The 169,430-nt window shown below is 69.7% G+C and carries 150 protein-coding genes and 4 pseudogenes; 78 read left to right on the top strand and 76 right to left on the bottom strand.

Going from position 1 to position 169,430, the window contains the following annotated elements:
• The coding region (locus ACFWYW_RS30655) for a hypothetical protein (protein WP_379641117.1) at positions 1-576 on the top strand (576 nt) is incomplete at its 5' end.
• Between the two features lie 518 nt (positions 577-1,094).
• On the opposite strand, the gene ACFWYW_RS30650 is transcribed toward ACFWYW_RS30655, so the two are convergent.
• Positions 1,095-2,354 carry a hypothetical protein gene (locus ACFWYW_RS30650; protein ID WP_379618944.1) on the bottom strand — a complete coding sequence of 420 codons (1,260 nt, stop codon included), beginning with the start codon at positions 2,352-2,354 and terminating at the stop codon, positions 1,095-1,097.
• A gap of 94 nt (positions 2,355-2,448) precedes the next feature.
• On the bottom strand, positions 2,449-3,621 hold the full coding sequence (locus tag ACFWYW_RS30645) for a hypothetical protein (protein WP_379618946.1): 1,173 nt from the start codon (positions 3,619-3,621) through the stop codon (positions 2,449-2,451).
• Between the two features lie 352 nt (positions 3,622-3,973).
• Here ACFWYW_RS30645 and ACFWYW_RS30640 point away from each other — a divergent pair, with 352 nt between their 5' ends.
• Together ACFWYW_RS30640 and ACFWYW_RS30635 are read left to right on the top strand one after the other, a co-directional pair.
• The gene (locus tag ACFWYW_RS30640; RefSeq protein WP_379618948.1) at positions 3,974-5,992 is read left to right on the top strand and encodes an ATP-binding protein; all 2,019 of its coding nucleotides are present in this window, start codon (positions 3,974-3,976) and stop codon (positions 5,990-5,992) included.
• Between the two features lie 190 nt (positions 5,993-6,182).
• On the top strand, positions 6,183-7,601 hold the full coding sequence (locus ACFWYW_RS30635; protein WP_379618950.1) for a protein kinase: 1,419 nt from the start codon (positions 6,183-6,185) through the stop codon (positions 7,599-7,601).
• A 1,250-nt stretch (positions 7,602-8,851) separates the two neighbouring features.
• On the opposite strand, the pseudogene ACFWYW_RS30630 reads toward ACFWYW_RS30635, so the two are convergent.
• Positions 8,852-9,205 (bottom strand): annotated as a pseudogene (locus ACFWYW_RS30630) (transposase); the annotation flags it as partial.
• Between the two features lie 105 nt (positions 9,206-9,310).
• Between ACFWYW_RS30630 and ACFWYW_RS30625 the strand changes: the two are divergent.
• Together ACFWYW_RS30625 and ACFWYW_RS30620 are read left to right on the top strand one after the other, a co-directional pair.
• Positions 9,311-10,198 carry an IS3 family transposase gene (locus ACFWYW_RS30625; protein ID WP_379618952.1) on the top strand — a complete coding sequence of 296 codons (888 nt, stop codon included), beginning with the start codon at positions 9,311-9,313 and terminating at the stop codon, positions 10,196-10,198.
• 286 nt (positions 10,199-10,484) lie between these two features.
• Positions 10,485-11,015, top strand: coding sequence for a hypothetical protein (locus ACFWYW_RS30620; protein WP_379618954.1), 531 nt, complete (start codon positions 10,485-10,487; stop codon positions 11,013-11,015).
• A gap of 609 nt (positions 11,016-11,624) precedes the next feature.
• Here the strand turns inward: ACFWYW_RS30620 and ACFWYW_RS30615 are convergent.
• From ACFWYW_RS30615 to ACFWYW_RS30580, 8 genes and pseudogenes are all read right to left on the bottom strand, one after another.
• Positions 11,625-18,212 carry an RHS repeat-associated core domain-containing protein gene (locus tag ACFWYW_RS30615; protein WP_379618956.1) on the bottom strand — a complete coding sequence of 2,196 codons (6,588 nt, stop codon included), beginning with the start codon at positions 18,210-18,212 and terminating at the stop codon, positions 11,625-11,627.
• Positions 18,213-18,735: 523 nt separating this feature from the next.
• Positions 18,736-18,969, bottom strand: a pseudogene (locus ACFWYW_RS30610) (transposase); the annotation flags it as partial.
• A gap of 16 nt (positions 18,970-18,985) precedes the next feature.
• Positions 18,986-19,462 (bottom strand): transposase, encoded by a 477-nt coding sequence (locus tag ACFWYW_RS30605; RefSeq protein ID WP_379618958.1) that lies wholly within the window; start codon positions 19,460-19,462, stop codon positions 18,986-18,988.
• Between the two features lie 53 nt (positions 19,463-19,515).
• Complete coding sequence (locus ACFWYW_RS30600; RefSeq protein WP_379618960.1) at positions 19,516-19,644, bottom strand: hypothetical protein; 129 nt, start codon at positions 19,642-19,644, stop codon at positions 19,516-19,518.
• A gap of 43 nt (positions 19,645-19,687) precedes the next feature.
• Positions 19,688-19,993 (bottom strand): annotated as a pseudogene (locus ACFWYW_RS30595) (ISAzo13 family transposase); the annotation flags it as partial.
• A 49-nt stretch (positions 19,994-20,042) separates the two neighbouring features.
• Positions 20,043-20,576: pseudogene (locus ACFWYW_RS30590) on the bottom strand (transposase); the annotation flags it as partial.
• A gap of 93 nt (positions 20,577-20,669) precedes the next feature.
• The gene (locus tag ACFWYW_RS30585) at positions 20,670-20,906 is read right to left on the bottom strand and encodes a hypothetical protein (protein WP_379618962.1); all 237 of its coding nucleotides are present in this window, start codon (positions 20,904-20,906) and stop codon (positions 20,670-20,672) included.
• A gap of 220 nt (positions 20,907-21,126) precedes the next feature.
• A complete protein-coding gene (locus tag ACFWYW_RS30580) occupies positions 21,127-21,831 on the bottom strand; it encodes a TetR family transcriptional regulator (protein ID WP_379618964.1) in 705 nt (234 codons plus the stop codon).
• A 309-nt stretch (positions 21,832-22,140) separates the two neighbouring features.
• Here ACFWYW_RS30580 and ACFWYW_RS30575 point away from each other — a divergent pair, with 309 nt between their 5' ends.
• On the top strand, positions 22,141-23,457 hold the full coding sequence (locus ACFWYW_RS30575) for a hypothetical protein (RefSeq protein WP_379618966.1): 1,317 nt from the start codon (positions 22,141-22,143) through the stop codon (positions 23,455-23,457).
• A gap of 226 nt (positions 23,458-23,683) precedes the next feature.
• On the opposite strand, the gene ACFWYW_RS30570 is transcribed toward ACFWYW_RS30575, so the two are convergent.
• Entirely contained in the window at positions 23,684-24,190 is a 507-nt protein-coding gene (locus ACFWYW_RS30570) for a hypothetical protein (RefSeq protein WP_379618968.1), read from the bottom strand.
• 159 nt (positions 24,191-24,349) lie between these two features.
• Between ACFWYW_RS30570 and ACFWYW_RS30565 the strand changes: the two genes are divergently transcribed.
• The gene (locus ACFWYW_RS30565) at positions 24,350-24,724 is read left to right on the top strand and encodes a LuxR C-terminal-related transcriptional regulator (protein WP_379618970.1); all 375 of its coding nucleotides are present in this window, start codon (positions 24,350-24,352) and stop codon (positions 24,722-24,724) included.
• Positions 24,725-24,785: 61 nt separating this feature from the next.
• Here the strand turns inward: ACFWYW_RS30565 and ACFWYW_RS30560 are convergent, their stop codons facing one another.
• Together ACFWYW_RS30560 and ACFWYW_RS30555 are read right to left on the bottom strand one after the other, a co-directional pair.
• Entirely contained in the window at positions 24,786-25,649 is an 864-nt protein-coding gene (locus ACFWYW_RS30560; protein ID WP_379618972.1) for a hypothetical protein, read from the bottom strand.
• Between the two features lie 49 nt (positions 25,650-25,698).
• Positions 25,699-26,142, bottom strand: coding sequence for a peptidase inhibitor family I36 protein (locus ACFWYW_RS30555; RefSeq protein ID WP_379618974.1), 444 nt, complete (start codon positions 26,140-26,142; stop codon positions 25,699-25,701).
• 659 nt (positions 26,143-26,801) lie between these two features.
• Here ACFWYW_RS30555 and ACFWYW_RS30550 point away from each other — a divergent pair.
• Together ACFWYW_RS30550 and ACFWYW_RS30545 are read left to right on the top strand one after the other, a co-directional pair.
• A complete protein-coding gene (locus ACFWYW_RS30550) occupies positions 26,802-27,734 on the top strand; it encodes a teichoic acid biosynthesis protein C (protein WP_379618975.1) in 933 nt (310 codons plus the stop codon).
• A gap of 70 nt (positions 27,735-27,804) precedes the next feature.
• Entirely contained in the window at positions 27,805-28,806 is a 1,002-nt protein-coding gene (locus ACFWYW_RS30545; protein WP_379618977.1) for a hypothetical protein, read from the top strand.
• Here the strand turns inward: ACFWYW_RS30545 and ACFWYW_RS30540 are convergent.
• Both ACFWYW_RS30540 and ACFWYW_RS30535 read right to left on the bottom strand, forming a co-directional pair.
• Positions 28,697-29,116, bottom strand: coding sequence for a tautomerase family protein (locus ACFWYW_RS30540; protein WP_379618979.1), 420 nt, complete (start codon positions 29,114-29,116; stop codon positions 28,697-28,699). The two genes, ACFWYW_RS30545 and ACFWYW_RS30540, sit on opposite strands and share 110 nt — an antisense overlap.
• Positions 29,117-29,331: 215 nt before the next feature.
• Complete coding sequence (locus ACFWYW_RS30535; protein ID WP_379618981.1) at positions 29,332-30,309, bottom strand: SDR family NAD(P)-dependent oxidoreductase; 978 nt, start codon at positions 30,307-30,309, stop codon at positions 29,332-29,334.
• A 329-nt stretch (positions 30,310-30,638) separates the two neighbouring features.
• Here ACFWYW_RS30535 and ACFWYW_RS30530 point away from each other — a divergent pair, with 329 nt between their 5' ends.
• On the top strand, positions 30,639-31,775 hold the full coding sequence (locus tag ACFWYW_RS30530) for a sensor histidine kinase (RefSeq protein WP_379618983.1): 1,137 nt from the start codon (positions 30,639-30,641) through the stop codon (positions 31,773-31,775).
• The gene (locus tag ACFWYW_RS30525) at positions 31,772-32,422 is read left to right on the top strand and encodes a response regulator transcription factor (protein WP_184969691.1); all 651 of its coding nucleotides are present in this window, start codon (positions 31,772-31,774) and stop codon (positions 32,420-32,422) included. Before ACFWYW_RS30530 ends, ACFWYW_RS30525 begins: the two co-directional genes overlap by 4 nt.
• Here ACFWYW_RS30525 and ACFWYW_RS30520 read toward each other — a convergent pair.
• Positions 32,419-33,024, bottom strand: a complete 606-nt coding sequence (locus tag ACFWYW_RS30520; RefSeq protein ID WP_379618986.1) for a DUF2306 domain-containing protein — start codon at positions 33,022-33,024, stop codon at positions 32,419-32,421. The two genes, ACFWYW_RS30525 and ACFWYW_RS30520, sit on opposite strands and share 4 nt — an antisense overlap.
• A 135-nt stretch (positions 33,025-33,159) precedes the next feature.
• Between ACFWYW_RS30520 and ACFWYW_RS30515 the strand changes: the two genes are divergently transcribed.
• Positions 33,160-34,146 carry an NAD(P)-dependent alcohol dehydrogenase gene (locus tag ACFWYW_RS30515; RefSeq protein WP_379618988.1) on the top strand — a complete coding sequence of 329 codons (987 nt, stop codon included), beginning with the start codon at positions 33,160-33,162 and terminating at the stop codon, positions 34,144-34,146.
• A gap of 360 nt (positions 34,147-34,506) precedes the next feature.
• Here ACFWYW_RS30515 and ACFWYW_RS30510 read toward each other — a convergent pair whose 3' ends face one another.
• The 6 genes from ACFWYW_RS30510 to ACFWYW_RS30485 all read right to left on the bottom strand — a co-directional run bounded on the left by ACFWYW_RS30510 (position 34,507) and on the right by ACFWYW_RS30485 (position 40,028).
• A complete protein-coding gene (locus ACFWYW_RS30510) occupies positions 34,507-35,250 on the bottom strand; it encodes a hypothetical protein (protein WP_379618990.1) in 744 nt (247 codons plus the stop codon).
• A 443-nt stretch (positions 35,251-35,693) separates the two neighbouring features.
• Positions 35,694-36,329 carry a response regulator gene (locus ACFWYW_RS30505; RefSeq protein ID WP_379618992.1) on the bottom strand — a complete coding sequence of 212 codons (636 nt, stop codon included), beginning with the start codon at positions 36,327-36,329 and terminating at the stop codon, positions 35,694-35,696.
• Complete coding sequence (locus ACFWYW_RS30500; RefSeq protein WP_379618994.1) at positions 36,326-37,552, bottom strand: sensor histidine kinase; 1,227 nt, start codon at positions 37,550-37,552, stop codon at positions 36,326-36,328. Before ACFWYW_RS30500 ends, ACFWYW_RS30505 begins: the two co-directional genes overlap by 4 nt.
• 13 nt (positions 37,553-37,565) lie before the next feature.
• Complete coding sequence (locus ACFWYW_RS30495; RefSeq protein ID WP_379618996.1) at positions 37,566-38,303, bottom strand: ABC transporter permease; 738 nt, start codon at positions 38,301-38,303, stop codon at positions 37,566-37,568.
• Positions 38,304-38,315: 12 nt separating this feature from the next.
• The gene (locus ACFWYW_RS30490) at positions 38,316-39,224 is read right to left on the bottom strand and encodes an ABC transporter ATP-binding protein (protein WP_379618998.1); all 909 of its coding nucleotides are present in this window, start codon (positions 39,222-39,224) and stop codon (positions 38,316-38,318) included.
• A gap of 126 nt (positions 39,225-39,350) precedes the next feature.
• Positions 39,351-40,028, bottom strand: coding sequence for a chorismate mutase (locus ACFWYW_RS30485; protein WP_379619000.1), 678 nt, complete (start codon positions 40,026-40,028; stop codon positions 39,351-39,353).
• 310 nt (positions 40,029-40,338) lie between these two features.
• Between ACFWYW_RS30485 and ACFWYW_RS30480 the strand changes: the two genes are divergently transcribed.
• Positions 40,339-40,569, top strand: coding sequence for a hypothetical protein (locus tag ACFWYW_RS30480; RefSeq protein ID WP_379619003.1), 231 nt, complete (start codon positions 40,339-40,341; stop codon positions 40,567-40,569).
• 134 nt (positions 40,570-40,703) lie between these two features.
• Here ACFWYW_RS30480 and ACFWYW_RS30475 read toward each other — a convergent pair whose 3' ends face one another.
• Positions 40,704-43,199 carry a PASTA domain-containing protein gene (locus tag ACFWYW_RS30475; protein WP_379619005.1) on the bottom strand — a complete coding sequence of 832 codons (2,496 nt, stop codon included), beginning with the start codon at positions 43,197-43,199 and terminating at the stop codon, positions 40,704-40,706.
• A 118-nt stretch (positions 43,200-43,317) separates the two neighbouring features.
• Here ACFWYW_RS30475 and ACFWYW_RS30470 point away from each other — a divergent pair, with 118 nt between their 5' ends.
• The 11 genes from ACFWYW_RS30470 to ACFWYW_RS30420 all read left to right on the top strand — a co-directional run bounded on the left by ACFWYW_RS30470 (position 43,318) and on the right by ACFWYW_RS30420 (position 56,963).
• Positions 43,318-43,995: a hypothetical protein gene (locus tag ACFWYW_RS30470; RefSeq protein WP_379619007.1), complete on the top strand. Its 678-nt coding sequence runs from the start codon at positions 43,318-43,320 to the stop codon at positions 43,993-43,995.
• 79 nt (positions 43,996-44,074) lie between these two features.
• Positions 44,075-44,338 carry a WXG100 family type VII secretion target gene (locus ACFWYW_RS30465; RefSeq protein ID WP_379619009.1) on the top strand — a complete coding sequence of 88 codons (264 nt, stop codon included), beginning with the start codon at positions 44,075-44,077 and terminating at the stop codon, positions 44,336-44,338.
• A 23-nt stretch (positions 44,339-44,361) separates the two neighbouring features.
• Positions 44,362-48,603: an FtsK/SpoIIIE domain-containing protein gene (locus tag ACFWYW_RS30460; protein ID WP_379619011.1), complete on the top strand. Its 4,242-nt coding sequence runs from the start codon at positions 44,362-44,364 to the stop codon at positions 48,601-48,603.
• A 122-nt stretch (positions 48,604-48,725) separates the two neighbouring features.
• Positions 48,726-50,120 carry a serine/threonine-protein kinase gene (locus tag ACFWYW_RS30455; RefSeq protein ID WP_379619013.1) on the top strand — a complete coding sequence of 465 codons (1,395 nt, stop codon included), beginning with the start codon at positions 48,726-48,728 and terminating at the stop codon, positions 50,118-50,120.
• A 15-nt stretch (positions 50,121-50,135) separates the two neighbouring features.
• Entirely contained in the window at positions 50,136-51,113 is a 978-nt protein-coding gene (locus ACFWYW_RS30450; RefSeq protein ID WP_379619015.1) for an AAA family ATPase, read from the top strand.
• Positions 51,110-52,261 (top strand): DUF58 domain-containing protein, encoded by a 1,152-nt coding sequence (locus ACFWYW_RS30445; protein ID WP_379619017.1) that lies wholly within the window; start codon positions 51,110-51,112, stop codon positions 52,259-52,261. The genes ACFWYW_RS30450 and ACFWYW_RS30445 overlap by 4 nt, the downstream gene beginning before the upstream one ends.
• Positions 52,258-54,429 (top strand): transglutaminaseTgpA domain-containing protein, encoded by a 2,172-nt coding sequence (locus ACFWYW_RS30440; protein ID WP_379619019.1) that lies wholly within the window; start codon positions 52,258-52,260, stop codon positions 54,427-54,429. The genes ACFWYW_RS30445 and ACFWYW_RS30440 overlap by 4 nt, the downstream gene beginning before the upstream one ends.
• Before the next feature lie 9 nt (positions 54,430-54,438).
• Positions 54,439-54,690, top strand: coding sequence for a hypothetical protein (locus ACFWYW_RS30435; RefSeq protein ID WP_379619021.1), 252 nt, complete (start codon positions 54,439-54,441; stop codon positions 54,688-54,690).
• Positions 54,691-54,694: 4 nt separating this feature from the next.
• Positions 54,695-55,990, top strand: coding sequence for a hypothetical protein (locus tag ACFWYW_RS30430; RefSeq protein WP_379619023.1), 1,296 nt, complete (start codon positions 54,695-54,697; stop codon positions 55,988-55,990).
• Positions 55,987-56,433 (top strand): hypothetical protein, encoded by a 447-nt coding sequence (locus ACFWYW_RS30425; RefSeq protein WP_379619025.1) that lies wholly within the window; start codon positions 55,987-55,989, stop codon positions 56,431-56,433. Before ACFWYW_RS30430 ends, ACFWYW_RS30425 begins: the two co-directional genes overlap by 4 nt.
• A gap of 89 nt (positions 56,434-56,522) precedes the next feature.
• Positions 56,523-56,963 carry a hypothetical protein gene (locus ACFWYW_RS30420; RefSeq protein ID WP_379619027.1) on the top strand — a complete coding sequence of 147 codons (441 nt, stop codon included), beginning with the start codon at positions 56,523-56,525 and terminating at the stop codon, positions 56,961-56,963.
• Between the two features lie 528 nt (positions 56,964-57,491).
• Here ACFWYW_RS30420 and ACFWYW_RS30415 read toward each other — a convergent pair.
• Complete coding sequence (locus tag ACFWYW_RS30415; RefSeq protein WP_379619029.1) at positions 57,492-58,841, bottom strand: PucR family transcriptional regulator; 1,350 nt, start codon at positions 58,839-58,841, stop codon at positions 57,492-57,494.
• A gap of 88 nt (positions 58,842-58,929) precedes the next feature.
• Between ACFWYW_RS30415 and ACFWYW_RS30410 the strand changes: the two genes are divergently transcribed.
• The 7 genes from ACFWYW_RS30410 to ACFWYW_RS30380 all read left to right on the top strand — a co-directional run bounded on the left by ACFWYW_RS30410 (position 58,930) and on the right by ACFWYW_RS30380 (position 66,391).
• Positions 58,930-59,964: a DUF917 domain-containing protein gene (locus ACFWYW_RS30410; RefSeq protein ID WP_379619031.1), complete on the top strand. Its 1,035-nt coding sequence runs from the start codon at positions 58,930-58,932 to the stop codon at positions 59,962-59,964.
• On the top strand, positions 59,961-61,259 hold the full coding sequence (locus tag ACFWYW_RS30405) for a hydantoinase/oxoprolinase N-terminal domain-containing protein (RefSeq protein WP_379619033.1): 1,299 nt from the start codon (positions 59,961-59,963) through the stop codon (positions 61,257-61,259). The genes ACFWYW_RS30410 and ACFWYW_RS30405 overlap by 4 nt, the downstream gene beginning before the upstream one ends.
• Before the next feature lie 27 nt (positions 61,260-61,286).
• Positions 61,287-62,597, top strand: a complete 1,311-nt coding sequence (locus ACFWYW_RS30400) for a purine-cytosine permease family protein (protein WP_379619035.1) — start codon at positions 61,287-61,289, stop codon at positions 62,595-62,597.
• A 20-nt stretch (positions 62,598-62,617) separates the two neighbouring features.
• Complete coding sequence (locus tag ACFWYW_RS30395; RefSeq protein ID WP_379619037.1) at positions 62,618-64,135, top strand: hydantoinase/oxoprolinase N-terminal domain-containing protein; 1,518 nt, start codon at positions 62,618-62,620, stop codon at positions 64,133-64,135.
• Positions 64,128-65,189: a DUF917 domain-containing protein gene (locus ACFWYW_RS30390; RefSeq protein ID WP_379619039.1), complete on the top strand. Its 1,062-nt coding sequence runs from the start codon at positions 64,128-64,130 to the stop codon at positions 65,187-65,189. The genes ACFWYW_RS30395 and ACFWYW_RS30390 overlap by 8 nt, the downstream gene beginning before the upstream one ends.
• A gap of 81 nt (positions 65,190-65,270) precedes the next feature.
• Positions 65,271-66,062: an ArsR/SmtB family transcription factor gene (locus ACFWYW_RS30385; RefSeq protein ID WP_379619041.1), complete on the top strand. Its 792-nt coding sequence runs from the start codon at positions 65,271-65,273 to the stop codon at positions 66,060-66,062.
• A gap of 116 nt (positions 66,063-66,178) precedes the next feature.
• Entirely contained in the window at positions 66,179-66,391 is a 213-nt protein-coding gene (locus ACFWYW_RS30380) for a CsbD family protein (protein ID WP_379619043.1), read from the top strand.
• Positions 66,392-66,444: 53 nt separating this feature from the next.
• Here ACFWYW_RS30380 and ACFWYW_RS30375 read toward each other — a convergent pair whose 3' ends face one another.
• The 3 genes from ACFWYW_RS30375 to ACFWYW_RS30365 all read right to left on the bottom strand — a co-directional run bounded on the left by ACFWYW_RS30375 (position 66,445) and on the right by ACFWYW_RS30365 (position 68,043).
• Entirely contained in the window at positions 66,445-66,867 is a 423-nt protein-coding gene (locus tag ACFWYW_RS30375) for a PPOX class F420-dependent oxidoreductase (protein ID WP_379619045.1), read from the bottom strand.
• Positions 66,848-67,390, bottom strand: coding sequence for a pyridoxamine 5'-phosphate oxidase family protein (locus tag ACFWYW_RS30370; RefSeq protein ID WP_379619047.1), 543 nt, complete (start codon positions 67,388-67,390; stop codon positions 66,848-66,850). Before ACFWYW_RS30370 ends, ACFWYW_RS30375 begins: the two co-directional genes overlap by 20 nt.
• A gap of 80 nt (positions 67,391-67,470) precedes the next feature.
• Positions 67,471-68,043 (bottom strand): TetR/AcrR family transcriptional regulator, encoded by a 573-nt coding sequence (locus tag ACFWYW_RS30365; RefSeq protein ID WP_379619049.1) that lies wholly within the window; start codon positions 68,041-68,043, stop codon positions 67,471-67,473.
• A 95-nt stretch (positions 68,044-68,138) separates the two neighbouring features.
• On the opposite strand from ACFWYW_RS30365, the gene ACFWYW_RS30360 reads away from it, so the two are divergent.
• From ACFWYW_RS30360 to ACFWYW_RS30340, 5 genes are all read left to right on the top strand, one after another.
• Positions 68,139-68,516 carry a DUF4267 domain-containing protein gene (locus tag ACFWYW_RS30360; RefSeq protein WP_379619051.1) on the top strand — a complete coding sequence of 126 codons (378 nt, stop codon included), beginning with the start codon at positions 68,139-68,141 and terminating at the stop codon, positions 68,514-68,516.
• Positions 68,517-68,675: 159 nt separating this feature from the next.
• Positions 68,676-69,389 (top strand): alpha/beta fold hydrolase, encoded by a 714-nt coding sequence (locus ACFWYW_RS30355; RefSeq protein WP_379619053.1) that lies wholly within the window; start codon positions 68,676-68,678, stop codon positions 69,387-69,389.
• A 28-nt stretch (positions 69,390-69,417) separates the two neighbouring features.
• Positions 69,418-70,332: an endonuclease/exonuclease/phosphatase family protein gene (locus ACFWYW_RS30350; RefSeq protein ID WP_379619056.1), complete on the top strand. Its 915-nt coding sequence runs from the start codon at positions 69,418-69,420 to the stop codon at positions 70,330-70,332.
• A 71-nt stretch (positions 70,333-70,403) separates the two neighbouring features.
• Positions 70,404-73,193 (top strand): tetratricopeptide repeat protein, encoded by a 2,790-nt coding sequence (locus ACFWYW_RS30345; protein WP_379619058.1) that lies wholly within the window; start codon positions 70,404-70,406, stop codon positions 73,191-73,193.
• Positions 73,194-73,314: 121 nt separating this feature from the next.
• The gene (locus ACFWYW_RS30340) at positions 73,315-74,133 is read left to right on the top strand and encodes a S1 family peptidase (protein WP_379619060.1); all 819 of its coding nucleotides are present in this window, start codon (positions 73,315-73,317) and stop codon (positions 74,131-74,133) included.
• A 4-nt stretch (positions 74,134-74,137) separates the two neighbouring features.
• Here the strand turns inward: ACFWYW_RS30340 and ACFWYW_RS30335 are convergent, their stop codons facing one another.
• On the bottom strand, positions 74,138-75,025 hold the full coding sequence (locus ACFWYW_RS30335) for an SDR family oxidoreductase (protein ID WP_379619062.1): 888 nt from the start codon (positions 75,023-75,025) through the stop codon (positions 74,138-74,140).
• An 85-nt stretch (positions 75,026-75,110) separates the two neighbouring features.
• Here ACFWYW_RS30335 and ACFWYW_RS30330 point away from each other — a divergent pair, with 85 nt between their 5' ends.
• The 3 genes from ACFWYW_RS30330 to ACFWYW_RS30320 are packed head-to-tail and all read left to right on the top strand — an operon-like array spanning position 75,111 to position 76,853.
• Positions 75,111-75,884, top strand: a complete 774-nt coding sequence (locus ACFWYW_RS30330; RefSeq protein ID WP_379619064.1) for a TetR/AcrR family transcriptional regulator — start codon at positions 75,111-75,113, stop codon at positions 75,882-75,884.
• 49 nt (positions 75,885-75,933) lie between these two features.
• Entirely contained in the window at positions 75,934-76,302 is a 369-nt protein-coding gene (locus tag ACFWYW_RS30325) for a hypothetical protein (protein WP_379619066.1), read from the top strand.
• Positions 76,303-76,313: 11 nt separating this feature from the next.
• Positions 76,314-76,853 carry an NBR1-Ig-like domain-containing protein gene (locus tag ACFWYW_RS30320; protein ID WP_379619068.1) on the top strand — a complete coding sequence of 180 codons (540 nt, stop codon included), beginning with the start codon at positions 76,314-76,316 and terminating at the stop codon, positions 76,851-76,853.
• 42 nt (positions 76,854-76,895) lie between these two features.
• On the opposite strand, the gene ACFWYW_RS30315 is transcribed toward ACFWYW_RS30320, so the two are convergent.
• The 5 genes from ACFWYW_RS30315 to ACFWYW_RS30295 all read right to left on the bottom strand — a co-directional run bounded on the left by ACFWYW_RS30315 (position 76,896) and on the right by ACFWYW_RS30295 (position 82,675).
• Positions 76,896-78,746 (bottom strand): peptidase inhibitor family I36 protein, encoded by a 1,851-nt coding sequence (locus tag ACFWYW_RS30315; protein WP_379619070.1) that lies wholly within the window; start codon positions 78,744-78,746, stop codon positions 76,896-76,898.
• Positions 78,747-78,847: 101 nt separating this feature from the next.
• A complete protein-coding gene (locus ACFWYW_RS30310) occupies positions 78,848-79,639 on the bottom strand; it encodes a peptidoglycan-binding protein (RefSeq protein WP_379619072.1) in 792 nt (263 codons plus the stop codon).
• Positions 79,640-79,868: 229 nt separating this feature from the next.
• Positions 79,869-80,783, bottom strand: coding sequence for a hypothetical protein (locus ACFWYW_RS30305; protein WP_379619074.1), 915 nt, complete (start codon positions 80,781-80,783; stop codon positions 79,869-79,871).
• A gap of 59 nt (positions 80,784-80,842) precedes the next feature.
• Positions 80,843-82,285, bottom strand: coding sequence for an FAD-binding oxidoreductase (locus ACFWYW_RS30300; protein WP_379619076.1), 1,443 nt, complete (start codon positions 82,283-82,285; stop codon positions 80,843-80,845).
• A 9-nt stretch (positions 82,286-82,294) separates the two neighbouring features.
• On the bottom strand, positions 82,295-82,675 hold the full coding sequence (locus ACFWYW_RS30295; RefSeq protein ID WP_379619078.1) for a hypothetical protein: 381 nt from the start codon (positions 82,673-82,675) through the stop codon (positions 82,295-82,297).
• A 243-nt stretch (positions 82,676-82,918) separates the two neighbouring features.
• Between ACFWYW_RS30295 and ACFWYW_RS30290 the strand changes: the two genes are divergently transcribed.
• Positions 82,919-83,731 carry a DUF4344 domain-containing metallopeptidase gene (locus ACFWYW_RS30290; RefSeq protein WP_379619080.1) on the top strand — a complete coding sequence of 271 codons (813 nt, stop codon included), beginning with the start codon at positions 82,919-82,921 and terminating at the stop codon, positions 83,729-83,731.
• Here the strand turns inward: ACFWYW_RS30290 and ACFWYW_RS30285 are convergent.
• Entirely contained in the window at positions 83,721-85,541 is a 1,821-nt protein-coding gene (locus tag ACFWYW_RS30285) for a BTAD domain-containing putative transcriptional regulator (RefSeq protein ID WP_379641115.1), read from the bottom strand. The genes ACFWYW_RS30290 and ACFWYW_RS30285 overlap by 11 nt on opposite strands.
• Before the next feature lie 85 nt (positions 85,542-85,626).
• Complete coding sequence (locus ACFWYW_RS30280; RefSeq protein WP_379619084.1) at positions 85,627-86,196, bottom strand: ArsR/SmtB family transcription factor; 570 nt, start codon at positions 86,194-86,196, stop codon at positions 85,627-85,629.
• Between the two features lie 99 nt (positions 86,197-86,295).
• On the opposite strand from ACFWYW_RS30280, the gene ACFWYW_RS30275 reads away from it, so the two are divergent.
• Together ACFWYW_RS30275 and ACFWYW_RS30270 are read left to right on the top strand one after the other, a co-directional pair.
• A complete protein-coding gene (locus tag ACFWYW_RS30275; protein ID WP_379619086.1) occupies positions 86,296-88,578 on the top strand; it encodes a M20/M25/M40 family metallo-hydrolase in 2,283 nt (760 codons plus the stop codon).
• 129 nt (positions 88,579-88,707) lie between these two features.
• Positions 88,708-89,112 carry a hypothetical protein gene (locus tag ACFWYW_RS30270; protein ID WP_379619088.1) on the top strand — a complete coding sequence of 135 codons (405 nt, stop codon included), beginning with the start codon at positions 88,708-88,710 and terminating at the stop codon, positions 89,110-89,112.
• Positions 89,113-89,196: 84 nt separating this feature from the next.
• Here ACFWYW_RS30270 and ACFWYW_RS30265 read toward each other — a convergent pair whose 3' ends face one another.
• Genes ACFWYW_RS30265 through ACFWYW_RS30255 form a run of 3 tightly spaced genes read right to left on the bottom strand, consistent with a single transcriptional unit; the run spans position 89,197 to position 92,118 of the window.
• Entirely contained in the window at positions 89,197-90,408 is a 1,212-nt protein-coding gene (locus ACFWYW_RS30265) for an acyltransferase family protein (protein ID WP_379619090.1), read from the bottom strand.
• Between the two features lie 26 nt (positions 90,409-90,434).
• Positions 90,435-90,686: a hypothetical protein gene (locus ACFWYW_RS30260; protein ID WP_379619092.1), complete on the bottom strand. Its 252-nt coding sequence runs from the start codon at positions 90,684-90,686 to the stop codon at positions 90,435-90,437.
• Complete coding sequence (locus ACFWYW_RS30255; protein WP_379619094.1) at positions 90,661-92,118, bottom strand: DUF1349 domain-containing protein; 1,458 nt, start codon at positions 92,116-92,118, stop codon at positions 90,661-90,663. Before ACFWYW_RS30255 ends, ACFWYW_RS30260 begins: the two co-directional genes overlap by 26 nt.
• Before the next feature lie 87 nt (positions 92,119-92,205).
• Between ACFWYW_RS30255 and ACFWYW_RS30250 the strand changes: the two genes are divergently transcribed.
• The gene (locus ACFWYW_RS30250) at positions 92,206-93,306 is read left to right on the top strand and encodes a sensor histidine kinase (protein ID WP_379619096.1); all 1,101 of its coding nucleotides are present in this window, start codon (positions 92,206-92,208) and stop codon (positions 93,304-93,306) included.
• Complete coding sequence (locus ACFWYW_RS30245) at positions 93,303-93,977, top strand: response regulator transcription factor (RefSeq protein ID WP_379619098.1); 675 nt, start codon at positions 93,303-93,305, stop codon at positions 93,975-93,977. The genes ACFWYW_RS30250 and ACFWYW_RS30245 overlap by 4 nt, the downstream gene beginning before the upstream one ends.
• Here the strand turns inward: ACFWYW_RS30245 and ACFWYW_RS30240 are convergent.
• Positions 93,962-97,102 (bottom strand): S8 family serine peptidase, encoded by a 3,141-nt coding sequence (locus ACFWYW_RS30240; protein ID WP_379619100.1) that lies wholly within the window; start codon positions 97,100-97,102, stop codon positions 93,962-93,964. The genes ACFWYW_RS30245 and ACFWYW_RS30240 overlap by 16 nt on opposite strands.
• A gap of 181 nt (positions 97,103-97,283) precedes the next feature.
• Between ACFWYW_RS30240 and ACFWYW_RS30235 the strand changes: the two genes are divergently transcribed.
• Positions 97,284-98,897, top strand: a complete 1,614-nt coding sequence (locus ACFWYW_RS30235; protein WP_379619102.1) for an FAD-dependent oxidoreductase — start codon at positions 97,284-97,286, stop codon at positions 98,895-98,897.
• Between the two features lie 24 nt (positions 98,898-98,921).
• Positions 98,922-100,142 (top strand): cytochrome P450, encoded by a 1,221-nt coding sequence (locus tag ACFWYW_RS30230; RefSeq protein ID WP_379619104.1) that lies wholly within the window; start codon positions 98,922-98,924, stop codon positions 100,140-100,142.
• A 66-nt stretch (positions 100,143-100,208) separates the two neighbouring features.
• On the opposite strand, the gene ACFWYW_RS30225 is transcribed toward ACFWYW_RS30230, so the two are convergent.
• The 7 genes from ACFWYW_RS30225 to ACFWYW_RS30195 form a co-directional block, all read right to left on the bottom strand.
• Positions 100,209-100,631: a cupin domain-containing protein gene (locus ACFWYW_RS30225; protein WP_379619106.1), complete on the bottom strand. Its 423-nt coding sequence runs from the start codon at positions 100,629-100,631 to the stop codon at positions 100,209-100,211.
• Positions 100,632-100,642: 11 nt separating this feature from the next.
• On the bottom strand, positions 100,643-101,389 hold the full coding sequence (locus ACFWYW_RS30220; RefSeq protein WP_379619108.1) for an SDR family oxidoreductase: 747 nt from the start codon (positions 101,387-101,389) through the stop codon (positions 100,643-100,645).
• Between the two features lie 108 nt (positions 101,390-101,497).
• On the bottom strand, positions 101,498-102,721 hold the full coding sequence (locus ACFWYW_RS30215) for an NAD(P)/FAD-dependent oxidoreductase (RefSeq protein ID WP_379619110.1): 1,224 nt from the start codon (positions 102,719-102,721) through the stop codon (positions 101,498-101,500).
• Between the two features lie 74 nt (positions 102,722-102,795).
• A complete protein-coding gene (locus ACFWYW_RS30210) occupies positions 102,796-103,095 on the bottom strand; it encodes an SHOCT domain-containing protein (protein ID WP_379619112.1) in 300 nt (99 codons plus the stop codon).
• Positions 103,092-103,535 (bottom strand): DUF6325 family protein, encoded by a 444-nt coding sequence (locus ACFWYW_RS30205; protein ID WP_379619114.1) that lies wholly within the window; start codon positions 103,533-103,535, stop codon positions 103,092-103,094. The genes ACFWYW_RS30210 and ACFWYW_RS30205 overlap by 4 nt, the downstream gene beginning before the upstream one ends.
• 97 nt (positions 103,536-103,632) lie before the next feature.
• Positions 103,633-105,933 carry a hypothetical protein gene (locus tag ACFWYW_RS30200; RefSeq protein WP_379619116.1) on the bottom strand — a complete coding sequence of 767 codons (2,301 nt, stop codon included), beginning with the start codon at positions 105,931-105,933 and terminating at the stop codon, positions 103,633-103,635.
• Between the two features lie 68 nt (positions 105,934-106,001).
• Positions 106,002-106,391, bottom strand: a complete 390-nt coding sequence (locus ACFWYW_RS30195; RefSeq protein ID WP_379619118.1) for a TIGR03618 family F420-dependent PPOX class oxidoreductase — start codon at positions 106,389-106,391, stop codon at positions 106,002-106,004.
• 83 nt (positions 106,392-106,474) lie between these two features.
• On the opposite strand from ACFWYW_RS30195, the gene ACFWYW_RS30190 reads away from it, so the two are divergent.
• Complete coding sequence (locus ACFWYW_RS30190) at positions 106,475-106,927, top strand: winged helix-turn-helix transcriptional regulator (protein ID WP_379619120.1); 453 nt, start codon at positions 106,475-106,477, stop codon at positions 106,925-106,927.
• Positions 106,928-106,981: 54 nt separating this feature from the next.
• Entirely contained in the window at positions 106,982-107,326 is a 345-nt protein-coding gene (locus ACFWYW_RS30185) for a VOC family protein (RefSeq protein ID WP_379619122.1), read from the top strand.
• Between the two features lie 4 nt (positions 107,327-107,330).
• On the opposite strand, the gene ACFWYW_RS30180 is transcribed toward ACFWYW_RS30185, so the two are convergent.
• Together ACFWYW_RS30180 and ACFWYW_RS30175 are read right to left on the bottom strand one after the other, a co-directional pair.
• The gene (locus ACFWYW_RS30180) at positions 107,331-109,676 is read right to left on the bottom strand and encodes an FtsX-like permease family protein (protein ID WP_379619160.1); all 2,346 of its coding nucleotides are present in this window, start codon (positions 109,674-109,676) and stop codon (positions 107,331-107,333) included.
• Positions 109,673-110,407 carry an ABC transporter ATP-binding protein gene (locus tag ACFWYW_RS30175; protein WP_379619124.1) on the bottom strand — a complete coding sequence of 245 codons (735 nt, stop codon included), beginning with the start codon at positions 110,405-110,407 and terminating at the stop codon, positions 109,673-109,675. The genes ACFWYW_RS30180 and ACFWYW_RS30175 overlap by 4 nt, the downstream gene beginning before the upstream one ends.
• Before the next feature lie 98 nt (positions 110,408-110,505).
• Here ACFWYW_RS30175 and ACFWYW_RS30170 point away from each other — a divergent pair, with 98 nt between their 5' ends.
• Positions 110,506-111,114, top strand: a complete 609-nt coding sequence (locus tag ACFWYW_RS30170; RefSeq protein ID WP_379619126.1) for a DNA-binding response regulator — start codon at positions 110,506-110,508, stop codon at positions 111,112-111,114.
• On the opposite strand, the gene ACFWYW_RS30165 is transcribed toward ACFWYW_RS30170, so the two are convergent.
• From ACFWYW_RS30165 to ACFWYW_RS30150, 4 genes are all read right to left on the bottom strand, one after another.
• Positions 111,001-113,061 (bottom strand): histidine kinase, encoded by a 2,061-nt coding sequence (locus tag ACFWYW_RS30165; protein WP_379619128.1) that lies wholly within the window; start codon positions 113,059-113,061, stop codon positions 111,001-111,003. The two genes, ACFWYW_RS30170 and ACFWYW_RS30165, sit on opposite strands and share 114 nt — an antisense overlap.
• A gap of 83 nt (positions 113,062-113,144) precedes the next feature.
• The gene (locus tag ACFWYW_RS30160; RefSeq protein WP_379619130.1) at positions 113,145-113,357 is read right to left on the bottom strand and encodes a hypothetical protein; all 213 of its coding nucleotides are present in this window, start codon (positions 113,355-113,357) and stop codon (positions 113,145-113,147) included.
• Entirely contained in the window at positions 113,354-113,683 is a 330-nt protein-coding gene (locus ACFWYW_RS30155) for an alpha/beta fold hydrolase (RefSeq protein ID WP_379619132.1), read from the bottom strand. The genes ACFWYW_RS30160 and ACFWYW_RS30155 overlap by 4 nt, the downstream gene beginning before the upstream one ends.
• The gene (locus ACFWYW_RS30150) at positions 113,658-114,146 is read right to left on the bottom strand and encodes a hypothetical protein (RefSeq protein WP_379619134.1); all 489 of its coding nucleotides are present in this window, start codon (positions 114,144-114,146) and stop codon (positions 113,658-113,660) included. The genes ACFWYW_RS30155 and ACFWYW_RS30150 overlap by 26 nt, the downstream gene beginning before the upstream one ends.
• A gap of 139 nt (positions 114,147-114,285) precedes the next feature.
• On the opposite strand from ACFWYW_RS30150, the gene ACFWYW_RS30145 reads away from it, so the two are divergent.
• Complete coding sequence (locus tag ACFWYW_RS30145; RefSeq protein ID WP_379619136.1) at positions 114,286-115,821, top strand: long-chain fatty acid--CoA ligase; 1,536 nt, start codon at positions 114,286-114,288, stop codon at positions 115,819-115,821.
• A gap of 37 nt (positions 115,822-115,858) precedes the next feature.
• Here ACFWYW_RS30145 and ACFWYW_RS30140 read toward each other — a convergent pair whose 3' ends face one another.
• Complete coding sequence (locus tag ACFWYW_RS30140) at positions 115,859-116,650, bottom strand: helix-turn-helix transcriptional regulator (RefSeq protein ID WP_379619138.1); 792 nt, start codon at positions 116,648-116,650, stop codon at positions 115,859-115,861.
• 289 nt (positions 116,651-116,939) lie between these two features.
• Between ACFWYW_RS30140 and ACFWYW_RS30135 the strand changes: the two genes are divergently transcribed.
• From ACFWYW_RS30135 to ACFWYW_RS30125, 3 genes are all read left to right on the top strand, one after another.
• Entirely contained in the window at positions 116,940-117,509 is a 570-nt protein-coding gene (locus tag ACFWYW_RS30135) for an RNA polymerase sigma factor (protein WP_379619140.1), read from the top strand.
• Between the two features lie 2 nt (positions 117,510-117,511).
• Positions 117,512-118,120 (top strand): hypothetical protein, encoded by a 609-nt coding sequence (locus ACFWYW_RS30130; protein WP_379619142.1) that lies wholly within the window; start codon positions 117,512-117,514, stop codon positions 118,118-118,120.
• Positions 118,121-118,247: 127 nt separating this feature from the next.
• Complete coding sequence (locus ACFWYW_RS30125) at positions 118,248-120,533, top strand: FdhF/YdeP family oxidoreductase (RefSeq protein WP_379619144.1); 2,286 nt, start codon at positions 118,248-118,250, stop codon at positions 120,531-120,533.
• Between the two features lie 2 nt (positions 120,534-120,535).
• Here the strand turns inward: ACFWYW_RS30125 and ACFWYW_RS30120 are convergent, their stop codons facing one another.
• The 6 genes from ACFWYW_RS30120 to ACFWYW_RS30095 form a co-directional block, all read right to left on the bottom strand.
• Positions 120,536-121,387 (bottom strand): alpha/beta fold hydrolase, encoded by an 852-nt coding sequence (locus ACFWYW_RS30120; RefSeq protein ID WP_379619146.1) that lies wholly within the window; start codon positions 121,385-121,387, stop codon positions 120,536-120,538.
• Entirely contained in the window at positions 121,380-122,558 is a 1,179-nt protein-coding gene (locus ACFWYW_RS30115; protein WP_379619148.1) for an MFS transporter, read from the bottom strand. The genes ACFWYW_RS30120 and ACFWYW_RS30115 overlap by 8 nt, the downstream gene beginning before the upstream one ends.
• The gene (locus ACFWYW_RS30110; protein WP_379619150.1) at positions 122,555-124,366 is read right to left on the bottom strand and encodes a penicillin acylase family protein; all 1,812 of its coding nucleotides are present in this window, start codon (positions 124,364-124,366) and stop codon (positions 122,555-122,557) included. The genes ACFWYW_RS30115 and ACFWYW_RS30110 overlap by 4 nt, the downstream gene beginning before the upstream one ends.
• 80 nt (positions 124,367-124,446) lie before the next feature.
• On the bottom strand, positions 124,447-124,962 hold the full coding sequence (locus tag ACFWYW_RS30105; protein ID WP_379619152.1) for a DUF1707 domain-containing protein: 516 nt from the start codon (positions 124,960-124,962) through the stop codon (positions 124,447-124,449).
• A 6-nt stretch (positions 124,963-124,968) separates the two neighbouring features.
• The gene (locus tag ACFWYW_RS30100; RefSeq protein ID WP_379619154.1) at positions 124,969-125,787 is read right to left on the bottom strand and encodes an ABC transporter permease; all 819 of its coding nucleotides are present in this window, start codon (positions 125,785-125,787) and stop codon (positions 124,969-124,971) included.
• Complete coding sequence (locus ACFWYW_RS30095; protein WP_379619156.1) at positions 125,784-126,725, bottom strand: ATP-binding cassette domain-containing protein; 942 nt, start codon at positions 126,723-126,725, stop codon at positions 125,784-125,786. The genes ACFWYW_RS30100 and ACFWYW_RS30095 overlap by 4 nt, the downstream gene beginning before the upstream one ends.
• Positions 126,726-126,813: 88 nt before the next feature.
• On the opposite strand from ACFWYW_RS30095, the gene ACFWYW_RS30090 reads away from it, so the two are divergent.
• On the top strand, positions 126,814-127,536 hold the full coding sequence (locus ACFWYW_RS30090) for a TetR/AcrR family transcriptional regulator (protein ID WP_379619158.1): 723 nt from the start codon (positions 126,814-126,816) through the stop codon (positions 127,534-127,536).
• A 47-nt stretch (positions 127,537-127,583) separates the two neighbouring features.
• Here ACFWYW_RS30090 and ACFWYW_RS30085 read toward each other — a convergent pair whose 3' ends face one another.
• Entirely contained in the window at positions 127,584-130,004 is a 2,421-nt protein-coding gene (locus ACFWYW_RS30085) for a M4 family metallopeptidase (RefSeq protein ID WP_379614334.1), read from the bottom strand.
• A 443-nt stretch (positions 130,005-130,447) separates the two neighbouring features.
• Between ACFWYW_RS30085 and ACFWYW_RS30080 the strand changes: the two genes are divergently transcribed.
• Both ACFWYW_RS30080 and ACFWYW_RS30075 read left to right on the top strand, forming a co-directional pair.
• On the top strand, positions 130,448-131,599 hold the full coding sequence (locus tag ACFWYW_RS30080; protein WP_379614332.1) for a GDSL-type esterase/lipase family protein: 1,152 nt from the start codon (positions 130,448-130,450) through the stop codon (positions 131,597-131,599).
• 99 nt (positions 131,600-131,698) lie between these two features.
• Complete coding sequence (locus tag ACFWYW_RS30075; protein WP_379614330.1) at positions 131,699-132,112, top strand: VOC family protein; 414 nt, start codon at positions 131,699-131,701, stop codon at positions 132,110-132,112.
• 198 nt (positions 132,113-132,310) lie between these two features.
• Here ACFWYW_RS30075 and ACFWYW_RS30070 read toward each other — a convergent pair whose 3' ends face one another.
• Positions 132,311-132,628 (bottom strand): STAS domain-containing protein, encoded by a 318-nt coding sequence (locus tag ACFWYW_RS30070; RefSeq protein WP_379614328.1) that lies wholly within the window; start codon positions 132,626-132,628, stop codon positions 132,311-132,313.
• A gap of 310 nt (positions 132,629-132,938) precedes the next feature.
• Between ACFWYW_RS30070 and ACFWYW_RS30065 the strand changes: the two genes are divergently transcribed.
• Positions 132,939-133,436 carry an ATP-binding protein gene (locus ACFWYW_RS30065; protein ID WP_379614346.1) on the top strand — a complete coding sequence of 166 codons (498 nt, stop codon included), beginning with the start codon at positions 132,939-132,941 and terminating at the stop codon, positions 133,434-133,436.
• Positions 133,437-133,500: 64 nt separating this feature from the next.
• Positions 133,501-133,734 (top strand): hypothetical protein, encoded by a 234-nt coding sequence (locus ACFWYW_RS30060; protein ID WP_379614326.1) that lies wholly within the window; start codon positions 133,501-133,503, stop codon positions 133,732-133,734.
• A gap of 12 nt (positions 133,735-133,746) precedes the next feature.
• Here ACFWYW_RS30060 and ACFWYW_RS30055 read toward each other — a convergent pair whose 3' ends face one another.
• The 3 genes from ACFWYW_RS30055 to ACFWYW_RS30045 form a co-directional block, all read right to left on the bottom strand.
• Entirely contained in the window at positions 133,747-134,058 is a 312-nt protein-coding gene (locus ACFWYW_RS30055; RefSeq protein WP_379614324.1) for an STAS domain-containing protein, read from the bottom strand.
• 33 nt (positions 134,059-134,091) lie between these two features.
• Positions 134,092-134,532 (bottom strand): DUF5994 family protein, encoded by a 441-nt coding sequence (locus tag ACFWYW_RS30050; RefSeq protein ID WP_379614322.1) that lies wholly within the window; start codon positions 134,530-134,532, stop codon positions 134,092-134,094.
• A 112-nt stretch (positions 134,533-134,644) separates the two neighbouring features.
• Positions 134,645-135,217 carry a TetR/AcrR family transcriptional regulator gene (locus ACFWYW_RS30045; protein WP_379614320.1) on the bottom strand — a complete coding sequence of 191 codons (573 nt, stop codon included), beginning with the start codon at positions 135,215-135,217 and terminating at the stop codon, positions 134,645-134,647.
• A 49-nt stretch (positions 135,218-135,266) separates the two neighbouring features.
• On the opposite strand from ACFWYW_RS30045, the gene ACFWYW_RS30040 reads away from it, so the two are divergent.
• Together ACFWYW_RS30040 and ACFWYW_RS30035 are read left to right on the top strand one after the other, a co-directional pair.
• Complete coding sequence (locus ACFWYW_RS30040; protein ID WP_379614318.1) at positions 135,267-136,010, top strand: SDR family oxidoreductase; 744 nt, start codon at positions 135,267-135,269, stop codon at positions 136,008-136,010.
• 79 nt (positions 136,011-136,089) lie between these two features.
• On the top strand, positions 136,090-136,437 hold the full coding sequence (locus ACFWYW_RS30035; RefSeq protein WP_379614316.1) for a VOC family protein: 348 nt from the start codon (positions 136,090-136,092) through the stop codon (positions 136,435-136,437).
• Here the strand turns inward: ACFWYW_RS30035 and ACFWYW_RS30030 are convergent.
• A complete protein-coding gene (locus tag ACFWYW_RS30030; RefSeq protein WP_379614314.1) occupies positions 136,428-136,895 on the bottom strand; it encodes a hypothetical protein in 468 nt (155 codons plus the stop codon). The two genes, ACFWYW_RS30035 and ACFWYW_RS30030, sit on opposite strands and share 10 nt — an antisense overlap.
• A gap of 150 nt (positions 136,896-137,045) precedes the next feature.
• Between ACFWYW_RS30030 and ACFWYW_RS30025 the strand changes: the two genes are divergently transcribed.
• On the top strand, positions 137,046-137,642 hold the full coding sequence (locus tag ACFWYW_RS30025) for a hypothetical protein (protein ID WP_379614312.1): 597 nt from the start codon (positions 137,046-137,048) through the stop codon (positions 137,640-137,642).
• Positions 137,643-137,647: 5 nt separating this feature from the next.
• On the opposite strand, the gene ACFWYW_RS30020 is transcribed toward ACFWYW_RS30025, so the two are convergent.
• Positions 137,648-138,196 carry a TetR-like C-terminal domain-containing protein gene (locus ACFWYW_RS30020; protein ID WP_379614310.1) on the bottom strand — a complete coding sequence of 183 codons (549 nt, stop codon included), beginning with the start codon at positions 138,194-138,196 and terminating at the stop codon, positions 137,648-137,650.
• Positions 138,197-138,222: 26 nt separating this feature from the next.
• On the opposite strand from ACFWYW_RS30020, the gene ACFWYW_RS30015 reads away from it, so the two are divergent.
• On the top strand, positions 138,223-139,311 hold the full coding sequence (locus ACFWYW_RS30015) for an FAD-dependent oxidoreductase (protein ID WP_379614308.1): 1,089 nt from the start codon (positions 138,223-138,225) through the stop codon (positions 139,309-139,311).
• Positions 139,312-139,398: 87 nt separating this feature from the next.
• Here the strand turns inward: ACFWYW_RS30015 and ACFWYW_RS30010 are convergent, their stop codons facing one another.
• Complete coding sequence (locus tag ACFWYW_RS30010) at positions 139,399-139,839, bottom strand: carboxymuconolactone decarboxylase family protein (RefSeq protein WP_379614306.1); 441 nt, start codon at positions 139,837-139,839, stop codon at positions 139,399-139,401.
• 97 nt (positions 139,840-139,936) lie between these two features.
• Here ACFWYW_RS30010 and ACFWYW_RS30005 point away from each other — a divergent pair, with 97 nt between their 5' ends.
• From ACFWYW_RS30005 to ACFWYW_RS29995, 3 genes are all read left to right on the top strand, one after another.
• Positions 139,937-142,711: a tetratricopeptide repeat protein gene (locus tag ACFWYW_RS30005; protein WP_379614304.1), complete on the top strand. Its 2,775-nt coding sequence runs from the start codon at positions 139,937-139,939 to the stop codon at positions 142,709-142,711.
• A gap of 100 nt (positions 142,712-142,811) precedes the next feature.
• Positions 142,812-143,993 carry a serine hydrolase domain-containing protein gene (locus tag ACFWYW_RS30000; RefSeq protein WP_379614302.1) on the top strand — a complete coding sequence of 394 codons (1,182 nt, stop codon included), beginning with the start codon at positions 142,812-142,814 and terminating at the stop codon, positions 143,991-143,993.
• Complete coding sequence (locus ACFWYW_RS29995) at positions 143,990-145,678, top strand: CocE/NonD family hydrolase (RefSeq protein ID WP_379614300.1); 1,689 nt, start codon at positions 143,990-143,992, stop codon at positions 145,676-145,678. Before ACFWYW_RS30000 ends, ACFWYW_RS29995 begins: the two co-directional genes overlap by 4 nt.
• Here the strand turns inward: ACFWYW_RS29995 and ACFWYW_RS29990 are convergent.
• The 3 genes from ACFWYW_RS29990 to ACFWYW_RS29980 all read right to left on the bottom strand — a co-directional run bounded on the left by ACFWYW_RS29990 (position 145,652) and on the right by ACFWYW_RS29980 (position 149,969).
• Positions 145,652-147,727, bottom strand: coding sequence for a 3-hydroxyacyl-CoA dehydrogenase NAD-binding domain-containing protein (locus ACFWYW_RS29990; protein WP_379614298.1), 2,076 nt, complete (start codon positions 147,725-147,727; stop codon positions 145,652-145,654). The genes ACFWYW_RS29995 and ACFWYW_RS29990 overlap by 27 nt on opposite strands.
• Positions 147,727-148,926 (bottom strand): acetyl-CoA C-acetyltransferase, encoded by a 1,200-nt coding sequence (locus tag ACFWYW_RS29985; RefSeq protein ID WP_379614296.1) that lies wholly within the window; start codon positions 148,924-148,926, stop codon positions 147,727-147,729. The genes ACFWYW_RS29990 and ACFWYW_RS29985 overlap by 1 nt, the downstream gene beginning before the upstream one ends.
• Positions 148,927-149,006: 80 nt before the next feature.
• A complete protein-coding gene (locus ACFWYW_RS29980) occupies positions 149,007-149,969 on the bottom strand; it encodes an AraC family transcriptional regulator (RefSeq protein ID WP_379614294.1) in 963 nt (320 codons plus the stop codon).
• 29 nt (positions 149,970-149,998) lie between these two features.
• Here ACFWYW_RS29980 and ACFWYW_RS29975 point away from each other — a divergent pair, with 29 nt between their 5' ends.
• Genes ACFWYW_RS29975 through ACFWYW_RS29955 form a run of 5 tightly spaced genes read left to right on the top strand, consistent with a single transcriptional unit; the run spans position 149,999 to position 156,180 of the window.
• Positions 149,999-150,973, top strand: a complete 975-nt coding sequence (locus tag ACFWYW_RS29975; protein ID WP_379614292.1) for an amidohydrolase family protein — start codon at positions 149,999-150,001, stop codon at positions 150,971-150,973.
• Between the two features lie 35 nt (positions 150,974-151,008).
• Positions 151,009-152,424, top strand: coding sequence for an OB-fold domain-containing protein (locus ACFWYW_RS29970; RefSeq protein WP_379614290.1), 1,416 nt, complete (start codon positions 151,009-151,011; stop codon positions 152,422-152,424).
• Positions 152,424-153,611: an acetyl-CoA acetyltransferase gene (locus ACFWYW_RS29965; protein WP_379614288.1), complete on the top strand. Its 1,188-nt coding sequence runs from the start codon at positions 152,424-152,426 to the stop codon at positions 153,609-153,611. Before ACFWYW_RS29970 ends, ACFWYW_RS29965 begins: the two co-directional genes overlap by 1 nt.
• A complete protein-coding gene (locus ACFWYW_RS29960; protein ID WP_379614286.1) occupies positions 153,608-154,567 on the top strand; it encodes an amidohydrolase family protein in 960 nt (319 codons plus the stop codon). The genes ACFWYW_RS29965 and ACFWYW_RS29960 overlap by 4 nt, the downstream gene beginning before the upstream one ends.
• On the top strand, positions 154,564-156,180 hold the full coding sequence (locus tag ACFWYW_RS29955; protein WP_379614284.1) for an AMP-binding protein: 1,617 nt from the start codon (positions 154,564-154,566) through the stop codon (positions 156,178-156,180). Before ACFWYW_RS29960 ends, ACFWYW_RS29955 begins: the two co-directional genes overlap by 4 nt.
• Here the strand turns inward: ACFWYW_RS29955 and ACFWYW_RS29950 are convergent.
• On the bottom strand, positions 156,161-156,490 hold the full coding sequence (locus tag ACFWYW_RS29950; RefSeq protein ID WP_379614282.1) for a cupin domain-containing protein: 330 nt from the start codon (positions 156,488-156,490) through the stop codon (positions 156,161-156,163). The two genes, ACFWYW_RS29955 and ACFWYW_RS29950, sit on opposite strands and share 20 nt — an antisense overlap.
• A 9-nt stretch (positions 156,491-156,499) precedes the next feature.
• Entirely contained in the window at positions 156,500-157,828 is a 1,329-nt protein-coding gene (locus ACFWYW_RS29945; protein ID WP_379614280.1) for a flavin monoamine oxidase family protein, read from the bottom strand.
• Between the two features lie 124 nt (positions 157,829-157,952).
• On the opposite strand from ACFWYW_RS29945, the gene ACFWYW_RS29940 reads away from it, so the two are divergent.
• The 3 genes from ACFWYW_RS29940 to ACFWYW_RS29930 are packed head-to-tail and all read left to right on the top strand — an operon-like array spanning position 157,953 to position 161,168.
• Positions 157,953-159,554, top strand: coding sequence for an AMP-binding protein (locus ACFWYW_RS29940; protein ID WP_379614278.1), 1,602 nt, complete (start codon positions 157,953-157,955; stop codon positions 159,552-159,554).
• A gap of 22 nt (positions 159,555-159,576) precedes the next feature.
• Complete coding sequence (locus tag ACFWYW_RS29935) at positions 159,577-160,428, top strand: SDR family NAD(P)-dependent oxidoreductase (RefSeq protein ID WP_379614276.1); 852 nt, start codon at positions 159,577-159,579, stop codon at positions 160,426-160,428.
• Positions 160,425-161,168, top strand: a complete 744-nt coding sequence (locus ACFWYW_RS29930) for an SDR family NAD(P)-dependent oxidoreductase (protein WP_379614273.1) — start codon at positions 160,425-160,427, stop codon at positions 161,166-161,168. Before ACFWYW_RS29935 ends, ACFWYW_RS29930 begins: the two co-directional genes overlap by 4 nt.
• Here ACFWYW_RS29930 and ACFWYW_RS29925 read toward each other — a convergent pair.
• Positions 161,165-161,791 (bottom strand): TetR/AcrR family transcriptional regulator, encoded by a 627-nt coding sequence (locus ACFWYW_RS29925; RefSeq protein WP_379614271.1) that lies wholly within the window; start codon positions 161,789-161,791, stop codon positions 161,165-161,167. The two genes, ACFWYW_RS29930 and ACFWYW_RS29925, sit on opposite strands and share 4 nt — an antisense overlap.
• A 69-nt stretch (positions 161,792-161,860) precedes the next feature.
• Here ACFWYW_RS29925 and ACFWYW_RS29920 point away from each other — a divergent pair, with 69 nt between their 5' ends.
• A complete protein-coding gene (locus ACFWYW_RS29920; protein WP_379614269.1) occupies positions 161,861-163,222 on the top strand; it encodes an MFS transporter in 1,362 nt (453 codons plus the stop codon).
• On the opposite strand, the gene ACFWYW_RS29915 is transcribed toward ACFWYW_RS29920, so the two are convergent.
• Positions 163,215-164,168 carry a hypothetical protein gene (locus ACFWYW_RS29915; RefSeq protein ID WP_379614267.1) on the bottom strand — a complete coding sequence of 318 codons (954 nt, stop codon included), beginning with the start codon at positions 164,166-164,168 and terminating at the stop codon, positions 163,215-163,217. The two genes, ACFWYW_RS29920 and ACFWYW_RS29915, sit on opposite strands and share 8 nt — an antisense overlap.
• A 225-nt stretch (positions 164,169-164,393) precedes the next feature.
• Between ACFWYW_RS29915 and ACFWYW_RS29910 the strand changes: the two genes are divergently transcribed.
• Complete coding sequence (locus ACFWYW_RS29910) at positions 164,394-165,128, top strand: MarR family transcriptional regulator (RefSeq protein ID WP_379614265.1); 735 nt, start codon at positions 164,394-164,396, stop codon at positions 165,126-165,128.
• 568 nt (positions 165,129-165,696) lie between these two features.
• Here ACFWYW_RS29910 and ACFWYW_RS29905 read toward each other — a convergent pair.
• Complete coding sequence (locus tag ACFWYW_RS29905; RefSeq protein ID WP_379614263.1) at positions 165,697-165,930, bottom strand: hypothetical protein; 234 nt, start codon at positions 165,928-165,930, stop codon at positions 165,697-165,699.
• A gap of 97 nt (positions 165,931-166,027) precedes the next feature.
• On the opposite strand from ACFWYW_RS29905, the gene ACFWYW_RS29900 reads away from it, so the two are divergent.
• The 3 genes from ACFWYW_RS29900 (at position 166,028) to ACFWYW_RS29890 (ending at position 169,226) form a co-directional block, all read left to right on the top strand.
• Positions 166,028-167,449 (top strand): GEVED domain-containing protein, encoded by a 1,422-nt coding sequence (locus ACFWYW_RS29900; RefSeq protein WP_379614261.1) that lies wholly within the window; start codon positions 166,028-166,030, stop codon positions 167,447-167,449.
• A 101-nt stretch (positions 167,450-167,550) separates the two neighbouring features.
• Positions 167,551-168,699, top strand: a complete 1,149-nt coding sequence (locus ACFWYW_RS29895) for a S8 family serine peptidase (protein WP_379614259.1) — start codon at positions 167,551-167,553, stop codon at positions 168,697-168,699.
• A 257-nt stretch (positions 168,700-168,956) separates the two neighbouring features.
• Complete coding sequence (locus tag ACFWYW_RS29890; RefSeq protein ID WP_379614257.1) at positions 168,957-169,226, top strand: hypothetical protein; 270 nt, start codon at positions 168,957-168,959, stop codon at positions 169,224-169,226.
• Positions 169,227-169,430 lie beyond the last annotated feature (204 nt).

Raw genomic sequence — 169,430 nt, 5'->3', positions numbered from 1 at the left:
CATCCAGATAGACATAGAGTGCGATCAGAAGGGCGTCTAAGTCTGTCTTCACACACCGACCATGGACGCCCTTCGTCATGCCCGCAGCCGATCACGGAATTTCACATCAGCGATCTAGCCTTCACCAAGGAGTGGGGGCGCCGATCCGGAGTGAACCCGATCTGGTACATCGACATCACTCCTGGGCACGATTGGTTGACTGTCCCCATCCAGCGGCTCGTCCAGAACGCCCTCGCCGCACCCGCCCAACCGTTCACACAGCCACATGGTGACCTGCCTGACATCCTTCGTCTCACGCCCTTCATGGAACAGATGGGAAGCGGAGTTCGATCTAGCGACGGCGTGGTCTACCGCAAGGACTTCTCCTGGGAACGAGAATGGCGCCACTGCGGCGATCTTGCGTTCACACTCAGCGACGTGACGGCCATCTTCGCGCCGGAGGCTGATCATGATCAGTTCGCTGCGGATATACATGCAATCCACACTGGCGACCAGCCGATTCCATCGCTCCTCGATCCGAACTGGAGCCTCGAAAGAATGATCATCGCGCTCGCTCGTCCCAGCAGGCGAGACTGACGGCGATTTTTTTGCCAGACTGCCCAGTGGGGCCAATGCCACAAGGCGGCGCCGCATTGGGTGGCCCACACCATGGCCATCCATTCTTTGTGCGGGCGAAGCGCTAGATGTGCGTCTTGGACAATTGCGTGTCTGTGCTCGGAGATTCACCAGTGTCGTTCTTCCGGCGTGAGCGCCTCGTGCCCTGACCGGCCTGATTTCTTCTGCTTGGTGCTTCATCAGGGACGGGAACGTGGCGGCTTACGATGACGACATCAGTGGTGTTCGGAAGCCTACTCATGGATCTTCGCGTGATGCCATGTTTCTACACGGATAATGTTCTACGGGAATGTCACGTCGCTGCGACAGGAAGCCCGTTCCCGGTGAGAACGCTCTCAGAAGTGTGGTCACAATGCTTGGAGTTGAAGCCCCATCGATGTTTAACCGCACGTCGTGCACGATCGACCCTGCTTGCCACTGCTCCTATCCAATAAGCCCCTGAACAGGCCGCATCATGGAGGGCTACAACCCTTACTGGGCTACATGGGCGGCTGGGTGGCCAAGGGCATTGTCTGAATCTCAAAGTCAATGGGGCAGGTGGGGTTACCGCTATCAGCAGCCCGATGATCATCCAGTGATGTAACCATCCAACCACGGGATATCTCTGACCTGGGCAAGAAAGTGCTTATTAGTGCCACCTGGGCGTGTTCAGCCATGTCTTGTAGACGATCTATCGCACAATCCACCATCCCCGGGGTAAGGTGCCGGCCTACCCCTTCGTCAACGAGAAGCAAAGTGGGCTCGACACGCGCATGGTGTCGGGCATGAAAACCAACCACTTCCCACAAAATCGCACTCTGCATTGATGCACTAAAGCCGTGAAAGTTTGACCGATCTATGCGCCCATCTACTTCCACCGTCCAATCGACTTGCGCACCTGAAATCCGCACCTCCCTAACAAGATTGCTCGACTCGGCGAGCATAATCAGGGTGGCCTTCATCGCGGATACGCTGAGGTCGAGCATCTGGGCAAGAGAGACGAGATTAGTAGGTTTTACACTGACTTGATCGTCATCAAGTAGTATCGTCTTGTAGGGGCGGGCGACATATGGAACCAATTGTCCATCAAGAACATGGGTTACATTGCCTGAACGGCCTGTGGTGGAGACATCGTGGGCATACGGGTCAAACCATCGAACCTCGATGTCCACATCACGACTGCGAGAGAGTTTTGCCACATGGTCGGAATCCGCCACGCTGGCGAGAAGACGCGCCAGAACAGACTTACCGCTGGCATTCGGCCCCGTGATGATATTTCGCATGGCAAGATCAAACTTTTTCCCCGCCAAAGCTCCCGGCGCAGAGTTTACCGATATGGATTCAACCAAGCCATATCGGTCTCGTGCGCTCCCATTTACCTCGGCGCTTTTCCTGGCTTCATGTAGCCGCTTCCATCCTTTGAGTTCTGCAGCCGAATAGGCGCGACCTTTATCGGAGTCGATTTCCTTGCCGTGGGAGTAGCAGCACCAGATACCGTTCTCAGGTTCACGCCGCTCAGTAGTCGAAAGACCGCCAGTTCCGCGCGGACCATCAGGCGAGGCGGCATATATATGGGCAGCCATGCCAGTGTTCGCGACTTGCGTTCTACCTGGCCCAGGACCCACCGTCAATCGCCCGCAATTCAACACTGAACACTGATACCCGGCCCGTTCCGCGATGACCTTCCGAGTTGCCGCCGAGAACTCAGCGCGCTGCCCCATTTTCCCAGCACCCCGTTTCGCCTGCTCGGTGAATTCCATAGTACCGGTGGCAGCGTTGCATCAGAGGGCTTGCAGCAAGAAGCTGGCTACTCCGCCAGCCCGCCTGTAGAGCCTCTAGATCTAGCAACCCAGCTCATGGGTTCAGCCAGCCTCTACGGCGAAGAACGAAGGAGCGCTGACGGCAAAATGATGAGCAGTAGCGTCGCCGCCTGTGGGCTCCGACCTGCTCTGGAAGCGGTTGTGCGCAGACCTCGCAGCATCCGTCCGGGAGGGGGGCGACAAGACCATCCAGCAGGCGATTAACCCCCTCCGCCTGTTCCGGAAGCGGCTCGTCGTCGGCCCGGCATCCTTCGTACTTCAGCAATCGGGCGAACACGTCACGAAGTTCGCCCAGGTCGCGACGCCTCGCGCCCAGCAGCGCGAGATAGTCCTCCAGCGGCCAGGTGATCAATGTGCCGGCCCTGGACAGATAGATGCCGACCGCGTCGATCCGGTAGCGGTCGGAGTAGTCCATCAGTGTGTAGCCGAGCAGTTGATACACGGTGGGCAGCGGGAAGTTGTGGACCCGGCGGGTGCTCTTGATGTCCACCAGCGTCCCTTCGATGATCAGGTCAGCGTCGGCTGCAAGATCTGAGCTGCCGTCGAAGGTGCTGCCTGAGGCGCACGCTTCCGGCTGGGAGGCGAGGCGGAGTCGCTCCAAGGCACTGTTCTGCGCAGCATGCAGCTGCGCGAGAAGGTCATCAACCAGATGACGATGCGGGACTGCCAGAAGCCGGTCGAAGGTGAAGGTGGCCGGCGCCGTGACGGCGGCCTTGACGAGCGGGGTATCGGGGAAGGCGAAGGGGTTGCGGTAATTGAGGGCGTACCACGCGGCGGCTATCAGCATGCGCGCCAGATCCTCTTCCTCGTCCTCCGCGCGAAGCATGGGCTGGTTCCGGTCGTCCAACTGCATTCGCGTCACGGTGTCAGTCAGGCGCTGAATGAGCTGCTCACCAACCTCCGCAAGAACACCGGCGAGATTGTCCCGTCCCCGCACGCCAGCAGCGGCACGGCAGTTGTCCCAGCCCAGAAACGTGGCAGCGTCCAGAGACGGTACGCAGGTGAAGGACAGTCGCAGTCGCTGATCTATGGCGGTACCGACCGTCCCCGCCTCGAAGCCGACACCATCTCCGGGGAGAATCAGCGGCCCAGCGGGAAGCTGCCCCCGATAGGTCTGCCGGAGACGCCGAACCCCGGCGGTCAGCTCGCGGTCGAGAAACAGCCGTAGTGGAGTCCGCGGGGACACCAGCCCATGTGTGAGGCTCATGCGCGCGACGATAGAACCCGCCACTGACAATCTGTCCCCATCGAACTACAGAACGCAACCGTGTGCGGTGCCAAACCGGTATCACGAGCCTGACCTGTGGCTTGGCGTCGTCTATGCAGCTTGGCGGTACTCGTTGATGAGACCGCCAATGGTATGTCGTCGCTGTATTCGAGCGGTGAGATCGACAACCTCGGCTGGATGCGTGGGTGGCCGTAGCGACAGCGCCTGGTGCGGCCGATGCTCCGAAGCAACACCGGGTTGTGTGGCCTAGACGCTGCTTGTCCTCGTTCATGGCCATTCAGTGCGGGCTGTCTCGCCCCAATCCGGCACCCAATCGTGCAAGACTCAACGGGTGGAGCAACTGATCGTCAGCGTCGAGCAGGACCACCTTGAGAGATTGGTGAAATCTCCTATTATCGGGGTGGCTGAACTCGTATGGAACGGTCTCGACGCAGACGCGTCCACGGTGGCCGTGGAGTTGACCACCAACACACTGGGCGGCATCGAGAGCGTCACGATCACCGACGACGGTACGGGAATCACGCTTCATCAAGTGCAAAAGTACTTCAGCCACCTCGGCGGATCGTGGAAGAAGCTCGCAACGCAGACCGACGGCGGACGACTTCTCCACGGGCGTAACGGCCAAGGCCGCTGGACGGCCTACGGCATTGGCGAACAGGTCCAGTGGATGACCGTTGCTGACGACATCCAAGGTCAGCGCAACTACATCGAGATCACTGGCCGCCGTAGCGCGCTCAGGGAGTTTCAGGTCGGTTCACCCATACCGGTGACCGACAGCAGCACCGGCACGCGGGTGCTGATCACCAATCTCACCGAAGCAGCCCAGAAGACCCTGCTGCGGGACTCGACCGTCGACGAGCTGACAACGGTCCTCGCCCTCTACCTCAAGCAGTACCCCGTCAAGGTCCTTTGGCAAGGAAACCCCCTCGATCCAGCCCGGCTGCAGTCCAGTCTCCACCAGGCCGAGTTGGACGTCGCCGGCCTGACCGGGATCACCCTGACCGTGATCGAGTGGAGACAGCCCGTCAAGCGAGCCATGCATCTCTGCGACACGTCAGGGACATCTCTCTTTCAGCTCCCACCGGGTATCCAGGCCCCAGGCTTCGAGTTCACCGCGTACATCACTTGGAAGGGGTTCCGGGACTCAATTGCCGATCTTGCGCTTGCCGAGCTCGGGCAAGAGCCCCTCGCCTCCATAGTCGATGCCGCCAAGGACGAGCTGAAGCGACACTTCAAGGAGCGCGCGGACGAACGCGGCAGCATCCTGTTGAAGTCTTGGAAAGACGAGCACAGCTATCCGTTCAAGGATGAGCCTCGAACGATCATCGAGCGCGCCGAGCGGAACCTCTTCGACCTTGTCGCGGTGGCCGCTGCGCCAGCTGTGGAAACAGCCGATACTCGATACCGCAAACTCTCACTCAGGCTCTTGCGCGAAGCCCTGGAGAAGAGCCCAAGGTCTGTCCATGACGTCCTCCGCGAGGTTTTGGACCTTCCCCCTGAGCGGCTTACCGAGCTTACCCAGCTGATAGAGCGCACCTCGCTCAGCGCCATCATCACCGCCGCCCGACGCATCACCGACCGATTGGACTTCCTCACCGGGCTGGAAGAGATCGTCTTCGACAGAGAGCTGAAGAAGCACTTCCTGGAGCGTAGCCAGCTCCACCGAATCCTGGCTGCGGAGACATGGGTCTTCCGGGAGGAGTACGCCCTCACCGCGGACGACGTGACGCTGAAGACAGCACTGCGCGACCACATTCAGTTGTTGGGCCGAGACGAGCTAACGCCCGCCGAGGTAGACGCCGCCGAAGTGCTGGATGAAGACGGGCGCAAGGTAGTTGTTGACATGATGCTGAGCCGTGTCGTCGAGCAACGGCGCAACCACCGCGAACACATCGTGATCGAGCTGAAGCGCCCGAATGTCCATGTCGGTATGGACCAGTTCTCGCAGATCCAAAACTACGCCACCGCCGTCACCATGGATTCCCGATTCGCGCGTATTGACTGCAGGTGGGAGTTCTGGATTGTCGGAGACATGCTGAAACCAGCCGTCGAGAAGATGGCGAACCAGAAGGGACGTGACCCAGGCATCGTCGTCGAAGGGGAAAGCTTCGTGGTTCGTGCTGTGACATGGGCCGAAGTGATCCAGGACGCACGTCACCGACTCGCATTCGTTCGCCAGGCACTCGACTATCAAAGCACCAACGACACCGGCATCCAGTACTTGCAGCGGGCTCATAGTCAACATCTTCCTGATTTGATCGTCTCTCCCGCCGTACCAGCTCCGCGTGCTGAGGTCAGTAACGAGCTATCCAATGAATCGATGACCGATGGTCCGCCTCTTGAGCGATGACCTCGCGCTACCCTCGCCGTCGGCGAAGCTCCATAGACACGTCTTGAACTTTGAAGAAGGTTGTTCGAACCCTCTGTAAGATGCCTTGCTTCCGACTTTGATCATGTGTGCGGCTGCACAGACGTAGTCAGGTAGGCCAAAGACCGTGGTGTCCGTCTCAGAGGCGCACCGATTGATGCACACTAGTCGAGTGGATGTCTTCGTCGGTGAGAGCGGAACGCAATGGGCCTACGATCAGGGAGCCCGAATCGGAGATCTCGGCGGCTTCGGCGAGGTCTACCGTGGTCAAAGCCCTGATGGGATGCCTATTGCGGTGAAACATGTTCCCTTGCGCAGAGGTCACCCCGCGGAAAGGCGGCGCCGCGAGCGAGAGGTTGAGATTGCTCAGGTTCTCGCAACCACCTCAACCGCTCATGTGATGCGCGCCCTTGACGTAGGGCACGTCAATGATGATCTATTCCTGGTGATGCCGCTGGCAGATCGATCGTTGGCTGGCGCGTTGGAGTCCGGTGACCTCGGTGAAGCGGCACGAGTTGACACCTTGCGCCAGATCGCGCAAGGTCTTGTCGAGTTGGCAGAAATCTCGGTGCTACATCGTGACCTCAAGCCAGCAAACGTCCTCCAGGTTGCAGACCACTGGCAGTTGGCTGACTTCGGTATCGCGCGCAATCTCGAAGAGCCCACCGGCACCTACACCTTCCTCGGCGCTGGAACCATGCCCTACATGGCTCCAGAGCTTTGGCGAGGCCAGCCCGCAACTGTTAAGACCGACCTGTACGCCCTGGGCGTCATCGCTTACGAACTCCTGGCCGGGACACGTCCATTTACGGGGGAAGACGAAGCGACACTCCGACACCAACACCTGCAGATGGCACCACCTCCACTGGAGGTGCAGCCGGCTCTCGGACGGCTGACGCTACGCCTGCTTGCGAAGAATCCAAGCGAGCGGCCCCAGGATGCTCGCGCTGTAGTGGAGGCGCTCGACGCAGCTTCCACGCGGCTCACGCCAGGGCAGCAGCGGCTCAGCCAGGCTGCTCTTAAAGCGCAAGAAGATCGTTCCCTCATGGAAGCGCGTCAGGCTGCTGACGCCCTCAGGCGAGCATCCGAGCAGGACCAGGCGAGCCAGGCAATAAATGACCTTGCACATATCCTTGAGGAAACTGCGGACATTGTGAAGGAGGCGCTTCCCGAAGCCACCCTGGAGAAGGCGTCTGGCGTGCCCCGTTGGGAACTCCTCTGGGCGAGCCATCGTCTCACGATTGACGTTTGGCCCCAGGGGAGGTGGGACGGTCATCTCCGCAGTGGCGACCACGACCCACTCGTCGAAGGCGGAGCCATCTTTTCGGGGATCCTCATTCTGGGGAACATTGTATGCGAGGTGTACGAAAACCGACTAATCTGGCATCTATTGCGCTTTGAAGAATGGCCAAATCTCCGTAGCTACGATTACGGTCCACGAGACCGTCCACACGGCTTCCGTCGCCAGGACTTTGAACAGCAAAGGGGCCTTATGCTCCAAACTGGGACGCAGGTGTGGACTCTCCAGAAAACCAAACTCACACCCGACGCAGTGATGGACCTTTTCAAGGAAGCTATCGAGCTGAAATGATCGTCTGGCACAATCTGTCCCCTCGCACCGGGAATCCTGCGGACGAACGCGAACCCTGCTGCGTGTACCGCTTCAAAACTCGTACACAGGGTTTGAGCTGTGGTGTCACCCGTTGGCTCAGCCACCTGCCTGGAGATAGTGCACAGGCTTGCGCCCGCAAGACGAGAGGGATCCCCACTCATGACTCTGGATCGCCGCGGCAGCCTCTACCACTCCCAATGGGCCATCACGCCATACAGTAAGATGCTTGCAGGACCTCAGCGACTCGACGCAACACCATTGCCTTAGGGCAAGAACAGGCAACGACGTCAAGTGCAGCCGGCCAGCCGAGAGACGGTCCACCTGAACCATGCGCGTCGAAAGGTCAAGTGTGCGTTATGGTGCACCGGACCGCACGATGAGTGCTCGTCGCGTGCTCTTCGGCCCGCGATACGCCCCGCCACCGGACGGCATTGTTGGACATTTTGAAACCGACAATTATCGCCTGAGCGATACGATTTGGTACTCAGGAACAATTCCAGGCATTGAATCTGTCGTCTTTTAATCCGTAGGTTCCGGGTTCGAGCCCCGGGCGCCCTACCACTCTACACCCCATCTGACCTGGGGTTTCTCGATTCTCAGCTTGTCTCTGAGAGGCGAGAATGGTCGAGTCGGTGCTCGCATAGTGCTCTTCGGCACGCGTCCGGCATGCGGGCGAACCTACGGTTGGCATGTGTGCGCGCCCCCGGACCCCGCAGGTCAAGCCAGACCCGCCAGCAGCGCAAGGGCCGGGCATGACAGAAGGGGTCAGGGGCGACCCATGTCCAACCTGATCACAGACCCGCCCAAGCACCCGTAAAACCGCTTTCGGCCAGGCGGAGCATCGTCGTCGCAGTTGCCCCGCTCTGCACCCATCTGTTCCCTCGCGCGCCAGCGAGCGCGCAGAACGAGGTGAGGCACGCCGGTCACGCAGACAGGCCTTGCGAGCCGCCTCGAAACTTGGCAGGTCAAGCCAGACCCGACAGAAGGGCAAGGGAAGGGCATTGCAGAAGAGGTAACGGGCTGCTCGTGCACGGCTTGATCGCAGGCCCGTCCAAGCACCGGCAAAGCTGCTTCGGGTGAGGTGGTGCAGCTTTCATAGTGGCTGCCGTTCTGAGCTCCTCTGCGGAACGGATCTGCGCATGATCGTTCGCTTTACTCTTGTGGGATGTACCGTCTTGGCCCTGCTCGCCACTCCGGCGGCGGCTGCCGCCCCTGGCTCGGGCTGGAGCAGCGAGCCAGGACTTGAACGCCTGCTTTGAGCGGCCCTCGACCATGTCCAGCAGCCGAGCGGGTCCGGTGCCGTCACGGATGCCGGTCAGGTCGATGATCACGGTGACGTACTTGTCGCCGCGGCGGGTGTGGCGCCACACGTGCTCGTCGACCCCAATCGCGGCCACGCCGTAGAACCGGGTGGCGTCGTTGATCAGCACCCGCTTGCCTTCGGCCAGGACAGCGTCGTTGGCGGTGTTCCACGCGACCCCGAGTCCTTCGGCGACCCTCGCGAAGGTCAGGTGCTGACACACGATCGCCTCGAGTGCCAACCGCAGCCCGCGACGCGACAGCTTCGCTCGCGGCTCAGCCGCGAGTCCCCGGAGGCACGCGCGAGCTGCACCGATCCTCGTGCTGCTGCGTTCGCGCGGCGGCGAATGGTCCTGACATAGTACGGTTGCGGCCATGGTCCCCCCAGAATGGTTGTCGCCGCCTGTGCGCTGATGTTCTGCTTCGCAGGGCTCGCCGCACTTTCCGCTGCGACCAGCGCACGAGCGGTAGCCGACGCCTCGCTACTGGAAGAGATCAAGAAGATACGAGCCGATCACGAGTTCGCCGACACCTACGGCTCACCGAGGGTCCATCTGGAGTTGCGACGGCGCGGGATCTGCGTCTCACGCAAGCGGGTCGAGCGGCTCATGCGAGCGGCCGGGCTGCAGGGCGCATTCATGCGCAAGGGCTTCAAGACCGGCTCAACCCGGCAAGATCCACGCCATCAGGCCGCGCCCGACCTGGTTGGCCGGAACTTCTCCGCGCCAGCACCGAACCGGCTGTGGGTGGCGGACCTGACCAGGATCCTCACCGGCGAAGGCGTGCTGTGGCTGGCCTCGGCCCGCGATGCCTTCGCCAACCGGGTCGTCGGCTGGAAGACCTCCGACCGGGCCGACACCGAGCTGGTGCTCGGCGCGCTGGAGTTCGCCTTGTGGAGCCGCGACGTGCGCGCAGGACAGCTCATCCATCACTCCGACAAGGGATGTCAATATACGGCGATTCGCTTCACCCAGCGCCTGGCCGACGCCGGCATCGCTCCCTCCACCGGCAGCGTCGGCGACAGCTTCGACAACGCCCTCGCCGAGAACCTCTGGTCCACGATCAAGGTCGAGCTGGTCTACCGCGACACCTGGGCCACCCGCGAGGAAGCCGACACAGCCCTGTTCCGCTATATCGATGGGTGGTACAAACCCCGCCGCATCCAAAAGGGCCTGGGCGGGCTCTCCCCGGACGAGTTCGAAGCCGCCTGGTACGCCCAGCAACACGAGCTACCCGACACCGTCAGCGGCCACACCGAGCTGACTCAAACCAGATAGGAATCACTCCGGGAAACCGGGGGAACCTCACGCAAGACCCAGCACCCCGTCAAGCGCTGGCGGCCCAAGATTCACGAACCGAAGATCTAGCCAGACTTGTCCAGGATGTATTGAGACTGTCGTCCATGTGATGCAACAAAACTGTCAAGGAGCTCCTGAGACCGCACACCACACCTCCTGGCGCAAACGCCTCCAACTCGACGAGCCCCTGCCAGGCTTCCGGCAGTAAGGCGAAGCGCTGCGGTTCTTCGGGATCGACGACCGCCCACCCTGCTCCTGCTCGGACGTGGTCGCCGCCGCCGTTCGCCGCCTCCTCCAAACCCGGCCGACAGCGCCGCTCGCCGTCGTCCGCTACCACCACCAGGCAACCACGGCGCAGAAGGAAGCCGGGCAGGGCCGCCCCAGCCCTGCCGCGACCGTGCTGCAGCCCGTCAGCTTCTACCTTGCGGACGCGCCGGACGCCGCGGCGTATGAGGAACTGCGTCGAGGCTGCGAGACAGCGATGCGCAGGCTGATCGCCGAAGTGGAGAAAGAGGTTGAGACGACAGTCCCAAAACGCGATCCCGAGACCGGGGAGACGCGGTCACCTGCACGGCTCACCAGCCTGCGGAAGGTATCGGTCCGGCTGATGCTCGCCGCCCGGGGCCTCCCAGGCCGGCCCATCCACATCACCGGCGGTGTGATAGCCCGTATGGGCATCGACGCCGCCTCCCGTCGCAAGGTCGACAACGTGATCCTCGACGGTGTCGAGTACGCCCAGGCCGTTCACGAGCAGCCCCACCGCGCCCGCCGGGACATGCACGACCTCACCCGCTAGGGCGGTCTGGCGTTGGATCAGGATGCGTTCGGCTTTCCACCGGACTTGCTGGGCGACAGCCCAGCGAGAAGGTCCTGCACCTCTTTCCGCTTACAGCCTCACGGAGCTGACGACCTCATGTTGACCACACATGTCACACCCATGGGGTAGCTCGCGAGGCGCTACCGATCGCAGTCTCCGGCTGCGGGTCGAATCCGGCCGGCTCAAGGATGAAGTTCCATTTACCGCTGGCTCCGCGAGTCAACGTACCTTGCGATGATCACGGACGAGCCTCGCCCGCCGCCTCGAGCGGCAAGGAACTCATCCAGTAGCGTGAACAGGGTTGATACCATGTGGGAATTGGATGGATCGTCGGTTTCTCTATGTTGCTCACTGTTAGTAGATGATAGTCGAGCGGCGTTTGATACGAGAACCGGCCATGCGGGGCCCGCCTCGCAGGCAAGTCTTGTTGCGAGCCACTCGGGAAATCCGATCAGCAAGCCCCATTCATTCCCCGCGTCGCATCCGTTTATGAAGGCTACGGCTTGTTGATAAGACCCATCCAATCCGTAGCTGTTTGGGCGTTTGTGGATATCGACAAACAGTTCTCTGTAATTCACGCATGCTCGCTTAGTCCAGCGGGTCGAATTTCAGGACATCGCCGTATTGCCACCGACCTCGGTATTCGTCTACGGGTTCTCCATGACGGCCGGTCCATGCATCATAGACCCTGCCGTTCTTGACTACCACGTCATGGTGACCCCACCCTGTGTCACGGCCTCGATACTTGCCCAGAAAGGGTGCTCCATCTGAGTCGGTAATCCTGTGCCTAGTCCCGCCGATCTTTCTTTGGATGTTCTTGGCGACATCCTCACAGCCGCTACTGTCGCAGATCTTATCGGGATCCGCAGGCTTCCAGTCTGGGCCGAGATCCCCACAGTCGCGCCCAGGCCCAGCGTTGTGGACGAGGACCGGAGTCTCGCCCGCCAGTACATAGTACGTATGGACGCCGGCGACTGTCAGGTTGTGGACGCGCTGTGTGGCCGTCCACTTCTTGATCGCTTGAACCTGGACGTAAGTGCCGACGGAGGTGCGGAGCCATGTTCCGCTCTGCAGGTCGCCCGCGTGCACCCATTCACGCAGTGTCGGTATCCAGAACGGATGGTTTTCTGTAGTCGTGATCGCGGTGGAGCTGGCCCCATTCTCGTCGACCGTATTCACGATGATCTGGACGAGGTTCTTCGCTCCCTGGCTGGATAGTGGCGCCGTCACGGCTCGGGGTGTGGTCTGTCCGGTTTTCGGGTCTGTGGCCAGGACCTTGTCGCCCGCCTTCACTTGCTCGATCGGTTTCGCTGTGCCGTCGGCCATGAGGACCTGGGTGCCTGGGATGAAACTGCAAGGCTTCGACTTGCCCCGCAAACGGATCTTCCCGAATTTGTAGCCTACGGAGACGGAGCCGAACCTGTCGTCGCCTTTGATTGTGTCGAGCGTGTGCCGCCACGCCTCTGTGTCTTCTTTCCTGATGTGTGCATCACGATTGAAGTATTTGGACCGGTCTTGCTCGCGCTTGATCCAGGCGTCACGCTCCTTCTTGGTCTTCTTATCTTGCTTCTTTACGGCTTTCTTATGCTTCTTCTCCAGCGCGATTTCATATTTCTTCTTTTTCTGGCCGCTGGGCTTGTGGGTCTTGGAGAAGGTCTTGTCGGATTCTCGGGTTCCGGTGTCGACGCGTCTGCCGTCGGGGTCGGATTGGTCGATGGGGTTGTTGGCGGCGTAGGAGTAGGGGTTGGCCCATTCGGGGGTGCGGAGGTCGAGTTCGGGGTCGGTGGAGATGAATTTGGCGATGGTGGGGTCGTAGTAGCGGGCGCCGAGGTAGACGAGGTCGGTGGCGGCGTCTTCGGTTTTGCCGAGGAAGCCGAGGTCGGTGAAGGGCAGGTCGTCGGTGCCGCGGCGTTTGCCGAAGGGTTGGTAGCGTTCGCGGCTGACGGCGTTGGTGGTGTCGTTGACGGCGAGTTGGGTGCTGCCGTGCTGGCCGGTCAGCAGCCAGGTCAGGCCACCGGGCTCGCGCATGGCGATCTTGGAGCCGTCGGAGGTGGTGTAGTAGCGCTTGCCGTTCACCTGGCCTGCGGCGAGGCGGAGTTCCATGGAGCCGAGGTAGAGGGTGGTGCTGCCGTCGGGGTCGCGGCGCAGGAGGCGTTCGCCGGCGGCGTCGTAGATCATGCCGGTGCTCTGGCCGTCGACGGTGGCTTGGGCGAGTTGGCCGAGTTCGTTCCAGTCGAAGGTGGCTTGTTTGCCGGCGACGGTGCGGGCGGCGAGTTGGCCGGCGTTGTCGTAGGCGTAGGTGTCGGTGCCGCCGGGGCGGGTGATGGAGGTGACGGCGTTGGGGCGGACGGCGGTGGGGCCGGAGGCGGGGTAGGTGTAGGTGGCGGTTTGCCCGGCGTCGGTGAGGGTGGTGATGTTGCCGACCGGGTCGTAGGTGTAGGCCTGGCTGTAGGGGTCGGGGCCGAGGGCGTCGCCGGTGCCGGTGCAGGTGGCGGCGGTGGTGGTGTAGGCGGTCTTCAGGCGGCGCAGGCCGTCGTAGGTGAAGCATTCGGCCTGCGGCGTGGGGTTGGTGGCGGCGTCCAGGATGCGGGTGATGTTGCCGGCGATGTTGTAGCCGTAGCGGTCGTCCTGGATGGTGTCGGGGCTGGTGGTGTCGGCTTTGGTCTGGGTGTGGACGCGGGAGAGCCAGTCGGTGATCGGGTCGCGTTCGAGGGTGCGCTTGAGTTTGCCGCCGGCGCCGTGGCTGCGCGAGGCGAGTTTGCCGGTGAGGGTGAAGGCGGTGGCGTGGACGTAGGTTCCGGCGGGTGAGGTGAGGTCTTTGGCGAAGCCGAGATCGGTGTAGCCGTAGGTCAGCTTCTCCTCCGGCAGCCCGCCGGCGGCGGGCAGCGTCTGTTCGCGCAGGTTCCCGGCGGCGTCGTAGAGCGAGGTGACGGTGTAGTCGCGGCCGAGAGCGCCCTCGCTGACCGGGATGGAGACCTTGGAGCCGGTGACCTGGTAGTCGTGGTCGTAGGCGGTGATGGCCTGGGTGTAGGGCTGGCCGCCGGTGATGCGGGTGGAGGTGGCGGGCTGTCCCTTGGCGACGGTGTCGTAGGTCCATTCGGCGAGCTTGGTGCCCGTGACAGGTTCGCCTGACCATTGGGTGCGGCGGCGGCCCAGGTCGTCGTAGGTGTAGGAGATCTTCTGGCCCTTGCCGTTGATGCTCGAAAGCATCCGCCCGGCCGGGTCGTAGCCGTAGCTGGAGGTGCCGGCGTCGGGGTCGGTGGCGGCGGTGCGCCGGTCCTGCCAGTCGAAGGTGAAGGTTCGGACGTTGCCCTTGGCGTCCGTCATCTTGGTCAGGTTGCCGGCCAGGTCGTAGCCGTAGCCGGTGTCGTGGTGAGTCGTCGTGTCGGCCCACTCTTCGACCATGACGGGCTGGCCGTCGATGTCGGACACGGTGGCGGTCTTGCCGCCGAAGGGCGGGGTGACCTCGGTGCGCTCCGCCCCGGGATAACTGGTGGTGGTGCGGCGCAGTTCGGTGGCCAGGTTGTAGGCGATCGAGGCGACTTCGCGTTCCTGGTCGTCATAGACGGTCTTGGTCCACTGCGGCAGCGTGGTGAGCGCCGGGTTGACCAGGCCACTACCGGGGGCGCCGGTGTTGTGGGCGGGCTCGGAGACCGCGGCTTCCAGCCCCCGCGCGTCGTAGACGGAGGCGATCACGATCCGCCCGCCCTGGGGGGAGGCGGTCTGGGTTTCGCGGGTGCGGCCGAACCCGTCGTCGTAGCTGACGGTCGAGGTGTAGGTGCTGCCGGTCAGCAACTCCCGGACGGTGGTCTTGGCCGGGCCGGTGGGCTGGCCGAACCCGTTCCAGGGGATGTCGTAGGCGGCGGTGGCGCTGGCGGGGCCGTTGCTGGGCTGGCCTGGTTTCCACAAGGCGGTGGTACGGCCCAGCGCGTCGTACCCGACCTCGGTGATCTTGTTGTTGGGGTCGGTGACCGAGACCGGCTCACCCAGCCGGTGCGACAGCTTGGCGACGCTCTGGTAGCCGAGCGGATCGGTGGTGGTGATGCCGTCCTTGGGCCAGCCCACCGCCGGCGTGTAGGCGGTGGTCGTGGTCTTGTTCAGGGCGTCGGTCGAGGTCAGCGGCCGGCCGTACGCATCGAAAGTGGCCTTGACCGTCGAGAGCGCGGACGCGCTGGAGTGGGTGCGGACCTCGGTCGGGTTGCCGTCACTGGGCTTGTTCGTGGCCGGGTCGCTGCCCGCGTCGTACAGGGTGATCTGTTTGCCGAACAGGGCGCCGGTCGTGCAGTCGTCGCCCGCGCGTTCCTCGACGACGGATGGGAGGCTGACCAGGTATTGGCCGGGGTCGGTGTTGCGGGCGTAGCTGGTGGTGGTGCAGGTGTTGTCGGTGGTGAGGCCGTCTTGGCCGTAGTCGTTGACCTTGACCGGCTGGCCGTCGGCGTTGAAGGCGGTGCGCAGGTCGCTGTAGCGCCAGGCGCCGGTGGAGATTTTGTCCCGGGAGCGTTCACGGGTGCGTAACACCTGGGCGGGATCCTTGGTGCCGGGCCCGTTGCCGGCGTTCTGGAAGGCGTACTCGTACCGGGTCGCGTCGACTTCCGTGTAGGCGCGCGGGTTGAGCGCGGTCATCGTCCACGACTGTTCCTGCAGTACCTCGCCCTGCAGCAGCGGCGCGTCGGTGATCGTGGCGCCGTCGAACGTGGTGACCTGGCCGCCGGTGCCGCGTAAGAACGTGCGCGAGGTGACGGTGTAGCCGGACGGGTCGTCCCCGGATCCTTGCAGGGTGCGGACCTGGCCGTAGCCGCGCCAATCCGTCGCGGGCGGCGCCTGGTCGGGCTGGGCGAACTGCACCGGGTCGGTCCAGTTCGGGCTGCCCACGAACTCGTAGGCGTTGACCACGTCCGGCGAGCCGCCGACCATGTCCCGCTCGACGACCTTGGTGGCGAGTTGCTTGAACAAGCGGGTCCACGCCTCATAGCCGGAGCCGGGATCGCTGCCCATGTCCACCTGGTAGCAATCACCGATCTTGTCGGTCAGGTAGCTGGAGCCGTCGCGGCCCTTGCCGCCGCCACACGGGTCGTTTTGCGCGTAGGTGACCTCGACCCGGCCGCCCATCCCGTTGGCGATGCCGGCGACGCGTGGCACCATCCGCCACGACACCTGACTGGGCCAGTCGGAGTTGGAGACGTAATCCATCTTCCCGGCCAGCATCACCGCGTCGAAGTCCAGCGGCGGCAACGTCACCTGCGGGTCGGCTGCCAGCCCGGTCTGCTGCACGGTGTCCAGCCACATCACCGAGTCATACGCAGGCCCCGAATCGGTGCGCTGATACATCCACGTGTGGGTGAAATCCAGCCGATCCACCGGATCCCACACCCCGGACGTCGGGTTGACCGACTCCGTCGCCACCGAGGTCAGCTTGCGGGTGGAGTAGAACGCGAGCGCGCCGTTCGTACAGCCGACCGCCTGCGCGCACAGCAGATCCGTGGGCACGTCGTCCCCACCGCGCGCCGCGGTGACCAAACTCGTGCGGGCCGTCGGCGTACTGCCCGCGACCTGCGTGTTGTGCCCCCACGCCACCGTGTCCAGGAACCCGCCGCGGTCATACGGCAGCACCTTGTACGTCTCATGCGTACACGACGGCAGACAGAAATAGTTCGTCTCCCGCAGATAGGAGTAGTCGATCACGTTCTCGTTGCGATCGACCTCCTGATCCAGGTTCCACCGCCACACCCCGGTACACGTCGGCGGGATCATGTCATTCAGATAGCGGTCGTAGCACGGCTCGCCGGACTCGTTGCCCACGTAGGGCACCTGCCACTGCGCGTCGCGGGTGGAGCCGAACCGCCACACCTGCCCGTCCTGCGTGGTGATCTTCCAGTACGGCTGGCCGTCCGCACCCCCGGCCACCTGCTCGATCCGCCAGCCCAGGTCCGGCACCGTCCGCCACAACCCGGAGGTGCGGTCCTTGACGATCTGAGCCGACCGGCCCCCAGCCGACAGCACCAGCTCCGACTGCGACCTGTCCGTGGTGCCCGGCTCGTTGTCGGTCTCGTCCGGCGACTCCCAGCACAACGCCTTCCCGCCGATACCCCGCTCCTCGGCGGTCCAGATCAGCGCCGCGGTGTTCGGGTCATAGAAGTTGTCCACGATGCAGCGCCGGTAGCGCCGCTCGATGAACCCCGCGCTCAGATCCCAGCCCACCCCCACCACGCCGGACTGGTTGTTGGTCCACCTGCCCTGCCCATCCACCGACGAGGCGTCATACTGCAACGACAGATCCGGCCCGTCCCCGGCCACCGACGGCGGCTCCGGCAACGGCACGTCATAATCGAACCCGCCCCCCGATGTGCCCGCCTGCCACGTCCCGGACGGCTTCAGATCGGTCGCACCCCACGTCCCGTCCGGCCCGGTCATCCCCGGCACGAGCACGTACACCGACCCCGCCGCCAACTGCGCCGCCAGCACCGCATCCGCGCTCCGCGCGGCACCGGTCTTGTCCTTGCTTCCGGCCTTCGGCGGCTTGACCGCCGCCGCAGCCACACCACTTGGCGCCGCCTCGACCTCCGCCACCAACGTCCCCGTTGTGACGTCGTTGACCGAGGACACCACCGCCGGCCGCATCACACACCAGCGCGGACGAGGAACCTGCACCGCACACGCCGGCAACCTCACCACCTGCAGACGGCCGGCAAAGTTCCCGCCATAAGCGTCCCGGAAGCCCGCATAGGAGAACTCCGCCCGCACCTTGCCCGGCACGGAACCGCCATCGGCCCGCACCAGCGTCGCCGCGACCCCCACGCCGCCCAGCGCCCGCACCATCTCCGCGCTCAGCGTCTCCACCGTGATCTTGTCCGGCCCGCCACGCCCGGCCGGCCCCACCCGGACCGGCAACTCGCCGACCGCGGCCAGCTTCCCCACCGCCAGCAGGCTCACCTGCGCGCGTCCCGGCTTCGGCCACACCGGATCCTTCGGCTTCACCCACCGCGCCGAACCCTCAGCCCCCTTGACCGCCTGCTTCACCGGCACCGCCCGCGCATCCACGGACTTCTCCGGATCCAGCCCCGCCGCCGCGGCCCGCTGAACCAGCACCTCCGGCACACCGATGCCCGAGACCACCAGCATCCCGACCAGACCGACGATCAGCAGCGCGAGCCACATCTGGGCATGCCGAACCCGCATCCGAACCTCCGCCAAGGCACGCTGACGCAAACCCCCACAGCAATAGGGCCGACGCGTCATAAAGCTGACATAAGAACGATCAATCGGAATGTCCGCGACAATCCCGAACCCGTCAACGACCGAGAACGCGGCTTTCCCCATACACAGAGTCAAATGTCAGGAGATGACAATTCTCATGATCGCTGGTCAATCAACGATTTACCGTCGTAGCGAGAGGCTCCCTGGGAGAGCAGTGTGATTTGCATCACATGCTAAATAGAGCTATACAAAGGCGGCGCGCCCGCAAGGAACAGCTACCCGAGGCAGGGATTGCACCTGCCGGAACACCGAGGTAAGGAACGCCCGAGCGGGCCATCGGATCAGCAACCGCAACGGGGTGAAAGCGAGTGTAAGGGTGAGGCAGACCACGCGAAGCAGCACGACCGATCATCAAGCCGCACCTGGTGGAGTCTCGTAGGCGGACGGGGTGACGTCCACGGTTGTGGTGTATGAATCGATCTTCGCGTGATCCTGTTTCTGCAGGTTAAGCGGTAAGTGTCTGCGGGAGCTGGTTGGGAGCGGGTGTGTCGCTCGTGATCACCCGCATGCGGGCCTTGGCCAGCACGTCCAGGCCCATGTAGCGGCGGGCTTCGGTCCATTCGTCGGTCTGCTCGGCCAGGACCGCGCCGACCAGGCGGATGATTGATGCGCGGTTGGGGAAGATGCCGACCACGTCGGTGCGGCGGCGGATCTCCTTGTTCAGCCGCTCCTGCGGGTTGATGCCCCTATGGATGTCAAGTCTCGGACCTGGGCGCGCGTGAGTTGGTGATGAGATGGTGGACTTCGTGCGCGATGTAGCGCTTCAGGCAGCGGATGACCTCGCGGCGGGTCTTTCCGCCGCCGGTGCGTTTGCGCAGGTAGTCCTGAGTGCGTGGGTCCCAGCGAAGGCGGCTGAGCGTGATCCGGTAGAGGGCCGCGTTGGCTTGGCAGTCACCGCCACGGTTTAGCCGTCGCCGGCTGGAATTTCCGGATGACGATTCCAGCGGACTCACTCCGCAAAGAGCAGCGAAGGATGCTTCGCTGGCGAGCCTGTCTGGGTTGTCACCTGCAGCGATGAGGAGAACAGCAGCACTGTGAGGGCCAATGCCGGGCTGCTGGAGGAGAACAGGGGCTGCGGCCTCAACAGCTGTCGTGATGCGCTTGGACAGCTCGTTGATCTCTCTGGTCAGGTACTGGATCCGCTCGGCCAGGAGCTTGAGCGTGTAGAGCATGGCGTGCGTGAGATCGGTGGCCGCTGCGAGATCCAGTGCAGCGCACGCGGTAATCACCGTGGGACAGACAGTCCTGCGAGACGATCACGCAAGGCGGGATCAGCAGAGACCAGCAATGCTTTGAGCTGGTTGATCGACTGAGTGCGCGCCTTGATGGCGGAATCCTTGGCGACTTTGAACATTCTCAGCATCTCGACCGGACCATCAGCGCTCTTCGGAAGAGCAGTCGACCAGCGCCAACAACGCCGGCAGTAACAACGGATCCAGCTGCTCAGCGCTCTTACGGCCCCCACCCACCCGCCGAGCTTTCCCGCCAGGCAGCGGATCCTGACCGTCTTCCAACTCGAACACGCCTTTGCGGACGGTCGACTCGCTGACCCCAGCGATCCCGGCGACTGCCCGAACCCCGCCATGCCCGAGCAGCCTGGCCTCAGCCGCCAGCAACAGCCGACGCTGCCGCTCGTTCAGATGCGGCAGCAACACCTCGAACCTCAACCTCAGCTGCTCACGAACCTCGGCAGGCACGGCCATATCACCGCATCAAACCGGAAACCGATAAGCACCGTGTTATTTCCTTACAACTCCAATGGGTGCGGCAGCGTTGCCAGGCCGCGCCCGGCAAACTCGCGCCAATCGCCTCGACGAGCCCGCGGTGCGCGTCGGAGATCACCAGCTGCACTCCGGACAAGCCCCGGGCCACCAGGCCGCGCAGGAACGCCAGCCAGCCCGCGCCGTCCTCGGCCGAGGTAACCTCCAGGCCGATGATCTCCCGCTGCCCGTTGGCGTTGACGGCGGTGGCCACCAGAGCATGCACGTTGACGGTGCGACCACCCTCGCGCACCTCCTGCGTCAGCGCATCCAGCCAGACGAAGGTGTACGGCCCGGCGTCCAGCGCCCGGGTGCGGAAGGCTTCGACCTGCTCATCCAAAGTCTTGGCCATCTGAGAGACCTGACTCTTGGAGATGTGCTTGACGCCGAGCTGCTCGACCAGCTTGTCCACCCGGCGCGTCGAGACCCCCAGCAGATACGAGGTGGCCACCACACTGACCAGCGCCTGCTCGGCCCGCCGCCGGCGCTCCAGCAGCCAGTCCGGATAGTAGGAACCGGACCGCAGCGCCGAGCGCTTCGCGGCCCTTCGGGTGCTTCGCATTGGCGCCCCCACCCCACACGCTCGCGTCTCAGCCGGTACCGTCCACAAGAAGATGCCTCAGGCGGGGGCCTCAGGCTTCAGGATGATCGCGGTGAGCTGCCTGAGGGCCGTAGGTGGGGGGTGAACCTGGCTCCGCCCATCCGCGTTGAGCTGCCGTTCCAAGACCGTGACCTGATGACGCAGCGCAAGAATCTCGACGTCCTTGTCACGATCACTCATTGGCAATAGCCGTAGCGTTGCGAAGGCGTTCGTGACGGTCAGATAGGGCAGACGAAGAGCACGAACGATCATCATGCCGCACCGGTGCTCCTCCACAGACGAGTGAGGAGCGCCTACACACCCCGGGGCTTCGCAAGGCCATGACCTGGCCGGACGGGATTTTCGGCAGGCGCACACTCGGTCGCGGTGGACGTGCCGGAGCTGTGCAATTGCAGGATTCTGCGCCACGCGGCCCGTGTCGCCCTGTGAAGTCCGCCTGCGCGGGACTCTTCTCAAAAACTAATTCTCAAAATAGTTAGATTTCGAGACGGCGATAGACGGTGGCGCGGGAGACGCCGAAGCGGGCCGCTATCTCCTCGACGGCGCGACCGTCGGCGTACAGGGAACGCGCCTGCTCCAGCTGCTCCTGGGTCAGCGCGGCGGGGCGCCCGCCGTTCCGTCCCCGGGCGCGGCCGCGCCGCCTGGGCGGGCCCGGTTCGGCGAGGAGTGCCCGAGCTCCGTCGAGGATGAGGCCGCGCAGCCGCTCGGCGGGTTCGTCGCGGAAGAGCACCACGGGGTCGGCCAGCCCGGCGACCACCTGGGAGGCGCGCACCCGCTGTGCCAGGTCGCTCCCGGGACCGGCCACCAGCTCGTTGGCCAGGGCGATCGCGGCGCGAAAGCGCTCGGCCACCGGAGCCTGCACCAGCAGTGTCATGTCCTTGACCAGCATGGTGAGCGTGCTGCGGTGCCGCAGGTGGACGTCGACGTAGCCCTCGATCGCCCGCCACCGCACCTCGTCCGTGCCGCCGCCCCCCGACTCGGCCTCGGCCAGCACCTGCTCCAGCTCGTCCAGCAGCGGCAGCGTGACGTGGCGAAGGATCTCGTCCTTGGAGTCGAAGTGGTAGTAGAGGGCGGCCTTGGTGATGCCGACCCGGTCGGCGATGGCCTGCATGGAGGTGGCGCGGTAGCCGCGGGCGGCGAACAGATCGCTGGCGGCGTCCAGGATCCGCTGAGATGTCATGAACCTCACCTACCCTCGGTCAGTTTGTTCGCTATATTGCTAACCAGCAGTAAGTCTAGTGCCCTGGAGATGATCCGCATGCGGGCCACAGTTGGATCGAAAAGGAACACATGAGTGAGCAATCGGGTCCGGCCCCGCGCATCCTGACCACGTGGGAACTGGAACAACTCCTGGGGGAGCAGCAGTTCGGCGTGCTCGCCACTGTCAAGCGCGACGGCCCCAACGCGTTCGCCCTGATGGGCCTCAGACAGCTGTACTTCCTCCTCGGCGGCCTCGTGGAGAATCACCTACGGCCTGGCCGTCATCGGCGTGCAACTCGTGCTGCACGCGTTGCACGAGAACGAGCTGCCGTTCATCAACGGCGGCGAACACGTCACCTGGGTTCCTGAAGGTCAACGACTGGATATCGCCGGCCGTCATCGTCACCGTCCTCGCCGTCACCACGGTGGCCAGCCTGCTCAAGTCCAGACGCGACACCCGCCAGCCCGCCGACCAACCGAGCGACTGACCTCGGGCATGGTGAACGCAGGTCCGATCCGCATGCACCACGAAATCGGGTTCGATCACTCGTCTGAGGTGTCGAGGCCGAAGCCGGTTTCTGGAAGAAAGGAAACAACACGCACGATGTTCACCACCTCTCGGCTGACCGATGACCAGTTACATCACGTGATTCACCAGATGTCAGCGATCGACGTGGGGGAATGGCAACCTGCCGACATCGATCGCGTGCTCACCGAACAAGGGTGGCAGCGGCGTGCCGAAGGCGCAGGATCACGAATCCTGTTCTCGACAGGGCTACCGACAGGCCAAGGCTCCGCCTACCCTGACGCGGGGCTCGACTGTGCGCTCAGCATCCCGCTGGCCGTCGACCTGAGCCACGCCGAGGCCACAGAGGTGTTTCGCCAGGCACGACACATCGCCGAGGAGATCCTCGGGCCGGCACCCTGGCTAGGAGGGCCCGGCCCTTGGCTGCGCTGGCGCCGCCCGGACACGACACCGATGCTCTCGTTCGCCTCATACCCGGCAGACGGCACCGGCTGGGTCTACTTCCAGCTTCTGGTGACGGAAGAGTATGAACACGGCGAATACCGTGGTCTCGTCACGCCCTCCCCCTCCTGGTACCGGCTCGTCAACACCGACGCGATCGACGGCCTACTCCGCCGAAGCCGGCAGGCACGCGCCACCTGGAAGAACCTGAGCGAACGCCTTGCCGAGACCCTCGCCACCCTCGTCCACGACACCCGGCTTCTCGGAGACCACTATCCACTGACCCTGCTCATCGAGGAGACGAACGGGGAACGGGAGCCCACGGAAATACCCACCTGCTTCATCAAACTGTCCGCCCTCGTGCTCAGCCTCGAATGCCCAGCCGGGCACCAACCGGACGTGATGCAAGCGATGACCGAGCTGGGCTGGACACCGCCGAGCCCGGCGAACACGGCACCCGAACGCTCCAACTACCACCGCGACTTCCCGATCTCCTCCCCGGACTTCGACGAAGCCGCCCGCCTCGTGGCCGGAGCCATGCGGGCACTGGGTGCGGAGGTCCCGCAGATGACGTACTGGGTAAACAGGAACGGCGAAAACACCGGCATCCGACTTTCCGAACTCGGCCTGAGCCAGTAACCGGCCCGCCCTGCCGGAAGGGGGCGGAAATGACAATGGCGGCGTCGGCCGGCCCGGCATCACGGTCGCCGAAGTAGGCGAGAACGGCCGATTCCAGTGGCGCGGGTACTGAGGTACGGGGCGTGTTTCCTGAACCCTGGGCCAGCGGTCCTGTAGATCCTTGATCATATTTTCTGCGAGCCTCCGGATTGGAGTCGCGGTGGGCCGCCAACGAGCACACCGGAAGTCAAGGAACAAGTGCCCTCATGATGGCAACCCTGTGCAGCAGTCGCCTCGTTACCCGAGGGCGTTGTGTGAAGCCTGTATCAGCCGGGCGACTGACCTGGCTGGACGCCCGATCAGCATGGGCGATGCGGATTTTAGTCGCGGTCTTCTTAGCCTCGGCTTCCGGGCGATCCACGCCGATGACGAGACTGAATGTGAACAGGTCATGGCCGACGGTCTTGTTCTGATCGACGGTGTGCGCTACTGGGCGTGCGAGGGTCACTTTGGCGGCATCGTCGTCCAATCCTGTTAAGGGGTGCATTTCCCTGCGCGTGGCCACGCTCGAAACTGCCGTGGCTTGTTGAATGTCAAGAGGCGCCGTGGCCATGCCCCAGAGAGAAAGGACAACGAGATCCAGCGCAGACAGATAGATTCCGCACGCCCCTTCGAACGAATTGACGATGTAGGCCGGGTCAACGAACTGCTCTGGACCTTTTCGCGCGATGCGCATGAGGTGCTGGCCGTTCATCCCGGACGGCGGAATGTCCCGCGCGAACGACTCCCATACCTACTCGACCGATTGAGGACGGGGGTGAGCTGGCGGACCATCGTGCCGCGAAGAGTTCTCGACAATCCTGCGGCGGCCGACTACTGCCGGCGACTGCATGAGGCTGGGGACCGGCACCGTGTGACCGACGAGACGATCCAGCAGATGGTCATCTTGGATCGCTCGGTGGCGTTCGTACCGACGGTGCCGAACACCGACGGGGTCGGAGCGCTCATCATCCGCCAGGCGGGGGTGGTGGCCACGCTGGTAGACCTCTTCGAGTGGGCCTGGGGGCAAGCCGGCGATCTCAACACGGCGGGCCCGCCTGTCCTTTCTCCGCAGCAGCTGCAGATCCTGCGCCTGATGACGACCATGGTCAAGGACGAAGTCGCCGCCCGCGAGCTGGGGATCGGCGTGCGTACCTACCGTCGGCACGTAGCGGCCTTGCTCACCAAGCTCCAAGCGGCCAACCGTGTGCAGGCCGCCGTGATCGCCAAACAGCACGGCTGGGTCTGACCCATCAGGTGGATGTTGCCGCCCACCCGCGAGCGAGCTCCTTCTACCCGGACCGTTGCGCTCAGGTACGAGCGATGATCTGGCGAGCGGTCTCCAACTGCCGCATCTTGACAGCCCTCAACGCCTGGAACTCCTTCGGGTGGGCGCGTATGGCGGCGTTCTGGATGCGGGTTTCGGCTTCTGCCCAGATGGACACGAGACCGGTTCTCTCCTTGCACCTCACATCTGTCTGAGCTGCCCGGATCTCCCGCGCGGAGGGGTTTGCCGTTGACCAGCGCTTGTCGGTGACCGCCGCGAGAGGGTCCGGGTAGTGGAAGCCCTCGCCTGCCATGCACGTGCTCCAGGTCCGGAACGCCTGGGTCACCTTCACGTCGCGCTGGGAGGCGTCGAAGGTCGCGAAAATAGTCCTGTTGAAAAAGGCGGCGTCGGCTTGGGGCGCTCCGGCGCTCATCCGGGTGCGTGCTTGGCCAAGGCATCGTTTGGCGGCCTCGCGCACGTTCGGGGGACTCTCCGTGGTCCGTGCCAGGTCGTTTGTCTTACGTGCGATCACGGCAGGCCGGTCGGGGGGCGCGTGGTAGCCGAAGACGTCCGCTATCCGTGGCTCGATGACACCGTAGCGACGTCGGTGCGGTGGGGCGCTCTCCTTCTCGGCCGGTCCCGGCAAAGCCTGCCAGGACCGGCCGAGAGCGTGCATACAGTCGCGGACGAGGAGATCCTCAGCGACGTCCAGGGTCATGACCTCGGCCGGGCTGAAGTTGTAGGCATCGAAGGGAAGCCTGAGCCGCTGCGCCTGCGCGCCGGCTTCGGGAGCGACAACCTCCCGCGGATGTCGCGCCTGCGTGCTCGCTGGTGCCGTCGAGCACGCGCAGACCGCTCCGGCGATGAGCGCCAGGGTCGTGCTCCATCGCCGGGCCGGTGTCTTCATCTCCTGCCTTCGCGTGTGTGAGCGTGGTCGTCTGCGACCGAACCCAGACTCAGCTGGCCAGCGAGGTTGCCTTGTTGTCGAAGCCGTTGTTGCTCAGGTCCTTGTCCTGGCTGTTGGCTCGTGCGGTGTAGCCGGGCGTCCCGGCACAGTTCGCGCGGTCGTAGAGCCACACGCTCCGGTCGTACTCATTCTTCATGGAGCTCGCCCAGTTGTTGTAGGCGCTCGGGAGGTTCCCAGCGCACCTGCCGGGTGCGGGCAGCGAAATCTTGATGTACGGACTTCCGGTGAAGTCGTCGTGCTCGAACAGACAGAAACGATCTGTGCACGTGGCTCTGTCAACCGCGGCGGACGTGCTGTCGACGACTTCGATGGCGATATCGCCAGCAGGTCGATCGGCGAAGCCGCCGGCCGCTTGAGCCGGAGAGCCGAACCCGGCGAAGCCGACGACGCTGAGCGACAGAGTACCAACGATGAGAGTGAGCTTGCTTTTCATGTGCACAAATTCCCTTCATTGCACGGAAGAGGTCATCGGGTCGCCGATTTACGGTGTGGGCTATTCGAGTTTCTGCATGAATAGATCGCACTAGAGTTCATTGGAATATCGGACGACCCTGGAGAGGCATTCATGAAGCTATATTGTGTTTTTACTTTTGGTCAAGGCGAGACCGTGCTTGGTTGGAAGGATGGCATGTTGATGCCATACTGGACATTCAATTTGAAGTGCCTTCTGTCGGTTGAGAATGGGTCTCGTCGACGGCAATATGGCCGGCGAAATGCCTCGCTGCCCCGCTCGCCGGTCAGTTGACACATCCGGCCCGCCGTACCCCATTGCTGCGTCGAAAGCCGTCAGCGCGGACGCGCTCTCCGCGGAGAGCAACGAAATCATGACCCGACGCGTCGGCGAACCCCGGACTTTTCTCGCCGCCACCTCGCGGCGGTGCATTTCTTTGAGGGCAACGGCGACGAGGCCACACGGCCCTGCCGCCACGACAATACAGCTCGGTCCACCTTCTGCGTGAAAAGGGCAACTAATTGCCAGATCGGGCATTTCGCCTGGCCTTGCGGTGAGGTGCGCCCTAGCTTCGCTGCGATGTCGCCTATCTAGATCAGCGAGGCAATGAAGTGGTCCTCCCCTTCGCAGGAAAACCGTCGATGAGTCGGCGAGTTCTGCTGGCGGCCGGTGCGAGTGCCCTGGCCGGGTTAACCGGCACATCACAGGCGCAGGCTGCCGGCCGACGGTTCGATCTGACCGGTCCGCCTGAGGGGCTCATCTGGCGCAAGCCGCTCAAAGACCAGACGGTCCTGCAGTCGCTGGCCTTCGACAACCGCAACGGCCACATCTACACAGCCCAGGTGAGGAATGGCACGGGTTCGGCCAGGGCTGGAGACCTGTGCATCAGCAAGCTCAGCCTGAACGGCGCGCTCCTCGGCCACATGTACCTGATGGGCTTCGGACACGGCGTGCAGATCGCCGTCGAGCCGGTCGGTTCGGCGGCCTACCTGTGGACCGAGACCGACGGCGCCAGCGACGGCCAGAACGCCTGGGGCCGCAAGATCGCCCGGTTCCCGTTCGTCAGCGGACGAACCCTGACCACGAGATCACCGAACGTCACGAAGTACGCGCCCGTCCCCGGGGCGACCAGCACCACCTGCGCCATCGACCCGTCCACCAACCGGCTGGTCATGCGCTACCGACTCAGCGGCGCCGTCCGCTTCACCGTCTACAACCTGGACACGCTCAAAGCCGGCCGCCCTGTCGCACTGAGTCAGGCCGAGCAGCCGCCGGGACTGGGCACCTTCCAGGGTTACACCCTGTTCCAGGACCACATCTACCTCCTGGACGGTGACGCCTACGGTCCCGCCAACCCGGCACCCGGCAACACGCACCTCACCAGCGTGAGCCTGCTCACCGGCCAGAAGGTCGAGCGGCGTTTCACCGCAGCGGCCAAGTCTCTCGACCACCGCGAGCCCGAGGGCATGGCCATCCAGATCGCGGGCGGCCAACCGCGTTTGTGCTACGGCCTGGCCGCCGGCAGGCCAGGGGCACGCCTGGTCAGCATCGTGTACAAGAGCAAACTCGTCTGAGAACGGGAGGCGAGACATCGCCTGCTCACCTGTCCAACCCTGCCACCCAGACCATTTAGCATGAGCGGGCATGGGCTCCAAAGTCTCCGACGTCACGGTGATGGCGTGCCAAGGCACCACTGTTTCGCTGCGTCTCGTCTCGGTGGATGATCAGCCGGCGGCCATAGAGTACGAGAACTTCGCGATCATGCTCCTTGAGGAGGCAGCCAGTTGCTTTTCCGAGCGCGAAAGTCCTTTCTCCCAGGAAGTGTCGTTCGAGGACACCATGGACGAGGAATGGCAGCGGCGCTTCGCCCGCGGTTTCATCACTTCGGTCCGCGTGAGCGACGAGACCGAGGGGGAATTCCCTACCGCGATACTGCACATCGAGGTCAGCCACCCGGCGTGGCTTGAGCATGTGCGCGTGGGCGACACCTGGGAAAGCTATGCCTACGAAGACCTCTACGATCTCGACGACTGCCCGCCGATCCGGCCCGGCGAGAGCGGCCCGGCGAGCGACGACCCGAGCGAGGCGTTCCTGTATCTACCGCGCGTCGCCTGGGGAGATCTGCTCAAAACGGGCCCCGAATTACTCGAGATACCCGCGTACTCGCCGAGCGCCTATACGACGGGAGACCCGGTTCACGACATCAAGGACGTGCCCGCGGACTGGATCGGCCGGGCGGTACGCGTCACGACGGAGCTCGGCGACGAGGACGGCTCGTTCGTCCCCCCGCACACCTTGGCGCGCCTGGACGCGCACGGCCGCGGTGTCAGTGTCGGCGCTCGCATCAGGTCCATCGCGCGTCTCGTGCCGAACGGCAGGCGGCGCGGAGGCAGACTGACGCACGCGATGGGGCTGAATCACCTCAAGGCCGAGCCGGTCGGGGCCCGGCAGAACGGCAGGCAGGTCGAGCTCTCGTTCCGCATGCCGCCCGGCCGGCGGGGGCTGGCCTTGTACTCCGCGTCCCACAAAGTCGGGATCACGCCTCCGGTGGTGACCAGCCGTACTTGCGGATCAGGTCCTCGTCGAGCAGCTGCATCTTCCCGCCGCCCAAGGACCAGTCCTCCCGCCCGGACTCCTGCAGCATGATCAGCACATCGTCCGGTCGCACGCCGACTTCGGACAGGTTGGCCACGATCGCCTGGTAGAGCGCGAGTTTCATGTCCTGGGTCCGCCCGCGGGTGAGCGTGATCTCCACCACCACTGGATCGCGCCGATCACCGTCGAGGAAGTGGCGGTCTACGTGGAAGGCGGTGGCCGGTTGCGCGTCGACGATCTGGAACCGATCGTCCGGGGGAACGCCGATGGCGCTGACGAGCGCGCTGCGCACGCCTTCGGCAACGGCTGCGCGCATCGGTTCAGGACGGTCCGTACTCAACGTGATCCGGACGAACGGCATGGGGATCCTCTCGGTGGCTACTTCGCCGATAGTCGTGACGCCTTCAGTGTCAGGTATGACCAACCCGAAGAAACGCCAGCTCAAACCATGTGCGGGCCTGGCATGACGCGGTGGCTGAGGTCCATGAACAGATTTCTCGGTCGCCTCGCTGACCCGCATGCCGAGCCGAGCCGGTCGTCAGTCGGTATCGGGCCCCTCAGCGTGCCGGATCCGAGTCACTCCTCGTGACGGTACATGTCGGGGAACGCGGCCGTCAGGGTCGGGCTGTCGGGCCGGTACAGGTCCAGCGGGTCGGCACGCATCGCCGCGTCGAGCGCGTGGGCGTCGTCTCCGACCAGGATGCGCCACGTGCCGGCGCGTACGCCATCAAGGATGACGGTCGCGGCGTCGGCGGCCGACAGCGGCGCGGTGTCGCGAAACCACTCACCCATGCTCTTGACCGCAGCCCGAACCTCCTCAGCACTCAACCGGTCGGCGGGAACGCCCGAGACGGCGGCGGCGAGCACGCGGGCGTCCGCGAGTTCCTCGGCGGTCATGTCGTCAGGCTCGGAGTGGCCGTGGATCCGGCGGGAGTTGATCACGATCTCCGTGCCGACGTGCCCCGGCATCACCAGCGCGACCCGCACGTGCGGCGCGTTGATCCGCAGGTCCGTCAGCATCGCCTCGGAGAAGCCCTTCACGGCGAACTTGGCGGCACTGTACGCGCTCATCGGCAGACCGGGGCCGGCCGCCCAGAACCCGTTGACGCTGCTGGTGTTGACCAGGCACCCCTCATCACTGGCGATCAGGAGCGGCATGAACGCACGCGTGCAGTTGTACACCCCGCCCCAGCACACGCCGAACGTACGCTCCCACTCGGCTCGCGGGCTGGTGACGAAGCTGTTGCCGCCGCCGATGCCGGCGTTGTTGAACAGCAGGTTGATGTGGCCGGTCCGATGCCGCTCGACCACCTCGTCGCGCAACCTCGCCACCTGAGCCTCGTCCGACACGTCGCAGTGGTGGGTGGTGACCCGCACATCGACGCCGCCGGGTGCGGCCTTGGCGGCTCGCTCGGCGGTGACGGCCAGCCCGGCCTCGTCCACGTCGCACGCGGCGACCGAACAGCCTTCGGCGGCCAGCTGAACGACCAGTTCGCGTCCCATCCCGGCGCCGCCTCCGGTGACGACGGCCATCTTGCCCGTGAACGATCTCATCGCTCGACCCCCTCCGTCGCTGACCACCCTCACACGTACCGGGGCGGCAATCAACGCCTGGTCCACCTCACAACACGCGCCTCGTCGTCGCCCGGCCGCCTGTGTTCGTGACGATCAGGTACGCCGAACGAAGGGACGCGGCCGATCATCATGCGGCACGCGGATTCCCTCCCCTGTCGGTCGGAGCGCCACAAGACCATTACCTTGGCAGGCACCCGGGTCAAGGTCAGATGCGGCAGACGAGCCGGCACAAGCAGATCAAGCACCACGCGACGAGTCATGAGAGGTACGGGGATCTCGGCTGAGCGGGCAAGTCGTACCATAAGGCCGTGCACGCCGTTATTCGTTCCCTGTGGAATGAACCGCGTCCCCCCGATCCGCCCGCGCGAGTGCCGCGTGACTGGGTGCTCGTGGGCGTGCTCGTGCCGGTCGCGCTGCTCGAAGGCTTCCTCCGCCCCGACCTGCCCCACCGGGTCGTCGCCGTGGCGCTCACCCTCGTCCTGCTGCCCACGCTGCTGTGGCGACGGACGCATCCGCTGCGCATGCTCCTGATCGTCTTCGCCGCCACCGCACTCGCGCCGCTGCTGACCGGTGGCGTTCCCTCGGAGGCCTACTCCCTGGCCTACCTGCTGATCCTCGTGTACGCGCTGGCCCGCTGGGGATCGGGGCGCGAGATCGCGATCGGACTGGCCGCCATGATCACGGCGATCGGGCTTTCGACTGCCTTCGGCCGCATGGAGCCTTCCGATGTGGTCGGCTCGTTCGCCGTGATGTCGGCGGCCACCACGCTCGGCATCGCCCTGCGCTACCGGGCCAGAGCCCGCTCGCGTGAGCTGGACCAGGTCAAGCTGCTCGAACGCGCCCAGCTCGCCCGCGACCTGCACGACACCGTGGCCCATCACGTCTCGGCCATGGCGATCCGCGCGCAGGCCGGGCTGGCCACCTCCGCGTCGCGGCCCGACGCGGCGACCGACGCGCTGAAGGTGATCGAGGAGGAGGCGGCTCGGGCGCTGGCCGAGATGAACAGCATGGTTCGCGTGCTGCGCCAGAACCAGCCGCCCGAACTGGCGCCCGGACGCGGGGTCGCCGATCTCGCGGAGCTGGCCACGCGGGGCTCCGCCGTACCGGCTGTGAAGGTGAATCTTCCCGGCGACCTCGGCGAACTGCCGACGCCGGTCGGGGCGGCGCTCTACCGGCTGGCGCAGGAGGCGGTCACCAACGCCAGGCGGCACGCGCGCCACGTCGGCCTGATCGAGGTGAGCGTCAGCGCGGAGGAGGAGTGTGTACGGCTGAGCGTGACCGACGACGGCACACCCCCGGCCGCCCCCAGGCCCGGCTCCGGCTACGGCATCATCGGCATGATCGAACGTGCCGAGCTGCTCGGCGGCACCTGCCAGGCCGGCCCCGGACCCGAGCACGGGTGGACGGTCACCGCCGTCCTGCCCCGGGCGGGGAGGCGGTCGTGAGCGTGCGGGTGCTCGTCGCCGACGACCAGGAGATCGTCCTCACCGGCCTCACCATGATCCTCGACGCCCAGCCCGGCATCGAGGTCATCGGCCAGGCGGGCGACGGCAGGCGGGCGGTCGAGCTGGCCCGCCGGCTGCGTCCCGACGTCTGCCTGTTCGACATCCGCATGCCCGGCCTGGACGGCATCCAGGCCACCCGCTCCCTGGCCGGGCCCGACGTCGCCGACCCGCTGGCCGTGGTCGTCATCACCACCTTCGACCTCGACGAGTACGTCTACGCCGCGCTGCGCGCCGGGGCCAAGGGCTTCCTGCTCAAGAACGCGGGCGCGGCCCTGCTCTCGCAGGCCGTCCACGCCGCCGCCAGCGGCGACGCGCTCATCGCGCCCAGCGTCACCGCGCGGCTGCTCGGCGTCTTCTCCCGCACCGGGCCCGCCTCTCCTCCCGTACGGCCGATCGAGACGCTGACCGAGCGGGAGGAGCAGATCTTGCTGACCGTGGCGCGCGGACGTACCAACGGCGAGATCGCCGACGAGCTGCACATTTCGCTCAGCACGGTCAAGTCGCACATCGCCAGCCTCATGGCCAAGCTCGGCGCCCGCAACCGCGTCGAGATCGCCATGTGGGCCTACGAGACGAACCGCGTCTAGGACCTGTGGATGATCCACTCGGCGACCGCCAGATTGATCAGCCAGCCCGTGGCCATCAGCAACGCCTTGGGAAGTTGTCCAGGCGTGCCGGCGATCAGAAACCACGGCAGCAGCGTGAACGCCTGCGTGCCCGCGCCCAGGGCGATCGCGTAGGCGCGCATCATCCAGGCCCGGTGGGCGGCGATGTCACGGCGCCGGATCGCGAGCAGGCCGAGGGCCAGCGAGGCGGCCATGGCCGTACCGAAGATCACGCGAAAGACGCCCAGTAGCGTGCCGTCGGTCTCGGGCAGCGGGCTGAACAGCGTCATCCACACCCCGGCGAGCGCCGCGACCAGCCCCGCGGGCACCAGCACCCGCCCAGCGGCGCGATGCCAGCCGGGACGGCTGCGCCGCAGAGCGGGCGCGAACTGGAAGGCGCCGACGACGGTATAGACGGTCGCGCCCGCTATGTGCAGGCTCACCGGAAGCGGTGCGGCGAAGAAGCGCGCGTTGTCCGGCGTGATCGCCGCTCCCACGGACAGCTCGGTCATGCGGATCGCGCCCGCGACGATCGGAACGGCACTGAGCGCCAGCAGCGCGGCCGGGATGGTACGACTCCTCATGCCATCGATCGTGGCGAGCCGAGCCGCGCCGGACATCGCGCCTGAGGCTCCCTTGGAGACGTCCCATCGGCCGCCAATCAGGCGTACTTTCGGCTGATGAGCGGCGCGGGCGCCGTTCTTACGCTGACGAGTGTGATGAGAGCATTCCTCCTGCGCTCGTACGGCTCAGCCGACGAGTTGCGTCTCACCCGGATCCAGAAGCCCGAACCCGCTGCCGGCGAAGTCCTGGTCAAGGTGCACGCCACCTCGGTCCAGCCCTACGACTGGCACCTGATGCGCGGCCAGCCGTACATCGCCCGACTGATGGGCGGCGGCCCCGGCCTGCGCCGCCCGAAGATCTCCATCCTCGGCGCCGACGTCGCCGGCACGGTCGAGTCGGTCGGCGAGGGCGTCACCGCCTTCCAGCCGGGCGACGAGGTCTACGCCATGCCCAAGCAGGGCGGCTTCGGCGAGTACACCTGCGTGCCCGCCGGCGAACTGGTCCCCAAACCCCGCAACCTCTCCTTCTCCCAGGCCGCCGCGGTCCCCATGGCGGCCAACACCGCCCTGATCGCCCTGCGCGACTGCTACCCCGGCCAGAACGTCCTCGTCAACGGAGCCTCCGGCGGCGTCGGAACCTTCGCCGTCCAGATCGCCAGGGCGCTCGGCGCGAACGTCACGGCCGTCTGCGGTCCCCGCAACCTCGCCATGGTCGCCGCACTCGGCGCCGAGGAGGTCATCGACCGTACCCGTGAGGACTTCACCCAGCGCCGCCAGCGCTACGACCTCCTGCTGGACATCGCCGGCGGTCCCTCCACCGCCGCCTGCCGCCGCGCCCTGACCCCCAAGGGCGCGCACGTGCTGGTCGGGGGCCCGGGCGGCCGCTGGCTCAGCCCTGCCGGCCGGATGCTCACCACGATGCTCGCCGGGCCGTTCGTCTCCCAGCGGGTCGCGGTGGCCGACGTGGTCCGCTGCACCGACAACCACCGCAACCTGACCACGCTGACCACCCTGCTCGAATCCGGCCAGATCACTCCGGTGATCGATCGCGGCTACCCGTTCGAGCAGATCCCGGACGCGATCCGATACCAGGAACAGGGCCGCTCAGCAGGCAAGGTCGTCGTCACGTTCGAGGGTTCGTAACCTCCTTGACCGGCTGCGGTGTGAGCGCCGCTTCGTAGGTCCGCACCTGACCGCTGATCAGCAGATCCGACGGCCCGCGACGAACGCCGGCAGAACGTGCCGTAGTAGGTCGCGGCCGGGTGCGTTCAGACGCCGAGCGGGATCGCCTCCCGCACGATTTTCGACCTTCTTCTGAGAGACAAATTGCCGAGTCGGTGCTCGCGTAGTGCTCTTCGGCACGCACCCGGCATGCGGGCGGAAGAGGTGGCGGGCACCTGTTCCCTGAACGATCTGTTCTCACGTGAGCGTGCGGAACTGCTGGGATGCGTCTGGGGTTTCGCGCGTGTTTGGAGCAAGCCCCGGAGCTGACTGGCTGTGTCGCTACTCGGTGATGCCGTGTTGGCGTAGACGGGTGATCAACTCATTCATGGTCTTCGGCTCCAGCCAACCGCCGCCTCCGGCTCCGAGGGGTTCGCGTCCTCCGACGAGTGACGTTTGACCGCTGGCTCGTTGTGTCGCCAGACCCGGGTCTTCGAGAACAAGTCCTTGTGGCGGGACCGTCATCAGGCGGGCGCCTCGGGGAAGCTTGTCGCCGGGTAGTTTGACGGGGCCGCTCAGTGCCTCGTTGGGCATCTCCCGGGGGTAGGCGAGGATTTTGGTGCCGGAGGGCATGGCCTTCTCGAAGTCGGCGATGCTCTTGTCCGGCTTCCATTGGCCGACGGGCAGGGAATCATCCCGAATGACGGCGCCCTGGTCCAGCGCGATGTAGGCGATGCCAGACGTAAGGGAGCTGGTGCTCTTGACGCCTTTGAGTGGTTGCGTGATCTGAATACGGACGATGACTCGGTGGTCGAGTGGGCCGCCTGGATAGGTTTCTGTGGCGGGCCCCTGTTGCCATCCGTCGATCACGCCGGCGAGGACGATCGGTCTGTCTGCCGCGAGTGCTTCGGGGGTGTCGTATACGGGAAAGTCGGAGTCTGACACCCGCAGTAGCGAGACGTTGAGAGTTCCGATGCGCTCCGCGGCTGGAGGTCCTGATTCCGTGGCCCGTGTCGGCGCGGCACTGCAGGCGGTCAGAGACAGGGCTGCGGCAAGGGTCAGGACCGGGACGAGATACTGCTTCATGGACGTTCTCCCCTCGTCCGTGTGGTGCTGGTTGTAGGTCCCAGGAGCAGACCCTCAGCTTTCCTGATGCCGAACCGGACCGCCTCGCTATCGGCTCATGCTCGCTGGTGCTGTAGCCGATGGCGGCAGGCCCCAAGGCGCTCCTCGCTCGTCTGGACGGCCACGGCGCGGTATGGATTGGCGCCTACCGAGCGCGCCCAGGTTCTACAGGCCGTCTCCGAGTGGGGAAACGGCGGTCACCAAGCAGTGCACCGGTCCGGTCGGCACGCGCATCGACGGTATCCGCTCGGCCGGCAGCCGGAGGAACCCGCGCGCCGCTGAGACCGGGCGGGCGCGGATCGGGCAGCACTACGTCGGGCTTTCTGTGATGACCGTCGCACGTTCACGTCGCTCGTCGGTCTCCGTACGCGCCATGGGTACGTCGCTGAGTAGGCTGGTGGTGGTTAGTCGAATAGGTCGCGGCGGTAGGCCTCGCCGACCGCGCCGGCTCGGTCGCGTACGCCGAGCTTGTTGAAGATGTGCACCAGATGGGTCTTGATGCTGGCCTCGCTGATGAACAGCCTGCTCGCCGCCTCCCGGTTGGACGCGCCGTCCGCGACCAGTTTGAGCACCTCCAGTTCGCGCCTGCTCAGCGGACCTGGCACCGGTCTGCGGATCTGCTTCATCAGCCTGCTGACCATGGACGGCGACAGTACCGACTTGCCTTCGGCCGCGGCGCGTACCGCGTCGAGCAACTCCGCGGTCGGCGCGTCCTTCAGCAGGTAGCCGACCGCGCCCGCCTCCACGGCCGGCAGTACGTCGGCGTCGGAGTCGAACGTGGTGAGCACCAGGATCGGCAACCGGCGGTCGCCCTTGAGCAGGTGCCGGATGGCGGTTACGCCGTCCATTTTCGGCATGCGCAGGTCCATCAGCACGACGTCCGGCCGCAACGTGGCGATCCGCTCGATGGCCTCTTCACCGTCGCCTGCTTCGCCGACCACGGTGAAGTCCGGCTGCTTGCTGAACGCCGCGTGCAGGCCCTCCCGTACGATGGGATGGTCGTCCACGATCAGCAGCCGGATCGGGCGGCCGGCGGTCATGGCCGGTCCTCCGCGGCTGCTTGCGGGACGCTCGCGCTGATCGCGGTGCCGTCTCCGGTCACGCTTTCCACCTCCAGGCTGCCACCCACAGCATGCAGCCGCCGGCGCATGGCCTCCAACCCGAAGCCCGCCTGCCGTACCGCGGCGGGATCGAAGCCGACGCCGTCGTCGCGCACGTCGAGCAGCACCACCTCACCCAGGTAGGACAGGGTGAGCCCTACCCGGGTCGCCCGCGCGTGCTTGGCCACGTTGGTGAGCGCCTCCTGCGCGGCCCGGAACAGGGTGATCTCGATGGCGGTCGGCAGCGGCATGGGGTCTCCGGTGACCTCCACCGTGATCGGCACCTCATGAGACTCCGACCAGCGCCGGGCCATGCCGGACACCGCCTCGGGCAGGTGGGAGTTCTCCAGTTGGCCGGGACGCAGCGCCTGCACCGAGCGGCGGGCTTCGGTGAGGCTGTCGGCGGCCAGTGACTCGACTCGGCCGAGGTGGAAGCGCCACCGCTCGGGTTCTCCCGCGGACTGCTGGGCCGCCCGTACGTGGGTGACGATGCCGGTCAGACCTTGGGCGAGGGTGTCGTGGATCTCGCCGGCCAGCCGCTGCCGTTCCTCCATCTGGCCGGCCTCGTGAGCTTGTACGACCAGCAGGTCCTGCAGACCGGCGTTCTCCGCGAGCGCGGATTCGAGCTGCCGGTTGGCCTGCTGTTTTCTGCTGTCCTCGACCGTGGCGATCCAGCCTGCCACCACCACCGGTACGAAGATCCCGATCGGCAGGATGTAGACCAGGACGTCATCCGGTACGCCGACGGCGAGCAGGGTGGCGTACTGGCCGATCGCCGTCACCGTCACCGCGATCAGGATCGCGTGCGCGGAGAACATCGCGAACGCGTAGGGGTAACCGATCCAGGAGAACGCGAAGAACGCCGGGCTCCTGATCACCAGAAGCGTGCTGATGGCCAGCAGCCCGGCGTAGAAGACCAGTACCAGCCGGGGGCGCGCGGCACGGTTGGGCAGCAGCCACGCCGAAAGGGAGAGCCAGCCCAGTGCCAGCGCGGCCAGGCCCAGCGTGCCCGCCGTACGCCGGCCGTCGACCGGCGCGGTGAGCAGGTCGAACACCACGGACACGACCAGCCCGGCAGCGCCCAGCGCCGGGAACAGCCACCGATCCCGGAGGTCGGTGGCCGTGCCCCGGCTGACGAGCCGGACGAAGCGGTCTGGTCTCATCGGGCTCCCCTGTCTACTCCCATCGGAACAGCTTGACTGCGATCATGCCGAACGCCACGGCGAGGACGGCCAGGGTGATCAAGTGGCTCGCTGCGGGAAAGTCTCCGCTCCACGCGTCCCGCAGTCCCTGCATGGTCGCTCCGAGCGGGGTGTACTCGCTGATCCGGGCGATGCCGGGAGGCATGGCTTCGGTCGGCATGGCAACTCCGCTGAGAAACAGGCTGGGGAAGAAGACGAACAGCCCGATGCCGGTGGCCGCGTTGCCGGTTCGCGCGATCGAGGCCACGAACAGCCCGAGCGCCAGCAGCGCCAGCACGCCGAGCACGAACGCCACCACGACTCCCGTGACGTTCTTCGGCATCGTCCAGCCGAACGTCAGGTTGCCTGTCAGCGTGACCAGCAGCAGCGTCGCAAGCGCCATGCCACCGCTGACGATCAGCTGGGCGACCAGCACCATCGCCGGTTTCGTCGGTGTGGTGGCCAGCCGGCGCAGGATGCCCTTCTCCCGGTAGCCGGCCAGGGTGGACGGCATGATCAGGATGGACATGATGGCCAGGGTCAGCACCAGCACCATGGCGGGGAAGTAGTTGAGCAACGAGCTCCGCATCGCCTCCGGGGTGCCGGCCGGGTTCAGGATGACGCCGAACACCACCACCAGCAACAACGGCAGGCCCGGCACGAAGAACACCGACTCCGGTGCCCTGACGAAAAGCTTGAACTCGGTGACGGTCAGTTTCCGCAGCGCGCGCATCCGTGCCACCTCTCAGACCTCGAACCTGCGGCCGGTCAGCGTGACGAACGCGTCTTCCAGGGTGGCCTGCTCCACACGCAGGTCAGCGGCCATGATCCGGTGGCGGGCCAGCGTGGAGACGACGGCCTGGAGTACCTGGCCGTTGCCGGCCACGACTACTTGATCGCCCGCCGTACGCACGTCGGTCACCTCGGGAAGATCGCTGAGCAGCCCGTCCGGCAGCGCCACCGAGGGGCGGAACCGGACGCGCTGTTCAGCCTCCACCTTCGCCACCAGGCCGGCGGGGCTGTCCAGCGCGGCGATCCTGCCGTCGCAGAACACCGCGATCCGGTCGCAGAGCCGTTCGGCCTCCTCCATGAAATGGGTGACCAGGATGACGGTGACCCCGCGCTCCCGGATCTCCTCGATCAGGTCCCACGCGCCCCGGCGCGCCTGCGGGTCGAGCCCGGTGGTGAGTTCGTCGAGCACCGCGATCTCCGGATTGCCGATCAGCGCCAGCGCGATGAACAGCCGCTGTTTCTGACCGCCCGACAGCTTCCCGAACGGAGTGTTCCGCTTGTCGGTGAGTCCCCAGTCCCCGAGCAGTTTCGCCGGTTTCACCGGGTCGCGGTAGAAGGAGGCGTACAGGTCCAGTGCCTCCCAGACCTTCAGCCGCTCGGGCAACTCGCTCTCCTGCAGTTGCACCCCCACGCTGCTACGCAGCCGGTCGTTGTCACGCTGCGGGTCCAGCCCGAGCACGCGGACCGTGCCGCCGTCCGGCCTGCGCAACCCCTCCACGCATTCCACGGTGGTGGTCTTGCCCGCCCCGTTGGGGCCGAGAATGCCGAAGATCTCACCCTTCTCCACAGCGAACGACACGTCCTCCACCGCGACCTTGCCCCGATACCGTTTGTGCAGGTTGCCTACCTCGATGACCGGCATCTGCCCGCCTCCTCCGCACTCGTTCCTTCCCGGACACGACGAGAATGCCGGGGGAGGCGCCGGTACGGATCGCTCCGGCGGCCACTCGATAGGTTGAGCCGCGGCATCGACCTGACGGCCACACCATCAGCCGAACGATGGATGCTTCGACCGGGCCCGCCGCAGATCGGCGCCCGGGTGAGCGGATGTGTCACCTCCCGCGATCTGACCGTTCGATGCGTGTGCCACCCGGACGTTTGGACCTATCGGCCGGCGTTCGCAGAAGGTGGCCAGGGCGCGGGTGAGGCCACGGGTGCGCAGCGTGCCGGGGTCCTGGTCATCGATGACCTTCGTCGTGGTTCTGTTCAGCTTGCGCCGGCAGGAAGGGCGCTCGCGGATGCGTTCGCTGCCCTTGATGGCCAGCAGCAGTTCGCCGGTGATCCGGTCGAGGTGGGGGCGGACCTCCTTGGCCAGGTCGGGGCGGTCGGTGGGTTGTTCACCGGGGTGGGACCGCCAGCGGGCGTGCAGGGCGCGCTGGACGAGTTTGCTGGCCTCGATCTGGTCGCGGAAGATCCGGGTGGTTACGGCGGGGTCGAGGCCGAGGGTGGTGGATCTGGCGGCGACGTCGCTGAGCACCTGCCTTTCACGGGCGGGGTCGTCGATCGGCTGGGTGGTGCCCCATTTGGCCGCGGCGACCTTGTCGGCCAGCCGTACCCTCTCCAGAGACAGCTCCACCAGCGGCCTCAGCGCCCCGCGCTCGGAGGTGACGGCGGGCGGCGGCGCCAGGGCGAGGCTGAGGGTGAGTGAGACGGCTTGGATGAGCATGGTGTTCCTTGATGGCGTGGTGGGCTGAGGGCGGGGCGGGCGCCGGAAGGCTAGCGGACAGGCTGGACAGCAGGTGCTCGGCATCGGCGCCTTCTTGCCCCACACCCGCGGTACCCGAGCGGGCCGTCCACGTTCAGCTCGTCCAGGTGGCGCTGCACGACGGCCTTGCGGTCGCCGCCGCGGCCAGGATCGTGGTCGACGTCTTTCTTTCATGGGATCGGCCCTTTCTCACGTCTGTTCGACCCTAGAAGTGGATCTGACGTGGGAATTCAGTCGTGAGGGCGTTCCTCGGGACAGGCTGCAGGAGGAGATGACACGGCCGGGTGTCTTTGGATACGCCACCGAAGTCGGTGCTGGTGCCTCCCATGACGGACCCAGCGCTACGTTCCGGCGGTGGCTGGGCAGGCATCCGCGCGCGGCCGACCTGCTGCTCGTGTGCACGTTGATCGTCTTCGACGTGCTGGTCTGGGCCGACTACAGCACAGACGACGGTCTCCTCCGGCCCGCGCTGATCGTGGCTCAGGTGGCGCCGCTGGCCTGACGCACCCACCCATGGTGAGCGTGTTCTCCCTGATCCAGGAGGTGACGGCGCCGCCGGGCGACCGCACCGGCGGACTGTTCGTGGCCTTCGCCGGATATGCCGTCGCCCGCCCGCCTCTCAGCGCGGCAGGAAATCTAAGGCCGAGGCCACACATGACAGACCGGGAAGTCGTGAGGGGATCCGAACCCGCCCTGCGTGAACGCGCTGAACTCGGCGCTGCCCTCAGGGGCCCACGCCCACGTGACGACCTTCGTGTGGAACAGCGCCCGCAGCGGCACAGTACCGGGCACGGGGCTGGCGAAGCACGCGAACGCCGGGCCCTCCGCGGTATATCCGGACGGTCCCGAGGAGTTGGCCGTGAAGTAGTAGTGGCCCTCTTCGCCGCAGGCGTTCGCGCAGCGGAATCGGTTGATGACGTGCAGGCCTTCGACCTTGCCTGCCGCCTCGGCCAGATAGACCCGTCCTATCGTGGACTGCGGGCTCCACCCGGCCGGTCCGCCGCCACCGGGCGACAGATCGTTGCCGCGCTTGGGGCTGGGGGCCTTGAAGCGGTTCAGTGGTACCGGTGCGGTGCCGCCGTACAGGATGCTCACGGCGGTGCCTGCGCGGTGGCGGGCGCCGGCGGCGGGGTCTTGTCGCAAGACCTTGTTCACCTCGAGGGTTGGCGCTCCGGGGTTCGGGGCGCACTCCAGATGGGCGGCCCGGATCGCGGCGCACGCCTCCTCGGGCGTCTTGTTCATCACGTCCGGCACGACGGGCGGGCCCAGGTAGGCAAGGGTCACCTCGGAGCCCGGCGCCAGGCCGGTCCCCGGTGCGGGGGTCTGCGACATGACCTCCTCGGTGGGGACGCCGGGACCAGTCTCCTGCCGCTTGCACACCAGGCCGGCTTGCTCCAGGGCGGCACAGGCCTGTGCGACCGGCAGGCCGGTGTATGTACCGACCTTCACCTTGTCGGGGAACACGACGGTGACCTCGGCGCCGGTGCTGACAGGTGACCCCGCGGCGGGGCTCTGGCTCTGCACCACGTTTACCTGGTCTTTCGCCGCCGCCGGTTCCGTCGCGGGCTTCCTGCCACACCGCAGCCCGGTCTCCACGAGGGACTCGCACGCCTTGTCGGCAGGGACGCCCGTGACGTCGGGCACGGTGAGCGGCCCGCGATAGTAGACCTTGACCGCGCTGCCCTGCGGAACCCGTGCACCTGCCTGCGGCGAGCTGTCCAGGACGACGCCCGTTTCCGCCTTGCTCTCCGCCCTCGGCAGCTTGACGCAGCGCAGCTCCGGTTCGATCAGCTCACACGCCTTCTCGTACTGCATGTCGGTCAGAACAGGCACGGTGACCATGCTGGGTTTCGGGGTCTGTGACGGCACGACGACCTTCGACTGCGGCTTGCGCGGCTGGCCGGTCTCCGTGGTCACGGGGGGTAGCACGGCCCGCGTCGGAGGTGAGCTTGGGGTCGGCTTCGGGGTCGGCAGCGGCTTGTCCTCGGCTCCGTCGGCGTCGCCGGCGTCGATCTCGGAACGCTTGCCGTTCACGTCGAACGACAGCGTGATGGGACTTCTCTGGTCGTTGACCCACACCCGGTCGTCACGAGCGGTGATCTGGAATCTGCCGGGCCCCTTCGGCACAGGCTCCACCTTGACCTTGCCACCGGACACCTCAACGATCACCACCTGGCGCTCGGAGTGGTCCGGGACGTACACCTTGCCCTGGTGGACGACGGGCCGGTCGAACTCGGCGCGGGCGCGCCCGTTCAGGGTCACGCTGTCGACCCGCCGGCTCTGGAAGTCGCCCGTGACGAGCGTCCCGCTCTCCGGCATCACGACGGCGACCACACTGGAGGTCGTGCTCGGCTGGGAGACCAAGCCGTGGCTCGCGCCCAGCTCCAGAACCCGGCGCAGGCCGTCCGTGTCGTACATGGAGGCCTTGCCGGTGTCGCTGGAGTAGAGGACCGGCAGGTTGGACGCCATGGTGAGGGTGACGGCCGCGCCGGAGCCGCCCACCAGCTGACGGTCCTTCAACGCGCCGTCGACGATCTCCAGCAGCTCGTCCGTCTTCGCGGTGTACGCCCAGACCTTGCCGTCGGAGTCGGCCACCGCGTCCGTCACCGGCGGCACCTCTACGGGAGCCGGCTTGCCCCGTGACCCGTCCAGTTTCTCCAGCCTGCCGGTGCCAGAGTCCAGCAGGTACGTCTGCCCGCCGCCGGTGACGAGCTTGAGCCGGTCCTTCGAGGAGGCGCCCTTCTCGATCGGGTCGCCGGCCTTCAGCGTGTCGGTGGCCAGCGGCGTCACCGTGCCGGTGTCGTGGTTGACGACCCAGAGCGAGTCCGGCCGTACCTGGACGACCTCCAGCTTCTCACCGTCCTTCGCCAGCTTCTCGGCGCTGCGGGCGTCGACCTCGTTGCTCAGGGCGTTGATCCGCGCGGCGGTGTCGCCCTTGGCCAGGAAGGCGATGCCGTCGCCGAACGCGGCCTTGGAGGTCGTGTAGCCGGTGCCGAAGCCCAATCCCACGATCAGCGCCACGACGACGGCGCCGAGCAGGACGCGGTTGAGCGTGGTGCGGGTGGAGAACAGACGGAGCCGCTCCGCTGAGACGCGCCGGACCAGTGGGGACGGCTTGGGGGAGCCGGACATGAGCATCCTCCTGCGGTGGAGCCGGGGGAGGTCCGAGAATAGGGCTATTCGCCGCATTGCCGGGGGGAATCGGCATAGGGATGGCTCCCCAATCCGAACCACAATGAGGAGAAGCGGTATGGCCCCGATGCGCGTGGAGAGTGGTGGCCAGGTCGTGGAGGTGGCCCAAGGCCAGCAGCTCACTTTCGGCCGCGACCGGGAATGCACGATCTGTCTCGACCCTGAGGACCTGGGCATCTCGCGGATCGCGGGAAGCGTCGGCAGCGAGAAGGACACCTGGTGGCTGACCAACCGATCGAGCGCGTGCAAGCTGACCCTCGCGGACGAGCTGGGCCTGCGCAGCGTCCTCGCGCCAGGAAGGCGGCGGGCGATCGAGGAGCCCACGAAGATCCTGGTCGACGGGACGAGGCGGGCACACGACCTGCTGCTGACCCCGCCTCCCGCGCCGGTCGAAGTTCTTGAGATCCTGCCCATGCCGAGCGACACCCTGCCGACCGCGATCGGCGACGAGGTCATGGTCAACGACCAGGACAGGCTGGCGATGGTGGCGCTGTTCCGCGGCTATCTGGAGGAGCCGCCACGGTACGACCCCTATCCCAAGGACTACGCCTCGGCCGCCGCCCGGCTCGGCTGGCGGCGTACGACCCTGGTCAAGCGGATCGAGTACCTGCGAACCCGGCTGACGTCAGCCGGCGTACCGAATCTGATGGGACACAACGCGCTCGCCAACCTGGCCGAGTACGCGATCAGCCGCCGCCTGATCACCCGCGACGACCTCCTGCTGCTGCGTCGATAGGGACCCATTCCCATTCCGCCGTCCACGGCGGCGCTCCTAGCCTCGGTGCTCATAACCCCCCACGAACCGAGGAGAGGTCATGACCATCATCGGCGGCGAGATTCCCCAGCTCCACGCGCTCAACAGCAGCTTCCAGCGGCAGGCGGGCACCGTGGACACCCTCCTGCGCGAGCTGAGCAACGAACTGGCCGGCACGTACTGGCGCGGCGGTGCCGCCGACCGGTTCCGTACCTCGTGGAGCGGCGAGTACGAGCCGACTCTCAGGAGGCTGTCCGCGGCCCTGCAGGAGGCGGCGACCGAGATCCGCCGCAGGGCGGACGCGCTGGAACAGGCCGGTAGCTGAGAGACCGGACGGGACTGAGCGTGATGGAAAGGGAGATTCGCTTCAGGGCGGACGGGCGGGATACCTCGCTCGTGCTGCAGGCGGCAGCGCAGGCCACGATCGGCGACCTCGCCGCCGCTCTGGGGCTGAGGGCCGGCGCCCGCCTCCATCGGGCCGGCGGGCACGAGCTTCCGGAGCCGGTCACGCTCGCCCGCGCTTGTCTCCCCGTCGGCGCGGCCTTGACCGCGACCAATGAGACGGGCGCCGAAGAGCTTGTGGGAGACGGTCTGGAGGTGGCGGTGGTCGGCGGCGCCGGCGGCGCCGGCACGGCCCCGCTGCGTCCGGGGACCGTTACGACGGTCGGCAGATCCGCGGACAACGCGCTGGTGCTCGCGGACCCCGAGATCAGCCGCCACCACGCGACCGTGACTCTGGGAGACGACGCCTCGGCCGAACTGACCGATGCCGGCTCGCGCAACGGCGTCGCCTGGCGGGGTTTCCGGTTGGGCACGTGCGCGCAGGTCGCGCCGGGCGAGCTGTTCGGCATGGGCGAGACGGTCCTCACCATCAGGGCCGTCGACCCTGCGGACGCCCCGCTGCAACCGGTACGGGAGGACGGCTGGGTTCTGTTCAACCGCCCGCCCAGGCTCCCGGCCAGAAGCGCACCGCTCCGCCTCACCGTGCCACGCCGCCCCCAGCCTCCTCGCGCGGTACGCTTCCCTCTGATCGCGATCCTGCTTCCGCTGGTGCTCGCGGGCGTCGCGTATCTCGTCTTTCCCGGCGCCGCCTATTTCCTGGTGTTCGCCGCTCTCTCGCCGGTCCTGGTGGTCGCGAACCTGATCAGCGACCGGCGTGGTGGCCGCAGCGAGCATCGGACGGCCACCGCCGAACACGACCGGAAGCTGGCCGAACTCGGCGATGCCCTCTCCACGGCCGCCACCGAGCAGGGGCGGGCCGCGCGCGAGGCCCTCCCCGACCCGTGCCGCCTGCTCAGAATCGCCGCCGCGCCCACCAGCAGGCTCTACGAACGCCGCCCGGCCGATCCCGACTTCCTCCGGTTGCGGGTCGGCCTGGCGGCGCGACCGGTAGCGGTCACGTTCACCGGTGCCGACGGCGATCAGGAGCCGGAGGTCCCGGTGATCGAGTACGTGCCCGTCGCCGTCTCCCTGGAGGAAGCGGGCGTGCTCGGCCTCGCCGGCCCTCGGGAGCAACTCCTACCCCTGGCCCGGGCGGTGCTCGCCCATCTGGCCACGCTCCACGCCCCGCACGACGTCGGTCTGGTGATCATCACCGGCGCCGACGAGGCCGCCGCGTGGGAGTGGGCCACCTGGCTGCCGCACGCGTTGCCGCACACGCCTGAGCTCGCCTGCCGCCGCATGATCGCCGTCGGCGCCGACCAGGCTGCCGCCCGGGTGGCTGAGCTCCGCCGCGTCATCGCTGGCCGGCAGGCCGAGCAGCGGGCCACGCTGCGGGCGAGCGCGCCCGCCGGCCGCCGTCTCGTCGTGCTGGCCGACGGGGCCCGCCGCCTGCGCTCCGTGCCAGGGCTGACCGAACTGTTCGTGGAGGGCCCCGAGTCAGGTGTGTACGCCATCTGCTTGGACACCGAGGAGAACCACCTCCCCGACGAATGCCGTACGACGGTCGTCGTCACCGGACGTTCCGGCACCCGTGCCCAGGTGCGCGGGCACGACCTGGCGGCGGACTCCGTCCTGCTCGACCGCCTCACAACCGACGACGCCGACCGGCTGGGACACGCCCTCGCACCGATCCGCGTACTCGGTGCGCGCTGGGGCGCCCAAGCCGACCTGCCCGACTCCGTACGCCTGCTCGACCTGCTCGGACTCGGCGCCGATCCGTCCGCAGAGGCGATAGAGCGAGGCTGGACGGCGGGTCGCGGCAGTGAGGTGACGCTCGGCACGAACGCCGAAGGTATGGTGACCGTCGACCTCAAGCGCGACGGGCCGCACATGTTGATCGCGGGCACCAGCGGCGCGGGCAAGTCGGAGCTCCTGCAGACTTTGATCGCGAGCCTGGCGGTGTCGAACTCGCCCGAGTGGCTGTCCATGGTGCTCGTCGACTACAAGGGCGGAAGCGCCTTCGCCGAGTGCCGGGACCTGCCGCATTGCGCCGGCATGATCACAGACCTGGACGGGCACCTGGTCACCCGGGCCTTGGACTCGCTCGGAGCCGAGCTGCGCCGCAGAGAAGAGCTGCTGGCCGAGGCCGGGGCCAAAGACATCGAGGACTACTGGGCGGTCAGCCGCCGACCGTTGCCGCGGCTGGTCATTCTCATCGACGAGTTCGCGTCACTCGTGGAGGAGGTGCCCGAGTTCGTGACCGGCGTCGCCGGCATCGGGATGCGCGGCCGCAGTCTCGGCGTGCACGTCGTACTCGCCACCCAGCGGCCTGCCGGGGCGGTGAGCGCGGACCTTCGGGCCAACCTCAACCTGCGGATCTGCCTCCGCGTCACCAGCGCCGCCGACAGCGGCGACGTGATCGACGTGCCGGACGCGGCCAGACTCTCCCGCCACCACCCCGGCCGGGCATATCTGCGGGCGGGTCACTCCGACCTGGCGCTGTTCCAGGCCGCCCGCGTCGGCGGGCCACGTGCGGCGTCCGCCGACCGTGAGGTGACGGTCACCCCCAGGGACGTCGCCACGCTGGGATGTGCGCCCGCCGATGCCGCGCGGAACGACGAAGGAGAAGGGAAGGAGACCGATCTCAAGGTGCTCGTCGCCACCGTCAAGGAGGCCGCGCGACGCTCCGGCGCCACGGCGCCCGCCTCTCCCTGGTTGCCCCCGCTGCCCGCCCTGGTCGCCGCGGACGAGCTGCCGCCGTCTCCAGATGACGGGCCCATGGCCGTGCCGATCGGGCTGGCCGACCATCCGGACCGCCAGGTGCAGGTGCCGTACGTCCTGGACGTACGGGCCTGCGGGACCGTGCTGATCGCGGGCATGGCCAGGAGCGGCCGGTCGACGGCGTTGCGTACCCTGGCGCTCGGCCTGGCGCGCCGCAACAGCCCCGCCGAGCTGCACCTGTACGTCCTCGACCAGGGCAACAGGGCGCTGGCGGAGCTGGGCGAGCTGCCGCACTGCGGCGCCTACGTGGACGGCGAGGACATCGACCGGACCGAGAGGGTGCTCGCCTTGCTGACGGCCGAGATCGGGCGGCGCCAGCGCTCCCTCGCCGAAGGGGGTGCGGGCGCGCCGCCGTACCTGCTGCTCATCATGGACCGTTACGAGGCCTTCCTCGCCCGCCACGCCGACACCGACGCCGGGCGGCTGATGGACCTGTTCGACGGGCTGCTACGGCACGGGCCTTCCGTCGGCGTCGGCGTGGTGATCGCCGGCGATCGTTCCGGGTTCACTCAACGGCTGTCCGGCGCGGTCGCGACCCGCCTGGTGCTGCGCCACGCCGATCCCGACGACACCGCCGTGTACGGAGTGACCCCCCGCCACCTGCCTGCCTCCATGCCGGAAGGACGAACGATCATCATCCCTGGCATGGTCGAGACGCAGATCGCGCTGCCTTCTCAGGGGCCGTTCAGGAGCGCCGATGGCCTCCCCGCCGAGACCCTGCCGCGTACCGTCGATCCTTTGCCGGAGTCGATCAGGTCCGACGAGCTGGAACGGCTTCGCGTCGCCGCTCGCCCTTCCGGGCCTGCCGTGTGCACGCTCGGCGCCGGCGGTGATCAGCTGGCCCCCGTGGATGTGGACCTGGCCGCTCTGGGGAATCGCTTCCTGGTCGCGGGGCCGCCCCGGACCGGGCGCAGCGGTGCGCTGCTGGCCGTGGCCCGCTCGATCGCCATGCGGCCGCTCGTGCTGGTGTGTCCACGTACCTCGCCGCTGTGTGAGCTGGCGGGACTTCCCGGTGTGGCCGCCGTGCTGTCCGGCGCGGCCGAGCCGGACAGCCTCGACGAGGTGCTGGCGACGCTACCCGGCCCCTGCGCGGTGCTCGTGGACGACGCGGAGCTGATCGGCGACGGCCGCGGCGCCATGGCGCTTGAGGACCTGGCCAGGACCGCACGGGACACCGGGAACGTGCTCGTGGCCGCGGGGACCACCGACGACTTGCAGCTTCAGCGCTACCGAGGGTGGCTCGCCACGGTGCGACGGGCGCGTACCGGGCTGCTGCTCGCCCCGGCCTCACCGGTGGACGGGGAGTTGTTCGACCTCAAGCTGCCGGCGCCCCGCGGTCTGTGGCCCGCTGGACGAGGGATCCTGGTGTTGCCTGGGAGACGTATACCAATTCACGTTCCACTAGATGAATTGGCGACTGTCCGATGAGTCCGGCTGGTTATAGTACGACCGCTGTGCCCCAGGGGCACGTCTCGGCTTCCTTTGAGGACACGACCACCTTGGACAGAGATCCGGCCAAGCTGCCCACCCTGCCTCCGTCAGGTTCTCCGTTGCCCGAGCCCATGCCGCTGCGCAGCGAGTACGTCAAGGAGAAGCTCATCGGCCAGGGCGCCATGGGCCAGGTGTGGCAGGGCCGCCGCGGCCCCGGCGGTGATCTCGTCGCCATCAAGGTGCTCAGGCAGGAGTACGCCTCCGACCGCGCCGCCGTCGCCCGCTTCGTCCGCGAGGGCATGGTGCTGACGTCGATCGACCACCCGCACGTCGTCCCAGTTCACGACATCATCTCCGGCGGCGGCATGCTGGCCATCGTCATGGCGCTGGTGTCCGGCGAGAACCTGCGCGATGCCCTCGCCCGCGGCGCCTTCGACCGCGAGAAGTCCGTCACCCTGCTCGGCCACGTGGCTCAGGCGCTGGCGGCCATTCACGCGGCGGGCGTCGTGCACCGCGACGTCAAACCCGAGAACGTGCTGGTCACCTGGCGCAGCGGCGCCCCCTGGGGGCAACTGACCGACTTCGGCGTGGCCCACGTCGCCGACGGGCAGAACATCACCAAGCACGAAACCTTCGTCGGCACGCACGCGTACCTGGCGCCTGAGGTCGCGCTGGGCCGTCCCCCGACCTCGGCCGTGGACGTGTACGCGCTGGGAGTGATGGCCTACGAGTTACTCGCCGGGCGGCGGCCGTTCACACACGACACGTCGGCCGCACTGTTACAGGCCCATCTCAACGACCGTCCGGCCCGGCCCCCCGAGATCGACGGCGACCACTGGCACGTCATCGCGGCCTGCCTGGCCAAAGAGCCCGATCGGCGGCCTTCGGCGAACGACCTGGCCCGCTTGTTCGGCGGCGCCGACGGGCTGCCACCTGACGCGCCGCCTCCGCTGCCCTCTCTGCCCGCCCTGCCCCAGGCCCTCCCCACCCCTCAGGCCCTTCCCGTGCCCCCGGCTGGTGCCGTCGCCCCCGAGACGCTCACGACCAGCGGTCCGACGGCGGCCATCCCCGAAGCACCCGCCGAGCCGCCCCCGCGCCGCCGCAGACGGTGGCCTGTTTTCGCGGGCCTGGTCACGGCGCTGCTGGCGTCCACGGCCGGCGGCATCTGGTACGGCCTGCCCCCGGCCGAGCCGGCAGCCCCCAAGCCCAAACCCACGTCCCGCTTTCACTCCATCCCCGTGACCGTCACGAGCCCGGCCCGCGGACGGATCAAGGTCGATTTCGACGACGCCTCGTCGATGTCAGGTTTCCAGGCCTACCGCGTCACCAGCACGCGGGAGATCGTCTGGCTGCGTGCGAACCAGGCGCCGCCGTACGTCGAGCGCAAGCTCAATCCCGGCGCGTGGCACTGCTACACGGTTGAGGTGCTCGTGCTCAACGACGAGACACCGCCGCCTGCGGCGAAGCCGGCCTGCCGGATGGCCGACGGCCGCGACTCCACGACCAAGCCGTAAGAGGAAGGAAGTATCTTGTCCGCCACTACCGATGCCGAGCCCGGGGCCTACTTCGCCGCGGCCCACGCCGCGCTCCGATCCAACGTCGAACGTGCGCTGTCCGGCAAGCCGCACGCGGTACGGATGGCTTTGACATGCCTTTTCGCCGGCGGGCATCTCCTCGTGGAAGACGTGCCGGGCGTGGGCAAGACCACGCTGGCCAAGGCCATCGCCGCCTCGATCGACGCGACCTGGCACCGGATCCAGTTCACGCCCGACCTGCTGCCGTCCGACATCACGGGCACCACCGTCTACGACCAGAAGACCAGCACGTTCGACTTCCGGCCGGGCCCCGCTTTCGCGCACATCGTCGTGGCGGACGAGATCAATCGCGCCTCTCCCAAGACACAGTCGGCGTTGCTGGAGGTCATGGAGGAGCGGCAGGTCACGGTGGACGGTCGGCCCCGTCAGGTGCCCACCCCCTTCCTCGTGGTCGCCACCCAGAACCCCGTCGATCTGCAGGGCACCTACCGGCTGCCCGAGGCGCAGCTCGACCGGTTCCTGTTGCGCATCGCGGTCGGATACCCCGATCTCGTGGCCGAACGCGATCTCATCATGGACAGGGCGCGTACCGGGACCTCGCCCGAGCTGAAGCCGGTGGCCAAGATCGACCAGATCCGCTGGATGATCGAGTACGTCAGCCGCGTCTACATCAGCGAAGCCGTCGCCGAGTATGTCGCCCGCATAGCCGAGGCCACCCGTGCCACCCCGCACCTGCAGCTCGGCATGAGCCCGCGCGGCAGCCTGGCCCTCGTACGCACGGCCCAGGCCTCAGCGGCGGGGGAAGGACGCGGATACGTGACCCCGGACGACGTGAAGGCGGTCGCACAAGCGGTGATCGCCCATCGCCTGGTGCTCACCCCTCAGGCCGAGATCGATGGCCTCACCACGACGGCCGTGGTGAACGAGATCATGTCCAGCGTCGTGGTGCCGTTGCCGGCAGGGGCGCGGTGAGCGCTCGGCCGCCTGTCCTGACGGGCACGGGCACGGCCGTGCTCACGGGCGGGGCCGTGGTGCTGGCCGCCGGGCTGTTGGGCGGCTACCCGCAACTGGCGGCGATGGGCGCGGCGGCACCTGCGCTGGTGGTGGTGGCCGTGGTCATGATGTGCGTACCGGACCGGCTCGCGGCGGCCCGGACCGTAGCCGGCGACCGGATCTCCGTGGGAACGGGCGTCACCTGCATGATTTCGGTGCGGAACGAGGGCAGGCCGCCCTTGGGATGGACCGAGACCACGGACCGGATCGGCGCAGAACGGGTCAGGGTGGCGATCACGCCCGCGGCCCGCGGGGGAGCGGCCGGCGCCGAGTACACCGTGCCCACGCACCGGCGCGGCCTGCTCGGCCATGGTCCTCTCACGCTCGAACGACGCGATCCGCTCGGGCTCGCGGTCCGCCGCCACACGGCCGTCGCCGCGTCCGCCATCTGGGTGCACCCTCGCGTCCACCCGCTGAACGCGCTTCCCCTGGGCACGCGTCCGGACGTCGACGGGCAGTCCGGCGGGCACACCCCTCATGGCACCAGCATCTTCGACGGTCTGCGCGAATACCAGCCAGGAGACGATCCACGCCTCATCCACTGGCGCTCAGCGGCCCGTACCGGAACCCTGCTGGTTCAGGAGCGGGTGGACGCCGGCGAGCCCGCCGCAACGGTCGTCCTGGACACCCGCGCTGAGGTTCTGGACGAGGCCGCCTTCGAGGAAGCGGTCGAGGTGTGCGCCTCGATCGTGTTCGCGCACGCGCGCGTCGTGTTGACGGTGGCGGGCGAGGACTCGGTCGAGCTGGCTCGGTTGGGCGCCCGGGGCCCGCTCGACCGGCTCGCTGCGGCTCGTCGCAGTGAGGGACTCGGCGTGTCCGCCGTGCAGGCGCCCGTCCGCCGCGCCGCGACCGGGGGACAACTCGTGCTGGTCACCGGTACGGATCCGGCGATCGTGGCCCGGTTCGCCGCCGAGGCACCCAGGTTCTCGCTCCTGCTGATCGTGCGACTGGACCCCGCCGCCGCGGCTCCCGGGGTGGTGCGCAGGGGAGCGGTGACCCTGGTGAGCGCGGCCGACGCGGGTGGTGCCGTGCAGGCCATCGGGCGTCTGGCGGGCGGGCGGGCATGACCACGTCGCCGGAGAGTGCCGAGGCCGCGGGATCCGCCTCGCCGCGCCTGGGCAGGCCGGTCGCCTTCACGATGGGAGGTTGCCTGCTGGCGTTCGTCGTGGGACTGCTTCCCGTCGTGGCGTTCGCGGGGGCGTTCGGGAGGACCTCGGCCGAGGCGCTCACCGATCCCCGCTACCTGCCGCCCACCGTCGGCGCGGCGCTGGCGGTGGCCGTGACCTGCCTGGTGACCGCCCTGGTGACATGGTTGCAGCCGGTTACCCGGTTGACGGCCGGTGTCGTCGTGCTGGCCGCGTACCTGGCCGTCGTGATCCCGTCGAACGTGCTCAGCGGGCCGCACCGGCTGCTCACCTCGATCTCGCCGCTCGAACCCCATGGCGCGGAGCTGGCCACGGTGGCGCTGCTGGCCGGGCTGGCCGCTCTCGCGGCGGCAGAACCGATCCTGCGCGGCAGGTCCGTGGCGTGGGCGCTGCCTGTCGCCCTGCTCGGCACCGCCGCAGGGCTGTCGGTGTCAGCAGGGGCGGGGGCGGCAGCCTGGCTGGGACCCGGCGCGGCGCTGATCATCGCCGTGCTGCTGCTGTTCGGCGCCTGGTCGCGCCGTGACGGCAGCCGGCGGGGCGAGCCGGCCCGACGCCGTCCGCGCTTCGCGCTCGTGGCGGCGACCGTGATCCTTGTGGTGACCGGTTCGGCGACGAGCCTGTTCCTGCCGCAGGCGCTTCCCCCTGCATCACGCCCGATGGACGCTCGCGACCTGCTGCCTCAACCGGTCGAACCCCGTCAGGCGGCCAGCCCGCTGTCCCAGTTCCCCGCCCTCCACGCGGGACGGACGCGAGTGCGCCTGACGGTCACCACCGATCGCCCTGTCACGCACCTGCGATACGCCACGCTGTCGGCGTTCGATGGCATCTACTGGACCACCTCGGGAACGTTCTGGCGGGCGGGCACCCGGCTCCCCGGACCCGATACGGCAGGCCGTGTCGTCAAGGATGAGGTGCACGTCGCCGAAGCCGGTGACCTGGGCCTGCTGGTGTCCAGCGGGCGGCCGGCGCGGGTGTCGGTCGCGGGGCTCGGCGTGGATCCGGACACCGGCGACCTCGTCAGCCCCGCCGACCGGCCGTTGCCGCGCGACTACGTCGTACACAGTCTGGTGCCGGCCGTCGATCCGGCCGCGCTGGCGGCGGACACACCGATCGTGAAGCCGGAGCGGGACGCGGCGGCCGGCCAGTTCGCGGCCGCGGCGAATAAGATCACCGGCGACGGGTCCGGCTACGAGGCGCTGCGCCGCCTCGCCGACCACTTCGCGAAAGGCGTGTACACCGAGCACACGGGGCCGAGGCCGCCGAGCGGCCACGGCAACTGGCATATCCGCCGGTTGATGGCGGAGACCAGGACGGGCACGGCAGAGCAGTACGCCTCCGCGTTCGCGGTGCTGGCGCGCTCACTCGGCTACGACGTGCGCGTGGTCGTGGGCTTCCGCCCGGGCAAGGGACGGAAGAACCAGTACCGGATCACCGAGCGGGACGTGGACGCCTGGGCGGAGGTGCGGTTCACCCAGGCCGGTTGGGTGGCCTTCGATCCGACACCACGCAAGGAGAGCAAGGGGAGAGCCGAGAGGTCGCCCGACGAGGAATTCCCGCCGCCGGCCGATGACGATCAGCAGAAGCGGGATCCGGCCAGGGACGCTTCCGCCGATCCGCTTCCGCCGAACCCTGACACCCCGATTTGGCCCTGGCTCTTGCTGGCGTTGTCCGGCCTGCTCATGACGGTCCCCGTCGCCGTACCGATGCTCAAGTGGTTCGCGCGCGGCCGCAGACGACGTACCGCGGATCCGCGGCGAAGGGTGGCTGCGGCCTGGCGGGAGATGCTCGCCGGCTATGCCGACGCGGGGCTGCTCCTGAGCACCGCGACCACCACGGGAGAGGCGGCCAGGCACGCCGCGATTCGGTTCCCCGACGCGGCACAGGCCACCGGCGACCTGGCGGGGTTGGTCAACGAGGCCATGTACGCCGCCGCTGACGTCAGCCACGCGGAGGGCGAGCGTGCCTGGGCCCTGGCCGATGAGGCGCGTGCCCAGGCGCGTACGGCGCTGTCGTTCAGACGGAAGGTGGCGGCCGCGTTGCGCCCGCGATGGGGACCGCTTCCCATTTCGCGGCGCCAGGCGCGCTTCTAGCGTGCGTCCATGACCACACAGCGAATCGCGGCCCAGCCGGCCGCGCTCACCACCATCGGAAGTCAGCTCAGCGGTGCCGCGGCCGGCCTGCCCACGACGCGCTACAGGCGGCCGGCGACCGGCGACGGGGCGGCCGACGCCGCGCTCAACGAGTTCGCGGCCCGCTGGTCCGATCACCTCGGAAGGCTTGAGGAGGTCGTCCGGCTGACGGCGCGCCAGGCCGATCTGACGGCGCTCGCGTTCCGGATCGCGGGCGGCTGATCGTATGGGCGAATCGGCTGTTCCCGGCGTGCTGCTCAGCGCCTCGGAGGAGAACGGGAACCGGGCGCGGGGTCTGCACGGCACCGTGACGACCCTGCGTACCGCCACCGCCGGCCTCACCGCCGGAGCATTCGTCGGCCCGTGCGCGAGCCGCTTCCTGACAACCCTGGAAGGACTGCAGACCGCCTTCGTCACGGCGCGGTCCGCCCACGAGGAGGTCGCCGACGCCCTACGCGGCACCGTCGCCCCCATCGAGGAGGAGCAACAAGCCCGCGACCGGCTCGAACGGGCCGAACGGCGGCTCGCCGAGGCACGGCGACGCCTGGCCGCCCTGCCGGAGCCGGTGGATCCGATCGCGCTGGCCCAGGTCCGGCACGAGGTCGATGAGGCCGAGCAGGACGTACGCCGGGCACAGCGCCGCCACGAGGAGGCCGCTCGCGATCGGGCTCGCGCCGTCAGGGCACTGGCGGTGACCTGCCAGGGCGCCGCCGTGGTGGGCGGGACGCCCGCGCCGCCAGGCGAAGTCCTGCTGGGACCGCGCCTCCACGACGTGCTCAAGTCGAAGGACATGCGTACGCGGAAACTCGCCGCGGACGGCCTCAGCCTCACGCCCCAGGAGTTGCGCCGTCTCAAGCGCAACGGTCTCGCGCCCGGCTCGCCGCTGGCCTCCCTCCTGTACGGCAAATACGGCAAGGACGAGGCGCTACTGGCTGACAGGACCCGGGTAAAGGGCGCTCTCGGCGAACTCGACGCAGAGTATGCGCTGGGGCGTCGCGCGTTCGAGGTGTTCGGCGGCCTGGGCCGCATCGGCAGCCGCTATGGCCTCGCCGGCGGCGCCCACGCGGAGGCGTACGCGCTCAGCGGAGACGCGCGTCTCCGTCGCAAACTTGGCCTCGCCGACCTCAGCGGGAACCTCTCCGTGCGCGCCGCTGGCGGTGAGGTGTCGGCGAACGGCGAATTCAGCGTGGACCGTGACGGCTTCCGTGCCGGGCTGGAAGGCGGAGCCTTCACCGGCTTCAAGGGGGGTGCCGACATCGCCGTGGACGTAGGCGGCGTCAAGCCCAGCGCGGGTGTCGAGGGCCAACTCGGGTTCGGCGCCTCCCTCAAAGGCGGGGCCAGCTTCCAGGACGGCAAGTTCAAGGTGCAGGGTGCCGCGGGATTGGCGTTCGGACCGGGTGCCAAACTCAAGGGCGGCCTCGAGATCGACGTGGCCAAGATCGCCGAGGCGCCTCTCAACGCCGCCAAGTCGATCCGCGACGCTCCTGGCGACCTCGTCAAGATGACCAAGGTGCTCGGATGACGGTCACCGTGCCCTGGCCCAACGAGGCGTCCCCCGGTCTGAGGCCCTTCTGGATCAGCGTGCCGGACGGCTGGACGGCGGTCGAGCCGCCCGGCGCGCTGATCGCCTTCTCCGGCCCCGAGCGGTCGGGTTACCGGCCGAGCGTCGTGGTGTTCGGTGAGCGGCTGCCTGCGGACGTTCCGCTGGGCGAGGTGGCCGAGCAGGCGCTACTCGACCTGAATGCCCACTCCATCATCAGACCGCTCACCCCGGACGATACGGCGGCCGTACGCGAGGCGACCGTCACCGTCGACGGCCGCGATTTCCGCCACCTCGTCCTCGCGGCCGGTGGCTCAGACCAGTCTCCCGGCGGGCTGCGCACCGTTCATCTCCTTCTCGGCACCCAGCTCGCCGCCGAACAGGATGTACTGGCGGACGTCTTTTCCTCGTTCGCCTGTGAATGAATGGCGTGGGAAACCGTTCCCATTGAGCTGGAATTGAGCGGGCGGAAAACTGGTCTCGACCACGAAGCACAAGGGAAAGGACTACGCCCATGGCCTCCGTCAGGAGTCTCAGCTGGGAGTGGAGCGCGCTCATCATCGGAGCGGTCATCGGGCTCGCTTTCTTCATCATTCCCGTGTCCATCTCCGTATTCGGCTCCGACTTCAGTTGCGGGCCGTCGTTCGTGGCAAGCCTGGGGCTGCTGTCGGGCCTGACCGACGGTGGGATCGATGCGGCGCTGGCGCAGCAGTGCGGCGTACAGGGGATCAGCCGGTCCCTGGTCGGAGGGCTGTTCGCGGCAGGGGGAGCGGTCACGTTCCTGGTCCTGCAGGGAAGGGTTCGCTCCTTGCCGGCTTCTGAGGGACTGGTCCAGGAACTACGCACCCTGCATTTCCCCGGCCAGGGGTTCGGCGGTGGTTCTTACGAATGCCCCTCCTGCCATTCATCCTGGCCATGCCCTACTGGGCGATTGCTCGGTGGCAATCCAATGTGAAGGCCACATCTTCAAGGCGGGTTTTCTGTACCGCATCAAAGGACATCAATGCCGGTGAAACTGCAACAAACTAGACGCTCCGACGAGAATAATCACCGCTGAGCTGTCCGGAGTAGACGCGGACGAGTTCCGGTAGAACCGCTTCTTGGGTCTTACGATCCCGGACGTGGGCGCGCTTACGGTCCCAGACATGCTGGGTGCTGTCGTTTCCGAGCGGTGGGCCGCCCCGATGGGAGGGGTTCGCCTTTGCCGGGGTGTGTCGGGGTCAGGTGCACGAGGCGACGGCGACGGCGTCGGCTCTGGGCCCCTCCCCGATCCGCCTGGCCAAGGCCTGCGGCGACTGCTTGAGCGCCCACCAGATCATGACCGCCGCGAGCAAACCGTTCTAGCACGAGCTCCAGACCACACCGGACGGCGAGAGCCTCGCTCCAGAAAGGGCCCCCGCCCTGGCCGGGGCTTCAGAAGTGTCTACCGTCCCAGGGCCGCGGAGATGGATGCGGTCGCAGTCTTGCCGGTCAGGCCGATGGGTTAGATCTGGGCGGCGCGGCAGGCGAGTTGGAGGGCGAGGCGTTGTTGCGGGTTGTTCAGGTCGGCCTTCAGCAGCGTCTCTATGCGGCGGATGTTGCGGCTGACGGCGTTTCTGTGGAGGTTCACCTCTTCTGCCGCCTTGGCGGGGGAGCCGTGGTGGTCCAGGTAGGCGCGCAGGATCGTGATCAGCCGTTTGGGCTGGCCGCCGGGCAGGTCGAGGAGCGGCTGCAGCAGGTCCCTGACCGCCTGCTGGGCGGTGTCGGAGGAGTACCACTCCTCCAGCATCCGGTCCAGGCCGGACAGGTCGTACGTGGCCAGTGGTTCCGTCTTGTCCCTGCGTAGTGCCGTTCGAGCTTCGGAGGCGCAGGTACGCAGGCCTAGGACTCCCTCGTGGCAGGTGGAAACCCCGCATCGCACCTTGGTGCCGGCGGGGCGGACCCGTTCCAGGAGGGCTCCGGCCTCGCGTACCGCCTGCCGTAGGCCCATGCTGCCCTGGTCGCGGGGGACCGTACGGACGACCACGAGCGCGTCGCCCGCAAGGGCGGCGTTCCACGAGGGGCCGGCGAGCTCGCGCACGGCCCGGGTGGCGCGGGAGGCGAGGGTGTCGAGTACGGCATAGCGGTCGGGCCCCTCGTCCATCACCGGCTCGAACCGCAGGATCACGTGCCAGTCGTCGATCGGCAGCCCGAGGGCCCTGGCCCGCGGAACCAGTTCCTGGGCCTGCTTCTCGGGGGCGACGAGCAGTTCGGTCAGCAGATGGGCACGTGAACGGGCGGGCAGTTCGTCGACGGCGCCCGCGGCGGCGGCCAGTGCGGCGAGGCGGAGCACCATCTCGGTGGCGTCGGCCCGATGTCCCCCCGGGCCGCCGGCGGTGGTGAAGTCGGGGTCGACGGTGACTCCCATCGCGGCGCTGACCTCCTCGGCGATCCGTTCCGGTACGCCGCCGGCCCCGGCGATGCCCTCGACCGCCCGTGCCGCCCTGGCCAGTGAGTCGGCGGCGTCTCCGGCGAGCGCGCTCTGAACGGCCACCATCAGTCCGGCCAGATCCCCGTGACTTTCGCGAAACGCGGTCGCGACCACGGCGCCGAGCGGGCTGGCGCCCGAGGCGCCCGAGGTGCGCGGGTCGAGGAGCTCGACGCTCACCCGCTCGGCCAGGGCCCACGCGCTGTGGCTGACGGTGGTGGGCGCGGTGAGCACCAGGGCCACCGCCCCGGCCGCGGCCGCGTCACGCAACGCCACCTCAAGCCGGTATCCCACGGCCTGCGCCGAGACAGCCCTGGTGAGGACGAGCACCGAGCCCGGTGGCTGCCTGACCACCTCCCCGAGGCTCTCGATCAACCGCACGCTCATCCTTCAAGTGTGCCATTAGCACACAGATCACACATAATGATGCTTTCAGCACACCCACCCTTTGTCTGCGCGTTCGTAGCCTGAGCGAGTGGACATCGACACCGACACGCTCCCCGCGTTCGCGCGTGGTTGCGCCGTGCTCGGCTCCGGAGGGGGCGGGACCGTCGCGATCGCCCGCGTCGCCGCCATGCAGGCGCTGGAGGATCACGGTCCGGTACACGTGGTCCAGGCGGGCGACCTCGACCCCGACCTGCTGGTCATGCCGGCGGGTACGGCGGGCTCGTCGGCCGTCATGCTGGAACGGGTCACCGGGACCGAAGAGCCCGTGCACCTGCGCGACAAGGTCGAGGCGCTGTACGGCACGCGCGTGGGCGCACTCATGGCCAGCGAGATCGGCGGCGCCAACGGCTGCATGGCCGTCGCCTGGGCGGCCCGCCTGGGCCTGCCCCTGGTCGACGCCGACGGCATGAGCCGCGCGTTCCCCGGCATGAACCAGACGGTGATGCAACTACGCGGCATCGCCCCGACCCCGGCCGTGGTGTGCGACGAGCGCGGCAGAACCCTCGTCATCGAGCACGTCACCGGGCGCTGGCTGGAGCGGCTGGTGCGCTCGTCGCTGGAGGCGTTCGGCGGGCAGGTGGCCAGCACCGAGTACGTCCTGCGCGGACGCCAGGTCGCCACCGCCACCGCGCTCGGCTCGGTCAGCCGCGCGGTCCACCTGGGAACCGAACTGCCCGCGCCGCTGATCACCGGCAAGATCGCCGAGGCGGCGGACGGGATCATCGTCGAGGGGCTCGGCGCCGACCAGGGCAGGATGGTCCGCCTGGAGGCGGGCAGCGAGTTCCTCGCCGTGCTGGAGGACGGGCGGCCGCTGGCGTGCGTGCCCGACGTCATCGCCCTCATCGACACCCGGACCGGCGAGGTGCTGCAGGTCCAGCAGGTGCGCTACGGCCTGCGCGTCGGCGTCGTGCGCCTGCTGTGCGACCCGATCTGGTACACCACCGAGGGCCTGCGCCTGGCCGGTCCCGAAGCCTTCGGTCTCACCGGCCTCCAAAGTCCCCCTCCGCCCCCTCCGAACCCGCCCGGATTCCCCTGCCGGGCGGGTACAGGGGAGGCGTCATGAAGGCCGGGGTGGACGTCGGACCGACCAACACCGACGCCGCACTCCTCGACGACGACGGCCGGGTCCTGGCGACGGTGAAGGTCCCCTCGCAACCCGACAAGCCCGTGGACAACGTCAGGTCGGCGCTCGAAAGGCTGGAGGCCACCGACCTCACCCAGGTGGCCGTGGGCCTGCGCGGCAGCGCCACCTCGGTCACCAGGCGGCGCGAGCTGCGCAGGGTCGCCGTCGTGCGCATCAGCGGTGACTCCGCCAGGGCCGTACGCCCCCTGTTCGGCTGGCCGGACGACCTCCGTACCGCGGTCAACGCCGGCGCGGAGATCGTGGACGGCGGCGGCGGGCTGGAACGCGACGACTGGACGCCCCTCGACCGGGCCGCCGTCAGCCGTTTCGCCGCCGCCATGGCGGGCACCGCCGAGGCGTTCGCCGTCGTCGGCCTGTTCTCGCCTCTCGACGCCGAGCAGGAGCACGAGGCGGCCGAGCTGATCAGGGCCGAGGTGGGCAACCTGCCCATCGCCCTGTCCGCCGACCTGGGCTCGCTCGGCCTCCTGGAACGCGAGAACGCCACCATCCTGGATGCCGCCCTGTCCGGGTTCGCCCAGTCGGTGGCCGACGGCCTGGCCACGCTCTGCCCGGGCGCCGCCGTCTTCGTCACCCGCGGGGACGGCACGCTGATGAGCCTGGAGCACATGTCCCGCCACCCCGGACTCAGCCTGGGCAGCGGACCGGCCAGCGTACTGCGCGGCGCCGGCGCGCTGACCGGTCTGGAAGACGCCGTGGTCGCCGACGTCGGCGCCCGCAGGGTCAGGGTCGGCGTGCTGGCCGGCGGCTTCCCCGAGGAGGCCGTGGGCGGCGCGAACATCGGCGGAGTCCCGGTCGGCTTCCGCATCCCCGGGCTGATCCGGGTGGCCAGACCCGTCGACGACGCCGAACTGGCCGAGGCCGTGGATCGCCTGCAACCGGGTGCCGACCGGCTGCCGCTGGTCGTCGTCGGTGGCGGGGCGCAGGCCGTACACCAGGGCATTCATCCCGAGCACGGGCTGGCGGCCGGTGCGATCGGCGCGGCCGTCAGCCCGGTCGGCGGCCACTACGAGCGGATCATCCGGCTCCCGGATCGCGCGGCGCTGCCCGCCGCCATGGACGCCGTCATGGAAGAGGCCAGGGCGGTCGCCGTCCTGGCCGGGGCCGACCCTCGGCAGACGGTGATCATCCACGCCGACGACACGCCGCTGGACTATCTGCCCGGCACCTTCGTCAAACTCCGCGCGAGAGCGGCAGGTCCGCCGTCGCGCTGGTGAAACACCCCCCGCAGAGAGGCAAGATCGATGATCGACGAGGATTATCCCCTCGAGCGAGTGCCCAAGCGCGCCCGCTACTCCTGGTTCAACGTCGCGGTACAGCGGTTCGGGCAACTGTCGGACCTGACGCAGTTCCTGCTCGGCGCCACCCTCGGCGCCGGCCTGTCCTTCTGGGACGCGTTCTGGGCGTTCACGCTCGGTTCCGTGATCCTTGAGGTCGTCTGCATCTTCGTCGGCATCGCCGGCATGCGCGAGGGCATGTCCACCTCGCTGCTGGCCCGCTGGACCGGGTTCGGCCGGTACGGGTCCACGATCATCGGCGTGATCATCACGTTGAGCCTGTTCGGCTGGTTCGGGGTGCAGACGGGCGTGTTCGCCGCCGGCCTGCACGCGATCATGCCGTGGCTGCCGTTCTGGCTCTGGGCGCTGGTCGCGGGGCTCGGGGTGACGCTGCTGGTGATCAAGGGGTTCAGGGCGATGGGGATGACGGCGTTCATCACCGTGCCCGCGTTCCTCGGCCTGGCGGGCTGGGCGATCTGGGTGGAGCTGTCACGGCACGACCTCGGGACGCTGGTGGCGTCGACGCCCTTCGGCGAGCCCATGACGATCGCGACCGGCGCCACCATCGTCGCCGGCTCCTACATCGTCGGCGCGGTCACCACACCCGACATGACCAGGTTCAACCGCAGCACTGGTGACGTGGTCAAGCAGACGCTCGTCGGCATCTCCCTGGGCGAGTACGTCCTGGGCCTGGCCGGCGTGCTGCTGGCGTACGCGGTCAAGTCCTCGGACGTGATCGCGATCATCACCGCGTCGTCCGGCGTGATCGGGGTCATCGTGCTGATCTCCGCCACCGTGAAGATCAACAACTGGAACCTGTACTCCGCCGTGCTCGGCCTGCTCAACGCGGTCGAGTCGACCATCGGGCTGAAGCTGAACCGGGTCGCGGTCACCGTCGGCGTCGGCGTGGTGGGCAGCCTGCTGGCGGCGGCCGGGATCTTGGAACGTTTCACCGACTTCCTGCTGATCCTCGGCGTCGTCACCCCGCCGATCGCCGGGATCATGGTGGCCGAGTACTTCGTCGTCAGACGCTGGCGGCCCGTCCTGGACGCCTCCCGCGAGCAGGGCACGCTGCCGGAGACGGAGCCCACCTGGGTTCCGGCCACGCTGGTCATCTGGGTGGTGTCCGCGCTGACCGGCTGGCTCAGCGAGCACTACCAGTGGCCCGGCATCCCGGCACTCACCTCGCTGATCCTGGCCGGGGTGCTCTACATCGTCGCGGGAAAGCTCGGCCTCGTACGCGGCAGCCGCGAGCAGCAACTCGTCCCCACCCCATAGACCAGAAAGTTCCCCTCCTCATGCGCATCGGCATCGACGTCGGCGGCACCAACACCGACGCAGCCCTCATCGACGACGACGGCCGGGTCCTGGCCACCGTCAAGTCGCCCACCACGCAGGATGTCACCGGCGGCGTCGCCGCGGCGCTGGCCGGGCTCGGTGCCACCGAGGTGTCCGCCGTGATGATCGGCACCACCCACTTCGTCAACGCGCTGGTCGAGGCGGCCCGGCTGGAGCCGGTCGCCGCCGTCCGGCTCGGCCTGCCCGCCACCGCCGCGTTGCCGCCGCTGGTCGACTGGCCGGAACGGCTGCGCGAGGTCGTCGAAGGCGCGACGTACCTGTGCCACGGCGGCCACGAGTACGACGGCACCCCCATCTCCGAACTCGACCCCGGCGAGCTGAGGAAGGTGGCCGCCGACATCCGCCGCCGCGGGCTGCGGTCGGTCGCGATCTCCTCGGTGTTCTCGCCGGTCAGCGCCGGCTCCGAGGTCAGGGCCGCCGAGATCCTGGCCGCCGAACTCGGCCCCGGCGTCCACCTGTCGGTCTCCAGCGAGATCGGCCGCGTCGGGCTGCTGGCCAGGGAGAACGCCACCATCGTCAACGCCGCGCTGAGCCGGCTGGCCGTACGCACCGTCGAGGCGTTCGGGCAGGCGCTGCGGGTGGCGGGCATCGACGCGCCCCTGTTCCTGTCGCAGAACGACGGCACGCTGATGGACGTCGGGCACGCGCGCAGGTATCCGGTGCTCACGTTCGCCTCCGGGCCGACCAACTCCATGCGCGGCGCGGCGTACCTGTCCGGTCTGAGCGACTGCGCGGTGGTCGACATCGGCGGGACCACCACCGACGTCGGCATCCTGGCCGGGGGATTCCCCCGCGAGGCCGCGGGGGAGGCGCTGGTCGCCGAGGTACGGACCAACTTCCGCATCCCCGACGTGCTGTCCATCGGCATCGGTGGCGGTTCGGTCATCGCCGCAGACGGTACGGCGGGGCCGCGCAGCGTCGGCTACCGGCTCACCGAGCAGGCGCTGGTGTTCGGCGGATCCACGCTGACCGCCACCGACCTGGCCGTGGCCGCCGGCCGGGCGGCGATCGGGGACCCGGGACTCGTGTCGGAGGTGTCCTGCGCGGGACCGCTCAAGGACATCGAGGCGCGGGTGGCCGAAGCCGTCGACCGGATGCGTACCTCGCCCGCCCCGCTGCCCGTCGTCCTGGTGGGCGGCGGCAGCATCCTCATCGACACCCTGCCCGGCTTCGCCGACGTGCGGCGACCCGACCACTTCGAGGTGGCCAACGCCGTCGGCGCCGCCATCGCCCAGGTGGGCGGGGAGGTGGATCGGGTGTTCTCCGGGCCGCGCGAGGCCGTACTGGCGGAAGCCAAGGACGAGGCCACCGCCCGCGCGGAGCGGGCGGGCGCGCGCACGGGCAGCGTGCGGATCGTGGACGTGGAGGAACTCCCGCTCGCCTACCTGCCCGGCGACGCCACCCGCGTCCGCGTGAAAGCCGTCGGTGACCTGGACCTGGAGAAGATCAATGCGTGAGATCACCGTGGACATGCTCGACGACCTGGCCAGGGGAGCCGGCATTCTCGGCACAGGGGGCGGCGGCGATCCGTACGTGGGCAAGCTGTTCGCCCGCGAGGCGATCCGCAGGCACGGGCCGGTGCCCCTGTACTCGATCGACGAGGTGCCCGCCGACGCCACCGTCGTGCCCATCTCCACCATGGGCGCGCCGACGGTGATGCTGGAGAAGCTGCCCGCGGGGACCGAGGAACTGGCCGTCCTGCGCGCCCTGGAGGCCGTGATCGGCCGGCCCGCCACGCACATCGTGCCCATCGAGGTCGGCGGGATGAACTCGATGACCCCCATCGCCGCGGCGGCTCAGGCGGGACTGCCCCTGGTCGACGGCGACGCCATGGGCCGCGCCTTCCCCGAGGCGCAGATGGTCCTGCCCACGCTCATCGGAGTGAGCAACACGCCTATGGCGCTGGCCGATGACAAGGGCAACACCCTCGTGCTGGAGGCGGTCTCCAACCACTGGGCGGAGAAGATCGCCAGGGCGGCGTGCGTACGGATGGGGTGTCAGCTCTCCTCCGCCGACACCGTGCTGCGCGGGTCGCAGTTGCGCGACGGTCTCGTGCCCGCCACGCTGACGCTGGCCGAGGATCTGGGCCGTGCCGTACGGCTGGCGCGCGAGGCGCACACCTCGCCGGTCGGGGCCGCACTGGAGGTACTGGGCGGGACGGAGCTGTTCGCGGGCAAGGTCGTCGACGTCGAGCGCCGCACCACCGGGGGGTTCGCCCGCGGCGCGGCGCGCCTGGAGTCGTCGTACGGCGTGCTGGAGCTCAGCTTCCAGAACGAGCATCTGCTGGCCCGTCGCGACGGCACGACCGTGGCCACCACCCCCGACCTGATCTGCGTCCTGGACACCGAGTCCGGCGAACCGGTCACGACCGAGGCCCTGCGCTACGGCCTGCGCGTCACCGTCATCGGCGCGCCCTGCGACCCGCGCTGGCGCACGCCCGAGGGGCTGGAGCTGGCCGGGCCTCGTTACTTCGGCTACGACTGCGACTACGAGCCGCTGGTGATCGGCTGATGGCACGCCTTGACAGGCAGCCAGATGGCTGCCTAACTTAAAGGCAGCTAAGCGGCTGCATATCGACGAGGCGAGGGCGGCATGGACGAGGTGTTCAAGGCGCTGGCCGACCCGAGCCGGCGCGCGCTGCTCGACTCGCTCAACGCCCGCAACGGGCAGACGCTACGCGAGCTGTGCGCCGGGCTCGACATGGCCAGACAGTCCGTCAGCAAGCACCTGGCGGTGCTGGAGGAGGCCGGGCTCGTCGCCACCGTACGGCGGGGCAGGGAAAAGCTGCACTACCTCAACGCCGCGCCCGTGCACGAGATCGCCCACCGGTGGATCAGCCGCTACGACCAGCCCAGGGTCCAAGCCCTGGCGGACCTGAAACTCGCCCTGGAGGAGACCCCGATGGACGCGCCGACCTTCGTCTACACCACCTACATCCGCACCACCCCGCAGAAGCTCTGGCAGGCGCTGACCGAGCCGGCCTTCACCCGCCGCTACTGGGCCACGGAGTTCATCACGGACTGGTCCGCCGGCTCGCCGATGACCTGGGACAACCACGGCGTGCTCATCAGCGACCCGGAGCAGGTCGTGCTGGCCGCCGAACCCTACAGCCGGCTCTCCTACACCTGGCACGCCGTCACCCCGGAGCTCGCCAAGCGCTTCGGCTGGGACGAGGACGTGCTCGCCCGGCTGTCCGGCGAGGCCCGCTCGAAGGTCACCTTCACGATCGAGGAGAACGGGCCGGTCGTGAAGCTCACCGTCGTGCACGACGGCTTCGAGCCCGGATCGAGCCTGGCCGAGATGGTCAGCCACGGCTGGCCGAACGTGATCGCGAGCCTGAAGACGCTGCTGGAGACCGGCGAACCGCTGCCGGACGACGCGTGAGAGGTCCACGTCGAATCAGGGGTACGGCGCCTCGACCGGCGGGTCCGCGCCGGGTTTGCGTCCCGATCCTGCGGTCAGGGGAGAGGTACGAGACGACGAGACCGAGGGGGACCGACATGGGTCTGGACGACAAGATCGGCAACAAGGCCGAGGAACTCGGCGGCAAGGTCAAGGAAGGTCTCGGCCGCGCGACCGACGACGAGCGCCTTGAGGCCGAGGGGCGGGCCGAGCAGAGCAAGAGCAAGCTCAAGCAGGCCGGCGAGAAGGTCAAGGACGCGGCCAAGAACGTCAAGGACGCGATCACCCCCGACTCGAAGGACCGGCACTAGGCACGCGAACACGCCGAAGGCGGCATCGCCGTCTCCGGCGTGTTCCCAAGCTTTCAGCCGAGGCCGGATCGGGCGATGACGTTGGTGATGCTGATGCGAACCGCGGTGAAACCTTCCTGCACGAAGGATTCGGCCACGCCCTCCGCGGGCTGATCGGGGTAGTAGCGGCCGGCGATACCCATCGCCACGCGTTTGATCTGCTCTGGTTCGGCGGAGGTTCGTGCCTGCCCTTCGATGGACACGAAGCTGTACGGTTGCCGATCGTCGCTGACGCAGACCGCGACGCGCCGGTCACGCGCCAGACTTTTCCCTTTGACGCTCCCGGGGGAAAGGGCGAAGGCGAGCTCGTCGCCGTCGAGGACGAAGCAGACCGGGGTGACGTGGGGCCGCCCGTCGGCGCGGGTGAGGGCTACGTGGGCGAGCCTTGTGCCCGCTGTGACGAACGATCGCCATTCGTCATCGGTCATCGTTGTCATGGGTGTGCTTCCTTTCGTGGCGCCAGCGGGTGGCGCTGAACCCGTTCTCCTTGCCGAAGGCGAACACCCGCTCCGGCTCCATCGCGTAGACGTGCCGGGGATCGCTGAGGGCGGTGTCGGCCGGATCGTAGAACTCGCCCTCTCTGACGAACGGATGCCACCACGGATACTTGGGCGGAAACAGCTCCGCGACCTCTCGCAGCCGGGCCGCGTCCCGCACGCGACGGGCGGTGCCTTCGAGAACCACGTCGACATCAGGACCGGGCACCGTGATCGCGCAGCCGCTGTTCCGCACGAGGTTGTGGGCCTTGCGGGACTGCCGGAAGGTGACGAAACAGACCGTTCCCTCAAGCCATACGGCCAGCACCGGCACCACGTGTGGCCGCCCGTCCGGGTCGGTGGTGGCGAGCAGGTAGTCGCCCGCTCCGGCCACCAGTGTGCGTACGTCCGCCCAGCTGAGCGCGGTCAGGGGTGTGCCGCGAGGGCTGGACAGCTGCTCGGGGGCCGGCTCCAACGTCGTCATACCCATGACGCTAGGTGAGCCGTCGCATCACGAAAAGCGATGGTTTCCGATCAAGGCAATCGCCATGGGCGATGGCATGGTTAGCTGCCGGCGATCTGGGTGACGAGGAGGTCGAGCCGCTCCGCTTGGCCGTCCGGGGGGATGCGGCCGCTCTCCGCCAGGGCGGCCATGCCGTGCAAGGCGCTCCAGACGACCTCGGCGAACAGCTCCCGTCGCGGGTTGTCCGGGCGGAAGCAGTTCACGAACTCCTCGAAACCGGCGCGAAGCGCGGGCGGCGTCTCGGCGTGCCCGAACTTCACGTCGGTCGGCAGGACGAACATGGCCTGGTAGAGGGCGGGCTGCTCGCTCGCGAACCCCAGGTAGGCGCGGCAGACGGCATGCAGTGCCCGGGGCGGCTCGGGGGCGGCCAGCCGGGCATGGCGCAGGCGGTCCGCGAGCTCACCGAAGCCTTCGAGGGCAACGGCGCGCAGGATGGCGTCCTTCCCGTTGAAGTGGCTGTAGAGGACGGGCTGGCTGTACTCGACACGATCGGCCAGCCGTCGTGTGGTTACCGCTTCCCACCCTTCGGCCTCGGCCAGTTCGCGGGCGGTCGTGATGATCAGCTGGTGGCGTTGGGCGCGTTCACGTTCGCGGCGCTTGCTGATGGCGGACATGGCGCCATCCTAGCAACGCTAGACATCGTGTCCACGATATGAATACAGTCGCTACCATATCTAGCGCCGCTAGGAACGGATTGAGGGGACATCTCATGCTCAGCACCATCGCCACCGTGCTCGCCGGACTGATCGGCGCGAGCGTCATCTTGATGGGCGCCCGCTTCTTCTGGGCGCCGCAGGCCGCGGCCGGCTTCGGCATCCCCGGCACGCCGACCGAGGATCGCACCTTCCAAGCCTGGCTGTCCGTCAAGGCCGTGCGCGACATCGGTGCAGGCCTCTTGATCCTCGTCGTGCTGATCGGCGGGACGACTCACCTGCTGGGCTGGATCATGCTGGCCGCCGGCTTCATGCCCGCCGGCGACGCGGTGATCGTGCTGCGCAGCGACGGCCCCAAGGCAACCGCCTACGGCGTCCACGGCGCCACCGCGGCGGTGATGCTGGTGATCGGCGCACTCCTGCTCATCGCCTAACCACCCCCGCCAGCAGGGAAGCGACCTCGGCGACACCCGCCGGCTCGACGACAGGAACAGGACGAGCGCGAGCGCCGGCCATGCTGATCGCTTCTGGCGATTGAGTTGATCGGAAAGCATCGCTTTTCGTGATGGCCCCTGAGGCCTAGCGTTGCCGGTATGACAAGCACGTTCGTGTTGATTCATGGCGGGGGAGATGTCGGGTGGTCCTGGCATCTGGTCGAGGCCGAGCTACGAGCGCGGGGGCACGATGTGCTGGCTCCCGACCTTCCGGGCGATGACGAGTCGAAGACCCTGGCCGACTACGCCGACTTCGTGATCGAGGCGGTCGGTGACCGGCGGAACCTGGTCGTCGTGGGTCACTCCTTCGGCGCGTTCACCGCCCCTCTGGTCGCCGATCGGTTGCCCGTGGACGCGCTGGTCCTGCTGGCCGGCATGATCCCGTCGCCGGGTGAGTCGCCGGACGACTGGTGGGCCGGCACCGGCTACCAGGGCGCGGTGGAGGAGCAGGCGAAGCTCGACGGTGGGCTGACCGGCAACGCGGATCCGTACGTGAGCTTCTACCACGACGTACCGCGGGAGCTGGCGCGGGAGGCGCTGGGCAAGGAGCGCGCGCACCCGTCGAGCACCGCGTCGGCCGCTCCGTGGCCGTTGGCCGCGTGGCCGGACGTGCCGACGAGGTTCGTGCTCTGCACTGAGGACCGCTTCTTCCCGCCCGGCTTCATGCGCCGGCTGGCCGCCGACCGCCTGGGCATCGTTCCCGACGAGATCGCGGGTGGCCACTGCGTCGCACTCAGCCGCCCCAAGCAGGTGGCGGACCTGCTGGTGGGGTACGCGACCTTGAATCCCCGGCAGGCCGATCTCGATCCGTGACATGGTGGTGGATCACTACGGAGAAGGGATGATCGTGCGAAAGCTGTCCTGGGCTCTGGTCGCCGCCATCTTGTTAACGTCGCTGGCCGGGGTTCCGGCGCAGGCCGCGGTCTCCTATCGGGTCTGGCACTGGAACGTGGCCGGCAACACCATGCACAAGGGATCCACCACCGACGGGCTCATCCCCGCGGCCGTCTCCTCCATCACCGGCAGCGGGGCGGTGTTCGCCTCGGTCAACGAGCTGTGCCAGCAGCAGTTCGACGCCCTCATCCAGCGGTTGCGTACCGCGGGCTGGCCTGCGGATCCGGCGAACTTCGCCCGGTTCGAGGCGACGATCCCCGGCCGGGCGGGCGGGCCGTGTCAGGGAAAGGCCTACGGCATCGGACTGTTCAGCAAGAAGCCGCTCGGCGCGGCCGACCGGATCACCCTGCCCGATGACGGCAACGAGCCGCGCAAGCTGCTCTGCGCGCCGCTGCGTGCGCAGCCGCGCCTGCGCTTCTGTACGACGCACTCCACCTTCGTCGACGCCTTCCGCCTTCCCCAGCTCACCGCGATCTTCGAGCGGATGGACGCCTACCGGGCAGCCGGCGACCAGGTCGTCGTCGCGGGCGACTTCAACGCGGCCCCCGACTTCGCGCGGATGAACCGCTTCTACTCCTCCCAGGTGAACACCCCGAACAACAACGGCAACACCGGCCATTTCCGCGAGGTGGACGACGCCGACGCCGCCGCCTGCCCCGGTTATGGGGAGAGCACGCTCCAGGCGGCCGACGGCGGCGGCCCGTGCCGTACCGGAACGAAGATTGACATGATCTTCACGCACGACAGCGAGTACGTGGCCGCTTCGTCCTCGGGCGACGCGCGGCCGTCACCCACATGTGGGACGAAAGTATGCTCCGACCACCGGATCCTCACGGGAATCGTCACCTTGCGCGCGCTTTAGGAAGGCGCTGTCGCGCGGGCCGGAAACGGGTAGCGTCCTGCGGAGGACGCCCAGCGCGATGGAGGCCGCCGATGACCGAGGTTCCAGCGCCGCGTGGCGAACGGTCGGTCGAGCTCCACAGCGACAACTACGGGATCATCTCGACCGGCGACCACGCGAACATCACGCAACTGGTGACGCGGATCGAGGCGGTGCGCCCGGTCGAGGGCGTCACGGTGCCGCCGGGGCTGGGGAACGTGCCCGCCGTACCGCGCACGTTCGTCGGGCGCGCGGAGGACCTGGAGGTCCTGCACGCGACGCTGATCGAGGACAGGCCGGTGGTGGTGCGGGCGCTGCACGGGATGGGCGGCGTCGGAAAGTCGACGTTCGCGGCACGGTACGCGCGGCAGTACCGCGACCACTACCAGATGGTCTGGTGGATCGTGTCCGACACCGAGGAGACGGTGTCGGCGGGTCTGGCCGATCTGGCGGTCGCGCTCCAGCCGGAGCTCGGCGGACTGCCGGCGCAGGCGCTCACGCTCCGGGCGAAGGCCTGGCTGGCCTGCCATTCCGGCTGGTTGTTGATCTGCGACAACGCTCCGGGCCCCGGCGTGCTCGGCGATCTCGCCGCGGTCGCCGGCGACGGACGGATGATCATTACGAGCCGGCTGGCGCATGGCTGGCACGCTCTCGGCGCCGACACCGTTCACCTGGATGTTCTGGGCGAGGCGGCCTCGCTCGAACTGCTCCTGTCCTTCGCCCCGCCGGGTCAGGCCGGCGACTGGCCGGGCGCGGCGGGCCTCGTCGCCCATCTCGGCGGGCTTCCGCTGGCGATCGAGCAGGCGGGCGCCTATCTCCAGGAGACCGGTCTCACTCCCGAGGCGTACCTGCGGCTCCTGGGCGAGCAGCCGGCCCGCCTCCACGACAGCACGGCCGAAGGCTCCGCAGGGCGCGCGACGATCGCCCAGGTCTGGAAGACGACCCTCGACACGATCGGCTTACGCTCCCCGCTGCCCGGCGACCTTCTCGCGATCCTGGCGTGGCTCGGCCCGGAACCCGTCCCGCGGACCGTCTTCCGGGCCCTGACCGAGCCCAAACCGGTCTACCGGCGGCGGCGTCCGTGGGAACGCCGCGACCGCGACGGCTGGACCACGACCCGGGCGCTGTGCGACCCCCTCGACGTCGAGGAGGCGCTCGGCCGCCTCGACGCCTACAACATGGTCAGCCTGACCTCCGAGTACGTGACCGTGCACCGGCTGGTCCAGGACGTCACCCGGACGGCCGAGGGAGAGGCGCCCGGCATCGCCAGGGACCGGGCGGCGATTCTGCTCGAACTCGCCTTCCCCGCGGACCCGAGTCCCCCGGAGGCCCGGACGGAGGTCCGCGCGCTGCTCCCGCACATCACCACGCTGGTGTCCAGAACGCCGAAGGAGGCCGAGGGCCTGGCGTTGCCCTTTCTCCTGTGGCACACGTCCGTGTTCCTCGGCGAGCAGGGCGACGTCCTGCGGGCCGTGGCCCTCCTGGACCGTGCGCTGGAGTCGGCGCGGCGGCTCTACGGCGCCGTCCATCCGGTCACGCTGTACGTCCGTGACGCGCTCGGCGTGGCCTGCCAGGACGCGGGGGAGCTGGGCGACGCCATCGCGCTGCTCGAGTCGAACCTCGCCGACCGCAAGGCCAGGCACGGCCGTAACGACCCGCTCACGTTCGAGAGCCGCCGCCACCTCGCGTACGCCTACCAGGCGGCAGGCGACCACGCCCAGGCCATGGTCCTGTTCGAGCGGCTCCTGGCCGACCGGGAACGGCTGCTCGGACCGCACGACCCGCTCACGCTCCAGAGCCGCCACGACCTGGCCAACGCTCACTACCGCGCGGGCGACCAGGCGACGTCGATCCCTCTGTTCGAGCGGGCTCTCGCGGCGTGCGAAGAGGTACTCGGCCCGGCGCACGGCAACACCCTGTCGGTCCGCAACAACCTCGCGCTCGCCTGCTCGCGCGACGGCGACGAGGAACGGGCGGCCGCGCTGCTGCGAAGGAACCTGGAGGAGCGGGAGCGGGAGCACGGCACCGACCACCCGGACACCCTCCTCGCCCGCTTCAACCTGGCGGACGTCCTCGCGCGGATCGGGGACGAGGACGGCGCGCTGACCATGCTGGAAGCCGTCGTGGAGGACAGTGAAAGGGTCCTCGACGACCTGCACCCTGACCTGCTCGCCAACCGCGAGGCGCTCGCGGACGCCTACCTGAGTGCCAGGGACTACGCGAAGGCCGTCCCGTTGCTGGAGAAACTGCTGGAGGACCGGGAACGCGCGCTGGGCCCCGACCACCCGAGCACGCTGGACGTCCGGGGCGACCTCGCCGGAGCCTACTCGCTGAGTGGCGGGCTCGACCGCGCCCTGCGGATGTTCGAGGAGGTCCTGGCCGCCAGGGAGCGGGTGCAGGGTGACGGCCACCGCAGGACCCTGGACGCGCGCCGCGACCTGGCGCTCGCCTTCGAGCAGGCGAGGCAGCCCTATCGCGCCATCCCCCACTTCAAGCGTGTCCTCGCGGACTGTTCCCGGCTGTTCGGCCGCGACCATCCGGAAACGCTGGACGCTCGCCAGGATCTCGCGAGCGCGTATCAATCCGTCGATGACCTGAAACGCGCCGTTCCGCTGTACGAGGAGGCCGTTGAGGGCTTCGCCGGGCTTCTCGGCGAGGACGATCCGAAGACCTTCGGAGCCCGGCGCGACCTGGGGTTCGCCTACGAGCAGATCGGAGATCACGAACGTGCGCTCCGGCAGTTCGAGATGGCGCTCCCCGGCCACGAACTGGTTCTGGGGCCGGACCACATCCTGACCCAGGCGGTCCGTGACTCCCTGCGCTTCCTCGCCGAGGAGGACTAGAAGGGCGCCTGGCCGGTGGGGCCATCCCTACCGCAGGTTGGCCTGCTGGCATGATCACTCACAAAAAGCCGGACATATAGCTTCATAGTCGTCATAAACGACCAATGAAAGGGCTTTGTCCTTGTCTGGCACCACCTCGTTCCGCCGCACCGTCTCCCGCTCCGCCGTCGTCGCGCTGGCCGGCGCGGCCTGCCTCGCGGCCACCACCGGGAGCGCCGGAGCGATCATCAACGGCTCCAAGCCCACCGAGTCCTACCCCTTCATGGCGACCATCCCGACCACGGCCCCGCTCATGGGCCTGACGGACGGCACCTGCGGCGCGGCCCTCATCGACCCGCAGTGGGTCGTGACCGCCGCGCACTGCCTCGACATGGAGATCGGCTCGATCCCGGCCGGGACGGTACGCATCGGCAGCGACGAGCGCACGTCCGGTGGCACCGTCCGCAAGATCGCACAGGCGTTCCTGCACCCCGGCTACGCCCAGAACGCCCCGAACAAGAACGACATCGCGCTGGTACGCCTGGACCGGCCGGTCGGCGTCCAGCCCATCAAGATCGCCAAGCAGGCGGGCAAGCCCGGCACGCCGACCCGGATCATGGGCTTCGGCATCACCGAGTTCAGCACCAACCCCGCCGAATGGAAGATGTCCGGCAAGCTCCGCCAGCTCGACACCCGCCGCGGCGCCGTCTCCGAGTGCGGCACCGGCTACGCCGGCGGCACCCGCCTGTGCACGGTCAGCCGGAAGCCCAAGGCCATGGCCTGCAACGGCGATTCGGGCGGCCCCCAGATCCAGCGCGGCCGCGGCGGACGCTGGGAGCTGATCGGCGTCACCTCCGGCCCCGGCGCCAAGAGCCCCTCCTGCGAGCAGGGCCCCGGCCTCTACACCAACGTGCCCGCCTACGCCGACTGGATCAGCAAGACCATGAACGCCACCCGGTAGCCCGTCAAGCGCTCTTTCCGGCGCGCTCGCGGAAGTCGGCGGCATGGTCGTGGGCCCACTGCGCGAAGGTCCGAGGCGGCCGGCCGGTGACGACCTCGGCCGTGGGCAGCGGGCCGAACTGCGCCGGATCGAAATCCGCTACCTCGGCCGGGTCGGCCGGGTTTCCGGCGTAGTCGGTGAAGCCCAGCAGGAAGTCCGCGGCCTCCGCGGCGAACCCGCCCTGCGCGAGGTACACCTTCCGTGCCTCGGCCGGGCTGAGCTCCTCGAAGCGGATCTCCTCGCCGATCGCCGCCGCGATGGCGCGCACCTGGTCGCGAAGGTTGATCAGTTCCGGCCCGTTGACGTCGTAGACCTTGCCGGTGTGACCGTCTTCCAGCAGGGCCGCGAGCGCCACGTCGGCGATGTCCTGCTCGTGCACGGGAAACCAGCCGGCATCGGGATGGGCGTCGCGCACCACGCGCTCCGCCCGGATCGACGGGCCCCACAGGGACAGCTTGTTCGCCGCGAACTCGCCCGGCCGTACGTGCGTCCACTCCAGGCCCGACTCCTCGACCGCCCGCTCCACGGGCAGGTGGAACGTCGTGTCGTAACCGCCGGTCACCGCGCCTGACGACAACACCACCACGCGCCGCACCCCCGCTCGCGCCGCCAGCGCGACCACCTCTCGTGCCGTGGTGGGTTCGGGGAAGAGGTACATCCGGTCGACGCCGGCCATGGCCGGTTGCACCGTGCGCGGTCGGGTGAGGTCGCCCGCCACGACCTCGGTGCCGTCGGGCAGGTGGGCCCTGGCCGGATCCCGCGTCAGGGCGCGCACCTCCACGCCCGCGTCGACCAGCCCCTTCGTCACCAGCCGCCCTACGTTGCCGGTCGCGCCGGTCACCAGTACTCGCATCCTCTGAGCCCTTCTCGAATTTCCGTACCGCCTACGGATAAACAATACCGTAACGTGTACGGAAAATGGGACGCGAGGAGATGTGATGGAACGCAGCGGCGGCGGCGATCCCGGCGCGACACTGCGGCTGCTGTGGCGTGGCGCCGCCGTGGGCGGTGACCGGCCCGCCCGGGGGCGGCCACCGAAGATCACGCTCGACCAGATCGTCACAGCGGCCGTCACCGTGGCCGACCGCGACCAGCTTGAGGCCACGACCATGGACAAGGTCGCCGCCGAACTGGGCGCCGGCACGATGTCGCTGTACACGCATGTCCCCGGCAAGGCTGAGCTGATCGACCTGATGGTGGACGCCACGTGGTGCGAGCTGGCGCTGCCGTACGGGACGGATTCCCGGCCGGAGGGCTGGCGAGCGCAGGTGGAGCTGTACGCTCACCGGGCCTCGGCGCTGCACGGGCGCCATCCCTGGCTCCGCGAGATCTCGACCGTGCGCCCGCCCTTGGGCCCCGGCCTGCTGGCCCGGCAGGAATACCTGCTGTCCGCGCTGTCGGGCACCGGCCTCGACGCCGTTCAGGCGACGGCCGCGACCGACGCGATCGTGACCTTCGTGGACGCCGCGGCCGGCGCGCAGGCGGAACACGCGCACGCCGAGCGGGTCAGCGGCCAGTCCGACCCCGACTGGTGGGCGGCGCGGCAGGCGTTCTGGACGGAGATCTTCGACGTCGGCCGCTATCCCGCCATCGCGCGCGCCTGGACGGAGGGCGGTCTGAGCCGCAGCGCCGCCGAGGCCTCCACGATGGCGTTCGACCTCGGGCTGCGCAGCCTGCTGGACGGGATCGAAGCGCGGGTGGCATCAGGGTAGGACCCGGATTGGGTTGAGTGAGGACCGCGGGTGCTGTTAGCTTCACACGGTGGACGACAGGCGTGCACGTGCGGAGGCGATCGAGGACTTCGCGGCGTCCCTGCGGGAACTGCGCAACTCTGTCGGCAACCCACCTTTTCGGGAAATGTCCGGCCGCTCGGGGGCGATCTCCCACACGACGTTGCATGAAGCTGTCAAGGGCAACCGGCTCCCGAGCTGGGAGACCACTGTCGAGTTCGTCAAGGCGTGCGGCGCGGACCCCGCCGCGTACCGCGCGTATTGGGAAAGGGCGAACCTGGCGGTCAGATCCGTGAGCGCCGTGGAGCCCCGCGCGGACACCTCGGCGGGCCCCGTCACCGAGCCGCAGGAGCCCTGGCCGGCGGTCTCCGTGCGGGGGAGCGCCGGGCGCTTCCGCTGACCCGCCCGGCCGTGATCGCGGCAGCGGGCGCCGTCGTGCTGGGGGCGGTGGTCCTCGTGGTGGTCGTGGTCGACCGCGACTCCACCCCCGCCGATCCCGGCCCGAACCCGCCGGCCGCCGGCGCGTCGATCGCGCTGTCCTCGACCGGCTGCCCGGTGCGGTCGAGCAACCCGCCGCCCGCCTCGCCGTTGTACAAGGGCGATGCGGCCGTGTTCGTCGCGGACGTCACGCTCCCCGACTGCATGCACGTCGGCACCGGCGAGACCCTGACCAAGGTGTGGCGGCTCAAGAACGCCGGGAGTGTGCGGTGGAAGGGCTATTCACTGCGGCGCCTCGAACCCGCCCAGCAAGCCGATCAATGCCGGACCGTCGCCGACGTGCCGATCAAGGACACGCAACCCGGTGAGATGGTCGAGATCCAGACCGACATCACCACGCCGATGAAGCCGGGGCTGTGCTACGCGCGGTTCAAGATGGTGGACGCTTCCGGCACGGTCGTGTTCCCCGGAAGCCGCCCGGTCACCTTCCAGATCATCGTCAACAAACGGTAGTTCCCCGCCGCAAGGGACACGGCGGGGAACCGGGAGGGGGACTCAGGAGCCGATGGCGATCCCGGTGTAGTAGCTCCGGAGGATCCTGGCGTAGTTCCAGCCCGCCTTGGCCTTGTCGCGCGAGCCCCTCTGCGACATCCAGTCCCCGGTGACCCAGTTGCCGCACGCCGTCGTCGTCGAGCAGTACTGGGCCTTGAAGATCTTCCCGCCGCGGGTCAGCCGGATGCCCCAGGTCGCGTCCACCGCGGCGCTCGTCGCCGCCTTCGCGGAACCGGGCTTGTACACCTGGCTCGACGTGTGGTCATAGACGTCGAAGCACTGGCCGCCCGGGGTCTTGCGGTTCGAGCGCATCGCCCAGTACCAGCCGAAGTTCTTCACGGCCAGCGCCCCGGCCCGCAGCGACTCCCTGGGCCAGCTCGACACCCACTCGTTGGGCAGGACGTTCTTGACGTACGTCTTGAAGTCCACCCGTTCCACGCGATTGATGGACTTGCGGTACACGAGGATCGTCGTGGGCAGCCTGGTGTCCGTGCCGTCGGACTTGCACCCGGTGACCGGCGGCGTGGACGTCAGGAACCGGTGTGAGGCGTTCTGGTTCTTGAGGGTGGGGTTCAGGTTGCCTCTGGCGCCTGCGGCGAAGTCCTGGAATTTGCCGGTGTGGCCGCTGTTGAAGAAGACGCGGACGGTTTTGGCGCTGCGGTTCCAGACGGAGGCGGCGGAGTTCTTGATGCATTTGCCCTTGCCGTTGCCCGGTCCCTTGAAGTCGTAACAGGAGGGTTGTTTGGTGGCGTAGTCGCCGACCGATCCGGTGAAGTCGGAGACCGATCCCTGGTTGTTGCTGTTGAAGTAGTAGCAGAATTCGCCGGCTTCGCAGACGCCGTTGCGGTTCGCGGCCGAGGCGGGGGCCGAGGTGGCGGCGAGCATGGTCCCGCCGAGCGCCATCGCGGAGAGCAGCCGTACGGTTCGGGTGAGCACAGTCGTCATCCTCACTACTTGACGGTGTAGCCCTGGGAGTTCCAGAACGGGCCGGGGGGGCGGGTTCTCGAGCTTCCAGTCCCTGACGCTCTTGGCCGCCCGCAGGTGGCGTCCGGGGCGCATCTCGACGTGGGTGTGCGCGGACGACTTCTTCGACACCCCGTGCCAGGACTCCGTGCCGAGGAGCTGGCCTCGCCTGACCTGCTGGCCCGCGCGCAAGGAGTTCAGCGGATCGGTGTGCAGGTAGATCACCGTCTTGTTCACCGAGGCCATGTAGATGGAGATGGTGGAGAGTTTCGACCGGCCGCTGCCGCGGCCCCCCTCCGCGACGTAGATGATCTGACCGGCCACCAAGGAGCGGACGTTCGCGCCCAGGCCCCGGACGATGTCGATGCCCTCGTGCCGGCCGGGGGTGTTCTTGTAGCCGTCAAAGCCGGTGGAGATCTGGCCTCTGGCCGCGTACAGGGAGAACGACAGGATGGCGCGGGGCGTCGAAGACGACGGGCCGATCAGGTGTGAGGCGTTCTGGTTCTTGAGGGTGGGGTTCAGGTTGCCTCTGGCGCCTGCGGCGAAGTCCTGGAATTTGCCGGTGTGGCCGCTGTTGAAGAAGACGCGGACGGTTTTGGCGCTGCGGTTCCAGACGGAGGCGGCGGAGTTCTTGATGCATTTGCCCTTGCCGGCGCCGGGTCCCTTGAAGTCGAAGCAGGAGGGTTGTTTGGTGGCGTAGTCGCCGACCGATCCGGTGAAGTCGGAGACCGATCCCTGGTTGTTGCTGTTGAAGTAGTAGCAGAATTCGCCGGCTTCGCAGACGCCGTTGCGGTTCGCGGCCGCCGCGGGGGCCGCGGTGGTGGCGAGTACCGTTCCGCCGAGCGCCATCGCCGCGGTCGCCGCGGCGAGGAACCTGGTGAGCGTTGTCATGCTGTTCTCCTTCTGTCCGTGGTGTCGGGGTTGCTGTGCTTCGGCGGAGTCACCGGCGCTGGTACTCCTCCCAGGTGCGGATGGTCACCTTCGGGCCGTCGTCAGGACCACGGCCGGCGAGGCCGTTCAGACCGAGGTAGTAATCGCCGACCTGGCCCTGGGCCTGGGGGGAGAGCGGTGTCACTGATGGCCACGGCGTGGATGTGCCACGGCCAGTCATCCTGCTGGGGACTGCGCACCCACGCGGCGAAACCCACCAGACGCAGCCCGCGCAGGACCGCGGTCCGGGTGGCGGCGTTCATCCCTTTCACGGAAATGTCCACGACGCCCCCGCCGTCGTGGGTGCCCGCGGACGTGGGGTCACCGCCGGGGTTGTACGAACCCTGATCCAGCTTGAGGTCGCGCCCGAGCAACCGCTTGGCCTCGGTCAGCATCTTTCGCGTACGGGTGTTGACCACGAAACCGCCGGAGGACACCCGGGGGCCGGGGTCGACGATGCGGGTGACCTTGAAGCGGCCGGCGCCGAGGCTGGTGAGCGACGTCTTGCCAGGAAGGCCGTTGGCGTCGAGACCGCTGAGGCCGAGAGACTTCTGGTAGTTGGCGTAGGCGGTCACCGTCGTGGTGCCGAAGTACCCGTCAACCCACTTCGTGTCGAGGAGACGCCGGTCGCGCAGCGCCCGCTCGACGAGGAGCACACTGGCCTTGGCGCCCGGGGTCAACGTGTTGTCAGCCCGCCGCGGGTCGATCTGGGCCGCCTTGACGGTGGCTTCCATGTTCAGAGCGGGAAGAGCCCCGGCGTCGGCCGCGTGTGCCGGCGGCGTCCCGGGCGCTCCGGTCAGGGGAGCGAGCAGGACGGCCGTTGTAAGGCCGGCGGCGGATGCGGGCAGCTTCATCGATACTCCTGGTCAGCGCTGGGGCGATTCTCTGTGCGGCGAGAATCAAGCTCCCGGATCGCTGGGCTGTCCGGTAGGAGTTCGGTGTTGTCAGCCTGTACGGCAGGCCTGCCCGTACGGGCTGTCTGACAGGTGATCCGCGTCGAAAAGCCCGCAAGGCGGGCAGCAGGTACGGCGGGCAGGATCGGTGAGCCGTGCCGGGGCTCACCGGATCCACGCCGCCCAAGGGCTACTGCTCTCCGGTCTCGCCCTCCTCCAGCGCGTACCCGCAAGCCTTGACCTCGCCGGTCTCGGGGTCGGAGAAGTCCGGGTCGAACTCGATCAGGCCGAGCGTGGTGCCCTCGACGGAACGACGGAAGGTCTCCTGCTTGCCGCAGTCGTAGAGCACGTAGGCGCCCTCCTTCTCGCCCAGGAGCAGGAACCTCTCGTCCGGGTTGTCCTTGTGCAGCGGCTTGCCGTCGCCGTCGCCCACGGTGGCCCACTGGTTCTGGAAGCCGACGGTCTGCAGCAGGGCGTTGCCGTTGCCGTTGGCGGCGATGTCGACGGCGCCCTGGACCATCTGGGCGACCAGCATCAGGCCCAGCCCGATGCCGAGCAGCGCACCGGTGAGCACCTTCATGCCGGCCCTGCCGGTGTTGTGCCGGCGCATCAGGCGAAACGGCACCAGGAGCCCGAGGACGGCGACAAGGAGAACGGCCACCAGGAGAGTGCCGCCGGACAGCTCCCACAGCGTGCCGAAGTAGGCGTAGTAGGCGACGAGCGAGATGAGGACGCCCGCCGCGGCCGCGATCCACGGCTGTTCGCGGAGCCTGTGCAGCAGCCGGCCGACCGATCTGCGGGTGGCCAGGTTGAGCAGCCAGCCCAGCGCGACGAGCAACCCCACTCCGGGCAGGGCCACGAGGAAGAGCTGGATCAGGGTGCCGATGAGCCGGCCGAAGATCGTCGCCTGGTCCAGGCCCGCCTGCTCGGGGGTGATGCCGAACACCATGTAGACCTGGGCCAGCCCCAGATACAGCATGGCGTACATGCCCACGGCGATCGGCACGGCGACCGACCCGATCTTCTCGAAGACCTCGAGCACGCTGCCCTTGGCCGATTCCTGCTCCGGGAGTGGCTGTTCTGGTGGGAGAGACTGAAACGTCATGACAGCAGAGAGTGGACGGCGTGCGTCGACACCTGGTTGACGGAAGATAACCGCCGGGGTTATGCCGGTCTGATGTTGTGGTTGACGCGGAACAGGTTGCGCGGGTCGTGGATCCGCTTGAGCCGTGTCAGCCGCTTGTAATCAGCCGGAGTGTAGGCCGCGCGTACCTGCTCGGGGGCGAGGTCGGCGCCGCTCATGAAGTTGGCCGCCATGCCTCCGGTGAGGTGCGGCTTGAAGCCGTCCATCAGCTGCTGTTGCAGCTTGCGCACCGCTCCGGCCTGGTCCGCCGGCGCCGGGTTCGCGATGAAGAGCAGGGCGGCGGCGTCCCGGTGTCCCACCGCGTTGGGCACCGCGGCCGGACGGGCGAGCGCGCCGCCGAGCTGCCGGAGCTCGATCAGCCCGAAGGGCAGCTTGGCGTCCGGGCCCGCCAGGGTCAGCAGCTTCTCCACGGCGGCGGCGTCCAGCTTTCTGAGCAGCCCGGTGCGCTCGAAGACCGGCAGCGGCGCCACGGGCGGATCATTGGAGATTGTCCAGATTTTCCCGTACGGCAGCGTGCCCATGGTGTTGAGCTCCGGCCCGGCGGCCAGCATCGGGGCGAGCAGCCGTCTGGCCTCCTGGGCCCGTCCGAGGTGGGCGGCGGTCAGGCGGACCGCGACCCGGTCCTGAAGGGGCGGGGGCACGGTGGGCGCCTTGGGCAGGCGCATGAACGCCAGCGTGGTCGTCATCTCCTCGGGCAGCCTGGCCGCCCAGGCGGGGTAGGCGCGGACCACCCGCCGGGCCGCCTCTCCGAAGAAGAAGAGCGCGCCGCCGTACAGGGTGGCCGCCTTGACCAGGTCGATCTCCATGCCGGTGACGACCCCGAAGTTGCTCTTGCCACCTCGGACCGCCCAGAACAGGTCCGCGTGCCTGCCCGGTGACAGGCGAAGCGGGCGGCCGTCCGGGGTGACCAGGTCGATGGCCCGCACGTGGTCGGCGGCGTAGCCGTACTTGCGGCCGAGGGGGCCGAGACCGCCGCCCAGCGTGTAGCCCACGGCGCCCACGTCGAGCGAGGAGCCGTTGATCGTCGCCAGGCCGTGGGCGGCGGCGGCCTCGACGAGCGTCCGCATCCTGGTGCCGGCGGCGACCTTGGCGACGCGCCTGGCCGGGTTGATCTTCACCGAGCTCAGCCGCCGGGTGTTGATCAGAATCCCGCCGTCGGCGGCGGCGCTGATGCCGTGTCCGGTGGCCTGCACGGCGACGGGCAGCCCGAGAACGCCGGCCAGGCGTACGGCGGCGCGGACGTCGCCGGCGTCGGCGGGTACCACGACCGCCTGGGGGGCGTGCCGGACGACGCTGTTGTATCCGGCGTGCTCCGCCGCGAAGCCGGGGTCGCGGGGGAACAGCACGGTGCCCTTCACCGCTGATGTGAGCCTGGTCGCGAGGCGGTCGCCGGGATCGTGGGTCGCCGCCGCCGTGCCCCCGATGGCGAGCGCGCCCTTGATGATGGTTCGTCTGCTCAACATGGTTTCCCCTCAGGCCGCGCAGGCGGAGTTCAGCTTCGACACGGTCGCGGTGGCCTGGTCGGTGTACGTGTCCGCCTCTTCCGGCGTGCTGATCCCCGACAGCTCCTCGTAGAGGGAGACGACCGCGGTCTGGGCCTCCTTGGCCTTCGCGTCGACGTCGAGCGCCTTGATCTTCTGCGCGCTGTCGCTGTAGAGCTGCTTCATCGCCTCCAGGTCCCCGGCCCGCTTCTGGAGCTCGGTCACCGTGCTCCCCATGAGGGCCTGCATCTCCTTGCACCCCTTGGTGTCGGCCACGGCGGCGGTCTCGCTGCCGCCCGAGCCGCAGGACGCCGTCCCCAGGGTCAGGAGGGTGAGAGCGGAGACGCTCAGGGCGATCTTGTACCAGGACATGTTGTTTCCTTCGTGAGGCGGAATGTCGGGTTCAACCCGGTCGAGCGGTACGTGCGATGAGTGCCGGAGACGTCGCCACTGCGACCGCCTGCCTGATCTCGCCGGGCCCCGGCGGAGCAGTCTGCCGATCTCCCATTGACGGCACATTGACGGAGCCGCCGGTCATCGGCACACCGTCTGTCCATCAACCATCAAGATCGTGTCTGCAGGATCCAAGGGTTGACTTCGACCTGGAGATTCTTGATGAAGTGGAACAAGTTCACGATCGGCGCCGGCGCGCTGCTCCTCGCCACCGTGCTGTCCGCCTGCGGCGGCACGGACGAGCCGGCGGTGGCCAAAGAGACCGCACCCGCACAGGAACCCGCGGGAAAGTTCATCGCCGAGTACGGCAAGGCCGACACCGAAGCCGCCACCGAGGGACTGGAGCTGCTGAAGCCGGGCAAGGTGCTCGAAGGCTTCGCCACCACCCTCAACGGGATGCTCAAACTGCCGCACGACGTCACCCTGGCCGGTGAGCAGTGCGACCAGGTGAACGCCTACTACAGCCCGGACGAGAAGAAGATCACGATGTGCTACGAGCTCGTGGCCGACGGCTTCACCCGGTACCGCGACAAGGCCGAGTCCGAGGAGGAGAACAACGAGCACGGCCGGGCCAACCTCATCGACACGCTCTACCACGAACTCGGCCACGCCGTGATCGACATCTACGACCTCCCCGCCCTCGGCAAGGAGGACGACGCGGCCGACCAGTTGTCCGCGTTCATCATGGCCCAGGGCGACGGGGACGACTCCGCGAGCGTCCAGACGATCAACTACTACTTCGCGTCGGCCGGCGACCAGGACCGGGCCGCGCTGCCGTTCTATGACGAGCACTCGATGGACGAGCAGCGGGCGTACAACTACATGTGCTGGATCTACGGCTCCGACCCCAAGGGTTACGCCGACTGGGTCGGCGAGAACGGGTTGCCGGAGGAGAGGGCCGCGAGGTGCCCGACCGAGTACGAGAAGCTGTCCAACTCCTGGTCGAAGCTGCTGGAGCCGCACGTCAAGGACTGAGGGCAAGCTGCGGGACACCGGCCCGCACGCCTTCGATGACGGCCTGCCGTACGACGGGCTGGTTGAACCGCAGCGGGGACTCGTCGCTCAGGATTCCCATGCCGACCAGCGCCGACAGGGCGGCGGCCGCCTGGCCGTCGGGCAGACCGGCCAGGTCGGCCACCGCATGGAACTCGGCCGCGTGGTCGAGCGTCGCGACCGCTCTGGCCAGCGCGGTCGCCCCGGGACCGGCGTGGCGCAGTTGGCCGGCCACCCACCGCTCGATGGAGGTGGACCGCTTGCCCGCACCCCGCGCCTTCATGTGCTCGGTGAGCAGAAGCGTGTTGCCGCCCGTCTCACGCAGGCACGAGGCGATGAACGCGGGCTCCGGTTCCGCGCCGAACAGCTCGGTGGCGAGGGCCGTCGCCGCCTCGCCGGGCAGGCCACCAAGGCGTACGAGGCCGAAGATCGAGCAGAGCGACTCGAGCAGCTGATCGTCGCCGGCGGGGACGCCGGTCGCCCTGGTCGCGGTGACCAGGAGGGGGACGTGCTCGACGCGTCTGGCCAGGTAGGCCAGCCAGCGCAACGAGCCGAGGTCGCACCACTGCAGGTCATCGATGGCGATCAGCAGCGGCACGCGCTCCGCGAGCCGTACGGCGAGCCGGTAGAGCGCGTGCAGCGCGTCGGGACCACCCGACGAGGGCCGGTTGTGCCAGACGATGTCGGCCGCGGGCTCGACCGTCCCGCTGAGCAGGTGCCGCCGCTCCTGCGCCGGCAGGCAGTACAGGATCGGCTCGAAGATCTGCCGGGCCACGCCGTACTCGTACTCGCGCTCAAGTGGGTGCGCCTGCGCCCAGGCCGTCTGGAATCCGCGGATGTCGGCCAGCGCCTCCACCCCTCTCAGCAGCTGGGTCTTGCCGGCGCCCGGGACGCCGTCGAAGAGCAGGCTGCCGCCGGTGCCGGACTCGGCGGCGGCCATGGCCGCTCCGGCGGCGGCGAGCTGATCGTCGCGGCCGAGGCAGCGCAGGCGGACGACCGGCTTCCTGACCGCCACCGGCGCCGGCGGCAGGTCGAGCTCGGAGGTCTGCGCGAGGATGTCCGCCTCCAGTTTGCGCAGCTCAGGACCCGGATCGACACCCAGCTCATCGGCCAGATAGCGACGCGCCTCACTCAGCGCGGCGAGGGCGTCGCCCTGCCGGGACGAGCGGTACAGGCCCAGGGCGAGCAGCCGCCAGCCCTCCTCCCGGGTGGGCTGGGCGCGCGCGTGCGCTTCCAGCTCGGGTACGGCCTCGGCGTGCCGGCCCAGGGCGAGCAGGGTGTCGAGTCTGTGTTCCGTCGCTCCGAGACGGAGTTCCTGCAGCCTGCTCACCTCTCCCCGCGCCCACAGGGTGTGCGCGAACTCGGCGTAGGCCGGACCACGCCACAGGCCGAACGCCTCGTCGATCAGACCGAGGGCGGTACGCGGATCGGCGGCCGCCCTCGCCTGCCGCAGCAGCCGCTCGAACATGGCCGAGTCGAGTGCGGCCTCGTCCACACGCAGCACGTAACCGCGCGGCTCGGTGATCAGCACGGACGGCCGGCCGGGTTCCCGGGCGGGCGGCTCGACCACGCGGCGCAGCCGGCAGATGAACGTCCGCAGCGAGGACAGCGCCTGCGGTGGCGGGCAGCCCTCCCAAAGATCGTCTATCAGCTGGTCGACGGGAATGACCCTCCCGGGCGACAGCAGGAGCCGGGCGAGAACCGCCCTGTTGCGTGGCGTCCCCACATCCAGGCGATCATCCTCCCGCCACGCCTCAACAGTTCCGAGCACGCCGAAACGCATCGGCCTCATCGTTGACCCCCCAACGTTTCTGATCTGGACGGAGGCCATGGTGGGGGAGGCCGGTAGACGTTTCATAGACGAAGAGTCGACGTCGTCAGGCCGGTGGGTCCTCGGCGGCGGGCATCGTGAAGAACCGCAGGAACACCGGCCGCGCCCCGGGTGAGGCGTCCTCCGGCGCGCGGCCGTACCTGGACAGCAGCTCCATGTACGCCTCGAAGAACTCGTCGAGCTCCTCCGGGTTCAGATGTGTGAGCCCGCGGGAGGCCCTCGCCCACTCCCCGTACCGCCGATGGTCGCGGAAGAAGCGCCGCGCGAGTTCCACCTCCTCCTCGACCTTGAACTCGGTGATGTCGTCGAGGACCTGCTGTGACTCCTCGTCCAGCTCGGCCGCCGAGGGCCAGCGCAGGTCGCGGCTGATCTGCCGCCACCAGCGTTCCCTGCCGGTCGACCGCTCGGGGATCTCTTCGATGAACCCGTTGTGCTCCAGCTGGCGCAGGTGGTAGCTGAGCGTCCCGGTGTTCTCGCCGAGTGCCCTGCTGAGTGTGGTGGACGTGGCGGGGCCGTTGATGCCGAGGTGCTGCAGGATGCGCTGTCGCAGCGGATGGCCGAGCGCCTTGAGCGCACCTGGGTCGCTGAGCTGCCGGATCGGCGGTCTGTTCGCCACGCCGCGAGCTTACAACCTCTCGCCCGCACATTGCAGAATTTTCGCTGCAGCATTTCTTCTGCAATACTCCACGGCAATCTGACACGGGAGTGGACAAGGATGACTACAGCAGGACGGCGCTCACCCGCCGCCGGACTCATGGCCCTGTGCGTGCTCCTGCTGATCGCCGTCGGCGCGATCTGGGACACCACCCCGACCTCGGTGAGCCCCGCCGGCGCCCCCGGACGGGAGTTCAGCGCGCAGCGGGCCTTCGCCCAGATCGAGCGTTTCGCCGTCAAACCCCATCCCGTCGGTACGGCGGAGCACGCCCGCGTCCGCGACTACCTGGTCGGCGAGCTGCGGCGGCTGGGCCTGCGGCCGGAGGTGCACGAGGCGGTGGGCGTCTCACCGATGGACGAAAAGGGCGACCCCGTCACCGCCGGGCGCGTCTTCAACATCGTCGCCGTGATCCCCGGGACCGCCCCCACCGGCCGCGTCTTCGTCACCGCCCACTACGACTCGGTCCCCGAGGGACCGGGCGCCAACGACGACGGAGCCGGTACGGCGACCGCCATCGAAACGGCCAGGGCACTGACAGCGGACGGCACCCGGTTCCGCAACGACGTCGTGTTTCTCATCACCGACGCCGAAGAGGCCGGGCTCCTGGGGTCGGAGGCGTTCGTCAAGGACCACCCCCTCGCGCGAGGCAGGAACGTCGTGCTCAACAACGAGGCGCGCGGGGCCAAGGGGCCGGTGCTGATGTTCCGGAGCACGGAGCCGAACTCCGGCCTGATCTCCACGTTCGGCTCGGCGGCGCCCATGCCCGTCGCCGACTCCGTCTACGCCGAGCTCATGAAACTGCTCAACAACGACACCGACTTCACCGCCTTCAAACCCGGCGGGATGGCCGTGCTGGACTCCGCCTACGCCAACGACGGCACCCTGTACCACAGCGTTCTCGACGACCCCGCGCATGTCGATCTGGCGACGTTGCAGCAGATGGGCGACAACACGCTGGCCCTCGTCCGCTCCTTCGGCGGCGCCGACCTGGCACGGCTGAGCACCGGGGACGACCTGGTCTACTTCAACGTCCCGCCCGGCCTGCTGGTCCGCTATCCGGCCTGGGCGGCCACCCTGCTGGGCGCCGTCGCGCTGCTCGCCGTACTGGCGCTGATCTTCCTGGCCCGCCGCCGGGGTGTTGTCACGTCGCGGCGCACGCTCATCGCCACCGCGCTCGCCCTGGTCCCGATCGGAGCCGCGGTGGCCGTCGGCGCCTTCTTCTGGGACCTGCTCAAGATGGTCCGGCCCGGACTCAGCGGTACGGCCACCACGACGCCGTACCGGCCGGAGCTGTTGTGGCTCGCCGTGCTGATGCTCGCGGGGACGATCCTGGTCACCTGGTACGCGTTGCTGCGCCGCCGCGTCGGCCCGGCCGAACTGGCGCTGGGCATGCTGACCTGGACGGCCCTGATCGCCGCCGTCCTCGGCGTCGTGTCGCCCGGCGCGTCGCACCTCGCCGCCTGGCCCGCCTTGGGCGCGGCGCTGGGCGGGCTGGCCGTACTCCGCTGCCCGCCGCGGTGGCGCGTCCTCGTCCTCGCCGCCGCTCTCGTGCCGGGCGCCCTGATCCTGCTGCCCAGCGCGTGGAACACGCTGCCGATGGGCCTGCGGTACGCGGGCTTCGCGCCCATGCCCCTGATGATCCTCTTCGGCGGCCTCCTGCTGCCGCTGATCGAGATGGTCTGGCCGCGGCGGCGTACCCCGCTGATCCCGCTGACCGCGCTGGTCGTCTCCCTCGCCCTGGTGGCGGCGGGCCTGCTGGCCGAGCCGATCGACAAGGAACATCCGCGGCGAACCAGCCTGGCGTACGGCCTCGACGCGGACACCGGCAAGGCCGTCTGGCTGACCTCCAAGGCGCCCGACCCATGGGCCCGCCGGTACGGCGGCGCCCCCGCGACCGCCCATCCACTGGCGGAAGTGTGGGCAGGCGGCTCCGAACTCCTCAGCCCCGCGAAGCCGGCCCCGCTGCCGGCGCCCACGCTGCGGGTGCTCGCCGACACCACCCGGCAGGGCCTGCGAACCCTGCGCGTCCGGATCCACTCGGCACGCGGAGCGGCCATGGTCGGCCTGCGCGTGGACGGAGCCATCACGACCGTGACCTCGCTGACCGTCGAGGGCCGCTCGGTCACACCCGATCCGGTGGGGTTCGTCTTCGAGGCCGCCGGGCCGGAGGGAGTCGAGGCGTCGCTGACGGTCAAGGCCACGGCCGGCAAGATCCGCCTGCTGGTCACCGACGTCAGCCGGAATCCCGGTGAGATGCGGGCGCTTCCCGGCTTCATCCCGCCGCCGGATTGGCTGTTCCTCGGCGACACCAGGATCTCCGTCACCAAGTCCTACCCCGTGTGACGGGTTCGTCAATCCCCGGCGTCAGCGGTTGTGTCAGGGCGGCGACGGCCCGGTATCAGAGCGGTCGGCGAAGGTTGGCGACATGAACAGGCCGGGTTCACCGGCCTCGACCTCGAAGGAGCACACACCATGTCCATCACCTTCTCCGACCAGGACAAGCACACCCTCCGTCTCGCCGCGTGGGGCGCCGTCTCGCTGATGTCGGCCGCGGGCGCCGCGGGCTCCGCCCACAAGGTCGGCACCCACGGCTCGCTCGCCCTGACCTCGGCGACCGGCCCGGTCGGGCACGTGCTCACCAAGGCGCCCAAGGGTGTGAAGTACGGCAAGACCGTCGCCGAACTCGCCGACCAGGTGCTTCCCGCCCTGACGGCGGCCATGAACCTGCTCAGGGAGCAGGCCCCGGCCGAGGCCGGCAACTTCCGCACCACCGTTCTCGTCGCCATCGAGGCCGGCGCCCACAGCGGGGAGGGCGAGCCCAGCCCCACCCTCGCCGACATGGCCCGCAAGATCACTGAAGCCCTTGACGCCGCCTGATCGGATGCCACGGAACCTCCTGGCCGGGCAGCTTCGGGAACTTCTGCCGCTCCGTCGGGCGGGCCGTCCATCGCATGATGGGGCTCACCCGGCGGCACGGTTGATCAGGCGCTTGCCCAGCCGTTGCGCCGGTTTCTCCACCCATCGCCAGGTCAGCGCGCACAGGCCGAGCAGCGCCGCGCACACCGCCACCAGCAAGGTCAGACGCACCACCAACGGTACGGCCGGCGGATCCGGCAGGAAGAACTCCACGCTCTCCAGCAGCAGCGGGTGCAGCAGGTAGATCGAGTAGGACACCAGGCCCAGCCAGGTCAGCCACGACGGCATCGTGCGGTGACGCAGTGCCAGCCCGGCGGCGAACGTCAGCCAGGCCGCCACGATCGCCACCTGCAGCCCGGTCTCGGCCCGCGCCGGCCACAACCCGGCCAGCGGTATCAGCGCCACCCAGGCGATGTGCCGGTGAGAGAGCCGGCCCGCCTCGACGCGATACAGCGCGGTGCCGGCGAACATGGTCGCCAGGATGAACAACCCCTGCCACGGCCCTGGGTAGCTCTGGTTGACCGCCAGCAGCAGGAGGATCGTGCCCGCGATGGCCACGGCGCCCACCTGTCGTACCCGCCTGCCGCCGCACAGCACCGCGGCCAGCCCGGCGGCCAGGACGGCGGTCACCACCACCACGACCGTGAGCATGCGGCCCGCCCCACCGGCCGACAGCAGCGTCACGGGCAGCAGCCCGGCGCCCAGCACCGCGACCGCGGCGAACGCGAGCGCCGTCACGGTGCTGTGCCGGTGCACACCCAGGGTGAACATCGCGGTCAGCAGGAGGTAGAAGGCCATCTCGAAGGAGAGCGTCCACAGCACGTTGGCCAGGTTCGGCACGTACATGAGGTTCTGCAGCATGCCGGCGTGCGCCAGGGCCATCGCCACCGGCCGGCTGCCCCACCAGGTGTGCAGGCTGTCCCAGCCGAGTGCGGCCAGCAGTGCCATGCCTGCCACGCACACGGTGAACAGTGGCCACAACCGGAAGAACCGCGAGATCCAGAAGGCGCGCAGGCTGCCCCGGCGCTCCAGCGATGCCGGGACGACGTAGCCGCTGACCAGGAAGAACACCAGCACGCCGTACCAGCCGGGATCGAAGACGGCCTTGATCGGCAGCCGCGCCTCCGGCCACAGCGGCTCGAGCGCGTGCTCGAACACCACGACCATCGCAGCCAGCCCCCGCAGCGCGTCCAGCCAAGCCAGGCGCCTGGTATTCGACAACGCCGGGTCAGCGGTGGTCAGGGGGGCAGAAAGCATCCGATCATCGTAATAAGGAACATCGGTTACGACCCATTGATTGGTCGTGATGCCTTGAGCCGGTCGATGGCCCTGGCCGTCTGATGGTCGGCCGGGAGGAAGACGATGATCTGCTGGGACTCCGCGGGCAGTTCGAGTGTCTCGCGGTGCAGCCGAAGCCGGTGTCCGGCCGGGTGGTTGAGATTCGGACGGGCGGCGTGTTCCGGCAGGTCGGGCAGCGCGAACTCGGCTAACGTCTTGCCGGGCGCGGTCTCATCGCGAAGGGTGACGGTGGGCATGCGTCAGAGGTATCACCGCCGACCGACAGGATCGGTGAGCCAGCCAGAGCACGAGGGCGGCATATCCGCAGATGACCGCCAGCCCCGCCCAGGGCGGAAGCGGGTAGTACCCGCCGAGCAGCGACGGGTCCACCTCGATGTGCGCGAACACGGGGACGCTCTGCGTGATCGCGAACCCGGCGGCCGGAGTGATCATCAGCAGCCACGGCGCCAGCCCCGCGCCCGCCAGAAGATAGGGCGCCACCACCAGTCCGACGGCCAGTCCGACGGCGACGATGCCCCGCCTGACCAGGGCGGCGAGGCCGAGGGCCAGCACCGCGGCCGCCGCGGTCAGCGCCGCGTAGCCGACGATCACCTGGAGTCCGGTGGCCAGGGTGATCGGCTGAACCGGGTTCTGATTGGCCCGCATCAGCGCCAGCCCGCCGGGCACCACGGCGCCCGAGGTCACCAACCCGGTCACGAACGCCACCGCGCCCATCACCACGGCCTTGGCCCGCGGATCGCCCCGGTCCGCGGTGAAGAACGTGACCGCCACCACGATCACCAGGACCAGCCCGGCGACCCCGCCCAGCAACGTGAGATCGGCGCGCAGGCCGCCGGTCATGACGACCGGCCCGATGTCACCACCCCCGCTCACGATGATCTTGCCGCCCGACTCTACGGCCTGCCCCGGATGATGCGGGGTGCCGTCGGGCTTCATGGTGAGGCCGACGTCATCGTGGCGCCACGAACCGTTCACGCCCCGCAGCGCGATCCGGTCGAAGGTGGCGGTGGCCTGGGCGAAGCGGCCGGTCATGTCCGTCAGCGCGCTGGGCGAGGCGGCGAACAGCCCGACCTCGACCGTCCGCGGCAGTCCTGCCAGCGTGACCGTGCCGACCTGGGTCCACGTCCTGCCGTCGCCGGACTCGTGGGCCGTGATGGTGTCGCCCGCCCTGCTCAGCCGCAGCCAGCGCGGTCCGTTGACGGGGCCGCCCGCCACGTCGTGGGTGAAGTTGTGCTGCATCCGCACGCCGTGCCTTCCGGTGATCATGACCGCGGCGTACGGCGTGCCCTGCTTGAGGGTCGGCCGGATGATGAGTCCGGCTTTCGCCCACGGCACCACCGCCCCTTCCTTGACGTTGCGCACCCCGGGTACGGCGTCCGGCAGCCGGATCTGGCCGGTCAGGTCCGATACGCGGGCGGTGATGCCGCCGTCTCCCTGGAGTGGCTGGTGGACGAAGTAGTACTTGTCCGCCACCGCCGTACCATCTGGTCCCAGCAAAGGCGCGGGGCAGGGGCCCTCGCCCTTCCCGGTCACGCAGGTGGTGCGGGCGCTCCCGGCGACCAGGAGTCCGAGCGACACGGTGACCAGTACCGAGGCCACCATGCCGAGCACCCAGCCGCGTCCGGTCCTGAACCTGGTCCACTCCGCGCTCAGCGTCGTTCTGTCCATGGCGCCGTTTGTACGCCGCAGGGGATGACACCGGCCCAACGCCGCCTGTTATGCCGCTGTCATGTGGAATACGGCATTCTGGGCAGGGTGAAGAGCACGCCGATGGCCGGCCTGCGAAGACGGCCCGCCATCCGCATGCGCATGGCGCTGTCGTACTGGGGGCTGTTCGTCGCCTCCGGCGCCGTCCTGCTGATCCTGACGGTCGGCCTGTGGCAGGGCGAGACCACGACCACCGTCCACGTCCCCGGCACACAGGCCGTCACCACCCACAGCTCCGACCTCGGCAAGCTGCTCACCCTGGCCGGCGTCGCCCTGGCCGTCATGGCGGTGGTCTCGCTGCTGTTCGGCTGGCTGGTGGCGGGACGGTTCCTCGCGCCCATCCGCGCCATCACCACCGCCGCGCGCCGCATCTCCGCCACCAACCTGCACGAACGCCTCAGCCTCCAGGGCCCGGACGACGACCTGAAGGAACTGGCCGACACGATCGACGAACTGCTGGCCAGGCTGGAGCGGTCGTTCGAGTCCGAGCGCCGCTTCGCCGCCAGCGCCTCCCACGAACTGCGCACCCCGATGACCACCATGCGGGTATGGCTGGACGTGGCCATGGCCAAACCCGGCCCGCTGCCCCCGCAACTCGTCAGCCTCGGCGACCGGATCCGCAACGAGCTCGACCACGTCGACGCGCTCCTGGAAAGCCTCCTCATCCTCGCCCGCACCCAGCAGGGCCCCTCCGACGACCGGTCCCGCGTCGCCCTGAGCGCCATCACGGCGGCCGCCCTCCAGCGGCACGCCGGCACCATCGCCGCCCTGCCGCTCCACGTCGACCACCGCCCCTGCCCGCAGGCGTGGGTCACCGGCAGCGAAACCCTGCTCACCCGCATGATCGGGAACGTCGTGGACAACGCGGTCCGGCACAACCGGCAGGGCGGCTGGATCCGCGTCAGCGCCGAGACCGGCCACAAGCAGGCCCGCCTCGTCGTCGAGAACACCGGAACCGTCCTCACCCCGGAAGACCTCGGCCGGCTGACCGAGCCCTTCCGGCGCCCGGACGCCGAGCGGACCGGCACCGGCCTCGGACTGTCCATCGTCAAGGCGATCACCGAGGCGCACAACGGCACCCTCAGCCTGTACGCCCGCCCCGAAGGCGGCCTGCGCCTGGTCATCACCCTGCCCGAGGACCACGCATGAGAATCCTGGTCGTCGAGGACTCCAGGGCGCTGGCCGACGGCATCGCCGAAGGGCTCCGTGACCAGGGCATGGCCGTGGACGTCGCCTACGACGGGCGGGAGGCGGCCGCCAAGCTCGACCTCAACCCCTACCAGGTCGTCGTCCTCGACCGCGACCTGCCCGGCCTGCACGGCGACACGCTGTGCCGGATGATCGCCGACGGCGGCCAGCCCGCCATGGTGCTCATGCTGACCGCCGCCGGCGCCCCCGGCGACCGGGTCAGCGGCCTCAGCCTGGGAGCCGACGACTACCTGCCCAAGCCGTTCCACTTCCCCGAACTCGTGCTCAGGATCCGTGCCCTGGCCCGCCGCCAGCCCGCCCCCCGCTCCCGGACGTACCGCGCGGCGGGCATCGAGCTCGACACCCTGCGGCACACCGCCACCCGCGACGGCCGCCCGCTCAACCTGTCGGCCAGGGAGTTCGCCGTGCTGGAGGCGCTCATGCGCGCGCACCCGGCCGTCCTGTCCGCCGAGGACCTCCTCGAACAGGCATGGGACGAGCACGCCGACCCCTTCTCCAACGTCGTCCCCGTCACGGTCGGCAGGCTCCGCCGCAAACTCGGCGAACCTCCGGTCATCGGCACCGTCCCCGGCGTCGGCTACCGCGTCACCGACGGCTACCCGACCGCGTAGGCGCGGTGGATGGTCTGGGTGACGGTGTTGCCCGCGGAGTCGGCTGAGGTCGCGCGCAGGGACACGAAGCCCGCCGTACGCGGGTTGGGCACCCGCGCGCTCCAGCCCGGACCCTCGGCCTTGACGGGGATGTCACGCCACGTCGCCCCGTCATCGACGGACATCGACAGGCGGATCGACTTCACCTTCGCCGCGGGCGCCCCGGGGTTGCGCTCGATCCAGAGGGGCAGCCGGGTGGACGATCCGGGCTTGGCGCGGTTGTACGCGTCCAGCCCTCGCGGCGCGTACCGGATCGCGGTCAGCGCGAGCGGCTGCCGCGCCGCGGTGCTCGCCGACCGGAACGTCCACGCCGACTCGACCTTCGTGGAGAGCGTGGAGTACGGCACCGCCCGCCCGCCCGTCGCGGTGAGCGTGTAGGTGGCGGCGCCCGGCGGGAGGGTGGCGGTCAGCCGGCAGGACGCCGGATCCCACGGATACGGCTGGCACGCGGCGTAGTCGATCGTGGAGATGACCCGGTCGCCCTCGGCGAGGGTGACGGTTCCGGTGGCCGCGCCGTCCATGCCGAACCGGCCGGGCACCCCGTCGGAGTACAGCCGGGCGGCGTCGAAGGTCAGGGTGTCCTTCTCCCGCCAGGCTCCCGGGGTGGCGAAGGACGGCCCGCTCACCGCGACGTTCCAGGTTTCTTCGGCCTGGCCGTTGTGGACTGGCTTGACGCCCTCCGTGACCACGGACTCTCCGGCCTGCAGCGCGGCGGACCATTTGTAGCCCTGAGTCCGGTACTGCAGGAGCGTGCCCGGCAGGGCCACGTTCTCGGTGGGCGTCAGCCATCCGTCCGCGATGACGCCGTTGCTGTTCGCCGCGTAGTAAGTGCCGGTCGCGGCCACTCCGGCACCGCGGAAGGTCGTGCGTACCTTGTCGAGGTCCTTGGTCCTGGCGGTGTGGGCGGGGTCCTCGGGGATGCCGCCGTGGCGTTCGTCGACCAGGTCGTACCGGACCGGGCCGGGCGCGTGGAGGTGCGTCCTGGCGATGTACGTCAACCCGGGCTGCCTGGAGGCGAGCACGAGGGTCTTCAGGTTCGGCCCGGCGGCGAACCAGCTCAACCACCACGAGCCGTGTTTCACCGAGACCTCGATCAACCCGCTGGGGACGGCGGCGGGGTCGTCCACGGCGAACGTGACCGGTTTGGCCTTGCGCGTGTCCAGCACCACCTCCATGTCGCGGCCGCCGACCTTCACCGGCAGGTGCGTGGTCGTGATGGTGTGCGGCTCCTCGTAGACGTCGACGTACAGGTTCCACTCGCCCGCGGGGAGCCGGTAGGTGCCCGGCCCGTCGACCTGGGACAGCGGGTGGCGCTCGCCCGCGTCGTTGTAGAACTCGCCCAGCGCGCTGACCGGCCGGCCGTCGGTCCCGAGCGCGCGCACCGTCACGTCGTAGGACTCCGGCTCCACGTACGCGGTCGCGATGGTACGCACCCGGAGGTCACCAGAACCGGCGGTGACGGTGCCCGGATAGTCGCCGGGCGCCTTGCCGGTCGCGTCGATCGTCACGGTGACCGACGCCGTGCCCTTGGCGGGCACCTCGACCCGTCGCGCCGAGGTGCTCAGCACCTCGCCCTCCGTGGTGAGATCCAGCGTGACCGGGGCGTCGCCGGTGTTGGTGTAGGTGAGCTCCCTGGTCGTCCTGCGTTCATCGGAGTCCCAGCGGAAGGCCGCGCCGAGGTTCGCGGGACCGGCGTGGACCTGGGCGCCGAGCGCGCGGACCAGGTCCACGCGTCCCGCGCCCTGGTCGAAGTGCGTGGCGCCGGGCTGCGGGGCGGCGCTGCCGATGAGCGCGGCCTTGAGCTGTTCGCCGGTCCAGTCCGGATGCCGCTGGGCGAGGATCGCCGCCGCGCCCGCCACGTGCGGCGCGGCCATGGAGGTGCCCGAGTAGGCGACGTAGGGGCCGTCGGCCGTGCCCCGCGCGGCGGCCGCCGTGATGTCGACGCCAGGAGCGGTCACATCGGGTTTGATCGCGTGATCGCCCGTCCTCGGGCCGCGGCTGGAGAAGCCGGCCATCCGGTCGGACTTGTCCACCGCGCCGACCGTCAGCGCCGCGTCGGCGCTGCCCGGACTGCTGATGGAAACCGGTCCTTCGTTGCCGGCGGAGATGACGAACAACGCTCCCGTACGCGCGGACAGCGTGTTGACCGCCTGCTCCACCGGGTCGATGCCCAGATGGTCCACGCCGCCGACACTGAGGTTGATGATCTTCGCCTTGACCTCGGTCGCGGCCCATTCCATGCCCGCCAGCAGCGCCGAGTCGGTGATCCACTCCGATCCGACCTTGCCCACCGCGATCTTCGCGCCCGGTGCGACGCCCCGGTACTTCGCACCGGCCCCCGCCACGGTGGAGGCGACGTGGGTGCCGTGACCGACGCGGTCGGTGACGTCCGGATCGTCGGAGAAGTTACGCGACTGCGTGACCACCTCCTTGAGATCGGGGTGCGTGGCGTCGTAGCCGGAGTCCAGCACGGCCACCGTGACACCGGCTCCGGTCAGCCCCTGCTGCCAGGCCTGCGGCGCCCCGATCTGCTTGACGCTCTGGTCGAGGGTGAAGCGGCGCTTGCCGTCGAGCCAGATCTTCGACCTGGCCGCGGCCAGGGTTCGCGCGTTGCCGGCCAGGCCCTGCCAGGTCTGGCCCGCCCTGGCCTTGGGGACGCTCATGCCGGCCAGCTCCGGCCCGGCCAGTGGCTTGGCCGCGCCGAGCGCCGTCGCCGCCTTCCCCGCGGGCGACTGGATGATCAGCGGGATCTCGGGCTTGTCGGCGTCGCCGTACCTCCAGGTGAGCAGCTGCGTGACGTCGAACAGCCGCGCGTCCAGCAGGCCTTCGGCCAGGAGCCGTTTGGCGTCCCATGGGATGACGTGGAGGTGTCCTTGGCGGCGCTGGACGTCGAAGCGGACGTTCCTGCCCGGCCCCGGCTCGACCCGGTGGCCGTTCGCCGTGAGGATCACCCGGTCGCCGGTCAGCAGGGTCACCGCGCCGGTGACGCCGGACGCCGCCGGGTCGGCGCGGGCGGCGCCGACGACGCCGCCCGCGAGGAGAGATCCGGCCACGATCGTGGCGAGGGTTCCCAGGACTAATCTCATGAACGCTCCTGTCGCCGTTGTGTCGTCAACAGGCTCTTGCCGCCGGAGGGCCCAAAGGTTCATTGCTGCCGCGCCCGCGCTTCCTGACCCAATCCATGACTTTTCCTCGCTTATCGCGGAGAAAGAGCCGGGTACATCAGCCTGGCGGCGTGTGCCGTACCGGATCGACGGGGGTGTGGCTGTGAGAGTTGTCGTGGACCTCACGCGCTGTCAGGGGTACGGGCAGTGCGCGTTCATGGCCCCGGCCGTGTTCACGATGCACGGCCAGGAGGCGCTCATGTACGACCCCGACCCCGAGGCCGCCCAGCGGGAACGGGTGCTTCAGGCCGCCGCGGCCTGTCCGGTGCAGGCCATCCACATCGACAGGATGGCCACCCAGCACCGGACGAAGGAACCGGAACCGAGCTACGCCACCTCGCACGGCGACGACGCCTTCAAGCGCGACGGCCACATCGTCATCGTCGGCGCCTCCCTGGCCGGTGGCAGGGCCGCGGGCGTCCTGCGCCGGGACGGCTTCAAGGGCAGGCTGACGCTGATCGGCGACGAGCGGTACGAGCCGTACGACCGGCCGCCGCTGTCCAAACAGGTGCTGACCGGCACGATCACGGTCGAGCACACCGCGCTGCCGCACCTGCGCGAGATCGAGGTCGAGTTTCTCTCCGGCACCCCCGCGACCGGCCTGGACCTGGCCGCCAAGCAGGTACGGCTGGCCGACGGCAGGCAGATCGGCTTCGACAAGGTGCTGATCGCCACCGGCGTGCGGGCCAGGCCGTGGCCGAACGAGCAGGAGGCCGCCCTCGACGGGGTGCACGTGCTGCGCACGCTGGACGACGCGCACCGGATCAGGGAACGGCTGGCCGCGGGCGTCCGGCGGGTGCTGATCATCGGGGCCGGGTTCACCGGATCGGAGGTCGCCTCCGTCTGCCGCGACCTCGACGTGGCGGTGACCGTCGTGGAGGCGGGCCCGGCGCCGCTCGCCGGCGCACTCGGCAAGGTGATCGGCGACGTCGCCGCCCGCATCCAGCGCGACGCCGGCGTGGACCTGCGCTGCGGGGTCAAGGTCGAGGCGCTGGAAGGCGACGCCGACGGCCGCGTGCGCGGGGCCAGGCTGTCGGACGGCACCACGGTCGAAGCCGACATGGCGGTGGTCGCGCTCGGCGCGGTCCGCAACATCGAATGGCTGGCCGGTTCGGGCCTGGCGGCGGGCCCCTGGGGAGTGGCCACCGACGCCGGCTGCCGTGCCGTCGACATCAACGGCCTGGTCACCGATGACGTGTTCGTCGCCGGTGACGTGGCCCGCTTCCCACACCCGGTGTACCACTACCAGTTCATGTCGCTGGAACACTGGGGCAACGCCGTGGCCCAGGCCGAGATCGCCGCCCACAACATGCTCAGCGACCAGGCGCATCGCTGGCCGCACCTGTCGCTGCCGGTCTTCTGGTCCAACCAGTTCGGCGTCAACATCAAGTCCGTCGGCGTGCCGACCATCGCCGACGAGGTCGTGATCGCGCAGGGCTCCGTGGAGGAACGCCGTTTCGTCGCCGTGTACGGCTACCGCGGCAGGATCACCGCCGCCGTCACCTTCGACCAGGCGATGTGGCTGGACTTCTACCGCGACCTCATCCAGCGGGCGGCGCCGTTCCCGCCCGGCTTCCAGATGGTCGGCAGGCCCGACGGGCTGCGGGCCGTACCGGCTGAGGGGCCGCCGCGACTGGCGCCCGCCGAGGGCGCGACCGTGGTCGTGACCGGCCACGACCCGGCCGAGCGGCGCGTCACGCTCGTCCGGCACCAGTAACGACGACCAGACGGGGGCACATCCGTGGAGCCGGCACGCATCTACGACGAGATTCACGAGTTCGCCAACAGGGCGGACCCGTACACGCTGTACGCCGAGCTCCGCCGGACACCCGTGGTGCGGCTGGAGGACGGCGCCTACGTCGTCAACACCTACGAGCACATCGTCGCGCTGCTGCACGACCCGCGGGTCAGCTCCGACGCCCGGAACCTGGCCCACCCGCCGGCCGGCGAACCGCTGCCGCCCTCCTTCATCCGCGTCGACCCGCCCGAGCACGACCGGCTCAGGGGGCTGACGATGCGCCACTTCGGGCCGCCGCACTCCCCGCTCGTCGTCGAGGGCATGCGCGGGGAACTGCACGAGCTCGTCAAGGAGCTGATCGACGGCATCTCCGACCGGACCCAGGCCGACATCGTCGACGACATCGCCTACCCGTTCCCCGTCACGGTCATCTGCCGCCTGCTCGGCGTCCCGCGCGAGGACGAGTCCCGCTTCCACGTCTGGGCGGACGAGATCGTCGAGACCCTCGGCCCCGGCGAGGGCAGCGTGGAGGAGCGGACCAGGCGCCGCCAGTCCGCCGGGCTCGCGCTGGCCGGCTACCTGGGCGAGCTCGCCCAGTCGCGCCGCGAGAATCCGCGCCACGACCTGCTGTCCGGGCTGGTCACCTACCACGGTCCCGAGGGCTCGATGTCGGAGACCGAGGTGATGACGACCGCGGTGCTGCTGCTGATCGCCGGGCACGAGACGACGGTCAACCTGATCACCAACGGCATGCTGACCCTGCTGCGCAACCCCGGCCTGCTCGAACGGCTCCGCGACGAGCCCGACCTGGTCATCGGCGCCGTCGAGGAACTGCTGCGCTTCGAGCCGCCCGTGCACTTCCTGCCCCAGCGCGTCGCCCTCGACGACATCACGGTGGCGGACGTCACCATCCCCAAGGGGTCGAGCATCATCCTGGCCCTCGCCTCGGGCAGCCGCGACCCCGCGCACGTGCACGACCCCGACCGCTTCGACCCGGACCGCCCCTACATCCAGCACCTCGGCTTCGGCGGCGGCATCCACAACTGCTTCGGCGCCCCGCTGGCCCGCCTGGAGGCCCAGATCGCGCTCCGCCAGCTCGCCAAGCGCCTGGTGAACCCCCGCCTGGTGACCGACCCGCCGCCGTACCGCCCCAGCTCGACCCTGCGGGGGCCGCGTCACCTGGTCATCTCCTACGACGAGGTCCTGCCGTACGAGGGGGACTGACTTTTCCCGTGCTCGAAGGTGCGGCTGACCGCCTGGATCAGCCGCACGATCACGACGAGCGTGTCCTCAGGACGGGCGCGGGGCGCGGCGGTCCTGGCGCCGGGCCAGTTCTTCCTCGTCCACGAGGGTGAGCATCGGCTTACCGGGCTCGCACAACATCGTCACGGTGAACCGCACCCGGACGTCGTCGCGGTTGTTGCCGTCCTGGTAGTGGATGACGTCGCCGCCCGGCTCCCAGAACGCCTCCCCGGCACGCACCACCCGCTCCGGCTCACCCTCGATCTCCAGCAGCATCTCGCCCTCCAGCACCAGGCCGAACGCGGGCCCCGAGTGCCGGTGCGGCGGTGTCCCCGGATCGCCGGGCGGGTACTCGATCACCACCGTCATCGCGTGCGCGCCCGGCGGGACGAACGGCGGCTTCGCCTCCTGCAGCATGGTCAGGGCCGACTGCCAGGCGGTCGATCTCGGCGTGGATTCCAACGTGATCACCTTTCCTGCGGCTACTTGCCGGTGGCGAGCCAATCGCGGTACGTGACCGTGCCCAGCGTGGCCCCGTCGCCCGGCACCAGCGTCCGCTCGCCGGGCACGCTGCCGAAGTAGCGCGCCAGCGGGTCGGTGACCACCTCGCGGGGGTCGCCCCAGGCGGCCAGCGCCTGACGGAAGAACTCGTCCATCTGGTACTGCGTGGGCCCGGCGACCTCGGTACGGCCGTTCAGCGGCGTGCCCACCGCGGCCCTGCCCACCGCCTGCGCCACCTCGTCACCCGCGATGGGCTGGAATCTCACCGGCGCGATCCGCACCTTGCCGTCCTCGGTGGCGGTGTCGGCGATGTTGCGCACGAACTCGAAGAACTGTGTCGCGTGCACCAGCGAGAACGGAATCCCCGACTTCTCGATCAGCTTCTCCTGGGCGATCTTCGCGGCGAAGTAGCCGTTCTCCGGCATCCGCTCCGTGCCCACGACCGAGACCGCGACATGGTGGCCGACACCGGCCGCCGCCTCCGCCGCCAGCAGGTTCCGCGTGGACGTCTCGAAGAACTCCATCACCTTGGCGGGCTCGAAGGACGGCGAGTTCGACACGTCGACCACCACCTGCGCGCCCGCCAGCACCTCGGCCAGCCCTTCCCCGGTGAGCGTGTTGACGCCGGTGTTGGGCGAGGCAGCCACCGCCTCGTGACCGTGCTCTCCCAGCTTGGTCACGACCTTAGAGCCGATCAGTCCGGTACCGCCGATGACCACGACCTTCATCACAAACCCCCTCGCAGGTCCGCCGGGGCACCTCCTGTGCCACCCGGTCGCCAGCTATGACAGGGCAGCCCCCGGACTTGTGACAGCACCGGCGAATTCTTCGCGGAACTACTGGGAGACGCTGGTGGCGGTGCGGCGCGGCCCGGCGTACCGCCAGAGGAAGTTGAGCAGCACGCTGGCGCGGTTGCGCCCGCCCAGCAGGTACGCCAGGTGCACGAAGATCCACACCAGCCAGGCGGGGAGCCCGTGCACGGTCAGCCCGTTGGGCAGTTGCAGCACGGCCTCGGCCTTGCCCACGGTGGCCATGATCCCCGGGTCGTCGTAGGAGAACGGCCGGGCCGGCTCGCCCCGCATGGCCGCGGCGATCTGCCTGCCGACGTGTTCGCCCATCTGGATCGCCGGCTGGGCGAGCTGCGGCTGCGGGGCGGGCGGTCCGGAAAGGTCGCCGGCCACGAAGATCTCCGGGTGCTCCGGCACGTTCAGCGCCTCGGTGAGCGCGACCCGGCCGCCCTCGCTCTGCGGCAGGCCCCAGTCGGCGACCTGGGTGGGCGCGGTCACGCCGAGCGCCCACACGGTCAGGTCGCTCGGCAGCCGCGTGCCGTCGTTCAGCACCACCGCGTCCGGCTCGACGGCCGCCACCGTGCACCCCAGCCGCAGCTTCACCCCCCGCTTGCGCAGCGCCGCCGCGGCCGCGTTCCGCAGCCGTGACTTGTACGGCGCCAGCACGTGGTCGAACCGCTCCACCAGCGTCACGCTGGTCTGGCCCGGCTTGATCTCGGGATGGGTCAGCGGCAGGGTACGGCGGCGCAACTCGGCCAGCGTGCCCGCCATCTCCACCCCGGTCGCGCCCGCTCCCACCACCACGACGTGCGTGCTCTTGCGGCGGCCGAGCGCCGTGTCCTCCAGGAGGCGCCCGAGCCGGTCGCGCAGCGCGGCCGCGTCGCGCAGCGAGTAGATGGGCAGCGCGTTGTCCTGTGCCCCGTCGATGCCGAGCCAGTTGGTGGTCACGCCCGTGGCCAGCACGAGATAGTCGTAGTCCAGGCCGCTGCCGTCCTCGAACTCCACCCGCCGCTCGTCCGGCAGCACCTTGGTCAGGGCGGCCTGACGGGTCCGGACATTTGGCCATTTGGCGGCGAAGGTGCGGATCGGATAGGTCACGTCAGAGGCGCCCAGCCCGGCCGTGGCGACCTGGTAGAGAAGGGGCTGGAAGGTCGCGTACGGGTTGCGCTCGACCAGCATCACCAGCGCCCCCGTCTTGGCCAGCGCCTTCGTGGCGCCCAGCCCCGCGAACCCGGCCCCCACGACCACGACCCTCGGTCTCTGCGGCATCATCCGGTCCTTTCCCCGGCGGCTGTGAGCGCCGGCCCGATGTCATTGTCGGTGGCGGCCGCCCCTCTTGGACAGGCTCATGAGGCCAGGATCCGCGCCTTCTCCGCGGCGAACTCCGCCTCGGTGAGCAGCCCGTCGGCCTTCATCTGGCCCAGCTCCCGCAGGAGCCGCATCCGCTCGGCCGGGTCCGTGGCGGGAGCCTGGGCCTGGGCCTGTGCCTGTGCCTGGGCCGCGGAGGCCGCCTCCTGCTCCTCCATGCGCCTGGCCTGCCTGCGCTGGATGCCGCCGCTCACCGCGGTCGCCGTACCGGTGATCACCGCGGTACGCGCCATGGCGCCGATGAGACCGGGCCTGCCCACTCGACGTCGGAGCATCATCGCTCATCCTCCAGAGCCGCGAGGGCGTCCAGGACGACCTGGCGGGGAATGCGCTCCAGCGTCGAAACCTCGCTGCTGGAGGCCCGGAGGGCGGCGCCGAGCTGGGCCGCCCACGTGTTCTCCCAGACGACGACCAGCGCGGCCGTACCGGGGTCGAGGGCGTCGCCCAGCAGGCGCAGGTCCTCGTCGTTGAGGAGGTCGAGCTCCTCGTCGGCGAGCCCCGCGTAGTCCTCCGCGACATCCGTGTCGGCGACCTCGGCCGACGACACGGTTCCGTCGGCCGCCTTGCGGACGAAGCTGAGGTCGACGACCCGGACGGTGCCCTTGTCCTGGATCTCCCGGATCGCGGACACCACCCCCGGATCGAATTGCTCCCCGCCGAACGTGATGACGGCGACATCCACCGGTCCCACCGACTCGGCCTTCATGACCGTGGTCATCAGCCCTCCTCTGCCGACGAATTCTGCGATCGACTCCTCCCCGTATGGGTCTTTTGCGGAACCCGTGCGCGAGGCAAGCGTTCCCCATGGAGCACGTTCACCGCTTGGGCGGCTCGCGGTAGGTGACCGGCTTCTTCCCCTTCCCCGGGTACGCCATGATCAGCAGGCGCTGGCCCTCCTGGCCGTCCTTGTCCTTGAACCAGTCGTAGTGCACGCGGATCCGGTAGTGGCCGGCGCGGCCGTTGAGTGACAGGTCGGGGAACTCGGTGCCGCTCAGATCGTCCCTGAGCACGATGTCGCCGGTGGGGCTCTCGTAGCCGACCTCGGCGACGTGGTCCCAGCCCTTGGTCTCCACCGGCGGACGGCGGGTGTAGGTCTCCACGGTCACGCAGATGTCGAAGTCGGAGTGGGTCAGCACCATCAGGCGGCCGGGGAGGGAGGCCACCAGGCCGTCGTCCTGAGCCTTGTCCAGCAGGCCGTCCTCGGCCGGGTCCTGGTCGGTCCCTGTCGGCTCGTAGGTCTCGACGACCCCGTAGTCGGTCAGCTGGGGTTCCTTCACGCGGGTCACGTGGGCGGCTTTGATGAGCGGTCGATGGCGCGGAGTGGCGTCGCACATGCGCCGCGCCGCGGCCTGCCATTCCTGGAACTCCCGGTCCTGCTCGGCCGCCACCGCCTTGACCACGGTGTTCGCGCTGGGGCAGATCTCCGCGAGCGGGTGGGCGAGGTCATCGCGCTGCAGCCCGTCCGTGGCCTTGAGGCGGGCGACCTCTTCGGGATCGTTGCGGGTGTAGATGTCGCACAACCGGCGGGCGTAGGCGAGGACCCCGGCGTCGGACGCGGTGGCGCCGACCTTGATCACGTTTCCCTGCCGGAGGGAGCACACGAAGCGCTGGTCGGGGGTGAGTTCCGGCTCGTCCGGCAGCCTCGTGCCCGGGTACGGGTTGCAGACCTTGGCCGTGGTGACCGGGCCGCGCGCCTGGTCGGCGGCGGGCACGAAGCCGAGCGCGACGACCGCGGCGAGCCCGGCGAGCAGGACGTGGTGGCGGGCGCGCGGGGCGGGCGCGATCGGGTAGAGCAACCGCAGGAGCAGCGCGGAGCCGAGCAGGGCGGCGCTGTAGAACAACGGTGAGATGCCGAAGAAGATCTCTCCGTCCGGTGCCTGGGCGAAGATCCACTCCGGGTAGATCTGCCGGCCTTCGTAGCGGAACTCCGCCGACCCCGTCCGGGCGGTGAGCGCGCTGACGAGACCCACGGCCGCGGCGACGGCCAGCGTCACCGACACCACCTGTACGGCACGGCGGGTACGGCGCAGCACGGCGACCAGGATCAGCAGAGCGGGGCCGCCGGCACCGACGAAGACGTCGAGGCCGAACCAGGTCTGGGCATGCCAGCTCTCCTCCCGGACGAACTGCTCGATCGCGCCTCGGGGGCCGATCCAGAAGTACCTGCCCTGCGCGAGGTTGACGGCGGCGGGGATCAGCGGAAGCACGATCGCCACGGCGGGCAGTGGCCATCGCCTGGCCGCCGACCGCTCCGGCGCCGGAACGGCGGCCTCCGGCAGGGGGCCGGCCAGCTCGTGGGCGGTCCTGGCCTCCCACACCAGCCCGAGGACGCCGACGGCGGAGAGGAGCGAATAGGACACCATCGTGAAGGGGAATTCGGATCCGAGGGAGACGACGGACATGGATCCGGTGGGCTGGAGAACCGACACCACTTGAGCGGCGATCCCGATCCGGACGGTCGCCGTGCTCCAGCGGGGGTCCCTGCTCTGGGCGATCAGGATCGACACCGCCCAGGCGAGCCAGATGTAGCCGGACAAACCGTCGAGGGTGAAGTACTGCGCGACCACGTCCAGGCCGAGGACCTCCGTGATGTGCTGCCCGATGCCGAGCACACCGACGAGGGCCCCGGCGACCAGCGAGAACAGTCGCAGCCCGCAGGAGGCGGTGTCACGGAGCACCAGGAAGAACAGCCACGCGACGGCTATGTGCACCAGGCTGGAGAAGATCCCCGTCACCGACCAGACCCAGTAGATCTCCCGCGTGATGATCAGCGGGACGCTGGCAGTGTCGAGCAGGCCGGTGCCGACGCTGAGGTAAAGGGCCAGCCGCAGCAGTCCGACCTTCCTGCCCCGGTCCGTCAGCTCGCCGCGGGCCCGTCCGCGCAGCACCTGCCACAGGGCCCACGCCTGGAGCGCCCCGACGAGGACCAGGGCGAGCGTCAGTCCCCACGGGATGCCGGGGGCGAAGAGACGATCGGTGAACATGTCGCGGGTGACGACTTTCCACAGGAGACCGTTGTGCGGGGTGGCCGGCGTAAGGGCGCACAGCGCCGCGATCACGGCGAGATAGCCGAGCGCGATCAGGGCCGCGATCGTGCCGAAGCGGTAGCGACGCATGGCCATCCTTGGGGGGCGAACCAGTAAAGCGCCCCAACCTATCCAGCCACCACCAAGCGATCAAGGCGTCAGCCGACGCCCACGGTCTGCCGCTCGGGCTCGATGACGCCGACGACGCGTTCCTCGTCCCGGGGGTAGGGCTGACCGAGGTACTTCATCGAGATCTGGTCGATGATCTCCCAGGCCGCGTCGCCGTCGAGCCATTCGACGACCCGGCCGCGGACGATGACGGGCTCGAACGGGTTGTCGAGGGGCGCCATGGACAGCGCCACCCGCGGGTCGCGGTGGAGGTTGCGGGCCTTGCGCGAGTTCGGGCCCGTGAGGAAGACGATCCGGTCGCCATAGGTGGCGACCCAGAGCGGGACGGTGTGGGGCGAGCCGTCCGGCAGGACGGTGGCCAGGTGGGCGACGGAGGTGCTGTCGAAGGCGCGGCGGACGCCGGGGTTGAGCTCGCTCATCGTGACGACTCCTTCTTGAGTTCCTTGAGGAGACCCTAACAGTTTAAGTTCCTTTAGGGAACTCCAATCGGTAGACTGATGTCATGCAACGCACCAACTTCGGGGATATGGCCTGCTCCATCGCGCGTACGCTCGACGTGATCGGAGAGCCGTGGTCGCCGCTGATCCTGCGTGACGTGTGGGCGGGCTTCACCCGGTTCGAGCAGCTCCAGGCTGATCTCGGCATCTCGCGCAAGGTGCTGACCGAGCGGCTCAACCACCTGGTCGGCCACGGCGTCCTCGAACGCCGCCCCTACGACCAGCGGCCACGCCACGAGTACCACCTGACGGCCAAGGGGACCGAGCTGGTCGACGTGCTCATGGTGATGGCCGGGTGGGGAGACCGGTGGCTGGCGGGCGAGGCCGGGCCGCCGGTGCTCTACCGGCACCACGCCTGCGGCGAGATCAGCCAGGCCGACCTGCGCTGCGCCCACTGCGGCGAGCCGATGCACGCCGGCGACGTCGACCTGCTCCCCGGGCCGGGCGCGGCGCGATGAGTCTCGCCCTCTGGCGGGGTCTCACTGTCGAGACGATCGGAAGGAGCGGGTCGGATGGACCTGTACAGCGTCGTGTGCGTGAGCGACCTGGAAGCGTCGCGCAAGTGGTTCGAGGCGTTCTTCGGGCGGCCGGCGGACGAGATCATCGGCGAGGAGCTCCTGTGGCAGGTCGGTGAGAACGCCTGGGTCGTCCTCGACGACCGGCAGGTACGCGCGGCGCGAGTGGGCGGCACCATGATCACGTTTGGGGTGACCGACCTGGACGACATCCTGGCCCGGCTGGCCGCCCACGGGATCGAGCACGATCCCGTGGAGACCTACGGCAACGGGGTCCGCCACGTGGACGTCCTCGACCCCGACGGCAACAGCCTGTCCCTCGCGCAGGCCCCCGCCGGGTGACGAACTATTCGCGCCCGCCGATCGCCTCGGCCGGGTGCTCCCTGAGCGCCAGCCGGGCCGGGATCGCCGTGGCGGCCAGGGCCAGCGCCGCCACCGCGGCGATCACGCCCAGGTAGCCGAGCGGCGGCACCGACGGCATCGGCGAGCCGGTCATGCCCAGGCCGGCGGCGGCCAGCGTGATCGCCGAGATCAGCGTGCCCAGCACCACCGAGACCAGCACGGCTCCGGCCGTCTCCTGGCGCAGCATGCCGAGCACCTGCCGCCGCGTGGTCCCGACCAGGCGCAGGAGCGCCATTTCACGGGAGCGGGCCGAGGTGGACATGGCCAGCGTGTTCACCACCGCGATGGCGCAGAAGGCGATGATCAGGCCCATGGCCACGTAGTTGACGGCCGCGCCGCCGGAGGAGGAGTTCCCGGCGGGGGACAGGAGCGGGCCCGCCCCGGCCAGCGCGGCCCGGTCGCCGCCCGCGACCAGGAGGGTGCCGCGCGGGTCGTCCACGTGCTTGGCGACCAGCGCGTGCGGCAGCGTCAGCTCGCCGAAGCCCATGCCGCGCGTGTAAACGGCGGCGACGGTCAGCTCGGCCGGGGTGCCGTCGCCGAGCGTGAGCGCGAGCCGGTCGCCGACCGCGACGCCGAACCAGCCGGCCGCCTTGGTGCTGAGCGCCACCGACCTCTCACCGAAGGCGGCCATCGAGCCGGCGACCACGCCGAGGTCCATGGTCTGGTCGAGTCCTCGCGGGGTGACGGCCTGCGCGCCGTACCGCTCAAGATCGACTCTGACGGAGGTGCGCAGCACCTCGGTGACGGCGCGCACGCCGGGCACCTCGCGGGCGGCGGTGGCGGAGGCGCCGGGGCCGAGCACGGTCTCGGCCTTGACCCCCGCGACGGCCTGTTCCTGGGCGGCGGCGCCCAGGGTGGTCTGCACGAACAGGATGGTGCAGGTCATGGCGGTCATCAGGGTGAGCGGCGTGATCACCGAGGACATGCGCTTGGTGCCGGCCCGCAGGTTGCGCGCGGCCAGGTAGCCGCCCGCGCCGGGGCCGCGCAGGGGCAGCGCGGTGACGGCGCGGGCGATGAGCGGGGAGAGCAGGGAGACGGCCAGCGTCCAGGCGAGCGCGGTGAGCATGGTGACGGGGCTGGCCGCGGCCTCGGTGTCCAGGGTGGTCAGCAGGATCGTCAGCACGACGCTGCCCGCCAGCACGGCCAGCCCGGCGATCAGACGTCCGACCGGCAGTCCCGGCTTCTCCATCGCCGCCTCGCCCAGCGCCTCGACCGGTCGGATCTTGGCGGTACGGCGGGCCGAGACGCGCGCCGCCGCCCACGCCGCCGCGACGGTGGCCAGCAAGGCCGCGGCCATCGGGAACGGGCTGAGGACCAGGTGCAGGTTGTCCGGCATCGCGCCCAGGGCCACGAACCGCCCGCGCAGCCAGAACCCGAGCAGGATTCCGGCCCCCGCCCCGAGCACCCCGGCCAGGGCGCTGACGGCGAGCGCCTCGCCGCCGAGCATCCGGCGGATCTGCCGGGGAGTGGCCGCGACGGCCCGCAGCAGGGCCAGTTCGCGTTGGCGCTGCTGGATGGAGAGCGCGAACGTGCCGACCACGACCAGGATCGCCACCAGCAGCGAGGTGCCGCCCATCGCGCCGCCCATGCTGATCAGCTTGATGCGGGCGTTGTCGCCGTCGCGGAACTCCACCGCGCCGCGCTCGTCGCCGGTGTAGGCGATCGCGCCCTTGACCGCGACCGGGACCTGCGGGAACACGCCGATCGCGCTGACCAGGCCGGGGCGTCCGGCCAGCCGGCGGGCCTCGGCGGTGCTGAAGAAGACGGTTCGCCCGCTGGGCAGCGCCTGGTGGGTCACGCCGACGACGCGGTAGGTCCTGCCCGCGGTGGTGAAGTTCTCGCCGCGGAAGCTCGCGTCCACGACGACCTCGCCCGCCTTCTCCGGCGCGCGACCGCTCTTCAGCGTGAACGGCGTGAGCGCCGCCGACTCCCAGCCATGGCCCAGCGCGTCCCCGGCGGGGAAGGTGACCTCGGTGACGACCTTCTCCACGCCGGGCGCGGCGGCGAGGTCGGCGGCCAGCTCCTCGGGGATCCAGCGCAGCTCCGCCAGCGCCTTGGCCTTGACCTTGGTCTCGCCGTCGCCCTTTTCGACCACGCGGCGTTCGAACTGGTCACCGGCCACGATGACCGGCGCACCCGCGTACCGCTCCGGGGCCAGCGCGCCGCGCAGGCCCGTCTCCAGCAGCATGCCGCACGCCGTCACCAGGGCGGCGGCGCAGAACAGGGCGACGAACGCGCCCGCGAACCCGGCCTTGCGGTGCCGGAGGGTCTTCCACGCCAGCGAGATCATCGCTTCCACGCTCCCAGCCTGGTCATGCGCTCGGCCACCTTCTCGGCGGTGGGCGCGGTCATCGAGTCGGCGATCCGGCCGTCGGCCAGGAACAGGACGGTGTCGGCGTAGGAGGCGGCGACCGGGTCGTGGGTGACCATCACCACGGTCTGGCGCAGGGCCGAGACCACCTCGCGCAGCAGGACCAGCACGTCACGGGCGGTCATCGTGTCCAGGGCGCCGGTCGGCTCGTCGCCGAAGACCACCTCGGGCCGTACCACCAGGGCGCGGGCGATGGCCACCCGCTGCTGCTGGCCGCCGGACAACTGGGCCGGCAGGTGACCGGTACGCCCTTCCAGCCCCACCCGGCGCACGATCTCGGCCAGCCACGCGGCGTCGGCCTTCTCACCGGACAGGCGCAGCGGCAACGTGATGTTCTCCAGCACGGTCAGCGAGGAGACCAGGTTGAACGCCTGGAAGACGAAGCCCACCCGGCCCCGGCGCAGCTCGGTCAGGGCGGTCTCGCTCATGCCGGCCAGTTCCGTGCCGCCGAGCCGTACCGAACCCGAGGACGGAACGTCCAGGCCCGCCGCGCAGTGGAGGAACGTGCTCTTACCGGACCCCGAGGGGCCCATCACCGCGGTGAAGCTGCCGCGCGGGATGCCTGCCGACACCTCGCGCAGGGCCGCCACCGCGTTCTGGCCTTTCCCATACACCTTGCTCACCGCGTCCAACCGCACCACGTCTGTCATGAGTCCAAGCCTGCTGGCGGGCGTTGCCGCAGGACAGAGACGTGCTCACCGGGTCACCATGACCTCGTCATAAAGCGGACACTGGTAGACATGATCCCGTGATTCGCGTACTTCTGGCCGAGGACCAGCACGTCATCAGGGGCGCCCTGGTCGCGCTGCTCGGGCTCGAGGACGATCTGGAGATCGTCGAAGCGGTCGAGTCGGGGGAGGCCGCCGTCGCCGCCGCGCTCGTTCACCGGCCCGACGTGGCCGTGCTCGACGTCGACATGCCCGGCGCCATCGACGGCCTGGACGCCGCCGCCACGATCCGCGACAAGCTCCCCTCCTGCCGCACCCTCATGCTCACCGGGTACGGCAAGCCCGGCCACCTGCGCCGCGCCCTGGCCTCCCAGGTCGACGGGTTCCTGCTGAAGACGGCGCCCCCGGAAGAGCTGACCGCCGCCATCCGCACCGTGGCGGGCGGCGGGCGGGTCCTGGACCCCTCGCTGGCCGTGACCGCCTGGGACCTGGCCGACAACCCGCTCACCCAGCGCGAGGTCGACGTGCTGCGCCTGGTCGCCGGTGGGGCCGAGGCCACCGAGGTGGCGCAACGGCTACACCTGACCGCGGGCACCGTCCGCAACTACCTGACGGCGATCGTGGCCAAGCTCAACGCCCGCAACCGCACCGACGCCGTCCGCATCGCGAGCGAGTCCGGCTGGATCTGACGGCAGCGCCGCCTCCAGGGTGAACCAGCCGTCCTCCCGCGTGGTGGACAGCGTGCCGCCGAGGGCGGCCAGGCGGGTGGTGAGGTTGCCGATCCCGGCCGAGCCCTTGCGGATCGGGCCGTCCTTGGCGCCGTCGTTGCGGACGCGCAGCCGTACCTGGTGGGCGTCGGCGGTGGTGGTGACGGTGCAGTGGCGGGCGGTGCTGTGCCGGAGCACGTTCGTGACCGCCTCTCTGAGGACGGTGCTCAGCACGGTCTCGGCGGCGGCAGGCAGCGGCGGGTGGGACAGGTCCACGGTGGCCTCGATGCCCGCGGCGGTCAGCACCGCGCGGGCGTTGCCGGCCTCGGCGGGCAGCAGCAGGTCGCGGTGGTCACCGGAGACCGAGCGCAGGTCGGCCTGGGCGCGCTCGGCCATCTCGGCGATGTCGCGCAGCTCGCTCTCCGGGTTGCCGAGGCGGCGGGCCAGCTCGCACTTGATGAGGATGGCGGCCAGGCTGTGGCCGAGCAGGTCGTGCAGGTCGCGGGCGGCGCGCAGCCGTTCCTCGACGACGGCCGCGCGGGCCAGGGCGTCGCGGGAGTCGCGCGACTCCTTGAGTATCTGGGCGAGCTTGATCAGGCCGTACAGGACCATGGCGGTCACCAGCGTGCTCAGCGTGTAGTTGACCAGCGCCGGGACCGGCAGGCCCATCAGGTGACTCGCCACCGCCGCGCTGGCCGCGACGAGCCCGGCCAGCGGCACCGCCACCCGCCAGGAGAACGAGAGCAGCACCGGCCCGGCCAGGAACCCCAGGACGCCCAGCCAGCTCCGGCCCAGCAGCGGCATCGGAAGGTAGGCCAGCGCGGTCAGCACCGCCAGCCGTCCCATGTGGCGCCCCTTCACCGAGGTCAGCTGCAGCACCACGATCGCGGCCAGGAGCGCGGTGGCCGGAGCGAGCAGGTGGGCGGGGGTCTGCATCAGCCCCTTCGCCACGAAGCCGAGCACGACGGCGGCGACCAGCACCATCGACATCCGGTACGAGTCGTTGCCGGCCCGCGGCCCGCCCAGGTCGGGCAGGGTCGCCTCCACGCTCAGCCGTCCCTCGTCGGTCAGCCGGGTGACCAGCCTGCCGCCCGCCTTCTCGACGCGGGCGGGCAGGTCGTCCAGGAACGCGTCGTCGGCGGTGCGGGCGCCGTCGCTGGTCACGCGCAGGAAGACCCGGCCGGTCTCGATCACGCAGAGGCTCGCCGTGGCCTGACGCAGTACGTCGGTGACCGCCTCACGCAGCACCGCCGCCAGCAGCGCGCCCGCCGGACCCAGCGGCTCCTCGTGGCCGACGCGCACCTCCACGGCGATCCCGGCCGAGGACAGCATCGCCCTGGCCGTGGTGATCTCCGGCGCCAGGGACATCGCCCGGTACCCGGCCGCCGCCGCCCGCGCCTCGGCCAGCGAGGCTCGGGCAGTCTCCGCCTGCGGATCGCCCGCGCGGGCGCCGTCCGCGATCGCCGCCAGCGCCCGGCCCAGGCCCTGGTTCAGCTCGGCGGCGATGCGCAGCCGTTCCTCGGCCGCCGCGGACATCGCCAGCGCCAGCCGGGTCGCGGTGATCTCCTCGACCTGCCTGATCAGCGTCGTGAGCCCGTAGATGACCAGGGAGATCAGCATCGCGCTGATCGCCCCGTCGGCGTTGCCCAATACCGCCGCGCTGCCCACGACCAGCACCGTGAGCGGGCGCAGCCTGGTCAGCAGCAGCGCGCCGCCGGCGAAGCCGAGGATGCCGACCGAGGTGCCGAACCCCAGCACCGCCGCGTACGAGCCCAGCACGACCACGGCCAGGATCCACCCGTGCCGCCACCGCACGAACGCCAGCTGCGCCACGCAGACCACCACGGCCGGCCAGGAGCCCGCCGCCACGTAGATGCTCGCGAAGCTCGCCAGTGCCGCGATGACCAGAATCCATGCCCGTTTCGCCACCCGGGCAGCTTAGGAGAAACTTCGCGTAACCCCCGCAATCGGGCAGTGCTCCACCACCGCGGGCGGCCGCTCCGCCACCTGACCTACGGCCGCAGCCACTCGGTGACCAGGGCGGCGACGGCCGCGGGCCGCTCGGTCACCATGCCGTGACCGGCCTTCAGCTCCTTGACCTGGATGTGTCCCGGCAGGCCGCCGAGGTCGCGGCGCACACCACGGCGGAACGCCGCCATCAGCTCCCCGCCGTCCGTCCCGGGCGGGTCCTGGGCCGGGATGACGACCAGGGCGGGGCAGGTCACCTCGCGCAGCAGAGGGATGCTGTCGCGGAACTCCGGGGCGCCGCCGGGTCCATGCCGGGGTAGTTGCCGGGATCGTTCTCCGCCGACCGCAGCCCGTCGAGGTTGACGATCCCCGGGCACTCGGGGTGGCGCCTGGCCCACAGGACGGCGAGCATCCCGCCCAGCGAGTGGCCGAGGACGGCCGGGTTGCCGAGGCCGAGGTGCTTCACCACGGCTTCGAGGGTGCCGCCGAGGCCGTGCAGCAGGAGAACGGGCCGGCCGTCCCCGCCGTGGTCGCGAACGGCGAGGGGGATGGCGTGGTCATTGATGGTGACGTCGTGCGGCATGGCGCTCCTGGGGTTGGCCGAGGCGTTCGCGGATCGACTTCGTGGTGACCCCGCCGTCGGGGTGGCGGTCGAGCTTGGCGCGTTTGACGAGGTCGTGGACTCCCTGCCGGGTGATGCCGAGCATGGCTCCGGCGGTCGCGAACGGCACCGCCTCCTTGCCCGGATGGCCCACGCGCCTGGCCACGACCCTGCCGAAGGCGGTGGCCCACCACGCGTCGGCCGGGTCGAACGGGCCGTCGGAGGGGAAGACGGCGGCGATCAGCCGCGCCGCCGTACGGACGGCCAGGCCGTCGTCCGGGCCCATCAGCTGGGCGGCCCAGACCTCGGCCTCGATCTTCAGCCGTGCTCTGATCGGGTCCACCTGGCCGGCGGAGCCGAACAGGATCTCCAGGGGGTCGGTGATGCGCCGTTCGATCAGCCCGATCAGCTCACCGGCCAGTTCCACATGCTCGCGCGTACTCACTTGACGAAAGATAGCAAGTACTTGCTCTTTCATGTCAAGTAGGGGTGAGGTCGGCACGTTCGTACAAGTGCTTCCCACGCCCTCGCGGCATTCTGGACCGTACGAAGTTCCGTGTCTTGGCATCGAGGAAAGGGTCGCGATGCTCAATCTGTCGATCATTCTGGAAGACAGTGCCCGCCACGTTCCGGACCGCACCGCCCTGGTCTTCGGGGACCTGCGCCTGCCGTACTCGATGGTGGACTCTGTCGCGAACCAGGTGGCCAACCTCCTGGTCGCTCGGGGGATCGGCAAGGGCGACAAGGTCGCGCTGCTTTGCCCGAACGTGCCCTACTTCCCCTTCGTCTACTTCGGCATCCTCAAGGCCGGGGCGACCGTGGTGCCGCTCAACCTGCTGCTGCAGCCGCGGGAGATCGCCTACCACCTGACCGACAGCGACGCCAAGGCACTGTTCTGCTTCGACGGCACGCCCGAACTGCCCATGGGCGCGCGCGGGCGGGAGGCCTTCGACGCCACCGACGGGTGCGAGCAGTTCATCGTGCTGCCCACGACGCCCCTGGCCACCGAGTCGGAGCACGGCGAGTCGTTCTGGGCGGCGCTGGACGGCATGTCCGCGGAGTTCGAGACGGTCCAGACCGAGCCCGGTGACACCGCGGCCATCCTCTACACCTCCGGCACCACCGGCCAGGCCAAGGGCGCCGTACTCACCCACGCCAACCTGCTGATCAACACCATGGTCAGCGACGGGATGTTCCCCGCCGACCCCGACGGCGACGTCTCGCTGGCCGTGCTGCCTCTCTTCCACTCCTTCGGCCAGGTCTCGGTCATGAACGTCTGCCTGCGCAGGCGCGGCACCCTGGTGCTGCTGCCGCGCTTCGACCCCGGTGCGGTGCTGGAGCTCATGTGCCGGGAGAAGGTGACCATGTTCGCCGGGGTGCCGACCATGTACTGGGCGATGCTCTCGAAGATCCACAGCGATGGGGACGAGGTGCCCAAGACGCTGAGGGTGGCGGTGTCCGGGGCCGCCTCCCTGCCGATCGAGGTGCTCAAGGACTTCGAGTCCACCTTCGGCATCCCCATCCTGGAGGGCTACGGTCTGTCGGAGACCTCCCCGGCGGCCAGCTTCAACCAGCTCAGCCGGCCCACCAAGCCCGGCACCATCGGCTTCCCCATCTGGGGCGTGGAGATGCGGCTGGTGGACGACGAGTGGAACCCCATCGAGGGCGAGGGCCCCGGCGAGGTCGCCGTCCGCGGGCACAACATCATGAAGGGCTACTACGGCAGGCCCGAGGAGACCGCGGAGGTCATGCGGGACGGCTGGTTCCGCACCGGCGACATCGCCACCCGCGACGAGGAGGGCTACTACTCCATCATCGACCGCACCAAGGACATGATCATCCGGGGCGGGTTCAACGTCTACCCGCGCGAGGTGGAGGAGGTGCTGATGACGCACCCGGCGGTCTCGCTGGTGGCGGTGGTCGGCGTGCCCCACGACTCGCACGGCGAGGAGGTCAAGGCGTACGTCATCCTGGCGCCCGGCGCGACCGCGAGCGGGGACGAGCTCATCGGCTGGGCCAAGGAGAACATGGCGGCCTACAAGTACCCGCGGATCATCGAGTTCCGCGAGACCCTGCCGATCTCGGCCACCGGCAAGATCCTCAAGCGCGAGCTGCGCTGACGAGCTGGTGAGCGTCTACGGGGACCGTTCACCAGCATCAGGGCAGCCAGTCGATCGCGGCGGCCAGCTCTGAGGGCGTGGTGCCGAAGGTGTCGCGGAAGACGCGGGTGAAGTGCGAGCCGTCGGTGAAGCCGGCGCTGTGCGCGGCCGCCGTCAGCGTCTGTCCGCCGGCCACCAGGTCGATGGCCTGTTGCATGCGCAGCCACCGCACGTACGGCCGCAGCGGGATCCCCACGTGCGCGCCGAACAGGTGCGCCAACCGGCTCGGCGACATGTGGACCGCGTCCGCCACCGTACGCAGCCGCACCGGTCCGCGCCGCAGCAGCGTGGGGATCACCGCGATCGCCGCCTCCACCGCAGGGTGGAGGCGGGCGCCCTCGGCCGCACTGTGGCCGGTCCACCCCTCCACCGTCCGCAGCGCGGCCGCCGCCTCGGCCGAGCGAGCATGACCGGCCGCCGGCTCGGCGAACATGAGCGGCCGCATGCCCTCGGCCGGGGCCGGCGGATCTTTCAGGGTCGGCGCCCAGCCCGACGCCGTCAGCCCCGCGTCGAAGCGCGCCAGCAGGGAACGGCCGGGGGAGCTGCGGGGATCCATGAGGACGAGCAGGGCTTCGTGCGCCCCCTTGCGCACCGTGTGCCGGACGTCGGGCGGGACGATCGCGATCTGCGTGGTCAGCTCTCCGCCGTGGGCGTCGCCCATGGTGAAGGGCTGCGCGGACACGATGAGCTGGACCGCGTGGTGCGCGTGCAGGTCGTTCCTGCCGACGGTTCCGCCGAACAGCAGAAGGCCCGGCCGGAGTAAGCACCAGCCCCGCCAAGGATGTGACATCACACCGTCCTCCGCGGCCCAGCGTATCTGCTCGTGTTTTGTGCGGCTTCAAGAGCTTAAGAGACAGTTCTTTTTTGGGACAACCAGTGAGGGTGAGGCGCCGTTAGGGCCACTTCGTGACCCGCTGTCGTCTTGATAAAGATCAAGAGCGTTCGGGGACAACCAGTGAGAGTGGGGCGCCGTTAGGGCCACTTCGTGACCCTGTGCGGGTGCGTCTTCCGGGGATGAAGCATTTCTGCCTGGCGCGGTAAGTACAGGTGACCGTACACACCAGGAAAGGCCGACATGCATGACACTCGCCCGCGAAGACGTCCACGTTGATGACGCGTCCCTGATCGAGAGGTCGCTGGCCGAGCCTGAGGTCTTCGCCGCCCTGTTCGACAGGTACGCACCGTTACTGCATCGCTATGTGACCAGGCGGCTGGGGCCCGCCGAGGCGGAGGATGTCGTGGCCGACACCTTTCTGGCCGCCTTCCAGCGTCGGGGCGCATATGACCGGGGCCGCCCCGACGCCCGCCCCTGGCTGTACGGCATCGCCTCCAACGTGATCGGCAAGCGGCGGCGTACCGAGACCAGCCTCTACCGCGCCTACCTCCGCACCGGCGTGCACCCGGCGCAGACCGCGAACACGCAGGTCGAGGACGGCGTCAACACGCTGGCCGTCAACCTGCCGCTGGCGCGGGCGCTGCTGAAGCTCAAACAGGTCGACCGCGACGTGCTGCTGCTGGTCGCCTGGGCCGAGCTGAGCTACCAGGAGATCGCCGACGCGCTCGCCATCCCGCTGGGCACCGTCGGTTCCCGGCTCAACCGGGCCCGCGCCCAGATCCGCCAAGCGTTGCAGCCAGGACAAGGAGAATGACCATGAACGAGCTCAAGAGCATGTGGGCGACGGTCCAGCCCGGTACCGAAGAGGATCTCGCCGGAGCCAGGCGGCGGCTGCTGAACGGCATGCGTCCCAGACGCCGCTTCACCGCCCCCAGGCTGCTGGTCGCGGCGGGGGCCGCGGCAGCGGTCGTGGCCACCCCGCTGATCGTCGCGACCGGCACCCCGGCCTACGCGGTGACCACGAACCCGGACGGCACGATCACGGTGGCCGTCAACGAACTGCGCGACCCCGAAGCGCTTGAGGCCGACCTCCGCGCGGCCGGTGTCAATGCCGACGTGACGTTCCTGCCCACGGACACGTGGTGCGCGGAGACGCCCCGGTTCGACAGCGTGGACGCGGCGTACAACGGGAACGAGGTCTTCACGCGTGGCAAGGAGAAGGAGTGGCGCTCGTTCCAGGCCACCCGGGTGCTCTCGCTGCGCGAGATCAAGATCTCCCCCGAACACATCCGGCCAGGTGAGACGGTCGTCCTGGAGTACTCGGAGATGCCTGCCGGTCCCGCTCCCTGGCGGCTGGGCACCTGGCTGGCCAAGGCGGGCAGCACCGTGAAGTCCTGCACGCCTATTCCCCGCCCGACCTCCTAGCCCAAGAACTGCCCACCCGGATGGAAAAGCATAGTTTCCGCTAATTTCTGCCATGGAAACGCGTCCACGAAGTATGGAGTTAACCAGACTTTCGGGTAGTAACCGGGCGCTGGGCTTAACTGGTGGAATGAGCGAAGAGCCCAGCGTGGGGCCGGTGCCAGAGGGGCCGCCGCAGTCCCGTCCCTACCATCACCCGGCCGCGGGCTGGGGAGCGGCCAAGGCCGTGACCGAGTTCGTGGTGCGCGAGCGCGAGTTCGTCGACGGCCCCCGTTCCGTGCTGCGCATGAACCACGAGAACGGCGGCTTCGACTGCCCGGGATGCGCGTGGCCGGACACCCAGGGCCTGCATCTGGACATCTGCGAGAACGGGATCAAGCACGTCACGTGGGAGATGACCGGCAAGCGGGTCGGACGGGAGTTCTTCGCCGCCCACACGGTGAGCGAGCTGTCGCGGTGGAGCGACTTCGCGCTGGAGGACCAGGGACGGCTGACCGAGCCGATGTCCTACGACGCCGCGTCCGACCGCTACGTCCCCATCGGCTGGGAGGAGGCGTTCGAGCTGTTCGGCCGGACGGTACGCGAGCTGGACGACCCGAACCAGGCCGCGTACTACACCTCGGGACGGCTGGGCAACGAGGCCACCTTCCTCTACCAGCTCATGGCCCGCGAACTGGGCACCAACAACCTGCCCGACTGCTCCAACATGTGTCACGAGGCCAGCGGCCGGGCCCTGCACGCCTCGCTCGGCACCGGCAAGGGCACCGCCGACCTCAAGGACTGGGACAGCGCGGACGCGCTGTTCATCATGGGGGTCAACGCGGCCTCCAACGCCCCCAGGATGCTCACCAGCCTCGCGGAGGCCCACCGCCGCGGCGCCAAGATCGTGCACATCAACCCGATGATCGAGGCGGGCGCCACCCGGACCATCATCCCGCACGAGTTCACGCAGATGGCGTTGTTCCGCGCGACCCGCACCAGCACCCTGAACCTCCAGGTACGCAGCGGCGGCGACATGGCGCTCATGCGCGGCATCGCCAAGGCGACGCTGGAGCGGGCGCAGAGCGATCCCGGGGCCGTGGACCAGGAGTTCATCGACCGGCACACGACGGGGTTCGCGGAGTACGAGGCCCTGTGCGCGGCCACGCCATGGGAGGAGATCGAACGGCAGAGCGGCCTCACCCGCGACGACATCCTGAGGGCCGCGCGCGTGTATCGCGGCGCCGACCGCAGCATCATCAGCTGGTGCCTGGGCGTCACCCAGCACGAGCACGGCGTCGACACCATCAGGGAGATCGTCAACGTGCTCCTGCTCCGCGGCAATCTGGGCCGGGAGGGCGCGGGGCCGTCGCCGGTGCGCGGGCACAGCAACGTCCAGGGCAACCGGACGTGCGGCATCGACCACCGGCCGCCCAAGGAGTTCCTGGACCGGCTGGCGCGGGTGTGCGGCATCGACCCGCCGCGCGCCGACGGCCTGGACGTGGTGACCACCATCGAGGCGATGCACCGCGGCGAGGTGAAGGTGTTCGTCGGCATGGGCGGCAACTTCGCCATGGCCGCGCCCGACACCCCCTACACCCACGCCGGGCTGCGCTCGTGCGAGCTGACCGTCCACGTGAGCACCAAGCTGAACCGCAGCCACCTCGTCCACGGCCGCCGGGCGCTCATCCTGCCGTGCCTGGGCCGTACCGAGAAGGACGTGCAGCGCAGTGGCGTGCAGCAGACCTCGGTCGAGGACTCGATGAGCATGGTGCATCTGTCGGTGGGGATGAAACGCCCCGCCTCGCACCACCTGCTGTCGGAACCGGCCATCATCGCGGGCCTGGCCCGCGCCGCCCTCCCGCACAGCGACACCCCCTGGGACTGGTACGTCGAGGACTACGACCGCATCCGCGACACCATGGCCCAGGTCCTGGACGGATTCGAGGACTTCAACCGCCGGGTCCGCCTGCCCATGGGTTTCCGCATCAAGCAGCCGGCCCGCGAGCTGATCTTCCTCACGCCTTCGGGCCAGGCCGAGTTCTCCACCGCCCGGCTGCCCGACGTCGTCCCCGCGCCCGGCACGCTGATCCTGGGCACCATGCGCTCCCACGACCAGTGGAACACGACGATCTACTCCGACAACGACCGCTACCGCGGCATCAAGAACCTGCGCACCCTCGTCTTCATGAACGCCGACGACATGCGCGAGCGCGGCATCGGCCAGTTCGATCCCGTCGACATCACCAGCACCGCCAGGGACGGCACCACCCGCTCCCTGCACGGCTACCTCGCCGTCCGGCACAACCTGCCCAAAGGCTGCTGCGCCGGATACATGCCCGAGATGAACGTCCTGTGCTCCATCACCGACCACAGCACGCAGAGCGACCAGCCGTTGATGAAGCACCTCCGGGTCACCATCGGCCCGGCCGTCTGACGTCACGGCAGGAGGCGGACGATCTCCTCGATCACCAGCTCGGGCTCGTCCTGCGGGACCATGTGCCCGGACTTCCCCGCCACGACGTGCCTGCCGTAAGGGAGGGCCGCGACGAGCCGCTGATGGCTGGCGATCAGGTCCGGCCGCACGCGCCGTTCGATCGCGCTCGGGGCCAGCGCGCCGCTGATGGCCGTCACGGGCACCGGCGGGAGCGGGCGGGTGGAGGCGCGCAGGCGGGCGAGCCCCTCCGCGAGCGCCTCGTACTCCGCCCGGGTGGCCCGCAACTCCGACGTGCGCGTCATCTCGGCCACCGCCTCTGCCCGCATGTCCGCCGGGAACAGGCGCAGGATGCGGCGTACCTCCGAGGTGATGGTCTTGACGCCGAACCGGGACAGCACGATCAGCGCCGACTGCAGGGCGAGGGCGGCGGCCCTGGTGCGCCGCGCGTAGTAGATGTCCAGGTCCTCGGCCGCCTGGTCGATCAGCACGAGCGCGGCCACCCGCTCGGGGTGCGCGGCCGCGTAGCTGCGGATGATCGGCCCGCCCAGGCTGTGACCGGCCAGAATGTACGGCCCCGCCCCCAGGTGATCCAGCAGGTGCCCGAGGTCGGCCACCATGCGCTCCAGGTCGCGCCGGGCCGAATCGCGGTCGCTGCGCCCGAGCCCGGCCCGGTCGTAGGCCACCACCGTCGTGTGCTTGGCCAGGGCGGGCAGCACCAGCCCCCACTCGGTACGGGTCGCCCCGAGCCCGGACTCGAACACCACGACCGGCCCGCCGGAGCCCTGGGTCACGTGGTGCAGCCGCCGCCCGTCCGGCAGCGTCGCGTACCTGGAGTCGCCGAAGACGTCAGACACTGAGATTCTCCTTCACCGGAACAAGATCATGCTGGATCGTGCGCGCGGCCGAGGCGATGATCAGGCCCGCCACCAGCGCCGGAATCGCCATTCCCAGGGCGCCGCCGGACCCGATCAGCCAGGCGCCGGCCAGCCCGCCCACCGCGAGGCTGATGCCGAAGAAGCTGGCGGTGTAGCCGCGCTGCGCGGGCGCGGTCACCGAGACCATGATCAACGTGATCATCGGCAGGATCAGCGGCGTCAGCATCAGCCCGACGAAGAACGCGATCAGGCACAACACCACGTTCGGGGCGTTGATTCCCAGCGCGAACGCCCCGCCGCAGCAGGCCAGGAGCACGGCGATCACGTAAGGGACGCGGCGCGGGTCCGACCTGAAGATCCCGTCGAGGCGCCGCCCGAGCGTCACCAGCACCACGATCGTCGCGGCCGAGCAGACCGCGGTGAAGATCCCGCGCGCCTCGGTCTCCAGCCCCCAGCGTTCCTTGAGATGGACCGACAGGAACGTCGCCGCGGGCACCAGCAGCATGCCGAACGCGACGAAGCACGCGAAGACCCGCCGCAACGTCCTGGACCGCAGCAGCCCGCCGCCGCCCGCCGGGGCCTCGAACCGGCCGATGCCCGGGTCGCGCAGCCGCAGCGCGAACAGGCAGCCCAGCATCGACACCACGCCGAGCACCACGAACACGGTCCGCCAGTCCAGGTCCAGCCATCCGGCCAGCGCCGAGACCGTGAGCGGGCTCAGGATCGCCCCGGCGGGGGTGGCGGCGCCGTACAGGGCGAGCACCCGGCCGCGGACGGCGGGTTCGTACAGGTCGGCCAGGAGGGGGGAGTGCAGCGCGAGCTGGCTGCCGTTGGCCAGGCCGCTCAGCACGAGCAGCACGCCGACCATCCAGACGCTGTTCGCGTACGCCATCGCGATCGTCGACAGGCTCCAGACGAAGCCGGTGACGATGGAGATCACCGCGCGCCGCGGCCGGCCGCCGACCAGCGCGGCCATCAGGAACGGCGCGGTTCCGACGGCCAGCAGCTGGATCGCCAGCAACGTGGCGAGCGCGCCGGCCGAGACGCCGAGCGAGCTGGTCATGTCCGGCGCGAGCACGCTGAGCGCCTGGTTGACGAAGGCGTCGGTGATCGCCAGCATGCCGACGGCCAGGACGGGATAGAGCCTCATGACGGGTCGAACACGATCGGCTTGACCTCGCCGCGGCCGTACAACTCGGCCTGGCCGGGCATCGACACGCTCCACGACCGCATGCCGTACGGGCCGAAAGCCACGATCCGCAGACAGGGCCCGCCCGCATAGGCCCGCCCGCCGGAGAAGTAGGTGGCGCGCAGCGGCACCTCAAGCTCCAGCAGCGCACCCCCGCGACCGGGCACCCCGGGCGCGAGCTCGTGCGCCGCACCATACGTTTCATCCGGTACGGCCGGCGCCACCTTCTCCAGCGCGTCGAGCGGATCTTCACCCGCCGAGCGCCAGGCCAGCCAGACCATCGCGTCCACCGAGCCGGGACCGGCGTGCCCGTCGAAGCCGAGCAGCCTGCGCAGCAGCAGGCGATGCCCGCCGGGCCACCCGGCGACGCGCGCGGGGTCGGCCGCCGCGGCATCGGCGAGCTTGGCCTGCCACAGCGGAGTGTCCATCCAGCGGTCCTCCATCGCCCACGCGGTCACCTCCTCGACGTCGGTGGCGTAGGCCCTGCTCAGCAGCTCGACGCTGCGCCGGCCTCTGCTGGTGTCGCGGCCCGCCTCGTCGTTGAAGGCGTCGCGGTGCCAGTGCTCGGGAGACAGCGCCGGGTCGGGTGCCACGGTGTCGGGCGCGGTATTGCAGTTCTGGAGATATCCGGACACGGGGTTGGCCAGCTGCACCAGCTCGGCGGCGGGGCGGATGCCCTGCCAGGCGGTCGCCGAGGTGTTGCCGTCCAGCACGCCCCTTTCCTCGAAGCCGCGCACGGGCACCCGGCCGGTGCGCAGGTAGAAGCAGTCGCCCGCGGAGTCGGCCGCCAGCAGGTTCTGCGGCGGGAAGTCGCAGGCGTCGAGCGCCGCGCGCAGTTCGCCGGTGTCACGGGCCCGCAGCATCGCCATGAACTGCCGCTCCGTCTGCCCGGCCCGTCCCATGTACGGCGTGCACACCACGTAGACGGCGGCGTCGTCCCTGGCCACGACCGGGGCGATCACGCCGTTGTGCAGCACGTGGGCATGACCCTCGTACTCCAGGACCTTCCTGGTCTCGCCGTCGTAGCGGTAGACGTCGCCGTCCACCTCGATGCGGTAGGCGTCGGACACACGCGGACCGCCGGTCGTCAGGCCCCAGGCCACGTCGCCGTTGTGGGCGAGCGGCGGCAGCATCGCGCCCAGGAAGCCGAACCCGGTGTAGTGCAGGTCGCCGCCCTTGACGACGGCCTCGTACATCTCGAAGGCGCCGCCGAAGGGCAGGTGCGGGTCGCTGACCAGGATCGTCTCCCCGGCGGCCGTCCGCCACGGCCTGAGCACCCAGGCGTTGGAGCCGGGCGGGACCAGGGCGAGGTCCAGCTCGGAGGCCGGGGCAGCCGGGGTGATGCCCGCCGCGCGCAGCGCCGTGACGGCGTCGACGATGATCCAGTACAACATCACCGTGCGGTTGACGCCGATCGGCAGCGCGGGCTCCAGCGGCGGCGCCCACGCGGGCACCTCGGCCGGATGCTCGTCCATCCACGCCGCGATCCCGGCGACGAACGCCACATAGCACTCGCGCAGGCCGGCCGGGAGGCTGTCGAACCCGCGCCTGGCCTCTTCGAGCACCTGCCAGCGGCGCTGGTTGGCATCGCGCTCCGGCTCACCGAGCTCGCCGCGGACCAGCCGGTACTGGCGCAGCACGCCCGGCAGGTCGTCCTGGGCCTGGGCGTAGCCGAGGCCGAAGTAGGCGGCGGGTTCGCTGGTGGCGTCGAGTAGCGGCGTGCCGTACGGGTCGCGGTGGATGCGCACCGAGCCCCACGAATTGTCCATGGGGTCAACAGTGCGTGAAGAGATGGCGCCGAACCTTGTCCGATCGGCCAAGAACCTGCCCGCACCCTTGGCCGATGGGTTCAGCGGCGAGCGTGGCGGATCGTCAGGCGTCCGAGTCCCATGGCGCCCGAGATACGGATCGTCGGTCCGGCCGTGCCGTGCCGCCCGGCCTTGTAGCGGGGGTCCTTCCAACCGGCGGTCAGGCCGTCGAGGTCCACGGTCGCGTCGCGGGGGACCGTGATCACGGCCGCGCCGGTGCCGAGCCGCAGCTCGATGTCGATCACGGGATGGTCGATGACCGCGCGCGACAGGTCCAGGCGCACCCGCGCCAGCGCGGACTCCACCTTGAGCGTTCTGGGCACCCGCCAGGCGCCGCGCCGCAGGATGAGCCCGCCGGCGGCGGTGATCGTGCCCGCCGGCTCCTCGCCCTCCGGCAGCACGGCCGCGAGCTCGCCGGGGGTCTCGGCGGTGAGCGCCCGGTGCAGGCGTTCGTTCATCTCCTGGTGTGTGAGGTGCCCTTGGGCGTACGCCTCCTGCACGCGGCGCACCGCCGTATCGCGGTCCGCTTCTTCGACCATCACGCGTTCTTTGATCATCACGCGTCACCGCCCCCAGCGTGAGTACGCGCGCAGCGACAGCGGGACGAACACCACCAGCAACGCCGCCGACCAGAGCAGGACCGTTGCCACCGGATGCGCCAGCGGCCAGGCCACGTCGCCGGACGGGGCGCCCGGGTTGCCGAACAGTTGTCTGGAGGCGGCGGTGAGGGCGCTGACCGGGTTCCAGTCGGCCAGGAAGCGCAGCCAGGCGGGCATGCCGCCGGTCGGGACGAACGCGTTGGACAACATCGTGAACGGCAGGAACAGCGGCACCATCGCGTCGGCGATCCGCTCGTTCTTCACCGCCAGGCCCACGTAGACGCCCGCCCAGCTCAGCGCGTACCGCAGCACGATCATCAGCAGGAACGCCTGGGCCGTGGGGATCAGGCCGTTGTGCGGCTGCCAGCCCACCAGCAGGCCGGCGCCCACCATGATGGCCAGCATCAGCAGGCCGATCAGCAGGTCGGCGCCGGTCTGCCCGAACGGCACCGCCAGGCGCGCCATCGGCATGGAGCGGAAGCGGTCCATCACGCCGCGGGAGGCGTCGCCGGCCATGCGCGTCATGACCCCCATCACCGCGGAGAAGGTCACCATCGCGAACAGGCCGGGCATGAGGTATTCGCGGTAGTCGCCGCCGTTCGGCACCTGGATCGCGCTGCCGAAGACGTACCCGAACAGCACCACCATGACGGCCGGGAAGATCAGCGCCACGACGAGTTCGCCGGGGTTGTTGCGCAGCCGTCCCAGTTCGCGGCCGATCAGGGTCATGCCGTCGGTGAACGTCCAGCGCAGGCGGCCGAGCGGCGAGGTGAGGGCGGTCATCGGACGGTCTCCTTGCGGTCGGTGAGGCGCAGGAACACCTCGTCGAGGGTGGGGCGGCGCAGGCTCACGTCGGCGGCGGCGACTCCGGCGTGGTCGAGCCCGCGCACGATGTCGGCGAGGCGCGGGCCGGTGGCGGGCAGGGCGACGGTGAGCCGGCCGTCGGCCGTGGTGGGCTCGGTGCCGGCCAGCGTGTTCAGGACGGTCGCCGCCTCAGGCGTCGCGGCGGGGTCTTCGAGGGTGACGTCGAGGCGGTCGCCGATCGTGGCCTTCAGCTCGTCGGGCGTGCCGGTGGCGATCACCTTTCCGTGGTCGACGACGGCGATGTCGTCGGCAAGCTGGTCGGCCTCGTCCAGGTACTGGGTGGTGAGCAGCACCGTCGTGCCGTCTGCCACCAGCTCGCGGATGCTCTCCCAGATCTCGCCGCGGCTGCGCGGGTCGAGGCCGGTGGTCGGCTCGTCCAGGAAGAGCACCTCCGGACGCAGGATGAGGCTGGTGATCAGGTCGAGGCGGCGGCGCATGCCGCCGGAGTAGCCGGTGACCTGCCGGTCGGCGGCGTCCATCAGGCCGAAGCGGTCGAGCAGCTCGTCGGCCCGCCGGTGCGCCTCGGCCCGGGACAGGTGGGAGAGGCGGCCGAACATGCGCAGGTTGCCGCGGCCGGTGAGCTTCTCGTCCACGGCGGCGTACTGGCCCGCGAGCCCGATCTTGGCGCGTACCCTGCCGGCCTCGCGGACGACGTCGTATCCGGCGATGCGGGCGTGGCCGGCGTCGGGGTCGGACAGGGTCGCCAGGATGCGTACCGCGGTTGTCTTCCCGGCGCCGTTGGGGCCGAGCACGCCGCAGACCGTTCCTTTCGGGACGCTCAGGTCCAGCCCCCGCAGCGCATGGGTGTCGCCGAAGGACTTGTGCAGCCCTTCGGCGAGCACGATCGGATCAGCCATGACCCCTCCACTGGGTACGTTGTACGCGGTTATGGCGGCCAGAGTAAATTACTGGGTACCATGTACGCAAGTAGGGAAGGGTGGAGCGGTGACCGACGCCGAGTACGTGAACATCTGGATGCTGCCCGAGCGCCCGGCCCGCGGGCCGAAGCCGGGCTACAGCCGCGCGCAGATCACCGACGCGGCCATCCGGGTCGCCGACACCGAGGGGCTGGAGGCCGCCACCATGCGGCGGATCGCCGCCGAGATCGGCGCCGGCGCGATGTCGCTCTACCGGTACGTCCCGAGCCGCGACAACCTGGTCGAGCTCATGGCCGACCGGATGCAGGGCGAGATCGACGTCACGGGCATGCCTTCGGGCGACTGGCGGGCCGACCTGACCCGCTACGCCGACGGGCTGCGGGCCATGTGGCTGAGGCACCCCTGGATCGGCGCCGTGCAGCGGTCACTTCCCAGCTTCGGCCCCAACCAGTTGCTCCTGATCGAACGGATGATGGGAGTGCTCGACCCCTTCGTCTCCATCGACGAGAACCTCGGCCTCATGGCCATGCTGAACAGCTACGTCGAGGGCACGGTCCGCGAGGAGATCAGCTCGGCCAAGGAGGTCCGCCGCAGCGGGCTCAGCGAGTCGGAGTGGATGACGCGGAACTACCCGTACATCGAGGGGCTGGTGAAGAGCGGGGAGTACCCGATCTTCACCAAGATCGTGATGGAGGCGCGGCACCCGCACCTGAGCCGTGACGACCAGTTCAGGGACGGGCTCCAGCGCGTCCTCGACTTCATCGCCACGGCCCTTCCCGCACGAGGCTAGAGGTCCCGGCGCCCGCTGGGCGCCGGGACCCCCTTACGGAATGGCGGTCAGGAACGTGTGATCTTCACGTCGTCCACGCCCGCCTCGATCAGGCTGGCCGTACCCGCGTCGGCCGTCTCGACCAGCAGCCGGACGGTCTGCCCCGCGAACGAGGACAGGTTGATCGTCGCGGACTGCCAGGCGCCGGCCCGGTTGGCGGCCGAGCCGAGCTGCTGCAGCACGACGGTGTTCGTCGAGCCGGACACGACGCGGACGCGGAAGTAGTCGGCGCTGCTCGCGTTGCTGAGATGCGCCAGGTACCACGACAGCGTCATCGTGAGCGTCCCGGACGGCAGCGCGATCTCCGGCGAGCGAATGCTCGTGGCCCCGCCGTCGACGTCGTGCGTGCCCGCCCCGCTGCCGGCCAGGCGGCCAGTCACCAGGTCGTTGACGCCGCTGACGGTGGTGCCGAGCTGCAGTGTGACGCCGGAGCTCGTGGCCGCCGGGTCACCCCGCTCCCAGGCGCCGGACGTGGCGGTGTCGGTGCCGGAGGCGTTCGTGGTCCAGCCGAGCGAGGTCTCGAACGTGTCGTTGAAGACCACGTTGCTGACCGTGCCCACGTTCAGGGTGAACGGGGCGGTGCGGTCCATCGAGGTGCCGTCACCGGTGACGATGAGGTTGTGGGTGGCGCTCGGGGTGCCCGTCGCCACGTTGATCGTCATCGTCGATGAGCCGCCCGAGGTCACGCTCGACGGGCTGAACGTCGCCGTCACGCCGGCGGGCAGTCCGGAGACCGAGAAGGTGACCGTCTGCGCGGGTGGCGTGGTGGTCGTCGTGCTCACGGTCGTAGTGGTCGTCTGACCAGGTTGTACGGTGGCCGACGTCGGGTTCAGCTCCATCGTGAAGCCGGGGCCGCCGCCCTGGCACGAGGCCGGCTCACCCGCCGCGGCCGGTACGCTCACGGCCAGCCACGCGGCCTTGGTGGCGTCGAACTCGGCGCAGGAGCCGGGGAACGACTGGATCGCGGCTTCCAGCGAGGCCTTGCGGGCCAGCGAGTGGGTCCACGTCGCGGTCTTGCGCAGCAGCGTGGCCATGAAGATCTGGCCGGCCTTGCGCGGGCCTATCCCGGTCAGGGTGGTGGAGTTGCAGGTCGGGCTCTGCGGCTGGCCGTTGGTCGGGTTGGTGCCCTCGGCCAGCAGGTAGAACCAGTGGTTCTGGACGCCGGCAGCCGTGTGCACCGGCAGGTTCGGCACCGAGGAGGAGTAGCAGTTGGGGTGGCCGGAGATCAGCGACGGCTGGTGCATGTAGCGGATCGGGCCGCTGCCGGTCAGGTTGACCTCTTCGCCCACGCTGTAGTCGGGCGGGTCGAGGTTGGCGGGCAGGTTGGCGAACGCCTCGGTCAGCGCGCCGAAGATGTCACCGGTCGACTCGTTGAGGCCGCCCTTCTCGTTGCTGCCGGTCGAGCCGCCGGGGGTGTTCTGGAAGATGGCGTGGCCGTACTCGTGCGCGACGACGTCCATCGGGGTGACCTGGCGCTGGCTGTCCTGGGAGCGGCCGAAGCTCGTGTAGCTGCCGTTCCAGAAGGCGTTGACGGCGTTGAGCCCGACGCGTGCGGGGAAGCCGCCGCCGGTGCCGTTGATGCCGTTACGGCCCAGCCACTGGCTGAGCATGTCCCATTCCTTGCCCGCCCCGAACAGCACGTCCACGCAGGCGGTCTCCAGGTTCGTGCCGGAGCCGTTGCCCCAGTTGTCGTCGGTCCCGGTGTACGCCGCGCCGTCCTGGCCGCCGCACCGGATGCCCGTGCGGACCGGGTCCGTCATCGAGAAGCTGGAGCCCGAGCCGGAGGTGCCGATGGTGACCGGGTTGCCGTTGTAGTAGCTGTTGCCGGTGCCGTCCATGACCAGGTCGGACTTCTCGATGACCTGGCCGTTCACGGCGTCGACGAACACGTGCAGCTTCGTCTCGCGTCCCTTGTCGGTGCCGTCGACCCGCACCTCGTACGCCAGGCGCCCCGCACCCTCGGCGAAGACGCTGAGCTGCGGCGCGGAGACCGAGGCGACCTCGGGAACCAGGGCGCGCGCGACGTCGGCCGCCCGGTCGGCGCCGATGGCCGGCTTGGTGGCGACCTCCAGCGGCTGGGTCTGCGCGATGGACGTGCTCAGCACGCCGCCCGTGGAGTCGGTCACGACGACGAAGTCACCGCCGCGCACCGGCAGACCGGCGTGGGTACGGGCGTAGGAGACGTAGTTGAGTCCGTTCTGACCGGCGGTCACGCCCTGGCGCACGAAGGCGTCCTTGGGTGAGGCGCGCAGAACGCCGGGCTCGGACTCCACCAGGCGGTCGGCCGCCTGGACGGCCGCGGTGGCCGGGTCCGGAGGTGCGGCGGTCTCTGCCGCCAGGGCGGTCTGGCCCGAGGCGATCGAGGCCGACATCGCCACGAGCAGGCTGGTGGTGCTCGCGACGAGCGCTAACGCGAGTTTGCGTTTCACGCGGTGCTCCTTCTGGGTGAGCGGCCGCGGCTGGGGGTACGTCGGCCGCCGGGGGGGTGTGCGAGATCTCCCCAGAGATCTCTGGCGTCGCTCCGCGGTGATCGATCAGGAAGGGAGGAAGACGGAGCTTCCTGCATCTGACGTGAGATCTAAAAGGGCGTCAATATGTGCGGAAATACTTGGAAATTCATCGACAACAGATGCTGTATCGGTCCAAAAGCGCCCAAAGTCCGCTGAACAGGCACTTTCCGCTTGGTGCGGCGTGCCCGTAATCCGTTACGGCCTTTCTTGTCGCCCGTTTCTGGCTCCGCCGAGTATTGACAAGTAAAGGCAACCGGAATTGCACCTCACTGCCCCTGCCCACATCCGGTTGCCTAGGATGATTAGGTAGATGCATAATAGTCCTAGCTTGGACCCTCGCAACCTGATCCACAGGTGGAGTCATGATCAGCACACCCATCACCGCGGACCTCCTGCGCGGCGCGATCGACGTCGAACGCACCGCGCACGGACTGCTGCCGCACCGCCTGCCCGCCTGGGCACGCCGGCAGATCCCCGACGACCAGCTCGCCGTCGCCGAAGCCCAGCCATCCGGCGTACGGCTGGCCTTCCGCACCCGCGCCACCACCGTCGAACTGGACACACTCCCCACCAAGCGGGCCTACCGCGGCCTGCCGGCCCCGGCCGACGGCGTCTACGACCTGCTCGTCGACGGCCACCTCACCGCCCAGGCCACGGTGACCGGCGGCAACGTCCGCATGACCGACATGGCCACCGGCACCGCCGAGCTACACCAGGGCCCACCCGGCACCGCCCGGTTCCCCGAACTGCCCGCGGGCGACAAGAGCGTCGAAATCTGGCTTCCGCACACGGAGCCCACCGAGCTGATCGCCCTGCGCACCGACGCCCCGGTCGAGCCGGCGCCCGCCAGCGGTCGCAGGGTGTGGCTGCACCACGGCAGTTCCATCAGCCACGGCTCGAACGCCGCCCACCCGACCGGCATCTGGCCCGCCCTGGCCGCAGCCCAGGGTGGGGTGGAACTGGTCAACCTGGGGTTCGGCGGCAGCGCGCTGCTGGACCCGTTCACCGCCCGCACGATGCGGGACACCCCGGCGGACCTGGTCAGCGTCAAGATCGGCATCAACCTCGTCAACACCGACGCCATGCGCCTGCGCGCCTTCATCCCGGCGGTCCACGGCTTCCTCGACACCATCCGCGAGGGGCATCCGGCGACGCCGCTGCTGGTCGTGTCCGCGATCCTGTGCCCGGTCCAGGAAGACACCCCCGGCCCGCTGGCGCCCGACTTCTCCACGGGGACGTTGCGCTTCAGGGCCACGGGCGATCCGGCCGACCGCGCCGCCGGGCGGCTGACGCTCAACGTCATCCGCGACGTACTCGCCCAGATCATCGAACGGCGGGCGGCCGACGACCCGAACCTGCACTACCTCGACGGCCGCGACCTCTACGGCGAGAAGGACTACGCCGAACTCCCGCTGCCCGACGAGGTCCACCCCGACCCGGCAGGGCACCGCAGAATCGGCGAGAACTTCACCCGCGCGGCCTTCGCCCCCGGCGCGCCTTTCGGATCGGCCTGAGAAGCGGCCCGAGAACCGGCCCGAGAACCGGCCACACCCTGGCCGCTTCCCTTGCGAGAGTGGGTCGCACCAAGGAACCGACAAGCAAAGGAGCCGATCATGTCCGTCAATTCTGTGACCCACCTGAACTTCCGCGGCGACGCCCAGGCGGCGCTCACCTTCTACCAGTCCGTCTTCGGCGGCCAGATGGTGGCGATCACGTACAAGGACGCGGGAAACGTCCAGAACCCCGCCGAGGCCGACCAGGTGATGTGGGGCCAGGTGGCCGCCGACAGCGGCTTTCGCGTCATGGCCTACGACGTCCCGTCGCGCCTGCCCTGGAACCAGGGGGAGAACGCGTTCTTCGTCTCGCTCCGCGGTGACACCGCCGAGGAGGTCGCCGCGTACTGGGAGAAGCTCTCCGACGGCGCGACCGTCCAGCAGCCGCTCGGCCCCGCGCAGTGGGCGCCCCTCTACGGGATGCTGACGGACCGGTTCGGCGTCACCTGGGTCGTGGACGTCGTCAGCGGGTGAAGCCCCCCGTTCCGCCAGGGCCCCACGAAGGCGATGACGTCGTAGTCATCGCCGAAGGAACCCGCATGAGCGCCCCGGACGACCGGCGGCTCCGCTTCGGGCGGCCGGGCCGGTGCGCGGCCGCCCGCCGTACGACGAAAGACACGTCGGACAGCGCCCCGCGCTGGTCGGGCAGTGCGCCCGCCGCGTCCAGGACGGTCACCCAGCCCGTACGGCGAAGCGGTCGCCAAGGCCGGTCAGCTCCACGAGCCGTGTCACCGCCGCGGAGACCTCGCCCAGCCCCAGCGACACGCCTCCCTGCGCGGCCACGCTCGCCAGCCCCACCATCGCGCCCAGTCCGGCCGCGTCGATGAACGACACCTTCGTCATGTCCAGCACCACCCGGCGCACGCCCCGGGCCACGATCTCCAGCACGTACCGGCGCAACTGCCCGATGGTGGCGATGTCGATTTCGCCGGCCACGCTGACCGTGGCCGTGCCGTCCCGCTCTCGGGTCGTCAGCGTCAGTGCGTCCATGAATGATCTTCCACAATCCCAGGCGGCAACGCGGAGCCGGTCGCCCCGACCGGCATCCGACGTGCGCGAGGTCCAGACGACACGGAAGATCAGAAAAGAAGAGATCTTACTTCGAGTCTCCAAGTAGATTACACCTCTTGGCGGCAAGCGGACCCATCCGGTAATCGCGACCTTGACCGTCGGTCAGTCAGGCCGGATAATTCACCTGCGAGCGACTGTAAGACCGCCACTATGGCGGAGAGAATGTGAACCGCCCCAGACCCCGGCGGGCGAACTGTCTCATCACTTGGTGAAACGGTGAGGGTCTGTGATGACCGCAGCGAAATCGCCGCTCCCCGAGCACGGCAAGCCATTCCTGCTGGCGGATCGTTTCGCCGGCTCCTCCTTGCACATGATCCGGCACGCGACGGCCGAGCACGCCGAATCCCTCGGCCTCAACGGCGCCCGGTTGCTCGAGTTCGTGCTGGCCGTACACGAGAGCGTCGCCAACGTGGTGAAGCACGCCGGCAATCACGGCGAGATCCAGTTGTGGCGCAGCGACGGTCACGTGCACTGCACGATTTCCGACCGCGGCCCCGGCATTCCGCTCGACGGGCTGAACGTCTCCCGGATCAGTCCCGACGCGCTGGGCGGCCGCGGACTGTGGCTGATCCATCATCTGGTCAGCAGCGTCGACATCACCACCGGCGATGAAGGCACCGTCATCCATCTGACGGTCGAACTTCCCGCTGAAGGAACCGGAATGAAGCGCGTCCGGACGAGCCCGCCGCCGCCGGAAACTGAATTCCGCACCGAATGGACCCGCTGAAAATGCCACCGGCCGGGTTACCTTGATGTCGGATCATCCACAGGGAAAGCCCGGGAGGAACTTCATGAAGATCAGGCGAGGGGTTTTAGCGGCGGTATTGGCCGCCGGCGTGCTCGCGCTCGGCTCGACCCCGGCGCACGCCATTCCTCCTCCTCCGCCGGGGGGCGACAACCTCATCGTCTTCACCTACTACAGCGGGGAACAGGTCATCGGGCAGCGCTGGTTCGGCTGCAACCAGCCCGCGGGTCAGTGGGGAACCCTGAACGGCACGCTGCGGGTCTTCTTCACGCCCTGCTGAGCCGTACCCGGGTCAGGTCATGACCGGCAGGCTACGGTCCAGGCCGGTCATGCGCAGGAGCCGGGACATGAACGGACGGGGCGCGGTCAGCGCCACCGTGATGCCCAGCGGCCTGGCGCGGTGCTGGATCCCGACCAGGACGGCCAGGCCGGAGGCGTCGCAGAACGAGACCTGGGACAGGTCGAGGACGAGCACGCTCGTGCTGGAGCCCAGCGCGCTCAGCAAGCGGCGGCGGAGCGCCGCGCTGGTGAAGATGTCGATCTCACCGGTCAGGCGAACGATGGTCGGTGTCGGCGGATCGGCGATGCCGGACATGACGGCCATGAAGGGTCTCCTTTCGGAGAAGCTGATGCGGGATCACACCGCGGTCGGCAGGCACGTGAGGGCGAGGAGGTCGTCGGCGGTCAGGTCGGCGGTGTGCCGGGCGGCGCGCATCAGGGCGCTCTCGGCGGGCCCGGCGGCGGTGTCCGGCGGGATGAGCAGCAGGGCCACCGGTTCGACGGCGGCGAAGAACAGCACGACCACGTGCGGGTCCGCGTCGCGGAAGCGGCCGACGCGGACGTGCCGCCCGGGTGCCGGGATCCGGTCCGGGATCTGCCGCCACGCGTTCTCGTACAGGCCGACCAGCAATGTTGTGCGCCCCAGCCGTTGGTCGACGGCGGCGATGAGGCCGGGCAACTCGACGGCGGCGTCGCGGGAGTGCGGCCACCAGGCTCCGTCCACGACGGCTCTTCGGCTGGGCGCGGGGTCGAGGCTGAGCCGCAGGACGGGGTGGAGCGGTTGAAGTGTCGGCGTCATGTTCGTCGCCTGACCTGTCCGGGCCCGCGCAAACGGGCCGGTGGTGAATCGCCGGGGGCGACGCCGACCTGAGTGCCAACGCTCGAGATGTCCTCGGTAACTGCACCTTACCTCACCTTTCAAAGGCGAAGCCCAAGGCCTGGCGCATCAGTCCGGGCAGGTCGGCGTGGCCGTCGCTCTCGGCCCAGCGCACCAGGGCCACGTGGGTGGCGCCCAGGCAGGCCCCGGCGGTGGCGCGTACGCGGAACTCCTCGGCGGGGTCCGGCGACGGGCCGCAGAGCGCGGTGACGATCGCGGACTGGGTGGCGTACTGACTGTCCAGGTGGTGGGCGCGCAGCGCCGGGACGGAGATCATCAGGCTCAGCCGGGCCAGCAGCATGGCCTTCTCGGCCGCGATCGCCGTGGCGGCCATCTCGACGAGGGCCAGGCCGATCCGCTCGTGGAGCGACTCGGTCTCCGGCCGGGCGGCGACGGTGGCGGCGGTCACCTGGTCGTAGTCGTCGTACAGCACCAGGTCCTCTTTGGTGGCGAAGTGCCGGTACACGGTCATCGCGGAGACGCCCGCCGCCTCGGCCACACCGGTCACGGTCGTCGCGTCGTATCCCTGGTCGAGGAAGAGGCGGATGGCGTGCGCCTGGATCGCCTGTCTCGTCTCGATACGGCGCCGGTCGCGCAGGCTTGTCATGTGGTAGACAGTACCAAAGTGGTAGTCACTAACATTTCCGGAGGATCCGATGACACGACTGATCGGCAAGACCGCGCTGGTGACCGGAGCCTCGCGCGGCATCGGCCGGGCCATCGCCGAACGGCTCGCCGCCGACGGCGCCCGCGTCGCCGTGCACTACAGCACCAGTGAGGCCGAGGTGGCCGAGACCGTCGACGGGATCGGCGAGCGTGCCTTCGCGGTGCGGGCCGACCTCGCCACCATGGCCGGGGTGGGCGAACTGGCCGACGCGCTGGCGGAGCGCGAGCTGGACATCCTGGTCAACAACGCCGCCGCGCCGCCCGCCGGGCCGATCGAGACGGACACCCCCGAGCAGTTCGACCGGTTGTTCGCGGTCAACGTCAAAGCCCCGTACTTCCTCATCCAGCGGCTCCTGCCCCTCATGCGGAACGGCGGGCGGATCATCGGCATCTCGACCGTCGCCACCCGCATGGCCTATCCCACGCAGACCTCCTTCGCCATGACCAAGGGCGCGCTGGAGACCATGAGCCTCTCCCTGGCCCAGGCGCTCGGCAGCCGCGGCATCACGGTGAACGTCGTCGCCCCGGGCGCCACCCGGACCAGCGCCAACGCCTCGCTCTTCACCCCGGAGGCGTCGGCCTACTTCGCGAGCCACACGGCGCTGGACCGGGTGGGCAGGGCCGAGGACGTGGCCGACGTGGTGGGATTCCTCGCCTCCGACGCGGCCCGCTGGGTGACCGGCCAGGTGGTGGACGCCAGCGGAGGCGTACACCTGGGGCCGCGCGTCACTTGATCGCCGGGGAGCGGTTGGGGGCCCTCCGGCCGGGGCACCGCCCTTCGGGGAAGACCTTCCCTACAGATTTGGAGTTTCGATGTCCGTTCGCCGCGTCATGCCCGTCATCCAGTCGGAGGCCGTGCGGGAGAGCCGGGAGTTCTACGGGCTGCTGGGGTTCGAGGAGGTCATGGACCACGGATGGATCGTGACGCTGGCCTCGCCGTCCGCCCCGGCGGCGCAGATCAGCTTCATGACCAGTGACAAGACCGCCCCGGTCACGCCGGAGGTGAGCGTCGAGGTGGACGACGTCGACGCGGCGTACGCGGCCGTGCGGGCGAGTGGCGCCGAGATCGTGCACGACCTGCGGGACGAGGACTGGGGCGTGCGGCGGTTCTTCGTGCGTGACCCCAACGGCCGGGTGATCAACGTGCTGAGTCATCGCTGAGCGGGGTCGATGATGTGTAGCGGCACGTCCTGGCCGATCCGCCACAGGGTCGGGATGACGTGACCTGTCCGCGCCCGCTCGTACTCGGCCTCGGTGAGCGCGGCGACCTGCAGGAACGTGAGCGTGTCCAGGACGTCGAACTCGGGGTCCACGGTCAGGGCCAGCGCCGTCAGTGATCCTCTCGGGTTCATGCGCGTGAGGTGGCCGGGGGCCAGGGGCTGTTCGCGCAGGTCGAGCAGGATGCTGACGCACCAGTCGGGCGGGGCGGCGTCCGCCGGGCCGCGGGCCACGCGGAGGCTGAGCTCGTAGCCGTGCCGGCCCGTCCCGATGGTGATCAGGTGCCAGTGGGGGCGCGGGAGGTCGACCGCGTACCCGCGGATGGCGCCTCCGGCCAGCTCTTCCCACGGCTGGGCCGTGCCGTACGTCTTTTCCAGTGCTGCTTCGATCTTTCCGCGCATTCCTCCCACGGTATGGGATGGAGACAAGGGTGCTCAGCGAGGTGATCACCCCCTCCGGACGGCTGAAGGCCATGGACCGGCTGGTCGAGAACACCCTGTGCGCCAAGCGGTGAGGCGAACCAAAGGCTTCACGGCGGAGTCCAACCCCGCATGATCACTGTGACGCTCTCCTTGGTGCTGGCCCTCTCACCGGCGACCGAGATCCCGAGGAACTTCCTGCTCAGCGAGCCCGCCGCGCGCAAGACCCAGACTCCGGAAGAGGCCTACGAGCAGGGCTACAAGATCAGCGACAAGCTCACCAGGCCGCTGGAGCTGAACCCGTGCGTCCACCGGCGCGCCGCCGACCGCGGCCGCCTGGCGGCCCGCACGATCACGCTCTGGACCAGCGCCCCGAGCGGCGCGTCAGAACAACTCGTCCTGTACAAGAGCCCGCGCGCCGCCCACGCCGCGTTCGCCCAGCTGCGCGCCGAGGTCAAGCGGTGCGCGCGCAAGGGGGACCCGGCCTCTCCCGCTCTCAAGATCCGGTGGCGGATGAGCCCGGCCAAGGCGGGCGACGAGTCGATCGGAATGGGCTACCAGACCTGGCAGGACGGCAGCGTGAACGAGACGATCACCGGCGTCGTCGCGCGCAGGGGCAGCGCCCTGATGATCTACACGACCTCCGACGGCTCCTACAACCCGGGCGGGCTGACCAAGGACGCCAGGAAGATGGCCGCAAAGGTCTGCTCGCTGCCCGGAGTCTGCTGAGCGGGTCAGCGGGGGGCGAAGCCGTGCAGCAGGGCCTCGACGACGGCCTCCACGGTGGGCAGCTCCTTCTCCAGCAGGCCCCGGTAGACGACCACGCCGACGAACATGTCGCTCAGCAGCCACAGGTCGGCGTCCTCGCGTACCTCGCCGCGGGCGAGGGCGTTGTCGTAGATCTCCCATGAGCGGGCCATCCTCGACCGCATCGCCTCGCGCAGGATCTCGGCTACGGCGGGGTCGCGGCCGGCCTCGCCGTACATCTGCCTGGCGGTGTGGCCCATGGCCTTCCAGGCCTCCATCGTCTCGGTGACGACCACGCGCAGGTCACCGGCGAACGATCCGGTGTCGGGCATCGCCACCTTGGCGTCCATGGCCGAGCCGAGCGCGGCCAGCAGAAGGTCCCGTTTGGTGGCGTAGCGGCGGAACACGCTCGCCCTGCCCACGGAGGCGGCCTCGGCCACCTCGTCCATGGTGAAGTCCAGGCCCTTCGTGAAGATCAGAGTGGTCGCCGCCTGCTTGATGCGGACGTCGACTTCCGGATCGGGCTTGCGCGCCATAAGTGAGACTCCTAGTATCAGATACTATGCGTATCAGAATCATCATCATAGGCGCGGGACCGGGTGGATTGGTCGCGGCGCGCTCGCTCGCGGCCGCCGGACACGACGTGGAGATCCTTGAGCGGGCGCCGGAGCTGCGGACGAAGGGCGGCTCCGTCACGTTGTGGCCGGGTTCGATCCGTATCCTGCGCGAGCTCGGGGCGGATCCGACCGACCTGGGCAGCCGGCTGACGGTGCTGGAGGGATGGTCGCCGGAGGGCGTACCGCTGATGAAGATCGACCTCTTGCGTCCCGAACGCGAGTACGGCGCTCCCAGCGTGCACATCGCCCGCCGGGACCTGGTCGAACGCCTGGTCGAAGGGGTGCCGGTCCGCTACGGGAGCGAGGTCGTGGGGGTCGACCCCGACCGGGCCGAGGTCACGCTGGCCGACGGGAGCACGGTCCGCGGCGACGTCCTGATCGGCGCCGACGGCCGCAACTCCGCGGTACGGCGCGCGCTGGGGAAGGAGGATCCGGCCCGGCGTACCGAATGGGTCACCTGGCAGACCTTCGCCGACGTACCCCTGGAACTGGTCGACACCGGGCGCTCCCTGGTCATCACCGGCAAGGAGGGCATGATGGGCCTGACCCCGGCGGGACCCGGCAGGGTGCTGAACTGGTTCGAGCTGCGCACAGGGCCCGGCCGTCCGCTCTGGCTGGACGAGGTCGACCCGATCGGCCGGCTCAAGGAGGTCTTCGGCGAGTGGAAGGGCCTGGTCCCCGAGGTGCTGTCGTCGGTGACCGAGATGGAGGCGTTCCCGCACTGGCGGCACAAGGTGCCGGCGGTCTGGGGGCGCGGGCCCACCACGCTTCTGGGCGACTCGGCCCACACGATGCCCCCCAGCCTCGCCCAGGGCACGAACCAGGCGATCGAAGACGCCTGGCTGCTGACCCGCTCGCTCGGTGACCTGCGGGGCTACGAGCGGACCCGGTCCAGGCAACTGCGCCTGCCCGCCAGGCTGGCCGGTGACGAGATCGCCAACCGGCCGGGCAGGAAGATGCCCGGCGGGCCGATGAGCGTCCTGTACTCCTGGTGGATCCGCAAGTCGAGCGGGTACCTCTCGGCCATGGCGTGAGTCAGAGGACCTTGAGCGCCAGGCGCTCGCAGGCGTGGCCGGTGCCGATGACCGCGGCGACGTCCATGGTGAGCTCCGAACGGGGTTTTACCAGGTGCCGGCGACCTGGCGGATCGGGGCGTTGAGGCGGTTGAAGAGGTTCGTGGTGGCGATCATGAGCAGGATCGCGGCGAGCTGCTGCTCGTCGAAGTGGTCGGCGGCGTCGTTCCAGATCTCGTCGGAGACGGAATCGGGGCGGTCGGCCAGCCGGGTGGCGGCCTCGGCCAGCGCCAGCGCGGCCCGCTCGGAGTCGGTGTAGTACGGCGCCTCGCGCCAGGCGGCGACCAGGCCGATGCGGTCGTCGCTCTCGCCGAGCTTGCGCAGGTTCTTGAGGCCGGCGTCGACGCAGAAGCTGCACCCGTTGACCTGGCTGACGCGCAGGTGGATCATCTCCAGCAGTTCCTGGGGCAGGCCCTGCGACTGCGCGGCCTTCATCAGCTCCATGATCGGCTTCATCGCGGCGGGAATGATCGTCGCGGGGTTCTTCATCCGGGCTTCCATTTTGTCCTCTTTCGTCGTTGTTGCTGTGAGAACAGATTGGTCGCCCGAGTTGATACATTCGCTATGCGTCGACGATGGGGTGACAATGGTGCGGTTTACGCTTCTCGGGCCGGTCCAGGTGATCGTCGACGGGGGTCCGCTCGCGGGCATCGCCCCGCGTCATCGCGCGGTGCTGGCCTATCTTCTGCTGAATGCCGGACGGGTCATCAGCATCGACCGGCTGATCGAGGCCATGTGGGGCTACGACCAGCCCGACACCGCCCGCTCACAGGTCCACGCCTCGATCACCGCGATCCGCAAGGCGCTGCGCGGCGCGGGCGACGGCGACCTGCTGGAGACCCGCGCCGGCGGCTACGTCGTGAACCCGGCGCAGGGTCAGGTGGACGCGCAGGAGTTCACCGAACTGGTGACGCTCGGCGACCTGCGCGGGGCGCTGAAGCTGTGGAACGGCGAAGCCCTGGAGGACGTGCACGCGCACTATGTCGCCGGAGCCCGCGACCTCTGGAACGACCGGCGATTGACCGCCTACGAACGCCTGGCCGAGACCGAACTGGCCGCCGGTCGCCACGCGGAACTGCTCGACGACCTGGCCGCCCAGGTCACCGCCAACCCGATCAGGGAGAAGCTGAACGGCCACCTGGTCCTGGCCCTGCACCGCTCGGGCCGGCAGGCCGACGCCCTGGCCGCGGCGCGCGCCTACCGTACGGCGCTGGCCGACGAGCAGGGGCTGGACCCCGGGCACGTGTTCGCCGAGCTGGAGCGGGCGGTGCTGAACGACGATCCTTCGCTGCGCCTGGCCGAGGCCGCCGAACCCGTCCAGCCGCCGGCACCGGCCGCGCCGCCGCGGCGGACCTTCCTGCCTTACGACATTCCGGATTTCTCCGGACGTACCGCTGAGCTGGAACGGCTCGCCGACGAGCAGGAGGCGGCGCTCGTCACGATCGACGGCATGGCCGGGATCGGCAAGACCGCGCTCGCCGTACACGTGGCGCACCAGCTGACCGGCCGCTACCCGGACGGCCAGCTCTTCCTCGATCTGCAGGCCCACACCGCGGGCAGTACGCCGGTCGACTCCGCCGCCGCGCTGGAGGCCCTGCTGCGCCAGCTTGGCGTGCCCGTCGACCAGATCCCGGCGACCCCGGCCGAGCGCAGCGCCCTGTGGCGGGCCGAGCTGGCCGGCCGCCGGGTGCTCGTCGTTCTCGACAACGCCCTCGACGCCGACCAGGTACGCCCCCTGCTGCCCGGCGGCTCGGACACCCTGGTCCTGGTCACCAGCAGGCGGCGACTGGTCGGCCTGGACGGCGCCCGCGCCCTGTCCGTCGAGGTCCTGGGCGAGCGCGACGCCGTCGAGCTGTTCGGCCGGATCGTCGGCGACCGCGCGCGGGACGAACCCGACGCGGTCCGCGAGGTGCTGGAGCTGTGCGGATACCTGCCGCTCGCCATCCGGATCTCGGCGGCCCGCCTGCAGCACCGCCAGCGCTGGACGGTCGCCTACCTGGCCGGCAAACTGCGCGACCAGCGACGGCTGCTGGACGGGGTGTCGGCCGCGTTCAGCATCTCCTACGAGCAGCTCCACGAGGACGAGCAGCGGATGTTCCGCCTGCTCGGGCTGGTCCCCGGCCGCGACATCGACCCGAACGGCGCCGCCGCCCTGGCCGGGATTCCCGAGGACGAGGCGGAGGAACTGCTCGAAAGCCTGCTGGACGCCCACATGCTCCTGCAGCTCGAACCCGGCAGGTACACCTTCCACGACCTGCTGCGCGAGCACGCCCGCTCGCTCGGCGCCGACGACGGCGCGATCCTGCAATTGCTCGTCTACTACCTGCACCGCTCGCGGGCGGCGATGGACCGGCTCTTCCCCGACAGCATCGTGCAGCGCGAGGGCATCCCGCAGCCGCAGTCCCCGATTCCGCCCATCCGCGACGCCGATGAGGCGCTCACCTGGCTCGACGCCGAGCGCTCCAACATCATCGTGACCGCGTTGCACGGCCCGGAGGTCTGCCTCGGGTTCATGGGCCTGGCGCTGCGGCCGTACCTCGACCGGCAGGCGCACCACGACGACGCCCTGACCCTGCACGACCTGGTCCTGCGGCGCAGTCGCAAGCTCGGCAGCCACGGCTTCGAGGCGCAGGCGCTGACCGACCTGTCCTGGACGTACTGGCGCCTCGGCCGCTACGAGCAGGCGGAGGCGCACGCGAACCAGGCGCTGGAGGCGTGCGAGCAGCCGCACGAGGAGGCGCGGGCCCTGCTGACCCTGGGCAACGTCGCCCAGCGCAGGCGCCAGGACGAGCAGGCGGAGCAGTACCTCAAGCGGGCGCTTGACCTGACCCGCATCGGCGCGGACACGTGGGGAGAGGCCCACGTCCTCGGCTACCTCGCCCTCGTCCTCGACCGGGCCGGGCGCCAGGAGGAGGCCCGCAGGCACCTCGACGTGGCGCTGGCGCTGCACCGCAAGATCGGCAACCCGGGCGGCGAGGCGCTGGTGCTCAACCACCTCGGCGTCGTCGCGCGCCACCAGGGCCTGCTCGACCAGGCGCGCACCCGGCACCAGGAGGCCGCCGCGCTCTACCGCAAGCTGGGCAACATCACCGACGAGGCGACCGCGCTCAACGGGCTGGCCGAGGCGGCCGACGATCCCGCACGGGCGGTCGAGGAGCACGCGGCGGCGCTCGCGCTGGCCGACGCCTCCCGCAACCGGCCTGAGCAGGCCCGCGCGCACGACGGCCTGGCCCGCGCCCACCTCACGCTGGGGCACTCCGGCCAGGCCCGCGAGCACGGGCGGCTGGCCCTTGACCTGTACGGCGAGCTCGGCGTGCCCGAGGCGGACGAGGTGCGGGCCCTGCTCGAACGCGCTGGGTAGGCAGGCCGCCCGGCGACCCCGACAGTTGCCGCCCGACCGGTCGGTCGATATTGTCGTTGTATCGACCGACCGGTCGGTAGAGACGTGGAAGGAATCCGCCATGACCCATGTCCAAGGCACCGCCGCCCCCGGTTTCGAGGCCGTCCGCGAGGCGTTCGAGCGCAACTTCACCGACAGCGGCGAGGTCGGCGCCGGGCTCGCCGTCTACCGGCACGGCCGCCCCGTCGTCGACCTGTGGGGCGGCGAGGCCGACCCCGCCACCCACCGCCCCTGGGAACGGGACACGCTGGCCGCCATCGCCTCCACCTGCAAGACGTTCGCGTCGGGCGCGCTGCTGCGGCTGGTCGAACGCGGGGAGGTGGACCTGGAGGCGCCGGTGACCCGCTACTGGCCCGAGTTCGCCCAGAACGGCAAGAGCGGCATCACCGTCCGCACCCTGCTCGCCCACCGCGCCGGACTGCCCAGCATGCACATGCGCCCGGTCACCTGGGAGGACCTGCGCGACTGGACCCCGATCACCGAGACCCTCGCCGCGGCCGCCCCGGAATGGCCGCCCGGCACCCGGCACGGCTACCACGGCGTCACCATCGGCCACCTCGCAGGGGAGATCGTCCGCCGCGTGTCCGGGATGACGCTGAGCGCGTTCCTCGAAGCGGAGATCACCGGCCCGCTCGGCCTCGACTGCTACGTCCGCGTGCCCGACGCCGCGCTGCCCCGGCTGGCCAAGATGGTCCTGCCGGACGAGCAGTCCGTCCAGCTCGGCATGCAGGTGCCGGAGATGGCGGACTTCGTCCAGGCGCTCGGCGACCCGGACACCCTGAGCTTCCGCGCGTTCTACGGCAGCGTCACCCAGGAGTGGGACGACTCCAACAACCCCCGCACCTACCAGGTGGAGAGCCCCTCCATGGACGGCGTCGCCTCCGCCCACTCCCTGGCCCGCTACTTCGCCGCCATGATCGGCGAGGTCGACGGCGTCCGGCTCTTCTCGCCCTGGCTGCTCGACAAGATCCGTACCCCGGAGTCGGACGGCATCGACGAACTCCTCAAGGTCCGCACCGCCTGGGGGCTCGGCTTCCTCGTTCCCGGCGGGCCCTTCTGGCCCGCGCCCGAGCACCTCAAGGGCCTGTTCGGCGGCAGCGGCGCCACCGGCTCGTTCGCCTTCGCCGACCCCGAGCGCGGGCTGGGGTTCGGCTACGTGCCCAACCGCGGCTCCGAGCTGCTGGAAGGCGGCGACTTCCGGGTCAAGTCGCTGGTCGAGGCCGTTTACAAGGCCGTGCTGTGAAGGCCCCGATCACCATCGTGCGCGATGCGGAGATGCCCATGCGCGACGGCGTCGTGCTGCGCGGCGACGTCTGGATGCCGGACGACGGGCGCCGCCGCCCCGCCGTGCTGATCCGCACGCCGTACGGACGGACGGGGACCAACAACGACTTCCTGCGCCCGCTGGAGTGCGTGCAGGGCGACTACGCCTGCGTCGTGCAGGACACGCGCGGCCGGGCGGGCTCCGACGGCGAGTGGACGATCTTCATGGCCGAGCAGGAGGCCCGCGACACCCACGACAGCGTCGAATGGGCCGCGGCGCAGCCGTGGTGCGACGGCAACGTCGTCATGGCCGGGGCCTCCTACCTCGGGATCGTGCAACTGCTCGGCGCCGCCGAACGCCCGCCGCACCTGCGCGCGATCGCGCCCGGGATGACCAGCAGCGCCGAACTCGACCGCGCCGCCGGCGGCGTCATGCGGGTCAACGAGGTCATGGCGTGGCTGGCGTTCATGGCCATGGACTGGCTGGAGCGCGAGCGGGCCGCCGGGCGTCCCGCCGACCCCGGCGCCGCCTACGAGCTGTGGGAGTTCGCCACCGACCCGGCCGCCGCCCTGCGCACGCTGCCGCTGAAGGACCTGCCGCAGTTCGCCGCGGTGCCGGGCTTCCCGCTCGACGTGGGGAAGATGCTGGCGTACGGCACGCCGGGCATCGCCGAGTCGTTCGCCTACGAGGCCGTCGAGGTGCCCGCCCTGAGCGTCACCGGCTGGTTCGACAACCACTGCGACTCCACCATCGAGAGCTTCCTGCGCCTGCGCGCGATCCACGGCGACCGGCACCGGCTCATCGTGGGCCCCTGGTCGCACGACGGCCGGCTCGGCTACTGCCAGGGCGAGGTCAGCTTCTCCGCCCGCGGCGACGCCACGGTGCTCGGCCTGTCCGCCCAGCACCTGGCCTTCTTCGACGAACACGTGCGGGGCGCCCCGTCCGCGGCGCCCGCCGTGCGGTACTTCCTCATGGGCGCCGACGAGTGGCGCGACGCGGACCGGTGGCCGCCGCCGGGCGAGCTCAGGACGCTGTACCTGGCGGACGACGGCCGCCTGGGCGCCCAGCCTCCGGCGGACGAGCACCCCGACCACTACGCCTACGACCCGGACGACCCCGTCCCCACCCGCGGCGGCCGGGTGGTCAACCTGGGCCGGCTGGTGCCGGGCCCGCTCGACCGCTCCCGGCTGGAGGAGCGCCCCGACGTGCTGTGCTACACCTCGCCCGTCCTGGACGAACCGCTCGACGTGGCGGGCCAGGTGTCGGTACGGCTGTTCGCGGCGTCGTCGGCCCGCGACACCGACTTCACCGCCAAGCTCGTCGACGTCTTCCCCGACGGCCGCGCGCTGGCCGCGGCCGGTGGCGTGCAACGCGCCCGCCACCGGCACGGACCGGACATCGAGCAACTCCTGGAGCCGGGAACGGTCGAGGAGTACACCATCGGCCTCGGCCACACCGCGTGGCGATTCCCGGCCGGGCACCGCGTCCGCCTGGAGATCACCAGCAGCGACTTCCCCGCCTACGACCGCAACATGAACACCGGCGAGCCGGTCGGCTCCGACGCCGCCGGGGTGGTCGCCCACCAGACCGTGCACCACAGCGTGCTGTATCCGTCGCGGCTGGAACTGCCCGTCCTGTCAGAAGGGCTCGGTCCGACCCCGTAGCAGGGACGGCGGGCGCAGGTGCTCGCCATAGGCGTCGGCCAGCCGGTCGGCGCGTTCGGTGAAGGCGCGCGGGCCGTACTGGTTGACGAACTGGAGTGTGCCGCCCGACCACGGCGCGAAGGCGAGGCCGAGCACGCTGCCGACGTTCGCGTCGGCGGTGGAGGTCAGGATTCCGTCCTCCAGGGCGCGCACGCTCTCCAGCGCCTGCGCGAACAGCAGCCGCTCGCGCACATCCCGCTCGGGGATCGGCCGGTCGCCGCCGAAGCGCTCGGCCAGCCCCGGCCACAGGCGCTTGCGCGCCCGATCGGGGTAGTCGTAGAAGCCGCCGCCTCCGGCCCGGCCCGGCCGGTTCATCTCCTCGACCATCCAGGTGAAGACGCCGTAGGCGGTCGCGTGGCCCAGCTCGCGGCCGTCGGCCGCCGCGTCCGCCTCGTTCTGGCGGCGCACCCTGAGCATGGTGGCCAGGGCGACCTCGTCGCTGACGGCCAGCGGGCCCACGGCCATGCCCGCCCGGCGGGCGGCGTTCTCCACGAGCGCCGCCGGAACGCCCTCCGCGAGCATGGCCGCGCCCTCGGCGGTGTAGGAGACGAACACCCGCGAAGTGTAGAAACCGGGACCGTCGTTGACGAGGATCGGCGTCTTGCCGATCTGCCGGGCGAAGGCGAAGGCCAGCGCGAGCGCGGCGTCCCCGGTCCGCTCGCCGCGCACGACCTCCAGCAGGGGTACGCGCTCCACCGGCGAGATGAAGTGCAGGCCCACCAGGTCACCGGGGGCCCGCAGGCCCTCGGCCAGCCCGGTGATCGGCAGCGTGGAGGTGTTCGAGGCGAGCACCGCGGTGCCGTCCTCGGCTCCGGCCAGCACGCGGCGTTTGAGCGCGCGGTCCTCGAAGACGGCCTCGACCACGAGGTCGCACCCGGCGATCTCGGTGCCGGGCCCGGCGAGGTGGTCGACGGCCGTGCCGCAGGCGGCGGCGCTCATCCTGCCCTGGGCGACCTGCCGCCGCAGCCGGCGTACGACCTCGTCGTGCCCGCGCTCGGTCGCCTCCGCGTTCACGTCGGTGAGTACCACCTCGATGCCCGCGGCGGCGGCGACCGCCGCGATCCCGGCGCCCATCATCCCGGCGCCGATCACGCCGAGCCGCCGGACCCCGCCGGTGGACCGGGCCCGCCTGGTGACCTCGTTGCGGGCGTACCAGTGGCAGCCGATCAGGTTCTTGGCCACCTGGCCGGTGGCGAGCGCGACCAGGTGCCGGGTCTCGGTACGCAGGGCGGTGTCGACGTCCACCCGGACGGCCTCCGCCACGCAGGCCAGGATCCGCTCCTGGGCGGGCAGGGTGCCGTGGGTCCTGGCGTACAGGCGGGCGGCGGCGGTCTCGAAGAAACGCGGGGGAGCGGCGGGGGCCGGGTGCGCGGGGTCGTCCCACGGCTGCGTGGCTTCGGGGTGGGCGGCGATCCACGCGCGGGCCTCCCCGATCAGTTCGCGGGCCGGGACGAGCCGGTCCACGAGCCCGGCGTCGAGCGCCCGGTGGGGCGGCAGCCGTTCTCCCTCCATGAGCAGGGGCAGGGCGGCGGCGGGGCCCAGCAGGCGGACGGCCCGCACCACCCCGCCACCGCCGGGCAGCAGCCCGAACGTGACCTCGGGCAGGCCGAGGCGGATCGCCGGGTCGTCGGCGCAGAGGCGGTGGTGGCAGGCGAGGGCCAGTTCCAGCCCGCCGCCGAGCGCGGTCCCGCCGATCGCGGCCACTACGGGCCGGCCGAGGCGCTCCAGCCTGCGGAAGGCGTCCTTGGTCCGGTCGAGCTGCCCGGCGAACCCGGGCGCGTCCGCGGGGGTGAGGGCATGGACCTGGTCGAGGTCGGCGCCGACGGCGAAGGTGGACTTCGCCGAGGCGACGATGACGCCGGTGACGTGCTCGCGCTCCGACTCCAGGCGGTCGAGCGCCCCGGTCAGGGCGGTGCCGAAGGCGGCGTCGAGCGTGTTGACCGGGCGGTCGTGCCGGTCGAGCGTGAGCGTGACGATGCCGTCGTCATCGCGGTGGTAGCCGATCGCCATCACACGTCCCTCTCGATGATCGTGGCGATGCCCATGCCGGCGCCCACGCACAGGGTGGCCAGGCCGCGCCTCAGGTTCCGGCGCTCCAGCTCGTCCAGCAGGGTGCCGAGGATGATGCAGCCGGTGGCGCCGAGCGGGTGCCCGAGCGCGATCGCGCCGCCGTTGACGTTGATCCGGTCGGGGGAGAGGTCCAGGTCGCGGGCGTACTTGAGCACCACGGCCGCGAACGCCTCGTTGACCTCGAAGAGGTCGATGTCGTCGAGCGTGAGGCCGGCCCTGGCCAGCGCCTTGCGGGTGGCGGGGACCGGGCCGGTGAACATCAGCGTCGGCTCGGTGCCGACCACGGCGGTCGCGACGATCCTGGCGCGGGGCGTGAGGCCCAGCCGTTCGCCCGCGGCCGCGCCGCCGATCAGCATGGCGGCGGCGCCGTCCACGATCTGGGAGGAGTTGCCCGCCGTGTGGATGTGCTCGACCCGCTCGACCTGCGGGTAGCGGCCGATGGCGACCGCGTCGAACGTCTCGCCCGCCTGGGCGAAGCTCGGCGACAGCCCGGCCAGCCCCTCCATCGTGGTCCGGGGCCTGATCGCATCGTCATGATCCAGTACGGCGAGGCCGTCGGCACCGGTCACCGCGACGAGCGAGCGGTCGAAGTACCCCTTGTCCCTGGCCCGCGTGGCACGGCGCTGTGACGACAGCGCGTAGGCGTCCACCTCCTCGCGGGTGTAGCCCTCCAGCGTCGCCAGCAGGTCGATGGCCACGCCCTGCGGCACGTACCCGGTACGCAGCGCCGTCTCCGGATCGTCCATCCAGGCGCCGCCGGTCGAGCCCATGGGCACGCGGGACATCGACTCCACGCCGCCCGCCACCACCAGGTCCTCGAACCCCGACCGGATCTTCATGGCCGCCAGGTTCACCGCCTCCAGGCCCGATCCGCAGAACCGGTCGATCTGTACGCCGGGGGTGTCGAGGTCGAGCCCGGCCACGAGGGCGGCGATGCGGGCGATGTCGCTGCCCTGCTCGCCGACGGGGCTGACACAGCCGAGGATGACGTCGTCGACCTGCGGGCCGTCCAGGTGGTTGCGGTCGGCCAGGGCGCGCAGGACCTGCGCGGCGAGGTCGACGGGGCGGATGCCGCGCAGCGCGCCGCGTTTGCTGAGGCCGCGCGGCGTGCGCACGGCGTCGAAGATGAGGGCTTCCACGGTCCCGACGCTAGGAACGGCGGCGGATCCGGCCAATGACCCTGCCGTCCGCGATCCCTGACCCTGGTGTCCCAGCGGTCTTATGGCCGGTAGGCGCGCGGGGTGGTGCCGGTCCAGCGTTTGAACGCGCGGTGGAACGCGCTCGGCTCCGAGAACCCGAGCCGCCTGCTCAGCTCCTCGATGGACAGGTCGCCGCGGGCCAGCGCGGACACCGCGGCGTCCCGCCTGAACCGGTCGCGTACGCGCTGGTAGGAGGTGCCTTCGGCGCGCAGGCGGTGCCGTAGGCCGGCGGGGCTGACGGCCAGCCGGGCGGCGGTCGAGGCCAGGTCAGGACCGCCCTCGGCGAGCACCCTCCTGACCTGCCCGGCGACGTCGCCCGAGTAGTCCCCGCGCTCGACCAGCTCGGCCGGGTAGCGCCGCAGGAACGGCGTCAGCGCCGCCTCGTCGCGCAGCACCGGCCGGTCGAGCGCCGCCCGGTCGAACCCGATCGCGGGCCGCGCCCGCCCGAACAGGCACCCGCACCCGTAGAAGGCGTCGTACTCCAGCACGTACGGCGGCCGCCCATGCGGAAACTCCGCCCGCCGCAGCTCCAGCCCGCCCCCTACCAGCCAGCTCGCGAACCGATGCCACGCCCCCAGCACGAGCTCGACCAGGTGATCGGCGGGCTGGGGGAACCCGGTCAGCGTGAACTCCAGCCGCGCCTCCGGCCCGCTCTCCACCAGCCTGATCGTCACCCCGATGGCGAACAGGTCGTAGAAGGCGGCCCCGCGCAGCAGCGCGGTGCGCAGGTCGTGGCCGTGCACGGCGAGCGCCGCCATGGTCGCGAAGGTGCCGAGCCGGCTCGGGGCCGGGCCGAACCCGAGCAACTCGTCGTCGAGGGCGGTCCAGAGGTGCCGGACCAGGCGGGCGTACTGCCGCGTGGTGACCGTGCGGGCCTCCGGCTCGATGTCCGAGCGGGCGAGCGCCCGGCCGACGTCGAGGCCGCGGCGGCGGGCGCCGGCGAGGCAGGCGTGCACGAGCCGTCCCGAGATCCGTCTGTCCATGTCGGCCCCTTTCTGCCACCATCATATAAATGAGTGTTCATACAGATCAGCCGGTCATCGACATCTGTGACGGCGTCCACGACTCCGGCTCATGGCTGGCGCTGCTGCGCGGGCTGTCGGCGGACGCGCCGCACTTCCTGGAGTTCCTGGCGGGCGCCATGAGCGTGGTGGCCGGCCTCGACCCCGCGCGCACCCGCGAACAGCTCGCCCGCGACCCCGGGCCGGCCCTCGCCGCGCTGGCGGACGGGCTGGCCGTCGACCCCGGCGCCCACGTGGAACGGCTGCGCGCCGCCGGCGTCCGCCACCAGGTTCTGCACGGCTCCCCCTACCGCCTGCCCGGCGGCGAGAGCGTGAACGACCGGGTGGCCGAGCGCGCCGCCCGGCATCCGGACCTGCTGAGCGGCTGGTGCGGCGTCGACGCGCGTGACCCCGCCGCGGCGGTCGCCGAGATCGACCGGTGCGTGGCGCTCGGCATGCGCGGGGTGGTCATGCTGCCCTTCGCCGCGGGCGTGCCCGCCGACGACCCCGCGAGTCACCTGGTCTACCGGCACGTCGCCGGCCTGGGGCTGCCGCTGTGGCTGCACTGCGGGCTGAACCTGTCGCGCACCAGCCCGATGACCACCCCGGCCGAGCTGGACCTGGTCGCCGGGCGCTATCCGGAGATGCCGGTCGTGGCCGGGCACGGCGGCTGGCCGTACGTGGGAGAGCTGGTGGCGGTGATGATGCGCCAGCCCAACGTCTATCTCGACACCTCGGGGCACGACCCGCGGGCGATGGCGGTCCCCGGCTCCGGGTGGGAGCCGCTGCTGTTCCATCTGCGGGGGGCGCTGCGCCGCCGGGTGGTGTTCGGCAGCGCGGCCTGGACCCACGCCTCCACCCAGGAGCGCTCGATCGCCGCCGTGCGCGGGCTGGGCCTGGAGGAGCGGCACGAGCGGGCCTGGCTGCACGACAACGCGGCGGCTCTTCTGGGCCTGCCCCTGGCCAACCCGGCTCCAAATGCTTAATATGAATGAACGTTCATAGAGCAAGGAGTTCAATCTTGGCTGGAATCATGGCGTACGGGGGCTACCTCCCTGCGCACCGGATCCGCCGCTCGCGCATCGGGGAGGCGCTCGGCACCAGGCCGGCGACCGGCTCCAGGACGGTCGCCTCCTACGACGAGGACACCACCACCATGGGCGCGGAGGCGGCCAGGGTGGCGTTGCACGGCCTGCCGGGGCCGGAGGCGGTGCGGGGTCTCTACTTCGCCACCGCGGACCCGGTGTATCTGGACAGATCCAACGCCGCCGCCGTACACGCGGTGCTGTCGCTCGATTCCTCCGTGCCCGCGGTCGACATGTGCGGCGCGGTGCGCTCCGGCGTCGGCGCCCTGCGGGCCGGACTGCACGCGGGCCCGCCCACGCTCGTCGTCCTGTCCGACATCCGTGCCGGCCTGCCCGGCGGCGCCGACGAACGCGACGGCGGCGACGGCGCCGCGGCGCTCGTCGTGGGTACAGATGGCGAGGTCGTGGCGGAGTGGATCGGCGACGCGGCCAGGACCGAGGAGTTCCTGAGCCGCTGGCGCGAGCCCGGCGAGCGGCACTCCCGCCACTGGGAGGACCGCTTCGTCGAGGAGGTCCACGTGCCCGCCGGGCGGCTGGTGCTGGAGGAGGCGCTGAAGTCCGCCGGCTTGACCGCGGCCGACGTCGACCACCTCGTCGTCACCGGTGCGAGCAGGCGGATCGCCGCCGCGGTCCGCGCCGCCGCCGGCGTCGAGGAGCGGGCGGCGGCCGACGACCTGCTCGACTCGGTCGGTGAGACCGGCACCGCCCACCTCGCGCTGCGCCTGGCCGCGATCCTGGACCGGGCCGGACCGGGCGAGGTGATCGCGCTCGTGGTCCTGACGGAAGGCGCCGACGCGCTCCTGTTCCGCACCACCGACCTGCTCGCCCGGCGGCGCAGCGCCTGGCCGACGGCCGCCCAGATCGAGCACTCCAGCGACGACCTGAGCTACGCCACCTACGCCACCTGGCGCGGATTCCTGCCGCGCGAGCCCATGCGCCGCCCGCTGCCGCCCCAGCTCGCCGCCCCCGCCGCCCGGCGGATCGGCGCGTGGAAGCTCGGCCTCGTCGGCTCGCGCTGCCTCGCCTGCGACACCCGCCACCTGCCGCCCCAGCGCGTGTGCGGCTCCTGCCGCGCGCTCGACCAGATGCGGCCCGACCCGGTGGCCGGCATGCCCGCCACCGTCTCGATCGCCACCGTGGACCGGCTTGCCTGGTCGCCGAACCCGCCGCTGGTCTACGGAACCGTCGACTTCGACGGCGGCGGCCGGCTGCAGTGCGAGTTCACCGACACGGTGCCGGACAGCGCGCGGACCGGGCTGCGGGTGCGCATGGCCGTACGCAGGACACACAGCCGCGACGGCGTGCACAACTACTACTGGAAGGCCCGCCCGGAACGAGGGGAGCAGTACTGATGGCCGACAGAGGAATCACCGGCAGAGTGGCCGTGGTGGGCGCCGGATGCACACGTTTCGGCGAGCGCCGCGACGCCGGGGCAGACGACCTGCTCATCGCCGCCGCCAACGAGGCCGCCGCGTCGGCGGGCATCGACCTGGCCGACGTGGACGCGTTCTGGCTGGGCACGTTCGGCTCCGGGCACGCGGGCACCGCGCTGTCCAAGCCGCTCAAGCTGGACAACAAGCCCGTCACCCGGGTCGAGAACTTCTGCGCCACCGGCGCCGACGCCTTCCGCAACGCCTGCTACGCCGTGGCCGCCGGCGCGTACGACGTGGTCATGGCGATCGGCGTGGAGAAGGTCATGGACTCGGGACAGGCCGGCATCCCGTTCTTCGAGTTCTTCGACGACGGTACGGCGGTGCCGCACACGCCCCCCGGCACCTTCGGCTACCTGGCCACCGGCTACGCGCAGCGCCACGGCGTGGCCGACGCCGACCTGCGCGCGGCCATGACCCACGTCGCGTGGAAGAACCACCGCAACGGCGCGCTCAACCCCCGCGCCTACTTCCAGCGGGAGATCCCCAAGGAGGTGATCGACCGGCAGCCGCTGCTGGCCGGGAAGCTGAGCCTGCTCGACTGCGGTGGGCTGGCCGACGGCGCCGCCGCCGTCGTGATCACCAGAACCGAGGACGCGCGCCGCTACACCGACAAACCCGTCCTGGTGAAGGCGCTGGCCCTGGCGGCCGGCCAGGGTACCGGCGCCATGGACCCCGGCCACGACTTCTCCTCCTTCCCCGAGGCGGTGGCCGCCGCGCGCAGCGCGTACGCGCAGGCGGGCATCCGTGACCCGCGGGCGGAGCTGTCCTTCGCCGAGGTGCACGACTGCTTCACCATCACCGAGATCGTCCTGATGGAGGACCTGGGCTTCTCCGCCCGCGGCACCGCCTGGAAGGACATGGTGGGCGGGGTCTTCGACCGCGACGGCGCGCTGCCGGTCAACCCGGACGGCGGGCTGAAGGCGTTCGGGCACCCGCTCGGCGCCTCCGGCATCAGGATGATCTTCGAGAGCTGGCTGCAGCTGCGCGGCGAGGCCGGGGAACGGCAGATCGACAACGGGCGCAGGCTCGCGCTCACCCAGAACATCGGCGGCGATCCCGGCGAATGCGTCTGCCTCATCACCATCCTTGAGGGGCCTGCCCAGTGAGTGACAACGCGGTCATCGACATGGCCGGGGTCGTGCTCGACGCCGAGTCGTGGGAGTCGTACCTGAGCTGGTTCGCCGCCGACTGCCCGAACTACCTGCGGCTGTTCGGGCGGCGGTTCTGCGGGCTGGCGGGGGTCGAGCACGCGGCGTACCAGAAGGCGCTGGGGCGCGGACCGGACGAGGTGGTGCGGCTGCTGCTGTCCACGGGCCGGCTGGACGTGGACATCGACCGGTACGTGGAGGACCTGGCCGCCGGTGGGGTGGCGCTGCAGGTGATCCACGGCGGCATGACGCCGCTGCGTTCGGGCGGGCTGCTCAACGACCGGGCGGCCGCCTTCGCCCGCCGCCACCCGGACCGGCTGCGCGCCTGGGCGGGGCTGAGCCTGCGCGACGAGCAGGCGGCGCTCAAGGAGATGCGCAGGTGCGTCGGCGACCTCGGCATGGGCGGGGTGTCGGTGACGCACTTCACCGACGTCGCCGACCCGCTCTCGGCCGCCAGCCGGGCGGTCTACGCCGAGGCCGAGCGCCTGGGCGTGCCGGTCTGGATCCACGCCGGGCACAACCTCTCGCCCCGGGTGCCCGTGGACCACTGCGCGTGGCGGCAACTGGACGCGATCGCGCGGGCCCATCCGGACCTGGTGATCGTCGCCGGTCACGGCGGCTGGCCCTGGATGATGGAGATGGTCGCGCTCTGCCAGCGCCATCCCAACGTCTACCTGGAGTTCTCCACCCACCGGCCGCTGCACATGGCGGCCCCGGGCTCCGGCTGGGAGCCGCTGCTGGCCCACGGCCGGGCCACGATCAGGAACAAGGTCCTGTTCGGCAGCGTCGGCTGGGTGCACGAGATGTCCGCGGGCGAACTGGCCGACGAGGTACGCGCGCTGCCGCTCGACGAGGGCACCGTGCGCCGCTGGCTTTACACCAACGCCACCCGCGTGCTGGGGGCGGCGGCATGAGCACCGCCTTCACCACCACCCCGGAGGCCGCGGAGTGCGTGGTGCCTTTGGTGCTGCGCCGCCGCGCCGAGGAGCGTCCCGGCGAGGTCTTCGCCGTCTTCCAGGACGGCGAGGAGTGGACGGGCGCGCGGGTGCTCCACGAGACCCTGGCCATGGCCGAGGTCCTGCACGAGCACGGCGTACGGCCCGGCGACCTCGTCGTCTCCTGGCTGCCCAACGGGCCGGACGCCCTGCGCACCTGGTTCGGGCTCAACGAGCTCGGCGCCGTGTACGTGCCGGTCAACACCGCCCTGCGCGGCAGGTTCCTGGAGCACGTGCTGGCCAACTCCGGCGCCCGGCTCGCGGTCGTCCATCCCACCCTGGCGCCCAGGCTGGCCTCGGTGGAGACGGCGGCGCTGCGTACCGTGCTGGTCCCCGGTCACGCCGCGCCCGAGGTCACCGGCCTCGACACGGTGCCGGTCGGTGACCTCCCCGCCGCCCCGCGCCGGGTCTCGACGTACACGCCGCGGCCCTGGGACACCTACGGCGTGCTCTACACCTCCGGCACGACCGGGGCGAGCAAGGGCGTGCTGTGCTCGTACGCGCACCTGTGGACGACGGCGGTGGCCGCCTCGGCCGGCGTCATCGACGCGGGGGACCGGTACCTGGTCCAGTTGCCGCTCTTCCACGGCGGCGGCACGATCGGCGTCGCCCTGGCCCTGTACGTCGGCGCCTCGGTGGCGGTGGTGGACGGCTTCGACACCCGCTCGTTCTGGGAACTGGTCCGGCGTACGGGCACCACCGCCTGCACGCTGCTGGGCGCCATGACCTCGTTCCTGGCCGCACGCGAGCCGGGACCGGACGACCGGGACCACCCGCTGCGTACCGTCTGCATGGTGCCGCTCGGGGAGAACGCCCAAGCCTTCGCCCGGCGTTTCGGCGTCGACGTCTACACGCTGTTCAACATGACCGAGGTCAGCACGCCGCTGCTGTCGGAGCGCAACCCGGACAGGGCGGGGGCCTGCGGCCGGGTGCGCGCCGGCGTGGAGGTGCGGCTGGTGGACGCCCACGACCGGGAGGTGCCCGACGGCGAGACCGGCGAGATGATCGTCAGGACGGCCGCGCCCTGGGCCATGAACCACGGCTACCACGCGATGCCCGATGCCAGCGCGGCGGCCTGGCGCAACGGCTGGTTCCACACCGGCGACGCCTTCCGCCGTGAGCCGGACGGCGAGTACTTCTTCGTCGACCGGGTCAAGGACGCCATCCGCCGCCGGGGCGAGAACATCTCCTCCTTCGAGCTGGAGACCGGCGCCGCCGCGTACCCCGGAGTCAGGGAGGTGGCCGCCGTCGCGGTGCCGAGCGAGCACGGCGAGGACGAGGTGCTCGTGGTCGTGGCGCCGGTCCCCGGCCAGACGGTCGATCCCGCCGGGTTCGTGGCCTTCTGCGTGGAGCACATGCCGCACTACATGGTGCCGCGCTATGTCCGCGTGGTGGCCGAGCTGCCCAAGACGCCGACGAACAAGGTGCGCAAGCACGTGTTGCGCGCCGCCGGGGTCACCGCGGACACCTGGGATCGCGAGGCGGCCGGCATCCGGGTCAGGCGCGAGCGTCTCACGGCCGCGGACGGATGACTCGCGGGCGGATCACGAAGAAGGCGCGGGTGCCCGCGGTCGCCTGATAGCCGACCGTCGCGCCCGCGCCGATGAAGCACGCGGACCCCGCGGCGACCCGCACGGCCCGCCCGCCCTCGGTCACGGTCAGCTCGCCCTCGATGACATACAACGTCTCGTCGTAGGTGAGCGTCCAGTCGAGCAACTGCCCGTCCTCGGAAAAGCGCAGGAAACCCGCGGTGTCGATGGGGAAGGACACCGCGAGGTTCCTGGCGAAGGGCACCTCGCGGTAGCCCGACGGGTCGTCGCCGAACGGCTGGATCTCGGTCATGATCTCTCCTCAGAGCCGGTCGAGGACCTCGCGGGCGCAGCGCTCGCCCGCCTGGACCGCGCCGTTCATCCAGCCCGTCCACCGGTCGGCGCTCTCCGTCCCGGCCCAGTGCAGGCCGCCGGCGGGCGCGTGCGGCGCGGGTCCCGCCGCGGTGAGCGCGCCGGGCCGCAACCCACCCTGACAGCCGAAGACGTACGGCTGCCGCCGCCAGTCGGTCTCCAGGTACGCCACCGGCCGGGCCGCCTCGGGACCCAGGCAGGCGGCCAGGGCTTCCAGGGTGGCGGCGCGCCGTACCTGATGGTCGGTGGAGAAGGCCGGCGGGTTGCCGCGGAAATGCCGCTCGGAGAAGGTGAAGGCGGTGAGCGCGAGCACCCCGGGTGAGCCGTCCGGCGGCGAGGCGTCCAGGAAGCCGGGCACCGCGCCCAGATCGGTGAACCCGGAGCCCGAGAGCCCGTGCTTCCGCCAGAACGGCTCGTCGTAGACCACGTTGGTCTTGATCAGCGGCCCCCGCACCCAGCCTTCGGCCAGCGCCGTACGCGCGGGCGGCAGCCCGGGACGGAAGGAGACGGGCCCGGTCGCGGCCGGCCCGATCGCCATGATCACCCGGCGGGCCCGCACGCGCAGGCCGGGCGTGCCGACCACGACGCCGCTCCCGTCCCGCTCGACCTCGCGGACCGGCTCGCCGAGACACACCCGCTCGCCCAGGTACGCCGCCAGCGCGTCAGGCAGCGCCTGCGACCCGGCGGCGAACCTCAGCACGGAGTCCTGGTCGCGCAGCATCGGCCGGATCCCCCCGCAGGTGGCGGTGGCGTGCAGCGCGTAGGCGAAGGAGATCTCGTCCGGCGGCGCGGCGAACCACGCGGAGACCGAGCAGTCGAACAACTGCCTGGCCAGCGGGTCGTGGATCCGCTCGTCCCGCCAGGCGGCGAGGTCGATGGCATCGAGGCGCGGGTCGTCGTGATCGATGCGCTCCATGGCCTTGAGCGCGCCGGCGTACTCGCGGACCGCGTCCTGGGGCAGGTCGGGCAGGCCGTTCGCGTACTCGAAGCGGCGGCCCCCGAGGTGGGCGACGCCGATGCCGTCCTTGAAGGAGGGGAAGAGCTCGACGCCCAGCTCGGCCGCGAGGGTGAGGATCTCCCGCTGGCTCGCGCACACGTACATGGCGCCGGCCTCGGTGGCCTTGTCACCGGCGAGGGGGATGTTCCACACACGGCCGCCGACGCGCTCGCCCGCCTCCAGGACGACCGTGTCCACGCCGCCGGAGGCCAGCCGGTAGGCGGCGGTGAGGCCGGACAGGCCGCCGCCGACCACGACGGCGTCAGCGGTCTTCTCGATCATCCGGGACTCCTCAATATGAACGATCGTACATGACTAACTGAGGGTTATTTGGCCAGGTATTGTCTGTCTGAATGGCAGCATGCTATACAAACGTTCATACATTTGCCACCGTTCAGGGAGAGCGATGACAGCGAAGCTCCCACCCCGCGAACAGTGCGTGCTTCCGCTGCTTCTGCGGGATCGGGCACGCCAGGAACCCGACCGGCCCTTCGTCGCCTTCGCCGACGGGACGGCGTGGACGTACGGCGACGCCTGGGACGAGACGCTCTCCGCCGCGAGCGGCCTGCGCTCCCTGGGGGTGACCGCGGGCGACCACGTGCTCGTGTGGCTGCCCAACGGGCCGGAGATCCTGCGCGTGTGGTTCGGCGCCAACCAGCTCGGCGCCGTGTTCGTCCCCGTCAACACCGCCTACCGAGGCGACATCCTGGCGCACGTGCTCACGCTCGTCCGGCCGAAGGTCGTCGTCGTGCACGCGGACCTGGCCGACCGGCTGGCCGGCCTCGACCTGCCCGGGGTGGAGCACGTCGTCGTGGCCGGCGGCCCGTGCGCGCCGCTGCCAGGGGTTGGTGCGCACGGCGTCGCCGTACTGCATCCCGAGGAGCTTGACGAGCCCGAGGAGTGCCCGGCCCAGCCGTGGGACCCGTACGCGGTGATCTTCACCTCGGGCACCACCGGCCCCTCCAAGGGCGTGATCTCCTCCTACGTGCACCTGTGGGCCACCGTCACCGCCGTCGAGGAACACCTGTCGGCCGACGACCGCTGCCTCACCAGCCTGCCGATCTTCCACGGCGGCGGGCTGCAGGACATCGCGGGCGCGCTGATCGTGGGCGCGTCCGTGGTGCTGGCCGAGTCCTTCGACACGAGCTCGTTCTGGGACGTCATCGAGCGCACCGGCGCCACCTGCTGCACGCTCCTCGGCGTCATGGCGACGTTCCTGCTCAAGCAACCGCCCCGGCCGGGCGAGCGCGACACCACGCTCCGGCTGGTCTACCTGGTCCCGCTCACGGACAACGCGGGGGAGTTCGCCCGCCGCTTCGGCTGCGACATCCTCACGGTGTTCAACATGACCGAGGTGAGCGTGCCGCTCGTCTCCGAGCTCAACCCGGCCACCCCGGGCAGCTGCGGCCGGCCCCGGCCGGGCGTCCAGGTACGCGTGGTCGACGACCACGACCAGGAGGTCCCCCAGGGGGAGATCGGCGAGCTCGTCATCCGCACCGACCTGCCCTGGGCGATGACCAGCGGCTACCTCGGCGCCCCCGAGGCGACGGCGGCGGCCTGGCGCAACGGCTGGTTCCACACCGGCGACGCCTTCCGCAGGGACGAACACGGCGACTACTTCTTCGTCGACCGGATCAAGGACGCGATCAGGCGGCGCGGGGAGAACATCTCCTCCAGCGAGGTCGAGGCGGAGATCCTGCGCCATCCGTCGGTCCGGGAGGCCGCGGCCGTCGCGGTGCCGAGCGGTGACGGGGAGGACGACGTGCTCGCCGCCGTGGCGCCCGTCGACGGCGCGCGTCTCGACCCGCGCGACCTCCTGGAGTTTCTCCTGGAACGGCTCCCGCACTTCATGGTGCCCCGGTACGTGCGCGTGCTGGGCGAGCTGCCCAAGACCCCCACCAGCAAGATCGAGAAGCGGCGCCTGCGCCGCGAGGGCGTCACGCCCGACACCTGGGACCGCGAGGCCGCCGGGCTCAAAGTCCGCCGCACCCGCCTCAAGCAAGTATGAACGATTATTCATGGAGACGCTTATGCACACCCCACTGCGCGACCGGGTCGCGCTGATCACCGGCGGCGCCGGCGGGATCGGCGCCGCCACCGCGCGCAAGCTCGCCGGGCAAGGAGCCGCGGTCGTCGTCGCCGACCGGGACGGCGCGGCAGCGGAACGCGTGGCCGCGGGCCTGCGCGGCGAAGGACTCGGCGTGCGGGCGGCCACGATGGACCAGACCGACCCCGAGCAGGTCGAGCGGGTCTTCGCCGAGACGGTGGAAGCGCACGGCAGACTCGACATCTGCTTCGCCAACGCCGGCTGGGGCCGCGTCGACGCCTTCATCGACCTGCCCCTGGACACCTGGAACCGGCACGTCGCCGTCAACCTGACCGGCACCTTCCTGGTGTGCCAGACCGCCGCCAGGCACATGGCCGAGGGAGGCCGCGGCGGATCGATCATCGTCAACTCCTCCAACGGCGCGGTCGCCCCCGCCGCCCTGTTCTCCGCCTACTGCGCCACCAAGGCCGCGCTCAACATGCTGGTCCAGGTCATGGCCGGCGAGCTCGGCGCCCACGGCGTGCGGGTCAACGCGGTGATGCCGGGGGTCACGGCAACCGCGATGACCAAGAACCTGCTGGACCAGGGCATGGACCGGCTCATCGAGTCGCAGACGCCGCTCGGCCGGGTCGGGCGCCCCGAGGACGTGGCCGCCGCGGTCGCGTTCCTCGCCGGGGACGACAGCTCCTTCGTCACCGGGACCGCGCAGCTCGTGGACGGCGGCGCCACCCACAACGTGCCGCGCTGGTTCACCACCGACTACCGGCGCCGCGGGCGCAGCGAATGGCGATTGCGCCACCAGGAGGAGCCGATCATGGAAGGAGGCGGGGCATGACTCTGGCCGGCCGTACCGCATTGGTCACGGGAGCGGCGCGCGGCATCGGCGCGGCCATCGCCACCCGGATGGCGGCGGAGGGCGCGCGGGTCGCCCTGTGCGACCTCGACGCCGAGGGCGCGCGGGCGACGCTCGCGCGGATCGAGCGCGACGGCGGGAAGGGCATCGTCCAGGAGGCCGACGTCTCCGACGCCGGCGCGGCCAGGGCCGTCGTCGCGCAGGCGGCCGAACGCCTCGGCGGCCTCGACATCCTGGTCAACAACGCGGCCACCGGAGCCCGCGCCAAGATCCGCGACTACACGCTGGAGGACTGGGACCGGGTGCTCGCGGTCAACCTGCGCGCCCCGTTCGTGCTCAGCCAGGCGGCGCTCGACCACCTCGCGCGCTCGGGCACGGGCGCGATCGTCAACATCTGCTCCGTGGCCGTGATCGGCTTCTTCGGGCAGATCGCCTACGACGCCTCCAAGGGCGGCCTGCTCTCGCTGACCAGGGCGCTCGCCGTCGAACTCGGCCGCAGCGGCATCCGCGCGAACGCCGTCTGCCCCGGCTTCGTCGACACCGAGATGGCCGACCACGGCAACCTGCGGGAGATCGCCGCCAAACAGACGGCCACCCAGCCGATCGCCAGGATGGGCCGGCCGGAGGAGATCGCGAACGCGGTCTGTTGGCTGGCCTCGGACGAGGCCCGTTACGTGACGGGCCAGGCCCTCTTCGTCGACGGCGGCTGGGTACGCGCCTAGCGCGCCAGCACCATCCGGCAGGCCAGGTCGGCGTGGAGCCCGGCCAGCTCCTCGTCCTTGACCGCCGGGAACGGGCCGAAGAACTCGGTCGCCCGCAGGACCAGGTTGACGATCGCCGTGGCGGTGAGCTTGGTCGCGTCACCGCGCATGGCGGGTAGCTCGAAGACCCCCGAGCGAACGCCGTGCTCCAGCGTGCGCTCCAGCCGGGTCCGCAGGCCGCGGCGGCGCTCGACGATGACCGCCCGCTGGGCCTCGGGCAGATGGACGTACTCGAACGTGGCGATCATGGCCGAGGCGCGGTGGCGGGCGTGAAAGAGGGCCGAGGCGTACGCCAGCGCCCTCAGCTGGCTCTCCGGATCGGCCGCCGCGGCGGCGACCGCGTCGTTGAGCATCCGCTCACCCTCGTCCGTCGCCCGGCTGACCAGCGTGAACAGGACCTCTTCCTTGGAGGGGAAGTGGTTGTAGAGCGCGGCGGGCGTCAGGCCGCTGGCCGCCGTGATGTCCCTGACGCTCGTGCCCTTGAAGCCCTGGGTGAAGAACAGCTCCTCCGCGGCGGCCAGGATGCGCTCCGCGGGCGGCTTCTTGGCGGGCGTCGCGACGGTGGCGCGCGAGCGAGGCGGCACGGACTCTCCTCAGATTCCTGGGTGACCTCTTCATCGTAGTGCATAAACGTTCATACAGGAGGCCTTCGTATGCCGACGCTACTCGTTCTGCTGGCCGGGGTACTGATCTACACGACGCTCGGCTCGGCCATCGTGCCCGGCCTCGTCCGCTTCCAGGCCGATCTCGGCGCCTCGCCGTCCGCCGCCGCGTGGCTGTTCACCGGCTTCCTCCTCGCCGCCTCGATCGCGACCCCGGTCGCCGGGCGGCTGGGCGACATGTACGGCAAGCGGCGCGTGGTCACCTGGACCTTCGCCGTCATGGCCGCCGGCGCCCTTGTGTCCGGCCTGGCCCCGGGCCTGCCGGTGATGATCGCCGGTCAGCTCCTGCTCGGTGTGGGAGCCGGGATCTACCCGCTGGCGTACGGCTTGGCCCGCGAGGTTCTGCCGGCGCGCTCCGTCGGTGTCGCCATCGGCACGATCGGCGGCGTGGCCACCGCGGGCGGGCTCATCGGCTACCTGGTCGGCGGCGGCCTGGCCGACGCCTTCTCGCACCGCTGGCTGCTCGGCGCCGGGGCGGCGATGCTCGTCGCCACGGTGGCCGCGCGGCTGGTCATCCCCGGCTCCGACCTCCGCCTCGGCGGCGCGCTCGACGTCGTCGGGGTCCTGCTGTTCGCCGCCTCGGTCGTGGCCCTGCTGCTGTCGGTCACCTACGCCGCCGACGACGGCTGGCTGTCCTGGCGCGTCACACCGCTGCTCGCGTTCGCCGTGGCCGGCGCCGCCGGATGGATCCGGTACGAGTCCCGCCACCCGCGGCCGTTCGTCGACATGGCGCTGCTGCGCCGCCGGGTGGTGCTGGCGCCGTCGCTGATCGCCCTGGCGGTCGGCTTCTCCAGCGTGGTGGTCTTCGTCGTGGTCCCCCAGTTGGTGACGCTGCCCGTCGAGACGGGGTACGGCTTCGGCGGCACCACCGCCCAGGCCGGCCTGTACCTGCTGCCCACCGCGCTGGCCTTCCTCGTCGCCGGCCCGGCCGCCGGGGCACTGGAGCGGGTCCTGCCGCCCCGTGCCGTGATCATCGGCGGCGCTCTCGTCATGGCGCTGTCCGTCGCCGCGCTGGCCCTGTGGCACCGCGAGCCCTGGCAGCTCATGGCCGCCAGTGCCGTCATGGGAGTCGGGTACGGGCTCGCGTTCACCGCCATGACCAGCCTGATCGTCCGGGCGGTCGCCCCGGGCGAGACCGGGGTGTCCACGGGCATCAGCACTCTGGCCAGGACCCTGGGGGAGACGCTGGGCAGTCAGGCCGGGCTGTCGATCCTGGCCGCCCGCCTCGACCCCGCCACCGGCATACCCGCCGAGGCGGGCTTCGGTCTGGCCTTCGTGCTCGGGGCGGGTGCGGCGGTGGTCGCTCTGGTGGGGGCGTTCGCCGTGCCCAGAGACGGGCAGCGGGTCAGCTGAACGCCCGCCGGCCGGCCACGACCGACCCCGCGGCGGCCAGCGCGGCGATCAGCAGCACCGCGGCCAGGGCGAGGAGGGTGGAGGCGTCCGGGTGGATCAGGGACTGGCCGCGTACCGCCTGCCAGGTCACCACCGCGACCAGCCCCGTGTAGCCGAGGGCGGCGCTGCCGACGAGCCGGGCGCGGACCTTCTCGGGGCGCAACCAGGCCCGCTTGGCGGCCAGCGCGGCCAGCGCCGCGGCGAGCAGGAGGAGCACCTGGATGCCGTGCAGGGCGAAGAAGTGGGGCACCCGGAAGTCGCCGCCGGTCACGCTCCAGCCGGTGAGGAACATGCCGTTGCCGTCGGGGTCGCCGATGCCGTGGCCCTGGTACATGGGCACCTGCCTGCCGTTGGCGTCGGTGACCGTACGGGGGGTGACCTGGGCGACGAGCCAGTAGATGGGCAGGACCATGCCGAAGGTGGCCAGCGCCAGCCCGGTGCGGATGGCCCGGTTCAGTGCCGCGCCGCCGGTGCGCTGGATCAGCACGACGACCCCGAGGACCAGCTGCGCGATCAGAATGATCATGACGCCGTAGGTGAGGATCGGCACCAGCGCCGCGGTGACCGGATCGGTCAGGTCGGCGTTGAAGTGGCTGAAGGTGCCGCGTGCCGCCTGGGCCGTGATGGCGCCGACCTCCACGACCGAGGTCACCGCGAACACGGTGCCCACCCACCGGCCGAGCCGCCTGCCCCTGGTCAGCTTGGTGGACAGCCAGGCCAGCGTGAGGGCGTACAGGGCGAAGGCGAAGCCGAACTTGAGCGGCTTGATCCACACCGACTCGTTCAGCAGGGTCCGGTCGTCCACCACGAGCCCGACGCCGGCGACCAGCATCAGGCCGAGCATGAGCGCCGCGCACACCAGCAACGGACGGTGCCAGGTGCGCACGGGGGCGAGGAAGGAAGTCATGAGGGGCTCCGTTCACCATTTTGCGAATAACTGAAAGCTATCTTGCGTTTGATGTTTCGTCAACACAAGAACTGCTAGATCCGGCGACTATACAGCTAGATGGTGAAGTATCTTGCAATGAGACTGAAGCTAAATGCAAGAACGGGTGCGGCTGGCTTGCAATGGAGTGAAGTCGAACGCAAGAATGGGGGACGGCAGGCGGACAGGACACGAAAGGCGGGACCGATGCCCGGAGGCAGGCTGACCCAGGAGGACCGGCAGACGATCGCCGACGGCCTGGCGAAGGGACACACGTACACGGAGATCGCGGGCCTGCTGGACCGCCCCATCTCCACCGTCACCAGGGAGGTGGCCCGCAACGGCGGCCCGTCCGGCTACCGAGCGGCCCAGGCCCAGCGCGCCACCCAGGGCCGCGCCCGCCGCAGCAAGCCCACCCCGCCCCCTCCCGCGCGCGTGGCGGACAGGGCCACCCCCGGCCGTGACCCCCAGGCCGTGCACGACCTGGAGGAGCGGTTCACCGGCATCATGGTCGCCACGGGCCTGCCCCGGATGACCGCCAGAGTCCTCACGTGCCTGTACGTCACCGACAGCGGCAGCCTGACCGCCGCGGAACTGGTCCAGCGTCTCCAGGTGAGCCCCGCGTCCATCTCCAAGGCCGTGGGCGAACTGGAGCAGCAGGAGCTCATCCGCCGCGAACGCGACCCCCGCCGGCGGCGCGACCGCTACGTCATCGACGCCGACGCCTGGTTCCGCGGCTGGACGGCCAGCGCCCGCCAGAACATCCTGCTGGCCGACTTCGCCCGGGACGGCGCCCAGGTCCTGGGCGACACCACCCCGGCCGGCACCCGCCTCCAGGACATCGGCCAGTTCTTCGGCCACGTGGGCGAGGCCATGATCGAAGCCGCCGAACAATGGCGCCACGACTACGCCACCAGACAACCCCCAACCCCCACCCCCTGAACCCCCAGAACCCAACCCCGCCGGATGGGCCGCCCGGCCACCCGCACCGCCTGGCCGCCCGCACACGCCGGGGGACTCGCAAGGCATGCGGCGGAGTACCCGGCAGGGTCACGCGGCGAGCCCGGCTCCACGCGACCGACCGCGAGGCAGAGCCCGCATGGAGGGGGTGCCTGGGCGGGGGCGCGCGGCTATGGGGAGAGAGCGGGGTTAGTGCAGCGGTGGGGAAGGGGGCCGGTGAATGGCGGGGCGATTCCTGGGATTTCTCATGGCGGCCCCACGGCAATAGACCACGGCCTTCAAGGGCTGGTAATACCCCGACACGGCAACCAAGCGTAGTGGAATGGCCGCGACCGGCTCGATAGCTTGGCCGGTCTGAAAAGCGGCCCGCGGTGCCCGCCCGAGCCCGGTGTAAAGGCTCATGTACGGGGGCAGAGCACCGCCGTCACCCGCTGCCGTCGATATGTGGGCATTTCTGGATATGTGTGGCGCATCGCCGGGAACTGAAGATGTTTTTGATCTGGATATGCTTTCGGCCGGTTCTCCACGTGTTCCGCGCTGGCAGGATTCGTCAGGGCGATCCGCCGTACTGGCGGCGCTGATCGCGCCTCAGCGAGGCCAGCTGATATCGGAGCTCACTTTCTCTGCTGATCCGCAGTAGTGCCTCCTTGGTCTGCCTCCGCAAGAGCGCGCGAAAGTACAGAACCTGCGTCGAGGACGGAAGGGTAATAAGTGTGGTTTCCGTATGGGGTGGATTGCGGCGTGTCGCGGTGGTCAACGTCATGGCGGCGATGCTAATCAGCACGCTGGGCTCCCCGGGGGCACTTGCCGTAGATCAGGAAAGACCCTCGACGAGCCACGGGACAGGGGTTGCGTCGAAGGGCAAGCGCAACACCTGGACGATGGCGAACACGGCCGGGAGCGCCCGCGGCGTCGCACCGTCGGGCATCATCATGACGGTCGAGAAGAAGATGGCGTACGGCACGCGGGTGGCCAAGGCCGAGACCCTGCGCGCCGACCCGGGCGCCCCGCCCGACGAGTACCTGGACCCGGTCAACGCCAAGGCCGCCGCCGGAATCAGCGACCTCTACGAGGGGTTCGCGGTCCGGCCGAACGGCTGGAGTGACGTCGTCACCCTGACGTTCAGGTTCTCCAGCCCGGTGCGCAACCCGCGCCTGCACGTCGCGGGCACCGGCGGCGCGACGGTGGATTCCGCGGGCAACCGGGAGGAGTACTGGACCGGGCTGCGCCTGTCGGGCGGCACCCCGTCCCGGCCGACGTTCAGCAAGATCGCGGGCTTCCCCGGCTTCGAGGTCGACCAGCAGGCCATCGTGCCGAACGCCGGCGGCCGCCAGCGCGAGACCACCTGCGGCGTCGTCTACATGTGCGGCACCGCGCAGGTCAACGGCATGGTCTCCTCGTTCACCGTCGACGTGCGCGCGCGTAACGTCCGCCGGACGCTGCCCGCCGGCGACCCGTTCATGTGGGGAGTCTTCCGCGTCACCTTCGAGCAGGACGACTCCGACGCCCCTCCCTCGTACGGCGCCGCCTCCCACTCCATCTCCGACCAGTCGATCGGCGCCTCTGCCACGTCCGACCGGCCGGGCACGGTGAGCTTCACGCCGCGCCGGCTCGACGAGGACCAGGACGACGCCTCGGCAGGACGCCTGGAGGCCAGGCAGGACAGCCGCCTCCAGCTCACGGTGCCCGTGCGGACCGCGTCGTCGGGCGTGCTGGCCGGATGGGTGGACTTCGACCGCGACGGCCGCTTCCAGCCGTCCGAGCGGGCCTCGGCCGTGCTGCCGGCCGGCTCCGCGCGCGCGGTCCTGACCTGGGCGCCGCCGCACGACGCCAAGCCGGGCCCGTCGTGGCTGCGCCTGCGCCTGGCCGAGGCCGCCGCCGAGGTGAGCGTGCCCACCGGCTGGGCGGCCACCGGTGAGGTGGAGGACCACCGCATCGACCTCCTGACCCCCGGACAGGTACGCGTCTCCCACACGGCCCCCAACCGCGTCGGCAAGGGAGAGCGCCTGACGTTCACCACGCGCATCCACAACAGCGGCCAGACGGCCCTTCCCTACCACCTGTCGATGCGCCTGGACGACGTGCTCGACGACGCGAAGGTGCGGGCGATCAACCCTCGTCCCGACTCCCGTACGCGCTCCGCCCTCACCTGGAAGGGCACGCTCGAACCCGGAGCCACCCGCGAGATCCGCGTGCGCGTCCAGGTCAAGCGCGGCGAACTCGGCAACGGCAAGGTGGCCACGCGCTGGCCGGGCACGTGCGAGGGCGACAGGTGCGGCGCCTCGGTAGCCGTGCGCGACTGACGAACTCCCCGAAAAACCCCCAGACCATCACGTGAAACGCAGGCGCGGCGCGGGCCCTCAGGGCCGGCGCCGCGCCTGCCGATCGTAGAAATGAGACGCATGTGATCTGGGCCAGATTCTCCGCAGCCTGCCTCGCCCTGTGCCTGGGGCTGCTCGCCGCGCCTCCCGTGCGCGGCGCCGTCGACCGCGACGTTTTCGTCGTGGCGCTACGGCTCCCGCCGGACGGCGACGAGGCGGGCGTCGAGACCCAGGCCGCCGCCCTGGCGAAGCAGTACGGCGGCGAGGTTCACCACATCTACGCCTCGGCCCTGCGGGGGTTCTCCGCGTCCATGACCGCTGAGCAGGCCGCGAAGCTGGCCGCCGACCGGCGCGTGGCCACGATCGAGCACAACCAGGTGTTCACCTCCCAGGCGAGCCCCTGGGGCCTCGACCGGGTCAACCAGCGCCGCCTGCCCCTGGACGGCGTCGGCGTGCGCGGCGGCAGCGCGGCCGGGGTCACGGCGTACGTCATCGACAGCGGCCTGCGGCTCTCGCACACGGAGTTCGGCGGCAGGGCCCGCTACGGCTACGACGCCGTGGACTCCGACCTCGTCGCCCAGGACTGCTACGGCCACGGCACGCACGTGGCCGGCATCCTCGGCGGCGCCACCTACGGCGTGGCCAAGGACGTCACGCTGGTCGGTGTACGCGTGCTCGACTGCGCCGGCTACGGCACCACCGCCGAGATCGTGGCCGGGATCGACTGGGTGACCGGCAACGCCCAGCGCCCCGCCGTGGTCAACATCAGCCTGCAGAGCGGCAGGAGTTCGACCATCGACCGTGCCGTGCGGAGCTCGATCGCGACCGGCATCCCGTACGTGGTGTCGGCGGGCAACCAGAACGCCGACGCCTGCGAGGCCTCACCCTCGGGCGCCAGGGAGGCCATCACGGTCGCGGCCACCACGCGCGCGGACGAGCGGGCCCCGTTCTCCAACGGCGGCCGGTGCGTGGACCTCTTCGCTCCGGGGGTGGCCGTCGACTCGGCGTGGTTCACCGACGACACCTCGGCACGGTCGGCGAGCGGCACCTCGATGGCCGCGCCGCACGTCTCGGGAGCGGTGGCGTTGTTGCTGGCCACAAGCCCGCGTGCCACCCCTGCCGACATCGCGTCGGTGCTCATGGAGACGTCGACGAGAAACGTCGTATCGGGACTCCGGCGTGATACGCCCAACAGGCTGCTTTACGTCGGGGATACCCAACCCAAGCCCTGACCCTGGGGTGCGATATGGCCTGATTTGGACATATATCGGGCGGCGGCCAACGGCCTTTCTTGGCGCTCTGAGAAAAGGCCGAATGGCTGATTGTATTGCTTCTGCTGTGCCAAGGAATCCATGGCGGTCTTTGACTTTAATACGGCAAGGATCGGTGGAATTAGTATGCGTGGCGCGGCAAGGTAGTCATGCATGGCGCAGCTGCCAACTCAACAGGCGGCGCCACCAATTCCATTCGCACACTGGAGGAAGTAAACATGCTTCGTCGCATTGTCATCGGTGCGCTCGCCGCAGGCGCTTTCCTGGCTGCCTCGTCCACCGCAGCTTCTGCGGCCACGTGGGAGAAGGGCAACGACGACAACGTCGGCAACGCCCACAGCCCGGCGTCGATCGTCGTTCCGATTCTCAACCACGCCCTCAACAACAACGAGGTTGACGTCCTGACGATCGCGCACCTGGAGCGCATCAACCTGCAGCTCCTGACCAACAACACCAGCCTCACCGACATCGAGGGTAAGGACGGCTGAGCCGGACGCTAGAAAGTCCGTGTGAAGTGCCGGTGCGCTGGCAGCGATGACAGCGCGCCGGCATTCGCGCGGACCTCGAGTGACGGCAGGTCAGGAGGCCGCACGCGAACCGACTGGTGAGCGGTAGACGGGCACTCTCCCTCACCAACAGTCGACGCTGCCCCTGATGCGGCTCCCAACTCCCGAGGAGCCGGATCAGGGGCA

The organism is Nonomuraea sp. NPDC059023 (assembly GCF_042740095.1).
Classification (GTDB): Bacteria; Actinomycetota; Actinomycetes; order Streptosporangiales; family Streptosporangiaceae; genus Nonomuraea.
This window is presented reverse-complemented; position numbering and strand designations above follow the sequence as displayed.

Bases quoted from the DNA above. Each gene is read 5' to 3' on its own strand.
- ACFWYW_RS30650 (WP_379618944.1), bottom strand. From the start codon at position 2,354: ATGGAATTCACCGAGCAGGCGAAACGGGGTGCTGGGAAAATGGGGCAG.
- ACFWYW_RS30645 (WP_379618946.1), bottom strand. From the start codon at position 3,621: ATGAGCCTCACACATGGGCTGGTGTCCCCGCGGACTCCACTACGGCTG.
- ACFWYW_RS30625 (WP_379618952.1), top strand. From the start codon at position 9,311: ATGGTTGTCGCCGCCTGTGCGCTGATGTTCTGCTTCGCAGGGCTCGCC.
- ACFWYW_RS30615 (WP_379618956.1), bottom strand. From the start codon at position 18,212: ATGCGGGTTCGGCATGCCCAGATGTGGCTCGCGCTGCTGATCGTCGGT.
- ACFWYW_RS30605 (WP_379618958.1), bottom strand. From the start codon at position 19,462: ATGCTCTACACGCTCAAGCTCCTGGCCGAGCGGATCCAGTACCTGACC.
- ACFWYW_RS30600 (WP_379618960.1), bottom strand. From the start codon at position 19,644: ATGTTCAAAGTCGCCAAGGATTCCGCCATCAAGGCGCGCACTCAGTCG.
- ACFWYW_RS30585 (WP_379618962.1), bottom strand. From the start codon at position 20,906: ATGATGATCGTTCGTGCTCTTCGTCTGCCCTATCTGACCGTCACGAAC.
- ACFWYW_RS30580 (WP_379618964.1), bottom strand. From the start codon at position 21,831: ATGACATCTCAGCGGATCCTGGACGCCGCCAGCGATCTGTTCGCCGCC.
- ACFWYW_RS30570 (WP_379618968.1), bottom strand. From the start codon at position 24,190: ATGAACGGCCAGCACCTCATGCGCATCGCGCGAAAAGGTCCAGAGCAG.
- ACFWYW_RS30560 (WP_379618972.1), bottom strand. From the start codon at position 25,649: ATGAAGACACCGGCCCGGCGATGGAGCACGACCCTGGCGCTCATCGCC.
- ACFWYW_RS30555 (WP_379618974.1), bottom strand. From the start codon at position 26,142: ATGAAAAGCAAGCTCACTCTCATCGTTGGTACTCTGTCGCTCAGCGTC.
- ACFWYW_RS30550 (WP_379618975.1), top strand. From the start codon at position 26,802: ATGAGTCGGCGAGTTCTGCTGGCGGCCGGTGCGAGTGCCCTGGCCGGG.
- ACFWYW_RS30545 (WP_379618977.1), top strand. From the start codon at position 27,805: ATGGGCTCCAAAGTCTCCGACGTCACGGTGATGGCGTGCCAAGGCACC.
- ACFWYW_RS30540 (WP_379618979.1), bottom strand. From the start codon at position 29,116: ATGCCGTTCGTCCGGATCACGTTGAGTACGGACCGTCCTGAACCGATG.
- ACFWYW_RS30535 (WP_379618981.1), bottom strand. From the start codon at position 30,309: ATGAGATCGTTCACGGGCAAGATGGCCGTCGTCACCGGAGGCGGCGCC.
- ACFWYW_RS30520 (WP_379618986.1), bottom strand. From the start codon at position 33,024: ATGAGGAGTCGTACCATCCCGGCCGCGCTGCTGGCGCTCAGTGCCGTT.
- ACFWYW_RS30515 (WP_379618988.1), top strand. From the start codon at position 33,160: ATGAGAGCATTCCTCCTGCGCTCGTACGGCTCAGCCGACGAGTTGCGT.
- ACFWYW_RS30510 (WP_379618990.1), bottom strand. From the start codon at position 35,250: ATGAAGCAGTATCTCGTCCCGGTCCTGACCCTTGCCGCAGCCCTGTCT.
- ACFWYW_RS30505 (WP_379618992.1), bottom strand. From the start codon at position 36,329: ATGACCGCCGGCCGCCCGATCCGGCTGCTGATCGTGGACGACCATCCC.
- ACFWYW_RS30500 (WP_379618994.1), bottom strand. From the start codon at position 37,552: ATGAGACCAGACCGCTTCGTCCGGCTCGTCAGCCGGGGCACGGCCACC.
- ACFWYW_RS30495 (WP_379618996.1), bottom strand. From the start codon at position 38,303: ATGCGCGCGCTGCGGAAACTGACCGTCACCGAGTTCAAGCTTTTCGTC.
- ACFWYW_RS30490 (WP_379618998.1), bottom strand. From the start codon at position 39,224: ATGCCGGTCATCGAGGTAGGCAACCTGCACAAACGGTATCGGGGCAAG.
- ACFWYW_RS30485 (WP_379619000.1), bottom strand. From the start codon at position 40,028: ATGCTCATCCAAGCCGTCTCACTCACCCTCAGCCTCGCCCTGGCGCCG.
- ACFWYW_RS30480 (WP_379619003.1), top strand. From the start codon at position 40,339: ATGACACGGCCGGGTGTCTTTGGATACGCCACCGAAGTCGGTGCTGGT.
- ACFWYW_RS30475 (WP_379619005.1), bottom strand. From the start codon at position 43,199: ATGTCCGGCTCCCCCAAGCCGTCCCCACTGGTCCGGCGCGTCTCAGCG.
- ACFWYW_RS30470 (WP_379619007.1), top strand. From the start codon at position 43,318: ATGGCCCCGATGCGCGTGGAGAGTGGTGGCCAGGTCGTGGAGGTGGCC.
- ACFWYW_RS30465 (WP_379619009.1), top strand. From the start codon at position 44,075: ATGACCATCATCGGCGGCGAGATTCCCCAGCTCCACGCGCTCAACAGC.
- ACFWYW_RS30460 (WP_379619011.1), top strand. From the start codon at position 44,362: ATGGAAAGGGAGATTCGCTTCAGGGCGGACGGGCGGGATACCTCGCTC.
- ACFWYW_RS30440 (WP_379619019.1), top strand. From the start codon at position 52,258: ATGACCACGTCGCCGGAGAGTGCCGAGGCCGCGGGATCCGCCTCGCCG.
- ACFWYW_RS30435 (WP_379619021.1), top strand. From the start codon at position 54,439: ATGACCACACAGCGAATCGCGGCCCAGCCGGCCGCGCTCACCACCATC.
- ACFWYW_RS30430 (WP_379619023.1), top strand. From the start codon at position 54,695: ATGGGCGAATCGGCTGTTCCCGGCGTGCTGCTCAGCGCCTCGGAGGAG.
- ACFWYW_RS30425 (WP_379619025.1), top strand. From the start codon at position 55,987: ATGACGGTCACCGTGCCCTGGCCCAACGAGGCGTCCCCCGGTCTGAGG.
- ACFWYW_RS30420 (WP_379619027.1), top strand. From the start codon at position 56,523: ATGGCCTCCGTCAGGAGTCTCAGCTGGGAGTGGAGCGCGCTCATCATC.
- ACFWYW_RS30415 (WP_379619029.1), bottom strand. From the start codon at position 58,841: ATGAGCGTGCGGTTGATCGAGAGCCTCGGGGAGGTGGTCAGGCAGCCA.
- ACFWYW_RS30405 (WP_379619033.1), top strand. From the start codon at position 59,961: ATGAAGGCCGGGGTGGACGTCGGACCGACCAACACCGACGCCGCACTC.
- ACFWYW_RS30400 (WP_379619035.1), top strand. From the start codon at position 61,287: ATGATCGACGAGGATTATCCCCTCGAGCGAGTGCCCAAGCGCGCCCGC.
- ACFWYW_RS30395 (WP_379619037.1), top strand. From the start codon at position 62,618: ATGCGCATCGGCATCGACGTCGGCGGCACCAACACCGACGCAGCCCTC.
- ACFWYW_RS30390 (WP_379619039.1), top strand. From the start codon at position 64,128: ATGCGTGAGATCACCGTGGACATGCTCGACGACCTGGCCAGGGGAGCC.
- ACFWYW_RS30385 (WP_379619041.1), top strand. From the start codon at position 65,271: ATGGACGAGGTGTTCAAGGCGCTGGCCGACCCGAGCCGGCGCGCGCTG.
- ACFWYW_RS30380 (WP_379619043.1), top strand. From the start codon at position 66,179: ATGGGTCTGGACGACAAGATCGGCAACAAGGCCGAGGAACTCGGCGGC.
- ACFWYW_RS30375 (WP_379619045.1), bottom strand. From the start codon at position 66,867: ATGACAACGATGACCGATGACGAATGGCGATCGTTCGTCACAGCGGGC.
- ACFWYW_RS30370 (WP_379619047.1), bottom strand. From the start codon at position 67,390: ATGACGACGTTGGAGCCGGCCCCCGAGCAGCTGTCCAGCCCTCGCGGC.
- ACFWYW_RS30365 (WP_379619049.1), bottom strand. From the start codon at position 68,043: ATGTCCGCCATCAGCAAGCGCCGCGAACGTGAACGCGCCCAACGCCAC.
- ACFWYW_RS30360 (WP_379619051.1), top strand. From the start codon at position 68,139: ATGCTCAGCACCATCGCCACCGTGCTCGCCGGACTGATCGGCGCGAGC.
- ACFWYW_RS30355 (WP_379619053.1), top strand. From the start codon at position 68,676: ATGACAAGCACGTTCGTGTTGATTCATGGCGGGGGAGATGTCGGGTGG.
- ACFWYW_RS30350 (WP_379619056.1), top strand. From the start codon at position 69,418: ATGATCGTGCGAAAGCTGTCCTGGGCTCTGGTCGCCGCCATCTTGTTA.
- ACFWYW_RS30345 (WP_379619058.1), top strand. From the start codon at position 70,404: ATGACCGAGGTTCCAGCGCCGCGTGGCGAACGGTCGGTCGAGCTCCAC.
- ACFWYW_RS30335 (WP_379619062.1), bottom strand. From the start codon at position 75,025: ATGCGAGTACTGGTGACCGGCGCGACCGGCAACGTAGGGCGGCTGGTG.
- ACFWYW_RS30330 (WP_379619064.1), top strand. From the start codon at position 75,111: ATGGAACGCAGCGGCGGCGGCGATCCCGGCGCGACACTGCGGCTGCTG.
- ACFWYW_RS30315 (WP_379619070.1), bottom strand. From the start codon at position 78,746: ATGACAACGCTCACCAGGTTCCTCGCCGCGGCGACCGCGGCGATGGCG.
- ACFWYW_RS30310 (WP_379619072.1), bottom strand. From the start codon at position 79,639: ATGAAGCTGCCCGCATCCGCCGCCGGCCTTACAACGGCCGTCCTGCTC.
- ACFWYW_RS30305 (WP_379619074.1), bottom strand. From the start codon at position 80,783: ATGACGTTTCAGTCTCTCCCACCAGAACAGCCACTCCCGGAGCAGGAA.
- ACFWYW_RS30300 (WP_379619076.1), bottom strand. From the start codon at position 82,285: ATGTTGAGCAGACGAACCATCATCAAGGGCGCGCTCGCCATCGGGGGC.
- ACFWYW_RS30295 (WP_379619078.1), bottom strand. From the start codon at position 82,675: ATGTCCTGGTACAAGATCGCCCTGAGCGTCTCCGCTCTCACCCTCCTG.
- ACFWYW_RS30290 (WP_379619080.1), top strand. From the start codon at position 82,919: ATGAAGTGGAACAAGTTCACGATCGGCGCCGGCGCGCTGCTCCTCGCC.
- ACFWYW_RS30285 (WP_379641115.1), bottom strand. From the start codon at position 85,541: ATGAGGCCGATGCGTTTCGGCGTGCTCGGAACTGTTGAGGCGTGGCGG.
- ACFWYW_RS30275 (WP_379619086.1), top strand. From the start codon at position 86,296: ATGACTACAGCAGGACGGCGCTCACCCGCCGCCGGACTCATGGCCCTG.
- ACFWYW_RS30270 (WP_379619088.1), top strand. From the start codon at position 88,708: ATGTCCATCACCTTCTCCGACCAGGACAAGCACACCCTCCGTCTCGCC.
- ACFWYW_RS30265 (WP_379619090.1), bottom strand. From the start codon at position 90,408: ATGCTTTCTGCCCCCCTGACCACCGCTGACCCGGCGTTGTCGAATACC.
- ACFWYW_RS30260 (WP_379619092.1), bottom strand. From the start codon at position 90,686: ATGCCCACCGTCACCCTTCGCGATGAGACCGCGCCCGGCAAGACGTTA.
- ACFWYW_RS30255 (WP_379619094.1), bottom strand. From the start codon at position 92,118: ATGGACAGAACGACGCTGAGCGCGGAGTGGACCAGGTTCAGGACCGGA.
- ACFWYW_RS30245 (WP_379619098.1), top strand. From the start codon at position 93,303: ATGAGAATCCTGGTCGTCGAGGACTCCAGGGCGCTGGCCGACGGCATC.
- ACFWYW_RS30240 (WP_379619100.1), bottom strand. From the start codon at position 97,102: ATGAGATTAGTCCTGGGAACCCTCGCCACGATCGTGGCCGGATCTCTC.
- ACFWYW_RS30220 (WP_379619108.1), bottom strand. From the start codon at position 101,389: ATGAAGGTCGTGGTCATCGGCGGTACCGGACTGATCGGCTCTAAGGTC.
- ACFWYW_RS30215 (WP_379619110.1), bottom strand. From the start codon at position 102,721: ATGATGCCGCAGAGACCGAGGGTCGTGGTCGTGGGGGCCGGGTTCGCG.
- ACFWYW_RS30210 (WP_379619112.1), bottom strand. From the start codon at position 103,095: ATGATGCTCCGACGTCGAGTGGGCAGGCCCGGTCTCATCGGCGCCATG.
- ACFWYW_RS30205 (WP_379619114.1), bottom strand. From the start codon at position 103,535: ATGACCACGGTCATGAAGGCCGAGTCGGTGGGACCGGTGGATGTCGCC.
- ACFWYW_RS30200 (WP_379619116.1), bottom strand. From the start codon at position 105,933: ATGCGTCGCTACCGCTTCGGCACGATCGCGGCCCTGATCGCGCTCGGC.
- ACFWYW_RS30195 (WP_379619118.1), bottom strand. From the start codon at position 106,391: ATGAGCGAGCTCAACCCCGGCGTCCGCCGCGCCTTCGACAGCACCTCC.
- ACFWYW_RS30190 (WP_379619120.1), top strand. From the start codon at position 106,475: ATGCAACGCACCAACTTCGGGGATATGGCCTGCTCCATCGCGCGTACG.
- ACFWYW_RS30185 (WP_379619122.1), top strand. From the start codon at position 106,982: ATGGACCTGTACAGCGTCGTGTGCGTGAGCGACCTGGAAGCGTCGCGC.
- ACFWYW_RS30180 (WP_379619160.1), bottom strand. From the start codon at position 109,676: ATGATCTCGCTGGCGTGGAAGACCCTCCGGCACCGCAAGGCCGGGTTC.
- ACFWYW_RS30175 (WP_379619124.1), bottom strand. From the start codon at position 110,407: ATGACAGACGTGGTGCGGTTGGACGCGGTGAGCAAGGTGTATGGGAAA.
- ACFWYW_RS30155 (WP_379619132.1), bottom strand. From the start codon at position 113,683: ATGCCGCACGACGTCACCATCAATGACCACGCCATCCCCCTCGCCGTT.
- ACFWYW_RS30145 (WP_379619136.1), top strand. From the start codon at position 114,286: ATGCTCAATCTGTCGATCATTCTGGAAGACAGTGCCCGCCACGTTCCG.
- ACFWYW_RS30140 (WP_379619138.1), bottom strand. From the start codon at position 116,650: ATGTCACATCCTTGGCGGGGCTGGTGCTTACTCCGGCCGGGCCTTCTG.
- ACFWYW_RS30135 (WP_379619140.1), top strand. From the start codon at position 116,940: ATGACACTCGCCCGCGAAGACGTCCACGTTGATGACGCGTCCCTGATC.
- ACFWYW_RS30130 (WP_379619142.1), top strand. From the start codon at position 117,512: ATGAACGAGCTCAAGAGCATGTGGGCGACGGTCCAGCCCGGTACCGAA.
- ACFWYW_RS30125 (WP_379619144.1), top strand. From the start codon at position 118,248: ATGAGCGAAGAGCCCAGCGTGGGGCCGGTGCCAGAGGGGCCGCCGCAG.
- ACFWYW_RS30115 (WP_379619148.1), bottom strand. From the start codon at position 122,558: ATGAGGCTCTATCCCGTCCTGGCCGTCGGCATGCTGGCGATCACCGAC.
- ACFWYW_RS30110 (WP_379619150.1), bottom strand. From the start codon at position 124,366: ATGGACAATTCGTGGGGCTCGGTGCGCATCCACCGCGACCCGTACGGC.
- ACFWYW_RS30105 (WP_379619152.1), bottom strand. From the start codon at position 124,962: ATGATCAAAGAACGCGTGATGGTCGAAGAAGCGGACCGCGATACGGCG.
- ACFWYW_RS30100 (WP_379619154.1), bottom strand. From the start codon at position 125,787: ATGACCGCCCTCACCTCGCCGCTCGGCCGCCTGCGCTGGACGTTCACC.
- ACFWYW_RS30095 (WP_379619156.1), bottom strand. From the start codon at position 126,725: ATGGCTGATCCGATCGTGCTCGCCGAAGGGCTGCACAAGTCCTTCGGC.
- ACFWYW_RS30080 (WP_379614332.1), top strand. From the start codon at position 130,448: ATGATCAGCACACCCATCACCGCGGACCTCCTGCGCGGCGCGATCGAC.
- ACFWYW_RS30075 (WP_379614330.1), top strand. From the start codon at position 131,699: ATGTCCGTCAATTCTGTGACCCACCTGAACTTCCGCGGCGACGCCCAG.
- ACFWYW_RS30070 (WP_379614328.1), bottom strand. From the start codon at position 132,628: ATGGACGCACTGACGCTGACGACCCGAGAGCGGGACGGCACGGCCACG.
- ACFWYW_RS30065 (WP_379614346.1), top strand. From the start codon at position 132,939: ATGACCGCAGCGAAATCGCCGCTCCCCGAGCACGGCAAGCCATTCCTG.
- ACFWYW_RS30060 (WP_379614326.1), top strand. From the start codon at position 133,501: ATGAAGATCAGGCGAGGGGTTTTAGCGGCGGTATTGGCCGCCGGCGTG.
- ACFWYW_RS30055 (WP_379614324.1), bottom strand. From the start codon at position 134,058: ATGGCCGTCATGTCCGGCATCGCCGATCCGCCGACACCGACCATCGTT.
- ACFWYW_RS30050 (WP_379614322.1), bottom strand. From the start codon at position 134,532: ATGACGCCGACACTTCAACCGCTCCACCCCGTCCTGCGGCTCAGCCTC.
- ACFWYW_RS30045 (WP_379614320.1), bottom strand. From the start codon at position 135,217: ATGACAAGCCTGCGCGACCGGCGCCGTATCGAGACGAGACAGGCGATC.
- ACFWYW_RS30040 (WP_379614318.1), top strand. From the start codon at position 135,267: ATGACACGACTGATCGGCAAGACCGCGCTGGTGACCGGAGCCTCGCGC.
- ACFWYW_RS30035 (WP_379614316.1), top strand. From the start codon at position 136,090: ATGTCCGTTCGCCGCGTCATGCCCGTCATCCAGTCGGAGGCCGTGCGG.
- ACFWYW_RS30030 (WP_379614314.1), bottom strand. From the start codon at position 136,895: ATGCGCGGAAAGATCGAAGCAGCACTGGAAAAGACGTACGGCACGGCC.
- ACFWYW_RS30025 (WP_379614312.1), top strand. From the start codon at position 137,046: ATGATCACTGTGACGCTCTCCTTGGTGCTGGCCCTCTCACCGGCGACC.
- ACFWYW_RS30020 (WP_379614310.1), bottom strand. From the start codon at position 138,196: ATGGCGCGCAAGCCCGATCCGGAAGTCGACGTCCGCATCAAGCAGGCG.
- ACFWYW_RS30015 (WP_379614308.1), top strand. From the start codon at position 138,223: ATGCGTATCAGAATCATCATCATAGGCGCGGGACCGGGTGGATTGGTC.
- ACFWYW_RS30010 (WP_379614306.1), bottom strand. From the start codon at position 139,839: ATGAAGAACCCCGCGACGATCATTCCCGCCGCGATGAAGCCGATCATG.
- ACFWYW_RS30005 (WP_379614304.1), top strand. From the start codon at position 139,937: ATGGTGCGGTTTACGCTTCTCGGGCCGGTCCAGGTGATCGTCGACGGG.
- ACFWYW_RS30000 (WP_379614302.1), top strand. From the start codon at position 142,812: ATGACCCATGTCCAAGGCACCGCCGCCCCCGGTTTCGAGGCCGTCCGC.
- ACFWYW_RS29990 (WP_379614298.1), bottom strand. From the start codon at position 147,727: ATGGCGATCGGCTACCACCGCGATGACGACGGCATCGTCACGCTCACG.
- ACFWYW_RS29980 (WP_379614294.1), bottom strand. From the start codon at position 149,969: ATGGACAGACGGATCTCGGGACGGCTCGTGCACGCCTGCCTCGCCGGC.
- ACFWYW_RS29975 (WP_379614292.1), top strand. From the start codon at position 149,999: ATGAGTGTTCATACAGATCAGCCGGTCATCGACATCTGTGACGGCGTC.
- ACFWYW_RS29965 (WP_379614288.1), top strand. From the start codon at position 152,424: ATGGCCGACAGAGGAATCACCGGCAGAGTGGCCGTGGTGGGCGCCGGA.
- ACFWYW_RS29955 (WP_379614284.1), top strand. From the start codon at position 154,564: ATGAGCACCGCCTTCACCACCACCCCGGAGGCCGCGGAGTGCGTGGTG.
- ACFWYW_RS29950 (WP_379614282.1), bottom strand. From the start codon at position 156,490: ATGACCGAGATCCAGCCGTTCGGCGACGACCCGTCGGGCTACCGCGAG.
- ACFWYW_RS29945 (WP_379614280.1), bottom strand. From the start codon at position 157,828: ATGATCGAGAAGACCGCTGACGCCGTCGTGGTCGGCGGCGGCCTGTCC.
- ACFWYW_RS29940 (WP_379614278.1), top strand. From the start codon at position 157,953: ATGACAGCGAAGCTCCCACCCCGCGAACAGTGCGTGCTTCCGCTGCTT.
- ACFWYW_RS29935 (WP_379614276.1), top strand. From the start codon at position 159,577: ATGCACACCCCACTGCGCGACCGGGTCGCGCTGATCACCGGCGGCGCC.
- ACFWYW_RS29930 (WP_379614273.1), top strand. From the start codon at position 160,425: ATGACTCTGGCCGGCCGTACCGCATTGGTCACGGGAGCGGCGCGCGGC.
- ACFWYW_RS29920 (WP_379614269.1), top strand. From the start codon at position 161,861: ATGCCGACGCTACTCGTTCTGCTGGCCGGGGTACTGATCTACACGACG.
- ACFWYW_RS29915 (WP_379614267.1), bottom strand. From the start codon at position 164,168: ATGACTTCCTTCCTCGCCCCCGTGCGCACCTGGCACCGTCCGTTGCTG.
- ACFWYW_RS29910 (WP_379614265.1), top strand. From the start codon at position 164,394: ATGCCCGGAGGCAGGCTGACCCAGGAGGACCGGCAGACGATCGCCGAC.
- ACFWYW_RS29900 (WP_379614261.1), top strand. From the start codon at position 166,028: ATGGCGAACACGGCCGGGAGCGCCCGCGGCGTCGCACCGTCGGGCATC.
- ACFWYW_RS29890 (WP_379614257.1), top strand. From the start codon at position 168,957: ATGCTTCGTCGCATTGTCATCGGTGCGCTCGCCGCAGGCGCTTTCCTG.